The organism is Alteromonas sp. OM2203 (assembly GCF_048517045.1).
Lineage (GTDB): Bacteria > Pseudomonadota > Gammaproteobacteria > Enterobacterales > Alteromonadaceae > Alteromonas > Alteromonas gracilis.
The window spans coordinates 173,015-403,700 of sequence record NZ_CP183209.1 but is presented as its reverse complement, the minus strand read 5'-3'; the positions used below and the strand labels follow the sequence as shown (position 1 = coordinate 403,700).

General features: G+C 45.1%; 193 protein-coding genes, 3 tRNA genes and 3 rRNA genes (2 of these 199 cut by a window edge). 68 read left to right on the top strand and 131 right to left on the bottom strand.

Annotated elements, in window-relative coordinates; translation table 11 throughout:
- The 3 genes from ACM0P2_RS01775 to ACM0P2_RS01765 form a co-directional block, all read left to right on the top strand.
- On the top strand, positions 1 to 609 hold the 3' portion of the coding sequence (locus ACM0P2_RS01775) for a hypothetical protein (protein ID WP_159119654.1). Its footprint begins 234 nt before the window's first position; only the last 609 of its 843 coding nucleotides appear in the window; its start codon lies off the left edge, out of view; the stop codon is at positions 607 to 609.
- A gap of 363 nt (positions 610 to 972) precedes the next feature.
- A complete protein-coding gene (locus ACM0P2_RS01770) occupies positions 973 to 1,896 on the top strand; it encodes a DUF808 domain-containing protein (protein ID WP_159119653.1) in 924 nt (307 codons plus the stop codon).
- Positions 1,897 to 2,260: 364 nt separating this feature from the next.
- Positions 2,261 to 2,545 carry a hypothetical protein gene (locus ACM0P2_RS01765; protein ID WP_105930567.1) on the top strand — a complete coding sequence of 95 codons (285 nt, stop codon included), beginning with the start codon at positions 2,261 to 2,263 and terminating at the stop codon, positions 2,543 to 2,545.
- 263 nt (positions 2,546 to 2,808) lie between these two features.
- Here the strand turns inward: ACM0P2_RS01765 and mrcB are convergent, their stop codons facing one another.
- Entirely contained in the window at positions 2,809 to 5,169 is a 2,361-nt protein-coding gene (gene mrcB / locus ACM0P2_RS01760) for a penicillin-binding protein 1B (protein WP_159119652.1), read from the bottom strand.
- A gap of 265 nt (positions 5,170 to 5,434) precedes the next feature.
- On the opposite strand from mrcB, the gene ACM0P2_RS01755 reads away from it, so the two are divergent.
- A complete protein-coding gene (locus ACM0P2_RS01755) occupies positions 5,435 to 6,700 on the top strand; it encodes a lytic murein transglycosylase (RefSeq protein ID WP_159119651.1) in 1,266 nt (421 codons plus the stop codon).
- A 74-nt stretch (positions 6,701 to 6,774) separates the two neighbouring features.
- Here ACM0P2_RS01755 and ACM0P2_RS01750 read toward each other — a convergent pair whose 3' ends face one another.
- On the bottom strand, positions 6,775 to 7,587 hold the full coding sequence (locus ACM0P2_RS01750; RefSeq protein ID WP_159119650.1) for a DUF4198 domain-containing protein: 813 nt from the start codon (positions 7,585 to 7,587) through the stop codon (positions 6,775 to 6,777).
- Positions 7,588 to 7,769: 182 nt separating this feature from the next.
- Positions 7,770 to 10,451 carry an ATP-dependent RNA helicase gene (locus ACM0P2_RS01745; protein ID WP_419227678.1) on the bottom strand — a complete coding sequence of 894 codons (2,682 nt, stop codon included), beginning with the start codon at positions 10,449 to 10,451 and terminating at the stop codon, positions 7,770 to 7,772.
- Between the two features lie 210 nt (positions 10,452 to 10,661).
- On the opposite strand from ACM0P2_RS01745, the gene thpR reads away from it, so the two are divergent.
- Together thpR and purU are read left to right on the top strand one after the other, a co-directional pair.
- Positions 10,662 to 11,306: an RNA 2',3'-cyclic phosphodiesterase gene (thpR, locus tag ACM0P2_RS01740; protein ID WP_159119649.1), complete on the top strand. Its 645-nt coding sequence runs from the start codon at positions 10,662 to 10,664 to the stop codon at positions 11,304 to 11,306.
- A gap of 133 nt (positions 11,307 to 11,439) precedes the next feature.
- A complete protein-coding gene (gene purU, locus ACM0P2_RS01735; protein WP_105930573.1) occupies positions 11,440 to 12,294 on the top strand; it encodes a formyltetrahydrofolate deformylase in 855 nt (284 codons plus the stop codon).
- Positions 12,295 to 12,436: 142 nt separating this feature from the next.
- On the opposite strand, the gene ACM0P2_RS01730 is transcribed toward purU, so the two are convergent.
- Both ACM0P2_RS01730 and ACM0P2_RS01725 read right to left on the bottom strand, forming a co-directional pair.
- Positions 12,437 to 12,727 carry a hypothetical protein gene (locus ACM0P2_RS01730; RefSeq protein WP_159119648.1) on the bottom strand — a complete coding sequence of 97 codons (291 nt, stop codon included), beginning with the start codon at positions 12,725 to 12,727 and terminating at the stop codon, positions 12,437 to 12,439.
- Between the two features lie 148 nt (positions 12,728 to 12,875).
- Positions 12,876 to 13,394 carry a YgjV family protein gene (locus ACM0P2_RS01725; RefSeq protein WP_159119701.1) on the bottom strand — a complete coding sequence of 173 codons (519 nt, stop codon included), beginning with the start codon at positions 13,392 to 13,394 and terminating at the stop codon, positions 12,876 to 12,878.
- Positions 13,395 to 13,645: 251 nt separating this feature from the next.
- On the opposite strand from ACM0P2_RS01725, the gene ACM0P2_RS01720 reads away from it, so the two are divergent.
- Both ACM0P2_RS01720 and ACM0P2_RS01715 read left to right on the top strand, forming a co-directional pair.
- Positions 13,646 to 15,835, top strand: a complete 2,190-nt coding sequence (locus ACM0P2_RS01720; RefSeq protein WP_159119647.1) for a M3 family metallopeptidase — start codon at positions 13,646 to 13,648, stop codon at positions 15,833 to 15,835.
- A gap of 362 nt (positions 15,836 to 16,197) precedes the next feature.
- Positions 16,198 to 18,108 (top strand): methyl-accepting chemotaxis protein, encoded by a 1,911-nt coding sequence (locus ACM0P2_RS01715; protein WP_419227197.1) that lies wholly within the window; start codon positions 16,198 to 16,200, stop codon positions 18,106 to 18,108.
- A 131-nt stretch (positions 18,109 to 18,239) separates the two neighbouring features.
- Here ACM0P2_RS01715 and ACM0P2_RS01710 read toward each other — a convergent pair whose 3' ends face one another.
- Both ACM0P2_RS01710 and ACM0P2_RS01705 read right to left on the bottom strand, forming a co-directional pair.
- Positions 18,240 to 18,827, bottom strand: a complete 588-nt coding sequence (locus tag ACM0P2_RS01710) for a hypothetical protein (protein WP_159119645.1) — start codon at positions 18,825 to 18,827, stop codon at positions 18,240 to 18,242.
- Positions 18,828 to 19,006: 179 nt separating this feature from the next.
- Entirely contained in the window at positions 19,007 to 19,861 is an 855-nt protein-coding gene (locus tag ACM0P2_RS01705; RefSeq protein ID WP_419227196.1) for a hypothetical protein, read from the bottom strand.
- A 289-nt stretch (positions 19,862 to 20,150) separates the two neighbouring features.
- Between ACM0P2_RS01705 and ACM0P2_RS01700 the strand changes: the two genes are divergently transcribed.
- Positions 20,151 to 21,986, top strand: coding sequence for a cation:proton antiporter (locus ACM0P2_RS01700; RefSeq protein WP_419227195.1), 1,836 nt, complete (start codon positions 20,151 to 20,153; stop codon positions 21,984 to 21,986).
- Between the two features lie 305 nt (positions 21,987 to 22,291).
- On the opposite strand, the gene ACM0P2_RS01695 is transcribed toward ACM0P2_RS01700, so the two are convergent.
- Complete coding sequence (locus ACM0P2_RS01695; protein ID WP_419227194.1) at positions 22,292 to 23,602, bottom strand: 3-deoxy-D-manno-octulosonic acid transferase; 1,311 nt, start codon at positions 23,600 to 23,602, stop codon at positions 22,292 to 22,294.
- 145 nt (positions 23,603 to 23,747) lie between these two features.
- On the opposite strand from ACM0P2_RS01695, the gene ACM0P2_RS01690 reads away from it, so the two are divergent.
- Complete coding sequence (locus ACM0P2_RS01690) at positions 23,748 to 24,824, top strand: glycosyltransferase family 9 protein (protein WP_419227193.1); 1,077 nt, start codon at positions 23,748 to 23,750, stop codon at positions 24,822 to 24,824.
- A 20-nt stretch (positions 24,825 to 24,844) separates the two neighbouring features.
- Positions 24,845 to 25,978, top strand: a complete 1,134-nt coding sequence (locus ACM0P2_RS01685) for a glycosyltransferase family 4 protein (RefSeq protein WP_419227192.1) — start codon at positions 24,845 to 24,847, stop codon at positions 25,976 to 25,978.
- A 59-nt stretch (positions 25,979 to 26,037) separates the two neighbouring features.
- Here the strand turns inward: ACM0P2_RS01685 and rpsQ are convergent, their stop codons facing one another.
- The 11 genes from rpsQ to rpsJ are packed head-to-tail and all read right to left on the bottom strand — an operon-like array spanning position 26,038 to position 30,975.
- A complete protein-coding gene (rpsQ, locus tag ACM0P2_RS01680; RefSeq protein WP_012516966.1) occupies positions 26,038 to 26,295 on the bottom strand; it encodes a 30S ribosomal protein S17 in 258 nt (85 codons plus the stop codon).
- The gene (rpmC, locus tag ACM0P2_RS01675; protein ID WP_012516965.1) at positions 26,295 to 26,486 is read right to left on the bottom strand and encodes a 50S ribosomal protein L29; all 192 of its coding nucleotides are present in this window, start codon (positions 26,484 to 26,486) and stop codon (positions 26,295 to 26,297) included. Before rpmC ends, rpsQ begins: the two co-directional genes overlap by 1 nt.
- Positions 26,486 to 26,896, bottom strand: coding sequence for a 50S ribosomal protein L16 (gene rplP, locus ACM0P2_RS01670; RefSeq protein WP_014947979.1), 411 nt, complete (start codon positions 26,894 to 26,896; stop codon positions 26,486 to 26,488). Before rplP ends, rpmC begins: the two co-directional genes overlap by 1 nt.
- 2 nt (positions 26,897 to 26,898) lie before the next feature.
- Positions 26,899 to 27,603 (bottom strand): 30S ribosomal protein S3, encoded by a 705-nt coding sequence (gene rpsC / locus ACM0P2_RS01665; RefSeq protein WP_014947978.1) that lies wholly within the window; start codon positions 27,601 to 27,603, stop codon positions 26,899 to 26,901.
- 9 nt (positions 27,604 to 27,612) lie between these two features.
- Positions 27,613 to 27,945: a 50S ribosomal protein L22 gene (rplV, locus tag ACM0P2_RS01660; protein WP_105930584.1), complete on the bottom strand. Its 333-nt coding sequence runs from the start codon at positions 27,943 to 27,945 to the stop codon at positions 27,613 to 27,615.
- Between the two features lie 11 nt (positions 27,946 to 27,956).
- Positions 27,957 to 28,232 (bottom strand): 30S ribosomal protein S19, encoded by a 276-nt coding sequence (gene rpsS, locus ACM0P2_RS01655; RefSeq protein ID WP_012516961.1) that lies wholly within the window; start codon positions 28,230 to 28,232, stop codon positions 27,957 to 27,959.
- Positions 28,233 to 28,247: 15 nt separating this feature from the next.
- Complete coding sequence (gene rplB, locus ACM0P2_RS01650) at positions 28,248 to 29,072, bottom strand: 50S ribosomal protein L2 (RefSeq protein ID WP_159119639.1); 825 nt, start codon at positions 29,070 to 29,072, stop codon at positions 28,248 to 28,250.
- Positions 29,073 to 29,086: 14 nt separating this feature from the next.
- Positions 29,087 to 29,386: a 50S ribosomal protein L23 gene (gene rplW, locus ACM0P2_RS01645; protein ID WP_012516959.1), complete on the bottom strand. Its 300-nt coding sequence runs from the start codon at positions 29,384 to 29,386 to the stop codon at positions 29,087 to 29,089.
- Positions 29,383 to 29,988: a 50S ribosomal protein L4 gene (gene rplD, locus ACM0P2_RS01640; RefSeq protein ID WP_012516958.1), complete on the bottom strand. Its 606-nt coding sequence runs from the start codon at positions 29,986 to 29,988 to the stop codon at positions 29,383 to 29,385. The genes rplW and rplD overlap by 4 nt, the downstream gene beginning before the upstream one ends.
- Positions 29,989 to 30,006: 18 nt before the next feature.
- Positions 30,007 to 30,645 (bottom strand): 50S ribosomal protein L3, encoded by a 639-nt coding sequence (gene rplC / locus ACM0P2_RS01635; RefSeq protein ID WP_025256850.1) that lies wholly within the window; start codon positions 30,643 to 30,645, stop codon positions 30,007 to 30,009.
- A gap of 18 nt (positions 30,646 to 30,663) precedes the next feature.
- Positions 30,664 to 30,975 (bottom strand): 30S ribosomal protein S10, encoded by a 312-nt coding sequence (rpsJ, locus tag ACM0P2_RS01630; protein ID WP_010179497.1) that lies wholly within the window; start codon positions 30,973 to 30,975, stop codon positions 30,664 to 30,666.
- Positions 30,976 to 31,394: 419 nt separating this feature from the next.
- Here rpsJ and ACM0P2_RS01625 point away from each other — a divergent pair, with 419 nt between their 5' ends.
- Together ACM0P2_RS01625 and ACM0P2_RS01620 are read left to right on the top strand one after the other, a co-directional pair.
- Positions 31,395 to 33,611: a GspE/PulE family protein gene (locus ACM0P2_RS01625; protein WP_419227191.1), complete on the top strand. Its 2,217-nt coding sequence runs from the start codon at positions 31,395 to 31,397 to the stop codon at positions 33,609 to 33,611.
- Positions 33,612 to 33,720: 109 nt separating this feature from the next.
- Positions 33,721 to 34,215 (top strand): sel1 repeat family protein, encoded by a 495-nt coding sequence (locus tag ACM0P2_RS01620; protein WP_159119637.1) that lies wholly within the window; start codon positions 33,721 to 33,723, stop codon positions 34,213 to 34,215.
- A gap of 64 nt (positions 34,216 to 34,279) precedes the next feature.
- Here the strand turns inward: ACM0P2_RS01620 and acnA are convergent, their stop codons facing one another.
- A complete protein-coding gene (acnA, locus tag ACM0P2_RS01615; RefSeq protein WP_419227190.1) occupies positions 34,280 to 36,997 on the bottom strand; it encodes an aconitate hydratase AcnA in 2,718 nt (905 codons plus the stop codon).
- A gap of 458 nt (positions 36,998 to 37,455) precedes the next feature.
- Here acnA and ACM0P2_RS01610 point away from each other — a divergent pair, with 458 nt between their 5' ends.
- The gene (locus ACM0P2_RS01610; protein ID WP_419227189.1) at positions 37,456 to 37,917 is read left to right on the top strand and encodes a cupin domain-containing protein; all 462 of its coding nucleotides are present in this window, start codon (positions 37,456 to 37,458) and stop codon (positions 37,915 to 37,917) included.
- A gap of 174 nt (positions 37,918 to 38,091) precedes the next feature.
- Entirely contained in the window at positions 38,092 to 38,838 is a 747-nt protein-coding gene (gene gpmA, locus ACM0P2_RS01605; RefSeq protein ID WP_105930590.1) for a 2,3-diphosphoglycerate-dependent phosphoglycerate mutase, read from the top strand.
- Between the two features lie 64 nt (positions 38,839 to 38,902).
- Here gpmA and ACM0P2_RS01600 read toward each other — a convergent pair whose 3' ends face one another.
- On the bottom strand, positions 38,903 to 39,904 hold the full coding sequence (locus ACM0P2_RS01600; RefSeq protein ID WP_419227188.1) for a branched-chain amino acid aminotransferase: 1,002 nt from the start codon (positions 39,902 to 39,904) through the stop codon (positions 38,903 to 38,905).
- Positions 39,905 to 40,111: 207 nt separating this feature from the next.
- Positions 40,112 to 40,648, bottom strand: a complete 537-nt coding sequence (locus ACM0P2_RS01595) for a PH domain-containing protein (protein WP_419227187.1) — start codon at positions 40,646 to 40,648, stop codon at positions 40,112 to 40,114.
- 254 nt (positions 40,649 to 40,902) lie between these two features.
- Between ACM0P2_RS01595 and ACM0P2_RS01590 the strand changes: the two genes are divergently transcribed.
- Positions 40,903 to 42,105, top strand: coding sequence for an IS4 family transposase (locus ACM0P2_RS01590; RefSeq protein ID WP_419226736.1), 1,203 nt, complete (start codon positions 40,903 to 40,905; stop codon positions 42,103 to 42,105).
- A gap of 88 nt (positions 42,106 to 42,193) precedes the next feature.
- Here the strand turns inward: ACM0P2_RS01590 and rrf are convergent.
- From rrf to ACM0P2_RS01565, 5 genes are all read right to left on the bottom strand, one after another.
- Positions 42,194 to 42,309 (bottom strand): 5S ribosomal RNA (rrf, locus tag ACM0P2_RS01585).
- Positions 42,310 to 42,538: 229 nt separating this feature from the next.
- Positions 42,539 to 45,419 (bottom strand): 23S ribosomal RNA (locus ACM0P2_RS01580).
- A gap of 449 nt (positions 45,420 to 45,868) precedes the next feature.
- Positions 45,869 to 45,945, bottom strand: a tRNA-Ile gene (locus tag ACM0P2_RS01575).
- A 43-nt stretch (positions 45,946 to 45,988) separates the two neighbouring features.
- A tRNA-Ala gene (locus tag ACM0P2_RS01570) sits at positions 45,989 to 46,064 on the bottom strand.
- Positions 46,065 to 46,143: 79 nt separating this feature from the next.
- Positions 46,144 to 47,676, bottom strand: a 16S ribosomal RNA gene (locus ACM0P2_RS01565).
- Together the 16S, 23S and 5S rRNA genes with 2 tRNA genes alongside form the textbook arrangement of a ribosomal RNA operon.
- 504 nt (positions 47,677 to 48,180) lie before the next feature.
- Here ACM0P2_RS01565 and ACM0P2_RS01560 point away from each other — a divergent pair.
- On the top strand, positions 48,181 to 49,329 hold the full coding sequence (locus ACM0P2_RS01560; RefSeq protein ID WP_173361158.1) for an iron-containing alcohol dehydrogenase: 1,149 nt from the start codon (positions 48,181 to 48,183) through the stop codon (positions 49,327 to 49,329).
- Here the strand turns inward: ACM0P2_RS01560 and ACM0P2_RS01555 are convergent.
- The 7 genes from ACM0P2_RS01555 to ACM0P2_RS01525 form a co-directional block, all read right to left on the bottom strand.
- Positions 49,326 to 50,093, bottom strand: coding sequence for a 3-keto-disaccharide hydrolase (locus ACM0P2_RS01555; RefSeq protein ID WP_173361157.1), 768 nt, complete (start codon positions 50,091 to 50,093; stop codon positions 49,326 to 49,328). The genes ACM0P2_RS01560 and ACM0P2_RS01555 overlap by 4 nt on opposite strands.
- 90 nt (positions 50,094 to 50,183) lie before the next feature.
- A complete protein-coding gene (locus ACM0P2_RS01550; protein ID WP_173361156.1) occupies positions 50,184 to 50,801 on the bottom strand; it encodes a gluconate 2-dehydrogenase subunit 3 family protein in 618 nt (205 codons plus the stop codon).
- Entirely contained in the window at positions 50,801 to 52,486 is a 1,686-nt protein-coding gene (locus tag ACM0P2_RS01545) for a GMC family oxidoreductase (protein WP_173361155.1), read from the bottom strand. The genes ACM0P2_RS01550 and ACM0P2_RS01545 overlap by 1 nt, the downstream gene beginning before the upstream one ends.
- 44 nt (positions 52,487 to 52,530) lie before the next feature.
- Positions 52,531 to 53,460, bottom strand: a complete 930-nt coding sequence (locus tag ACM0P2_RS01540; RefSeq protein WP_173361160.1) for a hydroxypyruvate isomerase family protein — start codon at positions 53,458 to 53,460, stop codon at positions 52,531 to 52,533.
- Positions 53,453 to 54,670, bottom strand: coding sequence for a nucleoside permease (locus ACM0P2_RS01535; RefSeq protein WP_173361154.1), 1,218 nt, complete (start codon positions 54,668 to 54,670; stop codon positions 53,453 to 53,455). Before ACM0P2_RS01535 ends, ACM0P2_RS01540 begins: the two co-directional genes overlap by 8 nt.
- 26 nt (positions 54,671 to 54,696) lie before the next feature.
- On the bottom strand, positions 54,697 to 55,764 hold the full coding sequence (locus tag ACM0P2_RS01530) for a sugar phosphate isomerase/epimerase family protein (RefSeq protein ID WP_173361153.1): 1,068 nt from the start codon (positions 55,762 to 55,764) through the stop codon (positions 54,697 to 54,699).
- A gap of 36 nt (positions 55,765 to 55,800) precedes the next feature.
- Entirely contained in the window at positions 55,801 to 56,955 is a 1,155-nt protein-coding gene (locus ACM0P2_RS01525) for a Gfo/Idh/MocA family protein (protein ID WP_173361152.1), read from the bottom strand.
- Positions 56,956 to 57,330: 375 nt separating this feature from the next.
- Here ACM0P2_RS01525 and ACM0P2_RS01520 point away from each other — a divergent pair, with 375 nt between their 5' ends.
- The 3 genes from ACM0P2_RS01520 to ACM0P2_RS01510 all read left to right on the top strand — a co-directional run bounded on the left by ACM0P2_RS01520 (position 57,331) and on the right by ACM0P2_RS01510 (position 59,716).
- Positions 57,331 to 58,335: a LacI family DNA-binding transcriptional regulator gene (locus tag ACM0P2_RS01520; RefSeq protein WP_173361151.1), complete on the top strand. Its 1,005-nt coding sequence runs from the start codon at positions 57,331 to 57,333 to the stop codon at positions 58,333 to 58,335.
- A 54-nt stretch (positions 58,336 to 58,389) separates the two neighbouring features.
- Entirely contained in the window at positions 58,390 to 59,328 is a 939-nt protein-coding gene (locus ACM0P2_RS01515; RefSeq protein WP_173361150.1) for a sugar phosphate isomerase/epimerase family protein, read from the top strand.
- Between the two features lie 64 nt (positions 59,329 to 59,392).
- Complete coding sequence (locus tag ACM0P2_RS01510; RefSeq protein ID WP_419227186.1) at positions 59,393 to 59,716, top strand: DUF3392 family protein; 324 nt, start codon at positions 59,393 to 59,395, stop codon at positions 59,714 to 59,716.
- 27 nt (positions 59,717 to 59,743) lie between these two features.
- Here the strand turns inward: ACM0P2_RS01510 and ACM0P2_RS01505 are convergent, their stop codons facing one another.
- Together ACM0P2_RS01505 and ACM0P2_RS01500 are read right to left on the bottom strand one after the other, a co-directional pair.
- Complete coding sequence (locus tag ACM0P2_RS01505; RefSeq protein WP_419227185.1) at positions 59,744 to 60,592, bottom strand: response regulator; 849 nt, start codon at positions 60,590 to 60,592, stop codon at positions 59,744 to 59,746.
- A gap of 60 nt (positions 60,593 to 60,652) precedes the next feature.
- Positions 60,653 to 63,586 carry a sensor histidine kinase gene (locus ACM0P2_RS01500; RefSeq protein ID WP_419227184.1) on the bottom strand — a complete coding sequence of 978 codons (2,934 nt, stop codon included), beginning with the start codon at positions 63,584 to 63,586 and terminating at the stop codon, positions 60,653 to 60,655.
- Between the two features lie 74 nt (positions 63,587 to 63,660).
- On the opposite strand from ACM0P2_RS01500, the gene ACM0P2_RS01495 reads away from it, so the two are divergent.
- Entirely contained in the window at positions 63,661 to 63,813 is a 153-nt protein-coding gene (locus tag ACM0P2_RS01495) for a hypothetical protein (protein WP_390606730.1), read from the top strand.
- A 2-nt stretch (positions 63,814 to 63,815) separates the two neighbouring features.
- Here the strand turns inward: ACM0P2_RS01495 and ACM0P2_RS01490 are convergent, their stop codons facing one another.
- Positions 63,816 to 64,334, bottom strand: coding sequence for an HAD family hydrolase (locus ACM0P2_RS01490; RefSeq protein WP_419227183.1), 519 nt, complete (start codon positions 64,332 to 64,334; stop codon positions 63,816 to 63,818).
- 261 nt (positions 64,335 to 64,595) lie between these two features.
- Between ACM0P2_RS01490 and ACM0P2_RS01485 the strand changes: the two genes are divergently transcribed.
- The 3 genes from ACM0P2_RS01485 to ACM0P2_RS01475 all read left to right on the top strand — a co-directional run bounded on the left by ACM0P2_RS01485 (position 64,596) and on the right by ACM0P2_RS01475 (position 68,340).
- Positions 64,596 to 65,489, top strand: coding sequence for a DMT family transporter (locus tag ACM0P2_RS01485; RefSeq protein WP_173361146.1), 894 nt, complete (start codon positions 64,596 to 64,598; stop codon positions 65,487 to 65,489).
- A 146-nt stretch (positions 65,490 to 65,635) separates the two neighbouring features.
- Positions 65,636 to 67,435: a GGDEF domain-containing protein gene (locus ACM0P2_RS01480; RefSeq protein ID WP_173361145.1), complete on the top strand. Its 1,800-nt coding sequence runs from the start codon at positions 65,636 to 65,638 to the stop codon at positions 67,433 to 67,435.
- A gap of 233 nt (positions 67,436 to 67,668) precedes the next feature.
- Positions 67,669 to 68,340: a haloacid dehalogenase type II gene (locus tag ACM0P2_RS01475; RefSeq protein WP_173361144.1), complete on the top strand. Its 672-nt coding sequence runs from the start codon at positions 67,669 to 67,671 to the stop codon at positions 68,338 to 68,340.
- Positions 68,341 to 68,499: 159 nt separating this feature from the next.
- Here ACM0P2_RS01475 and ACM0P2_RS01470 read toward each other — a convergent pair whose 3' ends face one another.
- The 22 genes from ACM0P2_RS01470 to mutY all read right to left on the bottom strand — a co-directional run bounded on the left by ACM0P2_RS01470 (position 68,500) and on the right by mutY (position 93,825).
- Complete coding sequence (locus tag ACM0P2_RS01470; protein WP_173361143.1) at positions 68,500 to 68,760, bottom strand: hypothetical protein; 261 nt, start codon at positions 68,758 to 68,760, stop codon at positions 68,500 to 68,502.
- 429 nt (positions 68,761 to 69,189) lie between these two features.
- Positions 69,190 to 70,236, bottom strand: coding sequence for a protein-glutamate methylesterase/protein-glutamine glutaminase (locus ACM0P2_RS01465; RefSeq protein ID WP_173361142.1), 1,047 nt, complete (start codon positions 70,234 to 70,236; stop codon positions 69,190 to 69,192).
- A complete protein-coding gene (gene cheD / locus ACM0P2_RS01460) occupies positions 70,233 to 70,856 on the bottom strand; it encodes a chemoreceptor glutamine deamidase CheD (protein ID WP_173361141.1) in 624 nt (207 codons plus the stop codon). The genes ACM0P2_RS01465 and cheD (ACM0P2_RS01460) overlap by 4 nt, the downstream gene beginning before the upstream one ends.
- 8 nt (positions 70,857 to 70,864) lie before the next feature.
- Positions 70,865 to 71,695 (bottom strand): CheR family methyltransferase, encoded by an 831-nt coding sequence (locus ACM0P2_RS01455; protein ID WP_105930024.1) that lies wholly within the window; start codon positions 71,693 to 71,695, stop codon positions 70,865 to 70,867.
- 2 nt (positions 71,696 to 71,697) lie between these two features.
- Entirely contained in the window at positions 71,698 to 74,607 is a 2,910-nt protein-coding gene (locus tag ACM0P2_RS01450) for a methyl-accepting chemotaxis protein (protein WP_173361140.1), read from the bottom strand.
- 93 nt (positions 74,608 to 74,700) lie between these two features.
- Positions 74,701 to 77,007, bottom strand: a complete 2,307-nt coding sequence (locus ACM0P2_RS01445; RefSeq protein WP_419227182.1) for a methyl-accepting chemotaxis protein — start codon at positions 77,005 to 77,007, stop codon at positions 74,701 to 74,703.
- 5 nt (positions 77,008 to 77,012) lie between these two features.
- The gene (locus ACM0P2_RS01440; RefSeq protein WP_419227181.1) at positions 77,013 to 77,516 is read right to left on the bottom strand and encodes a chemotaxis protein CheW; all 504 of its coding nucleotides are present in this window, start codon (positions 77,514 to 77,516) and stop codon (positions 77,013 to 77,015) included.
- Positions 77,513 to 79,447 (bottom strand): chemotaxis protein CheA, encoded by a 1,935-nt coding sequence (locus ACM0P2_RS01435; RefSeq protein ID WP_419227180.1) that lies wholly within the window; start codon positions 79,445 to 79,447, stop codon positions 77,513 to 77,515. The genes ACM0P2_RS01440 and ACM0P2_RS01435 overlap by 4 nt, the downstream gene beginning before the upstream one ends.
- A gap of 38 nt (positions 79,448 to 79,485) precedes the next feature.
- On the bottom strand, positions 79,486 to 79,851 hold the full coding sequence (locus ACM0P2_RS01430) for a response regulator (RefSeq protein ID WP_039217225.1): 366 nt from the start codon (positions 79,849 to 79,851) through the stop codon (positions 79,486 to 79,488).
- Between the two features lie 60 nt (positions 79,852 to 79,911).
- A complete protein-coding gene (locus ACM0P2_RS01425; RefSeq protein WP_419227179.1) occupies positions 79,912 to 81,111 on the bottom strand; it encodes a methyl-accepting chemotaxis protein in 1,200 nt (399 codons plus the stop codon).
- A 150-nt stretch (positions 81,112 to 81,261) separates the two neighbouring features.
- Positions 81,262 to 82,308 carry a protein-glutamate methylesterase/protein-glutamine glutaminase gene (locus ACM0P2_RS01420; RefSeq protein ID WP_419227178.1) on the bottom strand — a complete coding sequence of 349 codons (1,047 nt, stop codon included), beginning with the start codon at positions 82,306 to 82,308 and terminating at the stop codon, positions 81,262 to 81,264.
- Positions 82,283 to 82,912 (bottom strand): chemoreceptor glutamine deamidase CheD, encoded by a 630-nt coding sequence (cheD, locus tag ACM0P2_RS01415; protein WP_419227177.1) that lies wholly within the window; start codon positions 82,910 to 82,912, stop codon positions 82,283 to 82,285. Before cheD (ACM0P2_RS01415) ends, ACM0P2_RS01420 begins: the two co-directional genes overlap by 26 nt.
- Before the next feature lie 14 nt (positions 82,913 to 82,926).
- Positions 82,927 to 83,757, bottom strand: coding sequence for a CheR family methyltransferase (locus ACM0P2_RS01410; RefSeq protein WP_419227176.1), 831 nt, complete (start codon positions 83,755 to 83,757; stop codon positions 82,927 to 82,929).
- 3 nt (positions 83,758 to 83,760) lie between these two features.
- A complete protein-coding gene (locus ACM0P2_RS01405; RefSeq protein ID WP_419227175.1) occupies positions 83,761 to 86,664 on the bottom strand; it encodes a PAS domain S-box protein in 2,904 nt (967 codons plus the stop codon).
- Positions 86,665 to 86,715: 51 nt separating this feature from the next.
- Entirely contained in the window at positions 86,716 to 87,219 is a 504-nt protein-coding gene (locus ACM0P2_RS01400) for a chemotaxis protein CheW (RefSeq protein ID WP_419227174.1), read from the bottom strand.
- A complete protein-coding gene (locus ACM0P2_RS01395) occupies positions 87,216 to 89,327 on the bottom strand; it encodes a chemotaxis protein CheW (protein ID WP_419227173.1) in 2,112 nt (703 codons plus the stop codon). Before ACM0P2_RS01395 ends, ACM0P2_RS01400 begins: the two co-directional genes overlap by 4 nt.
- A gap of 38 nt (positions 89,328 to 89,365) precedes the next feature.
- Positions 89,366 to 89,731, bottom strand: coding sequence for a response regulator (locus ACM0P2_RS01390; RefSeq protein ID WP_419227172.1), 366 nt, complete (start codon positions 89,729 to 89,731; stop codon positions 89,366 to 89,368).
- Positions 89,732 to 89,787: 56 nt separating this feature from the next.
- A complete protein-coding gene (locus tag ACM0P2_RS01385; RefSeq protein WP_419227677.1) occupies positions 89,788 to 90,459 on the bottom strand; it encodes a methyl-accepting chemotaxis protein in 672 nt (223 codons plus the stop codon).
- Between the two features lie 907 nt (positions 90,460 to 91,366).
- Entirely contained in the window at positions 91,367 to 91,966 is a 600-nt protein-coding gene (locus tag ACM0P2_RS01380) for a hypothetical protein (protein WP_419227171.1), read from the bottom strand.
- Positions 91,967 to 92,199: 233 nt separating this feature from the next.
- A tRNA-Phe gene (locus ACM0P2_RS01375) sits at positions 92,200 to 92,275 on the bottom strand.
- A 151-nt stretch (positions 92,276 to 92,426) separates the two neighbouring features.
- Entirely contained in the window at positions 92,427 to 92,699 is a 273-nt protein-coding gene (locus ACM0P2_RS01370) for an oxidative damage protection protein (protein ID WP_025256893.1), read from the bottom strand.
- Between the two features lie 58 nt (positions 92,700 to 92,757).
- Positions 92,758 to 93,825, bottom strand: coding sequence for an A/G-specific adenine glycosylase (gene mutY, locus ACM0P2_RS01365; protein ID WP_419227170.1), 1,068 nt, complete (start codon positions 93,823 to 93,825; stop codon positions 92,758 to 92,760).
- 150 nt (positions 93,826 to 93,975) lie between these two features.
- Here mutY and ACM0P2_RS01360 point away from each other — a divergent pair, with 150 nt between their 5' ends.
- The 6 genes from ACM0P2_RS01360 (at position 93,976) to arcA (ending at position 100,755) form a co-directional block, all read left to right on the top strand.
- Positions 93,976 to 94,680 carry an alpha/beta fold hydrolase gene (locus ACM0P2_RS01360; RefSeq protein WP_419227169.1) on the top strand — a complete coding sequence of 235 codons (705 nt, stop codon included), beginning with the start codon at positions 93,976 to 93,978 and terminating at the stop codon, positions 94,678 to 94,680.
- 91 nt (positions 94,681 to 94,771) lie between these two features.
- The gene (gene trmB / locus ACM0P2_RS01355; RefSeq protein WP_419227168.1) at positions 94,772 to 95,491 is read left to right on the top strand and encodes a tRNA (guanosine(46)-N7)-methyltransferase TrmB; all 720 of its coding nucleotides are present in this window, start codon (positions 94,772 to 94,774) and stop codon (positions 95,489 to 95,491) included.
- Positions 95,491 to 96,573 carry a methyltransferase gene (locus ACM0P2_RS01350; protein ID WP_419227167.1) on the top strand — a complete coding sequence of 361 codons (1,083 nt, stop codon included), beginning with the start codon at positions 95,491 to 95,493 and terminating at the stop codon, positions 96,571 to 96,573. The genes trmB and ACM0P2_RS01350 overlap by 1 nt, the downstream gene beginning before the upstream one ends.
- Positions 96,574 to 96,715: 142 nt before the next feature.
- The gene (glgA, locus tag ACM0P2_RS01345) at positions 96,716 to 98,134 is read left to right on the top strand and encodes a glycogen synthase GlgA (protein ID WP_419227166.1); all 1,419 of its coding nucleotides are present in this window, start codon (positions 96,716 to 96,718) and stop codon (positions 98,132 to 98,134) included.
- A 112-nt stretch (positions 98,135 to 98,246) separates the two neighbouring features.
- A complete protein-coding gene (locus tag ACM0P2_RS01340) occupies positions 98,247 to 99,890 on the top strand; it encodes a sensor histidine kinase (RefSeq protein ID WP_419227165.1) in 1,644 nt (547 codons plus the stop codon).
- Positions 99,891 to 100,047: 157 nt separating this feature from the next.
- The gene (gene arcA, locus ACM0P2_RS01335; RefSeq protein ID WP_105929970.1) at positions 100,048 to 100,755 is read left to right on the top strand and encodes a two-component system response regulator ArcA; all 708 of its coding nucleotides are present in this window, start codon (positions 100,048 to 100,050) and stop codon (positions 100,753 to 100,755) included.
- A 147-nt stretch (positions 100,756 to 100,902) separates the two neighbouring features.
- On the opposite strand, the gene ACM0P2_RS01330 is transcribed toward arcA, so the two are convergent.
- A complete protein-coding gene (locus tag ACM0P2_RS01330) occupies positions 100,903 to 104,022 on the bottom strand; it encodes a beta-galactosidase (RefSeq protein ID WP_419227164.1) in 3,120 nt (1,039 codons plus the stop codon).
- 104 nt (positions 104,023 to 104,126) lie between these two features.
- Here ACM0P2_RS01330 and ACM0P2_RS01325 point away from each other — a divergent pair, with 104 nt between their 5' ends.
- Positions 104,127 to 104,996 carry an AraC family transcriptional regulator gene (locus ACM0P2_RS01325; RefSeq protein WP_419227163.1) on the top strand — a complete coding sequence of 290 codons (870 nt, stop codon included), beginning with the start codon at positions 104,127 to 104,129 and terminating at the stop codon, positions 104,994 to 104,996.
- A 53-nt stretch (positions 104,997 to 105,049) separates the two neighbouring features.
- Here the strand turns inward: ACM0P2_RS01325 and pmbA are convergent, their stop codons facing one another.
- A complete protein-coding gene (gene pmbA, locus ACM0P2_RS01320) occupies positions 105,050 to 106,381 on the bottom strand; it encodes a metalloprotease PmbA (RefSeq protein ID WP_120962828.1) in 1,332 nt (443 codons plus the stop codon).
- A 72-nt stretch (positions 106,382 to 106,453) separates the two neighbouring features.
- Between pmbA and yjgA the strand changes: the two genes are divergently transcribed.
- A complete protein-coding gene (yjgA, locus tag ACM0P2_RS01315) occupies positions 106,454 to 107,014 on the top strand; it encodes a ribosome biogenesis factor YjgA (RefSeq protein ID WP_105929966.1) in 561 nt (186 codons plus the stop codon).
- 84 nt (positions 107,015 to 107,098) lie between these two features.
- Here yjgA and tldD read toward each other — a convergent pair whose 3' ends face one another.
- The 29 genes from tldD to ACM0P2_RS01170 all read right to left on the bottom strand — a co-directional run bounded on the left by tldD (position 107,099) and on the right by ACM0P2_RS01170 (position 139,294).
- Positions 107,099 to 108,541, bottom strand: coding sequence for a metalloprotease TldD (gene tldD / locus ACM0P2_RS01310; RefSeq protein WP_105929965.1), 1,443 nt, complete (start codon positions 108,539 to 108,541; stop codon positions 107,099 to 107,101).
- Positions 108,534 to 109,352 (bottom strand): carbon-nitrogen hydrolase family protein, encoded by an 819-nt coding sequence (locus ACM0P2_RS01305; protein WP_120962832.1) that lies wholly within the window; start codon positions 109,350 to 109,352, stop codon positions 108,534 to 108,536. The genes tldD and ACM0P2_RS01305 overlap by 8 nt, the downstream gene beginning before the upstream one ends.
- Positions 109,345 to 113,358, bottom strand: a complete 4,014-nt coding sequence (locus ACM0P2_RS01300) for a YhdP family protein (protein ID WP_419227162.1) — start codon at positions 113,356 to 113,358, stop codon at positions 109,345 to 109,347. Before ACM0P2_RS01300 ends, ACM0P2_RS01305 begins: the two co-directional genes overlap by 8 nt.
- 27 nt (positions 113,359 to 113,385) lie before the next feature.
- Positions 113,386 to 114,852, bottom strand: a complete 1,467-nt coding sequence (gene rng / locus ACM0P2_RS01295) for a ribonuclease G (protein ID WP_120962836.1) — start codon at positions 114,850 to 114,852, stop codon at positions 113,386 to 113,388.
- Complete coding sequence (locus tag ACM0P2_RS01290) at positions 114,849 to 115,439, bottom strand: Maf family protein (protein WP_419227161.1); 591 nt, start codon at positions 115,437 to 115,439, stop codon at positions 114,849 to 114,851. Before ACM0P2_RS01290 ends, rng begins: the two co-directional genes overlap by 4 nt.
- 36 nt (positions 115,440 to 115,475) lie before the next feature.
- Positions 115,476 to 115,952, bottom strand: coding sequence for a rod shape-determining protein MreD (mreD, locus tag ACM0P2_RS01285; RefSeq protein ID WP_419227160.1), 477 nt, complete (start codon positions 115,950 to 115,952; stop codon positions 115,476 to 115,478).
- Positions 115,945 to 116,835 (bottom strand): rod shape-determining protein MreC, encoded by an 891-nt coding sequence (gene mreC, locus ACM0P2_RS01280; protein ID WP_419227159.1) that lies wholly within the window; start codon positions 116,833 to 116,835, stop codon positions 115,945 to 115,947. The genes mreD and mreC overlap by 8 nt, the downstream gene beginning before the upstream one ends.
- Before the next feature lie 37 nt (positions 116,836 to 116,872).
- On the bottom strand, positions 116,873 to 117,916 hold the full coding sequence (locus ACM0P2_RS01275) for a rod shape-determining protein (protein WP_012516782.1): 1,044 nt from the start codon (positions 117,914 to 117,916) through the stop codon (positions 116,873 to 116,875).
- A gap of 283 nt (positions 117,917 to 118,199) precedes the next feature.
- Positions 118,200 to 121,925 (bottom strand): DUF6701 domain-containing protein, encoded by a 3,726-nt coding sequence (locus ACM0P2_RS01270; RefSeq protein ID WP_419227158.1) that lies wholly within the window; start codon positions 121,923 to 121,925, stop codon positions 118,200 to 118,202.
- The gene (locus ACM0P2_RS01265) at positions 121,925 to 122,416 is read right to left on the bottom strand and encodes an agglutinin biogenesis protein MshP (protein ID WP_419227157.1); all 492 of its coding nucleotides are present in this window, start codon (positions 122,414 to 122,416) and stop codon (positions 121,925 to 121,927) included. Before ACM0P2_RS01265 ends, ACM0P2_RS01270 begins: the two co-directional genes overlap by 1 nt.
- Positions 122,406 to 123,149, bottom strand: a complete 744-nt coding sequence (locus tag ACM0P2_RS01260; protein ID WP_419227156.1) for a PulJ/GspJ family protein — start codon at positions 123,147 to 123,149, stop codon at positions 122,406 to 122,408. The genes ACM0P2_RS01265 and ACM0P2_RS01260 overlap by 11 nt, the downstream gene beginning before the upstream one ends.
- On the bottom strand, positions 123,149 to 123,670 hold the full coding sequence (locus ACM0P2_RS01255; protein ID WP_419227155.1) for a type IV pilus modification PilV family protein: 522 nt from the start codon (positions 123,668 to 123,670) through the stop codon (positions 123,149 to 123,151). Before ACM0P2_RS01255 ends, ACM0P2_RS01260 begins: the two co-directional genes overlap by 1 nt.
- On the bottom strand, positions 123,660 to 124,121 hold the full coding sequence (locus ACM0P2_RS01250; RefSeq protein WP_419227154.1) for a type II secretion system protein: 462 nt from the start codon (positions 124,119 to 124,121) through the stop codon (positions 123,660 to 123,662). Before ACM0P2_RS01250 ends, ACM0P2_RS01255 begins: the two co-directional genes overlap by 11 nt.
- A 1-nt stretch (position 124,122) precedes the next feature.
- Positions 124,123 to 124,635, bottom strand: coding sequence for a type II secretion system protein (locus tag ACM0P2_RS01245; RefSeq protein ID WP_419227153.1), 513 nt, complete (start codon positions 124,633 to 124,635; stop codon positions 124,123 to 124,125).
- A 22-nt stretch (positions 124,636 to 124,657) separates the two neighbouring features.
- Positions 124,658 to 125,245: a prepilin-type N-terminal cleavage/methylation domain-containing protein gene (locus ACM0P2_RS01240; RefSeq protein WP_419227152.1), complete on the bottom strand. Its 588-nt coding sequence runs from the start codon at positions 125,243 to 125,245 to the stop codon at positions 124,658 to 124,660.
- Between the two features lie 45 nt (positions 125,246 to 125,290).
- Positions 125,291 to 125,785 (bottom strand): hypothetical protein, encoded by a 495-nt coding sequence (locus tag ACM0P2_RS01235; protein ID WP_419227151.1) that lies wholly within the window; start codon positions 125,783 to 125,785, stop codon positions 125,291 to 125,293.
- A gap of 27 nt (positions 125,786 to 125,812) precedes the next feature.
- A complete protein-coding gene (locus tag ACM0P2_RS01230) occupies positions 125,813 to 127,048 on the bottom strand; it encodes a type II secretion system F family protein (RefSeq protein ID WP_419227150.1) in 1,236 nt (411 codons plus the stop codon).
- Entirely contained in the window at positions 127,048 to 128,760 is a 1,713-nt protein-coding gene (locus tag ACM0P2_RS01225; protein ID WP_419227149.1) for a GspE/PulE family protein, read from the bottom strand. The genes ACM0P2_RS01230 and ACM0P2_RS01225 overlap by 1 nt, the downstream gene beginning before the upstream one ends.
- Complete coding sequence (locus ACM0P2_RS01220; RefSeq protein WP_419227148.1) at positions 128,760 to 129,971, bottom strand: tetratricopeptide repeat protein; 1,212 nt, start codon at positions 129,969 to 129,971, stop codon at positions 128,760 to 128,762. Before ACM0P2_RS01220 ends, ACM0P2_RS01225 begins: the two co-directional genes overlap by 1 nt.
- On the bottom strand, positions 129,968 to 130,870 hold the full coding sequence (locus ACM0P2_RS01215) for an ExeA family protein (RefSeq protein WP_419227147.1): 903 nt from the start codon (positions 130,868 to 130,870) through the stop codon (positions 129,968 to 129,970). Before ACM0P2_RS01215 ends, ACM0P2_RS01220 begins: the two co-directional genes overlap by 4 nt.
- A 2-nt stretch (positions 130,871 to 130,872) precedes the next feature.
- Positions 130,873 to 132,630: a pilus (MSHA type) biogenesis protein MshL gene (gene mshL / locus ACM0P2_RS01210; protein ID WP_419227146.1), complete on the bottom strand. Its 1,758-nt coding sequence runs from the start codon at positions 132,628 to 132,630 to the stop codon at positions 130,873 to 130,875.
- A complete protein-coding gene (locus tag ACM0P2_RS01205) occupies positions 132,614 to 132,940 on the bottom strand; it encodes an agglutinin biogenesis protein MshK (protein ID WP_419227145.1) in 327 nt (108 codons plus the stop codon). The genes mshL and ACM0P2_RS01205 overlap by 17 nt, the downstream gene beginning before the upstream one ends.
- A gap of 9 nt (positions 132,941 to 132,949) precedes the next feature.
- Entirely contained in the window at positions 132,950 to 133,597 is a 648-nt protein-coding gene (gene gspM / locus ACM0P2_RS01200) for a type II secretion system protein GspM (protein WP_419227144.1), read from the bottom strand.
- Positions 133,572 to 134,198 carry a PilN domain-containing protein gene (locus ACM0P2_RS01195; protein WP_419227143.1) on the bottom strand — a complete coding sequence of 209 codons (627 nt, stop codon included), beginning with the start codon at positions 134,196 to 134,198 and terminating at the stop codon, positions 133,572 to 133,574. Before ACM0P2_RS01195 ends, gspM begins: the two co-directional genes overlap by 26 nt.
- On the bottom strand, positions 134,195 to 135,109 hold the full coding sequence (locus ACM0P2_RS01190; RefSeq protein ID WP_419227142.1) for an agglutinin biogenesis protein MshI: 915 nt from the start codon (positions 135,107 to 135,109) through the stop codon (positions 134,195 to 134,197). The genes ACM0P2_RS01195 and ACM0P2_RS01190 overlap by 4 nt, the downstream gene beginning before the upstream one ends.
- Before the next feature lie 165 nt (positions 135,110 to 135,274).
- A complete protein-coding gene (locus ACM0P2_RS01185) occupies positions 135,275 to 135,778 on the bottom strand; it encodes a hypothetical protein (RefSeq protein ID WP_419227141.1) in 504 nt (167 codons plus the stop codon).
- 132 nt (positions 135,779 to 135,910) lie between these two features.
- Positions 135,911 to 136,492, bottom strand: a complete 582-nt coding sequence (locus ACM0P2_RS01180) for a phosphoglycerate mutase family protein (protein ID WP_419227140.1) — start codon at positions 136,490 to 136,492, stop codon at positions 135,911 to 135,913.
- A gap of 148 nt (positions 136,493 to 136,640) precedes the next feature.
- Positions 136,641 to 138,179, bottom strand: coding sequence for a glycerol-3-phosphate dehydrogenase (gene glpD / locus ACM0P2_RS01175; RefSeq protein ID WP_419227139.1), 1,539 nt, complete (start codon positions 138,177 to 138,179; stop codon positions 136,641 to 136,643).
- A gap of 356 nt (positions 138,180 to 138,535) precedes the next feature.
- Positions 138,536 to 139,294, bottom strand: a complete 759-nt coding sequence (locus ACM0P2_RS01170; RefSeq protein WP_419227138.1) for a DeoR/GlpR family transcriptional regulator — start codon at positions 139,292 to 139,294, stop codon at positions 138,536 to 138,538.
- Between the two features lie 158 nt (positions 139,295 to 139,452).
- Between ACM0P2_RS01170 and glpK the strand changes: the two genes are divergently transcribed.
- The 6 genes from glpK (at position 139,453) to ACM0P2_RS01140 (ending at position 150,338) form a co-directional block, all read left to right on the top strand.
- Positions 139,453 to 140,937, top strand: coding sequence for a glycerol kinase GlpK (glpK, locus tag ACM0P2_RS01165; protein ID WP_419227137.1), 1,485 nt, complete (start codon positions 139,453 to 139,455; stop codon positions 140,935 to 140,937).
- A gap of 371 nt (positions 140,938 to 141,308) precedes the next feature.
- Positions 141,309 to 144,041 (top strand): TonB-dependent receptor, encoded by a 2,733-nt coding sequence (locus ACM0P2_RS01160; protein ID WP_419227676.1) that lies wholly within the window; start codon positions 141,309 to 141,311, stop codon positions 144,039 to 144,041.
- Positions 144,042 to 144,166: 125 nt separating this feature from the next.
- On the top strand, positions 144,167 to 145,699 hold the full coding sequence (locus ACM0P2_RS01155; protein ID WP_159118207.1) for a tryptophan halogenase family protein: 1,533 nt from the start codon (positions 144,167 to 144,169) through the stop codon (positions 145,697 to 145,699).
- 13 nt (positions 145,700 to 145,712) lie between these two features.
- Positions 145,713 to 146,462: a SapC family protein gene (locus ACM0P2_RS01150; RefSeq protein ID WP_159118208.1), complete on the top strand. Its 750-nt coding sequence runs from the start codon at positions 145,713 to 145,715 to the stop codon at positions 146,460 to 146,462.
- Positions 146,463 to 146,481: 19 nt separating this feature from the next.
- Entirely contained in the window at positions 146,482 to 147,939 is a 1,458-nt protein-coding gene (locus ACM0P2_RS01145; protein WP_419227136.1) for an SLC5 family protein, read from the top strand.
- Positions 147,940 to 148,208: 269 nt separating this feature from the next.
- Positions 148,209 to 150,338 (top strand): alpha-galactosidase, encoded by a 2,130-nt coding sequence (locus tag ACM0P2_RS01140; RefSeq protein WP_419227135.1) that lies wholly within the window; start codon positions 148,209 to 148,211, stop codon positions 150,336 to 150,338.
- A 100-nt stretch (positions 150,339 to 150,438) separates the two neighbouring features.
- On the opposite strand, the gene ACM0P2_RS01135 is transcribed toward ACM0P2_RS01140, so the two are convergent.
- From ACM0P2_RS01135 to ACM0P2_RS01100, 8 genes are all read right to left on the bottom strand, one after another.
- On the bottom strand, positions 150,439 to 151,530 hold the full coding sequence (locus tag ACM0P2_RS01135; protein ID WP_419227134.1) for a tetratricopeptide repeat protein: 1,092 nt from the start codon (positions 151,528 to 151,530) through the stop codon (positions 150,439 to 150,441).
- A gap of 170 nt (positions 151,531 to 151,700) precedes the next feature.
- Positions 151,701 to 153,026, bottom strand: coding sequence for an alpha/beta hydrolase family protein (locus tag ACM0P2_RS01130; protein ID WP_419227133.1), 1,326 nt, complete (start codon positions 153,024 to 153,026; stop codon positions 151,701 to 151,703).
- Between the two features lie 225 nt (positions 153,027 to 153,251).
- A complete protein-coding gene (locus ACM0P2_RS01125; RefSeq protein WP_236547087.1) occupies positions 153,252 to 154,208 on the bottom strand; it encodes a hypothetical protein in 957 nt (318 codons plus the stop codon).
- A 214-nt stretch (positions 154,209 to 154,422) separates the two neighbouring features.
- The gene (locus ACM0P2_RS01120) at positions 154,423 to 155,007 is read right to left on the bottom strand and encodes a single-stranded DNA-binding protein (protein WP_105929930.1); all 585 of its coding nucleotides are present in this window, start codon (positions 155,005 to 155,007) and stop codon (positions 154,423 to 154,425) included.
- 266 nt (positions 155,008 to 155,273) lie between these two features.
- A complete protein-coding gene (locus ACM0P2_RS01115) occupies positions 155,274 to 156,836 on the bottom strand; it encodes a sodium/sugar symporter (protein ID WP_173359519.1) in 1,563 nt (520 codons plus the stop codon).
- A 367-nt stretch (positions 156,837 to 157,203) separates the two neighbouring features.
- Positions 157,204 to 158,343: a galactokinase gene (galK, locus tag ACM0P2_RS01110; protein ID WP_173359520.1), complete on the bottom strand. Its 1,140-nt coding sequence runs from the start codon at positions 158,341 to 158,343 to the stop codon at positions 157,204 to 157,206.
- Positions 158,336 to 159,391, bottom strand: coding sequence for a UDP-glucose--hexose-1-phosphate uridylyltransferase (locus tag ACM0P2_RS01105; RefSeq protein ID WP_173359521.1), 1,056 nt, complete (start codon positions 159,389 to 159,391; stop codon positions 158,336 to 158,338). The genes galK and ACM0P2_RS01105 overlap by 8 nt, the downstream gene beginning before the upstream one ends.
- Before the next feature lie 168 nt (positions 159,392 to 159,559).
- The gene (locus ACM0P2_RS01100) at positions 159,560 to 160,582 is read right to left on the bottom strand and encodes an aldose epimerase family protein (protein WP_419227132.1); all 1,023 of its coding nucleotides are present in this window, start codon (positions 160,580 to 160,582) and stop codon (positions 159,560 to 159,562) included.
- A 322-nt stretch (positions 160,583 to 160,904) separates the two neighbouring features.
- Between ACM0P2_RS01100 and ACM0P2_RS01095 the strand changes: the two genes are divergently transcribed.
- The gene (locus tag ACM0P2_RS01095) at positions 160,905 to 161,906 is read left to right on the top strand and encodes a LacI family DNA-binding transcriptional regulator (RefSeq protein WP_173359523.1); all 1,002 of its coding nucleotides are present in this window, start codon (positions 160,905 to 160,907) and stop codon (positions 161,904 to 161,906) included.
- Between the two features lie 401 nt (positions 161,907 to 162,307).
- On the opposite strand, the gene ACM0P2_RS01090 is transcribed toward ACM0P2_RS01095, so the two are convergent.
- Positions 162,308 to 163,171 (bottom strand): alpha/beta fold hydrolase, encoded by an 864-nt coding sequence (locus ACM0P2_RS01090; RefSeq protein ID WP_173359524.1) that lies wholly within the window; start codon positions 163,169 to 163,171, stop codon positions 162,308 to 162,310.
- Between the two features lie 194 nt (positions 163,172 to 163,365).
- Here ACM0P2_RS01090 and ACM0P2_RS01085 point away from each other — a divergent pair, with 194 nt between their 5' ends.
- A complete protein-coding gene (locus tag ACM0P2_RS01085) occupies positions 163,366 to 163,983 on the top strand; it encodes a hypothetical protein (protein WP_173359525.1) in 618 nt (205 codons plus the stop codon).
- 12 nt (positions 163,984 to 163,995) lie between these two features.
- Here ACM0P2_RS01085 and ACM0P2_RS01080 read toward each other — a convergent pair whose 3' ends face one another.
- Complete coding sequence (locus ACM0P2_RS01080) at positions 163,996 to 164,580, bottom strand: HAD family hydrolase (protein WP_419227131.1); 585 nt, start codon at positions 164,578 to 164,580, stop codon at positions 163,996 to 163,998.
- Positions 164,581 to 164,609: 29 nt separating this feature from the next.
- Positions 164,610 to 165,947, bottom strand: coding sequence for an MFS transporter (locus tag ACM0P2_RS01075; RefSeq protein WP_419227130.1), 1,338 nt, complete (start codon positions 165,945 to 165,947; stop codon positions 164,610 to 164,612).
- A gap of 480 nt (positions 165,948 to 166,427) precedes the next feature.
- On the opposite strand from ACM0P2_RS01075, the gene uvrA reads away from it, so the two are divergent.
- Together uvrA and ACM0P2_RS01065 are read left to right on the top strand one after the other, a co-directional pair.
- Positions 166,428 to 169,259 (top strand): excinuclease ABC subunit UvrA, encoded by a 2,832-nt coding sequence (gene uvrA / locus ACM0P2_RS01070; RefSeq protein WP_419227129.1) that lies wholly within the window; start codon positions 166,428 to 166,430, stop codon positions 169,257 to 169,259.
- Between the two features lie 201 nt (positions 169,260 to 169,460).
- On the top strand, positions 169,461 to 169,628 hold the full coding sequence (locus tag ACM0P2_RS01065) for a hypothetical protein (protein WP_014947869.1): 168 nt from the start codon (positions 169,461 to 169,463) through the stop codon (positions 169,626 to 169,628).
- Positions 169,629 to 169,708: 80 nt separating this feature from the next.
- Here ACM0P2_RS01065 and ACM0P2_RS01060 read toward each other — a convergent pair whose 3' ends face one another.
- On the bottom strand, positions 169,709 to 171,211 hold the full coding sequence (locus ACM0P2_RS01060) for an Hsp70 family protein (RefSeq protein WP_334048919.1): 1,503 nt from the start codon (positions 171,209 to 171,211) through the stop codon (positions 169,709 to 169,711).
- A gap of 185 nt (positions 171,212 to 171,396) precedes the next feature.
- On the opposite strand from ACM0P2_RS01060, the gene ACM0P2_RS01055 reads away from it, so the two are divergent.
- Positions 171,397 to 171,819, top strand: a complete 423-nt coding sequence (locus ACM0P2_RS01055; RefSeq protein WP_419227128.1) for an acyl-CoA thioesterase — start codon at positions 171,397 to 171,399, stop codon at positions 171,817 to 171,819.
- A gap of 19 nt (positions 171,820 to 171,838) precedes the next feature.
- On the top strand, positions 171,839 to 172,537 hold the full coding sequence (locus tag ACM0P2_RS01050) for a 2OG-Fe(II) oxygenase (protein WP_419227127.1): 699 nt from the start codon (positions 171,839 to 171,841) through the stop codon (positions 172,535 to 172,537).
- 19 nt (positions 172,538 to 172,556) lie between these two features.
- Here ACM0P2_RS01050 and ACM0P2_RS01045 read toward each other — a convergent pair whose 3' ends face one another.
- From ACM0P2_RS01045 to ACM0P2_RS01035, 3 genes are all read right to left on the bottom strand, one after another.
- On the bottom strand, positions 172,557 to 173,042 hold the full coding sequence (locus ACM0P2_RS01045; RefSeq protein ID WP_419227126.1) for a DUF3299 domain-containing protein: 486 nt from the start codon (positions 173,040 to 173,042) through the stop codon (positions 172,557 to 172,559).
- A gap of 141 nt (positions 173,043 to 173,183) precedes the next feature.
- The gene (gene ppa / locus ACM0P2_RS01040; protein ID WP_014947861.1) at positions 173,184 to 173,714 is read right to left on the bottom strand and encodes an inorganic diphosphatase; all 531 of its coding nucleotides are present in this window, start codon (positions 173,712 to 173,714) and stop codon (positions 173,184 to 173,186) included.
- Positions 173,715 to 173,877: 163 nt separating this feature from the next.
- Complete coding sequence (locus tag ACM0P2_RS01035; protein WP_105929918.1) at positions 173,878 to 174,855, bottom strand: class 1 fructose-bisphosphatase; 978 nt, start codon at positions 174,853 to 174,855, stop codon at positions 173,878 to 173,880.
- 315 nt (positions 174,856 to 175,170) lie between these two features.
- On the opposite strand from ACM0P2_RS01035, the gene mpl reads away from it, so the two are divergent.
- From mpl to ACM0P2_RS01020, 3 genes are all read left to right on the top strand, one after another.
- The gene (mpl, locus tag ACM0P2_RS01030; protein WP_419227125.1) at positions 175,171 to 176,529 is read left to right on the top strand and encodes a UDP-N-acetylmuramate:L-alanyl-gamma-D-glutamyl-meso-diaminopimelate ligase; all 1,359 of its coding nucleotides are present in this window, start codon (positions 175,171 to 175,173) and stop codon (positions 176,527 to 176,529) included.
- Between the two features lie 72 nt (positions 176,530 to 176,601).
- Positions 176,602 to 177,234, top strand: a complete 633-nt coding sequence (locus ACM0P2_RS01025) for a flavin prenyltransferase UbiX (RefSeq protein ID WP_105929916.1) — start codon at positions 176,602 to 176,604, stop codon at positions 177,232 to 177,234.
- A gap of 2 nt (positions 177,235 to 177,236) precedes the next feature.
- A complete protein-coding gene (locus ACM0P2_RS01020) occupies positions 177,237 to 178,046 on the top strand; it encodes a S1/P1 nuclease (RefSeq protein WP_159118230.1) in 810 nt (269 codons plus the stop codon).
- 94 nt (positions 178,047 to 178,140) lie between these two features.
- On the opposite strand, the gene rraA is transcribed toward ACM0P2_RS01020, so the two are convergent.
- Positions 178,141 to 178,626 (bottom strand): ribonuclease E activity regulator RraA, encoded by a 486-nt coding sequence (gene rraA / locus ACM0P2_RS01015; protein ID WP_105929914.1) that lies wholly within the window; start codon positions 178,624 to 178,626, stop codon positions 178,141 to 178,143.
- 432 nt (positions 178,627 to 179,058) lie between these two features.
- Here rraA and ACM0P2_RS01010 point away from each other — a divergent pair, with 432 nt between their 5' ends.
- From ACM0P2_RS01010 to ACM0P2_RS00975, 8 genes are read left to right on the top strand one after another with little or no spacing between them, the layout of a single operon-like run.
- On the top strand, positions 179,059 to 179,571 hold the full coding sequence (locus ACM0P2_RS01010) for a phosphatase PAP2 family protein (RefSeq protein ID WP_201282646.1): 513 nt from the start codon (positions 179,059 to 179,061) through the stop codon (positions 179,569 to 179,571).
- A 1-nt stretch (position 179,572) separates the two neighbouring features.
- Entirely contained in the window at positions 179,573 to 180,640 is a 1,068-nt protein-coding gene (locus ACM0P2_RS01005; RefSeq protein ID WP_159118232.1) for an MJ1255/VC2487 family glycosyltransferase, read from the top strand.
- 51 nt (positions 180,641 to 180,691) lie between these two features.
- Complete coding sequence (lptM, locus tag ACM0P2_RS01000) at positions 180,692 to 180,889, top strand: LPS translocon maturation chaperone LptM (RefSeq protein ID WP_236547088.1); 198 nt, start codon at positions 180,692 to 180,694, stop codon at positions 180,887 to 180,889.
- The gene (lysA, locus tag ACM0P2_RS00995; RefSeq protein WP_159118234.1) at positions 180,889 to 182,139 is read left to right on the top strand and encodes a diaminopimelate decarboxylase; all 1,251 of its coding nucleotides are present in this window, start codon (positions 180,889 to 180,891) and stop codon (positions 182,137 to 182,139) included. The genes lptM and lysA overlap by 1 nt, the downstream gene beginning before the upstream one ends.
- Positions 182,140 to 182,174: 35 nt before the next feature.
- On the top strand, positions 182,175 to 183,005 hold the full coding sequence (dapF, locus tag ACM0P2_RS00990) for a diaminopimelate epimerase (protein WP_159118235.1): 831 nt from the start codon (positions 182,175 to 182,177) through the stop codon (positions 183,003 to 183,005).
- Positions 183,002 to 183,697 carry a DUF484 family protein gene (locus ACM0P2_RS00985; RefSeq protein WP_159118236.1) on the top strand — a complete coding sequence of 232 codons (696 nt, stop codon included), beginning with the start codon at positions 183,002 to 183,004 and terminating at the stop codon, positions 183,695 to 183,697. Before dapF ends, ACM0P2_RS00985 begins: the two co-directional genes overlap by 4 nt.
- Positions 183,698 to 183,702: 5 nt before the next feature.
- Positions 183,703 to 184,623 carry a tyrosine recombinase XerC gene (gene xerC, locus ACM0P2_RS00980; protein ID WP_159118237.1) on the top strand — a complete coding sequence of 307 codons (921 nt, stop codon included), beginning with the start codon at positions 183,703 to 183,705 and terminating at the stop codon, positions 184,621 to 184,623.
- A gap of 20 nt (positions 184,624 to 184,643) precedes the next feature.
- Positions 184,644 to 185,384 carry an HAD-IA family hydrolase gene (locus tag ACM0P2_RS00975; protein WP_159118238.1) on the top strand — a complete coding sequence of 247 codons (741 nt, stop codon included), beginning with the start codon at positions 184,644 to 184,646 and terminating at the stop codon, positions 185,382 to 185,384.
- A 99-nt stretch (positions 185,385 to 185,483) separates the two neighbouring features.
- Here the strand turns inward: ACM0P2_RS00975 and cysE are convergent, their stop codons facing one another.
- Positions 185,484 to 186,281 carry a serine O-acetyltransferase gene (gene cysE, locus ACM0P2_RS00970; protein ID WP_105929905.1) on the bottom strand — a complete coding sequence of 266 codons (798 nt, stop codon included), beginning with the start codon at positions 186,279 to 186,281 and terminating at the stop codon, positions 185,484 to 185,486.
- A 416-nt stretch (positions 186,282 to 186,697) separates the two neighbouring features.
- Here cysE and uvrD point away from each other — a divergent pair, with 416 nt between their 5' ends.
- Entirely contained in the window at positions 186,698 to 188,869 is a 2,172-nt protein-coding gene (gene uvrD / locus ACM0P2_RS00965) for a DNA helicase II (RefSeq protein ID WP_419227124.1), read from the top strand.
- A 42-nt stretch (positions 188,870 to 188,911) separates the two neighbouring features.
- Complete coding sequence (locus ACM0P2_RS00960) at positions 188,912 to 190,189, top strand: diguanylate cyclase (protein WP_105929903.1); 1,278 nt, start codon at positions 188,912 to 188,914, stop codon at positions 190,187 to 190,189.
- 192 nt (positions 190,190 to 190,381) lie between these two features.
- Here ACM0P2_RS00960 and rarD read toward each other — a convergent pair whose 3' ends face one another.
- The 3 genes from rarD to ACM0P2_RS00945 form a co-directional block, all read right to left on the bottom strand.
- On the bottom strand, positions 190,382 to 191,299 hold the full coding sequence (gene rarD, locus ACM0P2_RS00955; RefSeq protein WP_159118240.1) for an EamA family transporter RarD: 918 nt from the start codon (positions 191,297 to 191,299) through the stop codon (positions 190,382 to 190,384).
- Between the two features lie 230 nt (positions 191,300 to 191,529).
- A complete protein-coding gene (gene mgtE / locus ACM0P2_RS00950) occupies positions 191,530 to 192,867 on the bottom strand; it encodes a magnesium transporter (protein ID WP_105929902.1) in 1,338 nt (445 codons plus the stop codon).
- Positions 192,868 to 192,954: 87 nt separating this feature from the next.
- Positions 192,955 to 193,455, bottom strand: a complete 501-nt coding sequence (locus ACM0P2_RS00945; protein WP_159118241.1) for a thioesterase family protein — start codon at positions 193,453 to 193,455, stop codon at positions 192,955 to 192,957.
- 269 nt (positions 193,456 to 193,724) lie between these two features.
- Between ACM0P2_RS00945 and recQ the strand changes: the two genes are divergently transcribed.
- Positions 193,725 to 195,566, top strand: a complete 1,842-nt coding sequence (recQ, locus tag ACM0P2_RS00940; RefSeq protein ID WP_173359542.1) for a DNA helicase RecQ — start codon at positions 193,725 to 193,727, stop codon at positions 195,564 to 195,566.
- Between the two features lie 53 nt (positions 195,567 to 195,619).
- Here the strand turns inward: recQ and ACM0P2_RS00935 are convergent, their stop codons facing one another.
- Positions 195,620 to 196,288 (bottom strand): glutathione S-transferase, encoded by a 669-nt coding sequence (locus ACM0P2_RS00935; RefSeq protein ID WP_173359543.1) that lies wholly within the window; start codon positions 196,286 to 196,288, stop codon positions 195,620 to 195,622.
- 104 nt (positions 196,289 to 196,392) lie between these two features.
- Here ACM0P2_RS00935 and ACM0P2_RS00930 point away from each other — a divergent pair, with 104 nt between their 5' ends.
- The 4 genes from ACM0P2_RS00930 to ACM0P2_RS00915 all read left to right on the top strand — a co-directional run bounded on the left by ACM0P2_RS00930 (position 196,393) and on the right by ACM0P2_RS00915 (position 202,050).
- Positions 196,393 to 196,710 (top strand): hypothetical protein, encoded by a 318-nt coding sequence (locus ACM0P2_RS00930; protein WP_419227123.1) that lies wholly within the window; start codon positions 196,393 to 196,395, stop codon positions 196,708 to 196,710.
- A 135-nt stretch (positions 196,711 to 196,845) separates the two neighbouring features.
- The gene (locus tag ACM0P2_RS00925; RefSeq protein WP_159118245.1) at positions 196,846 to 199,686 is read left to right on the top strand and encodes an EAL domain-containing protein; all 2,841 of its coding nucleotides are present in this window, start codon (positions 196,846 to 196,848) and stop codon (positions 199,684 to 199,686) included.
- Positions 199,687 to 199,818: 132 nt separating this feature from the next.
- Positions 199,819 to 200,433 carry a GTP cyclohydrolase II gene (gene ribA / locus ACM0P2_RS00920; protein WP_105929896.1) on the top strand — a complete coding sequence of 205 codons (615 nt, stop codon included), beginning with the start codon at positions 199,819 to 199,821 and terminating at the stop codon, positions 200,431 to 200,433.
- Between the two features lie 168 nt (positions 200,434 to 200,601).
- Positions 200,602 to 202,050, top strand: coding sequence for a DUF3300 domain-containing protein (locus tag ACM0P2_RS00915; RefSeq protein WP_419227122.1), 1,449 nt, complete (start codon positions 200,602 to 200,604; stop codon positions 202,048 to 202,050).
- Positions 202,051 to 202,139: 89 nt separating this feature from the next.
- Here the strand turns inward: ACM0P2_RS00915 and ACM0P2_RS00910 are convergent, their stop codons facing one another.
- Positions 202,140 to 203,018, bottom strand: coding sequence for an ATP-grasp domain-containing protein (locus ACM0P2_RS00910; RefSeq protein ID WP_159118248.1), 879 nt, complete (start codon positions 203,016 to 203,018; stop codon positions 202,140 to 202,142).
- 161 nt (positions 203,019 to 203,179) lie between these two features.
- On the opposite strand from ACM0P2_RS00910, the gene ACM0P2_RS00905 reads away from it, so the two are divergent.
- The 3 genes from ACM0P2_RS00905 (at position 203,180) to ACM0P2_RS00895 (ending at position 206,076) form a co-directional block, all read left to right on the top strand.
- Positions 203,180 to 204,661, top strand: coding sequence for a methyl-accepting chemotaxis protein (locus ACM0P2_RS00905; RefSeq protein ID WP_159118249.1), 1,482 nt, complete (start codon positions 203,180 to 203,182; stop codon positions 204,659 to 204,661).
- Between the two features lie 31 nt (positions 204,662 to 204,692).
- Entirely contained in the window at positions 204,693 to 205,211 is a 519-nt protein-coding gene (locus tag ACM0P2_RS00900) for a DUF6436 domain-containing protein (RefSeq protein WP_159118250.1), read from the top strand.
- 121 nt (positions 205,212 to 205,332) lie between these two features.
- A complete protein-coding gene (locus ACM0P2_RS00895) occupies positions 205,333 to 206,076 on the top strand; it encodes a MauE/DoxX family redox-associated membrane protein (protein WP_159118251.1) in 744 nt (247 codons plus the stop codon).
- Positions 206,077 to 206,109: 33 nt separating this feature from the next.
- Here the strand turns inward: ACM0P2_RS00895 and ACM0P2_RS00890 are convergent, their stop codons facing one another.
- From ACM0P2_RS00890 to ACM0P2_RS00865, 6 genes are all read right to left on the bottom strand, one after another.
- Positions 206,110 to 207,090, bottom strand: coding sequence for a histone deacetylase family protein (locus ACM0P2_RS00890; protein ID WP_159118252.1), 981 nt, complete (start codon positions 207,088 to 207,090; stop codon positions 206,110 to 206,112).
- Positions 207,087 to 208,928: a bifunctional acetyl-CoA hydrolase/transferase family protein/GNAT family N-acetyltransferase gene (locus ACM0P2_RS00885; RefSeq protein ID WP_120963115.1), complete on the bottom strand. Its 1,842-nt coding sequence runs from the start codon at positions 208,926 to 208,928 to the stop codon at positions 207,087 to 207,089. Before ACM0P2_RS00885 ends, ACM0P2_RS00890 begins: the two co-directional genes overlap by 4 nt.
- Positions 208,929 to 209,158: 230 nt before the next feature.
- The gene (locus ACM0P2_RS00880) at positions 209,159 to 209,659 is read right to left on the bottom strand and encodes a YqiA/YcfP family alpha/beta fold hydrolase (protein WP_105929890.1); all 501 of its coding nucleotides are present in this window, start codon (positions 209,657 to 209,659) and stop codon (positions 209,159 to 209,161) included.
- Between the two features lie 55 nt (positions 209,660 to 209,714).
- Positions 209,715 to 212,816 (bottom strand): efflux RND transporter permease subunit, encoded by a 3,102-nt coding sequence (locus tag ACM0P2_RS00875; RefSeq protein WP_105929889.1) that lies wholly within the window; start codon positions 212,814 to 212,816, stop codon positions 209,715 to 209,717.
- A gap of 21 nt (positions 212,817 to 212,837) precedes the next feature.
- Positions 212,838 to 213,983, bottom strand: coding sequence for an efflux RND transporter periplasmic adaptor subunit (locus tag ACM0P2_RS00870; protein ID WP_159118253.1), 1,146 nt, complete (start codon positions 213,981 to 213,983; stop codon positions 212,838 to 212,840).
- A gap of 311 nt (positions 213,984 to 214,294) precedes the next feature.
- Positions 214,295 to 214,972: a DNA-J related domain-containing protein gene (locus ACM0P2_RS00865; protein ID WP_201282647.1), complete on the bottom strand. Its 678-nt coding sequence runs from the start codon at positions 214,970 to 214,972 to the stop codon at positions 214,295 to 214,297.
- Positions 214,973 to 215,127: 155 nt separating this feature from the next.
- On the opposite strand from ACM0P2_RS00865, the gene ACM0P2_RS00860 reads away from it, so the two are divergent.
- Complete coding sequence (locus tag ACM0P2_RS00860) at positions 215,128 to 215,844, top strand: DUF1499 domain-containing protein (protein WP_159118254.1); 717 nt, start codon at positions 215,128 to 215,130, stop codon at positions 215,842 to 215,844.
- A 120-nt stretch (positions 215,845 to 215,964) separates the two neighbouring features.
- Here the strand turns inward: ACM0P2_RS00860 and ACM0P2_RS00855 are convergent, their stop codons facing one another.
- Positions 215,965 to 216,282: a DMT family transporter gene (locus tag ACM0P2_RS00855; protein ID WP_159118255.1), complete on the bottom strand. Its 318-nt coding sequence runs from the start codon at positions 216,280 to 216,282 to the stop codon at positions 215,965 to 215,967.
- 102 nt (positions 216,283 to 216,384) lie between these two features.
- Positions 216,385 to 216,987: a LysE/ArgO family amino acid transporter gene (locus tag ACM0P2_RS00850; protein ID WP_105929884.1), complete on the bottom strand. Its 603-nt coding sequence runs from the start codon at positions 216,985 to 216,987 to the stop codon at positions 216,385 to 216,387.
- 195 nt (positions 216,988 to 217,182) lie between these two features.
- Between ACM0P2_RS00850 and ACM0P2_RS00845 the strand changes: the two genes are divergently transcribed.
- Entirely contained in the window at positions 217,183 to 218,067 is an 885-nt protein-coding gene (locus tag ACM0P2_RS00845; RefSeq protein ID WP_159118256.1) for an ArgP/LysG family DNA-binding transcriptional regulator, read from the top strand.
- Positions 218,068 to 218,074: 7 nt separating this feature from the next.
- Here ACM0P2_RS00845 and ACM0P2_RS00840 read toward each other — a convergent pair whose 3' ends face one another.
- The 3 genes from ACM0P2_RS00840 to ACM0P2_RS00830 all read right to left on the bottom strand — a co-directional run bounded on the left by ACM0P2_RS00840 (position 218,075) and on the right by ACM0P2_RS00830 (position 221,477).
- Positions 218,075 to 219,619: a sensor domain-containing diguanylate cyclase gene (locus ACM0P2_RS00840; protein WP_173359550.1), complete on the bottom strand. Its 1,545-nt coding sequence runs from the start codon at positions 219,617 to 219,619 to the stop codon at positions 218,075 to 218,077.
- A 196-nt stretch (positions 219,620 to 219,815) separates the two neighbouring features.
- A complete protein-coding gene (locus ACM0P2_RS00835; protein ID WP_419227120.1) occupies positions 219,816 to 221,018 on the bottom strand; it encodes a diguanylate phosphodiesterase in 1,203 nt (400 codons plus the stop codon).
- Between the two features lie 147 nt (positions 221,019 to 221,165).
- Positions 221,166 to 221,477, bottom strand: coding sequence for a hypothetical protein (locus ACM0P2_RS00830; protein ID WP_236547089.1), 312 nt, complete (start codon positions 221,475 to 221,477; stop codon positions 221,166 to 221,168).
- A gap of 241 nt (positions 221,478 to 221,718) precedes the next feature.
- Here ACM0P2_RS00830 and ACM0P2_RS00825 point away from each other — a divergent pair, with 241 nt between their 5' ends.
- The gene (locus ACM0P2_RS00825) at positions 221,719 to 222,186 is read left to right on the top strand and encodes a hypothetical protein (protein ID WP_159118259.1); all 468 of its coding nucleotides are present in this window, start codon (positions 221,719 to 221,721) and stop codon (positions 222,184 to 222,186) included.
- Here ACM0P2_RS00825 and ACM0P2_RS00820 read toward each other — a convergent pair.
- From ACM0P2_RS00820 to recG, 8 genes are all read right to left on the bottom strand, one after another.
- Positions 222,183 to 223,364 (bottom strand): NAD(P)/FAD-dependent oxidoreductase, encoded by a 1,182-nt coding sequence (locus tag ACM0P2_RS00820; RefSeq protein WP_159118260.1) that lies wholly within the window; start codon positions 223,362 to 223,364, stop codon positions 222,183 to 222,185. The genes ACM0P2_RS00825 and ACM0P2_RS00820 overlap by 4 nt on opposite strands.
- On the bottom strand, positions 223,357 to 224,397 hold the full coding sequence (locus tag ACM0P2_RS00815) for an ABC transporter ATP-binding protein (RefSeq protein ID WP_159118261.1): 1,041 nt from the start codon (positions 224,395 to 224,397) through the stop codon (positions 223,357 to 223,359). Before ACM0P2_RS00815 ends, ACM0P2_RS00820 begins: the two co-directional genes overlap by 8 nt.
- A complete protein-coding gene (locus ACM0P2_RS00810) occupies positions 224,397 to 225,920 on the bottom strand; it encodes an ABC transporter permease (protein WP_120962939.1) in 1,524 nt (507 codons plus the stop codon). Before ACM0P2_RS00810 ends, ACM0P2_RS00815 begins: the two co-directional genes overlap by 1 nt.
- The gene (locus ACM0P2_RS00805; protein WP_173359553.1) at positions 225,917 to 226,951 is read right to left on the bottom strand and encodes an extracellular solute-binding protein; all 1,035 of its coding nucleotides are present in this window, start codon (positions 226,949 to 226,951) and stop codon (positions 225,917 to 225,919) included. Before ACM0P2_RS00805 ends, ACM0P2_RS00810 begins: the two co-directional genes overlap by 4 nt.
- A gap of 9 nt (positions 226,952 to 226,960) precedes the next feature.
- Entirely contained in the window at positions 226,961 to 227,770 is an 810-nt protein-coding gene (locus ACM0P2_RS00800; RefSeq protein ID WP_159118263.1) for a hypothetical protein, read from the bottom strand.
- Positions 227,771 to 228,115: 345 nt separating this feature from the next.
- The gene (locus ACM0P2_RS00795) at positions 228,116 to 228,589 is read right to left on the bottom strand and encodes a peroxiredoxin (RefSeq protein ID WP_159118264.1); all 474 of its coding nucleotides are present in this window, start codon (positions 228,587 to 228,589) and stop codon (positions 228,116 to 228,118) included.
- A gap of 1 nt (position 228,590) precedes the next feature.
- Entirely contained in the window at positions 228,591 to 229,376 is a 786-nt protein-coding gene (locus ACM0P2_RS00790) for a class I SAM-dependent methyltransferase (protein ID WP_159118265.1), read from the bottom strand.
- On the bottom strand, positions 229,369 to 230,686 hold the 3' portion of the coding sequence (recG, locus tag ACM0P2_RS00785; protein WP_159118266.1) for an ATP-dependent DNA helicase RecG. 755 nt of this gene lie beyond the right edge of the window; the window shows 1,318 of its 2,073 coding nt (coding positions 756-2,073); its start codon lies beyond the right edge, outside the window; the stop codon is at positions 229,369 to 229,371. The genes ACM0P2_RS00790 and recG overlap by 8 nt, the downstream gene beginning before the upstream one ends.

Sequence of the window (230,686 nt, the reverse complement as noted above, 5' to 3'; positions counted from 1 at the left end):
CAAAAAGTAAAAGATGTTGTGCCCCCTGAAGCAACAGAAGCGACCAGCGACCTAACTGATTCAGATAACGCAGAAAAGCAGAAGACAACACCTGAATTACAGTATGAGCCCGATAATTCATTAACTAATAAAGCATCAGAGAACACAATAGACACACAACCTGAAAAGCAAACGCAGGACAAAAAGAACGCTGATGTTGAGCCGAAGACGGACGTAACTGAACCACCTAACGTTTTAACGTCTCCCACACTTTCGATAGATGCAAATAGACGAGCAGGCTCGCTCAACTTGTCGGTTAAAGACGGCGCTGCGCAATATTTTCGCGGCTATCACAACAACCAAATTTCAGAAGATGCCGAGCGTGCCGCTGCTGCCTTTCAGCGAAGTAAAAATAGCCCTGAATTGAAGGGCCCGAGCACGCTACAGCGCGAAGCTATTGAAAATAAACGCCCGTCCAAACGCGTTAACTGCAGCAGTACTGCGAACAAAACGCTGGCATTATTAAGCGGCTTCACAGGCGGCACCTTAGAATGCACCAAAATGGGCGATCACAATCGCTTTATTGACGCTAGGGTTAATAAACGCCCTGTCGAAGAGACGAACAATTAGGCGTTAGTTATCACGCATTGAGGCAAATGTAATTAAGTCGTGTTACTTGCTACACCAATCTTGTGATAAATCACTATGCCCATCAATGCGTAGCATCAACATATAATTAGCAAGAGCGTTGCACTTTGTCGTGCTTGCATAAAAATAAATAGAGAGTGTAAGAACTACCTTATACCAGTTCGCATAGATAATTATTGCGTCCCACACAGAAAGCCATCTTATTTTTATGTATCGTGAATTGATGGGTTGCCAAAAGTTAGATGCTGCACGTATTCTTTGCACATCGCGTTTGCTTTTTCATAGCGTTATAAATGTATACAGCGCAGACGTTATAACTACATACAAATTAAAAGGAATATTACTGTGGCCGCTGCCAACTTACTTGCTCTATTAGACGACATTGCAACGTTAATGGATGACATCGCAACCATGTCAAAAGTCGCTGCACAAAAAACCGCCGGCGTACTAGGCGACGATCTCGCTGTAAATGCAGACCAGGTTCAAGGCGTTAAAGCCGACCGCGAGCTGCCTGTGGTATGGGCCGTTGCAAAAGGCTCACTTCTAAATAAGGCCATACTAGTTCCCGCAGCATTGGCCATAAGTGCATTTGTTCCCTCACTTATTACAGTGCTACTCGTGTTGGGCGGGCTTTACCTTTGTTTTGAAGGTGCAGAAAAATTATTGCACAAGTACCTTCCTCACGAAGATGAAGAAAAAACTCGAGAAGCAAGAATAGAGGCACTTTCCCACGAAGATGTGGATATGGTGGCCTTTGAGAAAGATAAAATTAAAGGTGCAATTCGTACTGACTTTATTCTGTCTGCTGAAATTATTGTGATTGCATTGGGCACAGTTACAGATGCAAGCCTTACCACCCAAATAGGTGTATTAGTGGCGTTGAGTCTGGCAATAACGCTTGGCGTATATGGCCTTGTAGCCGCACTTGTGAAAATGGATGATGTAGGGCTCTACATGCTACGAAAATCATTAACAGGGTCTATGAATACTCTGCAGCGGTTTATTGGAAGGGCATTGTTAGTAGCCGCACCCGCTTTGATGAAAACACTGGCGGTAGTAGGTACTGTGGCTATGTTTTTAGTGGGTGGTGGCATACTGACCCATAGCATAGGTTTCTTGCACGTTATCACCGACTGGTTTACCGACCTCATTCCCGATGCATCGTTAGTTATGTCTATACTGGCGGATGGCGCGGTAGGTATTGCTGCCGGCGTAATCATCGCTATTACTGTTACATTAGCCTCTCAACTGAAAAACAAGAAGCGCTAGGTACTGTACTCTTCACATACTGTTGCTCGCATTAAGCGCATAAACATGTTTTTTAGACCACTCGCGTAGTTGAACGTTCGACTACGCGACGTTTCACAAGCCCCATTAGTCATTTTGACCACTTAAGTTTAAATTTCACCACTTTTTAGCATCTCATTAGTTATCAAGTTTAGCTGCATTCATTTAGCTTAAATAAAAAACCATATTTTTCATAAACTTAACTCGTTTTACAAAACTGGCACATCCCTCGCTATAAACTAATTGTTAATTGATAACGACTTATTATCGAAACCTTTAGCAATATGATAGCTGCCACGCAGTATGTCCCAGTGCAGTGTCTAACATAACTTTTTAGGAGATTACTATGTTTATCGGTCGCAAAACTTTCACTGCACTTTCTTTCGTTGCTGGCGTGCTAAGTACACAAGCATTTGCTGATGACTCTCAAAACAACATTGCTTTGCATACTGACTTTATGGTTCAAAACGCCATGACAGAGGTAAAGCAGGAATTAGCGCTTAGCGTAACGTACGACGTGCTTACCGCTAGCCATACATTCGAGCCAGAGGTAGAGGAAGCCGAAACCTTGGTAGCGGAGATTACGATAACGCCGATAGAGCCGGTGAACTCAGACGATAACGACGCATAAGGAGATTGCACATGTTAACTGCCGCTACACTGTTTATGGTAGTACTCGGCCCTGTTATCGCGTTTTTAGTGAGTGCGCTAGTCTTTTCAACTGCGCGCACCTTTCTTCAAAAAAGCCACTGAAATCGCGATAAAAATAAATAGGTGCCTTGTTAACTCATTTATCTGATTTGCCTTCCCTGGGCCTTTGCTCCAGAGGGAGATAGAAAGCACAGAGTTTATGTTTAATGTAATTGTGTTTTCTATCTTCTTACTGGAGTTTTTTTATCCAAATATTTTTTCCCACCAGCTTTTTTCTTTCGTGTTACCATCTTTATCGACCGGCCGGCCTGAGCAATCTTGTTGAGGTGGAGGGAGCACATCTAAAATAGCAGGCACACTCAAACTTCCTGCACACCCAGCAACAACAACTGCACCGGTTTTAGCATCAAAATGCGCTATGCCCAACCCTTTAGGAAAACGTCTAGATAGTGACTTGGGTGATTGAGATTTCATGTAGTTTACAAAGACAGGTAGTGCGCCTCCTGCACCCGTTAAGTTTACTGGTTTATTATCATCATTGCCGACCCAAACTGTGACTACATTATTTCTATCAAAACCGCTGAACCAGCTATCTCGATAGTCGTCAGTAGTGCCGGTTTTACCCGCCATATTCACGTTTCCAAAGTTCCAGCCTATGCGCTTTGCCGTTCCTTCCGTAGTCACTTTATAAAGCGCATAGTTGAGCAAATAAGTTGCCGCCTCATCTGCACGCTGCGCATAGAACTCGGCTTTCTTCCAAAGCAATGCGTTATCATTTGTTACCACTGAAGTCACAGTATGAAGAGGAATATAGCGACCGTCGTTTGACAGCGTTTGGTACATTTGATTGGTGTTAAACGGTGTTAGCTCAAACGCGCCAAGAGTAAGCGATGGCACTTTATCAACTGGCGTGGTTACACCTAAGCGCGCAATCGTATCAGCCAAAGCATCAAGCCCTATCTGCATACCCAGGTTGACCGTGGGAACATTGAGAGACTCAACCAGACCTTGAAGCAAAGGTACTTGCCCTCTGAACTCCTTGTCGTAGTTTTGAGGCGACCACGTTGTCCCATTTTTACTCTCAAGGGTAATAGGCTCATCTTTAAGTGGCGTTGCCAGATTGAACTGCGTTGGATCTTCTAGTGCAGTCAAATACACCGCTGGTTTTATCAACGAGCCGATAGGACGTTTTGCATCAAGCGCGCGGTTAAAACCTTTAAACTCAAAGTCTTTTCCACCGACAATGGCGCGTACTTCACCACTTGCACTGTTTGTCACTACCATGGCACCTTGCAACGGTACTTTTCTGTCTTTTTGTAAACCGTCTAAGGTGGTCGACAGTGCTTTTTCAGCTCGTCGTTGCGCTACAATATCAAGTGTTGTAAACACTTTAACGCCAGAATCTCTTAAGCTTGGCTCTGCCAAGATTTCGTTTAACTCGCGGCGAACCTGCTCCATAAATGCAGGGTGTTTACCGCTTGCTAAGCTTGCGCCACTGGCTAATCCCAACGGCATATTGACATAGCGTTCGTATTCATCTCGATTAATTTCATTTTCGTCAAACAACATGCGCAATACGAGATCGCGACGTTCCTTGGTACGCTCAGGATATTTACGCGGATTGTAGTAAGACGGCCCCTTAATAATAGCTACCAGCGTTGCAATTTCTACCGTACTTAACTCATTTGCAGGTCGGTCAAAGTAAAAGTAACTGGCAAGTCCAAAGCCATGGACTGCCATATCGCCGTTTTGCCCTAGAAATACTTCATTCAAATACGCTTCAATAATTTCTGACTTGCTGTAACGCGCGTCAATAATGACCGCCATAATGGCTTCTTTTGCTTTGCGAACGATGGAACGTTCGCGGGTTAAAAACATATTTTTAACCAGCTGTTGCGTGAGCGTGCTGCCCCCCTGAACCGTTCTTCCTGCAGCAATATTCGCCATAAGAGCTCGCAAAATAGAAAGCGGTGCAACACCGTGATGATTGTAGAAGTTGCGGTCTTCAACCAAGGTTAAGGCTTTGGGCAGCATTTCAGGTATAGAATCTAACTTAACCAACATACGGTCTTCTTGCGATCCGCTTGTCATGCGCGTAACGAGCCAAGGCTCTAGCTTTACCGCGCCATAAGGGCGACCTTGAGTCTTGTCGTATATTTCACCAATACGAGGGCCTTCCCATGTTATGACTAGATGGCGTAACGGCTCAGCGCCCTCAGGAAATTGAAAGCCACGGCGCTGCACATTGAGCACCTTATTTTGATAACTGTATTCACCACTGCTATCAGCAAAAGTCACCTTTCGGTAGCCAAGCAGATTTAGTTCATCAATAACTTCTTGCGGGGTAATTTCTTCGCCTTTGCTTATTTCTAGAGGGCGAGCAAATATCTGTGCCGGCACTTCCCATTTATTTCCTGAAAAGGCATGTTTAATTTGCGCGTCGAGATAAAAAGCATAAGCGCCAAGCACCACGAGCCCGATAAGACTCACACGCCAGAACAGGGTGAACATCCACGAACGTTTGGACGAGCTTTTACCCGTTGTGGATGTTTTCGATGCCTTGCCATTTGAAGATGTATTGTCTTTAGTCTGTCTTTTTGCCACGTGAAAACGCCATGAAGATCATTGAAATGACATCGCATTCTTTGCGATATTGATTAACGCGCGCCTTTAAAAACGTCGTTTTTGATAGCGTAAACATTACCACTGAGGCCGCTTCTCAACAACTGTTTCCATTTAGGCACACTGTAAACCTTACTCCGTTGAAAAAGCGTGCTGACCATAAAAGCCGTCTACTTGGAATGAATTTTACTCGCGTTTCGCGGTCACAATGCGATAGCATGCAGGGAAGTAACACAGGAACCGTACTATGCGCTTAGCTTCATTTCAGTCTTCTTTTTTATCAACATTCTCACTCAAAGGTGGCTTGTTGCGTACGTCATTTGCAATTCTTTTCTCAGGTGCTTTAGTAAGTAATGCTTCTGCAAATGAACAATTTGCTAGTTGTACCGCTGCGCTTGCCGACAAGGCTAAACAAGAAGGCGTCAGTCAGCAGATTATTGACGATGTGTTTCCCCGCCTTATTCATCAAGACAGAGTTATAGAGTTGGACAGAAGCCAGCCCGAATTTGTTCAAACCTTTCCAGGGTATTTCAGTAAGCGAGTGACTGACTGGCGCACTGAAAAAGGCAAAGAGATGTACGCTAAACATGAGAAACTACTTCATGAACTAAGCGATAAATACGGCGTTCCACCCCACTACCTTCTTGCCTTTTGGGGCCTAGAAACCAACTTCGGGTCGTATAAAGGGAAGATGCCAGTACTTGATTCACTGGCTACACTTGCTTGCGACAAACGCAGAAGCAAATACTTTACCCAAGAATTCCTCGTTGCCGTCAAACTTTTGGAAAGAGAGAAGCTACAAAAAGAAGATATGATTGGCTCTTGGGCGGGTGCTATGGGCCACACTCAATTTATGCCTTCAGCGTATACGCATTATGCCATTGATGGCGATGGCGACGGCCAGATAAACCTGTGGGCAAGCGAGGAAGATGCGCTGTCGTCGGCAGCTAATTTCTTAGCAAGCTTGGGTTGGGAGAGAAGCTTTCGCTGGGGCCGCGAAGTGCAACTGCCAGAAAACTTTGATTATCAGGAATCGGGTTATAAAAATAAAAAGCCTCTTAGTAAGTGGAACGCCCAAGGCGTGAAAAAAGCTGATGGCAGCGAACTTGGTGAAGGCGATACCACAGCATACGTAATTGTTCCCGCGGGCCATAATGGTCCAGCATTTATTGCGTATCAGAATTTTCGGGTGATCATGCGCTGGAACAATTCTGAGTTTTATGCCATCGCTGTTGGCGTGCTTGCCGATCGTATATCTGGTGCTACTGGTATCAAAGCCACATTGCCTGACCTTCCGGCATATAACCGCAAAGATATTATTGCCCTGCAAAGCAAGCTCAATGACTTAGGTTTTGATGTGGGCAAACCCGATGGCATTATAGGCCCAGCCACACGTGAAGGCATTCGCAACTATCAAATTAGCAACAACATGATTGCTGACGGGTTTCCAGGGCTTGAAGTGATGGCTGCGTTAGATATCTCAATTGAGAACGGCACAACATCGCAGTCCTAATTGAAGCATGCCGCATTGAAGTGCATAACACTGGCGGCATTTACTGACAAAAACGCTGCATATAAGCGTGTCGGTTAAGGAAGATACTCGAACGTCAGGCTTGAAAAATACGTTTCAAAGTCTGCGGCTGAGCTATTTGTTAACGGCACGCCCCACACGGTATTTAGCATCATCGGCCCTTTAGTATCGAGTTTAAACGTCGCCTTGCCGTCTTTATCAGTCGTTAAGGCTTGCGTCTGAGCGTTGTGATCTGCAAGTGATAATGCATCAATCAGTGCGTTGCTAAGTGGTTTCCCTTTGAATAATACTTGAACAGACAGCGTATTATCGTTCAGCTTATAAGGATGATTCAGCGGTACTATTTCTAACGTATGGCCAATAGGCTTTAATACATTATCCGTAATGGTGTCACCCACCTGAACAATGGTTTTCGCTTTTCTAGAGTAGAGTTCCTCTCCCGCAATATCGTTTTGACCTCTAGACTCTCGATAGGCCAGTATTTCCGCTAAACCTTCGTCTTTTGCGTACTGGTTAAACTTCTTCGCGTCTAATACGCTCGTGGCATGATAACTTTCAAACCCAATAACGTGACTGCCAGGAGCTAGCTCAGTGGTTTTTGCCATACCAGGTAGTAATGCTGTTCTAGGCACTACGCTTGCCCCCATATCTGTAACACCGTCTGACGAGTAAGTTCGTAGAGCCACTATTTTATTCCAGGCAAGACTCCAATGAGAGGTGTCTTCCTTGTGACCTACTTTAAACTGCAGGGCAATTGAGCTGGGTGTGTTGGTGTGGTAATGGGTAGGCTCTAACCAGAAATCATGCGCTTGAGCGCTAAGCGATGTCATTAGAAAAAGAGCGGCAGTGCCTAGTCTGTTTGATTTCATAGCGTCACGTTACCTCAGAGAGTTTTAACAATTCAATTACCAACTTAACGTAATTTTACCAATCCGCATAGATAATTACCCACTCAGAAGGCGCTGGCAAGTTTCCTAGCGAAGCGTGGGGATTCAGAATGGCTGCTCCCTTTATAACTAATAGAAACTATTCTCAGACTTCAACCTTGTTTTTAATCCGGTAAATCCCAGTTGTGCTTAGGATAGCGGCCTTTCATTTCCTTTTGAATTTCTTTGAAACTGCCTTGCCAAAACATGCCTAAGTTACTTGTGGTTTGTAAAGGTCTCCCTGCCGGTGACAGTAATTCACACACCACGGTTATGCTGCCCGCTGCAAGTGTAATTGGCACTTGCTGCGAATACATTTCCTGTAACCTAACAGACAACACCACATCGCCGTTGTCGCGATAGTCCAGAGCAACCTTTTTTCCCGACGGAACGGTTAAATGCGTGGGCAACAGTGTTGCCAGCGCATCTTGTTGAGGCCACGACAAGCCATTATTTAACGCGTTTTTCCACGGTAACTGCTGCAGCGACTTAATATTCTTACAGTTTTTCAATGACGATTTTAAGCTGTCTCTCGCCTTATACACCAACTCACTGAGGGAAGATGGCCATGGCTCTGGGTCGTTAAACGCTTTTTCCTGAGGCAAATTGAGCGTTGCGGCTAATTCCACCCTTCGCCACCACTGCCAATCGGACTGTGAGAGAGGCCAAGCTGAAAGCGGCAAGGTTTCAAGATAAGAAAACCACCCGTCAGTAAAGGCATCGTCCCAAAAGTCGCTATCTCGTGCTTTTTCTTGCCCAGATACAGGCAGGCTACTTAACGTTATCTCAAAGAAGCCGGTGATTCTCCGCGCTTCCATCTGGCCCGTGTCACCATTGAGCGTCACACTGCGCTTCTCACTGAACGCGTTGGGAAACGCTACACGCAACCAGTGTTCTGGTACTGGCTGCGCTAGGCGAATCGTTACCGTGCTTTTTATCAGTTGACCATCAAGTACTGCTAACCATGGCGTACTTTCACCCTCCTCTCCCCTAGCAAAATTAGCACTGTTTGACGCCGTAAGCTCTGCGCCTTTGCCACTTGCCAGTTTATATTCAATCAAATCAGACGCGCGCTTACCTACCGTAGATGCCTTGCCGATACCTGAGGCTTTTTTCACGCTACCGTTATTCGACGGCAACGACGTTCGCAAATATCCCACCTGCATCGGGAACGCAATAGCAATACATAAACCTAGCGCGTGCTCATCCAGTAGATTCACGTCAGCATTGCGCACTTGAATATCTGTGTTTCCACTGTATACATACCGCAAATAGCGAGAGGCCTGATGTAGCAATTGGCTTCGTGTATTGCCACTCACATGAAGTAAGGTGTCCATCACACTTGTCGAGCCGCCAATACTTATATTGCTTTCACTCAAAGCAACAACAAAAATGGCAGCCTGTTTTAATGCATTATTCTCTTCATCTGAAAACGCATCAAAGCCGCTTTTCACTGTTAATAAAAGGTGTGCTAAGTGAGGCTGACACGGCAATTTGGCAAGCGAACGGCCATAGGCAGTAATATTGATATTTTCGGTCCCGCGATAGGCGTCGGGTTTACTATCCTTTGCTCCATCGGTTTTACTTGTAATTGCATTTAAGCGGCGAAGTTTACTATGGGCTGTGCGCTGCTGCGCTGGTGAAGGCCTCGTTAATAATGCAAGCGTATCGGGCGTACTTCCCCACGCATAGGTGTCGAGTAGGAAGCCGCTCAAATCTTCTTTTTCTATCTGAGCAGCACTATGCTTTGCCAAACGCTCAAAACTGCTTTTACTACATAGGCGATAGCAAGTTCCAGCCATGACTCGCCCTGCTCGCCCGGCCCTCTGCACCGCAGAAGCCTGAGAAATACGCTGCTGCGTAAGCGCTGTAATATCGCTTGATGGGTGATACTGTGCACTATTTTCCCAAAGGCTATCAATGACGACAGTCACGCCCTCAATCGTCAAACTCGTCTCAGCAATATTGGTAGATAAAATAATTTTACGCCGACCGGTTGCATCTTTAGAGATCGCCTCTTGCTGCGCAGATTTGCTCAGCGCGCCGTAAAGCATATGAAGGGCGATATCAGCACTCTCAGCCAAAGGTTTTATGTCCCGCGCTACGGCGTTGATGCTCCCTCTTCCTGGCAGAAACACCAAAATATCACCTTGGTGTTCAGCGACAGCCTGCTTAATGACACTGCCAATTTTGGGAACGAGTTCATGAGCAGACACATCTTGCATATAGCGAATATCTACAGGAAACATACGCCCTTGCGTGTTCAGATTTACCACGGGCAATGCACTGTATTCGGACAGCAGTTTGTTAAGTGGCTCTATCTCTAAGGTTGCCGACATGATGATTAGCCGAAGGTCGTCGCGCAGCCCTGCCTGCACCTCCAGAGCTAACGCTAAACCAAAGTCACTGTGGATACTGCGTTCGTGAAATTCATCAAAAACAATTGCAGCTACGCCACTTAACTCTGGGTCTTGCTGAATCATTCTGCTCAGCACCCCTTCAGTGATAATCTCTAATTTTGTTGAAGGCGATGTTTTCGACTCGCCTTTGATACGATAACCAACCGTTTCTCCCACATGTTCCTTAAGCTGTCTGGCCAAATAATCGGCAAGACTTCTTACAACAACTCGGCGGGGCTGCATAAGCAATATTTTTCCTTCGAGGGAAGAATGCAGTAACGACAAGGGCAGCACGGTCGACTTACCTGCGCCAGGTGGAGCTCCGATAATGACATTATTGTCAACAATCGCATTTTGTAGCGGTGTTGCAAGTTCATAAGCGGGTAAATGAGAAAACGGCTGTAACATAAGGGGCAAAAAAATATTGTAAGCTAATGCCGTAAGTGTACCCGATAAGCCCTATCATGTGTGTCAGAACTCCATCATTGAGACATGATAAGTAAATGCTTACTAATATGTTTGCTTTGTTTATGCGTTTAGTGAAAACATATAGGCTATTGCTATAGAAAGGCTTCATACGAGCAACTGGTGTAAAAATGCAAATTAGGGAGTAAAGCTATGCGATGTTTTATTGGATTAGATCTTAGCACTTCAGAAAAGCTCGCCCTTGATAGCTGGCGTCAGCAAGCCTTACCTGAAGTCATGCCAAGGCAATGGACAAGAGCTGCCGCTCCGATATCCCGAAAATCTTCAAAGCATCAACAAATTCATCAAGGGTCTCCCCTGCCCTACGCAGTGCCAGCAGCAAATTTTCACATAACCCTGAGCTTTCTAGGCGAAATAAGCCATCGACAGCATGAAGCACTTATTTACGAACTCGACCACCTCGTGAGTGAGCCTTTTTCTCTAACGCTTGATACTACCGGGTTATGGAATGGCCCTAAAATTTTATTTGCTGCTCCCAACAATAAACCCAAGGCACTAATGGAACTCGCTAAACTATCTCGTAAAGCGGCGCGAAAAGCAGCAATTGAGGTAGAAGGAAAAGAATACAAACCTCACGTTACAATTGTTAGAAAAGCCACGTCAATGTTGCCCCTGCCACTTTACAGCCCGAGTGTAGATATGCATGTATCTGCCTTTCACTTATTCGAATCAGTCTCCACGCCACAGGGAGTGACTTATCCAATTCGCCAGTCGTGGTCTTTAAAACATAACATGTCTGTTAGGGAGAAATTGCGCAGAGGGATAACTGATGAATGAGCAAAAACATCTGCACCACAGTTAGTAATTATGACTTATGCCAATTTAAGCTGGGTTAAAGAGGCCTATCACCTTTACAACGTGCTGCGGCACGGGTAAAAAGAGGACCTGTTTTTTAATTCATTCTGCCTTCATGCAACAAACATTTAGATTAGTTATAGACTGCCCCGACCAAATTGGTTTGGTTGCCAGCGTTTCGCAATTTTTAGCAGACCACAATGCCACCATTGTCGAAGCGAACCATCACACCGATTTACAGACAGGTCGCTTTTTCATGCGTCATGAAATTAGTACCGACTCGCTAAAATTAGACCATAAAAGCTTTGTGGAAGAGTTCACTCCCCTTGCCAATGAATATCAAATGAATTGGAAACTGAGTGATTCAAACAAAAAGCAACGCGTGGCTCTTTTAGCCAGCCTTGAGTCTCACTGTTTAGTTGACCTGCTGCACCGCTGGCATACAGGCGAACTACACTGTGATATTCCCGTAATTATTGGTAACCACCCGCAAATGAAGCAATTTGCAGACTGGTACAAGGTGCCTTTTCACTGGGTAGACTTTAAAGCGCTCGGCAAAGAAGCTGCATTTGCGCAAATCACGACCTTACTTCAAGAATACAAGATTGATTTGACCGTGCTTGCCCGCTTCATGCAGATTTTACCTGATACGCTTTGCCAAGAGCTGCAAGGTAAAGCCATTAACATTCATCACAGCTTCTTGCCCAGCTTTGCCGGTGCTAAGCCATACCAGCAAGCCTATGATCGCGGCGTAAAGTTAATTGGCGCAACCTGTCACTACGTTACTAAAGACTTAGATGAAGGCCCTATTATTGAGCAAAGCGTTAAACGTATTAGTCACAGTGACAGTGCAGCTGACATGGTGCGTAAGGGTAAAGATTGTGAAGTAACGGCATTAGCTCATGGCGTGCGCTACCACTTAGAAGACCGCGTGATTATTCACAGAAATAAGACCGTGGTGTTTGCGTAAGTCTTCACACTGATAAATTAAAAAAGCCCGCTAGTAAGCATTACTTTCGGGCTTCTCCTTACACTGTTTTCGCTTTACACTTTTTTCGCTCTACACTTTTTTCGCTCTACACTTTTTTCGCTCTACACTTTTTTCGCTTTATTTAGACATTCTTTTTTACGTTGTTAAACCCATCATCACCAAGCACCTCTTGAAGTCTCGCTTTTATTACGGCTTCCTTATGAGGATAGTGAAAGTCAAACCCTTTGCCGTTGCCGCTTTCCAAGATAACGCCAAGGTAATGGTGAGAGAAAAAGCCAATACATAGCCCTACACTGCCTAGGGTAGCCACTAGTTTCACTTCACCTTCTGCAGTGATATTTAAAACAAAAAGAGCCAGTAGAAAAGCAGGAACACCAAGAAGTAGTGCCTTGTCGATGGCTTTGCGTTGCATCGTCTTCCCTGTGAAATTTTGATTCCCTTTAAACACTCAATAAATCACAAAGCGGCTTTGGTTTCAATACAAACAACGGCTTCAAAACGTCCACTTTCTTGTCATTAGGTTAGTGCAGTTATCGGTCTGACATGAACTAATTTATGCTTCATACAGGGCTGGTACGCATGGCACGTCTTAGTTTCATGTAATACCACAGGTTTGATGCAGCAAATAGCGCCTCCGTAATAGCTAGCCCCCAGGTTTGCGTAATTATGCCGTACGCTGTGAAGTTGATAGAACCAACAATCATACACACACGAAGACCCGCTTCTTTGCAGTGAAGCTCACCAAATCGGTAAGCCATAAAAGTTAACACAGGCATAGCTTCAACTAACGAGGTTTTACCGGTTAGATTATTCACCGTCAGTACAATAACCATCATGCTGATTAATGTGATATAGGTTGCCACAGGAGAAAGTAGCTTTTGGTTAATTAGCCTATAACTAGTACTCAGCCCTGCCACCGTAATAACAACGGCTCCTCCCCACGCTTGCTCGAAAACCAAAAGTGAGCCAATAGCAATACATAGCCCTAAATTCAGTAGCAATAATTTACGTTCAGTATTCGACCAAAAAGAGGCCAAAGCAAAAGCGACAGGAAACGCGTGAAGTAGAATTTCGAACATAGTGAGCACGTTAAAATATAAAAGGTTGAAGGGTTGCTGAAGCCAGCATTTGAAAACGCGCGCAGTGTAAATTCCATACAGCATAAAGCCAATCAAAATTTGACCAATTTCGATGAATTGCATATCAGCGCGATTTCTCTTCAAACCGCTGTGCTGCAAGGAATTACGTTAAAGAGCATTTAACTTATTTTTACATTATCTTAAGATGATAAGCGTCAAAAACGTATAGATAAAAACAGACAGGAAAACTCATGGGTAAATTTAAATCATCACTTACCGCTATGGCGGTTGTGGTTGCACTGGGTGCATGTTCAGAACAAAAAGCACCTGAAACCACCAGCGCAGATGCACAACCTACAACAGCATCTCAGCAAGCACAGTTTGATAATGTGCTACTTCAAGAATTTAAAGGCCCGTATGGCGGCGTGCCAGCTTTCAATAAAATGAATCTAGAAGATTTGAAACCTGCGCTAGAAAAAGCCATGGAATTGAACCTTAAAGAAATCGAAGCTATCGCGAACAACGAAGCACCACCAACATTTGATAACGTTATTGTAGAGATGGAGCGCGCAGGCGCTGAGCTTGGCCGCGTGTTTACTTACTACGGTATTTGGAGCTCTAACAAATCTAGCCCTGAATTCCGCGAGATTCAGGCAGAAATGTCACCTAAGATGTCAGCATTCTTCACTCAAATCACGCAAAATGAAAAGCTATTTGAAAGAGTAAAAGCGGTATACGAGTCTGATGAGCTGAAGTCACTTACGCCAGAAGAACAGCGTATTACATGGATGACGTACAATAGCTTTGCTCGAAATGGTGCAACGCTTGATAGCGAAGCAAAGAAACGCTACGCAGAAATCAACGAAGAACTTGCTACGCTGCACACTAAGTTTTCAAACAACGTTCTTGCCGACGAAGAAAACTATGTGACTTACATTACTGAAGACCAGTTGGATGGCTTGCCTGCGTCTTTTGTAAAAGCAGCAAAGGCTGCCGCTGAGTCTCGCGGTGAAGAAGGTAAATACGCCATTACTAACACCCGCTCGTCGATGGATCCATTCTTAACCTACTCTACAAATAGAGAGCTTCGCGAGAAAGTTTGGCGCACCTACTACAATCGCGGTGACAATGCAGATAAGTTCGATAATAACGACATTATCAAGCGTATTCTAACTCTTCGTGATGAGCGCGTTGAACTATTAGGTTACGAAAATTACGCTCAATGGCGTTTAGAAGATCGCATGGCGAAGAACCCAGAAAATGCCATGGATCTTATGATGAAAGTATGGCCTGCGGCCATTGCTCGCGTCGAAGAAGAAGTGGCTGATATGCAGGCTATTGCAGATAAAGAAGGTGCTAATATCACTATTGAGCCTTGGGATTACCGCTTCTATGCAGAAAAAGTACGTCAGGCCAAATACGACCTCGACTCAAATGAAGTAAAGCAATACTTGCAGCTTGATAAACTTCGCGAGGCAATGTTCTACGTTGCTGGTCGCCTGTTTAACTTTAACTTCACTCCGGTTGAAGAAGGCAAAGTGCCGGTTTTCCATGAGGATGTTAAGGTTTGGGAAGTAACAGATAAAGATAGCGGTGAGCACATTGGCCTTTGGTACCTTGATCCGTTCTCACGTCAAGGTAAGCGTTCAGGCGCTTGGGCAACGACCTACCGTTCTTACACCACGTTCGATGGTAAAAAAACCGTATTATCTTCTAACAACTCGAACTTCGTTAAAGGGGCCGATGGCGAAGCTACGCTTATTTCGTGGGACGATGCTGAAACCTACTTCCATGAGTTTGGTCACGCGCTACACTTCTTAGCGTCTGACGTAGAATACCCATCTTCTCACTCAGGCGTGCGCGACTACACCGAGTTTCAGTCACAGTTACTAGAGCGTTGGTTAACCACCGATGAAGTTATTAATAACTACCTGGTACACCACGAAACTGGCGAGCCGATCCCTGCCGAATTGGTTGAGAAGATTAAGAAGGCTTCAACCTTTAATGAAGGGTTCAAGACGACAGAATACATGGCCTCTGCAATCATGGATCTGAAGTATCACACTACCGACCCTAGCAAGATTGACCCTGATACTTTTGAACGTGAAGAGCTTAAAAAGCTAGGCATGCCAGAAGAAATCGTTATGCGTCATCGCTCTCCACACTTTGGACACGTTTTCTCTGGCGAAGGTTATGCAGCGGCTTACTATGGCTACATGTGGGCGGAAGTTTTAACTGCTGATGCGGCAGAAGCCTTCATGGAAGCACCCGGCGGCTTCTACGATAAAGAAGTAGGCGATCGCTTAGTGAAATATCTATTCGCTGTACGCAACGCAATGGATCCGGCAGAAGCGTACCGCAAATTCCGTGGGCGCGATGCTAAAGTAGACGCGTTAATGCGTGACCGCGGTTTCCCGATCCCAAAAGAAGCGAAAGAATAAACACCAACGCTTCTAGGCTGTAGTTGAAATTATTCAACACACAGTAAATATACTGGCCTTCGGTTTAATTTATTTAATCGAAGGCCTTTTTATTTGCTTTACGCGACAAAGCACTCATCTTTTCATTGACCTTCTGGTCAGTTGTCATTCACAATCTTAGTGAGCTCTTTGCCACCAAAAAGTATAAACTTTGTTGGTAAGAGGCCGATAACATGTTTGGCCAAAAGAATAATAAAAACCAGCGCTAAATTTAAATCGCCGTACTGTGTCGTAGTAACGACCGGTATTAGACGTCGTTGTGCCTGCAATGCCACGTCATCTTTTATTCATAGTTTCAGCATTAACTTACGTGGTCGAAAGTCATGACTTTCAGTATAAAACAAAAACTCATTATTTCTCTTATCGTAGCAGTACTTGCGGCTGCCGTACTCGTCGGTTCAATTAGTCAGTGGATTGCCCGCGATCTGGTTAAAGAGAGTATGGAAGAGCTACAGCTTCCATCACTTCTCAAACAAGTTGGCAATCGTGTTGATAGAGAAGCGAGCGTAATGCTAACCGTCGCTCACAGCATCGCTTCAAATCCAGACATTCTTGCATGGTCAACAGCAGGTGCCGACAGCGCTGGTGAACGTCGCCTTCTTGGCTACTTAAACAATATTGTTGAATTCAACGATTTAACCGTGGCCTCATTTGTCGATAGAACAACGTACAAATATTGGAATCAAGAGGGCTTTTTACGGGTTCTTAAAAACGATGAACTCGACGGGTGGTTTTTTGCCTATAAAGACAGCGGAGAGCCTATTTCTTTAAGCCTGTATAACGAGCCAGGTCAGGGCTATCGCCTGTTTGCGAACTATCAGCAAGTTAACGGCAGAGGTATGTCGGGCGTTGCTAAATCCGTTGATGAATTGTTAGGGATCATAAACGCCGTAAAAATTGCGCAAACCGGTTTTGTTTTCTTAGTTGACGGCAGCGGTACTATCATCGCACATCCAAATACGGAGTTGCTGGGTAAAGCTAAACTTGCGTCTCTTAGCGATTCAAATACTGCAGGAAAACTTCTCAATCGCGAAGGCTTTGCTATGGCCACTAGCGACTCGAAGGGTGACACACAGCTGTTTGCAAGTACCTATGTAGATAAAGCAGGCTGGTATGTTGTTGCTCAAGTGCCCGAGCATGAGCTTTATGCGTCATTGAACGCGGGCAGCCGTCAGATCATTGTGTGGGCGTTAGCGATTGCGGGAGCGTTTGCGCTTATCGGAATTTGGCTTGCGGGCACGTTAACTAAGCCTCTAGAATCCCTTGCTGATGTGTTTCAGCAGCTTGGACAAGGCCAAGGTGATTTGCGTTCTCGCATTCCCACACCAGAACAAAAAGAAATTGCGCGCTTGGTGGAAGGATTTAATAACTTTATAGACCACCTCCACGGCACCATTTCTCAGGTAGCGAAAACGAGTCATGCACTTAAAACATCAGCGCAAGACGTAGCCAAGCAATCCCATCAAACAGAAAGTTCAACAAAAAGTCAGCGCGATCAAACTCTACAGGCTGCAGCAGCGCTCACAGAGATGGGCAGCACGGTTAACGAGGTCGCGCAATCGGCTACCCTTGCAGCACAAAATGCTAACCTAGCTACGACCAATTCGGCCCAAGGAAGAGAAATCACTCAACGCGCTGTACATGCAATACAGGGGCTGTCAGAGCAAATACAAGATGTTTCCAGCGTGATTCGGTCACTTGACGAGCATACAGCGGCAATTGGCGGTATCTTAGATACTATTCGAGGCATCTCAGAGCAAACTAACTTGTTAGCGCTTAACGCAGCTATTGAAGCTGCGCGCGCAGGTGATCACGGCAGAGGCTTTTCTGTGGTTGCTGATGAAGTTCGAACCCTAGCTCAACGTGCTGCTCAAGCCACAGACGAGATTCAGGTGAAGATTGATAAATTCCAACAAGACTCCAAGTCAGCCGTTTCACAGATGGAATCTAGCCGTGAACGCACTACAGATGTGGTGGCTGCCACTACTGAAATTGATACGCTACTGCAAAACATCGCTGAAGAAATCGCACATATAAACGATGTCAACACGCAAGTGGCTACTGCAACTGAAGAACAAGCAACCGTGGTTGAAGATATCAGTCGCAATATCAACGATATTAGCGCGTCGAGTGAAGAAACGCTTAATGCTACACAAATTTTAGTGAACGTGAGCGACAAGCTTGATGAGTTAGCGCAGGAGCTATCTTCTGAAGTAAGCCGGTTCAAACTATAGCGACTATTAGCCGCGACGTGAGATCAAAGTAGGCAACATAAATAACGCGCTCTACCTCGGCTATTAACAACGACGAGCGCGTTGTCCTCACCCGGATTGGGAATGATGAATTAACTAACTTCGCATTGTATTCAGAAGTTGATAGCGTATTGGAGTTTTACCTGATTGTCTCTGCTAGAACGCCAAGGTAATTGAAAGGACGCACCATCGCTTTCCCATGATTCCCTGAGTGCGCCAATTGTTAGCACATGCTTATCTTCTTTAAACGGAATTTCTAAATAAATACCTGCCGATGTGCTAGTAGGAAGACGGACGGTATCAGCGACTGGTATGCTCATTTCATGTCGGGGTCTAACTTTATGACTTAAGCCCAAACGATAATCGCCGCTGTCCCACCAACTTACCAGTTCAAATTCATGACTTCTTACCCGTTGAGACAATACGCCATTATCAAGCAGGCCTTTATTGTAATGGACTATGGCTTCAATATTAAACATGGGGGCAATTTGTTGACTAAACGCGAGTTGATATTGCTTTTGCTTACAGCCATCAAATTTAATCTTGTTCTTCGTAAGGGTAAGCGAAAAAGTATCGTCGCTATCTGCGTATTGATTTAACCATTCTTGCGCTTTTTCAACTACAGAGGCTTGCGCCGGGCCCGCTATTAGCAAGCAAGGGCAAATACATGCAGATAACAGTGACTGAGTAAATCGTCGCATTTTCGCTGCCTCTTGAAATATCGTTGATTAAACCGTTAACGTCTTCAAAATCAGTATAGACAAGAAAATAGGAGGTTGGGTATTAGCCATATTACTAACACCCGATAAAAAATAACGAAGAAAGTATGACGGAGAGTGAGTGAATTATATTTGGAACGTAATAACGATGATATAGCTTGTTAGTTAGCTTCAACCCGAGCGCTTGAAAGTGATGCTCTGCGCCCTTCGGTTGCCTCCTCACTGAACCAGTAGAGGCCTTGTCCATCGACACACACGCCCTCAACTTGCTTGTATTCATCTAAAGGCCAAATATCAAGGAGTAAAAACGCTTTTGAAACTTGCGCCAAAAAGGTAGCAAAATTGCCGAAAGGATCTGACTTATAGCCGGTTATCACAAATCGCTGCTGAAGTTCGTCAAAATCTACCCCCGTCACTACGCCAGGTAATCCCTCGATAGATGCGAAAGGACGTAACGTCTGAAGCGGCTCTGCCTCGTTAACGTCATAAATATGCGTTATCCCCGTGCGCCAGCTTTTGGAAAATAGAAGTAGCTTGTTATCAAGCTTGACCATGGCCTCTGAGTCGAAATCATGAGCGTAAGGAATATTATTGTCAGCGTTGTTGCCTGCATATTTTAACGTAATCGTTTTAATATCATTCACGTTGCTGCGATTCACTTTGTGAATTTCAACCTGCTCTCTTTTACCCTTATTATTCCCAACGTCAGCGATATAATAAAAATCAGGGTCCGCAGTAATGGCCTCCCAATCTTTATTGGTAAGCGCCAGCCGCGTACGCTTTGTTACTTCGCCTTGGTAATTGACATGAAATATGAGCGGGGCATTACCCGAGTCGTTCAGCGAAACCATGCCTTCTTCTTCGCAGAACAAACCTGAAGTTTCTGCAAGCTCATCAGGTAACGTTACCATGGTATCGATTTTCAACGATGCTAAAGGCGTTGGATAATTAACGGCACAGGCTGTAAATAGCAAAAGTGCCAATGATAAAGCCATGAACCGATATAAATTGTTCAATGAGACACTCCAAAATAATCTCTACACCACAGATAATATCAAACTAAAGAATTAACTCACGTAAATTCATATTGTTTCTTGGTTAGCTCAACCGTTTATTTAACAGCATAGGCAATTCTTATTACCCCATTTGAAAATGAATTTTTACCCGCTGCACACCTTAACGTACTGGTCTAAACTTAATCATTATGCGTATCATGCTACATGTAAATTAGTCCTAACATTACCGTATGACAAATGCTTAGACTGATATACGATGGAATAATATTAATACGTTAAGGATTTACATTTGTCAGACCCACTACTTTCTCTCGTTTCAGTAGGACTGTTGTCTATTGCCTGTCAGTACTTGGCATACAAAATTAGACTTCCAGCCATACTACCTCTTTTAATTGTTGGCATTGTGGTGGGGCCCGTTTTCGGTGTACTTAACGCAGACAGTTTATTTGGCGACTTACTGTTCCCCGTCGTTTCACTCTCTGTAGCCATCATTCTTTTTGAAGGTTCATTAACGCTTAAGTTCAGCGATATTGCGGGTCACGGCAATATGGTCAGAAACCTCTGTTCCATTGGGGTTGTGGTGACGTGGATTGTCGCAGCGACGGCTGCCCATTACAGTCTAGACCTGTCATGGCAGCTCTCCTTTTTGTTCGGCGCAATTGTAACCGTTACTGGCCCTACGGTTATTGTTCCCATGTTGCGGACGGTTCGACCTAAAACCAATCTCGCAAACATTTTGCGCTGGGAAGGAATAGTCATCGACCCTATCGGCGCATTGCTTGCCGTACTGGTGTTCGAGTTTATCGTAGCGTCACAAGAAACCGCTATTACACATACGTTGATTGCCTTTGGTAAAACCGTAGGTATTGGCTCGGTGCTCGGCCTTGCTGCCGGTTATTTACTGGGGCTATCTATCAGAAAGGAATGGATCCCCCATTACCTACTCAACACTGCCGTATTAACGATTATTCTCGGTGTCTTTGCTGCATCTAACTATGTAGCCCACGAGTCCGGCCTCTTGGCTGTTACTATTGCCGGTATGGTACTTGCCAATATGAAAGACGTGGATGTGGAAGACATACTTGAGTTTAAAGAAACCTTGAGTGTCTTGCTTATCTCTGGGCTATTCATACTGCTTGCTACTCGTTTGAATTTGCAATCGGTTATAGACGTTGGTTGGGGCTCTGTTGTAGTGCTGGCCGCCATCATGTTTGTAGCTAGACCGTTATCAGTCATGGCCTCCTCCATTGGTACCGGCCTTAAATTAAACGAGTTAGCCTTACTTAGCTGGATAGCCCCTCGCGGTATTGTAGCGGCGGCGGTATCAGCGTTGTTCTCGTTAAAACTTGAAGAAATAGGTTATGAAGGTGCGGGTATCATCGTCCCCATCGTGTTTATGGTCATTATCGCCACGGTTGTGGTGCAGAGCTTAACTTCTCGAACCGTTGCATCACTATTAAAAGTGAGAGCCCCTGCACCTACCGGCTATTTAATATTTGGTGGAAGCAAGTTCAATCGTGCTTTGGCGTGTGAAATGTTAAATCAAAAATTAGATGTGACGATTGCTGATACTAACTGGGATGCCATTCGCGAAGCGCGCATGATGGACATTCCCGTCTATTTCGGTAACCCCATGTCAGATCATGCCGCCCGACACCTAGACCTAAACACGTTTGGTTCTGTTCTTATCATGTCGCCCTATAAACAGCTCAATCCACTCATTGCGTATCACTTTGAATATACAATGGGTAAAGATAAAGTGTGGGCATTGACGAATAATGAGCAGTCCACGCGCCCTAGTCACCAAGTGAGTGAACAATACGCTAAGAAGTTAACGTTGTTTGATGAGGGTGTCACTTACGGTTACTTGGCCTCGGCAATAGCCCGTGAGTCCCAGGTTAAGACAACGCGTCTGTCTGAAGAGTTTAGCTATGAGCAATATATTAAACAATATGGTGAGAGAGCAACGCCACTTATTGCTATAAATGCTGAAGGTAAGAGCTATACATTTATCAATGGAAACAGTATTGAACCGAAAGCGGGATGGCGTTTAATTAGCTTGATTGAGCCTGAGCGTGACGAAGGGACAACTGAGAGTACAAAAAAAGGCCACATAGAGTCGTGAGTTAAGAAAACCTCCTGCCCACCGGCAGGAGGTCTCTCCCTGGAAAACCGCGTAACCCAGTGCCCTCTTAGCAAGAGCATTTTAATTTTGATTTTACCGTCGTTACGCTGTCGTACGCTTAATAGCAAACCGTACACCAACTTTAATAAACTCTGCCAAATCAATGAATTAGACATTCACCCACTAACTTTACCTGTATTTTGGTTCATTACACAAACCCTTTTGGTGCACACCATGCACCATTCGAGGGTTCGTTTTTCATTCAATTACAGTTAGTTACCTGGCGTTTACGACGCTTTCTCGCGTCATGTGAGATACTTGGAAATACACGATAACGTGGCATTTAACGCTCCGCTATTATCCAGTAATACCCTATTACCAGCGCTACCGGCTGTACTAGCCTCGTCGGGCTTTTGAAGCCACCTTGTTAAAGCTGAAACCATATTGGCACTATCCTCAACGATCGTTAGCGCACCGCAGTTTTGAAGGTATTCACATATAACAGGGTTATTATAGGTGTGAGGGCCCATCAAAATAGGTAAAGAAAAAGCTGCAGGCTCAAGTGCATTATGACCGCCTCGTTCTGCAATTGATCCTCCCACGAAAGCAAAACTTGCTACGGCGTACGCTTGGTTGAGTTTTCCCATCTCGTCGAGAAGTATAACGTTAATATCATCAGGTACCGATGCAACCTCTGAGGTCCTTGCGAAGGATACATTGTATTTTTCTATGATTTTAGCGACGGTATCGAATCGTTCCGGATGCCTTGGCACAATAACAACGCGAAAAGAAGGTAATACTTTCCATACTTCCAAAGCCGCATCAAGAATAGCCTTTTCCTCCGGCTCATGTGTACTGCCTGCTACCAAAAGAGGCCGCTCCCCACGGCTAATTCCAATAAAGTGACTCGAGGTGTTTATCTCAGAACTCGCTTGATCAAACTTTATGTTGTTAGTGAGAGTAAGCCTATTGTTATCCATACCCAGCCAGGAATAGTTATCAAAATCTCGTTGTCCCTGCGCACATACATGAGACAGCTTACCTAACATAGGATTAAAAAGTTTTCCTATTTTCTTATAACGCTTTGCAGAACGGTCGGTCATTCTGGCATTAATGACCACGACGGGAATATGGCGTTTCCAGCACGCGTGAACCAGGTTTGGCCACAGCTCTACCTCGGTAATCATTACCATTTTAGGTTTTACCCGCTTCAACATGCCGGCCATTGCCATATGTAGATCATAAGGGAGGTAGAAGTGATGAACGGTATCTTTAAAAATGTCGCGAACTCGTGCTGACCCCGTGGGCGTTGTGGTAGTGATAGTGATTTGCGCACCCGGTTCAAGGCGCATTATGCGCTTTATAAGGCACGAAGCAGCCACGACCTCACCTACTGAAACACAATGAAAAAGATAGCCATTTTCTTTGGGTGGACGGCGAACTAATCCAAAGCGTTCGAAACGACGACGATTATAATCTTTATTACTCGTAGAGCCCCTCATAACAAGTTGCGCGATAGCAAAAGGAATAAGAAGTGCTAAAACACATGAATACCCCCACCGACAAAGCGTTTCAACAAATTTAGGTTTGTAGTCACTGCGTTTGGCAGCAGGCATAAATACTTCCTTCGGGTAAAATTTATTTGGTTTATTAACGTGAGTACTTGCTATTAGTCAGTATCACTGCCAGTCATTAAACTGTCGTGAATGTATGATTGACTAGATTCAAGTAAACTATAATTGTGTTTCAAAGCCTATTCTAATGCCGCAACACGTTCAACGTATTCTCTTTATTCGTCTTAGCGCAATTGGCGATATTGTAATGGCTTCAGGCCTTCCGTCTAGTATCAATAGTATTTACGCGTCAACAGCCCCCAACGTTGAGATAACATGGTTGGTAGAAGCCCCCTACACTGGGCTGGTAAGCGCACACCCACACGTTAACAATGTTATTGCTTGGCCAAAATCCGAATGGAAAGCATTAGCAAAGCGGCGCCAATATTGGCAATTAGTTAAGGTAGTTTGGAAATTTAGACAAGTACTTCGCAGCCACAGATTTACGGTGGCCGTTGAAGCACAAGGCCTCTTAAAAAGCGCATTGTTGGCCTTCTTAAGTGGCGCGCCCGTCCGCTTTGGTTTTAAAAGTAAAGAGAATAGCCACTTACTGTTGACTCACACAACGGCTAAGCCAATGTCTGACGAGATAAGCAGTGAATATCGTCACCTAGCCAGATTCATAGCGGATACGCAACAGCGAGATAATGCTTACAACGTAAAGCCCTATCAACTGCAAGTAAGGGTCTTAAGCTCGGTCAATGCCTCTGCGTTTGATAAGTTGTCATTAAGGGGTATTACACAGCCTTTTATGGTTATTGCGCCCTTTACAACTCGACCACAAAAACATTGGCCTATGGAGCACTGGGAGACATTACTAGAGAAAATAAGAAAGCATACTCGAATGCCCATTGTCATTTTAGGTGGACCAAGTGATGCCGCACATGCTGAAAGCTTAACGTTTGGCCAAGAAAGCATAGTGTCGTTAGCAGGGAATCTGACACTAGAGGAATCGGTCGCTATAGCATCGAAATGCCATGCCCTCGTTGGCGTAGATACTGGACTCACTCACTTAGGAACTGTTTTCAATAAACCTACGGTGGCGATATTTGGCTCTACACGCCCTTATACAAAAACTGACAGCGCTAACACTCACATTATTTATAAGGAATTATCCTGCACGCCTTGTAAAAGGCGGCCAACCTGTCGCGGCAAATTCGACTGTATGAAGGAAGTTACGCCCAAAGAAGTCTTAAATAGGCTTCTTCCGTATATAAATTATTAAATAAATTTTAAGGACGACATTTGAGCACTTGTGTTTTACACGTTGAACTAGGCAGACATTTATACGGTGGTGCAAAACAGGTCACTTACCTTATCAATGCGTTAGAACAACACGATAACATTCGACAGCATTTAGTATGCACACAAGACAGTGAGATTCAGAGCGCGCCTCTCGGACGTTGTGACGTGCACGCCTTAAAGTATTCAGGTGAAACGGACTTTCTATTTATCAAACGTTTACTCTCATTAGTAAAAGAGACTAAGCCCAACATCATCCATATTCATAGTCGACGAGGCGCTGACGTATGGGGAGCAATAATTGCTAAAATGACCGGCATTCCTTCTGTCTGTACCCGTCGTGTCGACAACTTAGAGTCACGTTTCTCATACTATAAATACAAACAGTTCGATGCAGTTATCAGTATTTCAGAGGGCGTACAAAGCGTTGTGGCAAAACATTGCGAAGGAGTAAAACATCAATTCGTCATACATTCCGCTGTGGAATTAGACGAATACTCTCTTCCGGAAAACAAACAGTGGCTGCACGACACCTTTAATATTCCAAGCGACCATACCGTAATCGCTAATTTTGCCCAGTATATTTCTCGAAAAGGTCAAGCAGACGTGATACTTGCAATGCACGACGTTCTGCACAAGCACAAAAAGGTAACGTGCTTGTTGTTTGGTAAAGGAGGGCTTGAAGAGAGTTATCAATCGTTGATTGAGCGTCACGGGCTTGCCGGTAATGTCAAACTATGCGGTTTCACTACTGATGTGACAAAAATACTCCCCAATGTAGATATTGTTATACATCCTGCTTACGCCGAAGGACTAGGCGTTGCTTTACTACAGGCTGGTGCAAGTAGACGCGCTGTGATAACTAGCCCCGTAGGCGGTATCCCTGAGATTGTTACCCATAAAGAAACGGGCTTAATGGTGGCGCCTGGGGATATTGATGCCATTGGAGAAAGTCTTGTGAGTTTAATTGAGCAACCGACTTTACGTTATCAGTATGGAAATGCGCTATACAAACATGTAGCAGAGAAATTCAGCATAACAAAGATGGCTAATGCCTACGTCAACCTATACACCTCTCTTACTCAAGGTGACAAAGATACTAATAAGACGGTTAAAAATCTTGTCCAGCCCAGTTAAACAGACACAAAAAAGCCGCTCGAAAGCGGCTTTTTTAAGACTTTGAAAAAAGTTAGCGATTAAACGCCAGCTTTTTCAACAACGTCAACTAGCATCCAAGATTTGTTCTTAGATAGCGGGCGACATTCACGTACTGTTACTACGTCACCTTGGTTGCACACGTTGTTTTCGTCGTGGGCGTGAAGCTTAGTAGAGCGCTTGATGAACTTCCCGTAGATTGGGTGCTTAACAAAACGTTCAACTACAACAGTGATGGTTTTATCCATCTTGTTGCTAACCACACGACCTTGTACTGTACGAATTTTTTGCTCAGTCATTACGCATCAGCCTTTTGAGTCAGAATGGTTTTAACACGCGCGATGTTACGACGTACTTTTCTCAACTGATCAGTTTTTTCAAGCTGACCGGTTGTGTGCTGCATGCGTAGGTTGAACTGTTCGCGTAGCAGGTTAATCAACTCTGCGTTCAGCTCTTCTACGCTTTTATCTTTCAGTTCAGTCGCTTTCATTACATCACCGTCCGAGTTACAAAGGTTGTTTTAAATGGCAGTTTAGCCGCTGCCAATTCAAACGCTTCGCGTGCAAGATTTTCAGGAACACCTTCCATCTCGTAAAGAACACGACCAGGCTGAATTTGGCATACCCAGTACTCAACGTTACCTTTACCTTTACCTTGACGCACTTCAAGAGGCTTCTCAGTAATTGGCTTGTCAGGGAAAACTCGAATCCAAATTTTACCTTGACGCTTAACGTGACGAGTCATAGCACGACGCGCTGCTTCGATTTGGCGCGCAGTCATTCGACCACGACCAACTGCTTTAAGGCCGTAAGTACCAAAGGCAACAGTATTACCCGCTGCCAAGCCGCGGTTGCGGCCTTTGTGCATCTTACGGAACTTCATGCGTTTTGGTTGTAACATGATTAGCCCTCTCGCTTAGCGTTGCGGCCTTTCTTCTTAGGTTGAGCAGCTGGTGCTTGCTCTTGAGTTGTAGGTAGACCACCTAGAACTTCACCTTTGAAGATCCATACTTTAACGCCGATGATACCGTAAGTAGTTGACGCTTCAGAGGTTGCGTAATCAATGTCCGCACGGAAAGTGTGCAGAGGAACGCGACCTTCACGGTACCACTCAGAACGTGCAATCTCTGCTCCGCCCAAACGGCCGCTAACTTCAACTTTAATACCTTTCGCGCCTAGACGCATTGCGTTTTGAACTGCGCGCTTCATAGCACGACGGAACATAACACGACGCTCTAGCTGGCTAGAGATGCTGTCAGCTACTAGCTGGCCATCTAGCTCTGGCTTACGTACTTCAGCGATGTTGATCTGAGCTGGCACGCCGGCTAGCTTAGATACGTAGTTACGTAACTTCTCTACGTCTTCACCTTTCTTACCGATTACTACGCCTGGACGAGCAGTGTGAATAGTCACACGGATGCTCTTAGCAGGACGCTCGATCACGATTTTAGATAGTGAAGCGTTTTTAAGTTGCTTAGTCAGATACTGACGTACCTGATGATCGTTATACAGGTTATCTGCATAGTCTGCAGTATTAGCGTACCAGGTAGATGTCCATGGTTTGCTGATACCCAGGCGTATACCTGTAGGATGTACCTTCTGTCCCATTATCTACTCCTAGTTATCCGCTACAACCACAGTGATGTGACTGCTGCGCTTAAAGATACGATCAGCACGGCCTTTGGCACGTGGCTTGATACGCTTCATAGTTGGACCTTCGTCAACGAAAATCTTGGCAACGACTAGCTCGTCGATGTCCGCGCCTTCGTTGTGCTCTGCGTTAGCAATCGCAGACTCCAAAACTTTCTTTACTAGCGCTGCGCTTTTCTTCGGGCTGTACGCAAGAAGCTCAAGAGCTTTCTCAACGTGCATTCCACGAATTTGATCCGCAACCAAGCGTGCCTTTTGAGCCGACGTGCGGGCAAAACGGTGTTTAGCTAATGCTTCCATCTTCCTACCCCTTAACGTTTAGCTTTCTTATCCGCGACATGGCCGCGGTAAGTACGCGTTGGCGCAAATTCGCCCAACTTGTGGCCGACCATTTCGTCACTAATAATGACAGGTACATGTTGGCGACCGTTATGGACCGCAATGGTCAACCCAATCATATCTGGGATGATCATAGAACGACGAGACCAAGTTTTGATTGGTTTACGTTCGTTCTTTTCCACTGCAGCCTCTACCTTCTTCAGCAAGTGAAGGTCAATAAAAGGACCTTTCTTGAGAGAACGTGGCATGGTGAATCCTCGCTATTACTTGTTTCGACGACGTACGATAAGCTTATCAGTACGCTTGTTGCTTCGGGTTTTCTTACCTTTGGTAGGAACACCCCAAGGAGTTACTGGGTGACGACCGCCTGATGTACGACCTTCACCACCACCGTGTGGGTGATCAACCGGGTTCATGGCAACACCACGAACGGTAGGACGAACACCACGCCAGCGTGTAGCACCAGCTTTACCTAGTGAACGAAGCATGTGCTCTGCATTACCAACTTCACCAATGGTGGCGCGGCAATCAGATAAAACTTTACGCATTTCGCCAGAGCGTAGACGTAGGGTAACGTAGTTTCCGTCACGTGCTAGGATCTGAGCGTAAGCACCAGCAGAACGTGCGATTTGAGCACCCTTGCCAGGCTTCATTTCAATTGCGTGTACAACAGAACCTACAGGAATGTTACGCATAGGTAGAGTGTTACCAGACTTGATCGGAGCGTCCGAACCAGACTGGATAGCATCACCTGCTTTCATACCCTTAGGAGCTAGAATGTAACGACGTTCACCGTCTGCGTACAATACTAGAGCAATGTTAGCAGAACGGTTTGGATCGTACTCTAAACGCTCAACTTTAGCTGGAATGCCGTCTTTGTTGCGTTTGAAGTCGATTACACGATAGTGTTGCTTGTGACCACCACCGATGTGACGAGTCGTGATACGACCACCGTTGTTACGACCACCAGACTTGCTGTTTTTCTCTAGCAAAGGCGCATAAGGTGCACCTTTGTGCAGGTCAGGATTAACGACCTGAACAACGTGACGACGACCGGCAGAAGTTGGCTTAGCTTTCAATAATGGCATTTCTAATCCCCTTCTTACTCAGCACCACCGACAAAGTCGATGTCCTGACCTTCTTTAAGAACCACGTAGGCCTTTTTCCAGTCGCTGCGCTTACCGAAAGACATGCCGTGACGCTTGGTTTTACCCTTAACGTTCACAGTACGAACACCTTCAACTTCAACTTCAAACAGTTTTTCAACTGCTGCTTTGATTTCAGCTTTGTTCGCGTCTTTAGCTACTTTAAATACAACTGTGTTGTTCGCTTCAGCAGCCATGGTAGACTTTTCTGAAACGTGAGGTGCAACTAGCACCTTCAGTAGACGTTCTTCTTTCATGCTAACGCCTCCTCAAGTTGTTTAACCGCATCAGCAGTCATTAGCACTTTCTCAAATGCAATCAAGCTCACTGGGTCGATGCCTGCTACGTCACGTACGTCAACTTTGTACAAGTTGCGTGCCGCTAGGAACAAGTTCTCATCAACTTCAGGAGTAACGATTAGAACGTCATTTAGTTCATATTCGTTAAGTGCAGAAATAAGAGCTTTAGTCTTAGGTGCGTCAACACCGAACTTCTCTACAACAACCAAACGGTCTTGACGGATTAGTTCAGACAGGATGCTCTTAATCGCACCGCGATACATTTTCTTGTTAACTTTTTGGTCAAAGTCACGAGGCTTTGCTGCGAAAGCACGGCCACCGCCAACCCAAATTGGGCTACGGATAGTACCAGCACGTGCACGGCCAGTACCTTTTTGACGCCATGGCTTCTTACCGCCACCACGAACTTCAGCGCGAGTTTTCTGCGCTTTTGTACCCTGACGAGCGCCTGCTCCGTAAGCTACAACTACCTGGTGTACCAGGGCTTCGTTGAATTCACGTCCAAAGGTCGCTTCGGATACTTCAAGAGCGCTTTGCGCGTCTTTCAATGTTAATTCCATCAGTTCACTCCCCAGACGTTACGCTTTAACAGCTGGCTTTACGATTACATCGTTGCCAGTTGCGCCAGGTACGGCACCTTTTACAAGGATAAGGCCGTTCTCTACGTCAACACGTACCACTTCCAAAGACTGCGTAGTCACTTGCTTGTTACCAAGCTGACCAGCCATTTTCTTGCCTTTGAATACTTTACCTGGTGATTGGTTTTGGCCAATTGAACCAGGTGCGCGGTGTGACAAAGAGTTACCGTGTGTCATACGCTGTGAACTGAAGTTCCAGCGTTTGATAGCACCTTGGAAACCTTTACCTTTTGATGTACCAGTGACATCAATCTTTTTAGTGTCGTTAAAGATTTCAACAGTGATTTCACTGCCTACTTCGATATCGGCACCTTCGTTATCTTCTAAGCGGAATTCTACTAGAGTGCGTCCAGCTTCAACACCAGCTTTAGCAAAGTGACCTGCTTCAGCTTTGTTGATGCGGTTAGCTTTTTTAGTTCCAGCAGTAACCTGAAGAGCGCGATAACCGTCAGTTTCCTCAGTACGAAGCTGAGTAACACGGTTTGGGGTCGCTTCAATAACAGTCACAGGGATAGACGTACCATCTTCAGTGAAGATGCGAGTCATACCCACTTTACGACCGACTAGACCAATCGCCATTGTTATAACCCTCTCTTGTTAGCCCAGGCTGATTTGAACATCAACGCCAGCAGCCAAGTCCAAACGCATCAACGCGTCAACTGTTTTATCAGTTGGCTCGATGATGTCTACCAAACGCTTGTGAGTACGGATTTCATATTGATCACGCGCGTCTTTGTTAACGTGCGGAGAAATCAGAACTGTATAGCGTTCTTTGCGAGTAGGTAGAGGAATAGGACCACTTACCTGAGCACCAGTGCGTTTCGCAGTTTCAACGATTTCAGCCGTAGACTGATCGATCAACTTGTGATCAAACGCTTTCAAACGAATGCGAATTCTTTGATTTGGCATCGATTAAGCTCCAATCGAAAGAACAAAAAAATTCACCTTTTCTCTTCCATTAATTCCGGAAAGAAAAGATGTGCGTAAACCGATGGTTCCCTATCGGAACCCTGTTCTTTTTTCTAGCACGCCAGCAACAGCCTAATCAGTTATGATAAATCCGTTACTTCGGCAACCACCCTAAAAGCAGTGAGGTCGCGGCTAAAAATTCATGCCCGTATTGGGCAGTGGGCGCGAATTATACAGAAAGGAAAGAGCAATGCAAGAGATAGTTTGCTTTTTATACACATATTTTTAGGCTATATAACTGTATGTAACTGTCTATAAGTAGTATTGTTGCTTTCTCGGTATGCGTATACCTTATTACCCTACGAAGAAAATTATAAATAATTAGAAATGGACGGGCCGTCCTTGTTAGAAGTGAGAATATGGAAGTACTGAATAACCAGCAAACTTTTGCACAAATAAAACGTATCCTTAATAACCATTCCACACTTTTGGATGCGTACGGGTTGTTGGAACCGATTATACTCGAGTTGTTCGGTGCCCAACGTATGAGTATTTTCCAGCGCCGACGTCAACACCAGGATTTAGTCGCTCGCTTTAAAACAGGTAAGGAAACACTTGAGATAAAGGTTCCTATCAGCCCAATGTCCATTGCAGGGTATGTTGCACTATCTCAAAAAGCCGTCGTTATCGACGACCCATATAGCCCCACATTGCTACAAAGTATTCACCCCCGTCTTCGTTTCGCGGATAGATTCGACAAAGACAGCGACTTCAGGACACAAAATATTCTGTGCGTTCCCATAATGAATGCGGGCGTTTTGATGGGTGTTATCCAAATCATCAACAAAGTAAATGGGCCTTTCACTGAGAACGACTTAAAACTTGGTAGCGCCCTTGCACTTATTCTCGGCGACAAGTTTAGATTTGAACTCGGCGGCACTAATAACCCTTTCGATCTTCTCGTTCATAAAAGCCTTCTAGAAGAAGCGACCCTTAAAGACATTCAAACAAGTACACCGGATATTCGGGCTTTTGTTCAGCGGCTAGTATCTGAGTACCGCATACCCGAAGACGAAATAGGCAATTCACTGTCTATTCATTACCAAGTACCCTTTATTTCTTACTTACCCGATAAATATCACAGATTTGAAAACGAAAGTCGGCTAAATGTTTCTTACCTAAAAAGGAACTATGTTGCAGTTATTGCTGATGCGCACGACAAACCTATCGTGCTCATGGCAGAACCTAATAATGCAGCACTGCTCATGGAAATTGAAAGTGCTATGGGTATTGATAGTTATGAAATAGCGGTGAGCCTTCCTAACTTAATTCTGCAATACCTAGGTGAAAATACCGGCGGCGGTGGCCCTGGTGAGATGAGTGATATTCTGGATGAAATAAGCTCATCGAACGATGACAGCGACGAGCAAATTGATGAGTTATCAGACGACGCGCCTGCCGTTGTACGTTTGGTTAGCCGCATATTGCATGACGCAAAAAGACTTAATGCATCAGACATTCATATCGACCCGGAAAAAAACGCTCCAACACGCGTGCGCATGCGGGTAGATGGCGTCTGCCGTGACATGAACCAAGTGCCTAACTCTCACCATAGCGCCGTTATTGCACGTATAAAAATCATGTCTAACCTAAACATTGCGGAGAAGCGCGTACCGCAAGATGGAAAACTCGCCTTTAGAATGAACGGGCAGCTGGTCGAAGTGCGGGTTGCCACAATTCCAACCGTCGCCGGTGAAGGAGTGGTAATGCGGATATTGGCGTCGGGTGGCGCCATGCCGATCGATAAGATGAACCTAGCGCCAACAAATCGCGCGCGTCTAGAAGAAATGATTAAAAAGCCACACGGTATATTACTTGTGGTAGGGCCCACAGGTTCGGGTAAAACGACGACCCTTCATGCTATTTTGGGTTATCTAAATACGCCAGAGAAGAAGATTTGGACGGCAGAGGATCCTGTGGAAATTACCCAGCCAGGGCTTCAGCAGGTTCAAGTAAGCCCCAAGATAGGTTTTAATTTCGCCGCTGCGCTACGGGCATTTTTGCGTGCTGACCCCGATATTATTCTCATTGGTGAGATGCGTGATAAAGAGACCGCTCATGCGGGTATTGAAGCCTCGTTAACCGGGCACTTAGTACTTTCAACGCTGCATACTAACTCTGCCCCTGAAACCATTACTCGCCTACTCGATTTAGGCCTTGACCCAGTCAACTTCTCTGATGCTTGTGTGGGGATATTAGCGCAGCGTCTTATTAGAACCTTGTGTGGTAGTTGCAAGGAGAAATACCTTGCTACCGAGACTGATATCGCGTTTATAGAGCGCCAGTACGGCAAGGAGCTCATGTCAGAGCTAAACATCCAAACGCCTCTTGAACTCTACAAAGCAAAAGGATGCCAAGAGTGCGGCAATACTGGTTACAAAGGCCGAACCGGTGTCCATGAACTATTGGGTATGACACCAGAGCTTCGCTCTATGGTTTATAAAGAGGCGAGTGTCGCAGACATGAAATCACAGGCAGCTAAAGATGGAATGCGTACGCTCGTTCAAGACGCCATTTACAAAGTGATCAAAGGTGACACCGACTTAGCACAGGTTCAAATTATAGGCGGTGAATAGCCTCCGTTTTTGTGGTGCAGAGATGGAATCTCAAAAGAACTGTACCTTTGCTCAGGTTATTTAGAGCAAAGTGTGTAGTACAAATATATAAAAAAGGAAAGGAAACCCAATGAACAGAAGACTCATTTTAGCTACAGCAATAACTTTTCTTAGCTTGTCTTTATCAGCAGTTGCGCAAGTAAAAACTAAAAATCATATCTGGAAGTCAGAGTATATATCCACCTTAGAGCTAGGTTTACATGCATTGAAAGCGAAAAGGTATGGCAAAGCGCTCGAGAAATTAACCGAGTCAGCAAAAATGGGAAATAAAGAAGGCCAATATTACCTTGCCCAAATGTACTTTCAAGGGTGGGGAACCCCTGTAAGCTACGAAGAAGGTTGGTTATGGTTAAGTGTTGCTATGGAGCAAAAAACTGCTGAATGGAATCGCTCTTATCGTCAAATCAAAAATGCGCTGCCAGAAGATTATATAGAAGCGTTAGAGCCATACGTGGATGAATACATGTCTTTATATGGCGCTGACGCACAAGATTTAAGATGTGAAAAACGAGCGGCTATTGGGTCTAATATTAAAGAGATCATTTGCGAAAAACGTTACTACTAACACCAAATAAAAATGCCGCCTATTCAAAACTGAATAAACGGCATTTCTTTGCTTGTATGGTGACCTACTTTTTCAAATATTCCCTGATCACGTAGTGCAGAATTCCACCGTTTTCAAAGTACGTAAACTCATTTGATGTATCAATTCTGATATCCATCATGAAAGCAGTAGTTTTACCATCGTCAGTAACAGCTCTTACCTCTACCTCAGACTGTCCACGTTCAACAGCATCAATAGAGAAGGATTCATTACCTTTGAGTTCTAAAGAACTTGCGCTATCCCCCTCTTTAAATTGCAATGGCAAAATCCCCATTCCAATCAAATTCGAGCGATGGATGCGTTCATAACTCTCGGCTAGAACCGCCTTGACTCCCATGAGCGATGGCCCTTTCGCAGCCCAATCTCGACTAGAGCCCGTGCCGTATTCTTTACCACCAATAACCACAGCAGGTACACCTTCCTCTTTATAGCGCATCGCCGCATGGAAGATAGACATACTATCACCGCTTGGATAATGGGTAGTTGCACTGCCTCGGGTGCCTGGTGCTAATTGGTTTTGAAGACGTACGTTAGCGAACGTACCTCGCATCATTACTTCGTGATTACCTCGTCTCGAACCGTACGAGTTGAAATCTTTAGGATCAACGCCCTCTGCCTGAAGATACTCACCTGCTGGACTATCATTAGCAATGGCTCCCGCGGGTGATATATGATCAGTTGTAATTGAATCTCCTACTTTCACCAAACATCGAGCGTTCTCTATCGCCGTCAATACCTCAGGCTCTTTCTCCATCACTTCAAAAAATGGAGGATGCTTGATATAGGTAGAGTCAGGCCAATCGTAGACCGATGTTTTGCTTACCTCTAGCTCGTTCCACTCGCCACTGCCTTTAAATACATCAGCATATTTCTCTTTAAATAAATCACCTGTAACATTTTCGGCGATGTTTTGCTGAATCTCTTCTTCGGTTGGCCAGATATCTTTCAAGTATACGGGCGCACCATCACTCGCTTTACCAAGCGGCTCTTTAGTAATATCAATATTCATATTACCCGCAAGTGCATATGCAACAACAAGAGGTGGAGACGCGAGGTAATTCGCCGCGACGTCTGGGTGGATTCGGCCTTCAAAATTACGGTTACCGGATAGCACAGAGGTGACGGTGAGTTTTGCCTTTCTAATCGCATCTGAGATAGCATCTGGCAGCGGGCCTGAGTTACCGATACACGTTGTACAACCATAGCCCACTAAATTAAAGCCTAGTGATTCTAGCGGGTCCATGAGACCGGCATCTTCTAAATATTGCGTTACCACTTGAGAGCCTGGAGCAAGAGAGGTTTTTACCCAAGGCTTACGCGTTAGCCCTTTTTCTGCTGCCTTTTTGGCCAGCAGACCTGCTCCAACCAGAACAGAAGGGTTTGAGGTGTTCGTACAGCTCGTGATTGCTGCAATAACAATAGCGCCATCTTCAAGATTGAACTTACTTCCTCTAAATTCCACAAAAGAATCATGGTCTTCGTCAACATCGTCGGTCGTGCCTAGACCTGCCTCCGCGATGAGATCGGTTTCCTCATCTAGCACTTTTACGTCAATTTGAGAGCGATGCCATTCGTTAAATGCCTCTGCGGCATTGTCGAGCGCTATGCGATCTTGAGGACGTTTAGGACCTGCTAGAGAGGGAACAACTTCTTCTAAATTTAGTTCTAACGTTTCGTGATACTGTGCGTCTTTGGAGTGGTCGTCATGCCATAAGTGGCTAAACTTCGCATAGGCTTCAACAAGTGCAATCTGATCTTCGTCTCTTCCCGTCAGACGCAAGTAATCCAGCGCTATATCATCGATAGGGAAAATACCGCATGTAGCACCGTACTCTGGCGCCATATTTGCGATAGTGGCACGATCCGCTGTTGTCAGATGCTTAAGGCCCGGCCCATAGAATTCAACAAATTTTCCGACTACGCCGTGTTCACGTAACTGCTGTGTAATAGTAAGCACCATGTCGGTGGCAGTGACGCCAGCAGGCAATTTACCTGAAAGCCTAAAACCAACTACCTTTGGTAACAGCATAGTAACTGGCTGACCAAGCATTGCTGCTTCTGCTTCAATACCACCCACTCCCCAGCCTAGAACGCCGAGGCCATTAATCATAGTGGTATGCGAATCTGTCCCTACCAAAGTATCGGGATAAACCAAGGTTTCCCCATCTTGCTCTTTAGTGAAAGCACAGCGTGCTAGATACTCTAAATTAACTTGGTGGACAATGCCGCGGCCAGGAGGAACCACTTTAAAATTATCGAAGCTAGACTGGCCCCACTTCAAAAACTGATAGCGCTCTTTGTTTCGCTCTATTTCTATATCTGTATTTTTTTCTAACGCATTTTCTTCAGCGAAATGGTCAACCATAACAGAGTGGTCGATGACTAGCTCAACTGGGTTTAGCGGATTAATCGCTTGAGCATCTCCTCCTAGCCTATTCACCGCATCTCTCATGGCTGCAAGGTCGACAATAGCAGGAACACCTGTGAAATCTTGTAATATAACCCGGGCCGGCACGAATGAAACTTCGTGGTCAGCGTGATTTTCAATATCCCATTTAGCAACTTGTTCTATATCGCCGCTGTTAACGAATTCTTGGTCTTCGTGACGAATCAAGTTCTCTAAAAGAATTTTGATACAGAACGGAAGCCGGTCGAGCGCATACTTACTACCTATACCGTCAAAATTAACTGCCTTGAAGCTTTTACCATTAACCTCAAGCTGCGAAAAAGACTTATATGTCATACGCTCTCATCCTTCTTTGCCTGTTCATAATTTAAAATGACGATGATAAGTGATTACGTTAGCAGAATTTGAAGCAGTATCACTTACTCGCTCTTGGTATGTATTTGTACGGCTGAAACATGAAAAAAAGTTCACCTAAAAACGATATACCGACTTCTTTTTGGAAGTGGCCAATATTTAGCTTTAGCCCTATAGTTCATAGTGCCACTCACAAAGAGTCGGCAGTTGAAATAATCGAGATTTTAAACAAGGCCAAATAAGGTCATTATTAAAGTGGCGAATTGCAACTATTTCAAAACTGGTCGACCCAGTTTACAAATTAGCAACAATTGTATTTTCTTATAAATCCACAGAGGTTATGCTTTAAGACCAAGCCAAATAAGAAACCTTTGCTGCGTCCTCGCAATTATTTTTATTGAAGGTGTCGAGCAAAGATTAACAATAATAATGACGCTATCATGACACACCCGTTAGTTAAGAAGTACAATTTAGAGCCCCATCCTGAAGGGGGATTTTACCGTCAAGTGTTTCGTTCTGAACACGAGACAACATCATATGCTCATAATCAGACGCGCCCTGCGCTAACCCATATCTATTTTCTTCTGTTAAAAGGCCAGGTCAGTCGCTTTCATCGAGTACTGCACGATGAAGTGTGGAACCACTATGAGGGCGCGCCACTTCAATTATTTCAATTAGAGAATCAACAAATGTGGGAGCGCCGCATCGGTGGTGGGGATAACGAATATGTAGAAGTTGTGAAAGCGGGAAATTTCCAAGCAGCAGCAACTATGGGCGAGTATTCACTTGTTGGGTGTTCTGTGGCACCGGGTTTCGATTTTAAAGACTTCAGTTTTATCGAAGAGCCATCTATGCAAGAGTGGATAAAAGTCGCGCATCCTGATCTTTTGCGTTTTATCTAAGCCTCAATAATGGCTTTTCGGAACACATCTTACCTGCGATTTTGTGATAGCTTGAACTGGATTTTTCTACGCTGATCAAGGATGATAACGGCAGTTTTTTAAATATACGTCTGAACGTCCATTTTCTGGCAGTATCTCAGACTATTTCACTCAAACGCCGCAGGTAACTCAACTATGTATAAATTGGTACTTATTCGTCATGGAGAAAGTCAGTGGAACTTGGAAAACCGTTTCACAGGCTGGCACGACGTTGATTTGACCGACACTGGTGTAGCACAAGCGAAAACCGCAGGTCAGCTTCTAAAAGACGCTGGATTTACATTCGATCAGGCATATACTTCTGTCCTTTTGCGCGCAATTAAAACGCTTAACATTGCACTAGAAGAGATGGGTCAACATTACCTTCCCGTCGAGCGTCACTGGCGTTTGAACGAGCGTCACTATGGCGCGCTTACTGGCTTAGATAAGGCAGAAACTGCAGCTAAGCACGGTGAAGAGCAGGTTAAAATTTGGCGTCGTAGCTTTGATATTCCACCTCCTGCGGTAGAAGATGACAGCGAGCACTTCCCGGGTCACGATCCACGCTACAACAATGTAGATTCTGATATCTTGCCACGTGGTGAGAGCCTAAAACTAACAATCGAACGCGTACTGCCTTACTGGCATGACGTCATTCGTCCAGACATCCAAGCCGGCAAGCGCGTAATCATTGCCGCCCATGGTAACAGTCTTCGTGCACTTGTTAAGTACCTAGATGGTATGTCAGATGACGAAGTATTAGGTCTGAACATTCCTACAGGTGTTCCACTTGTATACGAATTAGATGAGAACCTGAAGCCGATTTCTAAAGAGTATCTTGGCGACGCTGACGCTATTAAAGCAATGATGGATGCAGTAGCTAAACAAGGCCAAGCGAAGTAAGCTTAAACCTATTAAACACTAAAAAGCCTGCTTAAGCAGGCTTTTTTATGGATATCGGTTAAGACTAAATTGGTACTTTCACCAACCAGTTGTGGGTATCTTCCACTTTACCCCATTGGATATCATTTAACGCTTGTCTAAGTTTCATTGTCACTGGACCAGCTTCGCCGTTACCAACCTGATACTCTTTATCGTTGTGAATAAAAGTTCCTACTGGTGTAAGGACGGCCGCTGTACCTGAAAGGGCAGCTTCAGTATTAGGTTTCGCTGAGCGCTCTAGTAGTTCTTCAACTGTGATATCGCGTTCACTAACCGTCATGCCATGGTCTTTAGCTATCTCTAGGATAGTTGCACGGGTTACGCCATGTAAAAAGCTAGAATCTAGGCCCTTAGTGATGATTTCATTACCGTCAATAAGTAAGAAGTTAGCAGCACCTGTTTCCTGAACATCACCATTTGGGCAAAACAAAATTTGGTCAGCCTGTACTTCCTTTCTCGCCTTAAGGATAGGAGGCAATGCACTAGCGTAGTTGCCGCCACTCTTCACCATACCCATATGTGGCGCGCAGCGCATACCGGTTTCATCTAATAACAATCTTAGTGGCTTCAGGCCGCCTGCGAAGTAATCACCTACCGGTGACAACAGTACATACAGCATGGATGTAGCTGATGGCGCAGCCGCTTTACCAATTGATGCTTCTGTTCCAATGTGAGTCGGACGGATGTACATTGAACCAGGAGGCTCAGGTACTTCAGATGCGTATTTAGCAACAATATCAATGATCATCTTTTCTACCTGAGCTTTGTCTATTTCAGGTAAGTTTAAAAGACGACTACTTTGAGCAAAACGCTCAATATTCTTATCCATTCTGAAAATGTTAATACTGCCATCTTCATGTTTGAAAGCCTTTAAGCCTTCAAAGCATGTGCTTGAATAATGGAGTACGTGAGCGCCCGGATGAAGTTGAATGCTATTAGCACTGACAAATTCGGTGTCAGTCCATTGATCGTTGACAAAGGTAGCAAGTGCCATTTCTGGCATGAATACTGTACCGAATACGGCCATTAGTTCGTCCTATTTACTTCGACTAAAAAGATATTCGCAAGAGTTTACCAAAAAACCTACACATTGCTAAAAGTAAGTCGATTCTATTAAGGCTTTTATCGAATAAGACCGTCTATGAATACTGACAGTAAAAAAAATTAGAGGCACAAAAAGCAAAGAAATGTGCTTTAGATGTTAGCTTTTCTATATGGTGTTAATCTTGAATGTTTACTGTTTTCCCTCAAGCGCTTTTTCTAGCAACTGTTCTATTCGTTTAACGCTTTCAATAAGTAACTTCATATCATCGTTTTCATCAACTTTTTCTTTATGGAACGCGCCAGTATTTGTTAGTAACTTATCTTTTTGCGACAAAATTGTCTCTCTGAATGCATCGGCGTCATTTATACCAATAAGTGAAACCAAAGCGCCTTGCGCCGATTGCCCAGCAGTTTCGAATGACAACCGATATAAATTGAAAAGCCGCATTAAGGGTCCTTGGACCATAGCTACATCGGTAATTTTCTCTAAAGGAATAGACTTCTCTTCTTTGTTAAATACACCGCGTTTTACGACCAGCTTTCGCTCTGTCACAACGGCAGACATGGCGGCCAATATTTTGCCACTGATCAGGAAAAACAAGGGGATGGATATAATCAAGAAAGGTATACCTACTATAGTGATAGACGACACCAACAGTAAACTTAAAAGCCAGTAGGTTTTTACCGCAGGGTTAAAAGTGGCTTCAAATATTACTCTCTCAGACATCATCAGTTCCTTTTAGTTGGATATCTTCAAGTATAACCCTAACAAGTGCGAGAAATGGAAAACAATTTACTGGTTATTATTGATACGCAAAGTATTAGCTTTTGAAGTCAGAGTGCATTTCTCTAAATATTGGGGTCAGAGTCTGAGGTATCCCCACAAATAATATAACGATATCAGCGAGATAAAAAAGATAGGAACATTCATGACGTTTGGTGATCAGATCAATCGCCAAAAATCACTGAGGCCAAACAGCCATGAATGCCCTATCTATTGTGAACAATGTCGTATCGCTTGTCAGCTACAATATGCATAAAACTCGTCTAAGTGCGGTCACGGCGTGCGTCAAAAGTCTGCTTAATGGAAGCGCTGCGACCGTAACCAGCATAGGTCGAGGAATCAATACTAAAGCCTTTGAAAAACATCGGATTAAACGTGCTGACCGCTTGCTCTCAAACCCGCATTTAGTAAGTGAAACACCGCTCATCTATGCATCTATATGCCAACTATTTTGCGGCAACACAACACGCCCTGTTATCTCAATCGACTGGTCAGATTTAGATGACCGTAAAGCGCATTTTCTTTTACGCGCGGCAATATCTTTAAAAGGTCGGCCCGTCACACTTTATCAAGAAGTGCATTGCAACAAGACCAAAGAGAAACCAGCCACCCACAAAGCATTCTTAAAGGCATTACACGCCATGTTACCTTCAAATTGCCGACCCATTATCGTTACCGATGCAGGGTATAAATCGCCTTGGTTCAGGGCAGTTAGGGCACTTGGATGGGACATTATTGGACGTATCCGTAAGCCACATCTTTATTCACTTGATAGAGGAGATACGTGGCAGTGTATTCGCTATCTCTATACTCAAGCAACCTGTCGTCCGAAGCGTTTTGATAACAGCCAAATAGTAAGAAGTAATCCCTTTGACTGTACGCTAGTTCTTTTTAAACAGAAATCTAAAGGGCGTCATGCTTCAAATCCAGATGGTACACGTAAAGCCTCAAAACGCTCAAAAGTGCATGCGCAAGGGGCGAAAGACCCATGGCTATTAGCGACATCACTGGCACCTCATCGAAGCTTATCAAAGCAAGTAGTGGCCATTTACAGGCAACGAATGCAAATTGAAGAAGGCTTTAGAGACATGAAAAGCACGAAGTTCGGGCTTGGCTATGAACAGAATAAAAGCGTGAAAAAGCAGCGTCTAACAATACTGGTATTGCTGACTACGTTAGCGTCACTGGTGGCAATACTACTGGGTATGGTGGTCGTCTCTTCGAATAAACATCGGCGCTTCCAAGCAAATACCGACACCAGAAGCGTGCTGTCATTCCACTATCTCGGCCTGAGAGCTGTTGCTTGCCGAATACGATTCACTATGCGACAGTGGAAAGCTGCACTCAAATGGTACAGCTCCATAGTCGACCGGGCCTGGGCCGCAGGCACATGGAATTAAATTCGTGGGGATCCCTCAGACTCTGACCCCATTTTTTGTTTCTTCCAAACGCAAAAAACCCGCCGTTAGGCGGGTTTCTTTTAATGGGACCTGGCAGTGTCCTACTCTCACATGGGGAGACCCCACACTACCATCGGCGCTAATACGTTTCACTTCTGAGTTCGGAATGGAGTCAGGTGGTACCGTATCGCTATGGCTGCCAGGAAAAACTTTTAGTGCAGAATCATGATGCTTTTTATCATGACTTCTGCGCAAGGAGGACTAACAGTACTCTTTAGAGCCTATTTAATCATCGTTGCTTAATAACTAACAATTTGGGAAAGATAATATTAATTCAATCAGTGAGTAACTGCTTTTTACTCTTACTTGCTGCTCTTTATCAGAGCTTAGCTTGTCTACAACACTCAGAAGTCCAAAGCTTCTTGGGCGTTGTATGGTTAAGCCTCTCGGGCAATTAGTACAGGTTAGCTTAACGCCTTACAACGCTTCCACACCCTGCCTATCAACGTCATCGTCTATAACAACCCTTCCAGACCTTAAAGGTCAGGGATGACTCATCTTTGGGCCGGCTTCCCGCTTAGATGCTTTCAGCGGTTATCCGTTCCGAACGTAGCTACCGGGCAATGCCATTGGCATGACAACCCGAACACCAGCGGTTCGTCCACTCCGGTCCTCTCGTACTAGGAGCAGCTCCCATCAATCATCCAACGCCCACACCAGATAGGGACCGAACTGTCTCACGACGTTCTAAACCCAGCTCGCGTACCACTTTAAATGGCGAACAGCCATACCCTTGGGACCGACTTCAGCCCCAGGATGTGATGAGCCGACATCGAGGTGCCAAACACCGCCGTCGATATGAACTCTTGGGCGGTATCAGCCTGTTATCCCCGGAGTACCTTTTATCCGTTGAGCGATGGCCCTTCCATACAGAACCACCGGATCACTATGACCTACTTTCGTACCTGCTCGACGTGTCTGTCTCGCAGTTAAGCTAGCTTATGCCATTGCACTAACCTCACGATGTCCGACCGTGATTAGCTAACCTTCGTGCTCCTCCGTTACTATTTGGGAGGAGACCGCCCCAGTCAAACTACCCACCAGACACTGTCCACAACCCCGATAAGGGGCCAATGTTAGAACATCAAACATACAAGGGTGGTATTTCAAGGACGGCTCCACACAATCTAGCGACTGTGCTTCAAAGCCTCCCACCTATCCTACACATGTAGGTTCAATGTTCAGTGCCAAGCTGTAGTAAAGGTTCACGGGGTCTTTCCGTCTAGGTGCGGGTACACAGCATCTTCACTGCGATTTCAATTTCACTGAGTCTCGGGTGGAGACAGCGTGGCCATGGTTACACCATTCGTGCAGGTCGGAACTTACCCGACAAGGAATTTCGCTACCTTAGGACCGTTATAGTTACGGCCGCCGTTTACCGGGGCTTCGATCAAGAGCTTCGTCCGAAAACTAACCCCATCAATTAACCTTCCGGCACCGGGCAGGTGTCACACCCTATACGTCCTCTTACGAGTTTGCAGAGTGCTGTGTTTTTAATAAACAGTCCCAGCCACCTGGTCACTGCGGCCCCCATTTGCTTACCACGCGAAGTGTTCACAAACAGGGGCGTACCTTCTCCCGAAGTTACGGTACAATTTTGCCGAGTTCCTTCACCCGAGTTCTCTCAAGCGCCTTAGTATTCTCTACCTGACCACCTGTGTCGGTTTGGGGTACGGTTCATATAATCATAAGTTTAGAAGCTTTTCCTGGAAGCAGGGCATCAACAACTTCACTCCCTTGGGAGCTCGTCTCGCGTCTCAGCTTTAAAAACCCGGATTTACCTAAGTTTTCGGCCTACTCGCTTTCACTTGGACAACCAACGCCAAGCTTGCCTAGCCTTCTCCGTCCCTCCATCACTGATTATATAAGTACGGAAATATTAATCCGTTTCCCATCGACTACGCATTTCTGCCTCGCCTTAGGGGCCGACTTACCCTGCCCTGATTAGCATGGGACAGGAAACCTTGGTCTTCCGGCGTGGGAGTTTTTCACTCCCATTATCGTTACTCATGTCAGCATTCGCACTTGTGATATGTCCAGCAAGCTTTACAACTCACCTTCATCCACTTACACAACGCTCCCCTACCCAGCACAGTAAACTGTGCTGCCGCAGCTTCGGTATATTGCTTAGCCCCGTTACATCTTCCGCGCAGGCCGACTCGACTAGTGAGCTATTACGCTTTCTTTAAAGGGTGGCTGCTTCTAAGCCAACCTCCTAGCTGTCTGTGCCTTCCCACATCGTTTCCCACTTAGCAATATTTTGGGACCTTAGCTGGCGGTCTGGGTTGTTTCCCTCTCCACGACGGACGTTAGCACCCGCCGTGTGTCTCCCGGATAGTTCTCATTGGTATTCGGAGTTTGCAAAGGGTTGGTAAGTCGGGATGACCCCCTAGCCTTAACAGTGCTCTACCCCCAATGGAATTCGTCCGAGGCTCTACCTAAATAGATTTCGGGGAGAACCAGCTATCTCCCGGTTTGATTGGCCTTTCACCCCCAGCCACAGGTCATCCCCTAACTTTTCAACGTTAGTGGGTTCGGTCCTCCAGTTGATGTTACTCAACCTTCAACCTGCCCATGGCTAGATCACCGGGTTTCGGGTCTATACCTAGCAACTAAACGCGCAGTTAACACTCGCTTTCGCTACGGCTCCGTTATTCACTTAACCTCGCTACTAAATATAAGTCGCTGACCCATTATACAAAAGGTACGCAGTCACACCACGAAGGTGCTCCCACTGCTTGTACGTATACGGTTTCAGGTTCTATTTCACTCCCCTCACAGGGGTTCTTTTCGCCTTTCCCTCACGGTACTGGTTCACTATCGGTCAGTTAGGAGTATTTAGCCTTGGAGGATGGTCCCCCCATATTCAGTCAAGATAACACGTGTCCCGACCTACTCGATTTCACTGTAAAGATTGCGTCGTGTACAGGGCTATCACCTTGTATCGCTCCTCTTCCCAAAGGATTCCACTACATTCAATACAGCTTAAGGGCTGTTCCCCGTTCGCTCGCCGCTACTAGGGGAATCTCAATTGATTTCTTTTCCTAAGGGTACTTAGATGTTTCAGTTCCCCTCGTTCGCCTCGTTACGCTATGTATTCACGTAACGATACCTGTAAACAGGTGGGTTTCCCCATTCGGACATCTGTGGCTCAAATGCATTTTGTCGGCTCACCACAGCTTTTCGCAGACTTACACGTCCTTCATCGCCTCTAACTGCCAAGGCATCCACCGTATACGCTTCGTCACTTAACCATACAACCCCAAACAGCCTTTTGACTTCTGTCTAAGTTATGTCGCATGAATGACAAGCTAATCGGAAGAATTGCCTTGTTATCAATAAATTGATAACAAGCAATTCAGTCAAGTAGAGTAAAAAGTCATCTTTCGATTTCTCAGTTACTCAATTTTGATTGATTACTATTAATATCAGCTTTCCAAATTGTTAAAGAACATTTGATGTTTCCTGCAAAAGCAGTACTTTCATCTTTAGAGTAAAAAACCCTAATCAATGCTTACTGAAACAGTAAATATTCATTAGGATTTCGGGTCCAACGTGACACATAAAATCAGTTTCTACCTTAGCCTTTAACTACCGCCAACTTTAGCGAGTAGAAAAACCGTCAGGATGCTGGGTCGGTCACCCGATTCCCTTCCGGTTAAGCGGCTTTTTCACGACCACTTGCGAAGCAAGTGCAGGTGAATGGTAGGCTTGGGCAGACTTGAACTGCCGACCTCACCCTTATCAGGGGTGCGCTCTAACCAGCTGAGCTACAAGCCTTCAGTTTCTAAGCTTGTTAACAACAAACTCAGTGTCAAGTAGATGGTGGAGCTAAGCAGGATCGAACTGCTGACCTCCTGAATGCAAATCAGGCGCTCTCCCAGCTGAGCTATAGCCCCATAAACTTGTGTCGTTCTTCATTTTTAAACAAGACTATCTGTGTAGGCACTGCATCAAGTGCGTCTTTCGACGTAATGGTAAGGAGGTGATCCAACCCCAGGTTCCCCTAGGGTTACCTTGTTACGACTTCACCCCAGTCATGAAACACAAAGTGGTAATCGTCCTCCCGAAGGTTAGACTAACTACTTCTTTTGCATCCCACTCCCATGGTGTGACGGGCGGTGTGTACAAGGCCCGGGAACGTATTCACCGCAGTATTCTGACCTGCGATTACTAGCGATTCCGACTTCATGGAGTCGAGTTGCAGACTCCAATCCGGACTACGACATTCTTTAAGGGGTCCGCTCCACATCACTGTCTCGCTTCCCTCTGTAAATGCCATTGTAGCACGTGTGTAGCCCTACACGTAAGGGCCATGATGACTTGACGTCGTCCCCACCTTCCTCCGGTTTGTCACCGGCAGTCTCCTTAGAGTGCCCAACTTAATGCTGGCAACTAAGGACAAGGGTTGCGCTCGTTGCGGGACTTAACCCAACATCTCACGACACGAGCTGACGACAGCCATGCAGCACCTGTGTCTGAGTTCCCGAAGGCACGAAACTATCTCTAGTAACTTCTCAGCATGTCAAGTGTAGGTAAGGTTCTTCGCGTTGCATCGAATTAAACCACATGCTCCACCGCTTGTGCGGGCCCCCGTCAATTCATTTGAGTTTTAACCTTGCGGCCGTACTCCCCAGGCGGTCTACTTATCGCGTTAGCTTCGCTACGCACGCCTTAAAGGCACACACAGCTAGTAGACAGCGTTTACGGTGTGGACTACCAGGGTATCTAATCCTGTTCGCTACCCACACTTTCGCACATGAGCGTCAGTCTTTGGCCAGGGAGTCGCCTTCGCCACTGATGTTCCTCCAGATATCTACGCATTTCACCGCTACACCTGGAATTCCACTCCCCTCTCCAAGACTCTAGTCTGCCAGTTCTAAATGACCATCCCAGGTTGAGCCCGGGGCTTTCACATCTAGCTTAACAAACCGCCTGCGTGCGCTTTACGCCCAGTAATTCCGATTAACGCTCGCACCCTCCGTATTACCGCGGCTGCTGGCACGGAGTTAGCCGGTGCTTCTTCTGTTGTTAACGTCACGGCTAGCAGGTATTAACTACTAACTTTTCCTCACAACTGAAAGTGCTTTACAACCCGAAGGCCTTCTTCACACACGCGGCATGGCTGCATCAGGGTTTCCCCCATTGTGCAATATTCCCCACTGCTGCCTCCCGTAGGAGTCTGGGCCGTGTCTCAGTCCCAGTGTGGCTGATCTTCCTCTCAGAACAGCTAGAGATCGTCGCCTTGGTAAGCCGTTACCCTACCAACTAGCTAATCTCACTTGGGCCTCTCTTTGCGCCGGAGCCTAAGCCCCGCTTGGTTCGAAAACATTATGCGGTATTAGCAGTCGTTTCCAACTGTTATCCCCCTCGCAAAGGCAAGTTCCCAAGCATTACTCACCCGTCCGCCACTCGTCAGCGATGTGCAAGCACATCCTGTTACCGTTCGACTTGCATGTGTTAGGCCTGCCGCCAGCGTTCAATCTGAGCCATGATCAAACTCTTCAATTAAATATATCGAAATATGAATCGTCGTTATGTGACACTCTTAACGAGTGCCCACACAGATTGTCTTGTCTAAATTGTTAAAGAACATTCACTAGAAGCCGTTGCTTCTTAGTGACTCACCCTGTTCGAGTGAGGTGCGCATTATACGCTGGAAGTTTTCGTTGTCAACACTTTTTGAAAATTTATTTTCTGAAGCGTTTCTTCTAAACTCCCGTCTTTACTGGCCTATAAAGGTAGTAGAGACTTACTTCAGGAGGGTTGCTGTTTTGCTTTTCCCCCGAAGCGGATGCGCATTTTAGGGAAATGAGCGCTCACGTCAACACTTATTTTAAAAAAAACCTTATTTTTCGATCGTTTGCACAAACAACACTCAAAACGTTCATTTTACCTACGAATTAACCATGCTTTTAATCATCTATAAGGTTAGTTGAGTGGTAACTGCTGGTTTGTACTATAAATTAAGTACCACGTAACTACTTAACTGTACGCTCTAATTAGGAACTCACTATGAAAGTTTCAGAGTTTAAAACCGCAGGAAAACTCATTACGGGTCTTGGTTCTATAAAGGCGCTGGCAGATGAGATGACGCGACTGTCTATCAGAGACTGCGCCATTGTGACTGATAAGGGTGTTTCTTCTTCAGGCCTTCTTGATCAAGTACTGAAATTAATCCCCTCTTCGCCATTACTTATTATCGATGACATTCCACCTGAGCCAGAAGTTAATATTATAGAAGCTAAATTAACGGTGCTCCGTGAGAACAAGGTTGACGGAATTATTGCCCTTGGCGGAGGCAGTGCTATTGATAGCGCAAAAGTACTTGCAGCTACCTATGACTACACTGGAAGACTAAGCGAACTGTTCGGTGAGAATACGCTTTCGAAACGACGCCTACCTCTCATCGTCATTCCTACTACCGCCGGAACAGGCTCGGAAGTTACTAACATAGCTATCTTGTCTGATCCGATAGCACAAATGAAGAAAGGCATTGTTAGTCACTGCTTATTACCCGATGTTGCTATTGTTGCACCAGAGATGACTAAAACGTGCCCGCCGTCTATTACAGCAGCGAGCGGTATAGATGCATTTGTTCACGCCCTTGAAGCGTATATAAGTGTTAATGCCAGCCCGATTACTGACGCCCTCGCAGAAAAAGCACTACAGCTTATCTTTAATTCACTACATCACGCTTATAATAATGGAGAAAACTTATCTGCACGTGAAGATATGGCCACCGGCAGTTTAATGGCTGGCCTTGCGTTTGGAAATGCGGGCGTAGGTGCGGTACATGCATTGGCTTATCCGTTAGGCGGTAGGTTTCATTTATCACATGGTATGAGTAACGCTGTTATGCTACCCCATGTCTTAAAAGTAAATGCGCCGTTCTGCCAAGACAAACTTTACTGCGTGGCTAAGCTTTTAAAGGTATGTGAGCGCCACCACTCAAAAGAAGAAGCCATTAAGCGGTTATTAACTGCTATAGAAAAACTGTGTCGCGATGTCGGTATTCCCGCTTCACTCACCCACTTTAATATTTCGCCTTCTTGTGTAACGGAATTAGCAGAAGAGGCGAGTAAAGTAACTCGCCTTCTTCGCAATAACCCCAAGCAATTGAGTATTGAAGAGATTGAAGATATCTACCGGCTTGCGTTTTAAAGCGGTCTTACCCACATATTTTTAAAGCTAACTAAGTTGCCATGGTCTTGTAATTGAAGCGGTGCGCATCCGTGAGCTTTATATTCGGGCGCACCGATCCATTCAGTTGTACCTTGGATCTCAGTATGGTTCTGAACCACCACCCCGTTATGTATTACGGTAACATAGCCCTTCGTTGCCAGCTTTTCACCATTAAAGGTGGGTGCTTTATATATGATGTCATAAGTTTGCCATTCACCGGGGGTCTTCATAGCATTGACCAAAGGAATGGTTTGTTTGTACACACTCGCCGCTTGTCCATTGGGATAGGTCTTATTCTGATATGAGTCCAATACTTGAATTTCATATCGCTGCTGAAGGAAGATACCGCTGTTGTTGCGCTGCTGTCCTTCCATACCCGCCTCTGGTTGCGGTACTTTCCACTCTACGTGCAACTGAATATCACAAAACTCAGTATTTGTTTTGATGTCACCCGTTCCTGGCATCACTGTTAGTACACCGTTTTCCAGCGTCCACTTAGCCTCATCTCCTTTTAATGACGTCCAGTTTGACAAGTCACTACCTATTAAAGCTATCGCATCAGAGGGTACACCTGCCTTATCAAAAGAAACCACTTCAGGAACCGGCTCCCAAACTTCTGTTTTTGCGGCCTGTTGTTCGCGTGTTAAACGCGATTCGCTTTTCTCAGTATCTTCATCTGTTGCAGCACATGCAAAAAACGGCGTAAGCAATGCCACAGTTAAAGCCACGAGTGTTTTATTCATAGTGTTATACCCTTTTCTAATCTGTTCCATCACGTGTTGCGTTTGGCTCTATTGTTTTTATTCCCATCATTAGGTTCTGCGTATCTAATATCACGTCGCCCACGCCTTATCACCCTTCTCATAGGGGTATGCACCGTCGAAACGTCCGGGGATAGCTATATATCGAAGCACTTTAGTCGCGCCAACTTGAGATGTGAAAAAGCAATAGAGTGTTAGCTGTTTAAGTAACGTAAAGTAGTGAGGGGTTGGCTCATCGGTGCCTGGCTCCCATTGGCTAGGCTTTCCTGTTTCAACGCCTTGATAAACACCGTTAGCAAGGTTAGCCGCTTTCGCTTCTACATCAAGGTCGTTAAATAGAGCCTCTCGTTCTAGTTTGGTAAGCTGTACAAACTGCTTATTGAAACGACTTTGACTTAGCGAAGATATTTTCTTAATGCCATCAAGAAAGGTCTTTTGAAGTAAAGGTGTGTAGCAATCGGTTACCAGCACAGCCATTGTTGCACCAACGTTTGCAGCTTTTGCTCCAGGCGTATCTGTTTGGGGGATGATTACCTCCCCCATCTCGTTGAGTAGAGCCACGTCTTTTTCATTAAATAATGTGTCACTTAGCGGTACCGCAGGAATATCTTTGTATGCAAACACATTCCCTGCAAATAACGCCGTACCTGTGGCTGTCGCGATAAGTTTAAGTAGTTCTCTGCGCTCCATTATAAGTTTCCTCGCTTTAACTCTTCCACGGCAAACTCAGCGGCTCTTGCCGTTAGCGCCATATAGGTTAGCGACGGGTTAACACAACTGCCTGATGTCATTGCTGCACCATCTGTAACAAACACGTTAGGTGCGTCCCATACTTGGTTATACGCATTTAACACGGACGTTTTTGGATCTCTGCCCATACGCGCTGTACCCATTTCGTGAATACCCATGCCAGGAGCATAGTCGGCATCCCAACCTTGAACATTCTTAAGCCCAGCGGCTTCAAACATATCAACGGCGTCTTGCTGCATATCTTTACGCATCTTAAGTTCGTTTTCTTTAATCTCTACATCCATTGCGAGTACTGGTAAGCCCCATTTGTCGGTAACTTTTTTGTTCAAGTACACTTTGTTTTCGTGGTACGGAAGCATTTCACCGAAAGCTGTCATCCCGATGGTCCAAGGACCCGGTTCGGTTATCGCATCTTTAAGCCCAGCTCCTATACCAAGCTCTGCAATATCTTTGCGCCACCCTGAACGACTTGCGCCGCCTTGATAACCAAATCCTCGCAGATAGTCTCGCTTATCGCCGCCCCAGTTTCTAAACCTTGGCACATAGAAGCCACTTGGCCTGCGACCGTAGGTATATTTGTCGTCAAAGCCTTCTACGTCTGCCGAGGCACCCACTCTAAAGTGGTGATCCATAACGTTGTGGCCCAGCTCTCCACTACTGCTACCCAATCCTCCGTCCCACACGTCTGTGGCAGAATTCATCAGTACCCATGCCGAGTTCAAAGCTGACGCATTAACGAAAACGATTTTACTTTTAAATACATAAGTCTCGTTGGTTTCTGCATCGATAATTTCAACGCCAGTTGCGCGCTTTTTGTCTTTGTCGAACAAGATCTCTTTTACAATCGAGAAAGGTCTGAGCGTTAAGTTACCTGTTTTTACCGCAGCCGGAAGGGTAGATGCTTGGGTACTGAAATAACCACCAAACGGACACCCCAACCAACACTTATTGCGGTACTGACAATGAACACGCCCTTGTTCGGGCTTGCTTTGTGTCATGTTTGACGTGCGGCCATGCAATATATGACGGGAGCCCTCAAACGCTTTCTTAACGCGGGCAGCTACACTTTCTTCTACAATGTTCATCGGCATTGGGGGCTGGTAGATACCGTCAGGCAACACATCTAATCCGTCTCGGTTACCACTGATACCCGCAAATTTTTCTACGTAGTCATACCAGGGTGCCAGATCTTGGTAGCGAATAGGCCAGTCAACCGCAATACCTTCTTTAGCATTGGCTTCAAAATCTTCTTTGTTCAAACGGTAGCTTTGACGGCCCCACAATAGTGAACGCCCTCCTACATGGTAGCCTCTATACCAGTCGAAGCGCTTGTCTTCGGTATAGGGGTTTTCTTTTTCATTGGCCCACATACCGTAGGTTTTTTCATTTAGCGGGTAGTCGCGCTTAAGTACAGGATAATCTACTTTCATTGCCTGCGTGGGCAAATCACGGTGAGGATAATCCCAGTCCTCTTTATGCGCGTTTTTATAATCCTTTATGTGCTCAATGTTTTGGCCGCGCTCGAGCATCAGCACCTTCAAGCCCTTCTCGGTTAGCTCTTTTGCAGCCCAACCGCCACTGATACCAGACCCAATAACAATTGCATCATATTCGTTACTCGCCATAACACGTCCTTATCGCTAATTTTGTCGCTGTGCCAATTCGCACATTACACATCGCAGATCTGTATCGCTTCTTGAAGCGACGCAATTCTCTGGGCCTGTGTCTTCGGTGTGGGTATAAACTCTTGCGCTAAGTAGCCTTTGAAACCTGTTTCGACAATGGCTTTAGCAATGGCCTCATAATTGAGTTCTTGTGAGGCGTTAATTTCGTGACGCCCAGGAACACCCGCCGTGTGGTAGTGACCAAAATACTGGTGGTTGTCCCGAATGGTACGAATGATATCTCCCTCATTAATTTGCATATGGTAGATATCGTAAAGTAGTGAAAAGTGTTTGGAGCCAAGTCGCTTGCAAAGCTCTATTCCCCAAACAGAATTGTCGGCCATGTAATCGGGATGGTCGATTTTACTGTTAAATAGCTCCATGAAAATAACTACGTTACGCTTTTCAGCGTGAGGTAAAATGCGCTTTAACCCTTTAACCGCATTTTCAAGTCCATCTTCTCGTGACATTCCTCGCGCATTGCCGCTGAAGCAAATAAGGTTGGTGTAACCCGCATTGGCAACTAAATCGATGTGCTTTAAATAGCGTGCCTCTAGTTCGTCGTGTAATTCAGTGTGAATAAAGCCATCTTCAAGACTAATTTCAGCGCCGTTGCACATAGAAGAGTCGATACCGTATTGCTTTAGCACAGGCCAGTCTTCAGGGCCCACCAAGTCAATGGCTCCAAAGCCTAGTTGCTTAACGGTCTGGCACAATTCTTCGATACTCAAATCGCCATAGGTCCATCGGCTTACTGAGTGATTCACATTGCCTTTAAGCGGCGTATTTATGGTATTGCCTCCTTTTGTGCCGTTTGTACTTGCTAGAGCAGGCATAGCAGTAGCTAAACCAGCAGCTGCTAACCCGGTTCCGGCAATGCCTGCTCCTGTCATAGCCATACTCTGAAGTAATTTTCTACGGGTAATGTTATGCATCTGCATTCACCTTTTCCTTTCTGAACAGAATGGCGAATAGCACCAAGACAACAGCGGCGAACGAGGCTGGGAATAACCAGACTTGCTGCCAACTATGTGCTCCTGTGTCTAACGCGTAGGTGTCTGTAATTGCGCCAGCAACGGCAAAACCCACCAGCATACCTACGCCATATGTCGCCAAGGTAATTAGCCCTTGCGCTGCACTTTTTACATTCTCGCCCGCCTTTGCATTGGTATAGATTTGCCCTGATACAAAGAAGAAGTCGTAACAAATACCGTGCAGTGCAATGCCGATAATAAGCATAAATAGATTCTCGTCAGCATTCCCAAATGCAAACAGTGCATAGCGAATAACCCACGCCGCCATACCAATGACCAACGTCGCTTTGATGCCAAAACGATTCAAAAATACTGGCAGAGCCAACATAAACAATACTTCGGATACTTGGCCCAGCGTCATTTTCCCTGTTGCATTCTCAACACCTATTTCGGTAAGAAAAGGGTTTGCATTCTGGTAGTAGAACGCCAGCGGTATACAAATAAGTACCGAGGAAAGAAAGAATACAAAGAAGTTTTTGTCTTTGAGCAATGCCAACGCGTCCAAGCCAAGGATATCGCGTATGGTTACCGCTTTACCGCCAGATTGAGGTGGCGTGCTTGGCAGCGTAAAGCTGAACACACCTAAAATTAGCGAGGCAATACTGCACAGTAGGAAGGTGTTTTTAAGCATACCGTCGGCAATAGACTGGGCAGAATCCCATGAAAAGACATAGCTAATCATTAAACCTGCCACAATCCAGCCGATGGTGCCCCACACACGAACCTTTCCAAACTCTTTAGATGGGTCTTGCATTTGACCAAAGGACACTGAATTGACCAAAGCAAGTGTAGGCATGTACGCAATCATGTAGGCCAACACGTAAGGGTAGAAGCTGGCAAAATCATCCGCTTGGTACATACAGTACATAAGCGCAGCGCCAACGATATGCAACAAGCCAAGGATCTTTTCTGCATTAAAGAATCGGTCGGCAATAAGGCCCACTATGAAGGGGGCAATGATGGCGCCCCAACTTTGGGTTGAAAAAGCCATACCGATTTGTCCACCATTGGCAGAGAGCGTATTTGATAAATACGTGCCTAGTGTTACAAACCAGCCTCCCCAAATGAAGAACTGAAGGAACATCATCAAACTCAGGCGTAGGGTTATCATAGTTATTGTTATCCTATTGATGGCGCTTAGCGCTCAAGGCCTAAAATGCGATTATTTTTCGCTTCGCTAACTTCACCACCAGCAAAATCGTCAAACGCATATTTGCTAGGCTCGATAATGTGTGAAGCGATAAACGGTGCGCCTTCAGCTGCACCTTGCGCACTGTCTTTTAAGCAGCATTCCCACTCGAGAACTGCCCAACCTGAGAAGTTGTACTGGGTAAGCTTGCTGAAAATACCTTTGAAATCGACCTGACCGTCGCCAAGGGAACGAAAACGCCCTGCGCGGTCTTGCCAGTCTTGATAACCACCATACACACCGTTTCTACCGTTAGGATTAAACTCGGCGTCTTTAACGTGAAACATTTTGATCCGGCTGTGGTAGCGATCAATGAAATCAAGGTAATCAAGTTGCTGTAAAACAAAATGACTTGGGTCAAAAAGAATATTTGCTCGTGGGTGGTTATCTACCGCTTTTAGAAACTGCTCGAACGATGCACCATCGTGTAAATCTTCCCCGGGGTGAATTTCGTAGCATACGTCAACACCCGCATCGTCAAATGCGTCGAGAATAGGTTTCCAACGCTTAGCCAATTCAGCAAAGCCTCGCTCAACCAAGCCAGCAGGACGCTGTGGCCATGGGTAAACCAAATGCCACATTAATGCACCAGAAAAAGTAGCATGAGCTTTTAACCCCAAGCGCTTACTCGCGATAGCTGCACACTTAAGCTGATTAATTGCCCATTCGGTTCGCTCTTGTGGCTTACCGTGTAAGTGCGCAGGCGCAAAGTTGTCGAATAACTCGTCGTAAGCAGGATGAACCGCCACTAGCTGACCTTGCAAATGGGTAGAAAGCTCAGTGATTTCTACCCCTGCGTCTTTACAAATTTTAGCGATGTTGTCGCAGTAATCTTGGCTCTCAGCTGCTTTTTCTAAATCAAACAGACTAGGATCGGTTGGAACCTGTATTCCCTTGTAGCCGAGCGAGGCTGCCCATCTGGCCATATTTTCAAGCGTATCGAAAGGTGCGTCTTTTCCCATGAACTGAGCAAGAAAGATAGCAGGCCCTTTTATAGGTTGTTGGTTAGTAGCCATAAGCGCTCACCTTTTTCATTGTATGTTTTAATTGCATTACTGCGTTCCTTCCTGACTGACCGACTCCCACTTGGTGTCGCTGTCAGTACTGGCGAGCATGGCATCAATAAACACCATGCCGCGTATGCCTGAATTTATTCCCGGTACGCCCTCGGCTTTACCTTTTTGATTAGCGCGCACTGCTTTCGCAAAATCGGTATACAAGTTTGCCATGGCTTCTAAGTAGCCTTCTGGATGACCGGCTGGAACGCGGCAACGTGCAGATGCCTCGTCACATAGACCAACTTGACCTTGGCCTGCTCTGAACACTTGATAAGGTGCGTTAACAGGGCGATAAATAACAGAGTTTGGCTCCATTTGACGCCACTCTAAGCCACCTTTGTCACCATAGACGCGGATCTTCAATGCGTTTTCTTCACCAGCACAAACCTGTGAGGCAATCAGCACACCCGACGCCCCCTTTTTAGTTTTAATAAGCGCAGCGCCGTCGTCATCTAATCGACGTCCTTCAACATGAGTATTTAGTTCTCCACATAGCGATGTAACACTGTCGTTTAATACAAACTCAACCAACCCAAATGCATGAGTACCGATATCGCCCATTGCGCCTGTTGCCCCAGAAATGGCCGGGTCGGTACGCCACTGCGCTTGTTTGTTGTGCGTTTCTTCTTCACCAGACAGCCAGCCTTGCGGATACTCAACATAGACTTTTCGAATTTTGCCCAGCATACCGCTTTCAACGAGATGGCGAGCTTGCCATACCATAGGGTAGCCAAGGTAGGTGTGGGCTAAGCCGTATAAAGACTCACTAGCGTGAACAACGTTTTGCAGTTCTTTTACTTCAGCAAAGCTAACCCCTGCGGGTTTTTCACAAAACACATGGAAACCCGCTTTAATAGCGGTAATTGAAATAGGTACATGAAGGTGATTAGGCGTTACGATAACCACAACCTGCATGCGCTGCTGATCTGGCAGCTTGGCCTCTTCTTCAAGCATAGTTTGCCAACTGGCGTATGAGCGGGAAGTGGGTATGTGTAATGACGAGGCAGTGCGCAAATTATTTTCCTCATTGCGACTAAATGCACCACATACCAGCTGATAGTTTCCATCTAACATAGCGGCGTGGCGATGCACAGCACCGATGAACGCCCCCTCTCCGCCACCGATCATACCCATTCGAATTGGTTTCATAGCAGATCCTCTGTGCGCAGACGCACGGTTGATGTGAACAATACACAAAAATGTAACCCGTTACATTTTAATGGTCAACCATAAAATCATCATTTCATTAATCTAAAGTTTACATTCAATGTGGAAAGCAAACAGAAATAGACGGTTAACGGGATTACAATACCTATAAACCAACGCTCAAATGCTATTAATATTTACAAATAACATACAAATACCCTTTGACGTTTCTTTTTAAGCGGGTATTCTTTTACAAAATGAAAACGGTTACATATTACTATTCTCTTTTTCAAGACTCATGAATAGTAACTAAAAGCACGGTTTCAGTGAGTTAGGTTTACAATGCGATGAAAGCAGCACTAAAAAACAAAAATACGAATGGCTAATATAAGAGATGTAGCAGATAACGCGGGCGTGTCGGTGGCGACCGTTTCAAGAACATTGCAGCAGCCCGAGCGCGTTTCACCAAAAACGCGTAACAAGGTAATGGCCGCGGTACAAGCGGTTGGGTATAAACCCAATTTAATGGCGGTAAAGTTTCGCTCGGGAAAGACACATAACTTAGTGGTGCTTGTGCCCACTGTTGCTAATGTATTTTTTGCCCGCGTGATAAGCGGCATGCAGGAAGCCGCAGCTGAATTGGGCTATTCCATTTTATTAGCCAATACCCTTGGTAATAGCGACATTGAAAGCCATTACGCCAAGATGGTCAGCACCTCTCAAGCGGACGGTCTTATTCAACTTCGTGCAAACAATCCGCTTGATGTCTCCATGATTAATGATCACGGGTTATTGCCTATGGTTAACGCCTGTGAGGTTATCGACAATGGGCAATATCCCGTTGTGTCGTTAGACAACCGGGCCGCGGCCAGAGCAATGACAGAGCACTTGATCGGTAAAGGGCATAGCCGCATTGCCATGGTCAAAGGGCCGGACTCCAGCCCACTTACGCAAGAACGTTTAGCCGGTTATAAAGATGCATTGGCTAACGCTAATATCGCTTTTGATGAAAAGTTATTATTTCCCGGAGATTTTACCCTGCAGGCAGGTTATAACGCCGGGGTACATATAGCAGCCCTTCATAATAGACCAACAGCGGTTTTCTGTGAAAACGATGAAACGGCTATTGGTGCCATGCAGGCATTCAAGCAAGCCAACTTAAACATACCTAAAGATATTTCCGTTGCTGGATTCGACGACATCGCATTTTCTGCTTTTGTTGACCCACCGCTTACTACCATAGCTCAACCAGCCGAAGAGTTTGGCAGAACAGCGGTTACACTGCTTGTTGATTTACTTAACGGAAAAATTCGCAAGGCGCCGAAGGTTATTATGCCCTTTGAACTAATAGTGCGTGAGAGCACGGGCGAAGCTTCGAGTTAATCGGCTATCACTTAGCACCATCACCTATGTACCACGACAATAAAGGAGTTAGCAGTGAATTTAAGTAAAGAAAACTTAAGTAAAAACGCAATATCGGACGCAGCCAGCAAAATTGGCTCTGCTGTTTCACGACGACAGTTCATCAAACTTTCGTCTGGCTTAATAGCGGCGATGAGCGCTCCTACTGTTTTGGCGCACAATCACAGTGATGAAGAAGGAGGGATGATGAATGGCATGCATAGCAGTGCAGTTGGACTGCAGCTTTATACCCTTAGAGATATTATGAAGGTAAGCGTGCCTGCAACTCTTACGTTGGCCGCCGACGTAGGTTATTCGGAAATGGAGTTTGCGGGCTATTTTGACCACAGCGCCAAAGAAATTAAACAGCTGCTTGATGAAAATGGCCTTACTGCACCGTCGGCTCATATTCAGTTAGACGCGTTCGATACTAACCTGTCACAAATTTTAGATGACGCACAAACCGTCGGTCACAAGTACTTGGTAGTGCCTTGGCTTAGCGAAGCGCAGCGCGGTACGGGCATAGCGCCTTATCAAGCCCTTGCTGATAAACTTAATACCATTGGTGAAGCCTGTAAAAAAGAGGGTATTACCCTTGCCTACCACAACCACGATTTTGAGTTTGAAGTGCGCGACGGCAAGACGCCATTAGATGTGCTTATAACCCAGACCGATCCAAACCTGGTTGCCATGGAGCTTGATTTATACTGGACGGTAAAAGCGGGTAAAAACCCGGTTGATTATTTCAAGCAGTACCCAGGCCGCTTTAAGCTTTGGCATGTAAAAGATATGGCTGAAGACGGCAGCTTTGCAGATGTGGGCACAGGCACCATTAACTTTAAAGAGATATTCGCACACGGCAAACTAGCAGGCATTGAACACAAATTTGTAGAGCGGGACCAAACCACCGACCGCATTGCCACTATCGAGCAAGGTTTTAAAGCAGTAAGCGCACTAAACAAAGGTGTTAGCTAACGCTTTTAACGCTGCCGTGGTTATAATGGGCACACAGTAATAACGTCATAATAGTAGTCATTTTATGAGTGAACTTTTCAGTGCCCTTTCTCGCGCATTAAGCCCCTATTACAATGAAATGAGCATTATGCTTATGGCCACTATTTTAGTGGTGTACGGCGACCTAATTAACGGCCATGTGAAACGCATACTGGCACCTTACCATTTCACCATTCGCGTTAGCTTGTTTGTAGTGCTGTGTGCCTTCGGCTATGGCGCACTAACCTTGTACGGCGCACCTTTTTTAAAACACACCTTAGCCTACTTACCCTGGCAGTACCAAGGTGCAGGCTATGTTGCATCGTTTCTGTTAATTGGCTTTTTGGCGGAAAGGCGTAGGTATTTATAAAGGTTTGTTAGTTGTGAGATTCAAGCTCTAAGCTACAGTTTCGTTGTACTGCTCCACAAATTTCTTTGGCGGTAAGTTCATGACCTTTTTAAACGATGTCGAAAAGTAAGCTGCTGTGCCAAAGCCTACGTCTAAGCAGGTATCTAGAATACTGTTTCCTTCCAACAATAGTGGAATGGACTTCTCGATTCTAAAACGTGACAGGAACTCGCTAAAGTTGTATTCAAACAACTCAGACATTCTTCGATTTAAACTTCGCGCGCTGATAAGTAATTCTGCTGCGGCCTGCTCTCTATTGAATGATTCATCGTGGTAGTTTTTTTCCAGTACCGCGATAAAGTTAAGATAGAACGCCATATCTTTTTCATTATTAAACTCAGGAATTTTCAGGCACCCATATTTGAATACAGGCCGCTCATTTTCTTTGTCTTCGGTTTCATTTACCTTTCTCAGGGCTAGCAAATGTTCGACACGCAGGGTAATTTCTTCGTTAGAAGCGGGCTTCGACAAGAAATAATCTACTTTTTCTTCTAGCGCTAATTTCTCTAGTCCAGTTCCGGTTTCTGCGGTGAGCATTAGAATAGGAATATGAGCGTAGCTATTGTTACTACGAATGGCTTTAGTCAGCGCAAGCCCATTCATTTCATGCATCATTTGATCGGTAATGACTAAATCGACTAAATAGTGCTGCATGACCTCCAGAGCCTGAACCCCGTTCCGTGCGACTAAACATCTATATTTCTTGGAGAATAGGTCAAAAAGATAAGTGCGGAATGCTCTGCTATCGTCAACGATTAAAAGTGATTTCCTATTTGTTTTTGCGTGTGCTGGGGACAAGTCTTCTGCATGTGAATTTACAAACGCTACGTCATCCATGGGGAGTTTTACTGTAACTTTAGTGCCGATGCTTTTTTGACTCTCTAGGGTAATCTCGCCCTAGTTCAATTCCACTAATGACTTAACCATTGCCAAACCAACGCCGCTGCCGTCTTTATCAGTATTTCCTTTTTCAAACCTTTCGAATACCTTTTGATGAAGATGATCGTCAATACCTTCACCATCATCAGTAATGGTAATCTTCAGTTCCTTGCTATCTTGTACGGCAGCAACTTTTATCGTTCCAAGTTCTGGTGTAAATTTAATTGCGTTTTGTACCAAATTAACAAGAATTTTTTCTAAGCTATCGCTAATCAGCGACACCTCCTTCTTCCCCTTAATTCGAACCTCTAAGTTCTGCCTTTTTTGTTTAGCTAAAGGCTCAAGAGATAAAACGACAAATCGAATATTTTCTAGCGAATATAGTTTGTAGTAATCTGCTGCGTTCAACGCTGTAGGGACATCCTGGCTCATTTGGTTAATTAAATGCTCTACTCTCTTCATATTGTCCTGTACACAAATTAATTCCTTGCTTGCTCCTTTAGCTGTATCAGAGACTTTTTCTAAAGAGCCGTTGATGAGTTGGATTGGCGTACGAAGCTCTTGCATAATTTCGTTGATGAAGCGCTCTTTACTACGTAACATTTTTTCGAATTTAGAATGACCATCGGTGATTTCGTACCGAGTAAGATGGGTGTAAAGTGTTGTTGATCGAAAACGGTCCATAAATTTATTAATTAGGCCAACTCTCCATAACCACCAAAAAAGAAATACTAAACACGCATAGATAAGAAAAGCGGTCGAAGAAGCCCAAAATGGTGGTGCTATTTCAAATGAAATTGTCATGCTTTGTATAGCATTTAATGGAGAGGTTGTTCGTAGGTAGAGTTTGTGAGAGCCCGTATCGAGGTCACTTAAGGAAAGATTTAACACCGGTTTATTGTGGGATATCCAATCACCGTCATCTAGATAGAATTCTATTGTTTCCTCTTCCAATTTATCACCATTGATAACAAAGTTAAATGTGGCTCCTTCAAAACTGCTATCAAATTTAAACTCTAAAGATTCTGGAAAATAGGTAACATACTCTACAGAATTCTCAATCCACTTTACATTCGAAAGTACAACTGACGATCGACTATTAGCTGACTTTTGCAAACTATCTATCAATATAGCTTCATCTACTAAGTAGCTATATTTATCCCCCTTCAACAAAATTTTTTCGCGTAGCTGCTTAAAACTTTTATATTCAAAGTCAGTGTCTAAAATACCGAATCGCGTTCCGAGCTTAAAGACCTCCCCACTTTCATGAAGTTTAAGAAAAAGCCCCATGTTTGAAGCGACCCAAAGATTGCGATTTTTACTCATCATAGCGCCACGTATGAATCTGAGCTTCTCATTGCCCAAGATAGGTGATGAACTCACGGAGCCTGAGCTTTTATCAATCACTTTTAATCCGGCCCCAGAAGTGCATACCAAGTAGCTATCGTCGAGCTCAATCAGACATTGAAGCCCAAACCAGCTTCCTTCACTGGCTGTAATTGTTCGCCAATTAAATTTAGACAGTTGAAAATGCACGTTGTCATATTCATCGAAAGCAGCGAGCTCACCTCCGGAGAGCAATGTACTTTGCAAAACGCCTCGTGGTGCTTGAATAATGTCTTGGATTTTGTTCTCTTTGACATAAAAGTAACTGGCCTTTTTTCCATCGTCGAAATAGAAGTAAAACGCGTCTTTGTCTACATCAATAAAATGAGAGTATCCACTGCTACAAACTGCATCATAGTCTTTGTTTATTAGTTTCGTAAAAAGCGTTTCTTGCCAAGAGGTGCAGAGAGAATCGTTTGTTGACGATAGCTGATCAACTAGTAGCTCCCCAGTGCTTTCATTTAATTTAAATACTCCTTTTTCCGTCCGCACCAACGTCTCAGAACCTCGAACAGATGATGTATGAATGTTATTCCTTAAAACGACATCCTCGATTGACAATAAATTCGTTGCTAACATTGTCTCAGGTAAAGATATCAATCCCAGTTGCGATGATGCGACAAGGAGAGAGCCACTGGGTCCGTTAGCGAGTTTAGTGACCGTCCTTATAGACTCAGATGTGAGAATAGGATTCATAAACAATGGCTTTGATAGCTCATCGTCCGTCAGTGATAAGAGACGCCCGTCAGAAACCCAGATCTCACCACTGTCCGCTTTAAATACATCGTGGACATATGTACCGTTAATTCCCTCAAGCGGGACGAAAAGCTTGTTATCGCCAACGATGTATAATCCTTCAGGTCCTCCAATATAGAGCTTGCTATCTATTTCCTTAATAAACGTTCCACTAGTTATAAGAGGCAGATGCTCGCTAAATTTATACAATTCAACCTCCGAAAAATCTTCGGATGCCTTCACATAGCCTTTGCCTGCTGCAATATAAATGCGCTCTTTTGTTGCATGAAGTGAGTAAGCACTATTTAAGTTAAAGAAGTTTAGATGCGCACTAAGTTTCGCAACATTTTTAGTTCGCTTTTCAACAGAGATGACATCATCGATCACGGAAAAGTAAAAATGTGTTGCGGTATCCTTGATAGCCCAAACAGATTTAGACCACTCTTCTTCAAAAAGAAAAGGTTTCGCGACTCTGCTCTTAAGGTCAACTTTGAAAATCCCAACACCGTACTCGACAATCCACAGGTCAGATCCTACCAAATGGATATCTGAGATAATGCCAGTAGCACTACTAAAAGTATTAAATTCTAGTTTGTACGATTCACTACCAACTACTTCGAATACTCCATTTTCCGAAGCGACGTATAAAATATCACCTCGTATTTCAAGATCTCGTATGGTGCCCGCAGGAACGCCAGCGAAAGAGTTAACACCTTCGAGATTAATGCCAATTGCATGGCTCAATTTTGAAAAAAGGAGGAAGTAAAACAGAACTATTGAGACACACACATTTAATTTATAACGCTTTTGGAAACGCGTCTCAGCAAGCATACCTTACATCCCTGTTCAATCATTAATGTGGTTAAGCTCGTCGAGCTTAAATCTTTAAATAAGAAGGAACTAACATGAATACCGAACAAAAAAAGAACATTCAAGTACTCACAGAGGAAGAGTATACTAAAGTATATGGTGGAACTTATATTTTAGCTTTAGAGGATTTATACACCATTCTTCCAATTGGTCCTATAAAACCAAAGAAACCAGAAATAGATAGATAACGCTAAACCAAAAACCACTTCATCCCAGCATTCTCGGCGGCTTGCTGGTCATAAATAAAGTCGCCTACATACAGGCAGTCTTCAGGTTGAAGCTGCCATGTATTCGCTACCATTAATAATGCGGTTGGGTCTGGTTTGGCTGGGGCATCTTCACGGGTAAGTACATAATCGATAGGAATGTTGTTGTTGGCTACTTTAATTGCGGTGGCTTGGCGGCAGTTTCGGGTAACTATTGCCATGGGCAAATTATGGGCCTGCACTTTTTCTACCATGGCTTTACCAATGGGTAACCACTTGGCGTTTTGCGCATCGTCTAGTTCGTGCTGCAAAATTGCATTGTGGGCATTAGCTTTTGTTTCATTACACGCAATAGCATCTACATAGGTCAAAATATCTTGGTCTTGCGGGCAACCAACATCTATACGCATCTTTGTGAAATCTAGGCTCGACTCTACCAAAGTACCGTCTAAATCAAATATTACGCCTTTAATACCTTTTAAATTCAGTTGTTTAATGTTCACGCCTTTTTGCCCTTTCACTTCACTTTATACCAGCACTACCCCAATACCATCTAAGGCGCAGGTTACCACTACAGCTTTTTAACCACATAATTTAAATGATGACATTATTACGCCCAACATTCTGTTACGTTTATTTAAAGCACTGAAGTTATCGCTAAAAATCACACCGTGATTTAAGTTTACCCAAATTGCACCTTGCATTAGCATAGCCGCACTTTTTAGTACGTTTGCTCTTATTCAAGCTTTTTTCAAAGGTAATTTATGGGTGTTTTTGCTGCGCTAGGTACAGCGCTTTGTTGGGCCATTGCTGCGCGTTTATTCCGAGGTACCGGTAACGCGTTTTCGCCACTTACCATGAATTTTTGGAAGGGGCTTATTTCTATTGCCATTTTGGCAGTAGTTTTAGTAGTGGTTCAGCCAACAGGGATTAGTACTCATGCTATTTTGTGGTTATTGCTTAGCGGGCTTATTGGTATAGGTATTGGCGACACCTGCTTTTTTAAAGCTTTACAGAGCATTGGCGATAGCCAAGCGGTACTGGTTGCTGAAACGCTGGCACCGCTTTTCACTGCGCTTTTTGCGATGGCTTTTATTGGGGAATGGATTACCTGGCAGCAGTGGGTTGGCGTTGCGGTGGTTCTATTTTCTGTTGATATGGTTATTAAAGCGCGCAAACGCAGCACTACTCATGTGTTTGCTACCAGCGGTTACTTATACGGGGTTGGCGCAGCACTGTGCCAAGCCGTTGGCGCGGTAGTCAGCCGCGACATTTTAAGCGCTGGCGAAATTGATGCCGCCAGCGCCGCATTTTTGCGCCTAGTGGGCGGAATGGTGTTTGTAGTGCCGCTTATAGCCTTTACAAAAACCCGCTATATGCCTGTTATCGACTATCAAAGTGTCAATGGGAAACGTATTTGGCCCGCTTTTGTTTTAGCCACCCTACTAGGCACTACTGCGGCTATTTATTTACAAATGTTTGCGTTTGCATACGCTAAAGCGGCCGTGGTTCAAACCCTTATCGCTACTAGCGCACTTATGTCTTTGGGCGTAGCCTGGATATTGGGTGAACGCGCTACTAAAGCCACTATTGCGTGGTCTGCCGTTGCCCTAGTAGGCGTCGCTATATTGGTAAGCTTTGGCTCGCCAGCACATTAATAAATTGAAAAAACAACCAAATTCTATCTACTGTTTTTACTTAAACCGTATATAGGTTAGGATATCAACAGCCATTACTATTAATGTGCAAAACCATTAATTTTCCGCCGAATAAAGAATGTAGATAAGAAGAAAGATTTATTCTCATGGCTCAAAAACTGTTTTTAACTGTAATTTCGTTTGCGGGCTTCTTGCTTGCCTCTTTTACTTCGTTGGCAAACGAAGGCGTTGATGCTGTTATTGAAAAAGTACGCTCACCTTCTTACGACTGCCCAAGCCAATCCTTACTTTCTGAACTCGAAGATGCGCTTGCTCTTGAGTCTATTTCAAAACAGCAGCACTTCGCGTTGACCGTTGCAAAAGGGCAATTTTTAATTTGTCGCGGCAAGTATGAAGAAGCAGAAAGCCTCTTGCTCAAGGCTATTATGCAAAATGATATCGACCGAGGTTCATACTCATTTGCTTCAGCTATTTATCAAATTGGCTTTTCTTATGACGCTAGGGAAAACCCCGCTCGATGCAAGTATTACCAACAAGCACAGGCGCTGTCATCACCAGAGCGTCACAGCGACATATACACAAGTTCTTCACTAGGGCTTATAAACTACTGCTCTGATTCAACAGAGCCGGGCATTCGGCTAGGCAAAATGTTTGGTGTTCTCAAACGCTATTCTGATAACGGAAGTCCGGGGGAGCTTGCGCATATACATAATGCGATTGGTTTACTTTACGGCAGCTTAGAACAACACGCTTTGGCTGCAGAGCAGTATTTAAAAGCGCATGAAATGGGGCTTCAAGTTTACAAAGGCAGTAATAAAGTAAGCATTATAATTAGTGCAATTGTGTCATTGATAAGTAGTGGGCAAACTGAAAGGGCTTATCAAAGCATTCTAGAACTGGGTACCCTTAATAGCGAAATAGACACCCCACTGACTAACTTTTTGTACCAGTACGCATTGTCTATCTATCACAGGAAAACCAAAGACTACAGTAGCTTGGCGTATACACTTCCCGAACTAGAAAAGGCTACAGCGAACATATCAAGCTCGCTTGGAGAGATGCTAGTTGCCTGGCATAAAGCCGAACTCTGTTTACACGAGAATGATCTAAATTGTATTGAAGAATATTTAGCAGAGGTTGAGTCTACTAACACTGCTGCTGTACCTCGCGTGTTTCAATCCAACCTAGATTACTTAAGCTTTAATGTTGCCATGTATATGGCGTTAGACAACATGGAGCGCGCAAAGGCGGCTCTTGAGCTTTACTCCAAAGAAGTCACAAAACGACGTGAACTCACACAAGATTCGGCACTCATTATTGGCGCAGCCAATTTGTACACCCGCATTTATGATTTAGAATCTGCAATTGAACAAGCGGAGCAGCGTCGCAAAAATACTTTATACACGGCCGTTATCATTTTCTTATTACTAGGCAGTATTACCGGCTATGTGTTACGAAGAAAGCACTTGGCCCGCAAAGCTATAGACCCTGTAACGCAACTACTCAATGCAAATTCGGCCATTGCTCGCATTAATAAACTCGATGCGCCGAAAAAGGGCAGAGCAATAGCTATCGCTATTTTCGACATAAGTAATTTGCGCGATATAACTCGTAAAATGGGCTCAACCCAGAGTGACAAAGTACTGAGGCAAATCGCACAAACCCTTCAAAACGTAACTCGCGGTAACGATATTTTAGGGCGATTTGGTACTGAGCAGTTCATTCTATGCCTTCACAATATTGAAGAGCGAAGTGCAAGGCAGTTCTTCGACCGCGTACAGAATGCGCTAGACAATACCTTTGAAAATGAAGCGTCTACCGACCATGTTGTGGTTGAGTCCCAAATGAGCGTATTCATTGCTAACGAAAAGATTACAGGGCTAAACGACATACTTGATGATATTGCCATGTCGATTGATATGGGTAACCGTACAGACAATAGATAGGCATTGTTATCCTACTTAATACAGCAAGCCAGCCACAATATTGTAGTGCTGGCTTCTTATATTTCTTGCTGCTTATTCTTACAATTTTCTTCCTAAAGCAAATTTACAGTACTACCAGTAACTACAGCAATGGAGTATTAGAACGAAACCAATTCTGCTCCAAACTGGTATAACTAAATACAAATTTAGACAAAACTCTATATTCATTGCCGATGGCAAAAGGAAAACATATCGTGATACCAAGGGTCATTTTCTTCGACATTAATGAAACACTGTTAGACATGCAGGCCATTAAAACTGGCTTAGCGGCGGTATTAGATGGCGATGAGACTCTAGTAGACTTGTGGTTCGCTAATTTGTTACACCACAGCTTGGTGGATACCATGTCAGCGCAGTTTCACGACTTCATTGATATCGGGGCAGCAGCACTGACAATGGTTGCGCACGGAAAAGGGATCGCGCTTGATAAAGCGAAGGCGAAAGACACTATCAAACAGCATATCACTCAGCTGCCCGCGCACGACGATGTGATTCCCACATTAAAGGCGCTTCAAAGTGCGGGCGTAACCTTGGTGGCGCTTTCAAACTCCTCAAAAGCAGGGCTTGATGCACAGCTTGAATATGCCAATATTCGGACTTACTTTTCCCACGTGTTAAGTGTGGAGAGCGTTCGTACCTATAAGCCCCATGCAGCGGTTTACCACTGGGCCTGTCAACAGGCTGAGGTAAAGAACGAGAACGCTATGATGGTAGCTGCACACGGATGGGATGTCAGTGGCGCTAAAGCGACAGGTATGCAAACTACATTTGTTAAGCGTGCGGGTAAAATGATGTACCCGCTAGGGCTTATGCCCGATCACACTGTTGCATCGCTTAACGAGTTAATCAGTATAGTGACAAAATAGAAGAAGAGGCAGAATGGATTTTGCCATTTTGACGCGGAAGTGTTTTTTATATTGATAAACGCTGTAATTAGGGTTGCTAATTCGGTTTAATTTTTCCGAGTGTTCAAACAAAAAAAGCCTTACCAAGGTAAGACTTTTTCTTTGCTAAACACAAGAATCTTAAAGTTTTGCTAGCTCTGCGTTGTTAGCTTTAAAGCCTTTTGTACTGCAAGACGTTCGTTTAGTTTCTAATGCGTTGAGCTGACGCTTAAGCCATGATTTCTGAATGCCAGACTTTGCTACATCCATCTCTGTACTAACGCGCGTGATTTCTTTGCCAACGTTAACGCATTCCTTTTTGTTCGGTTCAAAGCCACCATTGGCTAGTACAGAAGAAGAAAACATTAAGGCCGATATTGCTAAAAGCGTTTGCTGTTTCATAAGAGTCCCCAACTACTCGTTATAATCCCGGGTTTAAGTCATACCGTAAGAAGGAGCATATATTTGCTCTCGAATCTGTAAGAAATATAGCAGGCCTTTTATTCTTGTTAGGTACTTCAAAACATACGCTGTAATAAATCAGCGTTTACTTTGTCACCATCGTAAGTATCAACCATTTGTCTTTTATAGTTTTATTATGACAATTCGTTAAAGAGCCAACCTACTTACGTATCAATTCTTATCATTCTACGCACTTAATAAAAAGCCTATCCATAGTATCGGCCACAGCAACAGCATTCTGTAGCAGCATCACTTTTAATTAAGCGGTGTTATTAAATCACCTTAGCTTTTTTGGGACAAGGGAAGTGATAACATTTTCTTCACAGATAACCGTTCAACGGTTCTTACATAAGTGCAGACTCGCCCTCATCACAGACGGCTACCGGCATCGAGTTTCTCTACCGCATTCATGACAACGCTGCCCATATCTTCAAGGCTAACTACACTTTTTGCAGCGCCCTTTTCAATTGCTACTTTCGGCATTCCAAATACAATACAACTTGCTTCATCTTGGCAGAAGGTTTCACTACCCGCATTACGCAACTCAAGCAATCCCATTGCGCCGTCGCTACCCATTCCTGTTAGCAGTACACCTATGGCATTACTGCCTGCGCTTCTGCACAGCGAGGTAAATAACACGTCGACAGAAGGTTTATGTCCGGACACACGCGGCCCATCAGAAAGCCTAATTCTGTAGTCCGCACCGCTTCTCTCGATTTCCATATGCTTATCACCGGGCGCTAGATAGGCCTGCCCTGGCAATAATCGCTCACCGCCTTTTGCTTCTTTAACCTGCATTTGGCATACAGCGTCTAGCCGTTTGGCAAACGTTGACGTGTATCCAGCAGGCATATGCTGAGTAATCACAGTAGCTGGCGCATTCGCTGGAAAAGTGCTTAATACTTCTTTAATGGCCTCTGTGCCGCCCGTAGACGCGCCAATTGCTATGACTTTCTCTGTTCCTGAGTAACTAACAGTCTTGACGGCAGCAGATTTAGTAGGGTTACGTTTTTTAACTTTAGAGCGGGCTGCTGTACGAATTTTTTCTACTATCATTTCATGATAATCAGCCATGCCCTGAGCTACGCCAATTTTAGGCTTTGCCACGAAGTCAATAGCGCCAAGTTCAAGAGAGCGGAGGGTGGCATCCGCTCCCTTTTCAGTAAGCGTTGAAATCATCACAACGGGCGTGGGTTTAGCGTTCATCAGTACTTCTAAAAACCGTAGCCCGTCTACTTTTGGCATTTCAATATCAAGGGTTATAACATCGGGCGCTTTTTCGAGTACCAGCTTTTTAGCAACAAACGCATCGGGTGCTGCGCCTACAAGTGTCATGTCAGGTTCACTTTTAATTATTTCACTAAGGATCTGCCTGATCAGAGCTGAATCATCCACCACCAATACTTTAATTGTCATTTTAAATCCTCAAACAAATCTACGTCACCGCTTGCATCTTGGTTATTGAGTTCCCAGCGATGCTGGCTTTCTCGCTCAATAATTGTTGCATTATTAAGCTCATGGATACGTTTCATGAACACATTGCCGTTGGTAGGGAAAAAATAAATTTTGCGGGCGTAGGTGTCACAAAGGTCGCTCGCGATGATTGGAATTTTTTCAGTGTTCAAAAATTGTGTAACAAACTCTGCGTTAAACCTGCCCACATCACTTTGTACAAAAGACGGGACGACCCTTCCCCCTCCAAATACCTTTGCTTTCAACCTCTTTTTGGAGGCACCTACTTTTATCAGTTCGTTAATAAGCACCTCCATTGCATGCACGCCATACTTCGCTGCCATTCCCTGCACTTTTTCGAACTCTCCCGCTGTTTTATTCACATTAGGAAGCATGAAATGATTCATTCCCCCCACACCGGTTACTGGGTCGAACATGCAGGCTGCTACGCAAGAGCCGAGAACCGTGACCAGCATTTTATCTTGAGACGTAACAAAATATTGACCAGGTAACAGCTTGATGGCGTCAACTGAAAAACGCTTATCATAGTAGCTAATAGGTACTTCAAAATTACAGGGCTCCACGTAATCTCCTAACCGGCCGGGCGATAAATAGTCTTCCCTACCGGCCTAACAAGATTAGTATGCATATTGAAGTTTTCAGAGTGCCCCGCCATATAAAGCCCTGTAGGCTTGAGCATATCTACCATCCTTTTCAACACATTCAATTGCGTCGGTTTGTCGAAATAAATCATCACATTTCGACAAAAAATGATATCCAGTGGCGCTTTTACGTCCCAACTTTGGTCGGTAAGATTAAGCTTTTTAAACTGCACCATTTGGCGCAGCTCATCGACTACCTTAACCTTTCCCTCGTTCGCACCTTTTCCTTTATGGAAAAATTGCTTTTGACGCTCAATAGGGATTTTGGAAATTGAAGCTAACGGATAAACCCCGGCTTTCGCCTTTGCCAATACCTTACTATCTATGTCTGAGGCGATTATTTTGACTGGCGTTTTAAAACTACCAAACGCCTCAGCAACCACCATCGCAATAGAGTAGGGTTCCTCACCCGTTGAGCTAGCAGCACACCAAATATTGGTAACGTTTGAATGCTGAGCCAAATAGTCGGCTAACGCTGTAAAATGATGAGGCTCGCGAAAGAACGAGGTCAGGTTAGTCGTAAGCGCATTAATGAACTGTTCCAACTCTGCTTCAGACCTGCCAACAACTGCAAGGTAGTCGTTAAAGCTCTTCAGGTTCAGCGCTCTTATACGCCTTGCCAAGCGGCTATACACCATTGCTTCTTTCGCGTCGGATAAATTAATTCCCGCCTTTTTAAACAGCATTTGCTGAACTTTTTTGAAGTCCGCTTTTTCAAAAGCGAACTCCCTTGTTCCACTGCGTTCTTGTACTTCTGCCATCATTAAAATGACTCCCACTCCGCTTCAACAGGCATAGCTGGCTTCAAGGCTTGAGCCCTTGGTGCGTGGCTAACTGAAGACGGCATTCTGTGCTGACGGAATTGCCCTTGCGGTAAGGCAGCGATCTGCTGCTGTTCAGCAGTCAGTCCTCTTCCTACATTAAACACTGAAACACGTTCATTCAGCTGAGAAGACTGTTGTCTTAAACTGTCTGCCGCCGCTGCAGCCTCTTCTACCAACGCCGCATTTTGTTGTGTCATTTCATCCATTTGGACAACCGCACGGCTTACTTCTTCAATGCCACATGCTTGCTCTGCAGAAGCCGCTGCAATTTCAGACATGATGTCGTTTACACGTTTGATGGACGTCACAACTTCTGCCATGGTTTCGCCAGATTTCACGACTAGTTGGTTACCACTTGCTATCTTACCTACCGAGCCGGATATGAGCTCTTTGATATCTTTCGCAGCCTCAGCTGAACGCTGTGCTAAATTGCGTACTTCTGACGCTACTACAGCAAATCCGCGGCCTTGCTCGCCCGCTCGAGCAGCTTCTACGGCTGCGTTTAGCGCAAGAATATTCGTTTGGAAAGCAATGCCATCGATGACGCCTATGATGTCTGAAATCTCTTGGGCAGATTCATTGATTTGAGTCATGGTCTCGACCACTTCTCCAATCACCTCTCCGCCTTGAGATGCAATTTTACTTGCTTGGGCTGCTAGACTATTTGCTTGATCTGCATTTTCAGCATTGAGTTTAACCGTACCGGTAAGTTCTTCCATGCTTGATGCGGTCTCTTCAAGGCTCGAAGCTTGTTGCTCAGTTCGACTAGAAAGGTCCGCATTACCGGTAGCAATTTCACCCGACGCTACGTTAATAGTCTCTACCGCTTCGTTGATATTGGTAATCGTGCCGCGCAATTCATTAATGAACTGATTAATGGCTTCACCAAGGACAGCAAAATCACCTTCTAGCGCGTGATCGATATTTACTGTCAGGTCGCCCTCTGTCAGCTTGGTCATTACGTGCTTGATCTCATCTACCGCTTGGGTTCTACCCGTAATATCTGAGGCAAATTTAACTACTCTGAAGGGCTTGCCGTTGTGATCAAGTATTGGGTTATACGAGGCCTGAATAAAAATTTCTTTCCCGTTTTTACCTAGCCTACGATACTCGCCCGAAGAATAAGAACCATTACGCAACCCTTCCCAGAATGCAGCATATTCTGGGCTCGCTCGGTAAGAAGGGTCTACGAACATGCTGTGATGCTTACCCTTTATCTCTTCTAGCGTATAGCCCAAGGTGTTTAGGAAGTTTTCATTGGCATCTTGGATAACACCGTCCATATTGAATTCGATAACGGCTTGTGATTTACCAATGGCAGCGAGTTGCCCCTCAAAATAAGCATTTTTTACTTTTTGTTCAGTAATATTGCTTGCGTATTTGACAACCTTTACAACATTTCCACTCATGTCGAGTATGGGATTGTAGGTGGCTTGGATCCAAACGTCCGTGCCGTCTCTTGCGACGCGATGAAACTCGCCAGAATAGAATTGTCCTTCAGCCAGTTGCTTCCAAAAGATTTTATACCGGTCTGACTCTCGCTCTTGCTTTGTAACGAAAATGCGGTGATGTTTTCCTTGGATTTCATCTAAACCATATCCAACCGTAGCTAGAAAATTATCGTTAGCAGTGAGAATATTGCCATGCACATCAAACTCAATCACCGCCTGAGATTTACTAATGGCGTCTATTTGCCCTGTATTAAAGGCGTTTCTAAGCTTTTGTTCGGTAACATCTGACGCATACTTAACAACCTTAAGGGGCTGACCGAATTCATCGAATATTGGATTGTAAGAGGCTTGGATCCAAAGCTCGCTGCCATCTTTTTTCACTCGTTTGAATTCACCAGATTTGAACTCTCCTTTTTTCAAATCTCGCCAGAAAGCTGCATATTCGGGGCTCATTTTATAATTTGGCTCTACAAACATGCTGTGGTGCTGCCCTTTTATTTCGCTCAGGTCATATCCGGTTGCTGCACAAAAGTTTTCGTTAGCATTTTGTATCTCGCCATCTAAGTTAAATTCTATAACCGCAAGCGATTTGCCAATGGCATTAATTTGACCTTCGTAATCCGCATTTTTTCTTTTCTGGTCGGTAACATCGGTAGCAAATTTTACTACACGAATTATATTACCGAGCTTGTCGTATATAGGGTTGTAAGAGGCTTGAATCCAGATCTTATCGCCGTTTTTAGCAACACGGCAATATTCACCGCTGTTACGTTCGCCATTTCTAAGGCCTTCCCAAAACTTGCTGTATTCTAAAGAAACGCCGTAATCGGGTAACACGAACAATCTGTGATGTTGACCAACGATGTCATCTTTTGAATAGCCAGTAACTTTTAGAAAATTTTCGTTGGCGTCTTCAACTATGCCATCTGGCGTAAACGATATGACCGCTTGGCACCGGTCAAGCCCATCTAATACGCCCGTTTTGTATTGAAGCTCCTGGTCATTTAGCCACTCAACCATGGTGCCAATTTTTGTACCCTCTGCACTTTTGATCACGGTCAGCTTTAACGTAAACAGCAAATCGCCGATGGGAACTAAGAAGGAATCTTTGCTATTACAGCTGTCATAACGATTGGCGAGTTCATTATTGTTGGTAAAAAAGTTCGCCATAGGCATGCCATAAAGACTGTGGTGGTCAACATTTGGTAACGCTGATTTAAACTTCTGCTGATGTTCTTGTATCAGTGCCAATAGTGCTTTGTTTGCAAAAGTGATTAAGCCTTCAGCGTCGACTAGCATCAAACAGGCCGAACTCTCACTTAGTGCTTGCTCTTGGAAACGAGAAAGGCTTTGTGCTGCTTCCAACTCTTCGTTGTGAAATATTTTAAATACACCCATTGTGTTACCACCTCATCAATAGCGACCCGTTTACGACTCGCTTAAAACGTATAAAAAAGCGAGTTTTTTTCAAAACTCGCCTTTCCCTCTTCGTTAGAACGATTCCCACTCATCGCTGCTAGGGACCTTTGGCGCAAGCTTTTTAGCGCTATTTAGCTTGGTCACTGGCGCTATTTTTTTCTCGTTACTTATTGCAAAAGATTTTGCAGGCTGCATTTCGCGTGAGTCTGCTCTGTCACCTATATTGAACGTTGAAACCCGTTCAGATAAGTTACCAGCCTGCTGCTGTAAGCTTTCAGCCGCTGCCGCCGCCTCTTCAACCAGTGCAGCATTCTGCTGTGTCATCTCGTCCATCTGCACGACCGCTTTGCTCACTTCTTCTATTCCACAGGCCTGTTCAGCACTTGCTGCGGCTATTTCAGACATGATGTCGTTTACTCGCTTGATGGATGTAACCACTTCTTCCATGGTGTCGCCGGACTGGTTAACTAACTTATTACCGCCATCGATTTTATTAACCGAGTCTGAAATGAGTTGTTTTATTTCTTTCGCAGCCTCAGCAGAACGCTGCGCCAAATTGCGTACCTCAGAGGCTACAACGGCGAAGCCACGGCCTTGCTCCCCTGCTCTGGCTGCCTCAACGGCCGCATTGAGTGCCAGGATATTGGTTTGAAAGGCAATTCCATCTATCACACCTATAATGTCTGAAATTTCTTGGGCAGACTCATTGATAGAAGACATGGTATCGACCACTTGGCGAATTAACTCTCCGCCTCGGCTTGCAATCTCACAGCTTTGAGATGCTAGGCTGTTCGCTTGCTCTGCATTTTCGGCGTTGAGTTTTACCGTACCGGTCAATTCTTCCATACTGGAAGCGGTCTCTTCTAAACTCGAAGCCTGCTGCTCGGTGCGGCTGGAGAGGTCGGAATTGCCGGTAGCAATTTCAGACGCCGCGGTGTTAATGGTTTCTACTGCCTGGTAGATTGAACCTATTGTGCCCGACATTTCAGTCACGAATTGATTAATAGCGTCTCCTAATATTTGGAATTCGCCTTCAAACTGCTCATCGAGCACAGCTGTGAGATCGCCCTGTGACAAACGTGTCATTACGTCGCTAATTGACCCGATTATGCGACGCATATCGTCTATAAAGCGATTGATAGACGCGCCCAACTCCTTGAACTCTCCCTCAAACTCATGATCAATACGGCAATCAAGATTCCCTTCAACCAACTCGCTCATAGCGTGTTTAATGTCTTTAATCGCTTGTTTTGTACCCGTAATATCAATAGCGTACTTCACCACACGATATGGCCTACCGTTTTGGTCTAAAATAGGGTTGTAAGACGCTTGGATCCAAACCTCTTTGCCACCTTTGCCAACACGCTTAAACTCGTCAGAAAATTGCGCACCTTGGCGTAGTTGTTCCCAAAATTGTGAATACTCAACGCTGCGCTTATAGTCATCTTCAACAAAGATGCTGTGATGTTTACCAACTATTTCTTCAAGGCTATAGCCCACCGTATTAGTGAAGTTCTCATTAGCATTTAAAATCTTGCCATCCAAATCGAATTCAATTACCGCTTGCGCCTTATTTATTGCTTCAATTTGCCCTTCAAAATAGGCGTTTTTAAGCTTTGATGCGGTTATGTCAGTCGCAAATTTAACAATGCGAATAACTTTTCCATCGCCGTCAAATACTGGGTTATACGTTGCCTGAATCCATACCTCTTTGCCCATCTTGTCGAAGCGACAAAACTCTCCGCTTTGACCTTTACCCGCTTTTAGATCGCGCCAGAACTGACCATACTCCTCTGACCGAACGTAATCAGGGTCACAAAACATTTTATGATGGTTTCCCACAATTTCGTTCAGGCTGTAACCCAAGGCGTTAAGAAAGTTATCGTTGGCGTGCTGAATGACACCTTCAGCGTTAAACTCTATGACAGCTTGGGCATTGTTCAACACTTCTAACATCGTGCTTTTAATGAGGAGTTCAGACTGGTCAACCCACTCAACCATAGTGCCAATGTTTTCTCGATTTTCGTTGAAAAATGGGGTCAGAGTAAGTTTAAAGTTCAGGTCGCCAACGCTAATTGTAGAAGTCATTGTTGACTTTAATTCGGCTAAAATGCCGCGCTGATGTGAAGGGTTTCGATGAAACTGATCGATGTTTTGTCCTTCTAAGTTATCCGCCGAAAAACTTGGCAAGACAGCTTGAAGCTTTCTTTCGTTCTCTTTTAATAGCGTCTTCACCGATTGGTTAGCATAGATAATGTTCCTATCGGCATCCGCCATCATAATGCAGCAGGTTGTGGCATCTAACGCTTGCTTGTTGCGCAATGCTTGTTCAACGTCAGTTGCTTTAGTAAATTCTTCTAGCCACGTCATAATGCCCATTTTCTCTAGACCTCTACTGCTTGTGCTTTCGTTTCAACTAAACCCAATTCATTGCTCGTTATCAGGCTTTCAATATTAACTAAAATGACCATGTGCTCGTCGACATCAGCCAGTCCGTGAAGGTATTTACTGTCGAATGCTACGCCGAACTCGGGTGGTGGCAACATGTCTTCTTCTGAAAGACGGATGACATCAGACACACCGTCAACCACAATACCCACGATGCGGTCGTGCACATTGAGCATAATGACAATAGTGAAGTCGTTATATGTCGCCTCTCCCACATTAAATTTAATGCGCAAGTCCACAATCGGAACGATATCCCCGCGAAGATTTATCACCCCTTTGATAAAGCTAGGCGCATTGGCGATTTTAGTAACTTGCTCGTAACCACGAATTTCTTTAACCGTCGTAATATCAAGCGCGTAATGCTCTTCACCTAGAACGAAACTTAAAAATTCGTTTTCTCGTGATGCACCAACGGCTTGCTGTAAGGCTGCTTCGCTCATAGTGAAACCTCTTCATTAAGAATATTGATACAGTTTGCTGCCACTGAATCTGCGTCTAAAATCATCGCGACCTTGCCATCACCCATAATGGTAGCGCCGGCTATACCTGCGACCTTTTTGTAATGCTGCTCTAAACTTTTAATAACCACTTGCTGCTGACCGACAAGCGAATCCACTAAGACGCCATACCGCTTTTTGCTACTTTCAAGTAACACAACAATGCCTTTGGTAGGTTCTATAACCCCATTATCAACTTGCATTAGCTGAGTGAGCGAGACGAGAGGCCAATACTGGTCTCTAATCCATAGCACCTTGTCGTTGCCCAGTGTTTTGACTTGCGTTTTGGTAGGTTGAAAAGATTCGATTACGTTGAGGAGTGGGATAACGAAAATTTGGTCTCCCACTGAAACACACATCCCGTCGACGATAGCGAGGGTAAGAGGCAAATGAATATAGAATGCTGAACCCTCACCTTGTGACGATTCAATTTCAATACGACCACCAATAGATTCAATGTTACGGCGAACTACGTCCATACCCACACCGCGGCCCGATACGTCGGTCACCTCTGCGGCGGTAGAGAAGCCCGCTTGGAAAATAAGCTGCCAAATTTCGCTATCTGGCATATCAGGCGAGACCGGAAGTCCGTTCTGCATCGCTTTCTCTAAAATACGTTCTTTGTTTAAGCCTGCGCCATCGTCAATAATTCCGATGATGATGCTGCTGCCTTTCTGCTCAGCGCTTAATATTACAGTTCCGTTTTCTGACTTACCGCTTGCAAGTCGTTTTTGAGGGCTTTCGACGCCGTGGTCAATACTGTTTCTTACTAAGTGAGTAAGTGGGTCGACAAGTTTTTCGATTAAGCTCTTATCGATTTCTGTATTGCCGCCTTGGATAACTAAGTCGACTTTTTTACCCAACTTAGAAGATAAATCTCTTACTACCCGAGGGAATCGATTGAATGTCATATTCACAGGCAGCATGCGCATCGACATGACGGATTCCTGAATTTCTCTCGTATTGCGTTGCAGTTCGTCAATCGCTAGCTGCAAGCGCTCTCCGATTTGGCCCTCTACTTCTTGACCTACGTTAGAAAGCATAGATTGGGTAATCACCAGCTCGCCGACTAAATTAACCATGGCATCGATTTTAGTCGTGTCCACCCGTATGGATGCCGCTTCTTTAGGCGCCGCTTTTGGTTTAGGCTTAACTGGTTTAACAATTGGCTGTTTAGGCACTGACTGAGCAGCTTGCTCAACGTCTGGTTTTATCGGTAAGTTTTCTGGTGCGTAGAAGCCAAATCCTTCATCAACTGTAGCTTCACTAGCGTTTTTTTCTGCCTGGGACTTACTTTGGCTTGGCACATCTTCATCATCGAAAAATCCAAAGCCTTCGATTTCTTCTGACTTCGTGTCGGATGTCGCCGTTTGGGCTTCACCTTCGTCATCATCAAAGAAACCAAAGCCCTCTATATCATCGCTTACAGCAGAGGTATCCTGCTGATGAATAGACTCTTGCAAATCATCAGCGGTCTGCCCAGAAGCCAGAGCTAACGTTTCTTCCAGTACCTTTATACTTGCCTCTATTTGGTCTTGAGGAAGTTCGGTTTGCTCTTTATAAGCTGCTAAGGTGTCTTTCAACACATCCAATGTCTGAAGAAATATGTCTACAATGGCGGCAGTAACTTGAATTTCTTGATTTCGTGCTTTATCGAGCAAGTTTTCCATAACATGGGTGAGGTTCATCAACGCATCAAACCCGAAGATGCCACTGCCCCCCTTAATTGAATGCGCTGCTCTGAAAATACTATTAAGCTCTTCAGGGTCGGGGTTATCTACATCTAAGGTCATGAGCAACTGCTCCATGTCCTGGAGATGCTCGTCGCTCTCGTCAAAAAATACGCCATGGAACTGATTTACATCGATAGTCATAAATGACTCCCCTTTACCCTAAACACGCCGAAATTGGATTAACCTAAAACACGTTTCATCACATCAAGAAGCTTATTCGGGTCAAAAGGCTTCACCATCCAACCTGTCGCACCGGCCGCCTTTCCTTTTGCTTTCATATCATCACCTGCCTCGGTCGTGAGCATGACGATAGGCGTAGATCTGAAATTTGCTAGGCCACGAAGCGACTTGATAAGTGTAAGACCGTCCATTCGCGGCATGTTTTGATCAGTAAGTACAAAATCGAAACGAGCACCCTGGCATTTATCTAAAGCGTCTTGGCCATCTTGTGCTGTTGTCACGTTGTAGTTCGCTGACTTAAGCGTCATTTCCACCATTTGGCGGATTGACACAGAATCGTCCACGATCAGAATGCTTTTACTCATAATTCAACCACCTTTGTGAATATTTGAATGAATCTCACTTGTCTGTGAATATGTTTGTTATTAAAAAAGTTCTACGTCGCCAGCATCCATTGATGTTGCGGAAACCGGGTTATGATCTGCTTGTCCTTTGTCTTTGAGTGAAACCTGATAATTAGCCAAACTCTCTTTAACTTGCTGCGCAGTTTGTGCATTTAGGTCGTTTAGCTGAGCCACTACAAAGTCAATGATCTCTCGCGTATAGGTCAGGTTCTGCCCGTTAATATCGCCAAACTGCATTCCTCGGATGGCGGAATTGGTCGCATCAGATAGCTGTTGACGAATGCCCTCTAGTTCACTTGCGCCTTGAATGTCAGCCTCAGCTTTGCGAATTATGCTTTTGAGTTGTTCGCTGATAGCGTCTTTGGCATTTACCACATGAGATATGTCTTGAGAGGCAACGACTTCAGCGGTTTCGGTGAGTTTGTTTATTAGCGATCTAATGTTTTCGATTTGCTTTTTAATTACGTCACTAAATTGGGTTGAGCGCGTTGATAGTGCGCGAACCTCGTCAGCAACTACCGCAAATCCGCGGCCTGCCTCCCCAGCACGAGCAGCTTCTATCGCCGCATTTAGCGCTAAAAGATTCGTTTGAGACGAAATGTCGTCAATACCACCGAGCGCTTCAATTACGGTAGGCATTGCCTGTTGAATGGTTTGTACCTGAGATTCGAGCGCCCGCGTCGATTCGGTCATTTCTTTGGTTGATGCGATAAACTGCGTCAGCGTAGTGTCAGTCTCAGACGCAAAACTGCGCATTTTGTCAGCGTATGCGCAGTCGCTGTTGTCATCGTCTTTAAGTAAGTTGTTAATGCTGACTTCTTGTTGACCTAACAATGACTGGAGCGAGATAAACGCATCACTTAATGTTCCCACTGCATCCGTTTGCGTAGAGAAGATATCAGCGATATTTGATGAGGTGACCGATAATATCTCGTTAGTATCAGCAATGGTTTCTGCCATTAAATCAGTGCCGCTGCTTGCTTCAATTGTCGAGACCGTCGCTGCTGAACGAACCTTATTAGGAGCGCTAAGTTGCTCAGATATTTTCGATAAAAAGAAAAGGAGTATAAGGACACACGCTGAGCTGGCAGCCAGCGCTAGATGCTCAAAAGAAGTGAAGAAGAGCGCCCAACTTATCGCCATCGTTAGAAAAGCTATCACGAAGGAATTGCTTTTGTTGGAAAAAAAATTATCCAAATAATCTGCAGCTATAGCGACCACACTCACACCTCTGTTGTTCTTACCGCGCGGGCGGATGTACAAAATACAATCAAAGTATGGTCTATTTTCTAAACCCAACCATTATACTTTTGATTATTTTTGTTCAATTAATACATTGGTGACATTTGCGACACAAAAGCGTAAGAAAAATTAGAGACGGGAACTTGCACCTAATGCTTCAAGCGTATCCAAAATTGCATCTGAGATATCTTCCAGCGGCTTGACGAAACTCGCGGCTTTGAGTTCGACAGCAACTTTAGGCATACCGTAAACAACACAGGTTTTTTCATCCTGACAAAACGTAACAGAACCTTTGGTGTACATATTCTTAAGACCTTGCGCTCCATCGCGCCCCATACCGGTAAGCAGTACCCCCACGGCATTAGCGCCTGCATGCTCAGCGAGTGAATCAAACATCACATCAACAGAAGGTTTATGCCCTGACACCTTAGGTCCATCGTCAAGTATTAAGCGGTAGTCAGCGCCACTCCTCTGCACTTTTAAATGTTTATTACCTGGCGCTAAATACGCAAAACCAGGCAGTAAGCGCTCTCCACCTTGTGCTTCTCTCACGGTTATTTCACATAGGCTATCAAGTCGCTTGGCATAGGTTGTTGTATAGCCCGGCGGCATATGTTGGGAAATAATAGTAGCCGGCGCATTGCGGGGAAAATTCATAATTACGTCTTTTATTGCTTCCGTTCCCCCAGTTGATGCGCCTATACCAATTAACTTTTCGGTTCCCGTGTAGCGCATGGATGCATGTTTAGTACAACGCGCTTGGGTTGGTTGACCAAGCTTAGAGTGGGCGGCCGCTTTTATCTTTTCAACAATAACCGCTGCGTACTCAGCCATGCCTTGCGCTACACCAAGTTTTGGCTTTGCCATAAAATCGACCGCACCTAGTTCCAACGCACGTAATGTTGCATCAGCACCTCGTTCTGTCAGGGTGGATATCATCACAACTGGGGTTGGCATCGCCTTCATCAGTACTTCTAAAAAGCGCAACCCGTCCACTTTTGGCATTTCAATGTCTAGTGTAATAACGTCTGGCCTGAACTCTTGTACCATTCGCTTTGCAGCGTAGGCATCTGGCGCTGCCCCCACCAGCAATAGGTCAGGATCGCGCGAGACTATCTCTGAAAGAATTTGACGTATTAACGCAGAGTCATCAACGACGAGAACTTTTATAGGCATGTGACTGTTCCGGAAATGAAATTACACCCGCTTTAGCTTGTTCAGAAAGTAGAACCCGATGGGTAGATTCACGCTCATAAAGAGTGGCATTGTTAAACTCACGAATTCGCTTCATATAAACATTGCCATCAGCCGGAAAGTAATAAATTTTGCGTGCATAGGTGGACATTAGGTCACTACTAATAAGCGGTATATTCGCATTGTCCAAATATTCTAAAACGAATTCAGCGTTAATTCGCCCAATGTCTTGCTGCACAAATCCCGGCAATACCTTTCCTCCGCCAAACGCTTTGGCCGCCAGCTTATTACGCCGTGCGCCAAGATGAATTAGCTGCTCTATTAGCATATTCATAGCGTGTATACCGTATTTTGTCGCAAGACAATCATCAAGATTCGTGGTTAAGTTGAGGTCTGGCAGCATAAAGTGGTTCATACCGCCAATCTGCTTTTCCTGATCGAAAATACACGCGGCTACGCATGAGCCAAGGATGGTTACTAAAGCTTTATCTGAAGCTGTGGCGTAATACTGTCCGGGCAAAAGTTTGACGGCTTCTTTTTGGAGTCGGTTATCAAAATATCGAATGGGATTTTCGTCCTGACTCATACTGCAAATTCCTTTTAAACGACTGGCCGATAAATGGTTTTTCCCATGGGAGCGACCAGTTCAGGATACATCGTGAAGTTTTCAGAGTGCCCTGCGACATATATACCGTCACTGCACATCAATTTAACCATGCGAGCTAAGATTTTGCGCTGCGTGGGCCGGTCGAAGTAAATCATGACATTACGGCAAAAAATTACATCCACTGGCGCTTCTACACACCAACGTGGCGACATTAAATTTAGTGTTTCGAACTGCACCATTTTTTTAAGCTCATCCACTACCCTTACTCGTCCAGATTGTGCGCCCTTCCCCTTATAGAAAAATTGCGTTTTATAGTCGTAAGACAGCTGACTAATACTGTTTTGGGCATACACACCTTCCCGGGCTTTTTGCAGTACTTTGCTGTCGATATCAGTAGCAAGTATTTGCACATTAGGGGTATAGGTGCCAAACACCGACGCCACTGTCATTGCAATACTATAAGGCTCTTCTCCCGTGCTGCTTGCGGCGCACCAAATGCGCTTAGTTTGAGGTCGCTTTCTTAAATAATTAGCAAGTGCATCAAAGTGATGTGGCTCTCTGAAAAACGCCGTGAGGTTAGTGGTGAGCGCATTAATAAAATGCTCCATTTCATCTTTACAGCTGCCTACGTAAGCAAGATACTCTTTGAAGCTTTTCATATCCAGCAAGCGCAGCCGCCTGGCAAGGCGGCTGTACACCATCGCATCTTTAGAGTCAGATAAGTTAATGCCAGCTTGTTTAAACAGCAGACTTTTTACCCGCTCAAAGTCTCTTCGGCTATATGAAAATTCCCTTTGTGCATCCGTGCTTTGAGTGGCAGTCATACACTAAAATGCCTCCCAATCCGATTCGTCGGGCGCGGCTGGATTAAGCGCTTTCATTCGCGGTTTAGGCACTTCACGCTCTTTAGGTAATGCTTTACTGACATTTAGCGACTGTATATCAGTGTGCTGGGTAGTCGTGCGACTACTTCCCACTTTAAACACCGACACACGTTGGGCTAGTTCACCCGATTGCTGTCTCATGCTATCTGCGGCCGCCGCTGCTTGTTCAACTAACGCTGCATTTTGCTGGGTCATTTCGTCCATCTGAACCACCGCATTGCTCACTTCCTGTATTCCGGTGGCTTGCTCGGACGATGCTGCTGCAATTTCAGACATGATGTCGTTAACGCGTTTAATTGCAGTAACGATATTAGCCATGGTTTCGCCAGACTTATTCGCTAACACGTTTCCATTGCCAATTTTATCGACCGACGCTGAAATTAGCGCTTTAATGTCCTTTGCCGCTTCAGCAGAGCGCTGAGCCAACGTCCTTACTTCTGAGGCAACGACCGCGAAACCGCGCCCTTGCTCGCCGGCTCGGGCGGCTTCAACCGCTGCGTTAAGAGCAAGTATGTTAGTTTGAAAAGCAATGCCGTCAATAACGCCGATAATGTCTGAAATACGTTGAGCAGAGTCGTTAATTTCCCCCATAGTGTGCACTACTTGTTCAATGACCTTGCCGCCTTCAGACGCCACTTCAGACGCTTGACTTGCCAATCCTTTGGCTTGATCAGCATTCTCGGCATTTAACTTCACGGTACCGGTCAGTTCTTCCATGGCAGAGGCTGTTTCTTCTAAGCTGGACGCTTGTTGCTCGGTACGGCTAGACAGATCAGCGTTACCCGTAGCTATTTCGTTTGAAGCCGTATCAATAGTTTCAACCGCAGAATGAATTTTAACAATGGTGTCGCGCAGCTCACCAATAAAGTGATTGATAGATTCACCAAGTACCTTGAAGTCTCCTTCTAATGGCTCTTCTATCGTTTTCAGTAAATCGCCATCCGATAGGCTAGCCATAATAGACTTAATACTTTCTACCGCTAGGGTTCTTCCCGTTACATCTGAGGCGTATTTAACTACCCTAAAAGGCTTGCCGTTTTGGTCTAAAATAGGGTTGTAAGAGGCCTGAATATAAACCGGCTTTCCTGATTTATTAAAGCGCTTATATTCGCCACTTGCATATACCCCATGGCGCAACTGGTCCCAGAATGCCGCGTATTCAGGGCTATTTTTGAAAGCGGGGTCTACAAAAATACTGTGATGCTTACCTTTAACCTCATCAAGGGTATATCCCATCGCCGCGAGGAAGTTGCTGTTCGCGTTCAAGATTACGCCTTCAAGGTCAAACTCAATGACCGCCTGAGACTTGCTTATCGCGTTCAGCTGCCCCTCAAAATAAGCATTTTTCAACTTATCTTCGGTTATATTGGTTGCATACTTTACTACTCTGAACGGGTTGCCATTCATATCTTCTATTGGGTTATACGATGCTTGAATCCAAACACTTTTACCCGTCTTACTTTCTCGCTTAAACTCGCCAGAGAAGAATTTCCCACCTTTGAGTTCTGACCAAAAACGTTGGTATGACTCTGATTGCCTCGTTTTCTCATCCACAAATATTTGGTGATGCTTACCTTTGATTTCGTCTAATCGGTAACCCATGGTATTGAGGAAGTTATCGTTGGCGGTGATAATGTTGCCGTCTACATCAAATTCAATGACCGCCTGTGATTTACCAATAGCGTTAATTTGTCCTTCGAAATACGCATTTTTTAATTTATCCTGCGTAATATCAGTGGCGAATTTTACCACTTTGAATGGCTTGCCCGAACTATCAAAAATGGGGTTGTAAGACGCGCGTATCCATATTTCCCTGCCGCCTTTTGCTATCCGTTTATATTCCCCCTCGCTGTGATCTCCGGCTTTTAAGCTTTGCCAAAATGCGGCGTACTCTGCACTGAGTTTGTAGCTTGGGTCGACAAACATACTATGGTGCTGCCCTTTAATTTCAGACAGGCTGTAGCCCATTGCGGCGAGGAAGTTCTCGTTCGCGTTTACAATAGTGCCCTCAAGGTCGAACTCAATAACGGCTTGGGATTTATTAATGGCGGTAATTTGACCTTCAAAATCTGCATTTTTCTGCTTTTGCGCCGTAATGTCAGAAGCAAATTTGATGATGTAATCCACCTTCCCGTCATCGTCAAACACCGGGTTGTAGGTCGCTTGGATCCACACCTCTTCGCCTTGCTTGTTAATTCTGCAAAACTCACCGCTGTGTACGTCGCCACTTTTTAGCTTTTGCCAAAACGCTTTATACTCGTCGCTTTGTGCGTAGTTCCTGTCAACAAAAATACGGTGATGCTTTCCCACCACTTCATTTTCGCTGTATCCCATTGCGGATAAAAAGTTGTCATTAGCCGACAAGATTTCGCCGTCTGTGGTAAAAGATATGACCGCTTGGCTTCGCATAATCGCGTCGACCATACCTTTATTGCGTTTATTTTCAGTGTTGTCCTGCCACTCGGTGACATAAAGCTGATTGCCGTTTTCGTCCGCCGTTATTGCAGATGCACTTACGCAAAAAGTGTGTTCAGCGAGTGAAACGAGCCGCTTGTTATCACCTGTGGCATGGGTGAGTAAATAAGACGGATTTTCTGCAGAGTTTGGCCTAACAGTAATATCGTCAATGTGTTTTCCCGATAATGTTGACTCGCCACCACCGACAGAAAAGTCTTTGGGATAGGCTTTTGCCATGCTTAAAAAAGCGGGGGTGTGAAAGTGAATAACCCCAGACTTATCGATAACCAACAAGTTTGAGGCACTGGCCTTTAGAATATTCGACTTCAATTGCGCATCGTGTTTCGCTACTTTTAACTCTTCGCCGTTAAGAAAATTAAATACGCCCATAACTAATATTTCCCAATGTCAGGTGTTTCCGTTTAGTGAAGGACCTTGTAACTACGCGTCGTCTTTTACGCTCTCAGGTGCAACTAAACCCAGCTCTTCGCTGGTAATTAAGCTCTCTATGTTCACCAGAATGATCATCTTTTCATCTACATCGGCTAAGCCGTGCAGATACCTACTGTCAAAAGCTACGCCAAACTCTGGTGGCGGAAGTACTTGCTCTTCAGACAAGCGAATAACATCGGATACGCCATCTACCACAATGCCAACAATGCGCTCTTGAATATTCAGCATTATCACGATAGTGAAGTCGTTGTACGTGGCCTCGCCGACATTAAACTTAATGCGCAAATCCACGATAGGAACGATGTCACCACGCAAATTAATCACGCCTTTTATGAAGGCTGGCGCATTCGCAATCTTTGTGACTTGTTCGTACCCTCTAATTTCCTTTACTGTGGTTATGTCCAACGCGTAATGCTCATCGCCAAGCACAAAACTTAAGTATTCTTTGTCTTGTCTACCGGTAACCGCTTGATGCGAGGCAGTTTCACTCATGAAAGTAACTCCTTTATTTGACTGGAGGTATACGTTATTGCAATAGAGTCTGCATCGATGATGAGTGCGACTTTTCCGTCGCCCATAATGGTAGCCCCCGCTATTCCAGCCACTTTGCGGTAATGTTCTTCTAAGCTTTTAATCACCACCTGCTGCTGACCCACTAACGCATCGACTAAAATACCAAAGCGTTTTTTACTGCTTTCAAGTAACACCACAATGCCTTCTGTAGGAGAAAGCGCGGCATCCTCAACTTCCATAAAGTCGTAAAGAGGGACCAAAGGCCAATATTGGTCTCGAATGTAAAGTACAGTGTCGTTGCCTAAAGTTTTCAACTGTTGCTTGGTGGGCTGGAAGGATTCAATAATATTTAAAAGTGGAATTACAAAAATTTGCTTACCCACCGACACACACATGCCATCAACGATGGCTAGCGTAAGCGGCAAGTGAATGAAGAAAGCTGAGCCTTCACCAGCGTTCGATTCAATATCGATACGACCGCCAATCGATTCGATATTGCGGCGCACCACATCCATACCTACCCCTCTTCCCGATACATCGGTAATGGCTTCGGCAGTTGAAAACCCAGGTTGGAATATAAGCTGCCATACTTCTGAATCAGGCATATCATCAGATACGGTAAGCCCGTTACTTCGCGCTTTATCGAGAATTTTGTCGCGGTGAAGGCCACCACCACCATCAATAATGCTGATAATAATGCTGCCGCCTTTTTGCTCGGCGCTTAAAATAACCGTACCTTTCTCCGGCTTACCAGCAGCCACTCGCTTATCGGGCATTTCGATACCATGGTCGATACTGTTGCGCACCAAATGAGTCAGGGGGTCGACAATCTTTTCGATTAAACTTTTATCAATTTCTGTACTGCCCCCTTGAAGTACCAGCTCTACCTGTTTACCCAACTTTCCTGCCAGGTCCCTTACTAAACGAGGAAAACGATTGAAGGTTGCAGTTAAAGGAAGCATACGCATAGACATCACCGACTCTTGAATCTCTCGGGTGTTGCGCTGCAGCTCATCAATAGCAAGCTGAAGACGCTCGCCAACTTGCCCCTCAACTTCTTGGCCTACCATAGATAGCATTGATTGGGTGATAACCAATTCGCCCACCAAGTTAACCATGACGTCTATTTTCGCGGTGTCTACCCGAATAGAGGCCGATTCACGGGAGGTGCTTTTTTTCGAAGAGGGCTTGGCTACTGGTTTAACAGGAGCGGACGCTGAGCCGGTATTCGTTGTTTTGTCGAGGTCAGTTGTAGCAGTAGAGCTTGGTTGTTTGCTTGGGCTTTGCGAATGGTTACTGCTCGCCGTTTCTAGCGTGGTATTTATATGACGGGCTGACGGTACGTCTTCAAAAAAACCGAAACCCTGCTCTTCTTCACCCGTTTCGGTTTCAATTGTTTCTGTCGTGGCGGAGCCCGACGCGTCAGTTTGAGACGCAACAGAAATGTGCGGTATTTCATCATCGAAGAAGCCAAATCCGTCATCTTCATTACGCTCACTTTTAGCTTGTTCGTTGTAAGAAAGCTCTTCCTTAATAGGCTCGTCATCGAAAAAGCCAAAACCATCGTCAGAGTTTGCACCAGCACTGGTAGGCTCGTCGACAAAGAAACCAAAACTTTCATCTGGGTCACCTTCGCTTTGGATATTCGCGCTTATTTCAGGAAGCGCGCCATTATCGCCAAGCGCAGCGTCGGTGGACTGCTCGTTAATAACGCCGTTTAATATTTTGATGCGCTCGTCGATGTTTTCCTGTGGGATTGCAGTTTCATCGCGATAAGCATTAAGCGTGTCTTTTAATACGTCAAGGGTTTCTAAAAGTACGTTGACAATGTCGGCGGTTACAGCAATTTCGTTATTGCGGGCCTTGTCTAGCAAATTCTCCATCACATGCGTTAAATTCATTAACGCATCAAAGCCGAAAATTCCGCTTCCGCCTTTAATAGAGTGGGCAGCACGAAAAATGCTATTGAGTTCTTCAGGATCAGGAGACTCGACGTCCAAGCTCATCAATAGCTGTTCCATATCGTCGAGATGCTCGTCGCTCTCGTCGAAAAACACGCCATGGAACTGTTCTATATCGATGCTCATTCTGAATCCTTCCAGACTTAAAGTATTAGAAGATGGACTTAACCTAAGACGCGTTTGGTTACATCAAGAAGTTTATTTGGGTCAAAGGGTTTTACCATCCAGCCAGTTGCCCCGGCAGCCTTACCTTTTGCCTTCATGTCGTCGCCCGCCTCTGTGGTAAGCATTACGACTGGGGTTTTGCTGTAAGACCCAAGGCCTCGTAAGTTTTTTATAAGGGTAAGACCATCCATACGAGGCATGTTTTGATCAGTCAGTACAAAATTAAACTGCTGACTCTTACATTTATCGAGCGCTTCTTGCCCATCTTGGGCTGTAGTTACGGTATATCCAGCGCCTTTAAGGGTCATTTCTACCATTTGACGAATCGACACCGAATCGTCGACAACTAAAATATGCTTGCTCATGTGCTCACTTCTCCTAAGTATGTCATTACTGACGGTGCTTCCTGTTCCTTTTTAGCTTAGAACAATTCTACCTCACCCGCGTCCATAGACGTTGCAGACACGGGGTTGTGATCATTTTTACCTTTTTGTGCGAGCCCTTTTTGATACTCGTTTAACGCTCTTACGAAGCTTTCGGTATTGTTAGCGTTTAATGTAGCCAACTGCTCTAAAATAAACTTGAGCATATCTTGGGTATACTGGATATGCTGGCCGTTGATATCGCCGAATTGCATTCCTCGAATAGCGGTATTTATCGAGTCATCAAGCTGTGAACCTATATCTTCAATTTGTTTGGTAGTAATAAGGTCTGCTTCTGCCTTTCTGATGATTTCAGCCAACTGCTCACTAATGTGGGCTTTGGCATTAACAACTTGCGAAATGTCTTGCGAGGCTACAAATTCTGCTGTGTTGGTGAGTTTGTCTACCAAACTGCGAATATTCTCAACTTGGGTTTTAATTACGTCGCTAAACTGGGTCGAGCGAGTGGAAAGTGCTCTAACTTCATCTGCAACTACAGCGAAGCCCCTTCCTGCCTCCCCCGCTCTTGCCGCTTCTATCGCTGCATTGAGCGCGAGTAAATTTGTTTGTGCAGCAATATCATCAATACCACTTAGTGCATTGATCACGGTAGGCATCGCCTGTTGTATAGTTTGCACCTGATCCATAAGGTGCTTGGTTGACGAGGACATTTGCTCGGTTGAATCGATAAATTGGGTCAGAGTTCCGTCAGTTTCTTGCGCGAAATTGCGCATACGATCGGAATAAGATTGCGTATGAGCTTGGTCTAAGCTTAGCAAATCTTCAATACACCCTATTTGGTTTGAAACTAACGCTTTCAAGCTGCTAAAAGCGTTAGACAAGGTTTCTACCGCATCATCTTGCGTCGATTTAATGGAAGACAAGTTGGAATCGCATGTACTCAGTGAAGCAGAAAGTTCTTCACTGGCTTTTTTGATGTCTGCCCCCCCTTTACTCTCGCTTTGCGCGAGAGGCCCGCTGTCTGGATAGATCTCTTCGTTTTCATCCATTGATCTTGCGTAAACGAAAACGCTAAAGACAACCACGCCTGTTAATACCGCAAGCGCCGTGAGCGAAGACACAAAAAAGAATAAAGCCCAAGAAGCAGCAACGCCCACTCCCGAAACTACATATATGCTCTTCAAAGCCCCTTGCTGCGTTGGAGGTAAGTTATTTAACGACAAAAAGCTCTCCTTAAAAAAAGCTCTGTGATCGAAAACCAGCAGAACTCTTTCATAATTACGATGTTACTTAGTTAACGAATTACAGAGCGTGACGCACGCTAGATAAGCGCCAAAGACAAAAAGCCTAGCGCAAAGACAGCATAGCTTTATTAATCTAGATAGATAACAAAGTTACATTTAACTGGCTTTGACCGTATCTGGCTGTACCCATATAAAGTAAGCGTAGTATCCATTTTGAGAAGTAGGCAAGAACATGCATAAATTTTTTATAAAAAAGGCATTTGGGTCGCTATTTGTGTCTAACTTGTAAGTATGTGCAACTCTAAAAGAGTGACCGTGTATGGACGATTGAGATATTGATAAACTAAAAGGCGCAGCAACAAAGCGTTAAAAATTAATTAAAAAATCTTGTAACGTTGCAGTTAGGATTGAGATAAAGCGTGACAGGCGTTACGACAAGGGAGCTTTTGGAAAATTGTAGCCCTTCATCATTTTGCTGAGCAAAAGACAGATTATCACTTAGAGAGTAATCTACACGCCCCATCTTTACTAGACGAATACCCGTCACAATGTTTTCAACAAACACTACATCAAAACCCGCATCAGTAAATTGTTGTGCAAACGCAGAGTCCTCTTTTGTGCGCAATAACGCTACACTCCTGCCGGCGAGCTCATGTAGTGATTGCCATGAAAACGTATTTTCTTCTGCTAAGCGCACTAATCCAATACTAACTTTACTTTTAGACAGGACAATCGACTGAGACTTTATGCTCTCAACAACGGGATAGAAACTTGCGCACCACTCCCCTGACCGAATAATTGCTGCCGCTCGCCCTGGGGGCGCATAAACAGCTTGCCATGTTATGTCGTCGCTAAGTGCAGCTTTTCGCAACAGCTCAAAAGCTATACCGTCACTTGATTCCTTTGACGTGGTAAAGGGCGGGTACTCAATAGCTAACACGTCAATTGTTTTCGCCTGGCCAGCCGTAGGCATCTGAAGAAGAGCGCCAATAATTATAAGTAAGCCTGAAAAACGCATATATGGAAAAGGAGAAGAGTAAACTGAATAAAAGAGTAGCAGAACGATTCGAGGCTTGCACAAAGAGATGATAATTCACAATAGAATTGCAACTCGCGGCGCAGCCGCAGGGGCACGTTAGCGTGCGCCTGGTTTTCCAATCGTCGGAATCAAAAAAACCCTCGCATTTCTGCAAGGGCTTCTAAGAATGGTGCCTCGACCCGGGATCGAACCAGGGACACGCGGATTTTCAATCCGCTGCTCTACCAACTGAGCTATCGAGGCTGAAACTTGTTAGCGTTCTAGGCGTTAACTGCCTGTCCTGCTGTGGGTGCGTATTAAACGGTTTTCGCTTTCACAAGTCAACCGTTTTTCTCGCTTTTTTTGCGCTTTTATTACTGTTTGCGCATTGTTTGCTCAAAAAATGCTTTTTTGCTTATTTTTCAGGCGGAACATAGCCTTCAATCGTAGGCTCTACGTCGTCAAACAAGTAGGCCGACATTTTTTCTTCCAAAAATGAACGGGCATTCGGCTCCATCATATTTAACTTATGTTCGTTAATTAGCATGGTTTGTTTCTTTTGCCATTCGGCCCACGCTTCTTTAGAGATGTTATCGAAAATACGCTTACCCAGTTCACCCGGATAAAGTTGGAAATCTAAGCCGTCTGCCTCTTTTTGAAGCTTGCGACAAAATACCGTTCTTGCCATGTTATTTCCTTTCGTTCGCTATCTGCTTAGCAATGCATAAACAGTACGCTGTTTATGCTCAATTCACTAGCTGCTGAATAATTTTGGTTGTCGGTGCCGCTAAACCAACTTCAATGGGCTCGTTTAACGAAAACCAGCGAGATGCCGTCTCGGCAACGCGTTTTGATGGAGCGGAGTTTACCACGGCCACTACCGGGGTGATATCTAAATGAAAGTGACTAAAGGTATGTCTGAACCCTTCTAGTGCTCGAGTCTCATCTACAACTATGCCTCGCTTGTTTAGCTGTGCAACCCCCTCTTCTAGTGAAGACACCTCTATGAAACCATACAAGCCCCCCCATAATCCCGTTGATGGCCGCTGTTCTAAATACACCTGGCTATTGAACTGCGCCACTATCATAAAAGTAGATTTTTCTGGCAGCGCTTTTTTAGGTTTTTTGCCTGGATAGTCAGTTTGCGCGCCTTGTGCGTAAGCAATGCAGTCGGCTTGGAGCGGGCAGTCATCACACTTTGGTTTGCTACGCGTACAAATCATTGCGCCTAAGTCCATCATCACTTGGGTATAGTTCGCACAACGCCCATCTTCTGGATTAGCAGGTGTGTTTTTCTCGGCGACTTCCCAAAGCTGATTCTCTACTTTTTTCTGTCCCGGCCACCCACCTATTGCGTAGTAGCGAGCCAGCACGCGCTTCACATTCCCATCTAATATAGGGAAGCGCATATTGCGGGATAGCGACAATATAGCGCCTGCGGTAGAGCGTCCTATACCGGGTAAGTCCATGACTTCTTCAAGAGTGTAAGGAAATTCCCCGTTATATTTGTCTACTAACGTGTTCGCAGCTTTATGTAGGTTCCTTGCTCTTGCGTAGTAGCCAAGCCCTGTCCAATGGTGAAGCACGTCGTCTTGGGATGCTTTAGCCAAGTGCTCTACGCTAGGGAACGATGCCATAAATCGTTCGAAGTAAGGGATTACCGTGGTAACTTGGGTTTGCTGGAGCATAATTTCCGACACCCACACTTTATAAGGCGTAACGTCTTGCTGCCAGGGCAAATGCTTTCGCCCGTTTTTGTCGAACCATGCAAGCACTCTTTCTGCAAAGCTACCTGTGTGTTGTTGTTCTGTCATAATCATCTATAAGCTAATGAATACCGTTCGGTCGTTTGTCAATAATGCTTGTTCACTTACAACGTTTGGTCGCTTTCTGCGTAGCAACCATTCATTAAAAAGCGCGCTATGGTAGCATGTAACTAGCCCGTTTATTGTTAAGGAGCACACGTGTCTGTGCAGCACCCTGTTTTATTTTTTCCCGGTACGCTTTGCGATGAGCGCATTTTTATGCCCCTTTGGCGCACTTTAACTATCGCGCAGCGTCGCTACGTACCGCTTCAATGGGCAGCATCACAAATAGAGATGCTGGCATTAAGCGAAGATCGTATTCTTGAAAATGAAAAAGTGCATCTTGTAGGTTACTCCATGGGTGGATTTATAGCCGCCTTAGTGGCACAGCGCAATCCTGCCAATATCGCCTCGGTAACGTTAATCGGTTACAACCCAGAAGGTTTGTCAAAAGAAGAAGTTGCCAAGCGTAAACAACTGACCACTATGCTTAAGCAAGGAAACTTTAAACCCGACAACGATGCTTATCTTTCACGATTTATACACCCTTCTCGTTTGAAGGATGAACATGTGGCTGGCATTGTAAAATCCATGGCGCAGGATTTAGGGAAAACAACCTTACTTAATCATACGCTCGCCACTACGCCACGAGAAAGTACCGTTGATGCGCTGGCAAAGATCAATGCGCCAGTTACCTTTATTGCAGCACAGCAAGACGCTATCGCCCCGGCGCAAGCGATACAGCAGCTGAAAGGCAAGCTACCAAAAGCCGCGTTTCACACTATCAGTGATGCAGGACATATGCTGGTACTTGAGCAAACTGAAGCGGTTGCATCTATTATTGCTAAGCAAATTGGCGTATAAAATTACAGCATTTTTACTACTCTAGCGTTGCATAAGCCGTGGGTAAGTGGATAATGCGCCACCAGAAAATTGGGTTAGAAAGGCATTGCAAATGAGGCAATTCAAAAGTCAGGCGGAAGCTGAAGCCGCCGGAGTATACGTAAGCAAAGTAAAAAGCTTCGTGAAACGCGAAGGTAGACTTACTAAAGCACAAGAAAAAGCGCTAGAAGATTACTGGCCAACCAAGGGCATTGACTACGCTGAAGCACCGTTATCGTTGCCAGAGATTTTTGGCCGAAGTGCGCCTGTTGTTGTAGAAATTGGCTTTGGTATGGGCAAGTCATTGGTTGAAATGGCCGCAAATGCACCTGAGAAAGACTTTATCGGCATTGAAGTTCACCGTCCAGGCGTTGGCGCATGCTTAGCTGAAGCAAGCGAACAAGGCGTCGAGAACTTGCGTGTAATGGACCACGACGCGGTTGAAGTGCTAAAAAATATGATCCCAGACGGTTCAATATCTCGCCTCCAGCTATTTTTCCCAGACCCATGGCACAAAAAGCGCCACCACAAGCGTCGTATTGTACAACCTGAATTTGTTGAATTAGTTCGTACTAAATTAGCCATTGGCGGCTGCTTTCATATGGCGACTGACTGGGAGCAATACGCAGAGCACATGGCTGAAGTCATGAAAAACGCAAACGGTTACATCAACACTGCGACAGATGGCGACTATGTACCTCGCCCGGACTATCGTCCAATCACCAAGTTTGAAACCCGCGGCCAGAAGCTAGGTCATGGGGTGTGGGATTTAATATTCGAGCGCACTAAGTAATGATCTTATCTCCTCAAAGCCAGCTGTTAGAACGCAATATTTCACTGTTCGAAAAAGGTAAATGGGCGTTTATCAACCCTTCCGACGCTTACTTCCTAGATAGTTTAAAATCACAGGAAGTTACCGTTGTTCATCAGTATTTTGATGTGTTTTCAGAGTCTGTGCGGGTTATTCCCTCAGCGTCATTTGATAGCAGAGATATTAGCCACAAAGGTTTTGAGGTGACTCAAAAAGTCGGTAATCATACTCATATATTTGCGCCCTTTGTGACGCTTGAAAATTCACATACCGATGTGATGATTTTCTTACCCAAAGCTAAAACGCATTTTCAGATGCTGCTAAGAATGGCTGCAGGTATGGTCGGGCAACACGGTCATATTCACGTTGTAGGCGAAAATAAAGGCGGTATAAAAAGCGCTGCGAAATTGATGCAGCAATATGGTACGACACAAAAAGTCGACTCGGCGCGTCACTGCAGTCTTATTACCGTTGTGGTAGATGAACCTCATATCGCGTTTGAGGCCGATGCGTGGGTGGATATAAACACCTACACCGTTGAGGGCACATCATGGCAAGTAGCCACAATGCCTGGCGTGTTTAGCTATAAAGAGCTTGATGCAGGTACCGAGCTATTATTAGAAAAACTCTCGTCCTCACTGAGTGGTGAAATACTAGACTTTGCGTGTGGTGCGGGCGTCATAGCGAGCTATATTATGCTGAAATATCCGCATTTAAAATTGCACCTCACAGATGTGAGCGCGCTGGCGGTTTATTGTAGTGCACTGACGCTTGCGGAGAATCAGTTGTCGGCCACCTTGTACGCTGCTGATGGTTTGCATGGTATAACGCAAAAAATACAGCACATCGTTACCAATCCACCTTTCCATACTGGTGTAAAAACAGACTACACGATCACTAAACGTTTTATATCAGATGCGAAATCCTGCTTGTCTCGTGGCGGTACCATGCAAATGGTTGCCAACCGCTTTTTACCTTACCCTGGATTGCTGTCAGAACATTTTCAAACGGTTTATACAACAGCACAAACTTCACAATTTTCTGTTTATCAGGCCGCGTTGTAATTAAAAAAACCATAAGCTTGTGCTAATTTAGCATGACTGTCTGATGTTAAAGCCATTGAGTGCTCTGCTCGGTGGCTTTTTATGCGGTTCAAACCTTATAACATAATAAGTGCACTGTGCATTAAGCTCTGGGAGAGCACCTGTGAATATTGTATTTGCTATTTCGGAAGTGGAAGAACTGGTGAAAACCGGCGGCCTTGCAGATGTGGGGAAAGCCCTTCCTCTTGCACTTCATGCGTTAGGTGAGGATATTACTATTGTGATGCCCTACTACCGTGTACTGGATGAACAACTTAATTTAGCCACGGTAACAGAACCGCAAACCTTGTTTACTGAAGGCCAAGTTTACCATTTTAATATTCGGTATTTGCAGTGGCACGATATTCCTATTTATTTCGTCGACTCACCCGAGCATTTTATGCGAGAGGGACTCTATGCTAACGCATTTGATGCATACGACGATAACGGAGAGCGATTCAGTTTCTTCAGCGGTGCAGTTCTACAAACGCTAAAAGCGATTGATAAACAACCAGATGTCATCCATTGCCATGACTGGCACACGGCTATGTTGCCGTTCTTACTCAACCATGAAAAGTCAGGCTATTTCAAAGATACCGCAACTGTATTCACTATTCATAACGCGGCTTTTCAAGGGGTGCATAAGCTCGACACCATTCCATATCTTCGCCATCATCCCGATATCTCAAATCAAGTGCATGGCGGATATGTCAATATGCTTCAGTGCGGTATTGAGTTCGCAACGAAAATTACTACCGTTAGTCCAAATTACGCAAAAGAGTTATTAACCGATTTAGGCAGCCATGGCCTTCACGAGCGTTTAGTTAAACGGCAAGCAGACTTGAGCGGCATACTGAATGGCTGTGACTATACACAGTGGAATCCTGAGACCGACACATTTTTGCCAGAAAATTACAGTACCGAAAACTTTCATGCGAAAACATCGTGTAAACGCGTATTGCAGGAAAAATGTGGACTGCCTGATAACGCTGATATACCGCTAATCGGTATGGTATGTCGCCTTACCGAACAAAAAGGCTTCGGTTATATTCTCCCGATTTTAGATGATCTGATTAAGCATAATGTTCAAATGGTGATTGTAGGAACCGGCGATCCGAAAGTGTGCATGGATTTAGGTGAGTTTGCCCAACAGCATCCCGACCAATTTGCTTTTATTAACGGATTTAGCTCAGAACACGCCCATCTTGTTGAGGCGGGCGCAGACTTCTTCCTCATGCCGTCTCAGTTTGAACCCTGTGGCTTGAATCAGATGTATAGCTTAGCCTACGGTACCATTCCAATTGTGCGCTCTGTTGGCGGTTTAAAAGATACGGTTATCGACCATAGCAATGACCAAGAAGGGACTGGGTTTGTGTTTGACGATCCTACGCCTTATGCTCTTTTGACATGTATTCGCCGCGCACTGCTTGCCTATTATGAAGATAAGAATAAATTCAGAGAGATGCAGCTGCGGGGAATGAGAACACGTTTTACGTGGGAGGCCGCAGCAAAAGACTATCAACAGCTTTATACATCTCTTTGAAGCTCGCCGTTTTTGCCATATTAATTATTGTTTATGCGCGTCTTTCCTTTTGTAGAATAATGCGCCACTATTGTTCTATGGAAGACGTGCACGGATTGTATGCAAAACGGATATGACAGATAACGCAGTTAAGCTTTCTATTAGAAGCCTTTTTCTTTGGGTAGTAATGTCTATTACTACGTTTTCACTTGCCGTTTTGTCGACGCTCGCTGTATATACTCAAATTGAAACATACCGAAATGAGCTTGAGTCAAACGCACTCATGCTCGCAAAACTGGTCGCAAGAAGTGCCTCTACCTATCTCGATGATGAAACACCCGAACGCATCGAAAGTGCATTGAGCAATCTTAGCGCAGCGGAGCTTGTTTTAAACGCCCACGTGTATAAGTTACAAAGCCAATCATCTGAACCTCAAATATTTGCCTCCTATAATAGAGAAGGCCAGCTACTGCTTGGCGGAAAAGAGAGTCAGTTACCTTCCCTTTTCATGGCGCCTCAGTTTGCTGATAACGGTCACTACTTGGAATTAAGTGCCAAAGTCTTCGACACAGAAACCAATATTCAGCTGGGCTGGATATATTTGCGAGTGTCATCAGATAACTTCAATGAGCTCGTTGGAAAGTCAATTTGGCTTAACATAGCAGTAGCACTTGCTTTGCTTGCCATTAGTTTCTATTCAGCAGTGCGCTTGCAGCGCGTTGTGACCGGCCCCGTGGAACAAATTGCTAGTTTCTTACAGCGTACATCCCGTCAAAGGGATTACTCTGCAAGAGCTGACCGTTCTAGTATCCGCGAGCTAGATATACTGGCTGATGCAGTAAATGTCATGCTTTTTCGCATGCAAGAGTATATGCAAAAGCAGCGTCAGGCCGAAGAGCAGCACAGAAAGCTTAATGCAAGCCTTGAAGATATGGTGAGTCATCGAACCACAGCATTAAAAGACGCAAACCAAGAACTAATTCAAACGCTAGAGAAGCTTCATCAATTCCAGCGACAAATTGTGCAAAATGAAAAAATGGCGTCTCTGGGTGATATGGTTGCGGGTGTTGCCCACGAAGTAAACACGCCAATTGGCTTAGGCGTTACAGCATCTACCATGATGTTAGATAGACTTGAGGTTATCCAGAAAGACTTCGACAACAAGACGCTCAAGGCCAGCGCAATGAAGCGCTTTTTAGATGAAAGCAAAGAAAATCTGAACATCATTTATCGGAATTTGAACCGAGCAGCAGAACTAATTAGCAGTTTTAAGCAAGTTGCGGTGGATCAAACGTCAGAATCTAGCCGAAGTTTTTGCGTTGTGCAGCTAGTTAATGAGATACTACTGTCATTGCAGCCTCGACTAAAAAAATTAAAACACAACATCAACGTAAATTGCGACCCTACCTTAAACGTTGAAACGAAGGCTGGCCCAATAAATCAAATCTTGATTAACTTAATTATGAATTCAGTTATTCATGGGTTTGAATCAATGGAAGAAGGCACAATAGACATTAGTGCCGAGTTAGTTAGTGATAATAAACTCAAGCTTGTTTATACCGATAACGGTAAAGGCATTCCACCTGAGATCCGCAAGCGAATATTCGACCCGTTCGTTACGACAAAACGAGGTCAGGGCGGCTCAGGACTAGGCATGCACTTAGTTTACAACTTGGTGACGCAAGCGCTTAATGGTTCGATATCGATAACCAGTGAGGAAGGCGAAGGAGTGGAATTTATAATTGTATTCCCCGTTATTAATGCGAAAACCTCGTAATAGTTGTATAAAGTATGAACTTTTCTTGTTTTTTATTGGCTAACCCCAATATCTTACTGTTAAGAATATTCACAAGTTACTTGCAATCAAGTGTATGAATATTAAAATTTAACCAGTTAGTTGCTTAAATCGTATTTTAGAAAGAGTGTAGAACACCATGCAGACGCCAAATGTGTTAATTGTTGAAGACGAAGTGGTAACCCGTACCACGCTTAAGAGTTTATTTGAAGCGGAAGGGTATAATGTATTTGAAGCCGAAAATGGTGATCAAATGCATGATTTCTTCGAGAATCACGCTATTAACTTGGTGATTATGGATATTAATCTTCCAGGGAAAAATGGCCTTATTTTGGCGCGCGAAGTGCGTGACCGTAAAAATGTAGGTTTAATTTTCCTTACTGGTCGTGACAACGACGTGGACCGTATTTTAGGTCTAGAAATTGGTGCAGACGATTATTTGACTAAACCATTTAATCCTCGCGAGCTAACTATTCGCGCGCGCAACTTACTCTCTCGCACAACTAATTCTGCTGAAGACGACGATTTACCAAGCCGCGTAAGCTTTAACGGCTGGACACTTGATGGCGATAGCCGCTCATTGATTTCTCCTAACGGCAAAGAATTCCGTTTACCACGCAGTGAGTTCCGTGCTCTTCACCTTTTCCTTAGTAACCCAGGTAAGATCCTTACCCGCGAACAGCTTATTATGGAAATGACAGGCCGCGAGCTGCGCCCTAATGACCGCACGGTAGACGTAACCATTCGCCGAATTCGTAAGCACTTTGAATCAGATCCTACAGATGAAGAATTGATCGTAACTATTCACGGTGAAGGCTACCGTTTCTGTGGGCAAGTTGACGGCTAAGTTAATACCTTTGCCAGTATTGAATCTGCAAGAAGCCGCTACAAAACGTAGCGGCTTTTTTATAGGTAAACCTTAAGAAGCCATATCCCACGTTAGCGAGCTTAAGCGACAGAGCTGCGCGCACGGCAGCTCTGTAAAGTGCTTTATTTATATTGCTTCAAAAAGGAATGAATACCGGTACATTTTTTCCTCTAACAGGAAAGCTTTGTGCGTACTTGGGCTCCATGAGTCATCTCCTCCAACTCCCATATGTGCATGGTCGATATAAACAAAGATGCAATCTTGCGGGGATAAATCACTGGTGTGTTTAGCATTATCAAGTTGTGCCTGACCATATTCACTGACGTTAAAGTAGAACTTTCCTTGCGCTTGCAAACCCGCAATATTTAATTGCTTACAGTCGCTTCGCAAACCGTTATCAGTTGGAAAAATATATCGCGTTTGCAATTCATCAATTGTCAGCGCGTAGTGACCATAACGGGCCGCGGCCTTTCTATCCGGATAGTTCTCAAACGGGCCCAAACCCAACCAAGAAACGGTTAAATGATTTTGCTGCAACTCGGTCTGAGCGGGTACTGCAGTTTGCAAACCAATTCTAGGCATAGGCGGTAAGCTATCATCTAACAGCACTTCTACGTCCACTTTCAGCTTCGCTTGCCTGTTAATGGTATACGTCCACTTAGTCGCCGCCACGAGCATATCAGCGTGATGATATTCAAATAACGATGTTATACGCACATCGCTGGTACTCTGTTTTACGTCAATATGGGTGCAAGTGCGTCCCCATTGCCCTATACCGGCACGACGCCAGCGTGACTCCCACGCATTTGGATCTGGGTTATCGACTTCACTCACACCAATATCGTTATCTAGCGGAGCCCTGAAAAAGTTGTCTTCTAGGGGTGCGCTAAGGGTCTCATTCCCGTTTTTAAGCCATGACGTTAACAGCCCGCTTTTACTATTGAAGCTGAACACCTGGTTTTGCACACTAACAAGCAGCACGGCATCTTGCGCTTCTACACCTATATCTGCTTTGACGCTTTCTACGTCTTTATCCGTTGAAGCAAAAGATACAATACCGCTTTTGTTGGCAAGCGCTAATTGCGCGGTATCCATTACGTGCCCCGCGTTCGCCCACGAACAGTCATTAGCTAACACCACGTCGATGTTTAGGTGATAGTCAGCGCCAGCCTTAAACGTAATTTCAGGGTTTATATCAAGGGTCTGTGTTTGCTGAGGAGCGATATCAATGTCGCATTCGCCTTCTGCAATTGCCTTACCGTCTTCAAGTACCTGCCAGCGTAAACGCTCGTTGTCTGTTCGCCTGAATAAGTAGTCGCTTTTTAAAGAAAGCGCGAGGGTATGGTCTTTTTCCACCAGTGAGAAGCTCACGTGTTGCTGGCAATATTTGGCTTCAAACAAGTGCGGATGTGGAGTTCTGTCTGGGAACAGCAATCCATTTATACAAAACTGCCTATCGTTGTCGGTATCACCGAAGTCTCCGCCATAGGCCCAATAGGCTTCACCGCTTTCTGTATGCTTTGTTAACCCTTGATCAACCCAGTCCCAGATAAAGCCACCTTGAAGACGAGGATACGCCTTAAACGCTTTCCAGTACTCATCAAAGCTCCCTAAACTATTACCCATAGCATGCGCGTACTCGCACAGAATAACGGGCCGGTTTTCACCTGGCATCGACAACCACTTCTTAATAGCCCATTTAGGCACCGCGTCGTCTTTAATGTCGGTATCTACCCTTGCATACATTGGCGCAATGATGTCAGTTGCTGTGGTATCCGCGCCGCCGCCCTCATACTGGACTGGTCGCGATGGGTCAAATGACTTAGCCCATCCATACATGGCGTCGTGTGTCGGCCCGTGGCCACACTCATTGCCTAATGACCAGATGATGATACACGGGTGGTTTTTATCTCGCTCAACCATTTGAGTAAAGCGCGCCATATAAGCACCAGCCCAGAGTGGATCACGCGACAACCTGCCCATTGGAAACATACCGTGGGTTTCAATATTGGCTTCATCTACCACATAAAGCCCGTATTCATCACAAAGTTCATACCAGCGAGGGTGATTCGGATAGTGTGCGGTGCGTACGGCGTTGAAATTGTTTTGCTTTAACAGCTTAATATCTTCAAGCATGTCATCTTCGTTAATAGCGTGACCTTTGGTTTGGTGATGCTCATGTCGATTCACGCCGCGAATCAATATTGCTTTACCATTAACAAGCAGCTGACCGTTTTTCATTTCAACAGTTCTAAAGCCCACGTTATAGGCTTCTCGGTCTACTGTGTTGCCACTCTCATCAATAAGGGATACGACAATGCGGTACAGGTTTGGTGTTTCTGCGGTCCAGTGTTTGGGCTCTTTTACAGCCAACGTTTGGAATACCACATCATCCCAACCGCCCTTTTCATCTATACGCTTATTATTGGTACCGGTAATCGCTTGCTCTGTAACAGCGTTATCACCATCAAAAAGCTGGATACCCACTTTAAAGGTAGAAGGTGCATTGATGGCGGTACGCACTGAGACACTTCCGTCTCGATAGCAAGCATCAAGGCTTGGTGTAACAAACACATCTTGAATATGATGATGAGGCTTAGTTATTAGGCTAACATCGCGAAAGATACCGCTTAACCACCACATATCTTGGTCTTCTAAGTAGCTACCGTCAGACCATCTGATCACCATAACAGCAAGGCGATTTTCGCCCTCTACCAGTATCTTTGTAATATCAAATTCAGCAGGTAAACGGCTGTCTTGAGAATAACCAACATATTCTCCATTGCACCATAGATGAAAGGCACTATTCACCCCTTCAAATACGATGTGATTACGTTGTGAAAGCTGCTCTTTTGTGACAGTGAAAACTGTGCGATAGCAACCTGTAGGATTATCTTTAGGCACAACTGGAGGGTTTACCGCAAAAGGATATTTGACGTTGCAGTAAATAGGCTTGTCATACCCTTGCAGCTGCCAATTTGAAGGAACAACGATGGGCTGCCAAAGGCTACCTTCTTCAGCGCTCAATGTTGTAGAAAGTAAACTTTCGGGGACGCTCTCAGGCGCATCAAATAACCGAAAATCCCATTGACCATTAAGGCTGCACGTGCGTGTTTTGATATTGTGCAGCGCATTCTCTAACGAAGTAAAACCATGATGAGGACTGTGAGCATTGATTCGATTTCGCTGAAACACCACGGGGTTTTGCCAATCATTCTGAGCCACTACTTGCGCAACATTAAGCATATTTTATCTCTTACATTTTAGTTACTCTCAATATAGCTAACTTTCAGTGAATCCTTTATGCTCTAATCTTTCATCTATTTATCCAAAACTATCAAATCATATTTATGCAACCTAGTTTCAAAGATATTGTAGACATAGGACCAAGCTGCTTTGAACGCTTTATCGATAGCAGCAATGCACCAGAAATTAGTGAGCTAGAAATAGAGCTTGCCGGATGCTCTAATTTATCAGGCAACTACACGGTTGGACGCGTCTCGCCCCCTAACCATACGTTGTTTTATTGCCTCAGTGGGGAAGGTATATTTCGCACGCCATGTGAAAATATGTCATTGTCTGAGGGGCAGCTTATTATTTTGCCCGCTAATCAGAGTTTCGAAGTATCTATCGTTAGTGAGCAATGGGATATTATTTGGCTCAATCTTGCGGATGTTGAACGTTGGAAACCGCTGAGAAACCATAGCGCTGTAGTTTTAGACAATGTGGCTTTAGAAGGACTGCATCACGCTATGGAGCTTCTGTATCTAGAGCGCGATGTCGAGAGCAGACAGGCGGCGATGCAAATAGTATCAAAATACCTTTACACCATTATCGAGAAACAGCTCGGAGAATGTATAACCGGTGAGCAAAAGGAAAGACGTCAAATCAACAGGCTAAACAGCTTGTTTTCAGCTGTAGATAAACAACTGCAGTTTGATTGGGATATTAAAAGCTTAAGTGAGAAAGCCCATTATTCATCCCCTCACCTTCATAGGCTTTGTTTACAAACCTATGGAAGAAGTCCGAAACAGCATGTCATCCACCTGCGCATGGCCAGAGCAAAAAGCTTACTACTAAGTACCCAATGGCCAGTATCCTATATCGCAAGCTATGTGGGCTATGCAAACGTGTTTACGTTTTCAAAGCGCTTTAAGAAGTCCACGGGCATGTCGCCCACCGAGTTTCGCAATGTAAACGAACAATCATCGGTGAGCTAACAGGTTTTATTAACCTCGTTGAACGGTATAGATAAAATATGAGGGTTGTAAGCTTAACTTCCCGCTATTTTCATTTGGTCAATAAGCACCGACCCAGTCTGCACACTGCCCCGTACATCTTTTTCAGCGCCAATCGCAACAATGCCTTTAAACATATCTTTCAGATTGCCGGCAATGGTTACCTCGTGCACTGGATATTGAATGACACCATTCTCAACCCAGTATCCCGCTGCACCGCGTGAATAATCACCAGTGACACCATTAACGCCCTGCCCCATCAGTTCGGTCACAAACAGACCTGTGCCCATTTCTTTAAGTAATTCAGCATCACTTTGACCCGTATCACCCACTAGCCAGTTGTGAATACCACCAGCATGGCCGTTCGAACGGGTGTTAAGCTTGCGCGACGAATAAGTGGTATAAAGATATGTGGCTAACTGCCCTGCTTCAACAATGGTCATGTCAGAACACGCTACGCCTTCATTATCAAAGCTTGAGCTTGCCAGACCACCTTTAATAAATGGCCGCTCTTCAATATTAAGCCACTCAGGGAAAACTTGTTTGCCTAAACTGTCTAGTAAGAAGCTTGAACGGCGATACAGGCTACCACCGCTAATTGCGCCCACATAATGCCCAAACAGACTAGACGCGATATCGCGATGCAGAAGCACAGGTACATTCGCTGTATTGATTTTACGCGCACCTAAACGGTCAACAGTGGCTTTCGCCGCGTCTTCACCGACAGACGCTGCCGATTGAAGCAGTGCCGCTTTGCGACTTACCGTGTAGGCATAGTCACGCTGCATATCGCCATCTTGTGCGCCAATAACCATACAGCTTAGTGAATAGCGACTGCTTGGATAACCTGCGTTTATTCCATGGGTATTACCGTACACACGCATACCCAGGTTCGCATTATACGATGCGCCATCTGAATTAGTGATGCGCGGGTCGTAGTTCATTGCAGCCGTTTCAGCTTCAATGGCAATTTTGATCGCATTCTCAGTATTAAGCTCTTCTGGGTGATATAAGTCTAAATCAGGAAATTCTGTCGCAATAAGATCTGCGTCAGCTAGTCCTGTACACGGATCTTCACTTGTATATCGCGCAATATCTACGGCCTTTTCTACCGCCAACGTCAGTGCCGCTTTGCTTAAATCTGCGGTAGACGCGCTCCCTTTACGCTTGCCCACATATACGCTGATCCCTAAGCCGCCGTCGTTAGTAAACTCAACGTTTTCAACTTCTTGCATACGTGAAGATACGGCAATGCCCTGCACTTTAGACATGCTGGCTTCGGCTTGGGTCGCGCCTTTAGATAGCGCTAATTTTAGTACATCATCTACGACATTTTGAATGTCGCCTAACTGCTGCTCAATTTGCATAGTAAGTTTCGCTGTCTTAATTCGACTGTGATAGTTACAATTTAGCTAAAGTGTAACACTAATGAGTTTGAAATGAGTGATCAGAAATACAATTCTCCCGAAGATCCTTACTTCGAAGATGCGCAAGCAGATGAGTTCGAAGAGGAAGAGTTAGTCAGTAAAACTGAACTTAAGCGTCAGGCAAAAGAACTTCACAAGCTAGGTGAAACTCTGGTTAACCTGACCGATGCCCATATTGCCACTATTCCCATGGATGAAGAGTTAGCAGATGCGGTGGCTATAGCGCGTAGGGTTAATAAGAAAAAGGATGGTTATCGCCGTCAGCTTCAGTTCATCGGTAAAACCTTGCGTAATCGAGACACCACTGCAATAGAAGAAGCATTGGCTAAGCTTACCCATCAACATCAGGCAGCAAATGCCGCATTTCATGCATTAGAGAAAGCGCGTGAGTCGATTATTGAACAAGGTGACCCTGCCATTCAAAAGCTCATTGAACAGTACCCTGAGCTCGATAGACAAAAGCTACGCCAGTTTCATCGCCAAATTAAAAAAGAGCGTGAAAAGAATGCTCCCCCGAAAGCGTTTAGAGAACTGTTTCAGTATTTGAAGGATGTGATGCACGACGACCAGTAGCCGTTAGCTTCTGTCGCCACAGACAAAAAAGGTTGGAACGACTGTCCAACCTTTTTAGTTTCATCGGGTATTGACTACGGATAGCTATGCGGTACCACCCACAGTAAGCTCATCTATTTTAAGTGTTGGCTGACCTACACCTACTGGTACACTCTGACCGTCTTTACCGCATACCCCTACGCCTTTATCAAGCGCAGTGTCGTTGCCTATCATTGAAATTTTCTGCATCACTTCTGGGCCGTTACCAATTAAGGTTGCGCCTTTCACTGGTGCAGTAATTTTGCCGTTCTCAATAAGGTAAGCTTCCGCGCTAGAGAACACGAACTTACCTGAGGTGATATCTACCTGACCGCCAGCGAAGTTCGGTGCGTAAATGCCTCTATCGATAGACGCAATAATTTCCTGAGGGTCGTGCTGCCCTTCCAGCATGTAAGTGTTTGTCATACGTGGCATAGGAAGGTGAGCATAAGATTCACGGCGGCCGTTACCGGTTGGCGCAACACCCATAAGCTTGGCATTGTGCTTGTCTTGCATGTAACCTTTTAAAATACCGTCTTCAATTAAAACGTTATGTGCGGTTGGCGTACCTTCGTCATCCACTGACAACGAACCACGACGATCGCTTAATGTGCCATCATCAACAACGGTGACACCTTTAGCAGCTACCTGTTGGCCTATGCGGCCACTGAATGTTGAAGCGCCTTTTCTGTTGAAGTCGCCTTCAAGACCGTGACCTACTGCTTCGTGAAGTAACACGCCCGGCCAGCCGTTACCAAGTACAACTGGCATAGCTCCAGCAGGTGAAGCAACGGCTTGCATGTTCACTCGCGCCATGTGAAGTGCATCTTCAGCAAGGTTCTCATAGTAAGGCTTTCCGTTTTCATCTTGTTTGAAAAACGAATAAGCATAACGACCACCAGCGCCGGCTGATCCACGCTCGCGTCTATCACCTTGCTCTAGCAATACCGAGCAGTTCAAACGTACCAATGGACGTATATCTGTGGCTAGCGTACCGTCGCTCCCTGCTACTAGTATTTCTTCGTATACACCGCTCAAGCTCACGACGACCTGATTGGCAGAGGGCTCTTGCTTGCGAATGTATGCGTCGACCGCTTTAAGCAGTGAAATCTTTTCAGCATCTTGCATCGCAAGAATAGGGTTATTCTCGCTATAACGCGCTTCAACGGCTTTTTGGCCTAATGCTGCAACTTGCTGTGTACCGCCACTAGGTGCGATACCACGGGCCGCCTTACATGCTTTAGTTAAGGCTTCCTCGCTTATTTCATCTGAGTAAGCAAACCCTGTTTTTTCGCCGCTGATCGCGCGCACACCAACGCCGCGCTCAATGTTGTAGCTGCCTTCTTTAATAATACCGTCTTCTAGCACCCAGCTTTCATGCTGGCTAGACTGAAAATACAGATCGGCATAGTCGGTGCTGTGACTATGAATAGTAGCTAGCGCCTTCTCTAGCTTTGAAATATCTAGCCCTGAGTCAGATAATAAATGACGCTCAACAGATTTAAACAAGGTGACTCCTGAATCGGTTATGTTCGGCAACCGGCATATTTTGTTTTATGGTCTCTCTTTCTGCAATATCAACTTTGGCCGCCACAAAACCTACGTCGGTTTTACGTTCGGCAAGGGTTTCACCCCATGGCGATAAAACAATGCTATGGCCGTAAGTTTCACGACCGTTGGCGTGCACGCCGCTTTGATTTGCTGCCACCACGAAACACTGTTTCTCTATAGCTCTGGCTTGCAATAATGCATGCCAATGCGCTTCACCAGTACGTTGGGTAAACGCCGCCGGCAATACTAAAATATCAATATCGCCCATTGCAGAAAACAATCCTGGAAAGCGTACATCATAGCACACCGCAAGCCCAATGTTGCCAATTGGCGTGTTAATGGTGACAACCTCAGTTCCTGCCTGCGTTGTCGCCGACTCACGGTAACTTCCCGTATTGTCGTTCACCGACACATCAAACATATGTATTTTGCGATAGTCTGCAAGTACCTCGCCTTCAGTACCATACAACATGCAGGCTGCAGAAAATTTTTCTGGATTATCCGTTTTAACCGGAAATGTACCAGACACGATATAACACTGATATTGAGCAGCCAATGCAGACAAGCGCTGTTGGATCAAACCTTCGCCTTTTTTCTCGGCAATAGTTAACTGACCTTTGTCTTTGCCGCCGAAACAGGCAAAACATTCTGGCAGCACAACCAAACTATTTATTTCAATATTGGCCGCTGCCATCTCTTTTGCCACGTTATCAAGATTTTCATCTACATTGGGCGTAGATGTCATTTGCAGTGCAACTAGATTAACCATCGATCACCTCCATTTTCACCCTGCGTAGGTCATCATCCGTTAGCGGCCGGTCTTGCGGATTAGCAGGAACAGGCGCATTCTGCGCAGGCAAACTAATGTCTTTACTATTACGCTCAACTTCGTCGAACTTAGGATCTTTTATGGTGCCAGTAACGCGATAGTTCACATTCGAAATCACTTTCGCAGAGGTTAGCACTTGGTCGATGGCCAATGCGGCTAATGCTGTAGGTGGTGTTGCTAAAAAATACACCAAGAACGGTAGGTTACCTGTGACGTTTGGCGCAAACGACACATTGTAGTTTAAGCCACCGGTGTTTAAATCTGTGTAACCATTAATTTCTATTTCACCTGCACCACCGTCAATTTCAGTATCGTCGGTGTACGCCTTTCCGTTTACAATATTAAGCGTGCCGCCCATGTCATCGTAAAAAAAGCCCTTTGCGAAAACATCTCTAAAGTCGAGACTGAGTTTTCTAACAATTGAATTTAAGCTAAACAGCGTGAAAATTCGGGAGCCTTTGTCGCTAAGCTCGGTTAAATATCCATCAGACAAAGACCATTCCACGTCGCCGTTCAGTGCTTCAAAACCAAAATCCATGGGGGCGTTGGGCCAGTTAACGTTAAACCTAATATCGGCGCTCGAATCTTTAATACCCGACTCAACGCCATATTCTTTTAACATTTGCCCAACGTCAGGAGACGTTAGCGTACCGTTTAATGCACTTTGTATCTCTCCATCAACGTGCTTCCAGTAACCGCTGGCGGTGATATTGGTTTCGTCTGACTTGAGCAAAAGCTGACGAATGGCAAGCCCGCTATCATCCTTTGCAATATCTAGGGTAATTTCACCTAAGTCGATGCCATGAAAACCGCAAGATTGGCAATAAAAATAAATGGGCGGTAGAGAAATAGGATCGATATTGTACAGTGAATCTTCCTTTGTCGAGACGTGTTCAGTTACAACAGCGGTGCTCTCTACATAAAGACTATCGTTTGATGAGCTAGGCGCCAGTTGTACCGGCTTGTCTAGCGACAAATAGTCTGCGTTTATCTCTATACCTTGCTGCGCTAAATCGCTATTAATCCGAATTGTGGCCCGCGCCTGAGGTGACGCCAAATCTAAAATCCAGTCCTTGTTCCGCTCGGTCGCGTTAAGCTGAGCATTTTTGATCGTGTGTCCGGCAAAATTGAGCTTTTCAGCTTTTGCAAAAATCCGTGACGGTGTACCAAACAAATTGGCACGGGGCGCACTGCGTTCGGAGTCAGCCGTATTTTCCATATCGCTTGTTAGCGCGCTTTTTACTATGGCTTTTTGCTCAGCATCTTCCCCTGCGCCTGAAAGCAGCATATCAATCGTGCTAAACCACGCTTGCACATCGGCTTCGGCCAAGTTTGCGCTGATGCTAAAACCCGTGCCGATATTAGCGATATCACTTTCACCTAACGCGAGATGAGCGCGGGAAAACTGCATTTCCTTGTGCGGTAAAATTCCGTCAAAACGAATACTGTCGCCAAGCGTTGCCACAACATTTGAAGCTTTACTATTGCCCTCGCTACTGATCACGAGAGGCAGTTCACTTCCTGCTGATGTATCAAAGGGTGCTGGCAATAGGCTTTGCGTAGCCGTCAAATCAGCTGTCAAATTTGCTGCGTACTCAAAGCTATCCTTCGATAAAGTAAGATCAACGCTGGTCTTCCACTCACTTTCACCATCAATATAGTCGGTAAGCTCCGTATTCACATAATTTGCAAGTGGGTGTACATGCCAGCGCCCCCCTAACTCAACTGAGAGGTCGTAGGTATCGCTCTGTCGACCTGCCAGTGAAAGGTAGATAGGCTGCTTTAAGAAACGTGCTTGCAGATTAGTGGCGTCAATGTCACCGTTGGTGAACGACACGTCTCCTGATGCTTTATCGAAAAGCATCTTGGTGGTGGCCACATAAACGGGATTATTGGCTAGATGTGCCGTACCAGAAGCCACCACATCTTTACCTTTGAACGGAATATCAAGCTTAATGTCTGCGGAAAGCGGCCCACTAATTTGCACTTCATCCTTAAGTACTTTCCCTAAAGAATTTTCAAGGGATGAGTTCATCATAAGTGCAGTAAGCGCGTCACCGGTTCCCTCACCGGTGGCGTAAATTGCTAGGCGAGCATCAGGTTTAAAGCTTGGAATTGCTGCTGACATATTACTTATTTGCATGCCTGCCAACGTCGCGGTCGGACTCTCCATCACCAAAGCGTTGTTTACAAAATAGAGCGAGAGATCTAAATCACTGAGCGCAGGCCAGTCTGGCGCAAATAAAAAGTCGCCACCTTCGATATCGACATATGCTTGAAAGATGCCCGTATTATCCTCAAAAGGAAAGTCACTGGTCGCGCCATGCCACAGAATGCGCGCACTGCTTATGTCGCCTTTTCCGTTAAAAGCGCGGGTTAGATACTTATCAGTATTTTTCCCCATTACGGCTACCGGAAAAAGATCGCTCACCTCACTTAAGGGGATTGCGCTCACGTCCGCATAGAGAGACATGAACCCCGTAGAGGTATTGAGCTTAAACTGAGGTTTTAGTGTGACCGCATCGCTGTCAAATAGCATGTTACTGCCTTTAACTATCCACTGTTTTTCCTTCCCGCTTGAGGTTGTGGGATAAATGTAGAACTGCGAGGTGAATGAGTGGATATTGAGGTCTTTTTTAATTATCCCGTCCGCGCTCAACACACTATCGGTGCTATCTAAGTAGATTGCTCCATTGTTTTTATACCAAAACAAGTCAGCGTTCAGCGACGACAGCCCTGGAATTTTATCCGTTTTATTCCATTGTAAATCGAACACTTTTGCAGCCAACGAAGGTTCACCGTTATGTAATTGGATCTGCAAAATCGCAAGCTCGCCTTTCGGATCTAGCTCACGTATCTCGTCTTCACCTGTGTCGTCCATAAACAATGGAAGGAGCAGTAAAAATGGATTTACCTGAACAGGCTTAATCGTATTTACCAAGACATCGCCACTTGGCGCAATACTGCCGATAAGGTCGGTTGTCATTGTCTCACCGTTAGAACTAACGACAAGATTGTCTAATCTGACATTCCATCCACCCTGTTTATTTGCCGTGTTGGGTAATACTTGCAAACTCCCGCTAGTGATACCTGTTACGGTTTTTGCGCGACCGCCGCCCCATTCTAGTAAGCTATTATCTAGCTCGGCCTGTACGCTATTAATTTCACTATTGGTAAAGTCAGCCCATACTTCAAAATTAGCTCGACTTTGCGTTAACGGACGCTTCGTTTTTATTAAATCGCTAACCCATGGTGATATATCAAGTTCTTCTGCTTTTGCGTAGAAAACGCCTTCAAATTCCTCGCGCGATCCCTTGATATCAATAACAAACGAAGCAGAATTTGCAGCTAACTCGGCGACTTTTAACTGGCCTAATCCCTGATGTCGCTCGTTATGGTTATTCCAAGACAAGCTTTCTATGTTAAAGGAGTTCGTCTCGTTAAGATGCGTTATCGATACGGCACCGTCTTCAAGCGAGAAGCTTTGTAGCTGCTCCAGGAATAAGCGTTCAAGAGCACTTACGACAGGAAAGTTACTTTTTCCTCCACCTGATAAGCGGTCTGCATCGATATCAAGTTGAAGGCCGCGTAACTCAAAGCGAGTAGAAGAAATAAGTTGATGGCGCAGAGACTCCCAAAAGTCTAGTTCGACGTAAATTTGCCGAATATCAAGCGCGACTGGAGAGGCATCATCTTTAGCTAGAGACACCGAATTAAGTACAATGCTAGGACCACTGCGTTGCCAAACAGCATGCACACTTTTTATAGATAGGTTTACGCCATACTGCTCATTTATATAGTTTTCCAACAAATGTTTGTTGTGCTCAATATGCGGCAGAGCATAGCGTGCAGCGCTTAAAACTAGCGCGAAAAGTACCAGTAATACGGCGAGTAGCAGCCAGAACTTCTTAAGTAAATAAGCAGCTACCGACGAAAAATTTGTCACATTTTGCCTTTGTATAACGTTAATGCATTACATCATGACGACGTCGTACTTATCCTGGTTGTACAGTGTTTCTGTTTGTACCTTAATCTGCTTAGATACAAATACTTCGAGTTCGGCCAGCATATGAGACTCCTCCCCCATTAGCGCTTCTGCTACTTTGGGAGACGCATAAACCACAAATTTATCAGCGTCATAGGCGCGATTAACCCGCACTATTTCACGCATTATTTCAAAACAAATGGTTTCAATAGTTTTCACTGTGCCACGCCCTTTACACACAGGGCACTCACCACAGAGAATATGCTCAATACTTTCACGGGTGCGTTTACGGGTCATTTCAATCAACCCCAACGCGGTAAAACCGTGAATATTAATTTTGGCTCTGTCCTTGTTAGTCGCTACCTCTAGTGAATGTAAGACACGTCGTTTATGATCTGGTTCAATCATATCGATAAAGTCGATAAGGATCATACCGCCAAGATTACGCAGTCTTAGTTGCCGAGCTATTGCTTGCGTCGCTTCAGTATTGGTATTAAATATGGTTTCTTCTAAATTACGGTGCCCAACAAAGGCGCCAGTATTTATGTCTATGGTGGTCATAGCTTCGGTTTGGTCGATGATGAGGTAACCACCAGATTTCAAGTCGACCCGACGTTCAAGCGCGCGCTGCGCTTCATTTTCAACATCGTATAGATCAAAGATAGGTCTATCGCCGGTGTAGTACTCAAGCTTGCCGTTCATTTCAGGCACATATTCTTTGGTGAACTGAAAAAGTTCTTGGAACGATAACTTTGAGTCTATGCGTATTCTATCGAGTTCTGTGCCTACAAAGTCACGCAATACGCGCCGTGCAAGCGGTAAATCTTCATAAAGCACATTAGATTTGCGTTTTTTCATGCGAGACTGAATTTTATCCCAGAGTCTTCGCAAGAAAGCGGCGTCTGACTGCAGTTCATTTTTGCCTACACCCTCTGCTGCGGTGCGCAAAATGAAACCACCGTTTTCATCACAAAACTCTTGCACCAACGACTTCAAGCGCTCTCTTTCGGCTTCTTCTTCGATGCGTTGGGATACGCCTACATGGGTAACTGAAGGCATAAATACAAGATAACGGCTTGGGATAGTAATGTCTGTTGTTAAGCGCGCGCCTTTAGTGCCAATTGGGTCCTTTACCACCTGAACCACAATATCTTGACCATCTCGCACCAACTCGCGAATGTCTTGTTTTTGAATATGGCTTGCCGAGACTTCCTCTGCAATTTCGTTATGAATGACAATGTCCGACGCGTGTAAAAAAGCCGCTTTCTCTAAGCCGATATCAACAAAAGCTGCCTGCATACCGGGCAATACACGGCTTACTTTACCGCGATAGATATTGCCAACCAGCCCGCGTTTAGTGTGGCGCTCGACGTGTATCTCTTGCAATATTCCGTTTTCAATCAGAGCAACCCGAGATTCTGATGGTGTAACATTAATAAGCAGTTCAGCACTCACGACACAACTCCAAATGCGTTGAGTAATTGGCGGGTTTCATAAAGGGGTAAACCTATTACAGCACTTGCGCTGCCATTAATTGATACCACAAATTCCCCACCAAGACCTTGAATAGCGTAACTCCCTGCTTTATCAGCAGGTTCTCCTGTCTCCCAGTATGCGTCAATTTGCTCATCCGTCAATGCTGCAAAAGTCACAGAGGTAGTGATAACTTGGGTCTGTTGCTGCGAATCACTCAATGCGCTGATAGCTGTTAACACCTCGTGCTGCTTTCCAGAAAGCATTCTCAGTATTTTTTTAGAGTCGGCTTTATCAATTGGTTTCCCAACGCTTTGCCCCTCAAAGGCAATTAGCGTATCGCTTGCTAAGATAACGGTACCTGCGGTCATAGAATGCCGTGCTTCTAGCTGAGCTTTAACGGCTTGCGCCTTTTCAGCTGCAAGGCGTGTAACGAGCGGTTGCGGTGTTTCATTGAGGCGCGGCGACTCGTCAATATCGGCAGGATGTATTGTATGCGCAATGTTCATCTGCTTGAGCAACGCGGTGCGTCTTGGTGATGCTGACGCTAATACTACCGATTTAGTCATTGACTTACCTTTGGTTAAAGCAAAAAGAGGGGTGGATCAGGATATAGAAAACTGTCTTCGGGTACGTCTTAGCAGCCAAAATACCCAAGGCCATAGCACCATAGACGTTAAAACTGGCCACAAATAATCCACCTGAAAATAAATATCGGTTAAAAGGTGCTGAACCCAAAACGTCATGAGGTGATAAAGCGATGACATAAGACCAATAATTATCGCCTGCTGCCACACGGAGTAGTTGCGTAAGCGTTGATAGTTTGCCGCCAATATGTACACACTAAGGCTCAACCCTAAACTGTGAATCCCAAGCGTTGTGCCAACTAACACGTCCATTGCCACCCCTGTTATAAAGGCAACACCAACATTAACTCTATGAGGCAGCGCCATGCTCCAATAGGCTAGCACGACCAATACCCAATCAGGGCGATACACGTCGACCTGCGAAGGTAAAGGTACAATTTGAAGAACCAGTGCAACCAGAATGCTTAGCCAAATAACGAGGTTACGTTTACGCATCGGACGCTTTCTCCTCGTTCTCGATTACATCATCAACTTCGGGTTCCGATTTATCTTCATCTGGCTTACTTTGCCAAAGAAGAAGAAGGTGGCGAAGCCTGTCTAAATTAGCCAAAGGCTTAACGATAACCCGGGCAAAAGGCCGGCTTTCATCGCGCACAACTTGCGTGACTTTTGCCACAGGATAGCCTTCAGGAAAAACGTTTCCTAAACCGGAAGAGATAAGCGTGTCGCCTTCTTGTATATCAACGCTGTGGGGAACATGCTCAAGAAAAAGTTCATTGAGGGCACCGCTTCCCGTCGCGATAAAGCGGATGTCGTTGCGAAGAGATCGCACGGGAATGGCGTGGGTAACATCGGCGATAAGTAAAACACGACTGTTTGTCGACCCTACTTCCATTACTTGGCCCACAATGCCCTTGTCATCAAGCACTGGTTGAGATAAGTAAACGCCATCTATGGCCCCTTTATTTATTACCACTTGCTGGCTGTAGGGGTTTTTATCTACAGCCATAAGCTCGGCGACCATTTTTCGCGAGGTCTCTCTCACTGGCGCTTGTAATAACTCACGAAGCTGGGCATTTTCTTTGGAAATAACATCGAATTGCTGCAGCTTCTCACTCAACAACAACAGCTGATTATTGAGCTTTTGATTTTCAGCCAATAGCTGTTCTTGGGACGTAAGACGCTGAGCGCTTTCGCTAAGTAAAAGCCCAGGAAGGTTAGCGATATACTGGAGGGGGCTCATTAAAGAGTTCAGATAAACTCGCGTCGATTTAAAGCCATCCAATTTATGATCGACAAATATCAGTGTCACTGACAAAACAAGCGCCAGTGTTAATCTGATATTTAAAGAGGGCCCACGAGTAAAAATAGTATCCATGATACAAATAAGGCAACCTTACGGTTGCCTTTCCTGTTTATTCGTAGCTAAACAGGTCGCCACCGTGAAGGTCAATCATATCGAAAGCCTTACCACCGCCGCGTGCTACACAGGTCAGCGGGTCATCAGCGATAACTACTGGTATACCCGTTTCTTCCATTAGCAATCTATCTAGGTCTTTCAGTAACGCACCACCGCCGGTTAGCACCATACCGCGCTCTGAAATATCTGAAGCAAGCTCAGGTGGAGACTGTTCCAGTGCAACCATAACTGCAGAAACAATACCGGTTAACGGCTCTTGAAGTGCTTCCAAAATTTCGTTTGAGTTTAGCGTAAATCCGCGAGGTACGCCTTCTGCAAGGTTGCGGCCACGAACTTCAATTTCACGCACTTCTTCACCAGGGTACGCTGCACCAATTTCATGCTTAATACGCTCTGCGGTGGCTTCACCAATTAGTGAACCAAAGTTACGACGAATGTAGTTGATAATCGCTTCATCGAACTTATCACCACCAATACGCACAGAAGAAGAGTAAACAACGCCGTTAAGTGAGATGATCGCAACTTCAGTGGTACCACCACCGATATCAACGACCATCGAACCTTGCGCTTCAGATACCGGTAAACCTGCACCAATCGCCGCTGCCATTGGTTCATCGATAAGGAAAACCTCACGGGCGCCAGCGCCAAGCGCTGACTCTTTAATTGCGCGGCGCTCTACTTGGGTTGAACCACAAGGTACACAAACCAAAACACGAGGACTAGGACGAAGAAAATTATTATCATGCACTTGTTTGATAAAGTGCTGGAGCATTTTTTCTGTGACGTAAAAATCCGCGATCACGCCGTCTTTCATCGGGCGAATAGCACGAATATTGCCCGGCGTTCGGCCAAGCATTCGTTTAGCTTCCGCACCCACCGCAGCCACGCTTTTAGGGCCAGCCGCTCGTTCTTGGCGAATAGCTACTACTGAAGGTTCATTAAGTACGATACCTTGGTCTTTTACATAAATCAGCGTGTTAGCTGTTCCGAGGTCGATGGACAGATCGTTAGAGAACATGCCTCGAAGCTTTTTAAACATGAAGAGTGTATTCCTGTTTCTGTGTTAACGCGTATTTGCAAAGGTGAGATGGCGACGCTTTAACGTGAAGTCGATAGTTATCCGCACACTTTAACAATGGGGGCAATTTTGGGCAAGCGATGCTGTGACTTAGAGCAAAAATAACTGCAATAAAAAAAGCGACATGAGCGCTTACCCTGTAAAGGTATACCACTATACGCGTTTATCAATTGAATCCTAGGTTAGACCCACATAATGACCGCGTAAAAAAAAGAAGGTTCAATACAACGCCAGTTTATTACTTTTATTCGTTATTGATTTGCTCTCTTTTGTAAATGATATTGTCGTTTCCTCGATAAACACCGTAAGTTAGCGTTGCGCTAGGAGGATTATCAGCCTCGCCATCGCCATCCCAATCCCACAGTAACCATGCATCTGGGGGATAACTTACCGGATAGTTACCAGCGCCGTTTGGCGACGATAAACGCATACCTTCGCCAGTAGTATACGCACCTTCACTTAGGGTTCCGTCTTCAGACGAAATCAGCTCACCGGAAGCGTCGGTAATGTTAGCGTGTTCAAAATCAGTACAGCTATCATTAGCGTTTATTCGCCACGTTTGACCGTCCCAATATTGAGTGCGAAGCGGCAGTAACAAAGCTTCATCTGCTCCGCCATAGTTGTTTATCAACGTGGCTCGGGCATACGCAAAACTAATTGCGCCTCCGAAATCGTCAACACATGAACCACCGCAAGAAAGCCCATTAAAGTTTGCACCTTCTATTTGTCCGCTATCTGCCACCAGCACAATAGCGGCATTAATATATGCGCCATCGAGCGCTGTGCCGCTCAAGCGGCTAAATGTTATGTCATTATCAGAAAAGCTAATTTGCCCTGTCGCTCCGCTTTGAGGCCACCCTATCGCGTTTATGTTTTCTAAACGGTCCAGCAAACTTCCTTCGTGCTCAACCTGTAAACCGAGACTGGTAAGCTTGTCAAAGCCATCGTAGTAATTTACCGTGCGGCTGCCATTTTGGTTAAGGGCAGTAAGAGAGAAGCTCACTTCGCTAATTGGCTGACCAAAGTAGTTGAACGCATCATTCGCCGTACACGCCGCCACTACATTTCCCGTCAGTGCAAAATTAGAGGGCGCAAACCTGCCCACATTGTTTACCTCGCCAAGTACGGTAGAGTTTGTTAAATACGCACTTTGCGCAGCGACAGATATAGTACCAACCTCATCGTAATTTAAAGCCAAGCTAACTATACCTTCGTTATCAAAATTAACGGCAGTAGCGCTTAATGAACCTGCTGTCCCACCTGCTGGCAAGATTTGCTGAGGGGTCAGAGTAACACTCCCTGAATAATGTTCGGCTGTGTTGTTATTAGCTAATTCTGCGAAGTTATCCGGTATACCGTCGTTATTGCTGTCTTCGCCATCAACCCACTGCACAGTACGAAGGCCTAGTACAAAATCTTCTCCCGTGCGCTTCAGCAGTGAGCCATTCGCGTTAGTCGCATATCCGTTGAGATTAGTACTGGTTCCACTGTCATTTAAAATGTCCATTGCGAAACCGAAAGGGCGAACTGTGAAGATATTTGAAGACCCAGATATTGCTGTTCTGTCAGTGATGATTCCCGTAAGCGACAATTCACCCGCGTCAGGATACTGCACCGTAAACTCAGCGCGAGAGTTTGCATCGAACTGCAGCGCGAATGTTTCAGCTGACAACCCCAGTTTATACGTATTGTTGTTATTAGTTAGCGCTAGCTTGTTCGAGCAATTGCTAGCGCTTGCGCAATTGTATTTAAGGTCAACATCCACAACTTTGTTTTTCAAGAGTTCGGAATTGCCACACGCCTCTACAGCATAAGTTTTACCGTTAAAACCTTGGTCAGATGGCTTGCCCGATAGTTGGGTGACTATGGTCGCATTGTTGTCGGTAAGGTTCTTAAACACTAAACCATCGTCTTCAAAATTAATCTTACACCCTTCGATCCCCACTTCTTTTCCGCCAACAAAACAGCGAAGCTGGGACGATGGCGTTTCACCTAGCGTTGCAATATTTGTATCGTTTCCTCTCAAACTTTCTAGGGCTAACGAAATTTGTCCAGTAAACGAGACGACATCGTTTCCACTCCACTTAAAATTGTTACTATTTTGAGGTGACAGCTTAACCGTTGAAGGCTGAGAGTAAATAAGGTCGCAATTCACATCAGCACAGGCTTTAAGCGTTATCTGTTTTGCCGCGCAGCTACTTCCTTTGTTGTCCGCTAACTCATAGCGATAGTGATTTAATACCTCGATAACCTCTCGACCGCATATGCCGGGAATGTTATTAGGTACTTCGTTCGCAGTTACTTTAAGAGGCGCAGGAATATCTACTTGGGGCGAAGCAACAGACCCAATCCCCCCGCCGGCGTTAAATCGCCCAACAATGGTTTCATCACCTACGTTAGCAAATGTTATCGTGCCTTTGGCAATAACTAACGCTTGGGGGTTGGAGCCATCAATGAGGACGTCACCATCTACATAAATAGCTAAATAGGCGCCATCAGCGACGGTGACATTAGCACTAGCCATAACAAAGCGGGTGGGTTGGCCAACTGGATTTGTACCTGGGTCGGAAATATAAATGCGTGTTGGAGCAACAACGTTATAGTTTCCCGCTGCCATCAACACATTCTGCCTGTTGAAGTAGTAATTCCCCGCTAGATTACCTGCGACTATTTCGGGACCGCTATCATCAACAGTAATACTAGGTATTGCTCTAGCCTGTGACTCAGTCAGTGAGTCTGTGTTATTCACGATACAGTCAGCACCAGGCTCTCCACACTTAGGATAATCTGCTGTACCAGCTGTTCCTCCGGGGATTAATTGGGTTGCGCTTAGTACGCCGCTGTTTTCATCGATAATACGGCTATTAGCGGGAAGATTAATGGCCGAGCCGCCAAATGCTGCTACCGCGCCAGGAAATGCCACGTCACAACTTGGCACTTCACCACTAAATACAAACTCTGATGTCATGGCCAGAATACTGGCCTCTTCTTCGGCGTGATTACGTTCTGAATCTAAACTTCGGTCTTCATCAACACGAAGCCCCAATCTATTTTTGTTTACCTGACAACTGCGCAGCCAGCCTCCGTCTTGACCGTTGCGGCTAATCTTACTCGCAGCGACTAACGGCGTTTGCGTATAATTATTTTTAAAGTTATTTAGAAAACAGCCGTCACTCCACCCTTTAATGAGCACATCCGCAAAATCTGCCTCCCAAACCACCTCGACACCATTGTCGTCAAAGAACCTGCGATCAAACCCTTCCGTGGTAGCCATATAAGCAACGGTTTCGGGTCGTGTTACAGGTTCATAATCTGTTTCTGATGCTTCCAAGGCGATGTAGTAGGAAGGCGCTTCATATTTTGCTGCAATGGTTAGAAATGGCAGTAAATGTTCATTGGGCGGCTTCTTCCCATTTACGTCCACTTGATTATTCACGGTTTGAATAGAATGGAAAAATACTGGCCGCTCACCAAAGTCTGTTTGTAATGGCACTTCTGCATATCGCGCATCCTCAGTACCCGGAACTAATGGCCCTGATGGAATATACCAAGGCGAGTTGGTAGAAGCTTGGATAGTAGTAGCATCCAGCTCCATTTTTCCTACTTCAACAATGTCTCCGTCAGGGAATTCGTGAACGCCGTAGGCGATGGCTAAATAATGCCCACCCATTGTGATATGAGGGCCATCTTCACCAGAGGGCTCAAGCGGCAATGCTTCAAAACCAGTTCTGGTGACGTTGCGAATTTTGACTATAGCAGGGTTATCACCTTGGTTTGTTGAGAGCATAAATACGGCTGGTGGCTCATCGTAAACCTGAGAAAAACTAATTGTGGTCCACTCTGCCTTGTTATAAGTATTTTGAAGTTCAATGAACCTGCCTTCAATTTGAGGTACGGCAAGCACCGGAAGTGCTAATACAGATAGCATCCCAATGAAAAGGGCTCGAACAAGAGATATTCGGTATGTCATTATTCTTCCTGCCTTACTTCAACAAGCACGCGTTTTGAGGTTTCAAGTTGGCCTACACTGCAATGCGCTTCGGCCCCTAACGCATAAACCCTAATTTCACCGGCGGCCACTTCAGGCTCTTCAACCTCGTCCTCCACCTCACAAGAGAGTGTAATAACACAATTCTGCACGTTCGCTGCACTGATAATTACTGGCTGAGTAATAGCAGCGCATGCTGGGTTATTACCGTTAATTAGCCTTGAAATCGCAACTTCCATTCCGCTTTGTGCCGCCAGATAAGCCCGGGCACCATAATATTCAATGGATTGCTGGCGGATGTTGGATGAAATTTGATTAGACAGCGCTATACCAAGCCCTAAAAGAACAACACTTATTATAATCGCAACTATTATTGTAGAGCCTTTTTGACGAGCTGGAGAAGCAGATAAACCAAGAATACGTTGGCCTCTACGATGGTTTATTAACTGGGGCGTTTTTTTACTAGGGCACATTAGGGAAATGAACCTCATGTACAACCGATATCTGCTCATCATCACTACTCTCTAGCGTCATTTGCAGCTCTATAAGACCATTTTGTCGCAGGCCTGCGGTCACTACGTTCGCGCTCCACGATGCCACATTAGTACCAAGAATGCCGGAAGTAGCACCTTGAGTTCTTATTAAACGTTCACCTTGGGCGGTAGATGTTCTGCATACTGTCACTTGCGCTTCTGGAACAAAGAAGCGTTTGCCTGGGGAAGTTTGCGTATTGGATGTACTAAGTGTGAGATCAAATTGATTATCGCTAGACGGGTCGGCAGCGGCATCTGCAATAACATCTATTGTTCGTCCGTTGTCAGTCACGCTCTGCGGATTTGTCGGGTATATAACCAGGGTATCATTCACACTCAACTGACTATTGAACACGACTACGTGCATGGGGTTATTAAACGCATCGCCCACGTAGGTGCCACTTTCTTTTATCGGATAATAAGAAAGGCACCCTAGACTTGCGTCAAATGACACAGAGTTTGGCACCACATTGCGTAACTCTTTTTCCAGTCGCAAAATAATAAAGCGTGCGTCTGAAACAAGGCGAGTACGCTCTGCACCTGTTATATAGATTTGCGCACTTAAAGAAATCACCTGCGCCACAGAAACACTAATTACGCCCAAAATAGTGATAACCAAAATAAGCTCTATTAGCGTAAAACCGCGCTGGCGCTGAGCTTGTCGTGGAGACATTAATAGCTCCCTCGATAAGCGCTGAAGTTGTAAACTTGGCCGTCTGGGGCGGTAACGGCAATATCAATGCGCTTGAACGTTTGACCGTCTGTTGGCGTGCTATCGTTCAGATCACTGTCATAATCTACCGCAACGGTAAAGCCGTAATTGTTGTAGTTCCCCCCCACATTGCTAACTACATAGCCATTGTAATCGTCGACATCATCATACTCATCTTCATTAGCTTCTTCCGGGCCGAGTGTGGTCGAACAGTTACCCTTAGCATTACAGGTTTCAAAAGGCGGGCTTCGGTCACTATTTTCATCATAAGAGCGACTTAGAATATCGTTCATCAACGACTGACCTAATTTCGCAGCTTTTACTTGGCGAAATGGCTCAGCCGTTTGTTCAGCTTGCGGTACGATTAGCGACAGCACAATAGTTAGGCTAATCGTGAATACAACAATACCAATTACTAGCTCTAACAAAGTAAAGCCTTCACTGCGTTTTCTACGCGTAGGAAACATTGCGCTAGCACGCATAAATGGCTCCTTCACTCTGAAGGCACACAGCAAAGGTGCTTATCTGGATTTTGCAGTTTGTTGAGCAGGCGATGTTTCTCGGTCTGCCAAACCCGTCAAATTGGATTTGAGAAAAACTATTGCCGTTTTCATCGGCAGCTTGGAAGGTGAAGTCAGTACTAGAGGCATTGACGACTTGATCATCATCAAAAGCGGTAGAAAGTGAATTTGCGCAATCGTGACCAGCGGGTGGTGCAATGACGGTTGCAGTGACTTTTACACAACTGTTGTCTTGTACGTTTTGCATCGCGCGAAGCTGCATATTACGCACTAACTGAAGGGTTCTGTCGCGAAGCGCAATGGCTTCTTCAGTATCGTTACCAATAAAGCGAGGTGCGGCGGTAACCGCCAGCACCCCAATAACCAATATGGTTATAATAAGTTCTACTAAAGTAAAACCGTTTTTCTTCACATTACTCTACGCAAGTGTTGACTGTAATAGTAGGTCGCTCGCCTACGCCAGCATTAACATATTGTACTGAACATTTATCACCGGCTGTATCAGGAGCATTCGCAACATCCGAATAGTCTCCGTACCCTGTGTAGTAAATAAATGCAGTGTCGGTGCCATCAGTTGAAACTAAGTATTCATCAGGTAAGTCTAGTAGCTTTGTGAAATTCGCAGCATCATCACCATCTGGATAACCATTAACAGTTGTCACATCTGTTGCAGCATCGTTTACGCCGTTTCCATTAAGATCGACGAACCCAGTCGCTCCAGCTTGATCTTCAATGAGCGCTTTTCCATAGATGACAGATGAAGCAGACTCCAGGGAACCAGCAATACCTTCTAATACTGAATCACGGGCATCGTCTTGAAGGTTCAAAAACTTAGGTGCTGCGGTTACCGCTAGAATACCCAGCAATACAATAACTATGATTAACTCGATTAGGGTGAAACCCTGTTGTGTTGATACTTTTTGCATAATCAAATTTCCTGAGTATTAATTAAAAAACAGTAACCTGGCCAGTGGCTGGGTTATAGGTGAAACCGTCGAACGCGGTGCCATCTGGAGCGCCATCTGCAGGTGCCGTGTTATTAGGCAAGCCCATAGACTCAACTAGGTAGTAAACACATTGGGTATTAGTCCCCGAATCATCTTCGCGAACCGCATATCTGAAATCAGCGACCACGGCATCGTTAGTTGACGTAGTATTGGTCGGCGCTGATTGCAAAATAAGGTCGAACACATTTTTGCACTCAGTTTCATTTACCGTTGTGATCAACGTATTGCCTGTTGCGCTACCTGTCGGATAGCCAATGGTACCGTCAACACCAACTGGTGTTTGGTCATAGGTCACAACCGTACCGTTACCATTGCCGTTATTCCCGCTAGGGCGACCTTCCACTTCCCACTGCGCTCTAACAAGTCCAACCGCCGCTGCGAATCCACCTGCTACACCTTCAACGCTGGCTTCTCGTGCTTCGTCAGTAACATCAATGAAGCGCGGTAGTGCGGTTGCCGCAAGTAAACCTAAAATAATGACAACAATAATCAACTCAATAAGAGTAAAGCCTTGCTGTTTCGTGTTCATAACATCTCCTAGATTACAAAATAAGCGACTCGCTCCGGCGCTTAGTTAACTTCTTCTTTCTATTACAACGCCGCTACCCGCGTTGTACTCAAACCAAACCCTGTTTTGTATAAAAAATGCACACTGAAGATAACCATTTACGTAATCATCGCGTACCACTATTTCAGATGGCATGGACATTTCTCTTAACGTCGCTAGCGTGTATAAATATTCACAGGCTTTACCTTGGCCTTTAGCAAGACCTTCAGGCCACCCTTTGACATTAACAAAAAGCTCCGCAGCCACGTCTTTTTGCTGTTGAATATTTCCGCTAGCGTCAAAGTCGGTTTCATATATCAAAACCGTTTGCTGCTTCGTTTTTATCCACTGTGCCCTTGCCAGCATCACTACGCGCTGAAATTGAGCAACGGCGTTCTCTTTATTAACGTCTTCAGCTTCTTTAACTATTGATGTCGCATGGTAGATATAGGATGACGAAACGATAGCTAGCAACGTTCCTATCACAATAAAGTTAAGCAAACCCGTCTTAGAACCCGCCACTTAATTCCCCACTCTACGCGCGCCCACTTAACCGCCTTTTACCGCAGACATCATGTTCCACATTGGCGTAAATATACCCAGCGCCAGTATCAATACCATTATTGCAACAAACCCTATCAGTATAGGCTCTATCTTGGCTGTTAAGCTCTTAAGGTCAAAGTCAACTTCTCGCTCATAGTAGCCTGCGCTTTCCTCTAAAAGTGTTTCTAAACGACCGGTTTCCTCACCCACCGCTACCATTTGCAAGACAATGGTCGAAAACAGCTCGCTATTTTTCGACACTCTCAGCAAACTTTCACCTTTTTCAATGCCCTGACGCATTTCTTTAATGCGCATCTGCATATAAGCGTTATCCACAGCATCAGCGGTTAAAGACAGCCCCGCCGTCAGTGGTACACCTGCACGCAGTATCATAGAAAAACTGCGGCTATACCTTGAAAGTAATGATCGCTCAATAATGCTTCCCACAACAGGCAACTTTAGTTTAAATTTGTCCCACTTAAGTCGTCCATTAGTCGAATTAACATATTGTTTAGTCGAGAAAACTCCACCAATAATGATGAGTAAAAGTAGCCACCAATAGTTAACAAAGAAATCTGATGTTCCTATCAATATGCGAGTCATCAGCGGTAGCTCCGTATCAAAACGTTCAAACATTTGTGTGAATACTGGCACAACAAATATGTTTAAAATAAACATAGCAATCACCAGAGCAATGACTACAAAGGAAGGATAACGAAGCGCCGATTTTATACGTTTTCGCGTTTCTTGCTCTCGTTCGAAATAAAGCGCTAGCTGTAAAAAAACGTCATCTAATTTACCGGTATTTTCGCCGACCACCACTACCGAAATAGTCAATCGTGTAAAGACCCTTTCATATTTAGACATGGCCACCGACAAACTCCGTCCTTGTTCAAGCTGTTCGGCGATATCTTTTAATATTTCCTGGAAGCGTTTGTGAGAAGCGTTTTCGCTCAGCCCCTTTATAGCTCGAATAATGGGAATCCCTGCTTTTAACAATGAGTACATTTGGCGAGAAAAAATAATCATCTCATCTAACCCGACCTTTGCCTCAAAAAGCCGCCCTATATTGAAGCCTTCGCCTTGATCGGCAGTCTCTGTTTTCTTTGTCTCTTCAATTGTGACGGGAATGATATTTTTTGACAGCAGAGCCTGCGCCGCGGCTTGCGCAGACGCGGCTTCAATAATCCCTTGCAAAGGACTACCTTGTGCTGATTTCCCCGCGTAGCTGAATTGTGTCATTAGTGGTTCACCACTTCTGGAACAAACTCAGACACCTTAAAGACCTCATCTAATGATGTTTTACCTTCTGCGGCATAATCGAGAGCCATATGAGAAAGCGGAATAAAATCTTTATTTGCCTTAGTCGCATCAACAAAACCCTGCGTATTATCGTCACGCAAGGCCTCCATCATGTCTTCATTCATCTCTAGAAATTCAAAGACGCCAATACGCCCTTTGTAACCTGTATGGTTACAGCTATTGCAGCCTCTTCCTTTATAAAAAGAAGCGTTAGCAAGTTCTGGTTTTAAGAAACGAACCCAAGCCTGCTCTTGAACCGTAGGCGGTCGCTCTGCTTTACAGTTTTCACACACGCGGCGAACTAATCGTTGAGCGAGAACACCACGTAAAGACGTAGCCACCAGATATGGCGCCGCGCCCATATCGATTAGACGGATTGCACTGGTTACTGAGTCGTTAGTATGCAGGGTACTCAGCACCAAGTGACCGGTGAGCGCCCCACGAAGACCTATTTCAACCGTCTCTTGATCACGCATCTCCCCCACCATGATAATGTCTGGGTCCTGGCGTAGGGTTGTACGCAAAATAGCGGCAAAATCTAACCCTATTTTATTATTAACTTGGACCTGATTAATGCGAGGCAAGCGGTATTCAATAGGGTCTTCCGCGGTAATTATTTTTAAGTCTGGCTTATTTAACTCGCTCAACGCACCGTAAAGCGTAGTGGTTTTACCTGACCCCGTCGGCCCCGTTACCAAAATCATTCCATGAGGACGACTAATAGCTGCCCGAAACTTTTCCGCCATTGCCGCTGGCATACCCGTTTGGTCTAGGGTTAACAGACCTGCTGACTGGTCGAGAAGACGCATTACAACCGCTTCACCGTTAGCCACCGGCATGGTCGATAAACGCACATCAATAGTGTGACCTTTAACTTTAATGTTAAAACGCCCATCTTGAGGGATTCGTTTTTCAGAGATATCAAGGCCCGACATCAGCTTTAGCCTAAGCACTAGAGCAGAGGCAATTTTCACTTGATCCAGTGTATTTTCCTGTAGAACGCCATCGACGCGCTGACGGATGCGAAGAATTTTTTCATCTGGCTCTATATGAATATCCGATGCACGTACCTGAACGGCATCTTCAAAGATAGAGTGAAGGAGCTTAACGACCGTCGCGTCAGAGGTGTTTTCATCGAGGGCTGATAATTGAAAGTCGCCTTCATCAGCGTATTCTTCACCTAACTTCTCTGCAAAAGACGCAATATCTTGGGTACGACGATACACGCTATCAAACGCTTCAAGCATCTGACTTTCCTGAACGATAGCAAGCTCAATATTGCGAGGCGCTACAAGCGGGCCTAACTGATCTAGGCCACCTAAATCTGTAGGGTCACTCATTCCTATTAGCACTTCGTCGTCATTTGCTTCAAGCACTAAGGCACGATATCGGCGTGCGTAAGTTTCCGGGATAAGTTGGGCTTGCACCGGATCTATTCGGCGCTGAGTAATGTCTAAAAAAGGAATATTTAATTGCTGCGCTAGAAAACGAAGAAGTTGTTGCTCGCTGATGAAACCCAAATCGATAAGTGTATCCCCTAACTTACGTCCGGACATTCGTTGGCTTGCCAACGCATCATCGAGTTGCTCACTTGAAATGATCCCTTCGTGAACTAATAAATCGCCAAGACGCATCTTTAATCGAGGGCGCATTAAGGTTGCTCCTTTAAACCGTTGAGGCGCGAGCTGGCGTATTGCGCTGACGCAGTAGAAAGTCCGCCGATAGCAAGTGCTCTAGAGTAAGATGATAAAGCCAGGCTGGCATTGTTTAATGCATCGTAGTTGACACCTAATGCCAACCACCATTTTGCGTTTTCTGGCTGAAGTGACGTCATTGCACTGAATGCCGATACGGCTTGGGTTGGATAATTTATGGCTTGCGCCGCCGTCCCTTTAAGTATGAGATAGTCCGCCCGTTTTTCAACCAAGGCTTTAGCGTCGAGGTGGTCAGGCATAAGACTCAGCACCTCTTCAAAACGATTTTCTTGCACTAAAATTTTGGCCATTAACTCACGCCACTCTAAGTTCTCGGGAGAGAGCATAATGCCTTCAGAAAGAACTCGCAGTGCTTGTTGGCTGCTATTTTGTCCAAAATACAGGGCAGCAAGCTGCTTCCTTGCCTGTTCATTTTTTGGAGAGGTCGTTAACGCGAGATTAAAACTTTTCTGCGCTTCTTCGAACATACCAAAATTATAGGCTTTGAGCCCTGCCTCGAGATGCACAGCACTTTGCTCTTCAGAAGATTTAGGCGCAACATCGACGGTTGGTTGTCTTGATATAATCCCCGATGAGGTTACTGAATCGCTGACTTGTCGATCATATTCGCTATTGCTGACCGCTACTTCTTCTTTGATGGTGGGCGACAAGGTTGTATCAGTTGTCATAGCGTTAGCATCTGATTGCTTAGCCGATGAATCGCCTTGCGCTTGCGCTTTATACTCAGCCTCGTCGTCTTCAATTGTTTCATCAATACGAGTAAAAACAAGGTCGACAACATCCGAAGGCGTGACTTGATAAGCTAAATCTTGGTCAGATAAGGGCGTTGAACTCATCCCCTCTCGTTTATTTTCAGATTCTGCCGTCGCACTTTGCTTGTGCTTATCTTCAAGGCGTTCCACCGCTTTTTGCGGACTAGCAGCGTTTGTATTTACCAGATTATCGCTTTCCTTATTATCAAAAACAAAATTATCAAAAACAAAACCAGAAAGTCGCCACGCCAGAGTAAGGAAAATTACAATTACAAATACAACGCAGATTTTGAGCAGAGGCGAGCGCTGAGATACTTCGACGGTGGGCGGCAACCCAAAGTCTTCGGATTGATTGCGGTTGTCTAAGGACTTAAGCGTGTCGTTTAAGATGCTCATAAACCACCAGCCCCATAAATATGCAACATGCCTAATGCCCCTAATACCGCGAGAGACGCTAATACAATACTCTGTCTAGGTATGAAACGACGCTTGCAATCATCGGTATCAAATACCGCATTCAAAGTATGAAACCAATTTGCTGAACTTTTACCTTGACCATAGGCGCGGAGCAAAATTTTGTGGCAAACAATGTTAACTAACCTAGGTGTACCTTTAGTTACCAACGCAATAAATGCACGTAATCCACTTGATATAAGATGCTCGTCTCCACCCGCAGTCTTCAACCTATGAGCAATGTAATAATCTACCTCAGGAGGGGTCATGGTGCGCAACGTGTATGAAAAGCTTATACGCTGGCGGATTTGCCTTACTTTGGAATTCGCCAAATTATCATCAAGCTCAGGCTGACCGAACATTACAATCTGTAGAAGCTTACTTTTTTCAGTCTCAAGATTGCTGAATAAGCGAAGCATTTCTAGCGCATCCCAGCTTAACGACTGCGCCTCATCTATAATAAGTACCGCCTGACGCCCTTCTTTTTTCAACGCTAAAAGTTGAGTCTCAATTGCGCTATGTAGCCCTTGCAAGTCTGACTTCCCGTTTATTTCTAAACCCAATTCTTTAGCAAACGCAAAGCGCAGCTCATCTGGCGACAAATAGGGATTCGGGAGGTAGCAGGCTACAAACTTATCAGAGAGGTGATTAATCAATTTACGGCATAATAGGGTTTTCCCTGTACCCACCTCTCCTGTCACTTTTATAAACCCTTCTGACATGCTTAATGCAGACAGAATAACTTTCAGCGCTTCATTATGCGGTGCTAACGCACAAAAGAACTCCGTATTTGGCGTAAGCGAAAACGGCATGTCAGTGAAGTGATAAAAGTGCTGGTACATAATTACTCTCTATACCACTGGTCAAGTAGCGACTGAGTGCGAAGGCGCTGCTTTTCCCATGTATCCGGCTGCACGACAGAAGGACGTATCAAGATGACTAGTTCGCGTTTACTTTGCGTTTTGGCCTTGTTTTTAAACGCGTTGCCGATGAAGGGAATATCACCTAACAGCGGAGTTTTCGACTCTTGCTCGCTGGTAACGGTTTCCATCAGTCCACCAATAACCACAATTTCTCCGTCTCTGGCGCGAATTACCGTGTCAGACTCTCGAATGTTGCTTTGTGCAAGGGGGAGCAAAATTTGCTGGTCGCCCACTTGAATCACTTTAGTTTGCTCCGCAGTCTCGGTTACTGAGGGATGGACATGAAGTATAACCGAGCCACTTTTATCAATTTGCGGCGTGACGTCTAACGCAATACCTGAGAAGAATGGCGTAAGCTCAATGTCGTTTTCGTTTTCAGTCTGTGTGGCGCTTTGATCTTCGCTGGTTGACACATCAGTAACGAAGTACTCATCTTGTCCAACTTTTATGACAGCCTTTTGATTATTAGTTACTGTAACTCTTGGGTTGCTCAGCATCTGTACATCACCCTGAGTTTGCAACATGTTAATCACACCATCAAAATCGCCTCGAGATATTCGAAGTGTCGACACACCGCCAATATCCGTAGAAATAGTGTTACCAATTGCGTTAACTGCATTAATAGCTGGGTTTATTCCTGCAGCCGTATTCGCGGCGGAGTTAGAAGCCAGCGCGCCTCCGCTAAAACCAAAATTAACACTTCCGGTAAGCCCGCTCGCAATGCGATCCCAACGTACACCCTGTTGATAACCATCATTCAACGTAACTTCAATAATACGCGCTTCTAACACGACTTGGCGCTGCAAGCTTTCTTGGCTTTGATTCAGAAAATCTCTTACCACTGCAATTTCACTGGGCAATGCGCGAACGGTAACCAAGCCTGCTTGAGGGGAAACAACCACTTGACGTCCTTCTGTTGGTGACACCAAAACTTTCAACGCTTCTTTCAGATCGCTCCAAAAATCGTTTTCACTGGTTGTTTGAATGTTAGAGCCGTTAAGCTGCTGAATATTGTTACCGCCTTGGCCACCAAAACCACCTTGTCCGCCAAAGCCGCCCTGGCCACCCAATGCGTTGCCGCTAATGTTGTTATTACCGTTTATACCGCCGTTGTTACCACCGTTGTTTTGGTCCTGCTCACTCACTCCGCCAGCAATAACGCTCACATTTGAAACGCCAAACCGTTTGATCATCAAAAAGTTAACGGGGATAGACTCGGTTTTTAATTGAGACGGCATGACCTGAATAACCTTGCCTTCCAAAAACGCATCCAATGGATACATTCTAGAAATAATAGTTAATACATCGTCTAATGCCACGTCTTTGAGCGTTAAGCTAATTTGGCCAGATACTGCGGGATGAACGGCTACGCTGTAAGGCGTATCCTCAACCAATGCATCAAAGAAGGGACGCACGTCAACGTTATTTGCCGATACCGCAAACGTTTTTTGAGACACGGGGGCAGGAAGTGATTGGTAACGGGCGACCTCAGACAGCAGCTCTTGGTTTAATTGGGGTGGTGGCGCTGGCACGCTAGACGTATTATTCTGCGAACGGTTTAGTTCGTCACGAATGTGAGGTTTCACTTCCTCTCCAACACCGTACGTTTGACAACCAGCAAGTACACATGCTGCTGCCAAAAACAGTGCATTTAAAGTGAGATTATTTTTTAATTTCATATTCATACATTCTTAGTGTTTTTTGCTGACGCCCGTTGGTAATAACCACGTCTTTAGAATTAATTCTGGAAATGGTGTACTCACCAATCGTATCCCCTTCGCGATAAGACTTTCCCGATATGATTGCGCTGAAACTATTACTGCGTGAAAAAATGGATTGAAGCGTGAACTCACCGTCGGCGGTACTGGTTTCACTAGGCATGCTGGACACCCCTACTGCAGGCTTTGTCGGGTCTAGGGCGGCCAAAGCAGGGGAAAGCGCCACGATAATTGGTACTACACTTATCAATATCATTGTAGAGAGCTTCACATTCTCTCCTTATAGCGAGATGAAAGTTGCGTTACTACTCACCGTTGCCAACCCAAGAGCTAATGTGGCAGTAGGGTATTCGCCTACACGGTACGTAAATTCTGTTACTACTACCTTTTCTGGCGCTGCTTGCAAGCGTGCTAGGTAATGACGTAGTTCGAAATAGCTGCCCTCAATAACTAAGCGCATGTTATGACGATAAAACGGCGTACTTTGTGTATCTCCTTCGCCAAACCGAATGGTTTGTGTTGGCTCTACACTAAAGTTAAGCAGGCGTATATCGTTCTCTTCGTTCAACAGTGTCATCAGCAAGTCGGGCATTTTATCTGCAGCGACGAACCCTTCGTCAAATCCAAGTAACGCCTCATCTGCTGCAAGCAATGCTTTTCGTGCATCATCCAATGATTGCTGCATCCGTTGGGTGTAATCGATAGAGAGAGCCTGTTGAATCGCGTCTCTTTGGATGATTAGGGCCTCCTGCTCACTTTCCTTTCTTGCAAGTGACTTATCTGCCGCTGACAGTCTATCCAGGGCCGGCGAAATGCCAAACCAAAAGAAAAGGTAAACAATAAGCCCAGCGCTTACCCATAAAATGAGCTGTTTTTCTCTATCTTGTAGCGCTGAAAACTTTTCAGAGAGTTGTTGATATTGACTCATCAGCCTCTCCAACGAAATCAGTAGATATGAAAAATTCTTTTACGTTTTCGTTTCCGTCAACTTCATCAAATTTGACCGACGAAAATGCCTTCCCTTCAAAGAACGGCGACTGCTGTAGCGCTTTCAGCCATTGCGGTATGACAGACGGAGTCACCGTCTGACCAGCCAATCGAATTCGTTGTATATTTATTTCGATGTCGGTTAGCCAAAGGTTGGGGTTGTGGTAGTTAGCCAAATCATCCATCACTTCACCATATCGAGTAGCGTCAAATGAAAGCTCCCCGCTCTCGAGGTAAGCTAGCAATTGCTTCCTGCTATCAATTTTTGAATTTATACGGTCTAACTCTTTCTGCAGGTTTTTAGTATCTCGCTTGGTTTCAAGCGCTGTATTCAACGTTTTGATTTCACTCTCAGTCACCTTAACTGAAGCCGTTTTCTGTGCTAACTCATCTTGCTTATTGTTTAAGACAAGGTTAAGCAAAATTACCGCACTAACCATAATTGTTAGCACTCCGCCCGTTATAAAAAGTACGTTAGAAAGTGGAAGGCGCTCTTTTTCAGGTATTAATGACCAGTGGTAGAGGTTAATCGTTTTTTTCATTGGCCCTCTCTCGCGGCTACAAGCGCACTGGCCAGAGCAAAATGACAGGTTGCCTCTACCACATCAGCTAATTGAAGCTGTGGCGTAAACACATTCATTGCTGCGGGTTGAAATGGCTTTAAACGCTCTATAACTGGTATACAGTCAAACTGAGTGTTAAATAGAATTTCTTTAAGCGGAGGTTGCTTTAACTGCGACTCATAAAAATCCATTGAACGCTGAATTTCCAATCCTAAGGCATCGCTTAACTGAGACATGCCCGCATCGTTATCTACCTTATTTACAAAGCCTCGAAGACGACGAGCTAGCCAAATTACTCGCGAGCGAACAATTATCAAAAAGGGTTCACTATCAGGCTCTTGAACAATAAGTAGCCGCGCATAATCATCATCGGGCACCATTTCGGTAATCAATATTTCTTTCGTATGAATATGGATTAGCGCCTGCTTTTTCTTTCTTGCTATTGTTTTAACTACTGAGGATAAGGAAGATTTCTCGGCGGCAAATACATTTATTTTCTTACCGCCCACACGTGTTTGTACGGGATAGTCAACATAGTCCAGCACCATATTGTTAGCGTCATAGGGGACTAACTCACCGAGCGTCCAGGGTAAAGCAGCCGCTATATCCTCTTCCGGCACATCAGGCTTTTCTACTTGAACCATCTGATACATATCTTGAGAGAGCACGATAGACAGCCGGAATGATTCTTTTTCAAATGCGCTCAAAGCACTGCTGATTTGTTTATCAAGGGGAGCTTGAGGGTCAAAAGGAAAAGATGTAACTGAACCGAGCACAACGCTATTTTCACCACAATCAACGGCAACAAGATGCAACTCAGCGGCACCTATAGATATTCCTATTGTGAGCGTTGTTTTTTTCGTTTGCGAAGTAAACGGTTTAGAAAACATAGATCCACTTAGTTCGTTAATGTCGGGGATTACCGTATGATTTAAAATACCCCAATGCGTTATTGAGTAATATAACGCTAAACAAAAAGTAGACTAATTATCTAAATAGAACAAACACCTACATAAGTATAACCTAATGAGCAAAAAAGTTGTCTGAAGTAGTGTTTAGTTAGTAAGGCTGGTAACTGAACCGTCAGCAGGAAAGTAATCGAAATAACTTCCGCTACTTAGACTAAAGCGACACCAATAGTTATCGTCGCCATCATCTAACTCTGCGTAGTATCGAGCGTTAACTTTAAAGCCGTCCACACGCAAAGGCGCGGCCACCAAAGCTTTCCATATATTCTCGCATCCTGTATCTGATAATTCATAGCTAGGCCAACCATTGTGGCTCATGCGGACGGGCGTTCGGTTAACCTCACTGCCTGATTCATCATAGTGAATAAGCATAATCATGTTTGTCGGCTGCCGAACTCGCCATTGCCAGTGAGAAGCAACAATATGACGCTTGAATTTGTCTAATTGAGCAGCAAAAGCCTTGGTTGTTGTATCTTCTTCTCCCGTGTGAAGAAAGCTCATCGTAACCCCTAATGTTATGGCGAAAATAACAGCAATAAGTGCTTTTGTGATGGTCGCCATAGAAGAAGTTTCTTTATTCTTTGTTTTCATTAGCCTTCTCTCAATCAATCTTGAGCAGTAGCGTGTCTTATTTTGTAACTTACCCTATTATCGGCAGTTTTAGAAAATATTGAAGGAAGGCTCAACAAATCGCGGAAACGTTATAATAGACACTAGCCACGTCTAAATATTGTTAGCCGCTTCAACATCGTATTTTCTAAGCGCAGTGACACCCCAAAAGTCACCATCTTTTTGCGTAAGTTCCCACCCATTTTTCATTAACGCTTTTCGCGTAAAATAGTTCGTCATACCATGCCCGAAAAGCACAATGCGTTGATGGCTATTGCTCAAACTTTCGATGCGTAGAGAGAGTTCTTCAACTCTCTGTCGCGCACACTTGAAGCTTTCAAAGCGACCTTTAAAACCCATAATCCACAGCGTACGGCTTAATAGTACCCAGTGCCAAGTGCGTAAAACAAAGGGAAGCTTGTAATAAGGAATATCCATTTCCTTAAGATTGAAAACCTCTTCATCAACGCGAGTCACGCCGTAGTACGCGGCTGACAGTTTAGCTCTCAGTAATGGGCTAACAATAATGTAGCTATTTTCGATGGATACTTGCTGCTTGGGATGACTGGCTGGATCTAAAGGAGATTTATTGTAATTGCGTACCCAATTAGCGTAACTTGCCGAGTTAACTTTTTCATTGTGGGCGGAAAGAGGCTTCCCGTGTCGAATGAGTATTACTTCTTTTATTGAAGTCAAAGCTATAACGTCCCTGTTAATGATAGATGCCTAATTAGAATGAGTTCGCATTAAAAAATAACGCGTCTTACGTTTAAAAATACCCTGCGTTATATAACAAAAATAAAGCCCTCGATAGGGCTTTATAAAAGCGTTTATTTTTAAACGGTTATGCGCTTGCAACTTCAGCATTCACAACATCAGAAGTGCCATTAATGCTGCTTGCTATATATTGCGCTAACGCCATTTTCTGAGATTTATCTAGACGCAATCCGTGCTTCGTTCTACGCCATATTACGTCTTCTAGCGTGCAAGCCCACTCCCAATCGATGAGGTAGTCGACCTCAGCACGATACAATCCCGCGCCAAAATCCTCACCCATCTCTTCTAACGATGTGAGACCTGTTAAAAATTTATAGCACAATAGTCCGTACTGGCGTGCGTATCGCTCTGCTATCGATTTATCTAACCAAGTGAACTCGCTAGTTAGCTTTTTAATCAATGATGCTTGGTCTGTAAAAGCGCCGCCAGGTAGAGGCACTTCTTTCGTCCATGCCTTTTTTGCTTTCGGAAAACACGTGACTAACTTGTCAACGGCGTGTTCGGCCAGTTTTCTATATGTTGTTATCTTGCCGCCAAAGATATTAAGTAAAACAGGTTTTCCTGTTTCGCCTTTTAACTCGACCTTGTAATCGCGGGTAAGCTCTTGTGCAGATGCATTTTTTTCTTCCAATAGAGGACGAACGCCGCTGTACGAGTGCACAATATCATCTTGCGTTATTTTGGTTTTGAAATAGGTATTTACAACGTCAATGAGGTAGTCAGTTTCTTCTTCTGAAATAGCGGCATCAGACGGATTGCCTTTATAATCTTCATCTGTGGTACCCACCAAAGAGAAGTCGCCTTCGTACGGGATAACAAAGACAATGCGACCGTCTTTATTCTGAAGAATATACGCTTCTTCCGTATCGTAAAGCTTCGGTACGATAAAATGACTGCCCTTTACCATTCGCATCGCATTAGGGTTATTAACATTTACTAAGCGATCTAAAAATGACACCGCCCATGGTCCTGCCGCATTAACAATTGACTTAGCCTTTACTGTAAACGTTTTCCCTTGGGCCGTTTTAAGTTCTATATTCCACAGGTTATCTTGTTTCTCTGCTTTAACGCACTCTGTACGAGTATAAATTTCCGCACCTTGGTCTTGAGCAGCCAATGCGTTCAACACCACAAGGCGCGCATCGTCAACCCAGCCATCTGAATACTCAAAGCAGGTAGTAATATCGCTAACCAGAGGACTTTCACTCGTAGTAGAAAGCTTACGCGAACGAGGCAGCATGTTGCGTTTTGCCAGTGAGTCGTACATTAATAAGCCAATTCGAATCATCCAAGCGGGGCGTAAATGCTTTTGATGCGGCAAACGAAAACGCAGGGGCCACATAATATGCGGGGCTTTTTTCAATAAGACCTCACGCTCAGCAAGTGCCTCTTTTACTAAACGAAACTCGTAATGTTCTAGATATCGCAGGCCACCGTGGATTAGCTTACTACTAGATGACGATGTTGCGCCGCCTAAGTCGCCTTTTTCACACAATGCAACTGAAAGACCGCGTCCCGCGGCGTCAAGCGCCACACCCACGCCATTTACACCGCCGCCAACGACTAAAACGTCGACTGTTTTTTCAGATTCATTGTTGTGACTCATAATTTGCCCCTACTGGTGTTCACGTTTTCATTCGCTAAATTACTGGCTATTTGACAACCAAAAAGAAAACATGTCAACACAAAACGAACATTATCGAACATTAAAGAAAGTTGAATGAACACCGCTCTGCAGATTTTGATTAGGCCAATAAGATAGATTGGGATGACAAACAGCCCCATATCCCGGTAAAGGCCGCTTATACACACTTAAGGGGAAAATTGAAAAGTAGAGTATTTTCGTACTCTTGTAGGACGTGTCTAGACAAACGCAGCCAATTACAAGTAACGATAGAATAGAATTATGACAATGCCGTGATCATAATGGCATAACGGCATAACTTAAGCACAAGCCAATGATCACGCTTTCACAAAAGTGATATTATTTTCTTTTATAATTTTACTTATGCTAGGTGGTGGCGTCTTGTCACATACCAAGCAATCAACTTGTGAAATATGGCCCTGTTCAACCATAGCGCGGCGTTCAAATTTACTATAGTCAGCAGCAAGAATAACATGCTGAGTATGTTGCAAAATGGCTTGTGAAACCTTTACTTCTCTGAAGTCAAAATCTAGCAGCGCGCCATCTGAACTAATTCCGCTGATACCAATAATGCCGTAATCCATGCGGAACTGACTAATAAAATCACAGGTTGCTTCGCCAATAATACCGCCGTCCCGATAGCGAACCTCACCTGCGGCGATAATCACTGAGAAATCTTCTTTAGCCGATAAGATAGTCGCTACGTGAATATTGTTCGTTACAACGTGTAGATTTTTGTGATTAAGCAGCTTAGTGGCAATAAGTTCTGTAGTAGTACCTATGTTGATAAACAAAGACGCCCCGTCGGGTATCATTGCCGCAACAGCTTCAGCGATCTTCTCTTTGACTTCACTGTTTTGCGTTTTCCGCTCCTGATAAGGGGTATTTTCCCAGCTTCGGTTTGACCCAGCACCGCCATGATAGCGGCTCACTACACCAGTTTCAGCAAGCTGATTTAAGTCTCTTCGGATGGTCTGGGGCGTAACCTCACAGGCGCTTACCAAATCATCAATAGACATAAAACCCTGCTGCTTTATAAGCCCAACAATTTTTTCGTGTCTTTGCGTTTGGTTCATCACACTTCCTTAGAAATAAAAACTTATGCAATTATACGTGCTTAAAAGCAAAGTTCCCATGATAAAACGAAAATCAAATGTTCGTTTTCGAAAATATAGCATTGTTAAACATCTGTAAATGATGCAAACTCTATGAAAATTATCTTCAGGAGTGACCAATGGGACAACATATTCTTGCCATTGACCAAGGCACAACAAGCTCTCGCAGTATTATTTTTTCTTCAAAAGGCAGCATTGAAGCTATAGCCCAGCGGGAATTTTCTCAAAAATACCCAAAAGATGGCTGGGTTGAGCACGACCCTGAAGAGATTTGGGAAAGCGTTATATCTACACTCAAAGAAGTTTTTAATAAGTGTTCGCTCGCGCCTTCTGATATCGCTGCTATAGGCATAACGAATCAACGTGAAACTACGTTGGTCTGGGATAAAAACACGGGAAAGACAGTGTACCCTGCTATAGTTTGGCAAGACAGACGCACCGCACAATATTGCCGAGACTTCAGTGAAGACGAATCTTTCGTTTCTTACATCACGGAAACGACCGGGCTCTTACTCGACCCTTACTTTTCAGCAACTAAGGTAGCTTGGATACTCGACAATGTTGAGGGTGCTCGAGAAAAAGCAGAAAATGGCGACTTACTCTTTGGTACGGTTGATACATTTTTGATTTGGCGTCTAACGGGCGGTGAGTCACATAAAACAGACGCCACTAACGCTTCTCGTACTATGTTATTTGATATAAATAATCAGTGTTGGGACGAGAAATTGCTAAGCAAATTCAATATTCCTTCATCGATGCTACCTGAGGTTATGGACTGCGCAGATGATTTTGGCGTCATTAAAGAAGACATTATCGGCAGAGCCATTCCTATTCGAGGAGTTGCTGGTGACCAGCAAGCCGCTCTTGTAGGGCAAGCTTGTTTTGAAAAAGGCATGGCCAAAAGTACCTACGGTACCGGTTGCTTTATGATTTTAAATACCGGTGACGAGCCCCTTCAGTCGAAAAACCGATTGCTCACCACTGTAGGTTACCGCCTTAATGGCAAAACTACTTATGCGCTGGAAGGCAGTATTTTCATGGCGGGGGCTACTGTGCAATGGCTTAGAGATGGCTTAAAGCTTATCGACGATGCAGCAGAAACCGAAGCCCTCGCCCAGCGTGCCAGGCAAGACAACGGGGTGTTTCTGGTGCCTGCATTCACAGGTTTAGGTGCACCTTACTGGGACCCAGATGCTCGAGGTGCAATTTTAGGATTAACCCGTGACACCGGCATTAGTGAAATCGTCGCCGCTGGCTTACAGTCTGTTTGCTATCAAACCAAAGATCTTCAAAAGGCCATGGAAAGCGATGGAGCGCGCCCCACTACTATCCGTGTAGACGGCGGTATGTCTCGAAATGACTGGGTTATGGGGTTTCTCTCGGACATTTTAGGCGCCGAGGTAGAACGCCCTGAAATTACAGAGACCACTGCACTAGGCGCCGCTTTTCTCGCAGGTCTACAATCCGGTCTTTTCGGTTCAGTTGACGATCTCACCCAATGCTGGAAGAGTGATAGCGTTTTCACTCCCAGACTGACAAAGCAAGAAAGAAACGCAGCTTATGATGGCTGGAAAGAGGCTGTAGCTCGAATTCGCTGTAGTTAATTTTTCCTTATTTTTCTGATTGTTAATAAAGTGCGGTTATAAGCCGCACTTTTTTTATACAAAAAAAATTTTTATAACATTGTAATTACATTGTCATTTTGTGCTAGTATTGAAATTAAGGTAAACGTTTCACCTTTTACCTTTAAATAGAAACATTATATTTTTCATAAAGTTACAAATAATAATCACGAAAATATAACGTTAAATGTGTAAAAGTATTGTTAATAAGCTTGATCCGCACATACTAAGAACGTAATTTAAGTGCAAAGTACGTTAAAACGTAGCCTACTCACGGAGAAAACACAGTGACACATAAAATTAACACATCACAGTTAGGCCCTATTGCGAAGCGCTCACTTTTAGGTGTTGCTATCGCCTCTGCCCTACATACCCCTATTGCATTTTCACAAGACGCAGACACGCAGAATGTAAACGATGCACCCGTTGAAGTTATTGAGGTTCGCGGCATTGTAAGCAGCTTAAAAAGAGCAATGGCTGACAAGAAAGAAAACCTAGCTGTTTCAGACGGTATTGCAGCAGAAGATTTAGGTAAGTTTCCAGATCTTAACGTTGCAGAATCACTTCAGCGTATCACTGGTGTTTCCATCGACCGTAACGGCGGCGAAGGCCAACAAGTAACAGTACGTGGTTTTGGTCCACAGTTTAATACAGTACTTGTAAACGGCCGTCAGCTAGCTACCGACGATGCTGGCCGTGCTTTTAACTTCGACGTGCTGGCTGCCGACCAAATTACTGGCGCAAGTATCTACAAAAGTGGTGTTGCAAACCTTCAATCAGGTGGCATCGGCTCGACTATTAACGTATCGACTGCCCGTCCTTTCGACTACGACGGCTTTCAAGCAGTTGGTAGTGTTAAAGGAATGTACGAGACGCTTTCAGAAGAAACGTCTCCACAGGCTTCTTTTTTGGTAAGTAACACATTTGCAGACGACAAGTTTGGTTTACTACTAGCAGTATCGCATCAAGAGCGTCAAGTTCAGATTAACCGTATTCAAACAGCTGGATGGCGCCCTGGCCTTACACTGTCTAATCGAAACGACGGCGTAATCGCATCTAATGTTTACCTTCCTCGTAACTGGGACCAGGTTGTTGATCAACAAGACAGAACGCGTACAAATGCGTCTCTTGTTGCCCAGTTCGCACCATCTGATGACGTCACTATCACGTTAGACGGTTTTGTATCTAAGTTTGAAATTGATTCACAAGTAACGGATCTTGCGTCTTGGTTTGAGCCAGACCGTGTGGGTTCTGCAACTATTTCTGAATACGGTACTGCAATTCAATTTACGCAAGAAATTGATCTTCACCAAGGTAGCGGTAACCCAGCATCTGACTTCGTATCATCAACCCGTGGGGTTCGTGACGTTACCAACAAAGGCTTTGGCTTAAATGTTGACTGGCAAGTTACAGAGTCACTTTCAGCAGCATTCGACGTTTCAACGTCTGAAGCTGAAAACGACGTTGCGGGCCAAGGTCGATTTAACGTTGTCGGTATTATCAACAACTACGAGTTTGACGGCACAGGGAGCACACCTACTGTTATTCACGATGGTTTTGGCAACGGTCAACTACCCGATATTTCGCTAAACCGCCTTCACTATAATGACCTAGGTAATGTTGTTGCATCAGAAGACGAAGTAACAGAATACAAAGCAGATTTCACCTATCTAGCTGATTCTGACGTGTTCCGTAAAGTAGATTTCGGTATTTTGCGCTCAGAGCGTGAAAAATTCGTATTCCAAGAGTTTGCGTCACAATGTGCATTCTGTGGTTACGGCACACCAGCGCCTATTGACGAATTGAATATCCGCCCGTTTACCGCGAACAACTTCTTCAGCGGTCTGATTGACACTTGGTATACATACGACGGTGATGCGTACCTAGACTATCTTGCCTCTCAGGGGGCGCCGGTAACGCCAACGTTGCAGAACAATTACTATAACATTGAAGAAGAAGTAACTGCACTTTATGCACAGTTCGAATTTGGTTATGACATCGGTGATATGCCACTAACCATGAACTTCGGTGCACGTTATGAAGAGACAAACGTGGCTGTTTCAGCGGTACAAGCGTTTGTTTCTGACATTGTTCCAACCACTGACTTAACGCTTTTCTCAAACGTATTTGCTCCAGCAGAGAATATTACTGGAACAACGTCTTATTCTAACCTTCTGCCTAGCCTAAACGTGAAGTTAGAAGTGCAAGAAGACATGATTGTTCGCTTCTCTCGCTATGATTCTTTGACACGTCCTACTATGTCTCAGATGTCACCGGCAACGACCTTTGGTGAACCTCGCCGTCAGAATCTTCAGGCTAGCGGTGGTAACCCTAACCTTAAGCCATTTAGTGCTGAAAACTGGGACCTATCTTTTGAATGGTACTACAGCGACGACTCTGTTTTCTCGTTTGCAGTATTTAGTAAAGAAGTAGAAGACTTCATCGTTACTCTTTCAGGCGCAGAAACTTATAACATGACTGACCGCCTCCCAGGTGATTTCCGTTGTGCTGCAGCAGACTGTGCACCAGGCGTATCGCTGGATCCACAAGACCCTAATCGAGATGTAGTTGCAGACACTGAAGAGCTAAACGGTGCTAGTGAAGTTTATACGGTTACTCGTCCGCAAAACGGTGAAACTGCTACGGTTAACGGTTACGAAGTTGCTATTACTCACGTGTGGGACAATGGCTTCGGTGTAACGGCTAACGCTACGGTAGTTAACAGTGACGCAGAGGTATCTGGCGATACTAGCCAAACGTTTGCATTGGAAGGTCTAGGCGATTCGCAAAACCTTATCGTGTTCTATGAGCGCGATGCGTTCCAAGCACGTGTTGCGTTTAATAATCGTGAGTCGTTCCTGTTTTCACTTGATAATGGTTTATCTGGTGAGCCGACCACTACTGAAACCTATGGTCAGTGGGACGTAAGCGCAAGTTACGACATCAACGAAAACCTGACGGTATTTGTTGAAGGCATAAACGTAACTGAAGAAGAGCTTACACAAACAGGCCGCTTCCCAGACCAAATTTACTCAATTGAAGACAATGGTGCTCGCTACTCTGTAGGTATCCGAGGCTCATTCTAAAATTTGTGTGTGTGTTTTGGCAGGGGTAAAACCCTGCCATTTATCCATAAGCCTATTGGCAAATCGAGTACGTTTATGGATAAATGTAGAAAGCAGTTATAATTCCATTTAAGTAGTGTTGTTTCATGAACCATTCATCTGATACATCTAAAAAACAGCGTATTGTTATCGTAGGTGGCGGCACAGCAGGCTGGCTTACCGCTGCTATCGTCGCAGCTAAGCATAAAGTAGCAATGGGTGAATGTGGTTTAGACATTACACTAGTTGAGTCCAGTGACATCCCTACCGTTGGCGTGGGCGAAGGCACTTGGCCAACAATGCGAAATACGCTTAAAGACATTGGCCTATCTGAAAAAGAAGTATTTAGACGCTGCAGCGCAGCATTTAAGCAAGGCGGAAAGTTTGTTAACTGGGTAAATGGCGATGGTGATTTTTACTACCACCCGTTTACTGTACCGTTAGGCTACGGCCGTGTTGAGATGGCGCCCTACGTAGGTGACATTGCAAATTTTGCCAATGCTACTAACTTTCAGCAGCACGTGTGTGAACGCAATATGGCACCACGCACGCTCAGCGAACAAGAATACAGCAGTGCACAATCGAACTACGCGTATCACTTAGATGCTGGTGCTTTTGCCGATATGCTAAGAGATTTCAGCAAGACTGAGTTAGGCGTAAAGCATATTGTCGCCACAGTTGAGAGCGTGGCTGCGTCATCAAGTGAGCATGTCGAAAGCGTTACCCTCAACAACGGCATGGTTCTAAAAGCCGATTTATTCGTCGACTGTTCTGGTTTTCGCTCACTACTGCTTGGCGAAACACTAGGCGAAAGCGTTGTGTCTGCAGACAATGTGCTATTCAACAACTCTGCCCTTGCCCTTCATGTGCCCCACGAAGAAGACTTTGAAATAAAGCCCTATACCCAAGCCACAGCACAAGAAGCAGGCTGGATTTGGGATATTGGCTTATCTTCCAGAAGAGGTGTAGGTCACGTTTATTCCACTGATTTCACTACCGACGAACGGGCAGAAGAAGTATTGCGTCAGTACGTAGGCGACGAGCACGGCGACCTAAAAGCCCGCACAATACGCTTTAATTCTGGTTATAAGAAACGAATTTGGAAAGGCAACTGCATTGCTGTTGGACTCTCTGCGGGTTTTGTAGAACCTTTAGAAGCCACAGCTCTTATGCTTATTGAGATTTCGGCTCGCTATATTGCAGAGCAGATGCCGTTGCCTACGTCGGCCATGCCTATCGTTAGTCAGCGCTTTAACAAGCAAATGAATTATCGCTGGCAGCGTATTATCGATTTCTTAAAGCTCCATTATATTTTTAACCAACGCAGTGAACCTTATTGGGTTGCCAATCGCGATGCGGCTTCTATCCCCGACTCTTTAAAAGAAGACTTGGAAATATGGAAGTATCGCGGCCCCCAAATTGCTGATTTTTCAGCGGCGATTGAGCTATTCCCCGCCGCTAGCTATCAGTATGTACTTTACGGAATGGGATTTTCTCCAGACTTTTCTTTGCAATCCCATTTTTATAACGAGCGCGATCTAGCAGATAAAGTTATTAAACAAAATCAGCTTATTACGCAGCAAAAACTAAGCAGTTTACCTAACCACCGCGACTATATCGAGCAGTGGTTGGCAAGCTAACGAGAATTATAATATGCCAAAATTTGAAGTTTTATCGGCCGATGCCCACAGCAATATCACTATTGATGAAAGCAAGTTAGCTACGACTTTCTCTAAATTCCATTTAGTTAATATTGAAATTAAAGAGGCCGTGCAGGCAGCGAGTGAATTCCCGCTGTTTTTTAGTAAATCACCCGATGCAAAATATTGGACTATCTCGGCACTCTGTGGGTTAGCGCCGCAGGAAAATGTATTTGAAACCCAAGGCACGTGGCTAGGTCATTATGCTCCCTTGAGCTTGCGTACCCTACCTTTTATAGCCCGTGTGGACAATGACTCTCAGCAGCAAGAAATTCTCGTTGATGTTGAATCACCTGCTGTTTCTTCACAAACAGGCGAGGCACTGTTCTTAGAATCAAAGCGCCCAACTGCCTATTTAGATAATAAGAAAAAGCTACTTGAAGAGCGTATTACTGCTATGCAGCAAACCGCTGTCATGCTCAACCAACTAAACGAAATGGGGCTGATACACGCCGTCGATTTGATTATTGAATATAAAGATAACACAAATCAGCGAGTTGGAGGTTTAGCTACAGTAAACGAGCAGCGCTTACAAAATCTTAGTGGCGATGAGCTTGCTACCCTCAACCAAAAAGGGCTATTGAATGTGCTTTTCAGTATTCTCAGCTCAATTTTTCAAGTAAACCGCGTTATTCGCCTTCATAACACCAAGTTCCCTGGTCGCGCTGTTAACAATATTAAGTTCGAAACCAGCAAGTCATAACTGCCCCTAGGAGTAATACATGTTTTCCAGCACTATTCAGGTGTCTGTTTTTGTCTTTGTGACTGCTTTAATTGGGTTTCTTACCTATTTAAGTTGCCGCGGGCAAAATAGAAATGCACAAAATCAAAATCGCGAATATTTCTTGGCAGGCGGTGGCCTAGCTTGGTATTTCGTTGCCGGTAGTATTACACTCACCAACTTGAGTACCGACCAGCTTGTTGGTATGAACGGTAACCAAATGGCCTTACTTGCACTTTGGGAGCTTTCTGCTGTGGTAGGTCTTTTCGTCTTGGCCAAGGTATTCTTACCCGTGTATTACAGGTTCAAGTGCACAACCACCACAGAGCTTTTAGAGCAGCGTTATCACGATAAGCATATTCGCGCTGTTATTAGTGCTTTGTTCTTCGCTGGTAGCGCTCTGATATTCTGCCCTGCGGTAATTTATTCTGGCTCTTTGTTTATGCAGTCTATGTTTAACGTTGAACTGCCGCTGATGTACATTGCAGTTATCTTCGTTATCGTTGGTGCCCTATACGCTATTTTCGGCGGTCTACGTGCGGTAGCGGTGTCTGATACCTACTCAGGCGTGCTTCTTTTAACCATGGCCGTATTAGTGGTTATTCTAGCACTACAAGCCATCGACTATAACTTTGACGGCATTCCGCAAGAGCGACTCACGCTTATTGGCGATGATGAGTCTCCGATCCCATGGCATACGTTGCTTACTGGCATGATCTTCATTCAAATGTTTTACTGGGGTACTAACCAAGTCATTACTCAGCGCGCAATGGCGGCACCTTCTTTAAAAGAAGCACAAAAGGGTGTGTTTGCCGCAGCCGGTATTCGCCTGCTGATTGTACCTGCCATTATCGTTATTCCAGGTATCGTTTCATATAAGCTATTTGGTGATATTGGTGATAGTGCTTACGGAAAAATCGTGGCAACGGTATTACCTGATTGGCTATCTGGCGTATTCGCAGCGGCCATGGCAGCTGCGGTATTAACCACGTTTAATAGTAACCTAAACTCTGCAACAGCCCTTTACGTGTGCGACATTCACGAAAGCTACATCAACAAAACGCCAAACGTACCTAAGCTAAGTGGCTATGTTACGGTTTTATTGTGTGTAGTATCGCTAGCGCTAATCCCTGTATACCAACAAGCTGATAGTATTATAAACCTAGTTCAGAAGCTCTATGGCCTATTGAGCATGCCTATTCTTTCGGTATTTATCGTTGGCTTACTGTTTAGAAACGTCCATGCATTCGCAGCTATTGGCGCAGTGTTGTTCGGCGTTTCAATTTACGCATTAATGAGCTTTGAAGCTTCACCTCTATATGCGCCATTTGGACTTCATTACATACACCTAATGTTCGCAACCCTTATTGGCTGTGTCGCCTTTGCCCTAATTGTGAACCGCGTGGTGTTTAACCAAAAGGCAGAGTTTTCGTTAGAGCTTTATAGAAAAGAAGCTTAACATTTTAGAAACACATAAAAGAAGGATGTCTCTGGGCATCCTTTTTGTTTTTTACAAATTTTAACGTCTATATTTTATACCTGTTGGTCAGACTTCATTTCCCTTGCAATGCAGACTACCATTGAAAGTTAAACGTTTACCCTTTAAGTATAGAATCCGCAAGGTGGACGTGATTTAATACGGCGTAGTATGCAGTGAAAGGTCACTGCCTACGTTGTAAATATTTAGCTTTACCACCAAATTTACGTTTTATTAACGCTGAGGTTTTTATGTCGTCACTTTCTCAATTCGTACGCCTGTCGAACGAAAAAGTTACCTTAATATTCGACTGTCAGGGTCGTATGCCAAAAGTCATTTACTATGGTGCGCCATTGAGTGACAGCACAACGCCTGAGATGCTTAGCGTTTTAAACACACGCCAAGAAGCTAAGTGTGCGCCAGTAATCGAGCCACCCATTACCTTAGTGCCTACCCATGGTGAAGGTTGGACAGGACAGCCAGGCCTTGAAGTTTCCGGTGATGCTGACCAATGGTCAGCAGGCTTTAGTTTGGTGGACATAAACCAAAGCGCGCAATCGGTGTCTTTCATCGCTGAAGATACCCACCGCGGAATGCGTCTAATCACTACCGTTGAACTAGACGGTGAAACGAGTATTGCTAAGTATGTATCTCGCTTGGAAAACACCGGCAGCAGTGCACTAAACCTAAACTATCTAAACGCAGCAAGCCTTCCACTTCCTACTACGGTTAGTAAAATTAAAACATTCGAAGGTCGTTGGTCTGCTGAATTCCAAACCAAAGATCACGACTTATTCTTTGGCAGCTACGTGCGTGAAAACCGTCGTGGCAAAACGTCTCACGATACTTTTCCTGGTTTAATTGCGTTCCCTGAAGGTACAGGCGAGCTTAACGGTGAATGTTTCGGTTACCACCTTGGCGCATCAGCAAACCACAAGCTTCGCGCTGAGTTGATGGCCGACGGCAGAAGCTATGTTCAATTCGGTGAACTATTGTTTCCGGGTGAAGTGGTACTTAACGCTAGCGAAAGCTATACATCACCCGTGCTTTATACCGGCTATGGCTGTGAAGGTTTCTCTTCGCTATCGCAACAGTTTCACAATTTCATTCGTAGCAATGTGCTAAACCATAGCGCTGAGTCTAAGCCTCGCCCAGTTCACTACAACACGTGGGAAGGAATCTACTTCGATCACAACGAAGATGAACTTAAAGCCTTGGCTGACAAGGTAGCACCGCTAGGTATCGAACGCTTTGTATTAGACGATGGTTGGTTCAAAGGCCGCAGAAACGACAAAGCTGGGCTTGGTGACTGGTTTGTAGATGAAGCCATCTACCCTGAAGGGCTAGACGGATTAATTGACCATGTTACTGGTCTTGGCATGGAATTCGGCATTTGGTTTGAGCCAGAAATGGTTAACCCAGATAGCGACTTATATCGCGCACACCCTGAGTGGGCGCTGCAAACCGAGAATAACCCTCACGTCCCTTTCAGAAATCAGTACGTATTGGATTTAACCAACCCTGAAGTGGTTGAGTACCTGTATAAGGTGATTACTGATGTACTAAAAGCCTATCCCAAAATTAGCTACATCAAATGGGACATGAACCGCGACGTAAACCATCCAGGCAACCTTCAAGGCAAACCGGCAATGCATGGCCAAATGGCAGCGCTTTACGGCTTGATTGACCGCGTAAAAGCGGCGAAGCCAGGCATTGAAATAGAAAGCTGTTGTTCAGGTGGCGGACGTGTAGATTTAGGCATATTGCCACACACAGATCGCTTCTGGACGTCAGACTCTAACGATGCACTAGACCGCTTATACATTCAGCGCGGCTGCTCTTACTTCTTCCCATCTGAAGTAATGGGCGCGCACGTAGGGCCGCGTGATTGCCATATTACGGGTCGTAACCTACCTATTGAAATTCGTTCAGCAGTCGCCTTGTTTGGTCACATGGGTATAGAAATGGATCCACGTGAACTGACAGACCACGAGCAAAAAGTGTTAAAAGACGCCATTTCGCTTTATAAGAAATATCGTCATATTACCCACGGCGGCGACCTATTCCGCATGGATGATGACGGCATGAATGTGAAATTTGGTTATGTGTCGAAAGACAAGCAGGAAGGTATTTTTGCTTATAACAGTGTTACAGAAACCGTACGCACTACGCCGAATCGTTTCTACTTTGCAGGGCTTGATGCTAACAAGCAATACACCATTGAGCGTGTATGGCCTGAAAAGCTGAAAGAATACACTCCTTCAATTTTGCAACAAACTGAAGGGCAAGTATTCTCTGGCGAAGTCTTAATGAAATACGGTATGCAGCTGCCGGTACTCTTCCCGCAAACAGCGCTGATTTATACTGTTAAAGCCCTGTAGTTTTCTAAACGCTATGGCTTTCTAAGCGCTATGGCTTTCTAATCGCTGTGGCCTTTTAAGCGCAGCCGAAAGAAAATACGAGTAAGCGAGCTGTGCGGTATTACACCGCCGCTCGCTTTTTTAGTGCCTTTTTAATTTTTTTAAGTGTCTTAGCAAAGCGTTCATCGCTGTCTTCTTTTATCGTCTCAACAAGGTTTTGCGCTTCATTCACTTTGTCTGCGTTAAGAAGAAGTTCAGCTAAGCGCAGCTGGGCCCAATTAGCTCCTGGTAAGCCTTCAGTATCAATGGTCGTAACCTGGTAGTCTTCCAAATAGCTCTTCAACGCATTAATACCTGAAGTTGTGTACTCGCCACTTTCAACAGCAACTTGCCCTAAGCGATACTTTCCATACATAAGACTGGCTTTACGCTTTTGATACGTATCCCAAGCCTCAGTATCCGCTTTCGAAACTGCAGTCACATCAGTATCTGATAACGGCAACAAAGTATCGTAAGATGCGGCGTACTGCTCGTCACCTAAATAGAAACTACCTAGCTCAACCCTGGCGCGAATGTGGGTGCTGTCATCATCAATTAAAGAGGCAAAGATAGCCTCTGCTTCTGCCTGTTTATCTTTCTCCAAATAAACCTTAGCTAAGGCAAACTGACCTTCGGTAGCATCAAGTTTTGAAATAGTTTGCGCAAGTGCTGTAGCCTCATCCAAATCGCCACCAGCAATAGAGGGGGCCATTAAGTGAAACTGCATTAGGGCTTGGTAAACAGCAACCTCTTCTGGGGCAATTTCCACTGCTTTTTCTAAACTCTTCTTTGCTTTTTTCGCATAGCCTAGTGCTGAAAATATACTACTTGAGGCTTGGGCTCCCATTACGCTGGCGTGTGTATGATAAGCCTTATAGTTATCACTGTAATCCTGAACAAACTGCTCTGCTGCCTCTTCGGCATCATCTAAATCTATGTTCATCAGGGAAGAAATAAGCATGTTGTGCTGCTCTGGCGATTTGCCTTCAACGGCTTCAAGGGATTCTACAACGTAATTATAGTCGCCTTGTTTGAAGTAGGCCTTTAGCGTTTCTACATCGTCGGCACTTGCTGTAGCAACGTTTTGTGCTGCCGCATAGCTTTGGGTAACGGTTATGGAAGGCATTAACAAAATAGAACAGGCACATAGTGCTGACACAGTAAATTTACGCATTTTCACTTCCTTATGGTTTAGTTTATGGGTAGCCCGAAATGCCGCTTTAAAGCGCTTTTTACTATCAATGATTGATAGAAGCAGTCTCACATTACGCCACTATGCGTAAAGTTAGAAAATAAATATGTAACAAAATTAAAAAAGGATGCCGAAGCACCCTTTTCAAACTGTTATTTACTGTCCATTTCTAGCCCCAATGCCCATCGGTCGTCGAAGCCCTTCCAAGGCTCTGGCTTCTTACCGTCTACGGGTACTTGGGCACTACTGCCACTCACGTTCAGGTATTCACAATCATCTTTTAAACCTTTCACATGGCAGTTCATAAGTGCCAAGGCAAAGTGCTCATTGATAGCATTAAGCTTTTGCACTTCCCACGCAGGTTCTATATAGCTTCCCAAATCAAATTCGCTGCCATAGGCTTCTTTCGGCGCCGGATGAGGGGCTACATTATGGCGGGCGTTTTTGATGGTAAGTAGTTTAGAGCCTTCACTACCCGTATTTTCGAATAGCCACTTAATGCCCTCGTAACCAGATATATCGTCGTTATCACCCGCTACATAAAGAACCGGCACCTTGATATTGTTAAGTGATTCAACGTCAAATAGCTGATGTTGCCCACCCCATGGGGCCAGCGCTAGCGCTGCTTTCCAAGCTGGAAGCACATCTTTACCACTGTCGTTACCACCTGCGCAGGTGTTTAGTACGTCTTTAATAAGCGCTGCCACTTTAGGATCTTGTGTACCGGTGAAGGTCGCTGCCGCTTGGTCGTTAAAAGCATAACAGCCGCCTACTGTGCTTACCGCTCCATAGCCTCCCATTGAGTAACCAATAACCCCTGCCTTACTTGCATCAACGCTGTCTCTAAAAAACTCATGTTCGCTGATGCTGTTCAGGGTTAGAACCTGGTCTCGAGAGCGATTTAACAATGTGCTAGGAAAACCAGAATACGGGTTTTCTGCAAAATTAACGTCTTTGTTTGTGGAGTCTGTATGGTCGATAGCCGCAACTACATAACCGTGAGACGCAAGGTGTTCACCTAAATAGTACATAAGTGTGCGATAGCCAGTATAGCCGTGAGATATAACAATCACAGGGTAGCTAGATTCTGCTTTGGCAATTGGCGCATCGCGGCTTGCATCAGCTTCAATTTCAAATACCTGACCACTTCGTGTTTCATTCACATACGTTGCCTTCTCAGCAGCACTTGAAGCTGGATACCAGACCTCTAGGGTCAACTTACGCTCGACATCATTTCCAGCAATATCTTTGACTTTTTCTGGGTAGGTCGCTTCAATAGTTTTTACACCAACAACGTGAGCGCCTTTCTCGCTTAGCGATGGCATAACATCCGCTGGAAAAGGTTTATAAAGGGTCTGAGCTGCAGAAACCGATGTAGGTAACATTGAAGTACTAAACGCGAGTGCAGCAGCGCCACAGAACAGGGATAACGTTTTCATAATTTGGCTGATTTTCTTGTTATTGAAAGACAAAATCATAATACCGCCTCACGAATTCCATACAAGTAAACCACCATTATTATTGCTGATTAAACGAAATAAGAAACAGTAATAAAACTGCAATTATAAGGGCTTAGCAACAACGCCGAAAGCTATACAGGTTACGTTAAAGGGTATAGGGAATAGATTAGGGACTATTTAAAAAGATCCACATAGCCCTGTAAGAAAGGTACTGAAAAATAGGTTAAACGTGCCACCTAACGTTTACTTTTTCGACAGGAAAGTATCCCATCGTTCATCAAATAAAGGCTTAAGGCGATGAGAATAACCATCGGCCCTGAAATTAGTATCTCTCAAAATCTCACTTTTTTCAGGATTCGCAAAAATACGCGCTAGCGTTTGATTTAAACTCGTTGTTACCTCTTGCCCTAGCGCTGTCTTTGAACATAGCAAGCGCTTTGTCCCTCTTAACTCTTCCGACAGTTCGCTAACTTGATACACACTCAAGGTGTCGAGCTCTTCTCTTGATAATGTAGCAATCTCGCGAGGACCAACATAACCGAAGTCAATTCGCCCACTTTTCAGTAATGCAATGGTATGCATGCCTAAGTCTCTACCTAGACTATGCACTCTTAACACATTGTACCGCGTTGCCCACTGCTCGACGGTTCGTGCATAAGCGTTACTCACGTCGCTGTAGAGCACTGTTTTTAAGTTCTGATTGAGTAAAGCTTGCAAAGAAACTGACTCAAACAAGCCTTTCACACTTTGTGACAAGCCGACATTTTCTTCATCATCGATTAAAGGTGGGAGCGCTTTTCTTGACACAACAAGTAAAGGCAAATTGATAGAGGTAGGTTCAGAATAATACCCCCATTTCGTTCTCTCTTCTTGGTATGACGCGCCGTAGAAACAATAGACCTTTTGAGACGACTTTTCATGTTGAATTAACGACCAGGCACGCTTAACTGGGTAGGCTTCAAATTGGTGGCTATAACTTTCAAGATAACTAGAAAGGTGAACCATGAGATCATACACTGGGCCAGATGTAATAGTAATACCAGGCCCTTCAACACCAAGTTCAGGTGGACGCATCCAAATAATGGTAGGCTTCTTCTCATCACAACCTTCAACGTCGCACTCAACATTATTTTGAGCTATTGAAGCGCTGATGTTAATACTGAAAAATGCAAAAACGAATAATCTTGCTAATACCGACACGTTATAAGACTACCCTTGGATGTGAAATTTATTGACGTTTATCCATCACCTGTCTACATGCGGCGCTATGGATATAACTAGAATGTGATCTTACATTAGTCGGATACAAAATTAGTCGGTATCAGTCTCATAATTCGCTGAATTTAGCTCAAAAAAAAGCCGCTAAGGAGCGGCTTTCTAGAGAATTTTTCAACATTCTACATTTTGTTCGTTCTCAGAACGGAATGTCGTCGTCGAAATCAAAATCAGGTTCAGCCATTGGCGGATTTTTAGGCTGAGACGGATTTCCACCTTGAGGGGCTTGATTGTAGCCGCCACCTTGGTTTTGATTATAACCACCTTGTTGACCACCGCCTTGCTGTGGCGCTTGGTTATAGCCGCCCTGCGCTGGTGCTTGGTTATAGCCACCTTGATTGTTTTGAGGACGCTGGTAACCACCGTTACCGCCACCACCTTCACCGCCGCGGCCGCCAAGCATTTGCATTTGGTCTACGATAATTTCAGTGGTGTACTTATCTTGACCTTGCTGATCTTGCCACTTACGCGTTTGCAATTTACCTTCTACGTAAATTTGCGAGCCCTTTTTCAGGTACTCTCCGGCAATTTCGGCCAAGCGACGATACATAGTAAGGCGGTGCCACTCAGTGCGCTCTTGAACCTGACCCTGTTGGTCTTTCCAGCTTTCGCTAGTTGCTAGGCTTAAGTTCGCAACGGCGTTTCCGTTAGGCATGTATCTAACTTCAGGATCATTGCCAAGGTTTCCAACAAGAATAACCTTATTAACGCCTTTCGTTGCCATTGATGTCTCCTGTAACGTTTTTAGTGGCTTGCTGCATGAATCTTCTTATTCAGACATCAGCAAGCACGAAAGTTCATCGATAATTAGCTAGTTAGTATACCGTATTTTGCAGGGGAAAATTATAGTTTTTCGACCCACTTTTTCGCTACTAACAGCAATGTCCCCTTGAATTTAACAAAATTCCTTATTGAGGTCCTCTGAACTTTCGCGTTGTTTTTAGCAAATCACGGTGAGGGCAATTAGGTTAAAAACGCCCCTACTGCTAGCTACCACCACGTGATATAGAATGCAGCGGTGAGCAACACCACAGCAATTGACGCTACATTAAATCCACTAGTGGTCTTAAATTGTACGTCATTCACGTCTACCGCATTTTCACTAATGCCTTTTTTCTCTAGAAGAGACACGACTACAGCAAGACCCACACAAAGCAAGAATACAATACCGACTCGGTCGATAAATGGCAGCTCTGGCAAAAACTGTCTAAATAGAATGCTTAGAACAAAAGAGCCAAGTGCAGCAAGCAGCCCTCCGTTTGCGGTGGTTCTTTTCCAAAACATCCCTAATACGAAGAGAGCGCATATACCTGGCGTAAAGAAACCCGTGAACTCCTGAATGTACTGGAACGCTTGATCGAAGTTACCTAACAAGGGTTTGGCAACAACCATTGCGATAATCAGTGCAACAAAACTCACGATACGACCTACTTTGACATAGTGTTGCTGCGATTCATTCGGGCGCTTATCTTTATAGAGATCCATAGTGAAAATCGTGGATACACTGTTTGTCATAGACGCTAGTGATGACACAATTGCCGCTACCAAGGCCGCGAAAATGATACCTTTAAGCCCGACTGGCATGAGGGTCATTAAACTTGGGTAAGCTTGGTCCGGCTTAGCTAAGTCAGGCACGATAAGTACCGCAGCTATTCCTGGCAGCACGACAATTAGCGGCATAAGTAGCTTTAAAAAAGCAGCAAATGCGATACCTTTCTGTGCTTCCTGAACACTTTTCGCAGCCAACGTCCGCTGAATAATGTACTGATTAAAGCCCCAATACGACAGGTTCATTATCCACATACCGCCTACTAACACTGAAATGCCCGGCAAATCCATATAGTGTGGATTATCTTTCGACAATATCATGTCGAATTTCTCAGGCAGTTTATTCGTCAAGTCAATAAAGCCTTGAATCGCACCGTTACCATCACTGATAAGGTTAAGCGCAGTGTAAGAGAGAAATAATCCACCAATAACAAGTAACACAACTTGAATAATGTCTGTCAGTGCCACCGCTTTCAAGCCGCCGTAAAGAGAATAAGTGAGCGAGAAAAGGCCAAGGAACATCATGCCGTAAATCATGTCTACACCTGCGATGGTGTTAATTGCCAACGCACCAAGCCAAAGCACAGCCGTGAGATTTACGAAAACATAAACACCCAACCAGAAGATAGCCATAACTTTACGTACGCGATGGTCGTATCGCTGCTCTAAAAACTGTGGCATGGTGTAAATTTTATGTTTCAAGAAAATAGGCAAGAAGAACTTACCTACGATAAGCAGCGTAACTGCAGCCATCCACTCGTAGGACGCAATTGCGAGCCCTAGTTGATAGCCGGAACCAGACATACCAATTATTTGCTCGGCTGATATATTGGCAGCAATAAGGGATGCGCCTATCGCCCACCATGGTAGGCTTGAGCCTGCTAAAAAGTAATCGTTTGTGTCTTTTTGGTGACCCTGCTTTTCACGAGATACCCACCACGCAATTCCAATAAGCGCGACGACGTATATCACAAATAAAGTGATATCTAATGATGCTAATTTCATAGTTTTTCCCAAAGTTTTTATTTTGGGTGCGGCGAATTTTTGTATGCAGGGTACACAGGTGAAAAATTGTTTTTATTATTTTATTTGGTTTTGCCACACCAGTGTCACGTCAATTTAAAAGACGCGTTAACAACCCACTAATTGCATAATCAACGCTCTAAGAACGTTCATATAGGCTGATAGCGTTTGCGGCTCTATTAGTATCACACTTTGTTTACTTTTTTTAATAGGAAATGTGTGTTTTATGTAAAAAAAGCCGCAACGTATAGATGCGGCCTAAGGGACACCAACAATTCTAACGAATAGGATTGTTTAGAAAAGGGAGAGTTTTGCGTTAAAAAACAGTAAACATTTCGAGATATTTAGCTTACGCAAATGCACCTTGTGTTGCGGTACACACGTAGATATCTGCATGGTAACCAGTTTCGTCAAAGTACTTATCTGCGACCACTTGTTTTACTGCATCAACTTTGTCAGTGGGAGCTAGTGCAACTACACAGCCGCCGAAACCGCCGCCAGTCATGCGAACACCGCCTGATTTACCGAGTACTTCATCAATGATTTCAACTAAATAATCAATCGGACGAACGGTAATTTCAAAATCGTCACGCATAGACACGTGAGACTGTGCCATGGCAGTGCTGACTGTTTCAATATCCCCAGATTTTAAGGCGTGGCTCGCGGTAAGTGTTCGCGCATTTTCAGTGATAATGTGCTTTGCACGACGATAAACCACTTCTGGCATATGGGCTTTAGCTTCTTCGAGCATCTCCATTGTTGCTTCACGCAATGATGTTACGCCAAGCAAAGAAGCCCCCTGCTCACACTGTTGGCGGCGCAAGTTATACTCACTGTCCACCAAGCCACGTTTTACATTCGAATTAATGATAACGATTTGGTGCGATTCAGGTAGCGGGGAGTGTTCGATAGCCAGTGACTGACAATCAAGCAGCATCGCCATACCTTCATTACCCATGGCTGATATTAACTGGTCCATTATTCCGCATGAACAACCCACGAAAGTATTTTCAGCTTTTTGACCAAGAAGCGCTGCCTGCACACCGTCTAGCGGTAGTTCATATAAGGCGCTAAGCGCCTTTAAAATAGCCACTTCGAACGACGCCGATGAGCTTAAACCCGCCCCTTGCGGTACGTTACCCGTTACCAGTAAATTGGCACCGGCAAAGTCTGGCAAGGCCTCTTTTAATACTTTAACTACACCGCGAACGTAGTTTGCCCAACCTTGCTCTTCGTCGTAGTTAATATCTGACAATGAGAACTGGTTTTGCTGGTTTTCATAGTCCATCGCAGTAACCAAGATGTCATTATCTTCGCGCTTGGTTGCCGCAACCCAAGTACCAAAGTTAATTGCAGCTGGAAACACAAAACCTTCATTGTAATCGGTGTGTTCTCCAATTAGATTAACTCGACCAGGCGCATGCGCGATAAGTGCCGGTGCATGACCGTATTGCGCTTCAAACTTACTTGAAAGTACTTGGTTATCCATTTGCATTCTCACGTTTTTTATAATGCACTGTGGGAAGTGCTTTTAATCTGTCTGCTGCTTGTTCCGGCGTTAAATCTCTTTGTGCTTCGGCCATCATTTCATAACCAACCATAAATTTTCTCACACTGGCTGAGCGTAATAATGGAGGGAAGAAATGTGCATGTAGCGTCCACTCTGGATGGCCTTCATTATCAAATGGCGCACTGTGCCATCCCATAGAATATGGAAAAGACGTTTCAAATAGATTGTCGTACTTCGCCGTTATCTCACCAATAATTTTGGCAAGTGAAAGGGACTGGGAACCTGAAAGCTTATGCAAAGATTGAACATCAAAACGCGGCAATAAAAGAGTTTCAAATGGCCACGCTGCCCAATACGGAACTACCACAACCCAATCATTGTTTTGGCATACTACGCGCTCCTGCTTTGCTACTTCTTGCTCTGCATAGTCAAGAAGCATAGGCGTGCCGTTATCACCAAAGTATTGTTTTAACTGCACTACTTTCTTCGCTGGGTCAGTAGGCACGTGTTGCTGTGCCCATACCTGACCATGAGGATGCGGGTTCGAACACCCCATCATCGAACCTTTGTTTTCAAAAACCTGCACCCAGCGATAGGTTTTGCCGAGCTCTTCGGTTTGCGCTTTCCAAGTATTGACTACGTCTACACGCTCATCGTCAGAGAGTTCAGGTAAGGTTTTGCTGTGATCAGGTGAAAAGCAAATGACGCGACTACAGCCTTGTTCGGTTTCAAACTGAAATAGGCCGTTTTTTTCACTTGCTTGTTCAGTGTCTTGCTTAAGGGCAGCAAAATCATTTTGAAAAACAAATGTCCCTTCATAATCAGGATTAACTTCACCATTTACTCGCGTATTGGTCGGACACAAATAGCATGACGCGTCATAAGATGGCTTTTGCTCGTTGTTAGGCTCTTCTGAAGCACCCTGCCAAGGACGCTTCGCTCGGTGAGGCGACACTAACACCCACTCCCCCAACAACGGATTGTAACGGCGATGTGGATCATTTGTAGGGTCGAAAGGAGTTCCCATAATCACTCTCTCTGAATTGGCCAGCTACGCAATAGCGCGTAAAGCTCAAAGGGTTAAACGTTTACCCTTTCAATAATATATCATGCTCCTCTTTTTATCAATTAAGGAGCAAAGAAAATTAATTGTTAAATTGATAACAATTAATTTTCTTTTGCCATTATAGCCAATTCAAAGAGTGCTAAACGTATATTTAATTGAAGCTTTGAAAGTTTCATTAGGTTTAACAAAACAGTTGGGGAATTCAGGTTTATTAGGTGCATCAGGAAAATGCTGAGGTTCTAAACACAGTGCACCAAGCTGATCATCATTTTGAAGATTCCCTGTGTAGAACTGCAAACCGGGTAATGTTGTATGTAACGCCATCGCAATTCCCGTATCAACAGCATTAACCGTCGCTTGTGGCTCTCTACCACCCGGCGCACGAAGCACATAGTTATGGTCGTAACCGCCCACCATATCAAATAGAAGATGTGATTGATGTTGAGTTGCTCTTTTCGCTATTGCCGTAGATGTTAAGAAATCGAACGGTGTATCGCGTACTTCAACTAATTTTCCAGTTGGTAGCAACGTATCATCAGCGTCTGTTACTGTTTCAGCATCAATATACAGTAGCGTTGTACCTACTTTTGCTTCTTCACTTAAAGCGAAATAAGCATGTTGAGTAAAACTAAGCGGTGTTTCTTTATCTGTTGTGGCTGATAGTTCAAGTGAAAGCTCATTATCGTTATTAAGAGTATAACAAGCGTAAACCTCTACATTTCCAGGAAAGCCACCTTCGCCGTCTGGACTGGTTAAGTTAAATGTAACGCTAGCACTGTCACTTAATTCCTGCACATTCGCTTGCCATACTTTTTTGTGAAAGCCCGCAAGGCCGCCGTGAAGGTTGTGCTCACCGCCATTTTTATCTAGCTGGTATTGTTCGCCATTTAACGTAAAAGTGCCTTTCCCAATCCTGTTAGCATAGCGACCAACAATTGCCCCACGATAACTTGGGTCATCTATATATTCCTGCAACGTATCAAATGTCTGAACACAACTTACTACCCTGCCCTGTGCATTGATTACGTTTATTTCTTTAATAATACCACCGTAGTTAAGCAAAGTTACGGACATGCCATTGGTGTTATTTAACGTGTATGCACAAACATCCTTGCCGTCTACTTCACCGAATACAGAAACATTTATTTTCATAACAAGTTATTTACCTTAGTAAGTGCCAACAAGATAAACAGAGCGTACCTTTGGCATATCGCTGTGAACAACAGCTATCGAAATTAGTGTTTGAGCCGTAGAAAGGTTATACGTTTTCCATAAGCATTTACAGTCTTTAACCTGATAAAAATAAAAGGTGTGACCTCTTTAATTGTAAGCTTTCTAATGGTGCGTTAGACATCATCTAAAACCCGCTTACCAGTGCCAAATTGAGATGTTTTATCTTTTTTTGTAAATATAATGTACGCTATAGCTAACAGCTGTAACGGCCTTCCACGCAAAAAACGAAGTTAATAAAGACATGGCAACAATAAAAGATATAGCCCAGGCCGCCGGAGTTTCCCTGGCTACCGTATCCCGAGTGATTAATAACGGCCCTAAAGTGGGTAACGACACCCGAAAACGGGTTAAGAAAATCATGGAAGAAATGGGGTATCGCCCCAATGCTAATGCTCGTGCACTTGTAACTAAAAGAAGCGCGTCTTTAGGTGTAGTTATTGCCGAACTTCACGACCCCTTTTTTGCCATGCTCGCTCATGGTGTGGAATCAGTCACTCGCAAAAATAATGTACAAATACTTCTTAGTGCTGGCTCTATAGAAAAAGAAACCGAGCTTCGCGCTATTGAAACACTATTAGAGCATCGCGTAGAAGCCATGGTTGTTCACAGTAAGGCCTTGGATGATGAAACACTGATAGGCTTCGCCAAACAAGTTCCAGGCTTTGTACTTATAAACCGTTATATTCCTGAAATTGCAAATCGATGCGTCTGGCTAGACAACGTAACCGGCGGTCGATTAATGGCCGAGTATGCGATTAACCAAGGCCATAAGCATGTTGCCGTTATTAGCAGTCAATACCGAATAGACGACCCTAACCATCGTCTTGAAGGTATAAGAAACGCTATCGACAACGCAAATTTAAGTTTGCCTGAGAGTATGATTGAGTATGCTACGCCAGACCAAGAAGGTGGGGAACTGGCGATGCAAAATTTATTGGCAACTGGTGCTAAGTTTACGGCAGTGCTTGCTTATAATGATGCTATGGCATCTGGCGCAATGACCATGCTGCAAGACCATGGTATTGCCGTTCCCGACCATGTATCAGTAATGGGTTATGACGATGTTCTCCTTGCCAAATACTGCCGTCCTAAATTAACAACCCTTCGCTACCCTGTTGAAATGATGGCAGCAAAGGCAGCTGAGTTGGCATTAAAGTACGCATCGGGAAGTATGCCAGAGGACGGGCTCACGTTTAAATATACGCCAACGGTAGTTAAGCGCGATTCAATCGTAAGAGTCTAAACTCACTTTCCAAATTTATCCTAGGGAAAAACATACCTGCAGACCGCGGGTATGTGCTTAAGTTAACGCGAGCGCAAATGGCTGATTAATCGTATTTTGGTACATTCTTGTTCAGCCACGTTCTAAAAAATTCATAGCTCTAGTGTATTGACAAAATCATCCACTTGATCGTTTTGTTTTTAGATTTTATCCCCAATCAAGAAAATTGCGTGATCCTATGCACCTTTACGATCAAAAAACAATGTGATCTGAACCAATCGCGCTACAGCGCTTGATTTAACTAGCATTTCGTGATCCGACCAGCTGCAATCCAAATGATCGTGACCAGTTGCCGTATATGGCTATTAACAGACTTACCAACAAGGTTTTCCACTAGTTATCCACAGTGAGGAATATTGTGCTCAATTTGCGAATCTTGATAAAAACTCTCTGTATTGTTTAATCGCGTAATCACTTTTCAATGTTGCGCTATGTGTAGCATCAGGGATTACAGAAATGTATTTTTCGCTGCTTGATGCATCTTCTAGCAGCTGTTGACTTATAGGGTAAGGGGTAATTTTATCTTTCTCTCCTACGACTAACCAAAGCGGGCCATCGTAGTGGCGCAATATAGGCGCAATTTGCATGCTATGGACTTCGTCATGTAGCTTCATCATGGTAATTGAGTTAGAGAATCCAGGCACCATATTGGCAATCAAATCTGAAATATTATTGAAAGCCCCATCTAAAACCAAAGCATCAATTTTTCGATTCGCCGCAACATAACTGGCAAAATAACTGCCAATGCCTCGACCATGCACAATGGTTGGAATGGACGCATCAAAAGCACTCTCTACATAGTCAAATTGCGTTAAGGCATCTTGTTTAATAGCGTTAATGCTCAAGTCTTTTGCTTTATCACTGGCCCCCACTCCTTGGTAATCTAACCATAAAATGTTGGCTGGCAACTTACCCAATCTGTGAATAACACTGTTGTTTTCACTTATAGGCATTCGGTTGTCGGCAAAAAATACGATGTTAACAATTGGGTTGGGATAAGATACAGCAACCCCTCGTAGAACTAGACCCTCTTTATTCTTTACTTCAACACGGGTAATACCCGCTGCCGTTTTATCGTTTTGAATAGCCGCATGTAGTTTGGTGACATCTAACGGCTGTTGCTCTGAGTCTTGGTAGAAAAACGCAGAGGGAGAAACGTTTATTGCGCATCCGCTAAGAGAAACACATAAAAACAAGCCGAAAAGTGTATTTTTAAAGGTCGTCATTTAAAAACTGTCCGTGTTGAGTCATTACTGTGAAATGCTGGAATGATTTGGCTCTCAATTACGCCATTGTTCAGATTCACGCTAAAGTTATGCTAAATAAGCTGTTACAGTTTGCAACAGTTGTTCTGTTTATTCGCGCTATTAATTTTCATATACTTGAGTGTAGTTTATCCGCACAAAACAAAAATAAATTAATGAAAAAATTAACATTTTCTATATTGAAAATTAAGCCAGCGTCGCGCGTATTTTTTGCCTGTTGTGCACTAGCTTTGTTGATAGGCTGCGAGTCTACATCGCCAGAGTTAGACTCTTCCCTGATCCCTGAAGCCCAGCGAAAAGAGTATCAACTCGCCATGTCTAAAGCTAAAGCGTGCCCGATAAACTTAGCAGAACTCACTGATTCACGCTCAAGTAAAGATTTACTTGTAGGAAGCAGAAATGTCACTGAAGATACTTTATACACGCTTTTGCAGCAAAGCCTTGAAGCTATGAATGTTAGCCCAAATAATGAAGCAGGCAACAGCGTGAAAATAGTGTTAAATCGCGCATTTGTGAAAAGCTTAGGGAGTAACATGGTTGCGACTGTCGTGCTCGACGTAATGTATAAACCCAGAAATGCTAACGAATTCTCACCTTCAGCTACGTTTCGCGGCCAAAGCGTGAATGTGATAGAGGATAGTAATCATAAAGACAGTAACGAAATTGCTATTGACGCGATGCAAACCGCCATTATTGATGCCACAAAACGCATAAAGTCTTCACTGTTACATAACTGTGGCGATGCATTGAGCGAACTAGAGCACGCCGTCTAGCTTAAAATAGCGCTAATACACAAGCCTGTTGTTTTCGACCATAAAACACGACATTCCACCATCTAGCGCTGCTTTTCTTCCCATCTCAGTGTCTTCAAACACTACGCAGAATTGTGGATCAACGCCCATGAGTTCTGCGGCTCGCACAAAAGTTTCGGGATGAGGTTTTCCATTAGCTACATCATCAGAAGTGACTAGGGCGGACAACTGGGATAAAAGACCGTGTTTATCTAGTACCGATTGTGCATGTTGTTTGTCGGAACCCGTTCCTACAGCAATCGGCATGCTCGCTTTATAGTGATTAAATACCTCTAACGTGTCTTGTATTAAATTCGGTATATGCTCCAAACGTTCGAACGCCTGTTTTTTATATATGGCAACCTCAGAAGGGTTATGTTTTTTACCGTACTTCGCATTCATCAATTGCACCGTTTCAATTGTAGGTACACCGCCGAGACTGTGCTGATATGCACGGTCAAAAGGATAATTGAATGCACTGCAAGTCAATTGCCACGCATCAATGTGCGCCCCCATTGAGTCGACGAGTGTGCCATCCATATCAAAAATAATGGCTTTGTAGTTACTCAAGTCAATCATGGCTGCGTACTTCCTTTCATTAAGCCTTTTTATACTGTTAGGACATCTTTTGCTTTGACCGCGTCAAAATCTCGATTGACCTTTAAATAGACTGCGTTGCTTTCACTGCTCAAGGTTACTTCAAGCACACCTGGTACCGACAATAATTGACCTTCGATAGCATCAATATCAGTATCATTGAATTGTCCATGCATCATCACCCGTTTTACGCGGCTCACCTCTTTTACACCGAAAATGATGAAAAGCCATACGAGCGTGCTTGCAGCACCGATACCATAAGCCAACTCTTGCGACCATATATCCGTGACCAATCCAGATATTACACCGCCTAAGAATGCGCCGAAAAACTGAAAGCTTGCATAAAGTCCCATCGCCGTGCCTTTTTGACCTGCAGGGGCAATGCTAGACACCAAGGCTGGGAAGTTCGCTTCCAAGTAATTAAACCCGGTGAAGAATAAGACCACCGCCGCAGTTACCCACCACCAGCTATTATCTTCTAAACTCAGCGCTAAAAACGCGCCTCCCATTAACACAACGCCGGTTATGAGGAGTGATTTAGGCGTACGGCCTCTTGCTGCTCCCATCATTACAATTAGACCAACAATTGACGCGCCTAGAACGGGTAAGTAAATCGTCCAGTGACTGTCTAATGTCATATTAAAATTTAGCAGCGTAACCGGCAGTTGCACGAACAGCAGCGTTATCATCATGTGTAAAATCATAACGCTAATGTTCAAACGCCATAATTGAGAAGAGAATACCAAACGCTTTAACTGATCTTTTTGTGGCAGTGTATCGCCACTACTTAACTGCACACCGTTTGGCACTATCCATTTAACCAATGGCATACATAGGATGGCCAATATGCCCGTAATACCAAAAACACCAGCGAGACCATAGCAGTTGGCAATGAGCGGCCCTAAAATTACGGCTAGATAGAATGAAAAACCAATAGCGATCCCGATAATAGCTAAAACCTTCGCTCTCTGGCTTTCGCGGCTTACATCGGTAGCCAAGGCCATTATTGCGCCCGCTATTGCCCCAGCACCTTGGAGAATACGCCCTACGATCATCATGGCCATACTGTCGGCGTTGGCCGCCACAAAGCTTCCTATTGCAAATACAGCAAGCCCTAACAAGATAACAGGCTTGCGTCCCCATTTATCAGACATCATGCCCATGGGAATTTGAAGCGCAGCCTGCGTCAAGCCGTAACCGCCCACAGCAAGTCCAACCAATAGTGGCGAATAATCTGGATAGTCCATCGCGGCCACAGCCAACACGGGCATAACCATGAACAACCCCATCATGCGTAAAACGTAAACGGAGGCGAGTGCAAGCGCGGCGCGCAATTCCAAAGCGTTCAAAGCGTCTGTGTCCCTCAATAAATAGAATCAAAAAACAAAATTGTGCGCAGAGAACACCTGTTTCTGCAGCTATCATAACAAGGTCGCGAAGTGTAGCATAATACCAGTCCGCATAGACAATTACCCACTCAGCGAGACTTAAAATGTTCGTAATCGCGGCGTGTTACCGCAGGTATAGTGGTTCTGCATTAAGGTGACACAACAAAGAGTACGGACATTTTAAACTCGCCCACTTACCTTAAATTCGATTAATACAATTGGTGCTCTTCTCACCGATGAGATTGATTTGGCCCTTTTGCACCTTAAGGGGTTTAAAAGTGGGGATAAAATCACCATTTTACAATGCAGTTCGGATGTTGTGTTCGTGAGCTAGTTTCCGCGAGGTGATCTGCTCTCTCCACTCACAGTATAACTTGATTGTCATATCACTTTACTTGACACCTATGGCATACTGATTCTTTAACTCTCATTTAGGCTTCAATGGATAAAATCGAAATTCGCGGTGCTCGCACCCATAATCTGAAAAACATCGATTTAACACTGCCACGAGACAAACTGGTGGTGATTACCGGCCTTTCCGGCTCGGGGAAATCGTCTCTTGCATTTGACACGCTCTATGCAGAAGGTCAGCGTCGTTACGTTGAGTCTTTGTCTGCCTACGCTCGTCAGTTTCTTTCTATGATGGAAAAACCCGATGTTGATCATATTGAGGGTTTGTCACCTGCAATATCCATTGAGCAAAAATCAACGTCACATAACCCTCGTTCAACGGTGGGAACGATTACCGAAGTTTACGACTACTTGCGTCTAATGTTTGCTCGAGTAGGCACACCTCGCTGTCCTGACCACGATGTACCGCTTGATGCGCAAACGGTAAGCCAGATGGTGGATAAAGTGTTAGCCATGCCAGAAGGCAGCAAGCTGATGCTATTAGCGCCTATCGTGAAAGAACGTAAAGGTGAGCACGTCAAAACCCTGCAGAATTTATCAGCACAGGGCTTTATACGTGCCCGCATAGACGGAGAAGTGTGTGATTTATCTGATCCCCCTCCGTTAGACTTGCACAAGAAGCACACCATCGAGGTGGTAGTGGACCGTTTCAAAGTACGCGACGATATGGCCCTTCGCCTATCCGAGTCTTTTGAAACAGCGCTTAGCTTGGCCGGCGGTAATGCGGTTGTAGCAGATATGGACGACAAGGATGCAGAGGAAATTGTATTCTCAGCAAACTTTGCTTGTCCGCACTGTGGATACAGTATCAGTGAACTAGAACCTCGTTTATTTTCGTTCAACAATCCTGCCGGTGCCTGCCCTACCTGTGACGGTTTAGGAACGAGACAGTTCTTTGACCCTGCTCGGGTAGTGGGTAACACAGAGTTGAGCCTTTCAGGCGGTGCTATTCGAGGTTGGGATAAACGAAGCTACTACTATTTCCAAATGCTTCAAGCAGTGGCTGAGCATTACAAGTTCAGCCTAACGGCCCCCTTCGAAGATTTAGATAAAGAACACCAAGATATTGTTCTTTATGGTTCTAAAGGCAAATCGCTTTCGTTTAAGTACATTAACGAGCGTGGCGACGTCATGGAGCGTAAGCATCCATTTGAAGGCATTATCCCTAATATGGAGCGTCGCTATCGCGAGACCGAGTCAAACTCGGTGCGTGAAGAGCTAGCAAAATATTTAAGCCAACAGCACTGCACTAGCTGTAATGGCACACGTTTGCGTGTTGAAGCGCGTAATGTCTTTATACAAGACACAAACCTCCCAGCCATTGCCGAAATGTCGATTGCCGATGCTTATGGCTTCTTCGAGACGCTCAACCTTGAAGGTCAACGTGCTCAGATAGCCGAGAAGATTTTAAAAGAAATTATGGACCGCTTAAGCTTTTTGGTTAATGTGGGCCTTAACTATCTTTCTATGTCGCGCAGCGCAGATACCCTATCAGGCGGAGAAGCTCAGCGTATTCGATTGGCAAGTCAAATTGGCGCAGGCCTTGTTGGCGTAATGTACGTACTCGATGAACCGTCCATCGGTCTTCATCAACGAGATAATGAGCGCTTACTTGGCACACTTACGCGGTTGCGTGACCTAGGTAATACCGTATTAGTTGTTGAGCACGATGAAGATGCCATTCGCGAAGCCGATTACATTGTAGATATCGGCCCAGGAGCGGGTGTGCATGGTGGTGAAATTATTGCTGAAGGCTCTTTGGAAGATATAAAAAATAGTGAACATTCACTTACAGGAAAATATCTATCAGGAAGAGAAAAAATTGACATTCCGGCGTCTCGTACGCCGGTTAAAGACGGTAAGTGGTTAGAGCTTATCGGCGCAACGGGTAACAATTTACAGTCTGTAGATTTGCGCATTCCCACAGGCGTAATGACCTGTGTTACTGGCGTATCCGGCTCTGGAAAATCGACGTTAATTAACGACACTTTCTACAAGATTGCGCAGCGAGAATTAAACAAAGCAACCACAGCTGAACCAGCACCACACAAAGCAATGACGGGGTTGGACCAGCTAGATAAAGTGGTTGATATTGACCAAAGCCCCATTGGCAGAACACCTCGCTCTAACCCTGCGACCTATGCTGGTATTTTCACACCTATTCGAGAAATGTTCGCAGGAACGCAAGAGTCGCGTTCACGAGGTTACAAGCCTGGCCGCTTTAGCTTTAACGTGAAAGGCGGTCGCTGTGAAGCGTGTCAGGGTGACGGCGTAATTAAAGTGGAAATGCACTTTTTGCCAGACGTGTATGTGCCATGTGATGTATGTCAGGGCAAACGCTACAACCGTGAAACCCTAGAGATAAAGTACAAAGATAAGAACATTCATGAAGTGTTGGAAATGACTGTCGAAGATGCTCGTGAGTTCTTTGATGCTATTCCGGCTATTTCACGTAAATTGCAGACACTCATGGATGTGGGCTTGTCGTATATCCGACTGGGGCAAGCTGCTACCACTTTATCTGGTGGTGAGGCTCAACGAGTTAAGTTGGCAAAAGAGTTGTCAAAAAGAGACACTGGGCAGACGCTTTATATCTTGGATGAGCCGACGACAGGTTTGCACTTCCACGATATTAAACAGTTATTAGCGGTACTTCACCGACTACGCGATCACGGTAATACCGTTGTGGTTATTGAGCATAACCTCGATGTAATTAAAACCGCAGACTGGATTGTTGACCTTGGGCCGGAGGGCGGCTCCGGAGGTGGCCAGATTATTGCAGAGGGAACACCAGAGCATGTGGCCCAACAAGAAGTTTCACATACTGGACGATTCCTAAAGCCCATGCTCAATCAAGCTTAAGCTTGCGTTGAGCGATTAACATCGTCATAAGATGCGCGGCTTTTACGATAGGTTGCTGTGTAAATTACACGGCAACCTGTAAAAAGTGCGTTTTTTGATGATTTTTCCGTTTTTACACGCTGGTCAGAGCTTGTTTTGGCAAATCATACGTTACGATGATTTAAGTGAATTTTGCAGTTAGAATTGCTGGAGCGAAACCCAATGACTCAAACGCCGCCACTAGCCTTAGTGAAAACATGGTACCATCTACTTTCGTCATCAGAAGACAATGATGTAAAAGCTCGCGCACAAGAAATGCTGTTAAAAGCTTTCGAGTCGCCAGAGGCTATCGCGATTTATCTCAAAGAGCACAATATTCTTAAGCACTGATCAAAAAAGCCTTAGCGTAGTAAGCGCTACTACGCTAAGGCTTAGTGTTACGCATAATGCTTAAAGGAAGCTAGACTATATCAAGCGTGCTTAGCCGCTTGAATAGCTAACCCTTCGCATACCGAGTTAAATGCGTCATTCTCTAACCGAGGCAAACCAGTAAGCAGGTTTTCATACAGCGCATCAACGACGATTGGCGATAAACTCATACCGCCGGTTATCATCACAACTTCTGGTTTTTCACTGCTATTTTCCAAACATTCCACTACCAACGCTTTCACTTTATCAAGCCAAGGTTTTAGTGCTTTTTTAAGTGAATCTTGAGAAATCTCTACATCAAAGTCGTCTTCAATATAGTGCAGCGGTAAAGTAATGTTCTGTTTGCTAGAAAGTAGCTCTTTGGCTAATCGCGCTGAGTTAACAACGCGGGCAGACAACTTGTTCTCTTGCACAATAAGCAGGCGCTCTAGCTGGGCAGGCTCTTTTATCACTGACATGGTTTGGGAAATATCTAATCCGTAATCGTCAGAGAAAAAGCGGGTTAGTGCCGGAATGTTATCAACGGCGCACATGTCTGAAAAATAGGTGGGCGGAACAGGAAGCCCGTTAATCATTTTAAGACCCATACCCATTTCAGGCGCTATGCCTTTTAGCACTAGGCTTTTATCGCAATCCATACCGCCTAAACGTCTACCTGTTACCGACAGAACATCATCTTTGCGATCAAGCTGGTTTGAACGTTCCGGCGAAAGCTTAATACAGCATATATCCGTTGTCCCACCACCAATATCAACAATGAGCGTGGTGGTATCTTTAGGCAAAGTTTGCTCAATTTTGTACGCCGCAGCAATAGGTTCATCTAGGAAATTAACCCCTGAAAACCCGGCTTTAGTTGCCGCTTCGGTCATGATTTGAATGGCTTGGATGTTTCCTTCTTCACCGCGAGTACCGTGAAACTTAACTGGACGGCCAATAACAGCGTTATTAACAACTTTGCCTAGCTGCTGTTCTGCACACTGTTTAAAGTATGCCAACTGTTTAGCAATAATACCGATGAACGCTTGTTTTTGGTCGCCGTCTAGCGATGCACCTAAAAAGTTCTTAGGGGAATAGATAAGCCGGCCTTTGTCCGGCATTTTAAGAAAGCGTCTAAACCCTTCTTCACCAAAGGCAAACTTGCCGTGTTCTACTAAGCGTAACAGCGGAATCTCGTCTAGCGACATAGCATGCATCAATTGCGCAATAGCTTTGCGCTGTAATGCAGGCTTGTTATGAAGGTCGCCGCGCAACGAGTCGATACGGTCGCTATACATCGCCTGCTCTTTTGGGTCTTTTGCCGAGTAATAGCCGTCCTTCGCCTTATCTATTTGCTCACTGATAACGCGCTGTAGCTGTGCAACTTTCGCTTCCACCATGGCATCAGGTGGCGGTGGCAGTTCATCTTCAAAATAGATGAACACCGAAGAACGGATTTTATTGCTCTTCTTATCTAGCGGGTCAAGCTTGATGTGCTGATGGGCCGTTCCATCAAAATACACAACCTCAGAATTTGATGTACCGTAGTCAATCCCAATCGCAGTCATAGTATGTTCGCTCAAAAAGTTAGAAGCGGATTGTAATGCAAAAGCACTTAACGGCACACCCCTGTAAGGTAATCAAAACAATACGATTTACCTTCAACACAATCGCTTACACAAGGGTCTACTGAAAACTCCCGCGCATAATGCTAGAGTAGAAAACAAACTAATAACAAAGCCTACAAAAATTTATGAGTAATACAGCACCACTTATCACTTCTTTTGACGTACGTTTTTGCGAAACCGATGCCCTACAGCACGTGAGTAATACAGCACTAGTTGCGTGGTTTGAAGCAGCCAGAGAGCCCATTTTCAGGATGTTTACCCCCGAGCTAGACTTACAAAACTGGCCGCTAATTTTAGCCAGCTACAAGGTAGATTTTTTAGCTCAAATTTTTTATGGCAAACCTGTGACGGTCAAAACCTATATCAGCCGGTTGGGAAACAGTGCATTCGACGTGTTTCAAGAGTTATGGCAGGACGACAAGTTATGCTCAACAGGCATTACCACCATGGTACATTTTGACTACAAAACACAGCGCTCTGCGCCTATCCCAGATAATGTGAAGTCGGAACTACAGTCACATTTTAAAGAACTACCCACTAAGAAATAAAGCGCAGTAAGAGGTATCCATGAGCGATTTAATTGAAGTTATTGATGATGTGTTACCACCAGAGCTGTGCTCGCAGCTTATGGAACGCTTCGAAAGCAGCCCTAATTTGTCTCAAGGTCGCACCGGTGGTGGCGTCGATTTGGATAAAAAACGCAGCATGGATGTGTCGATAAGCCGTAACCCGGAATTTAAAGACTTATTTCAGCAAGTGATGCAGCACACCGGTCAGCAACTGGTCTCCTACATTGAAAAGTACTATTTTGCGCTTGTTGGGCCTATTGGCTTAACCGTACGTCACCCCAAAACCGGCGAACCGGTAAAAGTAACAGGTGAGAACTTTGAAGAGGTAGGAAAACCAAATTTAGCCAACCTGGTTAACTACCTATTCCGTGTAGGCGATGTCAATGCACAGCGCTACACCGCAGGCAACGGCGGCTACCCCTACTGGCACTCAGAAGTATACCCGCAGCTTCAACATAACGACGCGCTGCACCGCGTACTGCTGTTTATGTACTACTTAAACGACGTGGAAGAAGGGGGCGAGACAGAATTTTATTATCAAAACCGTGCAGTTAAACCTAAAGCAGGCAGAATGGTAATTGCGCCCGCTTACTTTACCCACACCCACCGCGGCCAAATTCCAAAAAGTAACGACAAGTACATTTTAACGTCTTGGCTTCTTTTTAACCGCGCTGAGCAGATTTATACGCAGGGCTAGCCTATCCGGCTAGCTATCCTTAAAAGCCTTCAACTGCTTCGCCTTTTAAGCGGTAACCTACCGACGCAATATCGCCTTTCCAACCGTCGGTCGACAGTTCACCGGTTACCCAAATCGCGTCGTAAATATTGTCTATGCGCACACCTTCTTCAAACTTCACGTACACAATTTGATTAGAAGGCGGTGGTGGTACGTGAATACAGGCGCCAAAATAGGGAACAAGTAAGAACTCGGTGGTGAGTTCAGCGGTGCCTTCTAGCGGCACAACAAACCCAGGTATTTTTACACGCTTTCCGTCAAAGGTATCGACCACTGGTGCATCAGGCTGAAGCTGACTCATTTCACCATTGTGTTGAACTGAAGGTGGCGCGAGCTCATTAAAGCCTTCAGGCACTAGGTCTTCCCAATATACCTCTACCGGAGCTTCATCTGCTAGAGCGTTGAAGGTTACAATCATCATTACTACAGCGAATAATGAAGTCACGGATAATCTAAGATGGGTCATACTGCTCTCTATCGTTGAGTATTTTGTTCGCTTTTTTGTATCGGCTTTTGCTTTTTGTTTTCAAACTTCACTTTTAGACCACATACAAAAAGGGCTGGTATTACACCAGCCCTTTGTATCATCAATTTAAAGCAGCGTGAATTATTCTGCTTCGAAACGCGCGATGCTTGCGGTAATTTCTTCTTTTGCAGCTGCAGCGTCTGCCCAACCGTCAATTTTCACCCATTTGCCTTCTTCAAGATCTTTATAGTGCTCGAAGAAGTGCTCGATTTGCTTAAGAAGAAGCGGAGGTACGTCTGCAATCTCTTTTACGTCACGATAAATAGTAGAAAGCTTGTCTACTGGTACCGCTAGAACTTTTGCATCTTTACCAGACTCGTCAGTCATGTTTAATACGCCAACTGGACGACACTTAATTACAGAACCTGCTAGTAGTGGGAAAGGTGTCATAACTAGTACGTCAACTGGGTCGCCATCTTCAGACAATGTGTTGTTAACGTAACCGTAGTTAGTTGGGTAGTGCATGCAAGTTGCCATGAAACGGTCAACAAATAGCGCACCTGTGTCTTTGTCTACTTCGTACTTCACCGGGTCAGCGTGTGCTGGAATTTCGATGATCACATTCACTTCATCTGGTACGTTTTTACCAGCAGAAATTGCACTCAAGCTCATTCTTAGGTCCTTTCAATGATGGATTAAAAATTTTGGTCGTAAGTATACGGTGACAGCAGCAAAATAAAAACGCTTTACGACCCATGTCGTACTAATCTCTTTATTTTTCGTTAAATTTTGCCGCTTTTTAATAATTAAATGGCCCTAACGGGCCATTTTTTCATTACTTCGCGTTGTCGTTGTAGCTCAAGCACATATCAACTTCGTCTTTAGAGCCAATGATGCACGGTACACGCTGATGAATTTCTTCAGGCATTACTTCTAAAATTCGGCCAGTACCGGTTTCTGCTTTACCACCGGCTTGTTCCATCAAAAACGCCATTGGGTTGGCTTCGTAGAGCAAGCGTAATTTACCTGGCTTCGACGGGTCCCTGTTGTCGAATGGATACATAAAGATACCGCCACGACAAAGCAAACGATGAATATCGCCCACCATGGCAGCTACCCAGCGCATATTAAAGTCTTTACCACGTGGACCTTCTTTACCTGCTAGCAGATCGGCAACATACGCCTGCATTGCCGGTTCCCAATGACGCTGATTCGACGCATTAATCGAGAATTCTGAGGTTTGCTCAGGCACCTGTATATTCGGGTGAGTCAGCAGGAAGCCACCGTGGGTTTTATCAAGCGTATAAATGTGCGTACCGCGACCTGTCGTCAGCGCTAACATTGTAGACGGGCCATAAAGCACATATCCCGCTGCAACCATCTGTGTACCAGGCTGCAAGAACGCAGACGGGTCATCTGGCTTCATCCACTGCGGGGCGTGAGCGATTGAGAAGATAGTACCAATAAGGCTATTAATTTCAGTGTTTGATGACCCGTCAAGCGGATCGAAACTTACTAAGTAGTTACCTTCTGGATTGCACGGTACTACATCGTCTTCTTCTTCGGACGAAATGGCTTTAACGTAGCCAGATTCCCTTAGCGTGTCTTTTAAAATGTGGTTAGAGATAACGTCGAGCTTTTTTTGTGTTTCGCCTTGTACGTTTTCTGAAAGAGTTGAACCGAGCACGCCAGCAAGTGCGCCTTGACTCACGCGGAAAGAAATTTCTTTACAGCCCGCTAGCAGTGTACGAATGAGCAGAATTAACTCAAGTGGTGCACCGTCTTGTTGCAATTGGGAATTTAAACGTTTCATTGAATGTAAGCCTTTTTTTCGTGTGTAGGGTGTCGTGCTAGCCATCGCTCAGCTTTCCTTACCGGCTTTTTTTATTAGCAAGCACGCACAGGTTTTTATACCTGCGGTTAGATTGTAACCGTGTTCACTGCGAAGTGGAACATACCAGTTCAATGACATACACACACCATACCAGTTTGCATCCCGCAGATGTCCTGAGGTGAGCGTAATTTAAAGGCATGACGCATATGTTTAAATACAAAAATTGAATTATCTATAGGTTGCAGGGTTCTGATAAAGTACCCCGATAACATGAAAATTCATTGGGAATGCGCTATGCATGTACATATTTTAGGCATTTGTGGAAGTTTTATGGGTGGCATTGCCGCCATTGCTAAAACACTCGGCCACAAAGTTACAGGCTCAGATAAAAACGTTTATCCACCAATGAGCACCCAGCTCGAAGCATTAGGCATTGAGCTTACCGAAGGTTACGGCGAGAGCCAGTTTGACCCAGTGCCAGATATTGTGGTCATTGGTAACGCCATGTCGCGCGGTAACCCCGCCGTTGAATACGTGTTAAATCGCAATTTACCCTACACCAGCGGCCCTCAATGGCTGCTTGATAACTTACTCAAAGATCGTTGGGTAATTGGGCTGTCTGGTACCCATGGCAAAACAACCACCAGCAGCATGGTCGCGTGGATTTTAGAGCACGCGGGTCTTAATCCCGGTTATTTAATTGGCGGCGTGCCAGAAAACTTTGGCGTATCAGCACGCGTGGGTGAAAGCCCTTTTTTCGTGATAGAGGCTGACGAGTACGACAGCGCATTTTTCGACAAACGCTCGAAATTTGTGCACTATCGCCCGAAAACCTTGGTTATCAACAACCTTGAGTTTGATCATGCGGATATTTTTGCTGACCTTGCTGCTATTCAAACCCAGTTCCACCATTTAGTGCGAATGGTACCTGAAAACGGGCTTATTCTTACGCCAAACAATACACCTGCTATAGAAGATATGCTCAAGAAAGGCTGCTGGTCGTCGCGCCAATCACTAGGCAAAGAGTGGCATGCTGAACTGCTTAAAAAAGACGGCAGTGCGTTCAACGTAGTGCATAACGGCGTTACTGCAGGAACCGTCTCATGGCCTTTGGTAGGTCAGCACAATGTAGACAACGGCTTAATGGCCATCGCCGCAGCTCACCATGCTGGTGTCACCTTACCGGATGCCATAGAAGCCTTATCATTTTTTAAGAATGTTAAACGCCGCATGGAAGTAAAAGGTGAAGTAAACAACATCACCCTTTATGACGACTTTGCACACCACCCTACCGCTATCGCAACCACACTAGATGGACTGCGCAAAAAGGTGGGTAATGCACGTATTCTGGCTGTGCTAGAACCTCGGTCAAACACGATGAAAATGGGCGTTCACAAAGATACGTTGGCAAATTCGTGGCAGAAAGCCGATGAGATTTATCTTTACGAGCCAGAGGGAATGGATTGGTCACTTGTTGATTCCGTTGCCCATAGCAGCGCCCCGACTCATTGCTTTAGAGAAGTCGAGAAGATCGTTCAAGGTGTTTGTAACGTAGCACAACCAGGCGATCACGTACTTGTAATGAGTAACGGCGGCTTCGAAGGGATCCACGGCCGACTTTTAGATGCCTTAGAATCGAAATTTAAATTATAAAAAGCACCAGTCTTAAAATTAGCCACAGCTAAAAAGCTAACACTAAGACATAGTGTCTACAGAGGCAATGTAATGAAACATGACAAGCAAGTCACACTTGCTATCACAGGTGCATCTGGCGCACCTTACGCACTTACACTCTTGAAATCGCTGGTTAATGCAGATTATCAAGTTTACGTACTTATCTCTTCCGCGGCCAAGGTAGTCTTTGCCACTGAAGAAAATGTAAAAATACCTGGGCGTCCTGAGGACGCTGCCGCATTTTTTACCGAGCATTGCGGTGCCAAACCCGACCAAATAAAAGTGTTTGGTAAAGAAGAATGGTTTTCCCCGGTTGCGTCTGGTTCAGCTGCGCCTGCCAAAATGGTGGTATGCCCCTGCTCTACCGGCACCTTGTCTGCCATCAGTATCGGTGCGAGTGACAACCTTATAGAGCGTGCGGCAGATGTGGTGTTAAAAGAAAGAGGCCAACTTATTTTAGTTCCGCGAGAGATGCCACTTTCTTCTATACATTTGGAAAATATGCTTAAGCTGTCACAAATGGGTGCTACTATTATGCCCGCCGCGCCAGGCTTTTATCACAACCCCAAGACTATCGATGACTTAGTTGACTTTGTCGTGGCGCGCATACTTGACCATCTTGGCATTGAACAATCTCTTGTTGCTAGGTGGGGCTACCAATCATCCAAACATTCTAAGGATTAACCATGTTCGCGCTTAAAAACAGGACATGCGCAGTTGCGCTAAGCACACTTATAACATTATGCATTGCTTCTCCCGCCTTTGGGTGGGGTCAAACGGGCCACCGAGTAACCGGCGCTATCGCTGAGCAGTACCTGAGCCCACTCTCACAAGCCGCACTTATGGAACTATTGCCGCATGGCTCACTCGCTGAAGCTTCTACCCATGCAGATGAAATGCGCTCAAATCCCAGCGAATTTTGGCAGAAAACAGCAAGCCCTTGGCATTATGTGACTGTGCCTGAAGGCAAAGCGTATAACGAAGTAAGCGCACCTAAGCAAGGTGACGCGGTTACCGCTTTAAAGCAATTTACCCAAACGCTAAAAAGCGATGCAGCCAGTGTTGAGGAAAAGCGTTTAGCCCTTCAGTTTATCGTGCACATTATTGGTGATCTTCATCAACCCCTACATGCAGGCAATGGCACTGATCGTGGTGGTAATGACGTAAAAGTGCGGTTTTTCTGGCAAGACTCTAATCTTCACCGCGTTTGGGACTCTCAAATGCTGGACCAGCGCGACTTGTCTTACTCTGAGTGGACTGAATGGCTAACAAAAACGATAGCGGCGAAGGATATTCGCAGTTGGGCAACCACCGACCCTCTGGTATGGATTGAAGAAAGCACCACTATTCGCGATACCATTTATCCAGAAGATGCGAATAACATGAGCTATGACTATTTATATCACCATCTTCCTACTGCCAAAAAGCGCCTTCAAATGGCCGGTATACGCATTGCGATGTACTTAAATATGGTCTTCGATGAGGCTAACAATTAGCATTAGCCACAATATAAATAAAAAACGGAGGCTAAACCTCCGTTTTTTATTTTTTCTGTTAAGCTTTCGTCACAGGGTCAGAGCCTAGCGCAACCTAGTCTAAGTCAAGTGGTTCAGGTGAAAGAATGACCCCTGTACTATCAGCGTACAAATGATCTTCCGGTAAGAACGTAACGCCACCGAAGTTCACCGGCACGTCTACTTCACCAATACTTTCGCTTTCAGCGTTTACAGGAATAGCCGCCACCGCCAGCACACCAAGATCTAATTCGGCAAGGCTGTCTATTTCACGCACACTTCCGTAAATCACTACCCCTTCCCAATCGTTATCAATGGCCACTTGTGCAGAAGACGCATCAAATAGGGCTCGACGATTAGAGCCACCGCCGTCTATCAACAGCACTTTGCCTGCGCCGGGCTGTGCTAAAACGCGATCGATAAGACCCCTATCTTCAAAGCACTTCACAGTGGTTATTTCACCACCGAAAGAATACCGGCCACCAAAGCTCGCGAAAATTGGGTCTACCACGTCAACGCTATCAGCAAACAAATCGCATAATTCAGATGTGTTGTATTCCATGATTTTGCCTTACTAAAAATTGAGAAGAGGGATAAAGCTCTCTGTGCAGTTCAATCTAGCATAGCATTAAACGAAGCGTTGCAAACGGTTGATTTAGTGCCTTTCGCCTTATTTTATTATTTTGTGAAACTTAATCTTTTTCTTTTCACTCCTGTGCATCACTGAGCACGTATTTTGCTTAACTTTTGCCTTAATAACGCGTTAAACGCTAATTGGATTAGCGGGCACAAATAGCATGTATATGACGTCTCTTTTAGGCCTTAAAGATCATTGATAAATTCTCAGTCCACTTAGCCATTTTTACCATCTGAACCCGAAGGGCGACGTGAACCCATTTTGCTGTCAAAAAAGTTTCTTTTTTTCGTCACCCACTGGTCACAGATTAACTTTAGCCTGTGCAGTAATTAACCGATAGGGGACAAGGCGATGCTAATGAAATCCTTGACCAAATACGATACTGACTTATTTTATCGCCTGTACAAACTGACGCTAAAAAGAGACTGCCGCAGCATTATTTGGCTTTCTAAAACAGGCGACGGATACCTGTACTTCGTTATCGGTATGCTGCTTTGGGCTTTCGAGCCTGAACATGGTGAGCTCTTCCTTTACACAGCGCTGATGGCTTACGCGCTTGAGTTACCCATTTATGTGCTGCTTAAGAAAATGTTCAAGCGCCCGCGCCCTTGCGATTTTCTAATGAATTTAACGGCACATGTCACCCCGTCAGACAAATTTTCACTGCCATCCGGTCACACTGCCGCAGCCACACTGATGGCATGTATTGTTGCGCATTATTACCCATCGTTTGCGGTACTTGCCTATTGCTGGGCAGCGCTAATTGGGTTGTCACGGGTGTTATTGGGCGTTCACTATCCATCTGATGTGGTAGCAGGTTCACTTCTTGGTGCCACAATTGCAACACTGAGTATTTCAATTCTGGGGTAGCATGAAATTACTATATGGTGTGCAAGGCACCGGAAATGGGCATATTGCTAGAGCTCGTATAATGGCGTCAGCGCTCGAAGAGCGCGACGACATTAGCGTAGACTTTGTTTTTACTGGCCGCGCGCCAGAAAAATACTTCGATATGGAAGTGTTTGGAGAATACCGTACTTTTACTGGGTTGAGCTTCATAACAAAAGCCGGCCGCGTGGATAAGTGGGCTACCGTTAAGGAGGCTAACGTCAGCCGTTTAATCAAAGACGTAAAAGCCTTTGATACCAGCGGCTACGATTTGCTGGTTAACGATTTCGAGCCAGTGACGGCGTGGGCCGCCAAACGGCAGGGTTTGCCGTCTATTTCTATTAGTCACCAAGCCGCCTTCGCCTATGACGTACCTAAAAGTGGCAATACCATTTTTGATACATTGTTGATGAAAGTGTTCGCACCTACTGAACTTCAATTAGGTGTACATTGGTATCACTTCAATCAACCTATCATCCCTCCGTTTGTGGCTGAAAAGCCGGTTTTTTCTCCGGGTAATGGGCATGTATTAGTATACTTACCCTTTGAAGACATAGACGATGTCCAACAAATGCTAGAGCCACTAAGCGATCAAATCTTTCACTGCTTTCATCCTGATATCGACGAAGCAAGAGAAGTGGGTCATATACATTGGCACCCGACGTCTAAAAAACATTTTCAGAAATCCCTCCAGCATTGCAATGGTGTAATTGCAAATGGGGGCTTTGAACTGTCTAGCGAGGCATTGCAGCTAGGCAAAAAACTCCTCATAAAGCCATTGCACGGTCAATTTGAGCAGTTGTCGAATGTACTTACCTTAGACAAACTTGATCTATGCCAAACCCTTTTTCAATTAGACACTGACATTGTGGAAGAGTGGCTTGAGGCGCCCGGAAACGAAGCGATTGCTTTCCCAGACAATCCCCACATTCTGATTGATTGGCTTAAAAACAAAGACTTTTCTGATACCCAGAGCCTATGTGATGCGCTATGGAAAAACGTTCGATACGGTGATAAAACGCAAGAACGCTTATTGGCTCTTGCAATTTAATACCGCAATGCGATGATAGCGGCATTTGTCGTATTCTTCGCGGGATTTTTCGTGCTTAAAAAGTCAGTAGTTTTCTTGCTAACACTCATAGCATTGTGTGGCTGTGGTTACAAAGGGGCGCTTTATATTCCTGAAGCGCCTGCACAAAACACGTCGGCTGAACCAGCGTCTTCTAGCACGCTAGAAACCGACACTTCACTTGGCGATAACAACACTTCCCCCGCACCTACCTCTGGAGAACAGAACTAGTGGATTACTTTGCCTACAGCGAAGGTCAGCTACATGCTGAAAAAGTGGCTGTTTCTGATATTGCAGCGCAATACGGAACACCCGTTTATATATATTCACGTGCTACGTTAGAACGTCATTGGCATGCGTTTAACGATGCAATTGGTGAGCATCCTCATCTTGTGTGCTACGCCGTCAAAGCTAACTCAAACATCGGTGTTTTAAGCGTTCTCGCTAAGCTAGGCTCAGGTTTTGATATCGTGTCTGCTGGTGAACTAGCCCGTGTTATCGAGGCAGGTGGTGACGCCAGTAAAGTGGTATTTTCCGGCGTGGGTAAAAAGCACGACGAAATCCGCTATGCCCTTGAACAGGGCATCATGTGCTTCAACGTAGAATCAGAGCCTGAACTGCATCGTATTAACGAGGTGGCTGGTGAACTGGGCGTTAAAGCGCCAATATCGCTTCGTATTAATCCTGATGTAGATGCCAAAACGCATCCTTACATTTCAACCGGCTTGAAAGCCAATAAGTTCGGCATTGCCCGGGAGCGCGCCCTCGCAACTTATGAACTGGCTGCGTCTTTGCCCAACTTAAATGTAGTCGGTATGGACTGCCACATCGGCTCACAGCTAACGGAAATTGGTCCGTTTGTTGATGCACTAGAACGCCTGCTTCTGCTTATTGATGAGCTGGCCGAGCGCAATATCATTATTGAACACTTAGATGTAGGTGGTGGTCTTGGCGTAACGTATAACGACGAACAGCCTCCTCATCCGAAAGCTTATGCTCAAGCCATGGCTGAAAAAATGGTTGGCCGCGAAAACCTGAAGCTTATTCTAGAACCTGGCCGCGCTATAGCCGCTAATGCAGGCATTCTGGTTACCGAGGTTGAGTTTATTAAAGAGGGTGAAGAGAAAAGCTTTGCGATTGTCGACGCAGCAATGAACGACCTATTGCGTCCAGCGCTTTACTCCGCTTGGCAAAAAATTATTCCTGTGAAGCAGGAAAGCTCGGCAACACCCCGCATTTATGATGTCGTTGGCCCCGTATGCGAAACCGGCGATTTCATAGGCAAAGACCGCGAATTAGCCATTGAACCCACCGACCTACTTGCTGTTCGCAGTGCGGGTGCCTATGGTTTTGTCATGGCGTCAAACTACAACAGTCGCTGTCGTCCAGCAGAAATCATGGTTGATGGTGAAAAGGCAATTGTGGTTCGCGAAAGAGAAAAACAAAAAGATCTCTGGCAAGGTGAGCATAAACTTCCGTAAACTAGAGACAAACTAACAAGAAAGATGCGCGTTTAATGCAGGTCCAATTTTCAAAAATGCACGGTTTGGGTAACGACTTCATGGTTATTGATAACGTTACTCAAAACGTATTTTTCTCTAAAGAAAAAATTCAGCAATTGGCTAACCGTAATTTCGGCATTGGCTTTGACCAGCTGTTGATGGTTGAACCGCCTTACGATCCAGAGCAAGACTTTCACTACCGTATTTTTAATGCGGATGGCTCAGAAGTAGAACAGTGTGGAAACGGAGCACGCTGTTTTGCGCGCTTTGTCAAACAGAAGGGATTGATTAACCGTAACAAAATTGTGGTTAGCACCAAAGCGGGAAAAATGGTGCTTTACCTAGAAAAAGACGGTCAAGTAACCGTTAATATGGGTAAACCAGAATTTGAACCGGCCAATATTCCTTTAAAAGCTAACAAACAAGAAAATACCTATATCTTGCGCGTAGGTGAAAGCACCTTATTTATCGGCTCGGCCTCAATGGGCAACCCACATTGTGTGATGGAAGTTGACGACGTTGATACTGCAAATGTCGCAGAACTTGGCCCTCTTGTTGAAAGACACGAGCGCTTTCCCGAAGGCGTAAACGTAGGCTTTATGCAGGTTATCAATGAATCTCACATAAAGCTTAGAGTCTTTGAACGGGGTTCTGGCGAAACCCTTGCCTGTGGCAGTGGCGCATGCGCGGCAGTTGCAATTGGTCAAATACAGGGTAAATTAGGAAAAGATGTAAGGGTAGACTTACCCGGGGGCAGTTTACGTATACGCTGGCCCGGCCCAGATAACGTACTCAAAATGACAGGGCCTGCCGAACACGTATATGACGGACAGATAAATATATGAGCGACTTATCGGGGCAGTCTAACGCCACGCAATTAATTGAGCCATTTAACGACACATCTGAATTGTCGAGTTCAGATGTGCGCAGGTTTTTGCTAGAACACCCCGAGTTCTTTGCCCAACACCCTGACCTACTGGAAAAAATTAAGCTTCCTCATGAGCACAAAGGTAGCGTATCGCTGGTAGAAATACAAAGTGAGCAGCTGCGACAGAAAGTAAGGCAACTTAACTTCAAACTTAACCAGTTAGTGAGTATTGCCAAGCAAAACGAAAAAATTTATCGGGTTTATACCGACTTAAACGTACAACTCTTACGCTGTGAGAGCGTAGCCGAAGTACAGTTTACGCTAGAAGATGTCCTTCAAGAACGTTTGCAACTCTCTTCAGCCGTGATAAAAAGCTTCAAGGGTCCACACGCCATTCCGGAGCTACAGCAGCGTTTATTCACAGAGAAACGCTTTAAAAATACCAATTTCTTTTTTGGTCGATTGTCCCAGCACGAGCGCCAGCTATTATTCGGAGAAAGTCCCGCTGAGTCTGTTGCACTGATGTTGCTTGGCGATAATCGAGAGTTAGGTATCTTGGGGATAAGCAGCAGCGACGCAAGTCACTTTACGCCAGATATGGATACCCTCTTGCTTCAACAACTTCAGCAAGTGCTTAATATTATCTTGCCTGAAATGATGGGGTATTAACGTCAGTGTCTGCGGACGCGCTTGTAAGTGAGTCTTGCCAGGCGTGGCTAGATAAGTTTTTACTCCACCTTCAGGTAGAGCGAGGTCTATCCCTCCACACTATCAAAAACTATCAGCGCCAACTCACTGAGGTTGCCAAGTTACTTGGCCTTTATGAATGGTCTGGACTTACTCCAAGCGATATAAAGCGCGTTATGGCGGATGCGAAAATGTCGGGGCACAGCGCCCGCAGCATTGCACTGAGATTGTCAGCACTGAGAACGTTCTGTCAGTATTTAATCGATCACCAACAGCTTTTCAGTAATCCCGTAGAAGGAATTCAAGCGCCCAAGCAAGGAAAACCCCTCCCTAAACAGCTTAGTGTTGATGAAATGCAGCAGCTGCTCAACGCCGCACCAACAAGTGGTGAAGATGATGAAGGTATGCAGCTCAGAGATATCGCCATGTTTGAGCTTCTTTATGGCTGCGGATTGCGTTTAAGCGAATTGACCGGCTTAAACCTAGCAGACTGCCTCAAAGACGGCACAGTAAAAGTCATGGGGAAAGGCAGCAAACAACGCATTCTGCCACTAGGTCGACACGCACAAAGAGCACTTAATTCATGGTTAAAAGTGCGTCCTGCCTATGCATCACCCTATGAAAGTGCGGTATTTGTAAGTAAACGCAAAACCCGCATTTCAAACCGACAGGTTGCTAATCGTCTTGATAAAATGGCAAAAGAGCAGTCGCTTTCACAAAAAGTTAGCCCTCACAAACTGCGCCATTCTTTTGCCACGCACGTATTAGAATCAAGCGGTGATTTGCGGGCGGTTCAAGAGTTATTGGGTCACGCTAATTTGTCGACCACACAGGTTTATACCCATCTCGATTTTCAGCATCTCGCCAACGTCTATGATGCGGCTCATCCACGCGCGCACAAGAAGTAAAGCTATACTAAGGGTTATCCATGCAGTTTTTTAGGTCTATCAACCACGTCGATGCCATGACATTCGACCTTGACGACACGCTCTACGATAATGAACCTATCATTCGCCGGGCTGAGCAGGCGCTGCAGGCGCATATTGCGAAGCATCACAAAAAAGCGGCGGCCCTCACACCAAACGATTGGCAACATCTTAAACGTGCTGCGATTGCTAAGGATAGACGTTTAGCCTCAGATATGGGGCAGCTTAGACGTGTTGTTTTGACCGCCGCCCTTTCAGGCACCTCGGCAGATAAAGTCGAGATTGACGTAAGCAAAAGTAATGATATTAGGGAAGCGGTAGAAGCCTGTTTCAACTGCTTTTATGACGCTAGGAGCAACTTTGAGCTGGCTGAAGATGTACATCAAGCACTTAAAAAGCTGAGCGATAGACTGCCGTTAGTCGGTATCACGAATGGCAATGTTAATGCCCAAAAAATAGGTATTGATGGTTATTTCGAGACCATACTACACGCCAGCACCACGCGACCGATGAAACCGGCTCGAGATATGTTTGATGAAGCAGCCACATGCTTGCGTATCGCGCCCCCCCATATTCTTCACGTAGGGGATAATATTATTAAGGATGTAAAAGGGGCGATTAATGCTGGCTATCAGGCAGCTTGGTATGCCTGTAACAGACCGATGAAATTAGCGAATGAACCTGTAAGCGTGCTTCCTCACGTAGCGCTAGACAACCTCAACGAACTCACCCAATTCCTATGAATTTGGGGGGTCAGAGTACTTTAACCGTTTAAATCTGGGGCTAGGGTACATTAACCTTTGACGAAGGGTGAAGGCGAAATGAACTCAAACCCGCAAATCTTAGTTATCTTCTAGTACGTTTTGGCGCATAGATTCGCAGGGGCTTTCACAAACCGGTCTGCCGACCACTTTAGCGGGAACGCCCACCACGGTAACGTGGGCTGGTACGTTATTAAGTACCACGCTGCCTGCGCCAACTTTAGAGCCTTCACCTATTTCGATATTGCCTAAAATCTTCGCTCCAGCGCCAATTAACACGCCTTGGCGAATTTTAGGATGGCGGTCGCCCGATTCATTGCCGGTCCCACCAAGGGTAACGCTTTGCAAGATTGACACGTTATCTTCAACCACTGCGGTTTCACCCACTACAATACCCGTTGCGTGGTCGAACATAACGCCTTTGCCAATGCGCGCTGCGGGATGAATATCGACCCCAAAACTTGCTGAGTTACGACTTTGCAAAAACAGTGCGAGTTGATGGCGACCATGCATCCAAAGGTAGTGCGCCATTCTGTGCACTTGTACAGCGTGAAAGCCTTTAAAATGCAGTAACGGAGTAAGGTAATCATTTACTGCTGCATCTCGCGCTTTAATTGCGAGAATGTCTGCCGTAGCGGCTTCACTTATCCCAGGCTCTAGCAGGTAGGCTTCATCAAATACTTCGCGGATCGCAATGGCAGGCATAACGTCATCTGCCATTTTGTTCGACAAGATAAAGCTCAACGATGACTCGAAGTTATGATGAGCAAGCACACTGGCATGCACATAACTAGACAGCAAAGGTTCTTTTTCTGCAACAACTTGCGCTTCTTGTTTTAGCGTCGACCAAAAGTCGATTGGCGTAGAAAGTGCGGTCATGAGCATGTTCCGTTAATGTATAAGTGTCACGTATTTTAGATTCGGTCTGTTAGCCACGGCTTAACAGTATTAATCTACGATTGAGTGCTGCAAAGTAAAGCATGTCGATTCAGGTGCAAAGTTTACCTGAGTTTGGTGTGGTGCAATACCGATGTGATACCGCCTTAGCGTTAAAATCGATCAATCTATCTGATTAATTTGTTATAGCAAAGGCCAACAAGATCTAACCGTTGCTACCGATTATAGACCATTCCCGTCTTTTGTAATTTGTTGTGTTACTGCTTGGTAATAAACGTTAAAAGATAAAACATTACGATAAAGGGTGTGTAGAAAACTAGACTGTATAAATTCACAGTCAGATGGCATAATAATCGGCTGCTGAATGTATAAAATTATCAACCAACAGGTACCACATTATGGATGTATCTCGACTGCTAGACGAGCTTAACGACAAACAACGTGAAGCTGTAGCAGCCCCATTGTCTAACGCTTTAGTACTTGCCGGCGCAGGTAGTGGTAAAACCCGCGTATTAGTGCATCGTATTGCGTGGTTGATGGAAGTCGAAAACATCGCGCCTTTCTCGATATTAGCAGTAACCTTTACGAATAAAGCGGCCAAAGAAATGCGCGGCCGTATCGAATCGCTTATGGGGCGCAGTCTACACAATATGTGGATTGGTACCTTCCACGGACTAGCACATCGCTTACTACATGCCCATCACGCAGAGGCAAATCTTCCGGAAAATTTCCAAATTATCGATTCTGACGACCAGTACCGCTTAATTCGTCGAATTCTTAAAGCCATGAACCTAGATGAAAAACATTGGGCTCCCCGCCAAATCCAATGGTATATCAATGGCAATAAGGACGAGGGTTTACGCCCTCAGCACATAGAAACCCATGGCGATCATATCCAAAAAACCATGCGTGAAGTATATGCTGCATATCAGGATGCCTGCGACCGTTCTGGCTTAGTTGACTTTGCCGAGTTGCTATTACGGGCTCATGAACTGTGGGCTAAAAATCCAGAAGTACTCGCTCACTACCAACGCCGTTTCCGCGCAGTGCTGGTCGACGAATTTCAAGATACCAACAATATTCAATACGCTTGGCTTCGCATGCTTTATAGTGGCGGTAATAACAACATTATGATTGTTGGAGACGACGACCAATCTATCTATGGCTGGCGTGGTGCAAATGTCGATAATATTCAGCACTTCCTCAAAGATTTTAATGAACCTAATACCATTCGTCTTGAACAGAACTATCGTTCAACCGGCAACATCCTGAAAGCGGCGAACACGGTTATCGACAATAACACGGGCCGTTTAGGGAAAGAGCTTTGGACCGAAGACGCTCAGGGCGAGCTAATTTCTGTATATGCAGGTTTTAACGAACTAGACGAAGCGCGATTTATTGTTTCGAAGATTAAAAACTGGCTTAACCAAGGCAATGCCCTAAGCGATACCGCAATTCTTTACAGAAACAACGCTCAGTCCCGAGTTCTAGAAGAAGCGTTACTCCACGAGGGATTAGCCTACCGGATCTACGGCGGCTTGCGCTTCTTCGAACGTCAAGAAATTAAAGATGCCCTAGGCTACATGCGCATGGTAAGCCACCCGCATGACGACGCCGCATTTGAACGTGTGGTAAATACCCCAAGTCGGGGGATTGGTGAAAAAACCCTATCACAGGTGCGCGAAACAGCTCGCGCGCACAACTGCTCTATGTGGCAGGCCTGCCAACTGCTTATCAACGAAGGCGGGTTCAAAGGTCGAGCATTGAATGCAATGCAAAGCTTCGTGCTACTTATTACAGAGCTTGAACAATCGACCTTGGATGAATCGCTTGATCAACAAGCGGATAAAGCCATAAAACAATCGGGTCTTTACGCGATGTATCAAGCCGAACGTGGTGAAAAAGCGCAAGCTCGATTGGAAAACTTAGAAGAACTGGTTACCGCATGTAAAACCTTTATCGTGCCTGACGAAGCTGAGGAAATGACGCCTCTTGCGGCGTTTTTGGCTCACGCATCTTTAGAAGCCGGCGAGACACAAGCAGACAAAGATCAAGATGCCGTGCAAATGATGACTATTCACACCGCGAAGGGTTTGGAATTTCCACTGGTATTTTTGGCCGGTGTGGAGGAAGGCATGTTCCCTAGCCAAATGACCAACGATGAGCCTGGCAGAATGGAAGAAGAACGCAGGCTTTGCTATGTTGGAATGACCAGGGCTATGCAAAAGTTGTATATCACTTATGCTGAAAGTCGTCGATTATATGGGCAGGACAAGTATCACACTGCCTCTCGATTTATTCGCGAAATGCCAGCAGATTGCGTCGAAGAGGTGAGATTAAAGTCAACGATCTCGCGCCCGGTACATAACCGATTCAGCCAGGCTACCTCACATGCGAGTTTTGAAGAAACCGGATTTAGTTTAGGCGAACGCGTTGTACACCGTAAATTCGGCGAAGGTATAGTGCTTAATTACGAAGGTAGTGGTGAGCACGGCCGAGTTCAAGTAAACTTCGATGAATTTGGCAGCAAGTGGCTGGTACTTGCTTACGCAAAGCTGGAGAAGGCGTAATTTATTAATGTGGCAAGGCAGCCTTAACCTTAGTTGAAATGTATGCAGCAACATGTGCTGATCATCGAAAATGGTGAAGGCAACCTTGAACTCATTGCGAAACTCGTGCGCCGTGCAGGCCTTACGCCTGTTGGTGCAACGTCGCTGATAGAGGGAAAAGCGCGATTTTCGCAAAACATGCCCGAAACCTTTTTATGCGCCATTGTTGCCTATTCACTTCCTGATGCGCCTAAAGGCGAGGCTATCGACTTTGCAGTTGAGTCTTTCATTCCCACCATAGCTACTACGGAAAGCCTAGACAACACTATTCGCGATAAAGTACTAGAACGGGATGTTGTCGATTATATTCCGAAAGAAAACTCTCAGAATTACGATTATTTAAATCGTCTTATTAGTCGGCTTGAGAAAAACAAGTCCACCGGCGTAGTCGTAGTCAGCACAAACCGAGTGCTTCGTACAAGAACCGTATCTCTACTTCAGCGCCATAACTTTATCGCTTTCGAGTGCTTAACTGCCACCGATGCTATGCAGTGCTTATCTGAAAATAAAAACGTGCGCCTTGTTATTACAGATAACACGCTTCCCGATATGACTGGTACACATTTTGTGGCGGGTTTAAGAAAGGCTTTTTCAAAAGAACAGCTATCGATAATGGGCATAGCGGGAGGAAAAGGCATGCTCATGTCTGCCCACTTTATTAAAAGTGGAGCTAACGATTTCCTTCGTGTGCCCTACTGTCATGAGGAGTTTTTGTGCCGCGTAATGCAAAATGTTGAGTATATTGAGAGTGTTGAGGAAATTCGCAGGGTTGCCAATACGGATTATTTGACAGGCTTACCCAATAGGCGTCACTTTTTCTACATGCTTACGGTTCAGCATCAAAACCTATCAGAAGATCACGCACTTGCTCTTATCGATTTAGACTTTTTTAAATCGATAAACGACACTTATGGACATGACGCTGGCGACATTGTTTTAAAAGCAGTCGCAGCGCTGATTGAATTTTATTTTCCTGACGAGATCATTTCTCGATTTGGTGGCGAAGAGTTTTGCATTTATATGCCATCAACTTCGCTTACCGAAGCTTGTGAACGCTTAGAAGACTTCAGAAAGGTCGTCGAAGCCGAAGTGATACAGCTTCCTAAAACGAACATTAAAGTGACGTGCAGTATTGGGGTAAGCGGCGCCCACACGCAGCGGGTCGATAAGCTGCTAAGCCTTGCTGACAAGCAGCTATACGCAGCAAAAAATAGCGGCCGTAATCAGGTCAAGTGCGAACCACCTGACGCGCCCAACTTAGAACAAGGCACACTGCTTTAACCCCTCGACGATATGGCCCCCCGCCCTACACCTCGAACCACACGAACCGCTATGTAATACCTGTCCGCATAGATAATTACCCTCTCAGCGAGAGTTAAAATGTTCGTAATCGCGGCGTGTTGCCACAGGTATAGTGGTTCTATATCAAAGTGAAACAACAAATAGTACATAGTACGGACATTTTAAACTGATTTACTGCTCTACTGCGAGCTTACGAGCTTGACGCTGACTGCGATAATTTATTAGAGAATCGGCACTGAATAAGATAAGTGCTACCCATACGAAGCCGAACGTCACAAGTCTCGACTCCTCAAGAGGTTCTCCGTACAAGTAGACAGCCAGCACAAACATCAGCGTTGGCCCAATATACTGAAAGAAGCCTAATGTTGAATACATAATTCGCCTTGCCGCAGCAGTAAAACACAGCAACGGGGCGGTAGTTACGATGCCTGCCGCCACAATAAGCATGTTCAATGAGACATCGTTATTGAGTAAATTGCTGTACTCGGAGCCAAAAAACACCCAATAAAAAACGGCTAGCGGAGATAGCATAAGAGTTTCAATGAAAAGACCAGGTAGAGAATCGACCGCAACTTGCTTCCTAAGCAAACCATATACGCTAAAACTACCGGCTAACACTAGGGCAATCCACGGTACATGCCCGTAAGAGAAGACTAAAATAGCAACGCCAATAACGGCAAGCCCAACGGCTACACGCTGTAGATTGCGCAGCCTCTCGCCTAAAAACAATCGACCCAAGAAAACATTGATTAAGGGATTGATGTAATAGCCTAAGCTTGCGTCAAGAATATGGTCGTTATTAATGGCCCAAATAAACAAAAGCCAATTTGCACCAAGCAGAAGTCCAGCAACAAATAATATTTGCATAACCCGTTTGTTGCGAAACGCGGCGCCCACTTTGGGCCATTGTTTCAACGCGGCGATAAGACCAACTAATAAAATGACTGACCATATCACCCTGTGCATCAATATTTCAGCAGCCGGCAATACCATAAGCTGTTTAAAGTAAACAGGCGCTACGCCCCACATACTGTATGCGGCAATAGCACATATTACACCGACTTGAGCGGCACTGGCTTGCTTAGACAAGGCTGGCTCCATAGACTGTCAAGATAACAAGGCGCGTATTGTTTATCAGCTTCAAGAAATACACAACCTTTACCGCTTTCCAAAAGAGATAAGCAGGCATTAGACGAAGATTAACCACTCTTGCCTGCCGTTTTTAATCTAGTCCGCTTAGGCATGCCTCGCTAACTCGGCGCTCCGTTTACGCATGTTCTGACAAACCTGCTGTTTACGGCCTAATAAAGAAACCTAGTTCAAAGTAAAAACAAGGTACCCAAACCTAGGAAAGCCACAAACCCTACAATGTCTGTAACCGTTGTTAGGATAACCGAGCCCGATAAGGCCGGGTCTATTTTGAGCTTATCAAGAATGACGGGCACAAATACGCCTGCCAACGCTGCTGCCACTATATTGAATAAAATAGCTAAGCAAATAACCAGACCCAACATGGCATCAGTGAACCAAAAATAGGCAACAACACCTATCACTAACGCCCAAATAACGCCGTTCACACCGCCTACTTTGAGCTCTTTCACCATCAGCGCCCTTAAGTTAGCTGGGGTCACCTGTCCTAGCGCTAGCCCCCGCACAATTAGCGTTAACGTTTGGCTTCCAGCAATCCCTCCCATACTCGCCACTACTGGCATTAGTACGGCAAGGGCAACAACCTGTTGAAGCGTGCCTTCGAACAGACCAATAAACCACGAAGCTAGAAATGCTGTGAGTAAGTTAATGCCCAACCACAGTGCTCTGTTGCGTGCGCTTTTCGCCACTGGCGAGAACAAATCTTCGTCCTCATCCATACCTGCAGACGCCATCACCTGACGTTCGTAAAATTCATTCACTAATTCGCTAGCCGACGTCACATCCAAGCGACCAAGCAGCTTATTATTCTCATCAACCACCGGCAATGATGCCAATCCAGAGCGTTGAACAAGAAGCGACGCATTCATGGTGTCGTCGGCGCCTTGAATAGTTGTTACGTTTTCTTCGGATAAATCAAACAACGACACGTGATCTTGGGCAGTAAAGAGATGACTAATTTTTACCAGTGCAGAAAATTGCCCCGAGCGGTTGACCAGAAAAATACTGTCGCAATGCTGTGGTATCTCTCTTCTCAGTAAACGCAAGCCCTCACGCACTTTTGCATTGGACGGCAGAACTAGCTGCTCGTGATTTACCCAGTGACCAATTTGATTATCAGGAAACTGCGTGGCTTCTCTAAAATATTTACGTTCTTTAGAGTCAAGAGACTCATAGGCCATATCGACCAAGCGTTTTGGGAGTGAATCGAGAAGCTCTAGTAAGTCCTCGGCGTCAATGCCGTTAAAAATAGATGCCCACTCGTCATGTGGTGTATTGTCGATGAGAATTTCACGAGGGTCGCTACGCATCTCTACCAATACATCGAGCTTGCGGTCGCGCGGTATGCCTTCCCACACCGTCAAGCGCTTCTCTACGGGTAGTGATTCTAAAAGAGACGCAATGTATACCTCGTCTTGTCCTGCTAAAGCGGCCAACAAGGTTGCTGGATCATCACTCATACTGTCAGTAACAATCTCTTCAATTAAATCTGGTAATGGCTCTGCCATGCTGCACCTCCCGTTAATACCACTCACTTCCTTTACACAACGCAAGTACCGCTATACGGGATTGGTGAAAGCTTACTTTCAAGCATATTACCCGAGCATGTAAGTACCTGTCCCAAAGGCTATATGATCGCCTTTTTCATTGTGCAATTCCATTCTGCAAACCACTAGTTTACTGCCTTTGCGTATGACCGCCGCTGTTGCGATAAAACGCTCACCTCTTCCCGGTCTTAAGTAGTCAACGCGCATATCAATCGTGCCCATGGTAGGCAATCTAACTTGAAGGTCCGCAAGGTGTTCAAGTGCGGTTTGTTTGATGGTTTCTACAATCGAAACTAAACCGCCGATGGTGTCTAGCATAGTCGCTGTTACACCACCGTGTAGAATTTTTTGCATTGGGTTGCCGGTAAGCGTGGGCTGCCAATTAAGATGCAAAGAAATCTGCGTTTCTACCCCAGTGCCTTGCGTAATAAATTCTAAGCCCAACAACTGGTTAAACGGCATATTATCACGAAAAAGCGCAATCACATGATTGATCATAACTTGGTGGTCTATTTTTTTACTAACCTTAGTATGCTCACTGAGAGACATGCTGAATCCCTTTATTGTCAAAGTATCAATAACGTTACTATTGAAGATAACGAGAAGGGAAATTCATCCAACCAATGTTAGTTAATCAAGATAAGTTATACGATTTGATCCGCCTGTGAGTTTACAAAACGTGAGAACTCCCAACCTGCTCAAAATCCAAACACCTATAACCGCCTTCCGGTTGCTGAATCATGCTTACACTGAATTTTCGTCTAGTTTTTGCAATTGCCCCGTGAAGACATCGCCAAAAACGCGTAAAATCCAGCGCCATGACTACTGCAATAGCTTCATTAGAATCCGAGCCTCAATCGCGAAGCGCAAAAACACCTGAAACTATCTTAAAAGATGTCTTCGGTTACGACGCATTTCGCGACGGTCAGGGCGAAGTCATTCACCAAGTATGTGAAGGTAAAGACGCACTTGTACTACTGCCCACAGGCGGTGGTAAGTCTCTGTGCTATCAGATTCCTGCTCTGGTGCGAAGCGGCACGGCCATTGTTGTTTCTCCCCTAATTTCCTTAATGCAAGATCAGGTAGAACAACTTAAAGCCTTAGGTGTAAAGGCGGCATATCTCAATTCTACACTAGACATTGATGAGCAAGGGCGCATCAACGATGCATTACAAGCCGGTAAACTTGACCTGCTTTACGTCTCACCTGAGCGGCTCATGCAATATTACTTTCAGCAGTCACTTTCACACGCTGACATTAGCCTATTTGCCATTGATGAAGCACACTGTGTGTCGCACTGGGGCCATGACTTTAGGCAAGATTACCGCGCGCTAGGTCAAATAAAGTCTCGCTTTCCTCATATCCCAGTTATCGGGCTAACCGCCACAGCAGACACTGCAACTCAAGCAGACATACTTACCCAACTGAACCTGCAAGACCCGTTGGTTTATAAGGGAAGCTTTGACAGGCCCAACATTCGCTACCGCGTTATGAGTAAGTATAAAGCTTTCGACCAGGTGGTTGCGTATGTAAAACAGCAAGAAGGCAGCGGCATAATTTATTGTAATAGCCGTGCTAAAGTAGACGACCTACATGCAAAGCTGTTCAGACAAGGCTTTCGCTGTGCGGCCTATCACGCAGGCATGGACAGTGATGAGCGAGAGTTGGTTCAGCGCCAATTTCTCAACGACAAGGTCGACATTGTGGTGGCTACCGTCGCCTTCGGAATGGGCATCAATAAATCAAACGTTCGCTACGTTGTTCACCACGATGTGCCCCGCAGTGTGGAAAGTTATTATCAAGAAACAGGCCGTGCTGGGCGAGACGGCTTGGCGTCTGAAGCGCTACTATTGTTTGATGAAAAAGATGCAGCTCGCGTAAAGCAATGGATTGAACAAGGCGAGATTGCCGAGCGAAATCAAATCGAGCTACAAAAGTTTGCTGCCATGGAGGCATTTTCAGAGGCACAAACGTGTCGTCGTCAAGTATTGCTCAACTATTTTTCGCAGTTCAGCGATAGCGCCTGCGGTAACTGTGATATTTGCCTCGACCCGCCGAAAATGATTGACGGTTTAGTGATTGCGCAAAAAGTATTGTCCTGTGTACTTCGGCTTTCTCAACAAGCTGCTAGCCAATATGTTATCGATGTATTGCGAGGAAAGCAGTTGCGACGCCTACAAGAGGCAGGTCATCATCAGCTTTCCACCTACGGCATAGGCAAAGATAAGTCTGATAGCTACTGGCACAATATTATCAATCAGTTGGTACACAAGGGGCTTATTCGTGTGGACATCACAGCACACGCGGCATTGCGTCTAACTGAAGCTGCCCGCCCGGTGCTAAAAGGCGAAGTTGCTGTTCAACTTGCTGTACCTCGGTTGGAGTTCAAGCCTGATAAGCAAAAAGCCAAGCAGGCTCCAGCTAATTACGACAGAACATTATTCACTCGCCTTAAGCATTTGCGAAAAGTTCTTGCAGAAGAAAACGAGGTGCCGCCCTACGTCGTGTTTAGCGACGCCACCCTCGTTGATATGGCTTGCAAGCTCCCCACCACACGCAACACATTGCTAGACGTGAGCGGCGTAGGTCAAACCAAGCTAGAGCGGTATGGCGACGCGTTTATTCAGTTAATTGATGGTTATATTAACCGAGAGCATTAGGGGAAATTTCCCTCCTAACCCCTCTGTTAAACCCTTAAAGAGAAGCGCTGCATTTAAGCGTACGCGTATTCGCCGCCTTTTTCTAACGCCGCTTTGTATGCTTCTCGCGCATGGACGCGCTTCACATAGCTTTGAATTGCGCTAAAATCCTTAGCCCTACCGCTCGCAACTAGAGACTCCAATGGAAAGATCATTTGCACGTCTGCCCCGGTGGGCTCATTGCCGGCAAACCAAGTATTTTTCGATAGATAAGATTCTACGTAACGTAAGCTCTGCGCTAAGTTAGGACCATAATAAGCGTTTAAAATACCGTCTATCAGTTTGTTAGTGATCGGCTTTATAAAAAATGGCTTAGACCCTTTTTGGCGTGCTTTCTCTAATACTAGATTCGCTACGAGAGGCGGCATTAGCGAGCCTTCTGCGAAATGGAGCCAAAACCAATATTGCTGAAGTGCTTCTGGATCTTGCGGAACAGCAAACGACTCACTCGCGTGATAGCGCACGAGATACTCTACAATAGCGCCAGATTCAGCAATCGGGCCGTGGGGCGTGGTTAGAACAGGTGAGCGACCTAGCGGATGTACTGCCCGCAGCGAGTCTGGCGCCAAATTAGTTTGGCTATCTCGTTGATAGAATTCTATTTTATACTCTACACCCAGCTCCTCAAGTAGCCAAAGTATTCGCTGTGAGCGAGAGTTATTTAAATGATGTAGTGTTAGCATACCCCGTCCTTAATGCGCTTGAATTAACGCTGTTGTTATTGTGTTGTACTATATACACTTATTAATGCTAGCAGGTTTACATAAACCCATAAATTGACAGAACTATGCAACCTTTTACTCTCCAAGATGTTCAACAACATGCCAGAATTAGCGAACAAAGCGTCGAAATTTGCCTTGAACTACCTGCCACACCACTAAAAACCCAACAGTGGGTATCGCACTTCTGTTCGCTATTTAATTTCTCGATATCTGAAACTGACTGGGGATCAGATCGCTTTCAAGCCATTATCACAACGCAATCTAGCGATACTGCATTTCAATGCATGCTTTGTATAGAGTGGCTGTGCGAAGCAATCTGGCTAGAACCCATTGGCACGCAGCAGTCTACTCGCGCTATTTTTGATTATCTTACCCACGCTTAGGGTGATTTGCTTTGTGCTTGGCTTTTTACGCTGACTAGTATTATTCTAGAAAAACACTTGGGGTTAGTAGACTTAGCGGCTAATCGCATTTCCAAACCAAAGACCCCAAAAAAGCGTGCTCTAAGGAATTAACAAGTGGTAATAGCCCGGCTAACAAAGTATGCAATAGCAATAATCATTGGTTGGGTGATGGTTTGTTGTAACGCGCTGGCTAGCAGCCAACTTGTTATCAATGAATCATTTGAGCGAGCCATCATCAACCAACATGCAGAGCTCTCTCTTGCGCCAAACAGTGCTACCTATTTTGATATTTTAAACGGCAATGCGTCTAAGCCGTCCTTGGCAAGCCCAAAAGCGCGTGAGCAAATTTGGTATTCCACAAAGCTAACTCACTCTGGCTATAGCCCTATCCCTCTAGTGCTTAATATGGAACGACTAAACGTCGATGATTTACAAATTTATTTACTCGATAGCAGTCAACGTATTATCAAGTCTTATCGCTACCAAGCAGGTAAGGGCGACTTTTCGTTAAAACAACCCATTCCCAACATACGGCTTGGATTTACGCTGCAGCCCTATCAAAATGCTCAACTTTTGATTTCCGTAAAAGATGATGGTCTTGAATATTTCCCCATTGCCCTATGGGAAAGAGACTTGCTAGCACAGCATGACACGAACATGTTGGTGTTGCTCGGCGCGGTATTCGGCGCGCTAACACTCATTGCACTTTACTATTTATTCTCTTATTTGACACAGCGCATCCCTACTCGCTTTTGGCTCACCATGGCCACCCTCGTAATCATTGCTCTGTTGTTTATTACAGAAGGGGGGCTTGCGCTCTGGCCTAATTTGACTAATGCCAGTGAACGTTTTTACGCGGTATGTCTAGGTATGCTTCTTCTTTGTATTGCGAAAGTGAATCATCACCTCTTTTCACCCGTGCCACTCCTGTTGCGGTTGGTTAATTACGCTGTTCCAATCGCAGCTACCGTCTATTGCTTAACGACCAACGCCTATAACACCACTATCTCGTTACTACTGCTTACTGCTGCCATGGGGCTTTATCACGTCGCTCTTGCACTTATTTTCAAAGACAAAAACACCCGCGTAGTTAGCACCACATATATACTCGCGTGGCTATCGTTTTTCGCTTTCTACGCATTAGTTACGCTCACCCTTTTCAGCGACCTTATTTACACGATTGAAGTCGCTACAGGCATGCTGATATTCGTCACTCTCGGGTTCTTATGTTTTGGGTTTTCTGTCATCGCCAGAGAGCAAGCAAAGAATCAGCGCAAGCTATCAACGCAGGCAGAGACCATTGCGAGTTTGAATCATTTCTACGATTTGTTCAGAAACTCGGCGGAGGGACACTATACCTCGACGTGGGATGGCAAATTAATATCTGTCAATCCCGCTATGTGTAAGGTGTTTGGTTATGAAAGCGAAGATGAAATGCTTCTGAAAGCGGCCAGTACGCTAACGTTTTATGCATCACCCGAAGACAGGCAAGTATTATTAGGTAAGGTATCCCAACAAGGCCATGTCACAGGTAAGGAAATTCGTGGAAGACGCAAAGACGGCAGCGAATTTTGGTTTTCTCTGTCATGTCAGATGCGGGAAAGCGAAGAAGGTAATTTTCTGTATGGCTCTATTATTGATATTACCGAGAAAAAGCAGTCTGATCTTAGCCTTCAATATTTGGCAACCCACGACTCGCTCACAGGGGTATACAACAGGCGTCAGTTTGAAACTTTATTTAAAGAGAAGGTAACCGCACCAAGCGCCTCCCCTGTTTGTTTACTTTTCTTAGATTTAGATCGTTTTAAAGTGGTGAATGACACGTGCGGGCACAAAGCGGGCGATGTGCTGATAAAAGACATATCGCGCTTAATTGAGAACACCCTTACTTCTGATGCACAAATAGGCCGACTTGGTGGCGATGAATTTGGCATTATGTATACGAAACTTAGCGTTGATGAAGTATACCTAAACGCTGTCAAAATATTGAACGCTGTGCAGGCCTATAGATTTATGTGGGACAACCGCATTTTCAATCTAGGGGTAAGCATAGGCATGGTAGTATGCGACGACACCGAAGTCAGTCCGGGTCAGTACTTGAGCATGGCAGATGCCGCCTGCTATTTCGCGAAAGAGCAAGGCAGGAATCAGGTTCACCGATACAATAAAGACGACGAAAGTATGCAGCGCTACCAGCGCGAACTAGACTGGGTCTCGTCCATTAACAACGCCTTAGAAGAAGGCCGCTTCGAGCTGTACTATCAATCATTGCGTCCTTTAAATAAAACCAGCGACGGTCATTACTACGAAGTATTATTAAGACTACGAGAGAAAGACGGTACCTTGGTGGAGCCTGCTAACTTCTTGCCCACTGCAGAGCGTTTCGAGATGAACGTGAGTGTAGACAAGTGGGTTGTAACAAACACATTTAAATGGCTATCAGAAAACCCTGAACACCTCGCTGAATTGCGACGATGCAGTATTAACTTAAACTGCCACTCTCTTGCTGACAGAGACTTTACGTTATTTATTCTGAACGCCTTTGAAACGTTTAAAATTCCCTATGACAAAATTTGTTTTGAAGTCATTGAGTCTGTCGCCATCATTAAGATGGAAGATACACTTAACTTCATGAGTACTTTCAATCGCTTGGGTTGTTCCTTTGCACTGGACGATTTCGGCAGCGGATTCTCTTCTTATAGCTACCTTAAAAGTTTGCCCGTTAGTCAGGTTAAAATTGATGGCATGTTTATTAAGGACATGCTGAATGACAGCATCGATACGGCTATGGTCGCTTCAATCAACGATGTTGCGAAAGCGATGGGTATGCAGACCGTTGGCGAATTTGTTGAGGACGAAAGCACAATGACCCAATTGGGAAAAATGGGAATCGATTTCGCCCAAGGGTATGGCGTCGCCAAACCAGCTCCATTGCGTGACTTTCAGCCTTTGTGATAACCATCCTTGATAGGTTTTATACGAAAAAAGTGATAGCACAAGCGTCTACTCGCGTATAATAAAATGATAGACTTGCAAAAAGAGAAGTCATCCCCACTTAATGCCCACTGTTCAAAGTGTAGAAGTAACATGAGTAGCAAACAGCCTAAATACGAATATGTCAGTACCGCAAAATTACCCACACGTATGGGTGACTTTAAAATACACGGCTTTGTAGAAGCCAGCGGACAAGAGCACGTCGCGCTTTCCTATGGTGAATGGAAAGAAGATGACGTTGTTCCTATTCGTATTCACTCGGAATGTTTGACCGGCGACTCTTTGTTTAGCACTCGATGCGACTGTGGTTTCCAGCTAGAAAAAGCCATGCAGAATATTGTCGATAACGGTTACGGTGTGTTGCTGTATTTACGACAAGAGGGGCGCGGTATAGGCCTTCTAAATAAGATACGCGCATATAACCTTCAGGATAGCGGCATGGATACGGTAGAAGCAAACGAGCACCTTGGTTTTGATGCCGACTTAAGAAGTTACGATATCTGCAAACTTATGCTTGATACCCTTAACGTGAAACACGTTGAGCTAATGACTAACAACCCTAAAAAGTTGGCCGCGCTAAAGGCATTGGGTATTGACGTGGTAGGAAGAAAGCCAATCGACCACGGCATTACCAAAGACAACAAGCATTATCTGAAAACAAAAACAGAGAAATTAGGTCACGCATTCGACCCTCACGTTTTTAAATAATCTGCCTGTAAATCAGGTCCTCCCCATATTCTTTGTTAAAGCGCCCACCTCCAAGTGGGCGTTTTCTATTCAGCTTCGGTTAATCATAAAGCGGTTATAACGTATACAGACTAACCACATTGCGCATTACGAATGGCTTTTTCTCGCTGCGCAATGTAAGGAGAATGTATGAAAAACATAGCCCTAACCGTGATAGTGGCACTTTCTAGTGCTACCGCACTTCCCGCGCTGGCGCAATCAAACACGAATTTAATGCAAGCCACAGCGTCCACCGAGCAATACTCTGATGCTCAGCTAGACAGCATACTTGCCCCTATTGCACTTTATCCAGACACTCTGCTTACCCATATATTGATTGCCTCAACCTATCCTCTAGATGTGGTGGCTGCCGATCGCTGGCGTCAAAGCAACAAGCACTTAACACCTGAGCAAGTAGAAAACGTACTGACCAGTGTTTCTTGGGATCCCAGTGTGAAAGCACTCGCCCCTTTTACCGAGTTGCTAAACACCATGGCCAGTGATCTTGACTGGTTGCAACAGCTTGGCGATAACGTACTTATTAATCAAGGCCGCGTGCTCGACCGTGTGCAAGTATTGCGTCAACACGCACACAATACGGGTAACTTAGTAACCAATGACTACATTGAGGTGGAAACCGAGCGAGAAAACACAAGGGAAATTATCTATATAGAGCCTCGTCAGCGCGAAGTCGTTTACGTACCTTATTACAATCCACACGCAGTGTATGGGCATTGGTGGCATGCTACGTCGCCAGTGCAATGGCGCCATAATGTGAGCTATCACCATCATAGCAATGTATTTTGGTCACCCAGTATTCGTCTTTCAACGTTCTTCTTTTTCGGAAGTGTTCACTGGCACAATCGGCACGTGGTCATACACCGTGAACCCGTGCGTCGCTATTATCACGGGAGCCCGAGAAAACGCGTGATCAATCGAGAGTATCGTCGTTGGGAACATAATACGACACATCGTCGAGCACGTTACTCTAATCATGTGGTTCATAGCGCCCCGTCACGCTATGAAAAAGCGGGGCAAAGGCGAGAAAAATATGTATCGAATAAGCAATTTAGAACAATGAACTCACCTAGTCGCCAAGGGGAAAAACAGGCAGGCAAGCTAGCTACTCGCACTGTTGATAAGACTCCCTCAACGCGCACTATTGAGCCCAAAACAGTAACGCCTATTAGGGAAAGTCGATTTAAAAATGGGCAAGGCACAGTAAACCGCAAACAGTCTATTGAGCACGCGTTAAAGCGTAATCAGGCAGTGGCGAAAATGAACAAGCCAACGAAGGAAAACACCTTAACAAAGCTAAAAAAAGATAAGCCTGTCCGTATAGCGTCTGATGCGAAAGCGCCAAAACGGATAGAGCAAAACATTAAGGAATCACGCTTGCCAAAACAATACACCAACAAAGAACGAGTGGTGAGAGCAAGCCCGCAACCTCGCTCTGTGGCCAAAGAAAGTAGTGAGCCAAAGCGCATTGAGCGAACTAGCAATGCCTATACACGGTCATCAAAACAAAATGGTAACTCGCAAAAACAGGTTATGCGGGGTGAGCGAAGTGTTGCTAAAAGAAACTATGAAAAGCGTTAGAACTTCTATGGGGCCGCTAGCTAAGACACAAGCGCTAGCTAGCAACCAGCGCCTCCTTTAAGATATAAGCCTCAGACGCAATTACATGGTTACTTATTGGTTGCTGCTTCATGGAATGTCAAAAGTGCTTCAACAAAGCGCACCGGGGAGTCCTCATCTAAATTAAAGTACAAAGAGGGCTCAATTAACTCAAGCTCCATAATGGCCCAATTGTCATCCTGTCGCACCAAATCAACACGAGCGTAAAGCGCATTGCAGGGCATAGCCGAAAGCGCCTTTTCAGCGATGGCGAGTTGAACATTATCTACACTAACCGTTTGCAAGCTTCCGCCGTGCTCTTCTTGCACGCGAAAGTCTCCTTTTTGTGGCACTTTCCTAATGGCATGACTAAACGCACCGCCAAAATAAAACAATGAGTATTCACCTTCTTCCACAATGTTAGATAGAAAAGGCTGGATCATAAAGCCTCGGTGCTCAAAGGTGTTGCTTAGAACACCAGCGCTTTCTTTCCAGGTTTCGCGTTCAAGCTTAAACGTGTCGTCAGCGTTAGCACTTAAGACGGGTTTTATGACAATCGCATCACTGCTAAATTCATCAAAGGCCTTATCAATAACACCGTTATCAAACGTTGTTTCCCATATTGTTTTTACAATAGGAACACCTTTATGCTGCAAGTCCTTCAGATAATACTTTTCTATATTCCATTGCATAAGCCTCAGCGGGTTTAACAGCGTCGTGCTTGATGCATCTATCTGTTTTAGACAGGCGAGAAATGCTTCGGCGTGTTGCTGGTAATCCCATGTACTTCGCACGATAACATAGTCAAACCGCCCCCAGTTTTCCGAATTCGTATGCCACGATACGGTTTCTACTTTCCAACCTTTTTGATTGAAATAGGGTACAAGTAATTCGTCATAAACAAAGAAATCTTCGAGGTTGTCAGTGGAAAGAAAAGCAACCGAAGGCATGTAACTCTCCCTCAAAAAAATAGCGCTGGGCCTTTTAGAATAAAGACGACTAGACAAAAGTTAAATGGTTAAAAAACGTCAGTTTTCGTAAAATAGCGAAAATTAGCACAGTTTGAACTTCTAACCTACAATTTCAGTTCAAACACTCGTCGGAGATTGACATGCAGTACCCTTGGCTTCTTGATGGACACAAGATTTTCCGAGTTGTTATCGTTGTGCAGCTAATTATTGCTGTCGCAATTGGGCTCTTTACCGGGGAACTCCTTGCCGCATTTATTTTTGGAATTCCGATTGCCGCTGTGCCCTTGATGTTAAGCTTCCAAGACCCTTACTCGTCACTGAGTCGCCACGCCATGGCCATAGGCGTGCAGTTGCTGACGGCGTTGCACATACACCAGTCATTTGGCTTGATTGAAGTTCATTTTGAAATTTTCGTGTTGCTCGCCTTCTTATCTTGCTTTAGAGATTGGAAAGTCGTGGCTACGGGTACCGCAGTAGTTGCTGTTCATCATATCTCTTTTTTCTTGCTACAAGCCGGTGGCGCACCGCTTTTCATATTCGAAGAGGGTCACGTTAGCTTTTCTATTCTACTGATGCATGCGGCCTTTGCACTCGCTGAAGGTGGCGTATTAATGTACATAGCCAAACAAAGCCACCAAGAGGGTGCTGGTGCAGCGGAACTGCGTTTAGCCATTGAAACCATGCAGAAAAGCGATGGCAAGCTTGATTTGGGCGTTGCGCTCAACCGCGAACATAAAATCATAAGACCGTTTGCCGATCTTATCGACCAAGTGAGAGCGCTCGTAGAATTAGCTTCAAACCTCACTGAAGATGTTGTCCGCGGATGTGGAAAAATGGAGCACGCCGCCAATAACATGTTCGAGATAAGTCGCAATACTGACCAAGAGATCGCGATGGTGTCTGCATCGTCTGAAGAGATTGCACAAACTATGCAGCTTTCTACTGAACAAACAACCCTCGCAAGTGATAAGGCATCATCTGCTGAGGCGTCTTCAAGAAGCACACGTGACACCATTTCTAATACAAGTCATACCATCGACTCATTGCGCAACACTCTGAATGCGGCGGCGCAGACAAATTCAGCGCTCAATGAACAATGCTCTCATATTTCAGAAGCGATGCGCTCAATCACTGCGGTTGCGGAGCAAACGAACCTTCTAGCATTGAATGCAGCTATTGAGTCAGCGCGTGCGGGGGAACATGGTCGCGGTTTTGCCGTAGTTGCAGACGAAGTTCGCACCTTGGCAATTCGCTCTAAAGAAAGTGCCGACCAGATTACCAGCGTTACTGAACAACTGGTCACTCAGACAGCAAGCTCTGTTGAACAAATGCAGAAGTGCATTAAGCTTGTTGATGAAGCGGTCATATCCAGCAATGACGCTACGTCTGCCATGACCGAAATCATGCGGCAAATTCGAGATGCCAGCGAGAGCATGACAGAAATTGCAACATCGGCAGTAGAACAAGAAACCGCATCGGCTTCTATCGCACAGAGTACAGCTCGATTAAGCGAGTTTACCTCTGAAGAGCTTGCAACTGCAGAAGGTCTTGCTAGAGAAGTTGATGTACTGTCTGAGATTTCAAAACGCATGCGAAGCGCCATTGAGCGTTTCAGATTGTAATGTGTAGCCTTGCATTAAGGCCTTAGACAGAATGCGCACCCGTTGGGGCTGGGTACTCTTAATGTTATGGGCGGTGAGTCTACTTACCGCCCTCTTAGTTTATGGGCAACGTCAACTGTCGCTATTTGATCCAGACGGAAAGCTCCTTCACCTTACTACCGCCACAGAGTTTGATACGCAACTTGTAGCAATACTCAATGATGCAAGTATCGAAGCGGGGTCCATTTTGCACGTCGGCACGTCCTCTCGTTGCTATTGTGAATCTTTGACTGCACCTCACCAAAGCCAGCTTTCAAACAAGCTTGGTACCAATTATGAAATGGTGCGCCTTAACATAGAAGATGTTCCAGAATTACAAAACATAATTCCTGCTGTACCCGCACTGATTGTGGTGGACGAACTCAACCATCTGCGATATTTAGGCCCTTATGCAACGGGTTACGGTTGCTTTACCGGCGAGGACCTCGTAGATCAAGTAGTGAGCTATTCCCGTCAATCTCCATACACAGGCGCAGTTATTAATGCCGATGCTGAAGGCTGCTTTTGCTAACGACTGGCACAAATTATGTAATCTCTCCTAGTAATGTTAATTACCGCTAAACCTGCAACGAAATGTGTGTATTTTTTACGCACACCCTTTAAACGCGGGCAAGGTTTACAAGGAGTCGATAATGTCAAAATCTGCCACACTTTATCGTATGGTCACGCCCAGTCATATTTGTCCATTCGGACTAAAATCAAAAGACTTACTAGAAAGACAAGGTTTTGTCGTTAACGATTATCATTTGACAAGCCGCAGCGAAACCGACAGGTTTAAAGCAAAGTATGAGGTGAAAACCACGCCCCAAACCTTTATTGAAGATGAGCGCATTGGCGGTTATGACGACTTGCGAGATTACTTTAATTTAAAGCAGGAAAGCGAATTTGGCTCTCGCTACACGCCTATTCTCGTTATTTTTTCATTAGCCGCCCTGATAGTATGTGCGCTTATGCTAAAAGGCGGTATAGCAGCCGATACAACGTCTTTTATCATGAACTTTATTGGTATCACTATGGTGATACTTGCTCTGCAAAAACTGCAGGACATCGTTGCTTTCTCAAATCAGTTTATCACTTATGACTTGTTAGCAATGAAACACGTCCGCTACGCTTATGTATACCCCTTTGCTGAGGCCTACGCTGGTTTAGGTATGCTTTCGGGTTTGCCCGCACTTATGGTGTCACCCATTTCTATTTTCATCGGAGCAATCGGCGCTGTATCCGTTATAAAAGCGGTCTATATAGATAAACGAGAGCTTAAATGTGCATGCGTTGGTGGTAACTCAGACCTGCCGCTAGGTTTTATTTCGTTAACAGAGAATCTGGCAATGTTTGGCGCGGGCTCATATATGCTTTTGAACTGGCTAGCTCTCTAGCGCAGCCAGTATGTAGCAGATAACACCACGCTTTTATGCGGTCACTGACGAAGGGCGGCTCATTCCTTTGATGTGCGATACAACGCTGCGACCCAGTGCGCTTAAGTCATAGCCCCCTTCCAGCATGCTAACAATGCGACCATGGCAGCACTCATCGGCGATGAAACGCAATTGCTCACTTATCCAGAAGTAATCGTCCTCAACTAAGCGCAAATGCGCCATAGGATCTTCTGCATGAGCATCAAAGCCTGCAGAGATAAAAATGAGCTCTGGTTGAAAGTTGCGAAGTGCATCAAACCAATGCTGCACTTTTTCTCTAAACACATCACCTGTGGCCCCAGCCTCTAGGGGAACGGATAAAATATTACTTGCTGATACTGGTGAGCCACTATGTGGATAAAAGGGATGTTGAAAGCTACTGCACAACATTATGCGCTGATCACCAGCTACAATTTGTTCAGTTCCGTTGCCATGGTGAACATCGAAGTCAATAATGGCAACCCGTTTCAACTCATAGGTTTGAAGGGCATAACGAGCAGCAATAACGATGTTATTAAAGACGCAAAACCCCATAGCGCTGTCGTAGGTGGCGTGGTGCCCGGGTGGTCGGGTAGCACAAAAGGCTTGCCTATCGTCACCATCCATAACCCAATCTACGGCATTGCAGCCTGCCCCAGCCGATTCCAGCGCAGCCGTTAGGCTGTGGCGCATAAGACCAGTGTCTTCATCAAGCCAAGCCACAGTGTCTTTATTTTCTGAATATTGCGTTTTTTCGTGATCACTAAACATTGCCTGCGCAGCGTGCTCAAACACGCTTTTTACATAGTAAGGATCATGCGCTAGCGACAGGTGAGCTTCAGCAATCGGTGTAGCATCAGCGTGCTCACACACCATGTCTAAACCAGAGGAAAGCAGCTGGTCATCTATCGCAAACAACCGGTCGGGTGATTCTGGGTGGTCTTTACCTAAATCGTGTTTTGTACCGTGCTTGCCTCGAAATATTTTTACTGTCATGTCAATGATGCCACATCTAAAACTAACTCTATATCACTGGGGTCGCCAGTGAACTTTCTTTTAAATTTCGCCTGTTCAAAAATGGCGATCATCGGACTATTGTCACCGCGGACATAAGCCATCATCTTTGCTATGCCACGCACCTTTGCAACATTAATCAATTCGTTTAGAAGCCGGCTCGCCATACCTTTGCCTTGCTGGGTTTCTCGCGTTACAAAAGCTGCCTCGCACGTATTGTCGTGAGGGTTATAGTAAAAACGCCCTACCGCGTGAATAGTAATTCGAGAGCCTTCTTGTCTTACAATACATAACGCAGCATCTGAACTTTGATCAACCGAGACCAAGTTACACGACTTCTCACGCGACATTTGCTTAGGATCATAGTTGTATCTGAGTCTGAGCGTTTCCTTGGTGTGAGAGTAGAAAAACTCTTGAAGGCGTCTTTCATCGGCTGGATTCAAAGGCCGCATGTAGAATGTCTCGCCCTGAATATTTAGCTTTTTTAACTGAATTACGCCCAATTCAGGAATGTCAGTCGGGTACTTTTCTTGGTAATGAGGCACCCAATAGTGCTGGCGAACATCTTCAAGCAGTGCTGCACGAAATTTAGGATGCGCCACACGTATAAGCTCGAGCGCTCGCTCTCGAATGCTTTTTCCCTTTAGCGATGCTATGCCGTATTCCGTTACAACATACTGAACGTTTCCTCGTGAGGTGACGACCCCTGCGCCTTCGCTGATACGCGGGGTTATACGAGAAATCGTTTCGTTTTTTGCTGTAGACGGCAGTGCGATAATGGCTTTACCGCCCTTACTAATAGACGCACCGGTGACAAAGTCTACCTGCCCGCCTATGCCGCTATAGAAATCGTACCCCAGCGAATCCGCCACCACTTGCCCCGTCAAGTCAACTTCAAGTGCACTGTTTATTGCAACCATGTTATCGTTTTTGGCAATGTTGGTGGGTTTGTTCACATAGCTACTAGGGTAAAACTCAATGTGCGGGTTACTGTCAATTAAGTCATAGAGCTTACGGGTACCAATGGCAAAACTGGTCACAATTTTACCGGGGTGGAAGGTCTTCTTTTTATTAGTAATAGCGCCCGACTCTAGCAACTCAATAATGCTGTCTGTGAGCATTTCACTATGAATCCCCAAATCCTTGTGATTACACAGATATTTAAGGGTAGCGCTTGGGATTTTTCCGATACCAAATTGCAGCGTTGCGCCATCATCAACAAGCATTGATACATACTGACCGATACGCTCGGCAACCGAATCAATCGGGGGCGGCGTTACTTCCACCAAAGGCTCTTCCGCTTCAATACAGGCAGTAATTTCGCTGATATGAATGTAGGAATGTCCGGCGGTTCTGGGAACCTGAGGATTAATTTGAGCAATAACTTTCTTGCTTTGCCTGATTGCTGACATAGCGATATCTACCGCTGGACCTAGTGAGCAATAGCCAAACTCATCAGGTGGGCTAACATTTACTAAGGCAGCATCTAACGCTAGAGTACCATCACTAAATAAGCTTGAAATTTCTGATAGAAAAACCGGAGTATAGTCGGCGCGTCCCTCATCGACAGCTTTACGCATGGCCTCTCCACCGATAAAGAAAGTATTCGCCTTAAACAGGTTTTTATATTCTTCTTTAACCCAGCGGGTATCGCCTAAGGCCAGCATATGTACAAGCTCTATGTCACTAAAGCCTTCGCTGTTATCAATTAGATGCTGTACAAGTGCATGAGGAACCGACGCATTGCCGCCCACAAAGACGCGACAGCCAGACTTTATTAATGATGACCACTGTGGTGCTTGAGGTAAACTAAATGCCATATCCATCCGCCCTTTTTCTCGCAATATCTCATCATGCCACAAAAACAAACGATTTCCTGCATTATACCAATCCGCATAGATAAGCGATTGGTCGTAGACATAGGCAATATAAATCGACAAAAAAGGCCCAGCAGTATTCACTGCTAGGCCTCTGAAATGTCCAGGCTAAGTTTCGCCACAGGTTCTTTAACTTAACATCAAGCGCACCCGTGCAAATTTACAAGGCACGTTTACTGATATCGGAACTTTTCCAACCAATTTCTGAAAAAGGGTGATATGACAGACTTACTGTTTGCCAGTCGGTGGCCGTCGTTTAATAGTAAAAGCTGAGCTTTTTGGTGTCTGGCGTATTTCAGGCTGTTTTCAATTGGCACAATATCATCATTCCAACCATGTACCAGGCTCACATAACCATCATAGGGGAACCGCTGAATTTTATAGTTCGGCAGATACAGAGCAGGCGCCATAAGAAATACGCCTCTTGCTGATATTTGACTTGCCGCGGCCAAAGAGACATAACCGCCCATGCTCGAACCAACTAAAATAACGTCATTGCACTTTTCTGCAATGGTTTCTTTCAAACGTTCTAAACGGGCTTCAGGGCAGTCGAGGTCTTGATAGTCGATACTCTCTACGCCAAAGCCCATATCATTCGCCACGTTTGAAAGCGTGGTGATTTTACTGCCCCAAGGGCCACTTTCTTTGCCGTGAGAAAATACTACAGTGGTCATTACCAATATCCCTATTTTTGAAATAAGCGTTTTTTTCTCACTCTAGCGCACTTACTTATTGCTTGTCTTGTTTATGAAACAGTTTTTCTACCATTACGTAAAACATAGGCACAAAGAAGATAGCCAAGAACGTGGCTGCAAACATGCCACCCATCACCGCAATACCGATCGCATTTTGGCTTGCCGCACCAGCGCCGCTCGCCAATGCGAGGGGTGTTACCCCTAAAATAAACGCCATGGACGTCATCAATATAGGGCGGAAACGTTGCGACGCAGCATTAGAAACAGCAGTCATCAAATCTTCACCATTTTCATACTGCTCTTTTGCAAATTCGACAATAAGAATCGCATTCTTTGCGGCAAGACCCACCGTGGTCAAAAACGCGACCTGAAGATAAACATCATTGGGCAAGTTGAAGATAAATGCCGCCGTTACGGAGCCTAAAATCCCCAGCGGTACTACCAACATTACCGCAAAGGGAACAGACCAACTCTCGTATAGCGCCGCAAGGCATAAGAAAACGATAAGGATAGAAAGCGCGTAAAGCATAGGCGCTTGAGAGCCCGCTTCTTGCTCTTCAAAAGACAAACCAGACCATTCAATGGCAAAGCCCGGGGGTAGCTGCTCCACAAGCTTCTTCATTTCGGCCATTGCCTCACCCGAAGACACTCCTTCGGCTGCACTACCTTGAATATTTACTGAAGATATACCGTTAAAACGCTCTAGCTTGGGCGAGCCGTATACCCACTCTGTCGTTGAGAACGTGCTGAAAGCAACCATCTCACCGTCACTGTTACGAACAAACCATTTATCTAAATCTTCAGGGGTCATACGATGGGGCAAGTCTGCCTGCATATAAACCCGTTTTATTCGGCCTTTGTCAATGAAGTCATTAACGTAGCTAGAGCCCCACGCAATTTGCAGCGCGTTGTTAATCTCGCTTAGATTAAGACCTAGCGCTGACGCTTTTTCGCTATCAATATTTATTTTAAATTGAGGTACATCACTTAACCCATTTGGTCGAACGCCCGAGAGCTTAGGGTTTTGAGCGGCCATACCTAAAAGTTGATTTCGAGCATTCATCAAGGCTTCATGACCATTTCCGCCTCTATCCACCAGCTGCATATCAAAACCTGTGGCGTTACCTAACTCCATAATTGGCGGAGGCACAATTGGGAACGCTGATGCATCTTGAATTTGACTGAAAGCGCCGAATGCTCTTCGCGTGACCGCAAAGGCTGAATTATCTTCATCCCGCACACTCCAGTCGTTGAAATTCAAAAACGCCATACCCGCATTTTGTGCCTGACCAGCAAAGCTAAAGCCGACCACAGCGAACATACCGTTTACCGCTTCCTGCTCTTCTTCGAGAATATAGTCTTCAACCTGTTTGATAGACTCAAGGGTTCGACCAGCGGTCGCGCCCGGCGGCGTACTAACAAGTACCATCATGCGGCCTTGATCTTCATCTGGAAGGAATGCACCCGGCAATTGGCTGAATATAAACACCATACCGCCTACTAATAAGCCGTACACAACGAAATAGCGCTTCGCCCGTTTAGCCATATGAGTGGTAGTGCGTTGATAGCGGTCGCGGCCCTTGTTGAACGTTCGGTTGAACCAGCCAAAAAAGCCTTTGTTCTTATCATGATCTTCCGGGTGTTTTTTCAGCAATGTGGCACATAAAGACGGGGAAAGAACGATAGCCACCAGCACGGAAAACGCCATGGCTGACACAATAGTTACCGAGAACTGGCGATAAATGGCTCCGGCTGAACCGCTAAAGAAAGCCATGGGAATGAACACGGTGGATAACACCGCAGCAATACCGACCAGTGCGCCTGTGATTTGTGTCATTGACTTCTTAGTGGCTTCGGCAGGCGATAAACCTTCCTCTTCCATAATTCGTTCAACGTTTTCTACCACAACAATGGCGTCATCGACCAACAGACCGATAGCAAGCACCATAGCGAACATAGTAAGCACGTTTATGCTAAAACCAAAAGCAAGCAGCACAGCAAACGTACCAAGCAATACCACTGGTACCGCAATGGTAGGAATGAGCGTCGCGCGCCAATTCTGCAAGAAAAGCAGCATGACTAAGAACACCAGCACCACCGCTTCAATCAGCGTGTGCACTACCGACTCAATTGACAGTTCAATGAACGGTGAGCTGTCTACGGGATACACGACTTTCACCGTATCAGGCAGGTTTGAGCGCAGCTCTTCTACGCGTGCTTTCACCGCTTTGATGGTGTCTAGCGCATTCGCGCCAGAGGCTAGACTAATAGCCATACCGGAGGCTGGCTTGCGGTCGTAGCGAACAATAACGTCGTAGCTCTGCGCGCCAAGTTCAACGCGAGCTACATCACGCACACGCACTTGGGAGCCATCGGTATTTACGCGAAGAACAATATTTTCGAAATCTTCGACAGTTTGCAGGCGGCTTTGCGCCTGAATGGTCGCATTAATCTGTTGGTTTTCAATAGCCGGCATACCACCTAATTGCCCCGCAGAAACATCAGTATTTTGCACCTGTACGGCGGCCTGTACGTCGGTAGGCGTTAGGTTATAGCTATATAATTTGTCAGGATCTAACCAAATACGCATGGAGCGCTGTGCACCAAAGACACGCACATTACCCACACCGTTAACGCGCGAGATAGGATCTTGGAAACTAGACACCAGCATGTCACTTAAGTCGTACTGTGTCATGGTGTCATCTTCTGAGTAGAATCCCACGGCCAGCGCAAATGCACTGTTCGCTTTGGTAACAGTTACACCCTGCTGTTGTACTTGTGTAGGCAGCAGCGGCAACGCACCCTGCACCTTGTTTTGTGTTTGTACCTGCGCAATATCTGGGTCTGTGCCAGGCTCAAATGTCAAAGTAATCGACATTGTGCTGTTCGAGCTACTTGCCGAGAAATAACGCAAGTTATCAATACCGGTTAGGCTTTGCTCAATAACCTGTGTAACGGAATTTTCAACGGTCTCGGCTGACGCTCCAGGGTAAGATGCAGAGATGGTTACCGACGGTGGCGCCACCTTTGGATACTGCTCAATTGGCAGTGAAGTAATGGCTAAAACACCAGCCATCATAGTGATAATTGCGAGCACCCATGCAAACACGGGCCTGTCTATGAAAAAACGAGCCATATTACTTAAATTCCTTGTTTGCTATCGAGAGCCACGTGATGAAGGTTGCCACTCTGATGGATTCACTTTCGCGCCAGGCTTAACCTTCTGATAACCGGTTACAATAACCTTTTCACCTTCGCTCACACCGCTTTTCACAACGTATTGGTCGCGATATATTTTGCCAATGTCTAGGGTGCGACCTACAACTTCATTATTCTGATTCACTACATACACTGACAGCGAGCCATCTGGCTGACGGGTTGTGGCCCGTTGAGGCACTAACAACGCATTCTCGCGACCTGTAATTACATGGCCCTTCACAAACAAACCTGGAAGTAAAACACCGTCGGGGTTCGGCATTTCAGCTCGAAGGGTAACTGAGCCTGTGGTTTCATCTACGGTAACTTCAGAAAACTTCACGCTGCCCGTCTGGTCATAACGCTCACCTGTCACCTCGTCTACCGTTACTTCAACGTCCATTGAGCCCTGCTTTCGCATAGACTGACGAAGGGTAATGATAGAAGAACCAGACTCTTGCATATCGATATACACTGGGTCTAATTGAGTTATGGTCGCTAATTGCTGCGCTTGATTTGTAGTAACCAAGGTACCTTCGGTAACAAACGAACGGCTGATACGGCCACTGATAGGTGCATAAACCTTGGTATAACCCATGTTTACTTTAGCCACATCAACAGCGGCCTCTGCTACACTGATCGCTGCCTGCGCTTGGTCTTTTTGGGCGATAACATCATCATACTCTTGCTTACTTACGGCATTTTGGGCCACTAAGTCATCGTAACGACGGGCCTTCGCTTCCAACGTTTTAAGGTTTGCTTCCACGCTCTTGAGATCGGCCTTAGCACTATTTAATTGCGCTAAGTACCGTGCTTCGTCAATTTGATAAAGCTGCTGACCTTTTTCTACCTGAGCACCTTCCTCAAATAAACGGGCCGTAATAACGCCGTCTACCTGAGGACGAACTTGCGACTGTCGAGAAGGACTTACCCGCCCAGGCAACACCATTTCATGTACTACAGGTTGCTTTTTCAGTGTAACCACCGATACCGACGGCGCTGGCATACCTTGCTGAGCGCCCGCCTGTGCTTGCTCACCTTCGTTTGAACATCCAACAACACCAATTAGTGTTATCAGTGCTGCAGTAACATAAAAAATGCGACCCATAAATCTTCTATTTCCCAATAACAATTACAGAGCACGATACGTGCTCTGTGCTTCCAATATAAACTCAGTGACTTTTGCTTGTGATATGCCGAATCTTTTTGAGCCTACTGAAATCTCAATAAGAAGGCTCGAAGGAGACTAGGCATAAATAAGCACTGTTTATTACGAATCTAAACGTAGATAGCTCATATTGTGCGCATTTATACATCACAATAAAAGAGAATGAAGTTGAAGTTACCGATGTTGTCGGTCAATCACCGGAGGGTTTGTACTTTATACGAATAATACGAAATCATTAAGGTACGGGCGTCCTATTTAAACGAATAATACTTTAAAAGCACTTGGTAAGCGTGAATTACATTTTGGGCTTTTTCTTGCTCACCACCCTTGTCAGGGTGCACTAACTGAAGGTTTTTCTTGTATGCGCGCTTCAATATAGCGAGCGTCATGGTTCCTTCTTGAGACAAGCCCAGCAACTGGTGAGCCTCATCAATTTCCCCCGGCTGCACAACCGTGACCTTTTCCCCGGCCATTCGCTGCCAGAATTCATCGAGTAAATTATCAACGCTATTGCGGTCCGCATTCTCAAAATTAGACCAATCCAAATAGTAATCAGCGAGGGTATCGACCTCATCTAACTGAGCGCTGTGAACTGTGCCATCGCGTTTTTTCTCTACCACCGATTGTTTAGCTACTAACTTAATATTGAGGGCGTGAATACTGAGTTCACCCTCGTTTTGGCTTCGCCAATAATGTTTGAGCTTATAGAGCACATGAAACAAAACAAAATGTGTTTTAAAAAGTACCAGAGGGTCTCGCAGTGCGTCTTCATCGAAAAATTGATAAGGTACTTTTTTTAATAATTCAATGAGAGCGTATTCGCTTAATCCCTCTCTAAATAACGCTTTTTGCGTCGACAATACATCGAATAATAGGTCAGCTTGCTGAGTACCTATACTTTCATTGTCGGTGTTTGCGTGCAAATTCATTTTCTCCTGCTTGAAAGACAGGCTCCTCTGGCTGCATCTCAAAATGTTGCCCCTTAAGTAGCGGCGACGACATTTATTATAAGAAACTAATCCAAAAGACCCGATTGACTGTTAAAGTAGGTTGGTCAAATTAAAATAACAACCTTGGAGTTCACTTGAAAGCACTCATTGCCCTTACCAGTATCGTTGGATTTCTCATGGTCGTATTGCCCGGCCCACTTTATCAATACGCCGGCGTGAGCCTTGGCACAGCGTTTACCTCATTGCGCTTTGGCGTTTATGTAGGCGGAGCCGCCATAATATTGATCATCTTGCAGGTATTAATTAATCGTAAAAACGTGAGCTGGGGAAGTACATTAATATGTGCCATCTTGGCTTTAGTTGCGGTTGCCATGCCCGTTAGCATGATGAGTAAAGCGAGCGCTGTTCCGCCAATTCATGATATCACCACCGATGTTACGAACCCGCCAGAATTCGTAGCCATCGCTCCACTTCGAGAAGGTGCACCTAATTCGGTTGCCTATGAAGGCGGTGATGTTACCAAGCAGCAGCTAGAAGCATACCCTGAGATCAAAACTCAGCTTCTTCCTCAACCAATTAACGAAGTCTATGTTGCAGCCGAAAGCGCGATTGCGGCGCTAGGCTGGGAGCAAGTCACCGAAGGTGCTTTACCAAATACCCTTGAGGCGACCGACACTACCACGTGGTTTGGATTTAAAGATGACGTGGTGATAAGGCTCACGGCGAAAAGCGATGACACCCTGGTTGATGTGCGCAGTAAATCACGAGTAGGAAAAAGTGATTTAGGTAAAAATGCAGAGCGTATCGAAACCTTTATGGCCGAGCTTAGAAACCAGCTGGGCTACAACTAAGTTTTACGCATTGCCTGTTTGTGTGCGGCGCAAACAAAACGAAAAAGCCCGGCAGCGATTCTGTCGGGCTTTTTTTACTCAATAATTTGTGGGTCAATTTTAACCACGTTGCAGAAGGCTTTAATGCGCAAGTTTTAACACCACCACGCCCGCAACAATAAGTGCGACGCCAAAATAACGCGCTAACGACGAAGGGTCGCCATAAAACATGACGCCAACTAAAAACGTACCTGCCGCTCCAATTCCCGTCCATACGGCATAGGCAGTACCAATAGGAATGTGTTTTTGTGCCATCCACAGGCAAAAGCCACTTGCAGCCATAAACCCAATCGCAAGTAAAATCCCCATCACTCGGGTTTCCGCTTCCTGCGACATTTTAAGCCCAAAAGGCCAGCCGATTTCAAGTAGGCCAGCAACAATCAAATACATCCAGCTCACAATTCTATCCTTTTACGTCTGTACATATCAGCACTAGGGTAACCGTTAAGATTCAAATGAACACTCTACGCGTCTTGAAATTCGGTTACCTAACCTTTTTATTTACAGACTAGCCAATTGAAGGCTGACCATACCCAAAACTGCCGCATTTAACCGGTTGAACCAGCGCCAAAAGTTCGGACGCTGCATATGATGCGCAAAGCGTGCAGTCAGCGTACTTAAACCAATAAACCAAACAATTGATGCGCCAATGGCGCCGCCAACGAACCACCATTTGTTTTCCTGCCACTGACTTGCCAAATTACCCATTAGCAGCAAGGTATCTAAATAAAAGTGAGGGTTAAGCCAAGTGACTGCTAACGCAATTAAAAGGGCTTTTTTGAACGAAAGCTGCTTTTTTGCCATTTGCAAAACTAACGCATCATTTGCCATAGAGGATTTAATCTTGTTGAAGGCAATCCATAACAAAAATGCCACGCCAGCCCATTTTGTAATGGTCACCAGCATAGGGTATTCCTGCAGTAATAGGCCAAACCCCATAGCGCCCAAGCTTATGGATATTGCGTCACTTAAGATAAATAGCAGCACAAATAAGCTTGTCCACTGTCGCTTCATTGATTGCTCGATAAGAAAGCTATTTTGCGCACCCACCGCGATGATAAGGGTACCGCCCATCACGAAACCACTTGTTACTGCCGCTAACATGTTACCTGCCTCTTAAGTAAAACAATTATAAAATTTAAAACGCACTGGCTGGTGAAGCTTTAAAAGCAAAGAAGCTGTACAACCAAATAATTGTCTTGATTTTATACACCTTGGAGGACTAAATTAAATTAATGATATTTGTTTTTGATAAGCAAAATTAATATTTATAACCTTCTTTTCACAGGTGGCTTTTTTATGCTTGATTATGATGCGTTGCGGTGTTTTCACGAAGTGCTTCGCTATGGTGGCTTTGAGAAGGGTGCTCAGGCCCTCAACCTTACTCAATCTGCAGTCTCGCAAAAGATTAAACGGCTAGAGCAAAGCGTCGGTGGCCCGGTTATGGTGCGAACAAAGCCCTTAAAGCCAACACCACTAGGAAAAGAACTACTCGCGCACATACAAAAGGTTAGTGTGTTAGAAGAAGCGTTAAATATTAAAAGCGGGCTTGAAGCATCCGCAGCACCGCTAAGTGTAGCGGTGAACAATGATGTATTGGCGACGTGGTTTTCCCAAGTGATGGCTGCATTTTGTGATAAACGCGCTAACCCCGTCCATATCGTTAATGCAGACCAAACACAAACCCGTGATATCCTTCAGCAGGGGCGCGTTATGGCCTGCATTAGCCAAACGGGCACACCGATCACCGGCGGCCAGTCAGTAAGGCTGGGCACTATGCGCTATCAACTTTACGCGTCTCCCCGCTTCATAGACCGCTATTTACGCAAAGGTATATCACCAGCACATGTTATGGCTACACCAGGGTTACTTTACGATGAGTATGACGTCACCTTACTTGCTGACTATCAGAGGGAATGCCATAACATTGCGCCAACCTTTACCTCCTGTCATTGGTACCCCTCTTCTCATGGGTTTGTAAAAATGGCGTTAGATGGCGTGGTGTGGGCACTACTTCCAACACTACAAGTTGCGCAAGAGGTAGAAAAAGGTGAACTTGTTCCCCTATTCCCTGATCAGGAATTAGGCGTGCCTCTATTCTGGCACTGGACAACGCTTGAGTCTGCTGCACTTGCCGATTTGACCAGAGCAGTTAAACACATAGCCAAAGCTCAATTAATATAGAAAATGGTTAAGAGACCGCGGGGGCCTCGTCTTTTTTCTGCGCTTTAACGTGATACATAATTTTATCCGCTCTATCCAGCAAACTGGTTAAATCCTTACATCGCTCTTGTGTGATATAGGCGCCAACACTGGCTGTTACGGGTATAACATAGTTATCTGTTCTGATGTCTCTGTCGCTCAAACTAGCTTCTACACGAGCCGCTAAACGCTCCGACTGCCCTTCACTGTAACAATGACTCAACACCACAAATTCATCCCCACCCAAACGACCAACTGCATCCTGTTCTCGACACCGACTCTTTAAAATCTTGGCAATTACCTGAAGCACTTTATCACCGGCATGATGACCATATTGATCATTAATTTCCTTGAAGTGATCAACATCAATAAAGAGAAGCGTGAGATACCCTCGCTCCTTGTTGTAGGTAGACAGTATAGTATTCGCCATGCTTTCCCATCCGCTGCGATTGAGCACGTTACACAAAGCATCTGTCGAAGCTCGCTTAAAAGCCCCCACTCTATCATCGTCTAGTTTTTTTACTTTTCTGCACGTCGCCATAGCAAATATAAACGCTTCCAGTGTGATACTAACAACCAGTCCGTATCGATACATAAATTCTGACGTGTCTACGAAGACCAAACGGAAAAGCATGGTAAGCACCATTACCGCAATGCCAGTCATAACAAGGGCTGAGCAGTGAACTTTTCGATAAGTGGCATATACGCAACTTGATAGCGTACCTGTCATAGTAATTAGCGTTATCAGACTTAGCATGTGATTAACGAGCGCTGCCCCACTGTAAGGAAGTACAAGTTGCAACAGAGATAACGCTAAAGCTGTATTCGCCATTCCAAGTAAGAAATGACGCTGCCAACCCATTAATAACACTTTGAAATCGAGTAGTTGATCAAGAAATCTAACAGCAGCAAAAACAGTGAGCCCAGCAAACAACAAAATAAGCTTAAAATTGGAAAAAAGACTTATATCGGGGAAAACAATGTTTAACAGTCCCTCTTGAAGGGAAAAAAAAATGGCCGCACTGAACACGTAAAAACTGTAGGAATAAAAGCCATAGTTGCGCATGCTGCTTCCTAACATGCCTACGTAAAGCACGAGCGCGAGGCAAAAACCAATAAACAAGCTCATGGTAAGGGTGTGAACAGAAGAAAACCTTTGATAATCGGCTAGCGTAGAGACATTTAACGTTAAAAACCTTTCAACTTGAGAGCTTAAGTCTAAGTAAAATAGCTTATTTGATGGGTCGAGCGGGTAAGCTTGAAAAGCGCCGGGGAGGGCTGAGATTTTGCGCATATCTTGATCATATAACTGATTGAACGAGATGGAATTATCAGAAAAATAAAGTATGTGGGGCGAGTCAATATCACAGACAAAAGAAAAACGTTGCTGCCCCGCCTCTACTGGCACCTTAGCGGTAATAGCAAACCCATCTTCTCCGGCCATTTCACATGCAGCGACCGCTTGAAAACTAACGACTAATAGTCCGAGGCAAAGCCATAAGCGGGAAAAAACGTTTGAGACATTACTTGTCATAAATGAATTCCTACCGGTACTACTGCCAAATCCGTATAGCAAGCATATCCCTGTAAAGCATCACATAACGAGTGTTATGCACCGCGGGTGTTAATGATAAAAATTTTATACCTATAAAGCGTAGTTGAGAAATGAGAAAACACAGCAAAATCTCACCGAAGATTAACTCAGCGGCCAGGTTTGATACAGCTTCCTGCTAGAGAGTTTCGCCGTCCACCTGAAATTTGACCTCTGCAATACCGTTAAGACAAGGCTTTGCAAATAAAAAACCTTGGAATCTTTGCACGCCAATGTGTTGTAACCACAACCACTCTTCTATTGTCTCTACCCCTTCAACGACAAGCGGAATCCCCATTGCATTAGCAAACTCTAATACCGCTTCAGTAATGGCTTGCCGATGGCCATTCTCGTGAATTCCTGTGGTAATTTTTCTGTCTAGCTTTATTTTGTCTGGGGAAAAGTCAGCAAGCAGCGATAGCCCTGCGTAGCCGGCGCCAAAATCGTCTATGGCAATTCTGATACCGCGAGACCGAATGCACTCAATAGCTTCGAAAAAAGCGTCGTTCTCTTTGATTATTTCTGTTTCGGTTACCTCTAACACTAACTGATCTGGCTTGAGTCCGCTTTGCTTCAATAATTTATATAAATATTCGCCCACATCAGGTAAGTAAGTAATTGCGCCGGGACATAAATTAATAGAGAGTGACTGAGTTGGGTTGAGTAACTTCGCCCCTTGAGCAATAGCAATGGCTTTACTTTCAAGGTCAAACTTATACTTCTCTTCACCGTCTAAGCAATCGAGTATCGCTTCAGGAAACTTGCCATCGTCACTTCTTATCAAGGCTTCTAATGACGTGATTTTGCCTTTAAAGGTGTCGATGATTGGCTGGAATGCAAATTGGATGTGTGAGCTCTCAAACTGAGCAATCGAGGTAGCCTTAGTGATGACTTTAGCACTTACCCGCTTGCGTTCCTCATTGCTCAAACAGGTGCGCCATTTTCCAGAGGCAAAGCTGTTTAATAACGCAAACATTCTTCCTTCTCTACTAAGGCTGAGGTCTGGTGGTAGCCAGTAGCAACGACTGCCCTCGTTCACGGCCAGAGTCCTTAGCGACCATTCACCAAAATCTCTTTTATGAACGACAAGTTCAGTCACTTTTGCAATATTGGTGTGCCGGCTGTCTTCTTTGATGTGTTCGAAAAGCGATTGAACAACTTCGCTCTTCCCTTCAAGTACCTGAAAAAAATAGTCACCATCAAATAACAAGATACCTGTAATGTTGTTTTCTTGATTAAAAGGTAGAGAGTCTGATGTGATCTTTAGTAAGTCATCCTCACTAAAGTTTGCCGTTGCTTTGCTTCTATAAATTAGCTGTTTAAGCACTAATGCCCCGCTCACTTAAGATTGCTACTTTCCATGTGGTGGATTTGCCATACATTAAAGGGCATGCCGTCAGAGTTAATGTTAACGACACTACTTCAGTATAGACATTACTTAAAAACTCACCAACGTGAATCGAAACGTCTTTGGCTGTGAGGATGGTATTTAGCGTCTTTCTATAGCAGGAATTTCTAAGTAGGCGTCAGGGTCTGACTCTTTTAACGCATTGAGCTTTCGTTTTCTGTCGGCACGCGCATCAATGGTTTCTCCAAACACTTCAATGTGCAAGTCGGCGATGAGTGCTTTTCCTTCTTCCTTAGTGAGCAGCCCCATTAATTCACCAGCGTGCATAAAGCCTTGCACTCTGTATTTGTCTGCATCCACGTTTTTACCCGCTTTACTTGCCGAATATAGTCGCATTAGTTGTGTTGTGCATGCTTCAATAAAACGCGCTTTTTCACCATGGCTCGACATCATTCTTTTCCTTTAAAACAGACGCTAAAAACTCCACTCTAGCGAGTTTCAACGTATATAGATAGATAACAACGTCTATAAAATAACACCATAAACATCCTTAGTTTCAATAATTTTCGACTAAAGTTCATTACCACAAAAGCCTCACGAATCCTATGCTTAATCTCACATCAGCCAGTCCACCTTAGGGTTAGAGACGACTGCTCTCTATGAAGTCACGGTGAGAAGGTAAATGAGGCGCGTTATGCAAGAAATTAAAGTAATAATTCTGTTAGCTGTTTTGTCATGCTCCCCATTTACTTATGCCAAAGACGCGGGACATCACTGGCAGTCAGCACCCCACCATTTGTCTGCACTGGTAGGTACAACCTACACCAAAGATCACGGGAACGCGTTCACATTAGGCATAGACTACGAATACCGGGTGAGCGATTTTTTAGGGGTGGGGATTGTCGCAGAGTACGCTTATGAAGACCTGGATGCGTATACTTATCTATTGGTCGCAGACCTTCACATTACTCACAATTTTATTGCACAAATTGGCCCTGGCGTAGAATTTCATGGCAGCCATAAAATGGAAGTGGTTCGATTAGGCTTTTTGTACGAGTTTGAAGTGTCTGGCTTTACCATCTCACCACAGCTTCATTACGATTATCACCGCAACCATAAAAGCGCAGTGGTTGCAGGGCTTGCTATTGGTATGTCGTTTTAAACCACTTGCCCGGCAGCCCAGCCACTGCTCCACGCCCACTGGAAGTTAAACCCGCCGAGCCAGCCGGTAACGTCAACCACTTCGCCAATGAAGTAAAGGCCTTCTACGTTTTTAGCCATCATGGTTTTTGATGATAGGTCATTAGTATCTACACCACCTATAGTAACTTCGGCGGTTCTATATCCTTCTGTACCGTTGGGTTTTACCTGCCAATTTTCAAGCGTGTCAGCAATGGCGTCACATTCCCCATGAGTAAGCTGTTTTACCGGTACGTTGCGCCAGTTATGATACTCAATAAAGCTCTGGACCATTCGCTTGGGGAATACTTTATTTAGGCAGGTAGCCAGCAGCGCATCTGGCGTTTCTGTGCGCGCGTTTTGCAAAAGTTTAGCGGCATCGTCATTGGGCAACGTGTTAATACTTAAGCTGTCCCCCGCCTCCCAATAGCTGGAAATTTGCAGCATAGCTGGGCCACTTAACCCCCGATGGGTAAAAAGCATAGCCTCTTTAAACGTGGTGTCATTACAGCTCGCATAAACGTCTACGGCAATTCCGCTAAGTTCAGCCAGCGTTTCTTTGTCTTTATCGTGCAGAGTAAATGGAACGAGAGCAGCACGGGTAGGTAAAACATTAAGTCCGAATTGTTCAGCAACTTTGTAACCGAATGGGGTAGCACCAAGCTTTGGCATACTCAAGCCGCCAGTCGCAATAACCAGCGACTCACACTCATAATCCCCATTTGTAGTAGAAAGTAAGTACCCACTTTCAGTTTTTTCTACCGTCGATATTTCACAGCGCGTGGTGATAGTCACGTTGGCTTTATCACATTCCTTAAGCAATAAGTCGACGATATCTTTGGCACTGTCGTCACAAAACAATTGGCCCAAGGTCTTTTCGTGATAGGCAATACCGTGTTCGGCAACCAAGCTAATAAAGTCCCATTGGGTGTAGCGGCTAAGTGCTGACTTACAAAAATGTGGATTCTGCGATAGAAAGTTCTCGGGGCTGGCATACATATTTGTGAAGTTACAGCGGCCGCCGCCAGACATAAGGATTTTACGCCCCACTTTCTTTGCATGGTCGAGCACTTCTACGCTACGTCCGCGAGCCCCAGCCTGGGCCGCACAAAAAAGCCCTGCAGCACCTGCACCAATAACTATCACATCGCGCTTAATCACGGTGGTCCTTTGGAAACACCGCTAGCGGGTGTGTAGTAATAAGCTGAACGAAAGCGCGGTTACCCGGCTTTATAGCATTCTCGTGGCTAACACGTACTTTTAGCTCGTCGCCGCTATCTAACCCCACTGCGTACAGTCGGCTTTCGCCTTCGTATCGTACCCACTCAATGGTGCAGTTAGTTTCATTAAGCGTAGCGTCTAAGCTTAAATCATCAGGGCGAACCAGCAAATCAACATTACCGTTGGCACCTTGAAGCGGCGTGCCTGGCACCTTGCCAATTTCTGTAACAACCGTTTTATCAGTATTTGCTTCGCTGTTGTCGAAAGTTGCACTTAAGAAACTTGCCTCTCCCATAAAGCGCGCTACAAAACGGCTAGCTGGCGAAGAGTAACAGGCTTCTGGCGTATCTAATTGCTCTAGCACGCCTCTATTTAAAATTCCCACTCTGTCGCCAACGCTAAGCGCTTCTTCTTGGTCATGGGTGACCCAAATAGCGGGCACACCTGCTTTTTTAAGCGCATCGCGAATTTCCCAACGCAAACTATCTTTAAGCGCGGCATCTAAGTTTGAAAGCGGCTCATCAAGCAATACATAAGCCGGCTCGTGGGCCAACGTTCTTGCTAATGCTACCCGTTGTTTTTGTCCGCCAGATAAACGCGCGGGTTTGGCATCTCGAAAGTTATCCAGCCCTAAAAGTTCTAACCAGTGATCAGCCAGCTTCGTATCTTTTAAACGAAAGCACACATTCTGCTGCACGGTAAGGTGTGGAAAAAGCGCAAAATCTTGAAACACCATACCCACGTTACGTTTTTCAGGCGGAACATGCTTGCTAGACGTGCTTTGCCATTTACCCAAGCTCATGGAACCCTCGGAGATGGGGATAAGCCCTGCAAGTGCTTGCAAAATAGTAGTTTTACCGCAGCCGGTTGGCCCCACTAGCATGAGGATTTCGTCTTGACCAAGCTCAAGATTTAACTTGTCGACAACGCGGGTAGACCCATAATTCACTGACAAATTACTAACACTTAGCATTACGAACGATCATCCTCAGTAACGGTAAATTGGGCTTTTCTTTCGCCCGATAGCATGAGTATTAATCCCACACCTGATAATAAAACTAATAATAACCCCGGCACAGCGGCACGACCAAAGTAGCCTGCCTCATAAACCCGCCACATGTATGTGGCTAATGTTTCAAACCCGGTAGGTCCCAGCATTAGCGTGGCCGGCAACTCACGCATGGCTTCTAGAAATACTAACGCAGCGCCTGCAATCATACCACGTAGGGTTAGCGGTAGCGTAACGCGAATAAACGCTTCCCGTGGGCTGGCACCGAGTACACGGGCGGCTTTCACTAGCCCTGAATCAATATTTTCGGCAGTGCTTCTTACGCTACCAACAGCAAGGGGTATAAAGCGCAGCACGTAAGCCATCACCAGCAAACTTAGCGTTTGATAAAGGGCTGGCAGATATTTAAGACCAACGTAAACCAAGGCTGTTCCCATAACAATACCGGGAACACCAAAGCCAAAATAGGTGATACGCTCCATAAGTCGCCCCGCTTTACCGGCAATCGCAGCATGAGCGACGGGAATAGCGAGTAAGACGGCAACAATGGCGGCTAAAAATGACGCATGGGCAGAATTCCACGCATAGCTAAATTCAAAACCACCTGTACCTTCTCGCACTAACCACAGCGTGAAAATAGCAAGTGGAAGTACAATAGCCATAAATACCACCGGCATGGTGGATAGCAGCATCAGGTTGCGCTGCCAGCGAGCTGGAAATAACGATAAATGCCTGCCTGGGCGTTCTTGAGCGCCGCTTACACGGCTCTCTATAAATAGAATTAGCCCAACAATAACCATAAGCTGCAGGCTTAGCATGGCCGCCTGGCTCAATCCGAACGCATTGTATTCAACAAAAATTACGCGGGTGAACGTGTCGAAGCCCATTATGGCTGGTGTACCAAAGTCAGACAACGCATAAAGCGCAGCAAGTAAAGCGCCCGCCGCAACACTATTAACGACACGCGGCAACACAACGCGCCAAAGGCTAGCGCCTAGGGATAAACCTAACGTGCGGGCAGCATTAACTAAACTAGCATCTAAACTCAAAAGGCTGGAACGGGTTGTCATCATCACGAAAGGATACGTGTACAGACTCATTACTAATGCAGAGCCCCACAAACCGCTAATGGGCGGCGTTGAAATACCTAAAATGTTTTCTATTTCTCCGCCCCGACCAAAAGAAAAGTACATCGCAAACGCGCCAATATAGCTAGGTAGAGCTAGAGGGGCTGCGAGTAGAATAAGCCAGAAACGCTTAAACGGCATTTGCACATAGGCCGTGAGAAAGGCTAGAGGGACACCAATAAGCACAGACCCAATTATGGTAAGTACCACCAGCGAAACAGTGTTGCCTAAAACCCTTAGATTATGAGTATCGAAAAGCTGCGCACTATCTTGAGCTAAAGAAAACAAAACGCCGACGGGCAATAAAGCCATCAGCGCGATAAGTAGTGCCAGTGGATACGACTTTGGCCAGTTTGTCACAGTACGCCGACTTCCCTCATAAGATTAAGGGTGGGGCGTAAATCAGCCAGTTTGCGAAGGTCCATTTCTGGCGGAGAGAGCGTGCTCAAACTTGCTAAGCCCTGTGGCTGTTCAACGCCTTGGACTAAAGGTATTTCGTAAGCTTCACGAGCAAGATACGACTGCACTTCTTGTGACAGCAAATAGCGAATAAAGTTAACCGGTAAGTCACCTTCACTTAACGCGACAATACCAGAAGCGTTAACCAAACAGCCCGCATCACCCTTACTGTAAGCGAGGGCTACATTGGCGTTGGGTTTACCCGACTTAAGACGAAGCGTGTAGTAGTGGTTGGCAAAACCAATGTCCACTTCTCCACGTTCTACGCCCATCACCACGCCAAGCTCGCCGGCATATTTTTTGGCGTGCTTGTTAATTCCTTTCAGCCAGGCTTTAGTGGCCTTGTCGCCTTCTAAAATACGCATTGCTGTTACAAATGACTGGAACGACGAATAAGCCGGTGCCCAACCCACTTTCAAATCGCTATCGGCCAGCGCCATTACGCTTTCTGGAATTTGCTCGGGCTTAACACGCTCTGTGTTATAAGGCAGTGTGCGCACACGACCTGTTACCGGTGACCAGCTAGGATACTGAAAATCTTCGCGAAGCTGCGAACGCAAGTCGTTTGGCAAAGGTTTGGCAGCGCCAGCATCGGTGACTACACCAATTGAACCGGTATCCACTGCCCAGAAAAGGTCAGCGCGCTTTACGCCCGCTTTCGTCTCAGCAACAATGGTATTTGCAAGTGCTGCCGATCCGCCTCTTCTTACCTTTAAGTTAAGTTTTGGGTTGCGTTTTTCAATAGCTTTTAGAACATTCTCGTATAGACCGCCCTCGCCGCGACCTAAATATAAGGTAAGCTTGCCTTCTAATTTTGGTAATGATTCAACAGACACGCTACCTGTTTGCGTCATTGCCTGAGCAAGGCCAAAGGGCAAGCCTGATAAAGCACCCGCTGCAGCTAAGCCTTGTAAGAATGTTCTACGTTGCATACACCTTCCTTAAAATACGTCTTTGCGACTTTGCTCTACTTCGACTAACAGCGCTCGGGCGCGATCAAGCTTGACCTGCATAGACTCGACTACTTTACGCACAGCATCTACGCCTTTGTCTTTCGAGATAGCCTGAGGAAGCGTAACGTTAAAGTCTTTTTCAAGGTCTTCAACCAATGCTGCGTCTTTTGCAATCAAGTCACCTTCCACGCCTTCAAAGCGCTGAAGATAAGTATCGTGAACAAGTGTTGTTGCGACCTCGTGCAGTTGTTCTGCATACTTCGCAACCACGCGATCAAGACGTGTTTTAATATCATCGATTACTTCAGGGCCAGTGGTCGGTTCTTTTTCAGTGGTTTGAACCTTGTTCACTAACCCTTTCTTTTGATACTGGGCTGCAAGTTTAACTGCGCCTAGCGCCTGCCACAAGGCATGATTTAGCTTCTCTTGCTCTACGCGCACGTCAGAAACTGGCTTACCTTCATCAATAGCTACCTTTACACCATAAATACCTTGCCAAATTGAAGCATAGATAGGCACGTATTGGGTTTCGATAGCTGAGTGGAAGTCCACCTCTTCCCAATATTCGATGAGCGCGTCTGACTTAACAGACTTGTCTTTTGCTTCATACGCATCAACAACACCGCCAAACTTCTCTTCTAGCCAATGCACCTCTTCCGTATATTCACCAATGTGTGCGTGAAGATTGTTCACGTGATCGCCAATCGCACCGTTCGCAAATGCTTGAGACGATAGCATTGAGAATGTCACCGCTGATGCCAGAACCAAAGCACCCATTTTTTTCAGTGTTGTTGTCATAATTATTCCTAAAACGTTTGTCTTTTCGCGCAAATGATACTTATTATCATTAAGCAAGTAAAGGTAAGTGAACGAGTCCACACGCTATGTAGCTTGGCGTCCTCGCCTAAATGACATGCGCCTGAAACCCTCTTAACCATAATCTAAAGCAGATTAATGTTAGCTGAACATGTTGATATTTAACGCTATTCGTTAAGTGGGAGATCATACTCTGATGACATTTTAATGAATTTCAATGCTAAGTATACGGATATGTAAATTAATGAATATTCACGAACGCTTAAACGAAAAAAACCCGCAACCTAGGTTGCGGGCTTATCTTGACGTTTATGCTTTAAAGCGTGCTTACAGGCTATCTAGCATGGTTTGTGCGTCGCTTACGTCAAACCTACCTGGGTCTTCCACATTCAGCTTTTTCACTTCGCCATCTTCTACTAGCATTGAATAACGTAGCGAACGTAAGCCACCGAAATTTCCAGTGCCCATATCCAAACCAATTTGTTTAGTGAAGAAACCGTTACCATCAGCGAGCATTACAATTTCGTCCGCATTGTTCGCTTTACCCCATGCATCCATCACAAATGCATCGTTCACGCTTAAGCAGATAATAGTATCAATGCCTTTCGCTTTGATTTTATCAGCAAGCGCTACATAGCCCGGCAAGTGTGCTTGTGAACAGGTTGGCGTAAATGCTCCTGGCACTGCAAACAGTACAACGCGTTTTTCCGAAAACAACTCATTCGTTCCTGGGTTGGTTATTTCGCCATTTTCTAAAAGGCTAAAATCTACTTCAGGCAAAGTGCCCCCAACTTGTATCATGCTACTCTCCTAGATTTTTTTGACACAAATACACATCAAATCTGTGTTTTTTGCTTTCAATAGCCATTGATGCTTTCATTCCTGCCAGCACGTCTGCACTGTTTGGGCGTTTAACCACTACCCGGTGCGTGGCTAGCTCTAGTGCTGGCGGTAACAGCGCATCTGCGTCTGGATCATGACCAAGCAGTTGCTGAAACAGCCGCATTTCCTTTTTCACCAAGGCTGACTTCTTTTTGTGTGGGAACATGGGGTCTAAATAAATAGCGTTCACACTCTCACCACTGAAGTATTGCATTACCTCAGCACTATTTCCATGCCGTAAGGTCATTTGTGAAGCAAGTTCTGGAAAACTAAGCGCTAACCTGCGGATGCCGTCTTCAAGCAGCGCCGCTACAATAGGTGAACGTTCTATCATTGTCACTTTGCAGCCCACACTCACAAGTACAAAAGCGTCCCGTCCTAACCCAGGCGTAGCATCTACAACATGCCACTTTTCATTCCCTTTAAGGCCAATGGCTTTAACAATAGGCTCTTTACGGCCACCGCCATGCTGCTTTCGGTATAAACTGGCTGGTGACGCAAAGTCTACTTCTACTGGCAATACCTTTTTATCACTCGCGTCAGCAAGACCAAGCACACCATTTCTGACCTGAAGGTAGAACCCTTCATTATCTTTTTCACTATGAGTGATAACAGGGAAATTCCACTTTTCAGTTACCGCATTCACTAGCGCAGTATCATCACTACTGCTATTTTCAGCAAGAACTAAAGGCACACTATTAAGCATGGCCGTACTGCTCCTTGTGCCCTATCCATCTATTTATAATGGCTTGAGCGTGAGAGGGGTATTTGTCCCATAGCGTATACGCAATTTCTTGAACTTTTGGAATAAGTGCAGCGTCGCGCACTAAATCCGCTATTTTTAGCTCTGCCATTCCGGTTTGTTTGGTGCCCATAAATTCACCTGGGCCTCTAATTTCTAAATCTCGCTGTGCAATATAAAACCCATCATTCGACTCACGCAACACGCCCAGACGCTGAGTCGCCGTTTTAGATAATGGGCTTTGATACATAAGTACGCACTGACTTTCTACCGCACCTCGCCCCACCCTGCCTCTTAGCTGATGAAGCTGCGCCAACCCTAAACGCTCTGGGTTTTCAATGATCATGATACTGGCGTTTGGCACATCCACGCCCACTTCAATAACCGTAGTGGCTACCAGTAAGTCGAGTTTGCCATCTTTAAAGTCAGCCATAACTTGGGCCTTTTCCGCAGGTTTTAGTCGCCCGTGTACTAATCCTACCTGCAAGTCAGGTAGCGCGGTGCGCAATGTAACTGCGGCATCTTCTGCGGCCTGACACTCTAACACTTCAGATTCATCAATAAGCGTACATACCCAATAGGCTTGTCGGCCATTATCTTTACATGCCTGTCGCACCCGCTCTATAACGTCAGCTCGGCGTGTATCGGGTAACACGACTGTTTGTACTGGCGTTCTCCCGGGGGGGAGTTCATCAATAATCGACGTGTCTAAATCAGCATAGGCCGTCATCGCTAACGTTCTTGGGATAGGCGTGGCGGTCATGATCAACTGATGAGGATAGCGGCCCTGCTGTTCGCCCTTATCGCGAAGGGCCAAACGCTGATGTACCCCAAAGCGGTGCTGTTCATCCACAATAACCAACGCAAGCTGTTGATAGTTAACACTTTCTTGGAAGATTGCATGAGTGCCCACCAACATTTGAATATCGCCAGCTTCTAAGCGCGCCATTACTTCATTGCGCGCTTTTCCTTTAAGCTTTCCAGCAAGCCAACCTACCTCTATTCCCAAAGGCTCTAGCCATCCGCGAAAGTTATTCGCGTGCTGCTCTGCCAACAGCTCTGTAGGTGCCATTAACGCTACCTGATATCCTGCCCCAATGGCTGATAGTGCTGCCAGTGCGGCAACCAAGGTTTTACCTGAGCCAACGTCTCCTTGAACCAAGCGCATCATGGGTCGCGCATGCTGCATATCTTTTTGAATGTCTTGTACTACGCGAGCCTGAGCCCCTGTGGGTGAAAATGGCAGCTGCGCTAGCATTTTATCTATCAGTGGC

Bases quoted from the DNA above. Each gene is read 5' to 3' on its own strand.
- ACM0P2_RS01765 (WP_105930567.1), top strand. From the start codon at position 2,261: ATGTTTATCGGTCGCAAAACTTTCACTGCACTTTCTTTCGTTGCTGGC.
- ACM0P2_RS01755 (WP_159119651.1), top strand. From the start codon at position 5,435: ATGCGCTTAGCTTCATTTCAGTCTTCTTTTTTATCAACATTCTCACTC.
- ACM0P2_RS01750 (WP_159119650.1), bottom strand. From the start codon at position 7,587: ATGAAATCAAACAGACTAGGCACTGCCGCTCTTTTTCTAATGACATCG.
- ACM0P2_RS01745 (WP_419227678.1), bottom strand. From the start codon at position 10,451: ATGTTACAGCCGTTTTCTCATTTACCCGCTTATGAACTTGCAACACCG.
- thpR (WP_159119649.1), top strand. From the start codon at position 10,662: ATGCGATGTTTTATTGGATTAGATCTTAGCACTTCAGAAAAGCTCGCC.
- purU (WP_105930573.1), top strand. From the start codon at position 11,440: ATGCAACAAACATTTAGATTAGTTATAGACTGCCCCGACCAAATTGGT.
- ACM0P2_RS01730 (WP_159119648.1), bottom strand. From the start codon at position 12,727: ATGCAACGCAAAGCCATCGACAAGGCACTACTTCTTGGTGTTCCTGCT.
- ACM0P2_RS01725 (WP_159119701.1), bottom strand. From the start codon at position 13,394: ATGTTCGAAATTCTACTTCACGCGTTTCCTGTCGCTTTTGCTTTGGCC.
- ACM0P2_RS01720 (WP_159119647.1), top strand. From the start codon at position 13,646: ATGGGTAAATTTAAATCATCACTTACCGCTATGGCGGTTGTGGTTGCA.
- ACM0P2_RS01715 (WP_419227197.1), top strand. From the start codon at position 16,198: ATGACTTTCAGTATAAAACAAAAACTCATTATTTCTCTTATCGTAGCA.
- ACM0P2_RS01710 (WP_159119645.1), bottom strand. From the start codon at position 18,827: ATGCGACGATTTACTCAGTCACTGTTATCTGCATGTATTTGCCCTTGC.
- ACM0P2_RS01695 (WP_419227194.1), bottom strand. From the start codon at position 23,602: ATGCCTGCTGCCAAACGCAGTGACTACAAACCTAAATTTGTTGAAACG.
- ACM0P2_RS01690 (WP_419227193.1), top strand. From the start codon at position 23,748: ATGCCGCAACACGTTCAACGTATTCTCTTTATTCGTCTTAGCGCAATT.
- rpsQ (WP_012516966.1), bottom strand. From the start codon at position 26,295: ATGACTGAGCAAAAAATTCGTACAGTACAAGGTCGTGTGGTTAGCAAC.
- rpmC (WP_012516965.1), bottom strand. From the start codon at position 26,486: ATGAAAGCGACTGAACTGAAAGATAAAAGCGTAGAAGAGCTGAACGCA.
- rplP (WP_014947979.1), bottom strand. From the start codon at position 26,896: ATGTTACAACCAAAACGCATGAAGTTCCGTAAGATGCACAAAGGCCGC.
- rpsC (WP_014947978.1), bottom strand. From the start codon at position 27,603: ATGGGACAGAAGGTACATCCTACAGGTATACGCCTGGGTATCAGCAAA.
- rplV (WP_105930584.1), bottom strand. From the start codon at position 27,945: ATGGAAGCATTAGCTAAACACCGTTTTGCCCGCACGTCGGCTCAAAAG.
- rpsS (WP_012516961.1), bottom strand. From the start codon at position 28,232: ATGCCACGTTCTCTCAAGAAAGGTCCTTTTATTGACCTTCACTTGCTG.
- rplB (WP_159119639.1), bottom strand. From the start codon at position 29,072: ATGCCATTATTGAAAGCTAAGCCAACTTCTGCCGGTCGTCGTCACGTT.
- rplW (WP_012516959.1), bottom strand. From the start codon at position 29,386: ATGAAAGAAGAACGTCTACTGAAGGTGCTAGTTGCACCTCACGTTTCA.
- rplD (WP_012516958.1), bottom strand. From the start codon at position 29,988: ATGGAATTAACATTGAAAGACGCGCAAAGCGCTCTTGAAGTATCCGAA.
- rplC (WP_025256850.1), bottom strand. From the start codon at position 30,645: ATGGCGATTGGTCTAGTCGGTCGTAAAGTGGGTATGACTCGCATCTTC.
- rpsJ (WP_010179497.1), bottom strand. From the start codon at position 30,975: ATGCCAAATCAAAGAATTCGCATTCGTTTGAAAGCGTTTGATCACAAG.
- ACM0P2_RS01625 (WP_419227191.1), top strand. From the start codon at position 31,395: ATGGAAGTACTGAATAACCAGCAAACTTTTGCACAAATAAAACGTATC.
- ACM0P2_RS01620 (WP_159119637.1), top strand. From the start codon at position 33,721: ATGAACAGAAGACTCATTTTAGCTACAGCAATAACTTTTCTTAGCTTG.
- acnA (WP_419227190.1), bottom strand. From the start codon at position 36,997: ATGACATATAAGTCTTTTTCGCAGCTTGAGGTTAATGGTAAAAGCTTC.
- ACM0P2_RS01610 (WP_419227189.1), top strand. From the start codon at position 37,456: ATGACACACCCGTTAGTTAAGAAGTACAATTTAGAGCCCCATCCTGAA.
- gpmA (WP_105930590.1), top strand. From the start codon at position 38,092: ATGTATAAATTGGTACTTATTCGTCATGGAGAAAGTCAGTGGAACTTG.
- ACM0P2_RS01600 (WP_419227188.1), bottom strand. From the start codon at position 39,904: ATGGCCGTATTCGGTACAGTATTCATGCCAGAAATGGCACTTGCTACC.
- ACM0P2_RS01595 (WP_419227187.1), bottom strand. From the start codon at position 40,648: ATGTCTGAGAGAGTAATATTTGAAGCCACTTTTAACCCTGCGGTAAAA.
- ACM0P2_RS01590 (WP_419226736.1), top strand. From the start codon at position 40,903: ATGAATGCCCTATCTATTGTGAACAATGTCGTATCGCTTGTCAGCTAC.
- ACM0P2_RS01560 (WP_173361158.1), top strand. From the start codon at position 48,181: ATGAAAGTTTCAGAGTTTAAAACCGCAGGAAAACTCATTACGGGTCTT.
- ACM0P2_RS01555 (WP_173361157.1), bottom strand. From the start codon at position 50,093: ATGAATAAAACACTCGTGGCTTTAACTGTGGCATTGCTTACGCCGTTT.
- ACM0P2_RS01550 (WP_173361156.1), bottom strand. From the start codon at position 50,801: ATGGAGCGCAGAGAACTACTTAAACTTATCGCGACAGCCACAGGTACG.
- ACM0P2_RS01545 (WP_173361155.1), bottom strand. From the start codon at position 52,486: ATGGCGAGTAACGAATATGATGCAATTGTTATTGGGTCTGGTATCAGT.
- ACM0P2_RS01540 (WP_173361160.1), bottom strand. From the start codon at position 53,460: ATGCATAACATTACCCGTAGAAAATTACTTCAGAGTATGGCTATGACA.
- ACM0P2_RS01535 (WP_173361154.1), bottom strand. From the start codon at position 54,670: ATGATAACCCTACGCCTGAGTTTGATGATGTTCCTTCAGTTCTTCATT.
- ACM0P2_RS01530 (WP_173361153.1), bottom strand. From the start codon at position 55,764: ATGGCTACTAACCAACAACCTATAAAAGGGCCTGCTATCTTTCTTGCT.
- ACM0P2_RS01525 (WP_173361152.1), bottom strand. From the start codon at position 56,955: ATGAAACCAATTCGAATGGGTATGATCGGTGGCGGAGAGGGGGCGTTC.
- ACM0P2_RS01520 (WP_173361151.1), top strand. From the start codon at position 57,331: ATGGCTAATATAAGAGATGTAGCAGATAACGCGGGCGTGTCGGTGGCG.
- ACM0P2_RS01510 (WP_419227186.1), top strand. From the start codon at position 59,393: ATGAGTGAACTTTTCAGTGCCCTTTCTCGCGCATTAAGCCCCTATTAC.
- ACM0P2_RS01505 (WP_419227185.1), bottom strand. From the start codon at position 60,592: ATGGATGACGTAGCGTTTGTAAATTCACATGCAGAAGACTTGTCCCCA.
- ACM0P2_RS01500 (WP_419227184.1), bottom strand. From the start codon at position 63,586: ATGCTTGCTGAGACGCGTTTCCAAAAGCGTTATAAATTAAATGTGTGT.
- ACM0P2_RS01495 (WP_390606730.1), top strand. From the start codon at position 63,661: ATGAATACCGAACAAAAAAAGAACATTCAAGTACTCACAGAGGAAGAG.
- ACM0P2_RS01485 (WP_173361146.1), top strand. From the start codon at position 64,596: ATGGGTGTTTTTGCTGCGCTAGGTACAGCGCTTTGTTGGGCCATTGCT.
- ACM0P2_RS01480 (WP_173361145.1), top strand. From the start codon at position 65,636: ATGGCTCAAAAACTGTTTTTAACTGTAATTTCGTTTGCGGGCTTCTTG.
- ACM0P2_RS01470 (WP_173361143.1), bottom strand. From the start codon at position 68,760: ATGAAACAGCAAACGCTTTTAGCAATATCGGCCTTAATGTTTTCTTCT.
- ACM0P2_RS01465 (WP_173361142.1), bottom strand. From the start codon at position 70,236: ATGACAATTAAAGTATTGGTGGTGGATGATTCAGCTCTGATCAGGCAG.
- ACM0P2_RS01455 (WP_105930024.1), bottom strand. From the start codon at position 71,695: ATGGCAGAAGTACAAGAACGCAGTGGAACAAGGGAGTTCGCTTTTGAA.
- ACM0P2_RS01450 (WP_173361140.1), bottom strand. From the start codon at position 74,607: ATGGGTGTATTTAAAATATTTCACAACGAAGAGTTGGAAGCAGCACAA.
- ACM0P2_RS01445 (WP_419227182.1), bottom strand. From the start codon at position 77,007: ATGGGCATTATGACGTGGCTAGAAGAATTTACTAAAGCAACTGACGTT.
- ACM0P2_RS01440 (WP_419227181.1), bottom strand. From the start codon at position 77,516: ATGAGCGAAGCAGCCTTACAGCAAGCCGTTGGTGCATCACGAGAAAAC.
- ACM0P2_RS01435 (WP_419227180.1), bottom strand. From the start codon at position 79,447: ATGACTATCGATGTAAATCAGTTCCATGGCGTATTTTTTGACGAGAGC.
- ACM0P2_RS01430 (WP_039217225.1), bottom strand. From the start codon at position 79,851: ATGAGTAAAAGCATTCTGATCGTGGACGATTCTGTGTCAATCCGCCAA.
- ACM0P2_RS01420 (WP_419227178.1), bottom strand. From the start codon at position 82,308: ATGCCTATAAAAGTTCTCGTCGTTGATGACTCTGCGTTAATACGTCAA.
- cheD (WP_419227177.1), bottom strand. From the start codon at position 82,912: ATGAGTCAGGACGAAAATCCCATTCGATATTTTGATAACCGACTCCAA.
- ACM0P2_RS01410 (WP_419227176.1), bottom strand. From the start codon at position 83,757: ATGACTGCCACTCAAAGCACGGATGCACAAAGGGAATTTTCATATAGC.
- ACM0P2_RS01405 (WP_419227175.1), bottom strand. From the start codon at position 86,664: ATGGGCGTATTTAATTTTCTTAACGGCGAAGAGTTAAAAGTAGCGAAA.
- ACM0P2_RS01400 (WP_419227174.1), bottom strand. From the start codon at position 87,219: ATGAGTGAAACTGCCTCGCATCAAGCGGTTACCGGTAGACAAGACAAA.
- ACM0P2_RS01395 (WP_419227173.1), bottom strand. From the start codon at position 89,327: ATGAGCATCGATATAGAACAGTTCCATGGCGTGTTTTTCGACGAGAGC.
- ACM0P2_RS01390 (WP_419227172.1), bottom strand. From the start codon at position 89,731: ATGAGCAAGCATATTTTAGTTGTCGACGATTCGGTGTCGATTCGTCAA.
- ACM0P2_RS01385 (WP_419227677.1), bottom strand. From the start codon at position 90,459: ATGTCCTCGTCAACCAAGCACCTTATGGATCAGGTGCAAACTATACAA.
- ACM0P2_RS01380 (WP_419227171.1), bottom strand. From the start codon at position 91,966: ATGCCTACGGCTGGCCAGGCGAAAACAATTGACGTGTTAGCTATTGAG.
- ACM0P2_RS01370 (WP_025256893.1), bottom strand. From the start codon at position 92,699: ATGGCAAGAACGGTATTTTGTCGCAAGCTTCAAAAAGAGGCAGACGGC.
- mutY (WP_419227170.1), bottom strand. From the start codon at position 93,825: ATGACAGAACAACAACACACAGGTAGCTTTGCAGAAAGAGTGCTTGCA.
- trmB (WP_419227168.1), top strand. From the start codon at position 94,772: ATGAGGCAATTCAAAAGTCAGGCGGAAGCTGAAGCCGCCGGAGTATAC.
- ACM0P2_RS01350 (WP_419227167.1), top strand. From the start codon at position 95,491: ATGATCTTATCTCCTCAAAGCCAGCTGTTAGAACGCAATATTTCACTG.
- ACM0P2_RS01340 (WP_419227165.1), top strand. From the start codon at position 98,247: ATGACAGATAACGCAGTTAAGCTTTCTATTAGAAGCCTTTTTCTTTGG.
- arcA (WP_105929970.1), top strand. From the start codon at position 100,048: ATGCAGACGCCAAATGTGTTAATTGTTGAAGACGAAGTGGTAACCCGT.
- ACM0P2_RS01330 (WP_419227164.1), bottom strand. From the start codon at position 104,022: ATGCTTAATGTTGCGCAAGTAGTGGCTCAGAATGATTGGCAAAACCCC.
- ACM0P2_RS01325 (WP_419227163.1), top strand. From the start codon at position 104,127: ATGCAACCTAGTTTCAAAGATATTGTAGACATAGGACCAAGCTGCTTT.
- pmbA (WP_120962828.1), bottom strand. From the start codon at position 106,381: ATGCAAATTGAGCAGCAGTTAGGCGACATTCAAAATGTCGTAGATGAT.
- yjgA (WP_105929966.1), top strand. From the start codon at position 106,454: ATGAGTGATCAGAAATACAATTCTCCCGAAGATCCTTACTTCGAAGAT.
- ACM0P2_RS01305 (WP_120962832.1), bottom strand. From the start codon at position 109,352: ATGGTTAATCTAGTTGCACTGCAAATGACATCTACGCCCAATGTAGAT.
- ACM0P2_RS01290 (WP_419227161.1), bottom strand. From the start codon at position 115,439: ATGACTAAATCGGTAGTATTAGCGTCAGCATCACCAAGACGCACCGCG.
- mreD (WP_419227160.1), bottom strand. From the start codon at position 115,952: ATGCGTAAACGTAACCTCGTTATTTGGCTAAGCATTCTGGTTGCACTG.
- mreC (WP_419227159.1), bottom strand. From the start codon at position 116,835: ATGGATACTATTTTTACTCGTGGGCCCTCTTTAAATATCAGATTAACA.
- ACM0P2_RS01275 (WP_012516782.1), bottom strand. From the start codon at position 117,916: ATGTTTAAAAAGCTTCGAGGCATGTTCTCTAACGATCTGTCCATCGAC.
- ACM0P2_RS01270 (WP_419227158.1), bottom strand. From the start codon at position 121,925: ATGACATACCGAATATCTCTTGTTCGAGCCCTTTTCATTGGGATGCTA.
- ACM0P2_RS01265 (WP_419227157.1), bottom strand. From the start codon at position 122,416: ATGTGCCCTAGTAAAAAAACGCCCCAGTTAATAAACCATCGTAGAGGC.
- ACM0P2_RS01260 (WP_419227156.1), bottom strand. From the start codon at position 123,149: ATGTCTCCACGACAAGCTCAGCGCCAGCGCGGTTTTACGCTAATAGAG.
- ACM0P2_RS01255 (WP_419227155.1), bottom strand. From the start codon at position 123,670: ATGCGTGCTAGCGCAATGTTTCCTACGCGTAGAAAACGCAGTGAAGGC.
- ACM0P2_RS01245 (WP_419227153.1), bottom strand. From the start codon at position 124,635: ATGCAAAAAGTATCAACACAACAGGGTTTCACCCTAATCGAGTTAATC.
- ACM0P2_RS01240 (WP_419227152.1), bottom strand. From the start codon at position 125,245: ATGAACACGAAACAGCAAGGCTTTACTCTTATTGAGTTGATTATTGTT.
- ACM0P2_RS01230 (WP_419227150.1), bottom strand. From the start codon at position 127,048: ATGACACAATTCAGCTACGCGGGGAAATCAGCACAAGGTAGTCCTTTG.
- ACM0P2_RS01225 (WP_419227149.1), bottom strand. From the start codon at position 128,760: ATGCGCCCTCGATTAAAGATGCGTCTTGGCGATTTATTAGTTCACGAA.
- ACM0P2_RS01220 (WP_419227148.1), bottom strand. From the start codon at position 129,971: ATGAGCATCTTAAACGACACGCTTAAGTCCTTAGACAACCGCAATCAA.
- ACM0P2_RS01215 (WP_419227147.1), bottom strand. From the start codon at position 130,870: ATGTACCAGCACTTTTATCACTTCACTGACATGCCGTTTTCGCTTACG.
- mshL (WP_419227146.1), bottom strand. From the start codon at position 132,630: ATGAAATTAAAAAATAATCTCACTTTAAATGCACTGTTTTTGGCAGCA.
- gspM (WP_419227144.1), bottom strand. From the start codon at position 133,597: ATGAGTCAATATCAACAACTCTCTGAAAAGTTTTCAGCGCTACAAGAT.
- ACM0P2_RS01195 (WP_419227143.1), bottom strand. From the start codon at position 134,198: ATGAAAAAAACGATTAACCTCTACCACTGGTCATTAATACCTGAAAAA.
- ACM0P2_RS01190 (WP_419227142.1), bottom strand. From the start codon at position 135,109: ATGTTTTCTAAACCGTTTACTTCGCAAACGAAAAAAACAACGCTCACA.
- ACM0P2_RS01185 (WP_419227141.1), bottom strand. From the start codon at position 135,778: ATGAAAACAAAGAATAAAGAAACTTCTTCTATGGCGACCATCACAAAA.
- glpD (WP_419227139.1), bottom strand. From the start codon at position 138,179: ATGAGTCACAACAATGAATCTGAAAAAACAGTCGACGTTTTAGTCGTT.
- ACM0P2_RS01170 (WP_419227138.1), bottom strand. From the start codon at position 139,294: ATGAACCAAACGCAAAGACACGAAAAAATTGTTGGGCTTATAAAGCAG.
- glpK (WP_419227137.1), top strand. From the start codon at position 139,453: ATGGGACAACATATTCTTGCCATTGACCAAGGCACAACAAGCTCTCGC.
- ACM0P2_RS01155 (WP_159118207.1), top strand. From the start codon at position 144,167: ATGAACCATTCATCTGATACATCTAAAAAACAGCGTATTGTTATCGTA.
- ACM0P2_RS01150 (WP_159118208.1), top strand. From the start codon at position 145,713: ATGCCAAAATTTGAAGTTTTATCGGCCGATGCCCACAGCAATATCACT.
- ACM0P2_RS01145 (WP_419227136.1), top strand. From the start codon at position 146,482: ATGTTTTCCAGCACTATTCAGGTGTCTGTTTTTGTCTTTGTGACTGCT.
- ACM0P2_RS01140 (WP_419227135.1), top strand. From the start codon at position 148,209: ATGTCGTCACTTTCTCAATTCGTACGCCTGTCGAACGAAAAAGTTACC.
- ACM0P2_RS01135 (WP_419227134.1), bottom strand. From the start codon at position 151,530: ATGCGTAAATTTACTGTGTCAGCACTATGTGCCTGTTCTATTTTGTTA.
- ACM0P2_RS01130 (WP_419227133.1), bottom strand. From the start codon at position 153,026: ATGATTTTGTCTTTCAATAACAAGAAAATCAGCCAAATTATGAAAACG.
- ACM0P2_RS01120 (WP_105929930.1), bottom strand. From the start codon at position 155,007: ATGGCAACGAAAGGCGTTAATAAGGTTATTCTTGTTGGAAACCTTGGC.
- ACM0P2_RS01115 (WP_173359519.1), bottom strand. From the start codon at position 156,836: ATGAAATTAGCATCATTAGATATCACTTTATTTGTGATATACGTCGTC.
- galK (WP_173359520.1), bottom strand. From the start codon at position 158,343: ATGGATAACCAAGTACTTTCAAGTAAGTTTGAAGCGCAATACGGTCAT.
- ACM0P2_RS01105 (WP_173359521.1), bottom strand. From the start codon at position 159,391: ATGGGAACTCCTTTCGACCCTACAAATGATCCACATCGCCGTTACAAT.
- ACM0P2_RS01100 (WP_419227132.1), bottom strand. From the start codon at position 160,582: ATGAAAATAAATGTTTCTGTATTCGGTGAAGTAGACGGCAAGGATGTT.
- ACM0P2_RS01095 (WP_173359523.1), top strand. From the start codon at position 160,905: ATGGCAACAATAAAAGATATAGCCCAGGCCGCCGGAGTTTCCCTGGCT.
- ACM0P2_RS01090 (WP_173359524.1), bottom strand. From the start codon at position 163,171: ATGACGACCTTTAAAAATACACTTTTCGGCTTGTTTTTATGTGTTTCT.
- ACM0P2_RS01085 (WP_173359525.1), top strand. From the start codon at position 163,366: ATGAAAAAATTAACATTTTCTATATTGAAAATTAAGCCAGCGTCGCGC.
- ACM0P2_RS01080 (WP_419227131.1), bottom strand. From the start codon at position 164,580: ATGATTGACTTGAGTAACTACAAAGCCATTATTTTTGATATGGATGGC.
- uvrA (WP_419227129.1), top strand. From the start codon at position 166,428: ATGGATAAAATCGAAATTCGCGGTGCTCGCACCCATAATCTGAAAAAC.
- ACM0P2_RS01065 (WP_014947869.1), top strand. From the start codon at position 169,461: ATGACTCAAACGCCGCCACTAGCCTTAGTGAAAACATGGTACCATCTA.
- ACM0P2_RS01060 (WP_334048919.1), bottom strand. From the start codon at position 171,211: ATGACTGCGATTGGGATTGACTACGGTACATCAAATTCTGAGGTTGTG.
- ACM0P2_RS01055 (WP_419227128.1), top strand. From the start codon at position 171,397: ATGAGTAATACAGCACCACTTATCACTTCTTTTGACGTACGTTTTTGC.
- ACM0P2_RS01050 (WP_419227127.1), top strand. From the start codon at position 171,839: ATGAGCGATTTAATTGAAGTTATTGATGATGTGTTACCACCAGAGCTG.
- ACM0P2_RS01045 (WP_419227126.1), bottom strand. From the start codon at position 173,042: ATGACCCATCTTAGATTATCCGTGACTTCATTATTCGCTGTAGTAATG.
- ppa (WP_014947861.1), bottom strand. From the start codon at position 173,714: ATGAGCTTGAGTGCAATTTCTGCTGGTAAAAACGTACCAGATGAAGTG.
- ACM0P2_RS01035 (WP_105929918.1), bottom strand. From the start codon at position 174,855: ATGAAACGTTTAAATTCCCAATTGCAACAAGACGGTGCACCACTTGAG.
- mpl (WP_419227125.1), top strand. From the start codon at position 175,171: ATGCATGTACATATTTTAGGCATTTGTGGAAGTTTTATGGGTGGCATT.
- ACM0P2_RS01025 (WP_105929916.1), top strand. From the start codon at position 176,602: ATGAAACATGACAAGCAAGTCACACTTGCTATCACAGGTGCATCTGGC.
- ACM0P2_RS01020 (WP_159118230.1), top strand. From the start codon at position 177,237: ATGTTCGCGCTTAAAAACAGGACATGCGCAGTTGCGCTAAGCACACTT.
- rraA (WP_105929914.1), bottom strand. From the start codon at position 178,626: ATGGAATACAACACATCTGAATTATGCGATTTGTTTGCTGATAGCGTT.
- ACM0P2_RS01010 (WP_201282646.1), top strand. From the start codon at position 179,059: ATGAAATCCTTGACCAAATACGATACTGACTTATTTTATCGCCTGTAC.
- ACM0P2_RS01005 (WP_159118232.1), top strand. From the start codon at position 179,573: ATGAAATTACTATATGGTGTGCAAGGCACCGGAAATGGGCATATTGCT.
- dapF (WP_159118235.1), top strand. From the start codon at position 182,175: ATGCAGGTCCAATTTTCAAAAATGCACGGTTTGGGTAACGACTTCATG.
- ACM0P2_RS00985 (WP_159118236.1), top strand. From the start codon at position 183,002: ATGAGCGACTTATCGGGGCAGTCTAACGCCACGCAATTAATTGAGCCA.
- ACM0P2_RS00975 (WP_159118238.1), top strand. From the start codon at position 184,644: ATGCAGTTTTTTAGGTCTATCAACCACGTCGATGCCATGACATTCGAC.
- cysE (WP_105929905.1), bottom strand. From the start codon at position 186,281: ATGACCGCACTTTCTACGCCAATCGACTTTTGGTCGACGCTAAAACAA.
- uvrD (WP_419227124.1), top strand. From the start codon at position 186,698: ATGGATGTATCTCGACTGCTAGACGAGCTTAACGACAAACAACGTGAA.
- ACM0P2_RS00960 (WP_105929903.1), top strand. From the start codon at position 188,912: ATGCAGCAACATGTGCTGATCATCGAAAATGGTGAAGGCAACCTTGAA.
- mgtE (WP_105929902.1), bottom strand. From the start codon at position 192,867: ATGGCAGAGCCATTACCAGATTTAATTGAAGAGATTGTTACTGACAGT.
- ACM0P2_RS00945 (WP_159118241.1), bottom strand. From the start codon at position 193,455: ATGTCTCTCAGTGAGCATACTAAGGTTAGTAAAAAAATAGACCACCAA.
- recQ (WP_173359542.1), top strand. From the start codon at position 193,725: ATGACTACTGCAATAGCTTCATTAGAATCCGAGCCTCAATCGCGAAGC.
- ACM0P2_RS00935 (WP_173359543.1), bottom strand. From the start codon at position 196,288: ATGCTAACACTACATCATTTAAATAACTCTCGCTCACAGCGAATACTT.
- ACM0P2_RS00930 (WP_419227123.1), top strand. From the start codon at position 196,393: ATGCAACCTTTTACTCTCCAAGATGTTCAACAACATGCCAGAATTAGC.
- ribA (WP_105929896.1), top strand. From the start codon at position 199,819: ATGAGTAGCAAACAGCCTAAATACGAATATGTCAGTACCGCAAAATTA.
- ACM0P2_RS00915 (WP_419227122.1), top strand. From the start codon at position 200,602: ATGAAAAACATAGCCCTAACCGTGATAGTGGCACTTTCTAGTGCTACC.
- ACM0P2_RS00910 (WP_159118248.1), bottom strand. From the start codon at position 203,018: ATGCCTTCGGTTGCTTTTCTTTCCACTGACAACCTCGAAGATTTCTTT.
- ACM0P2_RS00905 (WP_159118249.1), top strand. From the start codon at position 203,180: ATGCAGTACCCTTGGCTTCTTGATGGACACAAGATTTTCCGAGTTGTT.
- ACM0P2_RS00900 (WP_159118250.1), top strand. From the start codon at position 204,693: ATGCGCACCCGTTGGGGCTGGGTACTCTTAATGTTATGGGCGGTGAGT.
- ACM0P2_RS00895 (WP_159118251.1), top strand. From the start codon at position 205,333: ATGTCAAAATCTGCCACACTTTATCGTATGGTCACGCCCAGTCATATT.
- ACM0P2_RS00890 (WP_159118252.1), bottom strand. From the start codon at position 207,090: ATGACAGTAAAAATATTTCGAGGCAAGCACGGTACAAAACACGATTTA.
- ACM0P2_RS00885 (WP_120963115.1), bottom strand. From the start codon at position 208,928: ATGGCATTTAGTTTACCTCAAGCACCACAGTGGTCATCATTAATAAAG.
- ACM0P2_RS00880 (WP_105929890.1), bottom strand. From the start codon at position 209,659: ATGACCACTGTAGTATTTTCTCACGGCAAAGAAAGTGGCCCTTGGGGC.
- ACM0P2_RS00875 (WP_105929889.1), bottom strand. From the start codon at position 212,816: ATGGCTCGTTTTTTCATAGACAGGCCCGTGTTTGCATGGGTGCTCGCA.
- ACM0P2_RS00870 (WP_159118253.1), bottom strand. From the start codon at position 213,983: ATGGGTCGCATTTTTTATGTTACTGCAGCACTGATAACACTAATTGGT.
- ACM0P2_RS00865 (WP_201282647.1), bottom strand. From the start codon at position 214,972: ATGAATTTGCACGCAAACACCGACAATGAAAGTATAGGTACTCAGCAA.
- ACM0P2_RS00850 (WP_105929884.1), bottom strand. From the start codon at position 216,987: ATGTTAGCGGCAGTAACAAGTGGTTTCGTGATGGGCGGTACCCTTATC.
- ACM0P2_RS00845 (WP_159118256.1), top strand. From the start codon at position 217,183: ATGCTTGATTATGATGCGTTGCGGTGTTTTCACGAAGTGCTTCGCTAT.
- ACM0P2_RS00840 (WP_173359550.1), bottom strand. From the start codon at position 219,619: ATGACAAGTAATGTCTCAAACGTTTTTTCCCGCTTATGGCTTTGCCTC.
- ACM0P2_RS00830 (WP_236547089.1), bottom strand. From the start codon at position 221,477: ATGATGTCGAGCCATGGTGAAAAAGCGCGTTTTATTGAAGCATGCACA.
- ACM0P2_RS00825 (WP_159118259.1), top strand. From the start codon at position 221,719: ATGCAAGAAATTAAAGTAATAATTCTGTTAGCTGTTTTGTCATGCTCC.
- ACM0P2_RS00815 (WP_159118261.1), bottom strand. From the start codon at position 224,397: ATGCTAAGTGTTAGTAATTTGTCAGTGAATTATGGGTCTACCCGCGTT.
- ACM0P2_RS00805 (WP_173359553.1), bottom strand. From the start codon at position 226,951: ATGCAACGTAGAACATTCTTACAAGGCTTAGCTGCAGCGGGTGCTTTA.
- ACM0P2_RS00800 (WP_159118263.1), bottom strand. From the start codon at position 227,770: ATGACAACAACACTGAAAAAAATGGGTGCTTTGGTTCTGGCATCAGCG.
- ACM0P2_RS00795 (WP_159118264.1), bottom strand. From the start codon at position 228,589: ATGATACAAGTTGGGGGCACTTTGCCTGAAGTAGATTTTAGCCTTTTA.
- ACM0P2_RS00790 (WP_159118265.1), bottom strand. From the start codon at position 229,376: ATGCTTAATAGTGTGCCTTTAGTTCTTGCTGAAAATAGCAGTAGTGAT.